Raw genomic sequence first — 229,938 nt, 5'->3', positions numbered from 1 at the left:
CCACCAGCAGAGTGCGATGAGGCTGGAACAGTGCTCTCAGCTGGTCGACGTCCAGGCAGAGATCTTCGATGTCCTCGTCGGCCAGGGTGCGAAACCCCACCGGGGTGTAACGGGCATTGTGCTCGTCCTCATCCAGCATCGGCTCGGCGGTGATCGACATGCCCAGCCGAGTATCGGCACGCTCGACGGCCTCACACAGTCGGTTTGTGTCGATATACAGGCTGCGCAGCGAGGGGTCTGCCCGGTAATTGTGCACCTTGCGAATCGCCGACTCGTGAATGGTTCGCGCCAGCCCGCCGCCGTCGGGGCGGCGAGGGTCGTAGAACTCGATCAGGTAGTCCGCAACCGGCGCGTCGAACTGGTCGCGCACGCGTACCACGGTGTTCTGGAAGCCCGGTTTGCCGCGCCTATCCCCCGGCTGGCGGGTCAGCTGCTGGTTGGCCGCGTCGCACTCGTCACAGAAGGCATCGAACGCATCGTCGTCGATGGTCAGGCCTCGCTCGATCAGCGCCAGTGTCTCCTTCTGACCACCGCTCAGTCGGCTTTCGGCGGCGTCGAGCTTGATCGCCGAGTGATCCAGGCCATCGAGAATCCGAAAGGCACAGCGTCCGCTGGACGGCCGGTAGTCGACCACCTCAGGCACGGTGACTCGGCCACTGTCGCGCTCCTTTTCGCGGAAGGCGATTTGCATATGGCCGCAGTTGAGGTTCGCCGTGGCCAGCCGGACGGTGCCGTCGCCGCCCTCCTCGTTGGCCAATGCGCGGATGCCGCCGTAGCCGGTATTGCCGCACAGCACGGTGCACAGGATCCGACCGGGGACATACATGCCCTCGCCCTCGGCGAAACGATCCTGCATGGCCAATGCCCAGCTGAAGGGGCTGGCCAGCTCCAGGCCGCGCAGGATATTGGCCCCGGTCTCCAACACCGCCTGCCCCGCCTGACGGCTGAAGAAGCCATTGGTGATACGCCCCAGCATCGAACGGCCCATGTGGGCCAGCGGCGAGCCGAAGTTGGCCGGCGCGAGCATCACCAGATGCTTGACCGGGACGGCATCGGGGGCGAAGTGACGCACCAGCCAGTCACGGATCACCAGCCCCCCGGTGGAGTGTACGATGAGGTCAACGCTGGCCACGTCCCGCGGCAGCCCATGCGCTGTCCAGGCGCGATCCAGAGCCGCCTGCAGATCATCGAAGCGCAGGGCGTCATCCTTGGAGAGGTAATCGCCGATGGCGATGCGCTGAATACGCTCGGGACCCAGCCGCTTGCGAAGGTGCCCCACCAGTCTCTCGAATGATTTACCTTCATCGTTCCAGCCATGCAGCAGTACCAGGGGACGATGGCTCATGATACGGCCTCACTATTGTTTTTGTATTTCGGCGAGGGACGCGACCGCCCACCGGCGCTCGCATTATCTCAAGGGTAGCCGCTTGTCCGCGGAATGGCCGCGGAATGGCCGCGGCGTGATCCGGCGACTCACTCACCGCGCGGGTCGCCGGGCAGATAGTGGCCGGTGACCAGGCGATAGGCATTCGAGGTGCGATCCCCGGGGATACCATCGGCCTTCAGGAAGATGCCCGGGAAGCTGGTCAGCCAGCGCTGCAGCCGCTGGGCCTTCTCTGTCTCTGCATCACGGCGGCTGCGTCGCATGCGATGGTGCGACACCAGGGGGCGCTGGCTGACCTTATCGCCGGCTGGCTCGGCGGCTACCTGCGCATAGAGCGTTGCCGCCGGCTGGTCGGCCAGGTCCGTCTCACCGCGCTCGATCAGTCGCCGCAGCATCACCGCCGCGCCGCACTGGCGCGAGACGGCGCTGTCGGACCAGCGACCATCGGCCACGTAGCGGCCGCTGGTGTAGTGCGTCGAGAAGCTCCACAGGTAGGGCGAAAGCACGTGAGAGTGGTACATGCGGTAGCCCCAGCCGTTATATCGCTCCAACTGATAGAGGGTGCCGGCCAGGCTCCAATCGGTGTCGCCGTCCAGGCGCTTCAGCGCCATGGCATCGGCGGCGCTCACCTCCCAGTCGAAAGGCGGGGTACCGCGTTTCGGCCGGCCCGCAGGCACCTGGACGGTGCGCGCAGTGAGCGGATCGCCGTTGTGCAGGTGGCAGCGGAAACTACAGCCCGATTCCATGCTGTGCACCAGCGCCACGAAGTGCCAGGGCACTCCGCGGCGCTCGGTAACGGTCTGGTAGCGATCGCGATGGGAGAGCAGCCGATCGACGCTGCGCTCCACCTCGACCTCGCGCTTGGGAAGGATGTCGCAACTCTCGAACAGCTGCTCGTACTCTTGACGCAGGGGCTCGGTTAGCCGGATCGCCATGGAAACCTCCTGTCAATTGAAGGCGGTCCTGAACCAGGCGAAGGCCCCGCTGCACCCTTATACGACTGGTTTCAGCACTAGGCATTGTCCGAAAACTGGCTGCGCTCCTCACGGGTCGGAATCGAGTGGCGGTCGATATCACCCAGCCACCCTACGCGCCCGAATTCAGTCCTACCTTCTCGGGTCCAGGTATTGATCACCGTCATCCTTAGTGATGGTAGAACATGATTATTACTCACGCCGTTTTCCAGGCGGTTCAAGTACATATCCCTCCCTCGCCTGGCTATTCTTGTCACCAAGCCACCCATGGCTAACTTCCATTAGCGCTTGCCTGTTGCCTGTCACCGGCATTGTCGAGAATACTGTATGCATACACAGCATTCGAGATAAGCCGCCATGCCACCGGAGCACTTCACTCCTGCCCATCCTGACCCGGCTACCCAGGCCCTGCCGTACCCGCTGGCACTCGGCCGCGCGGGGCTTTCCGGCTTCCCATCGCCTGCTCAGGATTACGAAGGCCGCACGCTCGACCTAAACGAACGCCTGGTAAAACACCCCGCGGCCACGTTCTTCATGACGGTCACTGGCGACAGCATGGTGAGCCTGGGCATACACGAAAGCGACCTGCTGCTGGTCGATCGCTCCATCGATCCGCGGCCCGGCCATATTCTGGTGGCAATGGTTGATGGCGAGATCACCGTGAAGCGCTATGAGCTGCTCGGCAACCAGCCGCATCTCTGCTCGGGCAACCCCCGCTATGCGCCGATCCCCCTCAGGGAACTCGACTGCCAGGTGTGGGGCGTGGTGCGTGCGGTCATTCACGAGTACCCGGTATGACGCTGATCGGTCTGGTGGACTGCAACAGTTTCTACGTCAGCTGCGAGCGCGTGTTCCAGCCGCGACTGGTTGGCCGCCCCGTCGGCGTGCTTTCCAACAACGATGGCTGCGTGATCGCCCTTTCCAACGAACTGAAGGCCCTCGATATCACCATGGGTATGCCCGCCTTCAAGCTCCAACACCTGGTGGGCCAGGGTCGGATTCGCCTGCTCTCGAGTAACTACGAGCTCTACGGCGATATGAGCCAACGGGTGCAAGCGGTGCTCGGGGAGTTTTCTGCCGGTGTCGAGCCCTACAGCATCGATGAGATGTTCGTGCGCTTCGACGGCTTCGAGCCGGGCCAACTGCTCGAGCATGCGCGGCAGCTCCATCATAAGGTGCGACAGTACACCGGCATTCCCGTCTGCGTCGGGGTCGCCCCCACCCGCACCCTGGCCAAGCTGGCCAACAGGGCAGCAAAGAAGATCCCCGCCTATGGCGGTGTCTGCGTGCTACGGGCCGAGAGCGTTGAAACCCGCGCCTTGCTCCGGCGCTTTGAACTGGGCGACCTCTGGGGCGTGGGCCGACGGCTGGTCGAGCGCCTTGCCGTGCTGGGGATCCGCACCGGCTGGGACCTCGCCCAGGCCGACCCCAGGTGGATACGCCGACAGTTCAGCGTCACCGTCGAGCGCACCGCCCTGGAGCTGCGCGGCACCCCGTGCATCGAGATGAACGACGTCGATGAGGCCCGCCAGCGCATCATGACCAGCCGCTCGTTCGGCAAGCTCACCGACAACCTGGGCGAGATTCGCGAGGCCATCCGCCAGCACGGCCAGCGAGGCGCCGAAAAGCTGCGAAGCCAGGGCAGCCTTGCTCGCGCGGTGCTGGTGTTCCTCAAGACCAACCCGTTTCGCAACGATCTGCCCCAGTACTCGTCCAGCCTTGCCGTCGAACTGCCCCGCCCCACCGATGACAGCCGCGAGATCCTCAGTGCCGCCGGCCAGGCCCTGCAGCGTATCTACCGCAAGGGCTACCGGTACCAGAAAGGTGGCGTGATGCTGCTGGACCTGATCGACGCCGACCGGCAGCAGCTCTCCCTGCTGGATACGCCACAGAGTACCGCCGATCGGCAGCGCAGCCAGAGCCTGATGGCCACCATGGACGAGCTGAACAGACGAATGGGACGCGGCACCGTAAAGCTCGGTACGCCCAGCCCAGGCGCGGCCTGGCACCTGCGCTGCAACCACCTTACCCAGCGCTATTCGACACGCTGGGAGGAGCTGCCCGCAGTAAAAGCCAGATAAAAGAAGCCCGGCCGTGAGGCCGGGCTAAATCTTCGCTTCCTTTCCACTACCTCAAGCGTCCTGCCTGAGCATCCCTGGTGCGTGAGTCTCCCTGACTCGATCTTCCCTGTAGGGCCTCCTTGCCCGATGCGCTCACTATGACAGCGACGAAGAGCGATAACTATTAACCTGAGATACCTTGTGTTGTAAGAGATTACCGACACGCGATGTAAGCCAGACGCTCACGCCGATGCCGTTCACTACAAGGCACCTGAAACGAAGGCGCAAGCTACACTCCCAAGTCCAGGGCTAGGAAGTCTCGGCGTTAATTCCCTCAGACTCCCAACCCACCCAGCACAACTACCCCGAGAACGATGCCCAGCAGCAGCAAGGTTTCCAACACCATCAGGATCACCGGTCGCCACCCCACCACGGCAAGCTTCTGAAAGGAGGTCTTGATACCCAAGGCGGCAATGGCTGTGACCAGGCACCAGCGAGACAGCGTCGTCATGGCATCGTTAACCGATTCCGGAATAGCCCCAAGGCTGTTCACTATCACCAGCACCACGAAGCCCACCAGAAAGCTAGGCAACAAGGGCATTTTGGAGGATTCACCTGCCTCTCGACGTGACTTGCGAAAAAGCCACATGAACACCATGACAACCGGCACCAGCATAGCTACGCGCACCAGCTTGACCAGGGTGGAAACATCACCTGTCTCCTCCGAAATCATGTAACCGGCTCCCACCACTTGGGCGACATCGTGGATAGTCCCCCCCAGAAAGATGCCGGCCTGAGTGTCGGCCAGCGCCAGTGCACCAGCGATGAGCGGATAGATCACCATTGCCATGGTGGAAAGCGTGGTTACGCCCACCACTGTGAGGATGGTATTGCGTTCACTGGCCTCGTTGCGCGGCATCACCGCTGACAAGGCCAGGGCCGCCGAGGCACCACAAATTCCGACTGCTCCACCGGTCAATAGCCCGAATTCGCGTGGCAGGCCCAGTACTCTCGCAAACAACGCCCCCAACGCAATGACCAATGCAACAGAGCCGATCACGGTAAGTACCGGCACAAGACCCAGATCACCCACCTGTTCCAACGTCATCCTGGCGCCCAGCAATGCCACCCCCAGACGCAGTACGGTGCGGGAAGCAAATTCAATGCCCTCTCGGCAGCGGTCCTCTTCACTGAGAAAGTGCAGCGACATCCCGAACAGAAGCGCATAAAGCAAGGTCGGCCCACCGTAATGATCAGCAATAAAGGTGGTCGCCAAGGCAATGGTCACACACACGAGAAGGCCACGACCAACAGCACGATAGTGTCCACGAGAACCATGAAAGAATGTCCGCAGGGTCGTCAATGGCGCGGTAAAAGTACGAGTTTTCATAAGTGGATCTCCGGTCGCATCCCGCGAGTCGCACGAACGATGCCATGGCTCGGCAATAGCCGAGCCATGGAAACATTCGCGAAATAAATAGCTATGCAAGCGGACGATAAACGCCCAGGGCTCAACTAACCTCGGGGGTCAGCCTGTATTGGCTGCTTTGACCACGTCATCAGCCAGCACTTGTAAGGTATCTACCACTGGGAGGGATACCTTTAGCCCATCGCCAATCACGGAAAGTTCGGTACATGCCAGCACCAGCACATCCGCCTGTAGCGTGGCAAGTTCGGCGGCCGCGCCGGCGAAGGCTGCCAGGGTCTCGGGAGCACGCCCCTGACCACGCTTGACGGCACGAATCACGCCCAGCACGGCTTCTTCATCGCTTGGGTAGACCAGCGACAACCCACGCTCCCGAGAAAAACCTTCATAGAGGCCGATCTTGCGCAGGGCCGGCGAGCACAGCATGCCGACGCGGGCACCGGGCAGACGATGTGCGATGGCATCCAGCGTTCTCTCAACGATGTGCCACACAGGAATGCTTACCGCATCTTGGGCATCCTTCCAGTAGTAATGCGCCGTGTTGCAAGGCATCACCAGGAAATTAGCTCCAGCCTGTTCCAGGCGCCTCGCCATCTCGGCGATCACGGGGCCTGGATTATCACCATCCCCGTCGATCAACGCCTTGATCCGTGATGGCACCTTGGGGTTATTGTCCACCAGCATATGAACATGATCGATATCGTCCTGAGCTGGCGTGGCATCGATGACTCGTTGCATGAAGGCTACTGTGGCATCGGGCCCCATACCTCCCAGAACGCCAACCATGACATGTGTACTGGTCACAGAAGAAGGCGAATATTCGTTTTTTTTGCTCACAAGAACACTCCCGATAAATCGTTAATACCCAAACTTTCCAGGCAACCACAGCGTAATTTCTGGAATAAATGCAAGAACAAGGGCGATAACTACCATAGACCCAACGAGTGGCAAGGCTCTAACCGATATCCTCTCGATCGAAACTTTGGCTATACTGGAGCTGATAAACATGTTCTCACCCAGCGGCGGTGTAGAGAAGCCGATACCTAGGCTCACCACCAGTACAATGCCAAAATGTATAGGATCAACACCTAGCTCCACCATCACAGGAAGAAGCACTGGCGTAACTATCATTATCACGGCCAGAATCTCGATGAACATCCCTACCAGGAGGAGGAACAGAATGACAAGTACCCAAACCATCCAAAGACTGGTGGTTATATCGAGAATTCCTTGAGCAATCATCGCTGGAATATGATTTTCCACCAGAACACGACCGAAAGCTGTTGCCGTAAACATGATAATCAACACACGACCGGTCAGCCATGTAGCACTCTCAAAAGATTTTCCAACCCCAACTAATGAGGATTCCTTGTGTATAAAAACCCCCACAAAAAGAGCATAAAAAATCGATACTACAGCTGCCTCTGTAGGCGTAAACAGCCCCGAATAAATCCCACCCAGAATAACAACCGGCGCCATCAAAGACCAGAACCCATCTTTCAGCACATTGAGGACACGCCGCCAGTCGTAGGGGGTACCTTCTGTCTGATAGCCATTTTTCTTGGCCACGATATAGTTAGCTACCATCAGGCCCGCACCAAGGATGATTCCCGGAATCGCACCGGCCAGAAAGAGAGCCGAAATAGATTGACTAGCCGTTACGCCATAGATGATCAACGGCATGCTCGGAGGAATGACGACACCTAACCCACCAGCTGTAGCTGTGATTGCCGCCGGATAGCTCCTGCCATAGCCTTTTTCTATCATGGCAGGGATGACCAACATGCCTACCGCAGCGGTAGTAGCCGGGCCGGAGCCGGATATGGCGCCGAAAAACATGCAAGCTATCACGACTGCAGCTCCCAAGCCGCCGGCAGCAGGGCCTGCAAGCTCTTCAGCAATGCGTATTAACCTGCGAGCGATACCAGAGTCTCCCATCAAAGCCCCGGCGAGAATAAATGCTGGCAGCGCCATTAATGGAAAAGAGTTCAGAGCAGAGAAACCCAGCTCCACCATCGAGCTGATATCTCTGCCATTCATTACATAAACCGACATTGCCGAGATTCCCAAGGCAACCACGATAGGCGCCCCAAGCAACAGCAATCCACCAAAAACTGAAAATAGAAGAAGAGCCGTCATGATGCCACCCCTTTACTTTTCTGAAGACGGGCTGTTGGAAGCTTCGTCTTCAATTATTTTATCGACTTGTTCTTGATCAATATCGCCAAACTCAACGCCTTTAACGAGCTTGAGGTATTGAACCTGCAAAACGCGGAATGCCATCAACACGAAAGCAACAGGAAATATCATGTAGACGTAAACCAGGGACCACCCCATGGCAGGCGTTCTGTAGGGAAACGCAAAAAGAAGTTCGATAAGGGAGAGACTCTTCCATGCCAGAGTCAGGCAGAAACCAACCCAGACCAAGTCGACAAAAAGCAGTAACCCGTTGGCAACACGCTTGGGCAAAAGATTGATATGGATCTGCAATCTATTATGGGCTCCAAGGTGAGCAGCATGCGCTGCACCCAGAAAAACAAACCAGACAAAGGCGTAGCGGGACAACTCTTCAATCCATGCCATGCCAATCCCAAGCGTTGCTCGCATTACCACCTGAGCAAATATCAGAATCACAAAAAGCCCGAGCAAGAATCGGCAAGTGTAGTCTTCGATATTGTTGATAAATTTTAGCACGGGCACCACCCTATCCAGCCAGGAGCGTGCATTTAAGGCCGGGAGATTCTCCCGGCCCAGCATGGTTTAATAGCCAAGAATGGACTGAAACTCTTCGAAGGCTTCCTGGCCGCCAATTTTGTCGTAGAAGGCGGGCCAAACTTCTTCTTGAGCGATACGTATCCACTCATCCTCATCTTCGAGCGTCGATACTTCAACGCCTTCTGCCTCCATACCTTCTCGCGCCGTGACCGCTCCAGTCAGCTGAAACTGCAGGGCGTAGAGCTGAGCGTCAATCCCCGCGCGATCAATTATCGCCCTCTCCTCTTCCGACAAGGCATCATAGGTACGCACCCCCATCACAAGAGGCTGCAAGGAGTACTGGTGATGGACTTCAGTCAAGTAATCTTGCACCTCGTGGAATTTCATCGTGTAATTCACGATATAGGGGTTATCCTGGCCGTCAACGACACCTTGCTGGAGAGCCGTGAACACCTCAGGCCAGGACATGCTGATCGGATTGGCGCCCCAAGCCTCATAGGTAGCCAGCATCATCTCATTTTGCGGGACACGAACCTTGAGCCCTTGCAGGTCTTCCAGGTTGCGTACCGGGCGATCCGAGTTGGTAAGATAGCGGAAGTTTGAATACAGCCAGCTGATGATCTTTACACCCGCTTCCTCCTTGGCAATCTCGTTCCAGCGTTGTGCAAGCGGGCCCGTCGTTGCCTTGACAGCATCAGCATGGCTTCGCAATGAATAGGGCATCGTCAAGGCACCGAGCTTCGGTGCATACGGCGTCAGGTTACCGACACCGATGAATGCCATATCCAGTGACCCGATGCGGGTGTCTTGAATCATTCCGGTTTCAGGGCCAAGCTGGCCACCCGGAAACAGGTCGACAGTCATTTCACCATCGGAATATTGCTCCACCAGTTCGGCAAATCGCTGGGCCAGCGCCCCCTGGTCGGAGTCCATGGGATCCCCCATGCCCACCTGAAAGGTTCTGGCCTGGGCCGCATGCACAGTCAGCGAAGCCAGGATGGCAGTTGCCAGCAGTGTTTTCTTGAACATTGTTTTCACTCCAATTCGATAATATCGGTGTTATGGGTTGTTGGTCTTGTCGGTTGCCTGCTCCATGGCATCGCCCATCAGCTGGACAATGTCGTCGCACTCCTCGTCGGTGAATGTCAGTGGAAGCCGCAGGTCACACAGCTCTGCCAAGATGCGATCCGCATTGGGCAATGCTCGTGTGGCTGGGAGATAGCGCCAGCTGTCGTAGCGGCTGGTGTAGTCCTCAGGTTGTGGCTTGCCATACCACTTGAGGGGAATGCCACGCGCCTCGCAGCCGACGACGAATCGTGCGATTCGATCCGGCGACAGTGACGGCAGACGAAACTGGATGGAGCTACCCACGAAGTCTTCCTGGGCATGCCGGGGAATAGTCTTGACGAGTTCATGATCAGGAAGACCGGCCTCGATACGCCGGTAAAGCGTATTCCAGCGCTCCTTGCGCCCTTCGAGCTCGGCCAGTTGCGGTCGCAGCACGGCCGCTCGCAGGTTATCCATGCGACCGCTCATGTTAGGTGTCACCAGGCGAGTCTCGTCGAAGCTCTCGGCACCCGGAGCGGCCAGATGGCGGTCGTAGAGCATATACGAGCCCGACATGATCACCGCCCGGCGCATGATCTCGGGGTCCTGGGTTGCCAGCAGCCCCCCCTCGCCGGAATTGATGTGCTTGTAGGTCTGGGTGCTGAAGCAACCTACCCTGCCGAAAGTGCCACTCGGCTTGCCTGCGTAACTGGCGCCCATGGTGTGGGCGCAGTCTTCGATCAGCGTGATACCGTGCGCATCACACACCTCCGTGATGGCCTCCATGTCGCCGATATGGCCACGCATGTGTGAGAGCAAGAAGAACCGTGCGCCGGTCTCCTGCGCCGCTGTTGCCAGGTCAACCGGGTCTACCGTGGTGTCCTCAAGGATGTCGACCAATACCGCTTCGCCTCCCGCTGCATGAATGCTGCCGGGCACCGGAGACAAGGTGAAGGCGTTGCACAGCACCGGGTCTCCCGGCGCGATCCCGCAAGCACGCAGTGCCAGTTGCAGGGCATAGCCGCCCGATGCGCAGGCGAGTGCATAGGGAACGCCCAAGCTGTCGGCAAATTCTTGTTCCAGCAGCGCGGTTTCACCCTTCTCCCCTTCCACCAGGTTGTAGCGATGCAGCCGTCCGGAGCGCATCACCGCCACCGCCGCCTCGATCGAGTCCTCGGACAGTGGCTCCTGCTGGGTGAACGATTTCGAGAAGCGACGCATGTGACGTACCTCAATAGCGCTGTTGGTGATAGACGGGGAATTCCCATTGTTCATTGGGGAAATACTTGGTCAGCCGCCAGTCGCAAGCACGGGCGTGACCTTCCATGCCCTCGGTGCGCGAAATTCGCGAGCCCACGGCGCTGAAGGTGCGGTTGGCTTCTTCGCTGAGCTGCTGAGTAGTCAGCACCTTCATGAACTTGTGTACATTGAGGCCGCCGCTGTAACGGCCGGCACGCTTGGTCGGCAGGATGTGGTTGGTCCCCGAGCACTTGTCACCGTGGGTGACGGTGCTTCCCTCGCCGAGGAACAGCGAGCCGTAGTTGCTGAGGTGCTGTTTCCACCATTCAAGATCCTTGCACAGCACCTGGAGGTGCTCGCAGGCATACCGATCGCTGGCTTCGACGACTTCCTCTCGGGTATCGCCTACGATCACTTCGCCATAATCGCGCCACGCGGCATGAACCACTTCGGCGTTGGGCATATCGTCGGCGACCTTGGGCATCAGCTCGATGACCTTCTGCGCCAAGGGTTCGCTGGTGGTGAATAGCCACACGGGTGAGTTGGGGCCATGCTCGGCCTGGGATGCCAGGTCGACGGCGATGGTCATGGGGTCGGCGGTATCGTCGGCAATGATCGCCGACTCGGTGGGGCCAGCAAACACATCGATTCCAACCTGACCAAACAGCAGCCGCTTGGCCTCTGCCACATAGGCATTGCCCGGCCCCACCAGGATGTCGGCCTCACGACCACCGAACAGCCCGAAAGCCATGCTCGCCATGGCATGTACGCCGCCCATCTCCAGGATCATGTCCGCGCCGGCCACATCCAGGGCATAGGCCACTGCCGGGTCGATGCTGTCACCGCGCGGTGGCGAGCAGGCCACCACATGGGCGACCCCCGCCGCCTTGGCGGTGGCGACACTCATCAATGCCGAGGCGACATGCGCGTAGCGTCCTCCCGGGATATAACAGCCGGCGCACCCCACCGGAAGCACCCGCTGTCCCAGAATGACCCCTGGCTCAGTCTCGATCTCGAACGAAATCAGGCTGTCGCGTTGCGCCTCGGCAAAGCGCTTGATCTGACGATGCGCGAAGTCGATGTCATCCTTGGTCTCTTGGGGCACCATGGCTATCAGTTGCTGGCGCTTCTCATCACTGAGCACGAAGTCGCCCTTCCAGCCATCGAACTTCTCGGCATATTCTCGAACCGCCACCTCACCACGTGCGCGTATGTCGTCGAGCATGTCGCGTACCACCGTGGTGATACGCTGGTCTTCGGTGGCTACCGTCTCGGCCGCCTGCGCCGACTTGAGATGTCGAATTGTCATTGTGTTCTCCGCAATGCTGCTGATTTCTAAACCAGGCTCACATCAGGGCTTCCGCCCAGGTCTCAAGGAGACTGTCACGCTGTGTAGTCGGGAAAACCGAAGGCCTCGGGGTAACCGAACAGCGCCACGCTGCCACCGGTATGCAGAAAGACAACGTTATCGCCTTCCTTGAAGTGCCCCTTGCGAATCAGGTCGACCAGGCCTGCCATGCCTTTGCCTGAATAGACCGGATCGAGCAGGATACCTTCGTGACGCGCCAGCAGCGTGACTGCCTCGACCATGCTCTGCGTAGGGATTCCATAGCCTTCGCCGACATAGTCACAGTTGGCTACTACGTCCTCGCGGGTCACTACACCCGAAAGCCCCAGCTTGGCTTCGGTCTTCTGGGCAAGCGCAAATACGTTTTCTTCCTGCTTGTCCTTGGGCGCACGCACGCCGATACCGAGTACCGGAATGCCGGCATTGCAGGCGGCAAGCCCAGTGACAAGCCCTGCCTGGGTGCCGGCGCTGCCGGTGGCGTGCACCAGATGATCGACCTGAAGTCCCATGTCATTGGCCTGGGCCAGCAGTTCGAGGGCGGCATTGACGTAACCCAGCGCCCCGATCTCGTTGGAACCGCCTCCGGGGATGATGTAGGGGGTCTTACCGTCTTCCTTGAGCTGTTCGGCTAAAAGCTCCATCTCGGCCGCCATGTCGGTGCCACCGGGACGCTTGCTGACTGTTGCGCCATGCAACTGGTCAAGGAATACATTGCCATTGAAGTTGTAGGCCGGGTCATCACTTCCGGTGCGATCCTCGAGCAGGATGTGGCACCCAAGCCCCAGCTTGCAGGCCGCGGCAACGGTCTGGCGCGCGTGGTTCGACTGGGTAGCCCCTTGAGTGATGATGGTATCGGCGCCTTTCGCCATGGCATCGGCCATCAGAAACTCGAGCTTGCGGGTCTTGTTGCCACCGGTGGAAAGACCGGTGCAGTCATCGCGCTTGATCCACAGACGCGGTCCTCCCAAGAGACGGCTCAAGTTATCCATCGGCTCGAGTGGTGTTGGCATGTGTCCAAGACGGATGCGGGGGAAACGGGAAAGATGCATGCGGGCCTCCAGGCGAGTAGTTTTTTGCATAAACGGGCTCTCTATATGACCAGCGACCAAGAGGTCAGCGAACCGCCGTCCGCCATAAGTTGGTCTGGCCTATAAAAAATAGTGCCTATCGGATTGGCCCGGCTAATGCCAAGATATTGTCAGTCGGTTAATTTTTTGCATAGAAAGGATAAATTATTGTTGAAAACAATTTATTCAGGAAGTTGATATGAAAATAGAGTGGATTGAAGATTTTCTTGCCCTCATAGAGGCAGGAACCTTCTCACAGGCAGCAGAAAGGCGTCATGTCACCCAGCCCGCATTCTCGCGGCGTATTCGGCAATTGGAAGACTGGCTAGGCGTCGAGTTGATTGATCGCCACTCGCCACGCCTGACACTCCTACCCCATGCGAAATCCTATGAGTCATCGCTTCGGGACTGGCTGGCACACCTGTATGCCCTGAGAGGCCGCATCCGCGCTGATGCCAAGCATGGACCGCGAGCAATCCTTACCACCCAGCACACCTTAACCGTCAGCTACTTGCCTCGCTTGCTACGGCACTTTCGTCAGCACGCCGCAGATGCCAGGCTGCAGGTGAGATCATCGGACCGCAGCGAATGCATACGCGACTTCCAACGAGGCGACGCAGACCTATTGCTATGCAATGAACTCGAAGATGCCCCCCTATTGATGGAGCGCACGGAAATCGAGCGGGTGCTGCTAGGGACCGAGCGACTCGTGCCGGTGTGCGCAGCCGATCGCTTCGGACAACCGATATTCGATCTCGACAATCAGAACCGGCTGCCCTTGCTTGGGTATGATCCCAACAGCTTTCTGGGCAGCGCGCTGTCGTCCCCTTATCTGCTGGATCTACAACGTCGTTATGATGTCGAACTGGTTTGTGAAACAGCCTTCACGATAGGCATCCGCGAGCTATCGCTGGCGGGATTAGGTATTGGATGGTTGCCGCATGGCCTAATCGAGTTGGAGCTCGAGGCGGGGAGGCTCGTCTCGCTCGCAGAACAGCTGGGAGGGCCGATGCTGGTAGTGGCCTGCTACTGGCAACCTGGAGGCGGCGCGTCAGCAGCTGAGCAACTGTGGGAGCTGATCAATGCTCGGCCACCAACCGTTTAGCAAGTAGGCAGCGCCTCAGTAGCTGCGCTGCGATAACCTCACCCAGCGCTACTCGACGCGCTGGGAAGAGCTGCCCGCGGCAAGAGCCAGATAAACGAAGTGAATCACCCGGGTTTCGTCGTAGCAACTCCATTGCTGTGCAGGTCCTGATCTTGGAGTGTAGCTGGGGCACCATAGCTTGAATTCGCGGTTTGAGTACGTTGAGAGCTACGCATCCCACCCGCGAACCAGTGACTTCAAGCCCAAGGCAAGGGGTGTACAGGATATCAGGGGTGATCCAGTATGCTAGCGGAGATCGGGATTGACACTGCATGGGCAGGCTGGTTACTGTTCTGGAAGCGCCGATTTGAATCTCAGCTTGCGGGCGCTCTAAAAATGCAGCTAAAGCGATGCCAGAGGCCCGCTTTAGCCATCGCTGAGCGGGTTTTTTGTTGTCCGGCCTCCGGGCCACCGCCGATTTAAGCACCAACTTGCGGGCGGAATAGAAATGCAGCTAAAGCGGCGTGCGACTCCACTCCCCTGGGTCGGCGCTTGCCGATTGCACCAGGGGAACAGGAGACAGCCATGACACCTCACAATCGCCTCTCGCATGACACCCATCTTTTCGCTGCCGCTGGTGGATCTCCCGCCCGGCCGGACGAGCACCTTGCGGATGCTCTGACGGGCCACCATCTGGCCCAGGATGACATCGTACGCCGGGAGCTACGCAACGACGTCATGCTGGCCGGAGACCGGACGGCGCAAGCCGCTCCGAACCGCGTGACGCCCGGTGAACAGCAGACGCCGCAGAGGGGGGCAGAACGATGAACCTGAACCAGGAGCTACGACTCAGAACCCGCCATCTGGTCCCCGCCGACGTGTTAAGGGCGATGGGCTACTCGCTCCCCGAAGCGTCCGCGGTGGCCCATTACCAGGCTATCGGAGAAAGCCCCTATCTCGGGCTGGAGCGGGAATATCGGGACGAACGTTTCGGCGAGCGAGGCTTCCTCGAGGCGCTGTGTCGCTGCGCAGGGCTCGGCGAAGCCGAGTCTCTATCCGCCATCGAAGCCGTGGCAGAAAGGCTCGCCGAGGACCGCAGCGCCTTTCGCCATTGGCTGTTTGCTGACACGGACTACGTCCGGCGGACAAACCCGACAACGCCGATCTTCGCCATGGCCTTCACCGAGTACTTCCGCCGTCTTCCATTTCCCATCGGCTTCTGGCGGCTGCCATGGGAGGAGCGCCTGGCCACAGCCTGCCAGAAAGCGCGTGAGCACCTGCAGGAGAGCGGAGGCAAGCTGGTCACCTGGGGCGAGATAAAGCGCTACCACTACTGCTTTGCCGAGAAGCGCAGCATCATCATCTCGCCGGCGGGCGAAGTGATCGGCGAACAGGAGGACTTCGACCCGCCCCGCGCCACCTTCGGGCTGGATGGTGATGACCGGGATCTCGGCGATCTCTTTAACACGGGGCAGAACTGACCGCTGGCAGCCTTGCCGTTTCGCCAGGCTACATGGCGTGATTCGGCCAGCACTTGCTCGGCTACTACGACCATTGCTGCTTCCGGCTGCGAGTCGGCCATCCCTGCCGCAGCGGCCGGTATGTCCGCTAGCGCACCGACGCCAAGGGACAGACAGCCCAGTATGCAAAAGATCAGGCATACCGGCATCGCCGTGGATATTGGCCACTGATGACGAAAGGAGTCTCTATGAAAAATATCTTATGGGTCATCGCAGCAGTGGTGATTATGCTGGCAGTGTTGTCGGCCCTGGGCTGACGCCAGGAACTCGCCTTGACTCTCCTCGCCGTCTACCGCCAGCGCAGCTATCAGCTTGAACAATGGCCATATGCCAGACGTCAGGCAGTGTCTATCAGCGAGACCGCCCCACCACCTCGCACAGCGTTGCTCAGCGCCGCCAATATACCAATATAGAAACGCATGGAGAGTGTCTGGCCATCAGCTCGCAAAGAAGAAGCGCCAGACCTACTGCTTCCCATCTGCAAAACAACGAGCACGCACTGGTCTCCAACTGCAATCAGTTGGCCACAGCAGTGGCCGAGGAACAGCGCATTACTACAACAGGAAAGGGGCTGCTGGACACCTCCATCGTGCAGAAAACCAACATATATAATGCCACTTAAAGGTTAGGTAACTCTCGCAATGAGATTCCGAATGCCAGACAGCTTTTCATGACCATGGGCTAAACAAAGCAGCGTCGGCTCAGCGAATGGTTTGCCAATCAGCTGAAAGCCGACCGGCAGGCCGCTGGGGCAAAAACCGCACGGTAGAGACAGTGCTGGAAGCCCCAGGTAGTTTGTCAGCCGGGTGCAATGACTCAGATCCGTGATCATTTTGGTCGACTCTAGCGAGTCTCCCAGATCAGTTTCTGCGAGCGTCGGCGTAGGCCGTCGAAAGACAGGGGTATGCAAGACGTCGCACTGCTTCATGACGTCATTCATGAATCGCTTGAAATGGAGGCCTCTAAGCTGCCTGGCCTGAACGTAGGCCGCAGCAGGAATGAAGAAGCCGTGCAATAACCGGGCCCGCGTCTGGTGACCGTAACTGGCCTTATGCCTGGCGAATCGCGTAGCATGATAGGCTGCAGATTCAGCACCCAGAACGATATAGGACAAACTGGTCAGCTCCTGGTGACCGGGCACCTTGACCTTGACCAACTTGCAGCCGAGTTGTTCGAGCCGCAGCAGGCTCTCTTCCATCAAAGACTCGATCGTGGGGTCGATATCCTCATAATAGTAATTCTCAGGAATCCCGACGCGCAGCCCCTTGACATCATCTTCCAAAGACCGGGAAAACCGGGCGACTACACCACTGCCAGCCGATGTCAGACAGTCCATCATCAACGCGACGTCTTCCGCAGTGCGGCCAATCGGCCCGAAGCAGTCGAGCGAGCGCGACATGGGCATGACACCGTCGCTGCCCAACAGCCCATGTGTCGGTTTCAGGCCAACGGCCCCACAAGCTGCCGCCGGTATGCGCACCGAGCCCCCCGTATCCGAGCCCAGCGCCGCAAATACCGCACCCGACGCAACAACAGCACCCGAGCCACTGGACGAACCGCCTGAGATATAGGCCGGGTTCCAGGGGTTGCGACAAGCGCCGAAGTGATCGTTATGACCCGTTGCGCCGAAAGCAAACTCAGACATGTTCAGACTACCAAGCTGAACGGCTCCCGAGCGGTCCAGGGCGGCCAGCAGGCGGGAAGTTTGCTTTGGGACCTGGGCCAGCTCAGCTGACGACCCATAGGAACAGGGCATGTCCTTGCGATGGAACATGTCCTTGTGAGCCATAGGGATACCTGCCATGAGCATTCGCTCTCCACCAACAAGACGGTCGGCTACACGTGCCGAATCCAGAGCGAACGCCTCATCGATGCGGATGAAGCAATTCGACACTCGATTGATGCGCCGGGCCGCCTCCAGGCTCACCGAAACGAGCTCTACACAGCCGATTTCCCTTTTACGTACGGCTGAAGCAGCCTCCTTCAGCGTCCAGGCCATCGGATCACTCATCGCGTCCATCCTCACTTGTGTCTTGAGATCAAATCATCGAAATCACACTCCTTGAGATCGTTATCAACTACAGAGCCAAAGGAGTAATCGATAGCGCCAAGCACCCGAGAAAGTACTTCTGATGTCCGCTCTACATCGCCATCTCTAGGCTCGACACCAGACAAGAGAATGAAATTTCGCTCGACATAGTCACTATAATCCATGATTGTCGCACTCCTCGAAATGCCTCATCACCTCACTCATACTCATCACATCGCCATACTTCGCGTGGATGTCGAATAGATTCGCTTCATGTGGATTTTGATGGCGGTCTCCAACGCACTCACGAGGCACGACGACACGAAATCCATAAGAAATGGCGTCGACCACCGAGGCACGAACGCACCCACTCGTAGAGCAGCCAGTCAAGACAACCGTATCGACCCCTTTGGCGACGAGCATGGAGACGAGAGGCGTAGCGAAAAAGGCACTTGGGTACTGCTTGCGAATTACAGGCTCGCCATCGGCAGGCAGCACGTTGTCATCGAATTGCGAATAAATGCTGGATTCCGTCATCTGACGGAGAACAGGCAATTTCTTTATGAAAACCCCACCATCAGCTCCATCCGCCGAATAGACGACCCGCGTATGAATGACAGGCACATCACATCGACGCGCACAGTCGTATAACGCCGCCGCATGCTTGACCGCCTCGACGACGCCTTCCGCATAGAGACCGCTATCAGGAAGCGTATAAGCCTTCATGAAGTCTATCGCCAGAACGGCCGTGGACTTGCCGAACCCAGTCGAGCCATTGAAGGTATTACGGTAATTTTTCTCAAGATCTTCGCTAGCCATCTATTTTTTCCTCTCTATACAAAGTGCTTTTCACAACATACCGGGCAGCCAGGTCACCACGGCGGGAAACATGGCAATGATCACCATGGCCAGAATGAAAACGCCTACGAAAGGCCAGGCAGCAGCATAAAGATCATTTACCTTCAGCTCCGGCGCTGCCGCCTTGAAAGCAAACAGGACATATCCAAACGGTGGCGAAAACCCACCTATAGTCACATTGATGAGAAAAAGGACCCAGAACCACAAAGGATCGAAACCCAGCGCCGCTATGACAGGAGTATATATTGGAATGATCACAATGCTGATCGCTATCTGATCCATGAACATGCAAAAAATGAACGGTATCAACATCATGATCAACAGCATGACCAGGGGATCCAGCGATGTCGCAACCGAAAGCTGAGCGATGGCCGAGGTCGCACCACTCAGGGAAAGTAGCTGACTGAACAGCTTCGAACTGGCCATGATGATCAGTATGATAGCCGATACGGCCGCCGCCGACTGAACGGACTCCAGAATCATCTTGAAGGAAAGTTTCCTGTAATAAGCCGCCGCTAGAAGCGCCCCCACCACACCGGAAGCGGCCGACTCGGAAGGAGTAGCGATCCCCAGCAGGATAAACCCCATCACAAAGAAAATGATGACGGAGAAAGGCAGTAGCTGAAGGACAGCAATGACCTTGTCCCTGAAATTCCTGACCGGGACATCATTTGTGGAAGCCTGGCCAGCCAAACCAGGATTAATCGCAATTCTCACAGATGTATACAAAAGGATAAGAGAGGCAATAATGAGACCAGGTACTATACCTGCGATGAGAAATCGAGATATGGAGATATTGGCCAACATCCCGATGACGATAATGAGTACGCTGGGTGGGATGATGGGGGCCAGGTTGGCCCCACCCAGAATGGCCCCGATGGAGAGCCTGCGATCGCTGCCCCTGGCCAGCATCTGTGGGAGAAGGGATCGCCCCAGCATGGCGACAACCCCCATTGCAGCGCCTGAAAGTGCTCCAAATATTGTTCCCAACGCAGCCGAGAGCACGAAGTCTCGCCCCTTGACGCGACCAATCAACGTATCAGTCGAACGAAAGATGGCATCGGTTGCCCCCGAACGAAACAAGACCTCCCCCATCAATATGAATAACGCGATGGTTGCAAGCGAAGAAGAGGCAAGCGTATCGTAAATACTGTTGGTAAAAATACTGAATCCACGCCCACCAAAGAAGTACATGGCACCGACCAGATTCGTGAAGAGAAACGCCACAAATACCGGTACGCCAATAACAAACAAGAAAAGAAGTATTCCCAAGCCCGCAAGCAAGATCTGAAGCCATTCCATGTTTATCTCCAATATCTGGTTTTGTTATGAGGCATCAACGACCTTGTCTCGTCAGAGAGGCCTGAAATTCCATGACACTTGCCCGCAAGAAATATACACCGGAGTTAATCAAGCCATAAGAAATCACTGCACTCATCCACCATCTTGGAACTGATACAACGGCCATGGTGCTGATGCCGCGACTGTATTGACGCATGGCCTCCTCGAAGGCATACCAACCAGCCCATACACAAGCCACGGCTGCAAGCAAGAAAAGCATAGAACTAAAATAGCCCCTGGGTATTTCAGGCAAAATATCTTTAACGAAGCTTATTTCGATATGAGCCCGCTCCCTAGTCAATCTTGGAGCTAAAAGGAAGGTCGAAAAGAGGAGAAAATAACCCGTAAAGTCACTAATCCACTGAGTAGGGCTGCGAAAAAAATAGCGCGCCGTTATTTCGTAGCAAAACATGATCAAGATAGCGAACAAGGCCAGCACACCTATCCAGTAGCCTATATCCGTTAACGCATCGTGTGTCTTGCCAAGGCCGGAGCATAGCTTGTTCATTGTTTCTCAGCCCCCAGATTCTTAGAGAAATATTAACGCCAAATCGAAATCGTCACTGACCGCGCGCGGCCAGTGACGATGAACGCCCGTCAAGGATGCAGCCTCAAGGCGTCAGGCCAGCCTCGCGAGCGAGCTCACGCATCTGCTCGGCTGGACTCCCCGAAATACGGATGGCCTCTTCCCAGAGGCCATCTGCAAAGGCCTGATCGAGAACCTGCTGCTGCTCTTCCCCCAGATATGTGAGTTCAGCTCCCACCTCCTCCATCAACTCCGTTTCTTCCGCAATAAGTCGGTCATAATGAGCGAGTGAGGCATCCTCCAGCTCACGTCCAATTTCCAGAAACGTTGCCTGGTCCTCTTCAGGAATCTCTGCCCAGTAGTCTTCGTTGAAGACCACCATCAAACTAGTCACCCCGAATCCAGGACGAACCAGATAGGGCAGTACCTCGTGCAGGCCAATTTGGTAATTGCCGAAAATATTGTGGCCTGCGCCTTCGATGACACCTCGCTCCGCCGCGGTGTAAATTTCCGAGACAGGCATCACAGTGGGGGACCCACCGAAGGCACGAATGGGACCATGGTAAGTCAGAGTGCCACGAATGATGCGTCCTTCAAATCCACCGTCATCGCCGATGGGGTCTGTCAGCATGAAGTGATAGCCGGGATTAGCGGAAGGAAACGAGATCATTCGCACATTGTGAGTCAGGTAGTAATCCTGGTAGGCCTCCCATATACCAGACTCCCGGCGCGCTTCCGGGTCGGCATCAATGGCATCTGCAGCCAGTCCCACGCCAGTGACACCAGTGTGATACGGCCCCGTCGAGAGAGCCATGGGAAAAACACCGGAGCTCACCGGGTCGAATTGTTCGAACCCTGGAATCGCATCCTCACCCACCAAACTGATTTGATATTGGCCATCGAACCGCTCATCGACCATCTCGACGAACAAATGGGCTATATCGTTCAGAGCGTGATTGGTGGGAAATGGAACGAGCATCTGGTAGTTGTTGGCTTGTACCGTTGATATACCACTCAAGCCAACGGCAACAGCGAGTGCGGAAAGTACAGGTAGTTTTTTCATTGTTATCCCCCGGGATATTGTCAATTCATGGGCTTCAGGCTGGTATCCGATAAGGCATACCGTGAAATTCAGCAGCTTTTTTGGTATATCCTCTTTTTACTTCATCGAATTGCTGGCCAACGATCCCCCCGCGCACGGCTCCGGCGCCGACGTCGTGGTAAGCTGCCTCCAGCGCTGGGGAAAGTGGCTGGCTGTATGGCGTTGAAATCCAGGCTCTCAATAGATGACGCTTCTTGCTCTCCTCCTCGAAATCGACAAAATCAGTACGTGAATGCAGAATGACGTGATTGTTGAGAATTTGCATGTCCCCCGGCTGGAGAGTCATCTCGAAAGTAAATTCATCGGATGCCACCAGGCGATCCAGCATGTCCATTGCTTCGACCTGATAGTCGTCAGGATGAGGAACCCCATCGAACTCATGTGCGTAGCGAATATGGTTGCGAACGTATCGGCAACAAAAAAAGCCATCTCGTTCCGAAAAGATGGGAGCCGCATAGTATGGCGCTTCCTCAAGGCTTTCCTCCCCTTTACGGGAATAATGGATATTTCTGCACAGCGCCTCGTATAGTTCAGGAGCCGTAGAGGCAATCTCGTCTTTCAATGATACGGAGCATGCAATACGACTCTCACCGCCGGCTTTTGCCGCGTTGATACAAAGCAGACCGACCAGATCCGCCATATCGGTGTGGTAGTCGAGCCTGGCATTCGTGTTGTAACCCCGACCGCTCGCAGATCGATAATTGCCGCCGGCATCACGTACATCGCCAATCAGGTCACTCTTGACCCCCTGCGGCCGCAGCACTCCCAGGTGGTTGCACAACCCCCAGTAGAGCGCCCGGATACGTTCGACAGGCAGCGACTCGATAGGCAGCCCACGCAGAACCACGAAGCCCAACTCGCTCGACACCGCTTGCCTGACATCGGCAATCAGTTGTACGAGGTTGTCGAACGGGAAGTCCTGAGCGCTGCTTTGCAAAAGGGGCTTGCCGCTATCCTCGAAGACCGCCAGGCCCGCGATCAAACCTTCCCGCTCTTCGGACGATAGCGCTCTAACCCAGGCATGATCGTCAACCAGCTCCTTGCTTTTCCAAGCTTTAGGCATGGCGCCGACGGAGTTACCTGCGTAGGAAGCAGACTGAACGGAATGCGACAAGCCATTGTTGGCAAAGCTCTTTTTTCCATTTTCAGGACCTGAACCGTGCTGTGCCATGCCTCATCTCCAGTGTGTCATTTATTGTCTGTATACTGGTGAATCACAGCCTTACTCATTGGATACGGTTTGTCAAATACTGCTTGATGCGATCCGAGCAACCAGGTTGCCATCCAGCCTCCCACGCTCCTTTACACCCCCAAAAACACAAGGTTAATCATCATATAATTCAACTAGTTATCTATTCGATTCCTAGCACACTCAAATTCATGTACGGCAAGAACACTGGCAGCGCAGAATAAGCCTTCCATGCGCGAATTGTTCGCGCTGTCCTTGATTGGATACGATCTGTGGTATATGTATACTCTAGCTGGCATCACACGCTCAGCCATGGCTAACAACGACAGCGAGGCCAACGACAGCGAGGCAAGCAGCGATGGGAAAAACGCTTTTCGACAAGATATGGGAGTCGCATGTCATCACCGAGCGGGATGATGGCACTGCACTTCTCTTCATAGACCGGCACCTGGTGCACGACGCAACGGCACAGGCGTTCGATCAGCTCAAGGCCGAGGGAAAAAAGGTACGAAGGCCCGACCTGACGTTCGGCATGGCCGACCACTACATTGCCACTCATCACGAACCCGATCGCGATCCCGTACATGACAACATGGTGACGACGCTGGCGGAAAATGCCCGCGATCAGAACATCATGTCTTTCGGTGCGGGTGACGAGCGCCAAGGCATCGTCCACGTAGCAGGCCCCGAACTGGGACTCACCCTGCCGGGCACCCTACTCGTGTGTGGCGATAGCCATACTTCCACTCACGGTGCGCTAGGTGCGCTAGCCTTTGGTATCGGTGCCTCTGAGGTCGCTCATGTACTCGCCACCCAGACGCTCTGGCAGAAGCGCCCAAGATCGATGCACATTCGCATCGACGGCGAGCTCGGCCCTTACGTCACGGCAAAAGACCTGATTCTGACTATCATCGGCACCATCGGCGCCAATGGCGGCGCAGGGCATGTCATTGAATACTCAGGCAAGGTCATAGACGAACTGTCCATTGAGTCCCGCCTGACACTGTGCAACATGTCGATCGAAGCCGGCGCACGGGCCGGCATGATTGCACCCGATGAAACGACCTTCGCCTACCTGAATGGCAAGCCCTTCGCGCCGCAAGGAGAGCTCTTCGAGCGTGCCGTATCAGCGTGGCGAGAACTCAAGAGCGATGCCGATGCGCAGCATGACAAGGAAGTCACGATAGAGGCCCGCGCAATAGCCCCAACGGTAACATGGGGCAATTCACCGGAAACCGCCCTGCCTATCACTGGCCACATTCCCGCCCTCGAAGAGATCGAGCTCAACAAGCGGGAACAGTACAATGCCACCATCGAGTACATGGGGCTCGAGCCGGGCGAAAAACTCACCACCCTCATAGTCGACCGCGTATTCATTGGGTCCTGCACCAATAGCCGCCTGGAAGACCTGCGCGAAGCTGCAAAGATTGCAAAGCTCGGCAAAGCCAAGGTCCCCACCTTCGTCGTACCCGGCTCACAACAGGTTCGTCGCCAAGCGGAACAGGAGGGACTGCACGAGATCTTCTTACAGGCGGGGTTCGAGTGGCGAGAGCCGGGGTGCTCCATGTGCGTCGCCATGAACGGAGACTCGGTACCTGCCGGTGCTCGCTGTGCTTCCACTTCTAATCGCAACTTCGCCGGCCGCCAGGGCCCGGGCAGCAGAACGCACCTCATGAGCCCCGCCATGGCCGCTGCTGCTGCCATTACCGGCCACCTTACCGACGTCAGGGAGCTGGAGGGTACCAAATGCTAGCTTTTACCGAACACCGCGGGCTAGTCCTTCGCTTGCCCTGGGAAAACATCGATACCGATCAGATCATACCCGCACGGTACTTGCACCGCCCTCGTGATGCCGGGTATGGGGACCAACTATTTCACGACCTTCGTTTCACGCCCGATGGCAAGCTCAGAGTGGGCTTCCCCCTGAATGACCCAACCAAGGCCGAGTCGAGCATTCTTGTGGCAGGAAAAAACTTCGGATGCGGCTCATCGCGAGAGCATGCCGTATGGGCATTGCTGGATTATGGCTTTCGCGTCGCGATCGCGCCGGATTTTGGCGACATATTCTTCAATAACAGCCTCAAGAATGGCCTATTGGCGATTCGCATGGATGAGCAAAGCATCGAATCGCTCATGCAAGTGGAAGGCGACTCCACGATCCTGAGCGTAGACTTGCCTCACCAGAGCATCACCAATCGAGATGGCCTAAGCCTCTCATTCGAAATCGATTCCTATCGAAAAGAGGCACTCCTCAAGGGCGAATCAGAAGTCCAAATGACTTTTCGATTACTTGATGAAATCAAGGAATTCGAAGCACGACATATCACAGAAAACCCTTGGATAGAAACATCTTGATTATCACCTGGCGCGTCCAGCCTACATCAATAACCAGCTTGAAAATGAATGTAAAGGAGATGAACAATGACAGCCAAGACACTTAAAGAACAGCTGAACTCCGGGGAGATCGTCGTTGCACCCGGTATCTATGACATGATTTCAGCCTTGATCGCCGACCGCATGGGGTTCAAGGCTCTTTACGTGACCGGCTATGGCACGGTTGCCTCTCACCTGGGCTTACCCGACGCAGGCATTGCCACCTATAGCGACATGGTCAGCAGAATCGCCACCATGGCGAAAATGACTAATACTCCCATCGTCGCTGATGCCGATACCGGTTACGGCGGATTACTTAACGTCCATCATACCGTGCAGGGCTATGAAGAAGCAGGAGCTTCCGCCATTCAACTCGAAGATCAGGAATTCCCGAAGAAGTGCGGCCATACGCCCGATCGCCGAGTCATTCCCTTGGAAGACATGGTACAAAAAATTAAAGTCGCCTGCGATGCGCGGCGTAGCGACGATCTCGTAATCATCGCACGCACGGATTCCCGAACGGCCTTGGGGCTCGATGAGGCATTGAAACGCGCACAGGCCTACAGCGAAGCGGGTGCCGATGCCATCTTCATCGAATCGCCCGAATCGGAGCAGGAAATGGAAACCATAGGCAAGCGCATCGACAAGCCACTGATAGCCAACATGGTGCCGGGAGGCCGCACACCGCTGCTCTCAGCCGACAAACTCCAGTCGCTGGGCTTTGCACTGGCCATCCATCCCGCCGCCGGCTTCCTGGCCACTGCCGCAGCCCTGGAAAAGAGCTATACCGATCTAAAAGAGAATGGCGGCGTGACCGACTCTTCCCTGCTGTATAGTTTCAGCGAGTTCAATGAGCTGATCGGCTTCCCAGAGGTTTGGGAGTTTGAAAAGCGCTACATGGGCTAGGCTTCACCCGAAAAGTGCCTGCGCTTTGTCAAAGCCTGAGCGCTGGCAACCGCTCACCGGGAGTATGCCCCGGTGAGCATTTCTCGACATAGCCACTCAGGATTCAAGGTTTGTACAGCCAAATTTCGAGTACGACCCGAACCCTGGCGTTGGCCGCCTTAGGCGGGCTAGTCGGCAATATTGCCGGCCTGGCTGCAGGCTGGCTACTTGGCGCCATTGTCGCAACCTTGGCAGGTAGCCTCGCCGGCCTTCGACTGAATTATCCCAGCGAGCTGCAAGCACTAGTCCTGCTGCTTGTCGGCATCAGTATCGGCAGCTCCTTGAGCCCACGGTTCTTTTCTGAAGCGGCTTCCTGGCTGCCAAGCCTGGCGGGATTGGTGGCCGCCATGTTAACGATCACCTTCACCGTCTCTCACGCACTTTCCAGGCTCACCAGGCTATCCGGAAACACCAGCTTCCTCTCGGCCTATCCCGGACACATGGTGCTGATACTGCAAACGGCGTCGCAGTACCCATGCAACGTACCGCAGGTCACGATGATTCAAAGCATACGGCTACTATTTCTCGTCGTGCTTTTTCCGTTACTTGCCAAGGGAGCCGGCGGGGATAGGGTATTGGAAGCACAGGAAACTCACTACACGGCGCTCGCGATGATGATACTCGCTGCCGTTCTGGGGGCAGCCATATGCAAACGCTATCGGCTTCCCGCTGCCGTTCTTCTGGGATCGATCCTGGGAGCAGCTCTGGTTTCCATCAGCGGCTTCGAGGCTGGCAGGCTGCCAACGGGCTTGCAGACATCGATTTTCATCCTGACCGGCGCGATGGTCGGAACACGCTTTACCGGCAGCAGCCTGAGAAGCATGGCCAAATTGCTTCCCGTGTCGTGCTTCTCCGTTACATTGACGCTATTCGCAACCAGCGCAATCGCCTTCCCCATCAGCATGGTAATCGACGTACCCTTCACGCAGTTGCTATTGGCCTATGCGCCCGGCGGGGCAGAAGTCATGGCACTGATCGCACTCGCTGTCGGTCACGATGCTGGCTTCGTAGGCATACATCACCTGGCCAGGCTGATGTTCATGGCGATCAGCTTCCCTCTGCTGCTCCGACTAATGGTCACCGACGAGTGAAAAACGGCGGGCTGCGCTCTTTCCCGCATAAACCACCCCACCGCTCCTATCGTGGTCTCATAACGTCGCGGTCAAGAGGCCGTCATCAATAGACAGTCTGGTAGATCTCAAGAGCATCCTGCTCTGTCACATCCCGGGGGTTATTGACCAGCAAACGCTGTTGCTGCATCGCGTCCGCAGCCAGTGCCCCGAGGGCGGTTTCATGAATACCGACATCACGTAATCTCAGGGGCAAACCGCTTCTATTCAACAGTGCCTCGATGCCCACGATGAAGCGTTCGCAATCGTCAGCAAACGAGGGGGAGCGTGGCTCGCGAGTCAGGATTGGCACCAACTCAGCATAGCGCTCGGCTGCCGTCACCGCATTGAAGCGAAGCACCGCCGGCAGCACCAGGGCATTGGATAATCCGTGAGGCACGTGGTAATGGCCTCCGAGGGGATAAGCCAAGGCATGCACTGCCGCTACCGGCGCATTGGCGAAAGCCTGGCCGGCAAGACAGGAACCCAGCAGCATGCCTTGCCGCGCATCGAGATCGTTGCCGTCCTGCAGCACCCGGTCGATATGATCGACGAGAAGGCGCAAGGCTTCCTTGGCGAACATATCGGACATCGGATTCTTGCGAATCTTGCTCGTGTAAGCCTCTATCGCATGCACCATGGCATCGACACCCGTGGCCGCTGTCACATGGCGTGGCAGTCCCACCGTCAGGCCGGCATCCAGCACAGCAACGTCCGGAAGCAACACCGGCGAGACAATGCCCGACTTGGTCGTTTCGCCAGTCGTTACGATGGAGATCGGCGTCACCTCGGACCCCGTGCCCGCCGTTGTGGGCACCTGAACCAGCGGCAGCCTATCGGCTTGGAGCTTTCCAATACCATAGGCCTCCTGCAGCGGCTGGTGGCAGTGCGGATGAGCAAAGCAGGCCACCAGCTTTGCTACGTCCATGGAGCTACCGCCGCCAAAACCGATGACCAGCTCGGCACGCATTTGCCTGGCTCGCTCGATGGCCTCGAGCACGACCGTTTCGGGTGGGTCTGCGACCACGTCGTCGAATAGCTCTACCAAAACCCCATGCTCTGCCAGGCCTGACATCGAGGGCTCATGCAATCCTAAATCGGAAATACCAGGATCCGTGATCAAAAAGATACGCTTGGCCGAGAATTGGCTCACCACCTCATGCAGGCGCGCAGCCGCACCCTGCTCGACAATCAGCTTTCGTGTGGTATTGAATTCGTAACTAAGCATCATTCCTCCTCGCTCGTTCGCATAAGGTCGCACGCCGCCATGATGTGAGACTTCATTATCGATGAGGACCAGTCACCATCTCCTGCCGCTATAGCGGCTACGAGATCGCGATGGTGTATCAAGCTGCGCTGCTCGTCCTTGGCTGAGAAGAATCGATAGGACCTGATCAAAAAACCAATATCCATCAGCGACAACGCTGTTTCTTCGAGCTTGGAATTATTTGCCAATTTCAGGATTTTCGTATGAAATTTGCGATTCAACACCGATAGGGACCCGACCGTTTCAGGTGCCAGCCGGTAGCTTTCCATTTCCTCGCAGATGAGCTCGAGATCCCGAATATCCCTGGGTTTTGCATTTCGCGCGGCAAGCCCCGCAGCACAGCTTTCCAAGCACGCCCTTACCTGGAAGATCTCGATGGCATCCTTTCTTGTCCATCCTCGCACTGCAGCACCAGAATTGGGATGAAAAACCACGAACCCATCCTGTGCAAGGCGATGCAGTGCCGTACGAACGGGTGTTCTACTGGTACCCACCAAGCTAGCCAAATCATCCTCGCGCAACCTGTCATTTGGCTGATACTCACCAGCAAGAATCGCTTCACGTATGATGATGTAAGCCCTTTCAGGTGCAGGAAGGTTAGTGAATTTTTGACTTTCTGTGTCTAAAACTTCCATCTTTTCCACCTTGCGCCATTTTTCTGACAAACCGTAACTCGCCTCATGTACGCTTGGCATACCCAAGGCTCTCTCTCACATTACGATAAATTTTAAGGGCGATGGGCGTCAGACAGATCAGAATCATAAACAGCAGGATAAGGCTGACAGGCCTGTTCAGGAAAATTCCTAGAGAAAGCTCCCCTGCCCCCTGAAAGGTCCTCATCAGCTGGCGGTCCAATATCGGGCCAAGAATGATTCCCAGAATGACTGCTATCAAAGGATAATCGTATTTTCTCATCAGAATGCCGAGTGCGGCAAAAACGAGCATGATTTTTACATCGAACATTTGCAGGCTGATCGCATATGTTCCCGCCACAGAGAATACGGCTATCAAGGGAATCAGTACGATAGTAGGTATATTGATCACCTTGGCCGCGTACAGTGAGACCAGCAGGCCCGCCATGAACAGGAAAAAAGAAGCCACGATTTGCGCGAACATGATACCGTAGACGAGTCCCTGATGATCGATGAACAATCGCGGCCCAGGGATGAGACCTTGCAGCATGAAGGCACCGACCATGACCGCGGTCGCCAGCCCACCCGGTATGCCCAGAGACAACATGGTGGCCAACGCGCCGCCTTCAGAAGCATTGTTTGCCGATTCAGCGCTAATCAAACCCTCTTCCGCTCCTTGACCAAACTCTTCCGGTTTTCTTGAGCTGCGCTTGGCTTCATTGTAGCTCACTACGCTTGCCACAGTGGCACCAGCGCCGGGAAGCGCACCGATAATAACCCCGATGGTGCTCGACTTGAGCACAGTCACCGGATGTTTCAACACACGACCGAACCCATACAAAAGGAGATGCAGATTTTTCTGACTATCGCCTTTGCGCCCACTCCCTCCTGCAACATAGCGCTGCTGCAGCATATAAAAGAGTTCGGAAAAGCCAATCAAGCCTATCAAAGCCGGTATGACAGGAATGCCGTCCATCAACTCGAAAAAGCCGTGGGTACCGCGAATCGCCCCAGTCGATGTCATGCCCACGGTACCCAGAAGTACCCCGAATCCCCCTGCTATGATGGCTTTGAGAAAGCTGTTATGCAAGGCAGCGATGACCGTCAGTCCAAGCACACCAACCAAAAACAGCTCGGGTGGACCGAACATCAGCGCAACCGTGACGATAAGCGGCATGACCAGAATCAGAAAGATAGCACCAAGCAGGTTGCCCATGGCGGATGAAGCGACTGCCATGCCCAGCGCCTCGCTGGCTCTTCCCTGCTTCGTCATGGGGTTGCCGTCAAAGCCTGTCACGATTGCCTGGGGGGAGCCAGGTATGTTGAGCAAGATCGAGGATATAGAACTGCCAAAATTACCACCCGCATAGATTGCAGTGAGGAAAGCTATCCCCAGTACAGGACTCATCGGGTAAGTCAGCGGAAGCATGATACTGATGGCCAGAGGGGTGCTGAACCCGGGTATTGCACCAGTGATGATACCGAAGAATACACCAAGAAGAAGGACTGCCATGACTTTCCAGTCGGCTAGAAGAGCAAGACCTTCCAAGATAGGAGCAGCATCGAACATGAATCATTCTCCGGCCATTTGGTTATAACAATATGCCTTTCGGAAGGGGGATGCTCAACCACATATCGAAAGTCAAGTAAATGAACAAGGCTGTACCCACTGGAAATGCAGCAACGATCAACCAGGATTTAACAGAGAAGAGCATGAGCAGCAGAGTCATATATAACCATGAAGACACTACAAACCCCAACCACTCTATTCCATAAACATAAGCCACTGTTAGTACCGCAAAAGATAGCGTTGCTGCCTTGTTGGTGATTTTTCTTTCGCTCGCCTCACCATTGGAGTCGTGACTATCCTTGCCAGCCAGGGATTTGCATACATAAGCAGCCACCAAAACGAAGAACGCCACGAGTATGACAAAATATATGGGCTGGATCATAAGTAAATTCACTTCACGTCTTGGCAAAGCGCTTACTTCCAGATAATAATAGGTTGCGTAAGCCAGCATGATCGAAGGTACGATAAACTCACCGCCCTTCTTGCCCAACTCTCTGAGAAACCCCATAAGCTCTCACCTCAAGCGATTCCGCCCGTCAAGAAAAAGGAGAGGCACACCAGCGCCCCTCCCCATCAATCAGTTTCCTGACAGCATGTCGCCGTATCTTTCTACGACCTCATGGATCTCATAAATGATTTCCTTTGACTCTTCAGGACCATAGAAGCCGGAAATCAGATCTGAGCCGAGATTTTCGATATGCGCCTGGTAAGCGTCGCTGTGAAACACCTCCCGGTAACTGGCAACGATGGCATCGAAAATTTCAGGGTTCTCTTCAGCAAAGCTAGTGTGTACGGCAAGAAACCGGTTATCGCCGATAGCGGGAAGGTCGGCCTCTGGAAAGGCTTCGTTTACTGGCGGGGCGTCCGGCCATCCAGGAAAGGTCTCATGTGAAGAAACGGCCAGCACACGGACCTGGTCGCCAAGCGTCATATCGCCGTATGCCGAAGAGAACGCTGCGTCTGAGTGACCACCCAGCAAATCTGTGCGCTGCTCGCCACCGCCGTCGAATGTCACGATATTGGGGTCCAGCTCAAGCGTATCGAGGAATGCCAGGCCAAATAGATGCGTCCCGGAGCCAGTCGCCATCGACATGGTAACGTCGCTTGGATTCTCGCGAATGCTCTCGACCAGGTCTTCGATGGTTTCGTAGGGAGAGTCGGCCCGAACGACGATCGACGTATAGTCGCGCTGCTCGATGTTGATGAAGGTGAAGTCTTCCAGATCGAAGTCGGCCCCTTGCGCCACGATGTTCATGCTTAGGGTCGGCTGGATACCAGCGAACAGGTAGTGCCCGTTGGCCGGCGAGCCGAGGAACGTTCTCGAGCCCAGCAAGCCTGAGGCTCCACCGCGATTGTCCACGATCATGGCGTAGTCGTGGTATTCCTCCCAGTGCTGGGTCAATCCGCGAGCAAAGCGATCGATGGAACCGCCTGCACTGAAAGGAAGAATGAGGCGAACGTTTTCCGTCGGCCATTCGGTAGCATTGGCAGAAAGGGCCATGCCCGGCGCTGCGGCCACAAGGACAACACCGGCAAAGAGCGCCTTGGCGGTCATTTTCTTCTTCGGCTGGACGGTCATACTTGCTCCTCTCTCTATTGTTTTTGCGATTGCTTTATGTGCGTCGTTACAGATTCATTCGAGATTGTTCTTGGCAATGCGAGTGCTTCAGGCGAGTCTCTCCGTGACGAAAACCACTCCCGTCTTGTATCCCAAACTAATTTATTGGATACGATCAGTCAAGAAAGCCTTTTACCCTACTTTTGTCTAGTCACCGACAAGCGAGCAATGTCGATCATGCATCCTCGTGCCGCGCCATTCGTCTCCTGCAAAATATCAATAAATTCAATGCAGTAATATGGCTTGATTACCACCAGCCGCTCCTGCCAGACGAACAACCTAGGACAGGCATGGCATCAGAAGGAGTCCGAAACAGCGCCTTCGGATTCGCGCTTATCTTCGATTAGGCACATTGGATACGAAAATTTAATCATTTGTAAGGTATCTCGGACCGCCTATGTGCCAGCTGTCAGCCTCTTTGGCGCACGCTCCCCCTCAGAATCGGCACGACCGGCAGGGTACGTTGAACCGGCGAGAGATGCCCCTCGCGCATTTGCGCAAGCAGCAGATCGGCTGCCACCGTCACCATCTCCTCAACCGGTTGGCGTAGCGTGGTAAGGCGATAGCTGGGCCAGGCCGCCACCGGGGTATCGTCAAAGCCAATGACAGAGACATCTTCCGGTACGCGCAAACCGAGCTCCGCTCTCAATGTCTCGATGACGGCTACCGCCATGTGGTCATTGGCGGCGAATACCGCATCGGGGTAAGGCTTCTGGGCAAAAAGGCGTCGCGTTGCCTCGCAAGCCTTGTCGAAACGGTACTCCCCGCTCTCTTCCGCCCAGCATGCGAGCCCTTGGGCCACAAGGGCATCGAGAAAACCCCGGCGGCGGTAGGCCCCCGTGGAGGAAGATGCCAGGCCGTTGAGGAAAGCCATGCGACGATGGCCCTGGCCAGCCAGGTAGCTGCCCACCCAGTATCCGCCGTGATAATTGTCGCTGGAAACCTGACTGACCCCCATGAAGTCCACTGTGCGATTGATCATTACAACGGGAATGCTGCGATCCACGCACTCCTGGGCAAAGGGGGTCGTCAACGTGGCCGCCAGCATCAGGATACCCTCGGCCTGGCTTTGCAGAATCTCCGACATCACGCCCGTCGTATCGCCATCGTCACTCACTAGGAACAGCAGCAAATGATACCCCTCGGACTGAAAAGCGCGCGAAGCGCGTGCCAGGGTAAGCGCATAGAAAGGATTATCGAGCTGTGAAACCACCACCGCGACGGTGCGTGAAGAGCGCATTATCAGCGAGCGTGCAATGGTGTTGGGGCGGTAGCCCAACTGCTGCGCTGCTGCCAGAACCACCTCACGGGTCTTGGGGGAAATGCTCCCCTGAGGTGAAAAACAACGGCTGACGGCCGACTGAGACACCCCGGCCAAACGCGCCACATCCCGGGAGGTTACTGGTCTTTGCTTCATGCATCTTGCTCGTCGATGGACTTCCGGTAAGCGCCAAGCGCCATCAGTTGGCGGTCGCGCCACGCCTGACGTTCGGCCAGCCCTTCGAGAGGCAGCGCCGAGCGCCGTTCGGCTTCCAGGGCCGCCAGGGTTTCTTCCTGCCAGGGCGAGGCGCCATCGCGCTGCGCATCCACATCGGCATAGAGCGGACCATAACGACGGGCGTAATCGGTCACCCCCGCCGGGGCATTGAGGTCGATCGTCTCGAACGGACCCATGAACGACCAGCGCAGCCCCAGGCCATGCTTGACGGTCTTGTCCAGATCCTCGGCCGACACATAGCCATCACGGAACAGACGCAGCGCTTCGTTGAGCAGCGCCCCCTGCAGGCGGTTGAGAATGAAGCCCGGCAATTCGCGCTTGACCAATACCGGCACCTGCCCCACCTGAGACATCAAGGCCAGCGTTCGCTCGACCGCTTCCTCACCGGTCTGCGGCGACGGCACCACCTCGACCACAGGCACCAGATAAGGGGGATTCACCGGATGCGCCACCAGACAGCGCTCCGGATGCCTCAGATGTCCCGTGAAGCGGGATGCCGCTATCCCCGAAGTAGAACTCGCCAGAATCGTATCCGGGGCCGTCGCCGCCTCCAGGCGGCTGTAAATCGTCTGCTTCACTTCAAGGTTCTCGGGGCCGCACTCCTGCACGTAGGCGGCCCCCGCCACGGCATGCGCCAGATCGGGCTCGATCCGAATACGTGCGAGTATCTCTTCGGGATCTTCGACCAGGCCGGCACGCTGCAGATCATGCAGCGACTGGCGAATCGCTTCCGTGGCGCCGACCAGTGCCTGTTCCTGGGCATCGTGCAGCCTCACCGTGCGCCCCGCTCGCGCGAAAACCATCGACCACGCCCGCCCAATCAGTCCTGCGCCCACTACCGCGATAGGTTCCGACATGCTGCCTCCTTTCGGCTCGAATCACCTGAAACCAGATAATTGCATTCGTATGCAAACGATACTAGCCTTGCGAAGAGCCGTCTGTCGAGGCAACTCGATTACTCTTCTAAATCCAGCAGGAAACCGCCATGATCCGACGACTGAAAACGGGCGCCACCAGCGAAGCCCGCGCCGAAGCCGACCGCAAGGTACGTGAAACCGTCGAACAGACGCTACAAGCCATCGAGGCAAGAGGCGACGAGGCCGTGCGCGAGCTTTCGGAAAAATTCGATCGCTGGTCGCCCGCCTCCTTCCGACTGACGCCTGACGAGATCGAAAAGGCCATGTCGGAACTCACGGCTCAAGAGCTCGACGACATCCGCTTCGCCCAAGCTCAGATACGTCGCTTCGCCGAGGCTCAGCTGGACAGCATGCAGAACGTGGAAGTGGAAACGCGCCCCGGCGTAGTGCTTGGCCATAAGCACATTCCGGTCAATGCCGTTGGCTGTTACGTTCCCGGAGGCGCCTACCCCATGGTCGCCTCCGCGCACATGAGCGTACTAACCGCCAAGGTGGCCGGTGTCAAACGGGTCGTTGCCGCCGCCCCGCCTTTCCAGGGCAAGCCGCATCCGGCCATCGTCACCGCGATGCATCTAGCCGGCGCCGATGAAATTCTGGTGCTCGGTGGCGTACAAGCGGTAGGCGCTATGGCCATCGGCACCGAATCCGTCGAACCGGTCGATATGCTGGTAGGCCCGGGCAACGCCTTTGTCGCCGAAGCCAAGCGGCAACTCTTCGGTCGAGTCGGCATCGACCTATTTGCCGGCCCCACCGAAACTCTGGTCATCGCCGACGAAACCGTCGATGGCCTGCTATGCGCCACAGACCTGCTGGGCCAGGCCGAGCATGGCCCCACCTCTCCCGCGGCCCTGCTCACCAACTCCGAAGCCCTGGCCAAGGCGACGCTCACCGCCATCGATGAACTGCTGACCAAGCTGCCTACTGCTGAGATCGCCCGCCAGGCATGGAACGATTACGGCGAGATCATCGTATGCGACACGCACGAAGAAATGCTCGAGGTGGCCGACGAGATGGCCTACGAGCACGTGCAGGTTATGACCGAAGATCCCAACCTGTATCTCGACAGGCTGACGAACTACGGCGCGCTCTTCCTCGGCCCGCGCACCAACGTGGCCTACGGCGACAAGGTGATCGGCACCAACCACACCCTGCCGACCAAGAAGGCCGCGCGCTATACCGGCGGGCTGTGGGTCGGCAAGTTCCTCAAGACCTGTACCTACCAGAAAGTGCTCACCGACGAGGCTTCCGCCGAGATAGGCGGCTACTGCTCGCGCCTGTGCGCACTGGAAGGGTTTGCCGGCCACGGCGAGCAAGCCAACGAGCGCGTACGCCGCTACGGCAAGCGTGACGTACCTTATGCCTCCGCGGTGCCGGTATGAAGCTGCCGCAAACCCCGAGCCTGCGCCTGGATGGGCGCAGCGCTCTCGTGACCGGCGCCAGCCAGGGCATCGGGCTGGCCTGCGCCTGCGCCCTGGCTCAGGCCGGCGCCCGGGTAACCCTGATGGCTCGCAACCCCGAGCGGCTGGAAGAGGTGGTGGCAGCACTTCACGCCGCCGGCCACGAAGCGGAAGGCCTGGCGCTGGACGTTCAAGACCAGGCCGCCACTCGCCGCGCCCTGGCGGGTCGGCGCTTCGACATCCTGGTCAACAACGCCGGCACCAACCGCCCCAAACCGATTAATCAGGTCACGGCAGAGGACTACGCGGTGGTCATGGAACTCAACGTCCGGGCAACCTACTTCCTTACCCAAACGGTGATCGAGGAAATGCCCACAGGTGGCAGCGTGATCAACGTGTCCTCGCAAATGGGGCACGTGGGCGCCAAGAACCGCAGCCTCTATTGCGCCTCGAAAGCCGCAGTGGAAGGCATGACCCGCGCCATGGCGGTCGAGCTGGGGCCTCGCGGCATCCGCGTCAACAGCCTTTGCCCTACCTTCATCGAAACCCCGATGACGCAACCCTTCTTCCAGGAACCCGGCTTCCGGGAGGCCGTGCTCGCTCAGATCCCGCTGGAAAGGCTAGGCCGCATCGAAGACGTGATGGGCCCGGTGGTATTTCTTGCCTCGCCCGCCGCCGGCCTGGTCACCGGCAGCGCCCTGATGGTCGACGGCGGCTGGACCGCGCATTGAACGTGCCGATACGACATACTCTAGTTAAGTCAGAGTGATCTTCTTACCCAGTACTCGTGTACACCGGTCTAAGCGCCTTGCTGGGCCTCAAAGACTTGGCACTTATCAGCTCAATCATACTGTTCTGTCTTCCAGGGCCAGCCTGGCAAAGCGTCCCTGATTCAGCGAGAGACAATCTGAGTATTACAGTGGGTCTTCTTCTTGCCGGGATACCCTTGTCGATCACCTGGGCCGGCATCGGCGCCTGGATCAGAGTCTCGCAGTGATCGCAGAACCACTTGCCGCGGATATGGCGCTCGGCGGTGAACATGCCTGGCGTGTAGTCGAGCTTCTCGCTGATCTCTTCACCGATTCGGCGCCGCTGGCAGCCACACGTGCAGTGCTCGCTCTCGGGTTCTTGACGGATCTCGACGCGCGGCAGCTCGTCGGGCGAGGGCTTGCGCGTGGGTTTTTGCTGGGTCGCCGTCAGTGTCGCTGCTGTCACGAGTTCTTCCAGCTCGACTTCGATGGCGGCGATGGCGGCATCGACCACTTCCTTCAGCAGACTGATCTGCAGCACATTGAGATGTTCGCTGCGCTGACCGAACGTGTGGCGCTTGAGCAGTGCCAGTTCGTGGGACAGCTTCTGGTTGACCTGCTCGCTGTGACGCAGCGCCTACTGGCTCTTTTCCAGTGCCTGCCCCTGCTGCTCAACCTGCGTCATCAGCGCGGCTGCCAGTTGGCGGAGCTGATCGGGTGAGAGCTGAGACAGGTTGGGTGGCATGTTCATGCGGCGTTTATGCCAGTCCGCTGGCAGTAGGGGGATGCGCGAATCATCGAATGGTCAGAATGGGCATTCTGTGCCGCTATGTGGTTCGAGAATCAAAGCACTGAAATGCTCCTGCCGGCCCGATGCGCTGCCAGGGCAGGCCCTGTACCAGCGCCGCCACCGCTCGGCCGACAACTCGACCCGGTCACCATGCCAGGTGCCGGCCCAGTTGAACTTGCCTTGATTGAGGCAGCGGGCACAGAGCCAGATCCCCAGGCCATCATGAATCAGCACCTTCATGCGGTTGCCGCGGCGATTAGCGAACAGATAAGCGCAGTGCGGCCGGGCGATGCCGAACACCTTTACCACCCGAGCCAGGACGGTATCGGGACCGGCCCGCATGTCCAGCGGCTCGGTGGCCAGCCAGATCTCATCGATTCGGCCCTGGGCTGACGCCAGGCACTCCCCTTGACTCCCTTCAGCAATCCCAACAAGGACAACAGCAACTGCGGCTGCGTCCCGACAGCAGTGTTACAGCGATTGTAGCCACCACGGCCTCGCTGACTGCTACGTCGCCTCCTCGTGAAACAATTGGTCAGTGCCAGCTTTGATCGGCTCCTTGGGAACCGGGGCCGAGCTCCGATACCGGCGGCTGACCGGCCATTCATCAGCCTGCTCCAGCAACACTGCGCCGACCAGCTGTGTTACCGCCGCGGTGTTGGGGACAGACCTGAGGGCAATGCGCTTTTCAAGCAGCACCGTTAGTGCCATGCTCTTGTCGGTCATCGTGGTTCCCTGGGTGGGTTGCCTGTTTGGCGGCTTGCAGCTTCCGCGAAAGCCACGGTGGCCTCACCTGCCTGAATGCCCCCTCCTGGGACGTTCCATTGCATTTTTTGGAGATGCGCGCTCGTATCCGGCTGCCTCCCATTTTCATCAATGACTCTTTTTGTCCCTCAGTAATCCGCGAGCGCTGCCGATGACTACTGCATGACGATACTTACCCATCTCGTGGTCGACCCTCATGCCCTGGGGGCTATTCAGGGCGAGCACCACATCCCCCTTGTGTTCGTATCATGGGTGGTCGCGCTGGCAGCCGCCTATACCGGCCTGGACATCATCAATCTCGTCGGCACGGACAGGCGAGCCAGTTGGCGCTGGCTCTGGTTGGTTGCCGGGGCCAGCGTAATGGGCCTTGGGGTATGGAGCATGCACTTCACTGGCATGCATGCCTACCAGCTAGATTTTACCGTGACCCACTCACCGGCCCTGACCGTGCTGTCTATCATTCCCGCCATGCTGGGGAGTTTTGCGATCATGCTGGTGCTCTCTCGCCAGCAAGTCCCACCCCATCGAACCTCGCTGCTGGCCGGGGCCGGCCTGGGACTCGGCATCGGGCTCATGCACTACATCGGCATGGCCTCCATGCGCATGCCCGCGACGCTCCATCACTCTCTTGGCCTGTTCCTGGTATCACTGGGCGTGGCCATCGGCCTCGGCATCCTGAGCGTCTATACCTACCGCCTGTTCCGCCAGGAGCGGGGCCAACAGCGCTCCCGAACTGGCGCCCTCATCTCGGCGCTATGCGTATCGCTTGCCATCAGCGGCATGCACTATGTGGCCATGCAGGCGGCCTGGTTCGTGCCTCTACCTGATGCCACAGCAGCGCCGCCGATGGCTCGTGAGTCGTACTGGCTGATCTACCTGATCAGTGGCAGCGCCTTGCTGACAGCGCTGCTTACCATCGTCGCCACTCGGGTTCAGCGCCGCCTGAAAGCCAGCGAGCAACACCAGCATATGACGCGAACCCAACTGCTGGAGGTGATCTCGGCGCTGCGCGATGGGGTTGTGCTATTCGATGACAGGGCCCGCATTCGACTCTGCAACCAGGCCTTCGAAAAATTGCTGGGATTAGAGAATGAAGGCACGGCTGGCCGCTCCCTATGGGAGTTGGCGTATGTCGATGACAGCCGGGCGTTGAACCTGCGCATCCAGCAAGCCCTGGCGAATAGCGGCGAATGGAGTGGCTTGATCGAGGCACAGCACCGCGATGGCACCTCCTTCCCTGCCTGGTTGAGCGTCACCCGTGTGCGCTACGCCGACAGTGACGAACGGGACTACGTCGCCTTGATCAGCGACCGCTCGGCCGAGCAACAGGCCCAGCAGCGGATCCTCTATCTTGCCTACCACGATTTTCTGACCGAGCTGCCCAATCGCCGGGCCCTGCAAGAGCGCCTGGATGATTCCGAGAAGCGCCGCGACGCCACCGCCCCTCTGGCTCTGCTGGCGCTGTTCGACATTGACCGCTTCAAATTTCTCAATGACAGCCTGGGGCAGGATGTCGGAGACGAGATGCTACGCCAGTTGGCCGCCCGTCTGCGTGGCTGGGCCAGCAACGATCTGTTCGTGGCGCGGCTAGATGGGAATGAATTTGCCCTGCTGACCCCACTGTCGACGCGGGATCGGTCCACCGCCGAACGTGAAGCACACCACCTGACCGACCGCGTCGTGGCCTCTCTTACCGCGGACTACCAGCTCCAAGGCCACACCTATCCGTGTCGAATCAATGTCGGCATGCTGATCTTCTCGCCCCACCAAGGTGGAGGCACCACACACCTATTCAAGCGCGCCGGCCTGGCCATGCTGGAGGCCAAGCGCGAGCGCAACGGTCTTCCTCGGCTGTTCTGCCCCGCGCTGGAGAAGGAACTGGAGGAGCGCCTTGCTCTCGAGCGCGAGCTTCGTCTCGCTATAGACAGCGATGAATTCCACCTGCACCTGCAGCCCCAAGTGGATGCCGTGCAAGGAGTGGTAGGCGCTGAAGCCCTGATCCGTTGGCAGCATCCAAGGCGCGGCCAAATATCCCCCGGGGGGTTCATTCCGCTGGCTGAGGAGAGTGGCCTGATTCTGCCACTTGGCAACTGGGTCCTGCAGGAAGGGTGTCGGTTGCTGGGAGAGTGGCGCCAGCAGCCAGAGCTGCGCGCGCTGAAGCTGTCCCTGAACGTTAGCGTGCGTCAATTCCAGCAGCCAGACTTCGTGAATCAGGTTCTCCTGGCTATTCAACGCCATGCCGCTGACCCAGCGTGTTTGACCCTGGAGCTTACCGAGTCCCTGTTGCTTAGCGACCCACAGGGGACCATCGAGAAGATGACCCTGCTGCGCCGTCAGGGCATCCGCTTCGCACTGGATGACTTCGGGACCGGCTACTCCTCCATGGCCTATCTCAAGTCGCTGCCCCTGGATACGCTCAAGATAGACGTCGCTTTCGTCCGCGACCTGAGTCACGACACACAATCGACACCCATCGCCGCCAGCATCATCGCCCTGGCAAAAAGCCTGGAGATGTCCGTGATCGCCGAAGGGGTCGAAACAGAGATGCAGCGCTCGGTTCTCGCCGGGTTGGGATGCAGCCTGTATCAAGGCTATCTGTTTGGCCGACCGATGCCACCGAATGAATTTCTGATCATGTTTCGCAGCAACGCCGAAGCCTGACATCAGAAAGTGTAGTGGCATAGTGAATCTGGCCACCTGATTTTGAGTGTATGATCACTCACATAGACAGTCAGGTGTAGATGATGACGAAGAAGAGAACGTTCAGTCCGAATAGATCCTAGGCAAAACGCTATACCAACTTGAACGGCTCTATATCGCGAAAGACCCCGGTCTTGGTCATGTCTCGCCTTAGCGTGAAGGCCTCCATGGCCGCTACCGGGTCGACTTGCTGAAGCTGGTCAAAGTCTATCTTGCTCCACTGCAAACGGGTGACCTTGACGCTGTAGAGGTATTGATCTCGCTCGCCACCTGTCGCGGAGTCGATGATTGGGCAGTAACCGGAGATCCGGGCCTCCTGCACGGTGGGTAAACGAGCAAATATCGCACCCAGCACGCGGAAAGCGATGCCGTGCACGTAGTCGCGATAGAGTTTGCGCTGCCGGGTCGCACTCAGTCTTTTCGGCGTGAGCTTCAGCCGCTTCGCCGGCATGGTCCACTCGCGGTCAGGCATTTCCTCCTCGGCAGGTAACTCGATATCCACGGCTATCGTGCGTTCGTCGGATCCGAGATCAAAATCAATCATCGTCTCTCGCGGCCACTCAATCTCTTCGAGGCGCTCGCGCAGGGTCTGCTCCATGGCATCAAGGTCGCCCCAGACGCCCTCCTCTTCCCTCTGCTGACGCGCGAACTCAGCGGCGTCGTGCTCAGTCTTGCGCCACTCCCACTGGCGATAGTCCTCGTCGAATGTCGCTTGGCGCTGATGGTTCTCCTGCTCGACCCGCTGCCTGGCCGGTGGCCATAGCCGATGCCACCAGGCAAGCGAGATGGATACCGGTGGTGAAGGCGGCGGCTCCTCAAAGCCCTGGGGGATATAGCCGCTGTTATCGGGGTGAGGCGTCTGCTCATGCAGCGTACCTAGCCGCACAAGATCTTCGTTCAACCGCTGGCAGTGTGCCTCCAGCTGCTCCCGGAGTGAGACTTCCGCATGGCGGCGCAGCACGCGCGCCTCAGCATCGCTCATCCGGAGACCATCAGCGTGAAAGTAATCGACCTGACCGCTGTCTCGCACCTCCAGTTGCACCGGCAAGGAAGCACCTTCTGCCAGCAGAGCCTCCAGGACTGACGCCGCGCTTCTGCCTGATGATGTCGAAGCGACAGCTCCCCGCCGCCCCCCATTTTTGGTATTGAGCTGTTGGCGGTAAGCCAGACCGGTGCCGGGAAGGCCGGCATGACCATGCACCCCACGGGGGCCTAGGTTAAGGCCAACCCCACGAGGCCCCACCGACAGGCCAAGGCCACGCTTGCTGAGGTTCAGCCGCAGCCCCGGCGCGAGGGTGATGCGGCGCTGGAATCGAAAGGCCATAGCTCTCCCTGAATGCTGCTCCCATGCACTGGGTAGCCTACCAGTTTATTATCCAAAGCATGACGGCCACATCATGCAGATGGCGTCGATCGAGCAGCTTTCCCGAGAAACACCTGGATAGATCAATCTTGGAGCACCGATCAGGAAGAACAACCCCACGAAGCCCCCCATCCAGGCGAAGAACAGCAGGCCACGGGCGTAGAAGGCCGGGGTCTCCTCGTCTTCAGCCAGGTCGGTGAAGTCACACTCCTCCTTCGCCCCTTGCACCCAGCCGTGGCCGAGGCCCTTCGAGCGCTCGGCGATGGCGCCACCCCTGGCCAGCAGATCGATGATCTCCGGCAGTGCGAACAGCCCCAACGCCACGATGACCAGCGACAGGCCATCGTATAGGGAGCGTGCCACCGCGCCTTCCAGCTTGCCCCCTAGTACTTCCTCAGCAGAAGTGTCGAGGGGGAGGTGCTGGAACTACAAACAATAGTCTCGGGAGAAGCATTGGTGGGAAAAAACCAGACGACCGCGATACTCATGGCGCAGTGACCTGATTGCGTCCTGCCTGTTTTGCGCGATACATGCGGCTGTCTGCGGTGTCGATTACGGATTCATATGTGCCTCCGTCGTGGCCGTACTGTGCAACACCGAGGCTTACCGTGAATCGAATCTGTGTCCCGGCAAGCGTAACAACTTCACGTTCAGTGAGCTGCCGTAATCGTTCCGCTATCAGCGCGGCGCCTTCGAGCGATGTGTCAGGGAGGATAAGGGCAAACTCTTCACCGCCTATGCGACCAACCAAGTCGCTGGGACGCAACGTCATCTTCGCCAGTTTGACAAATACTCTGAGCACTTCGTCTCCCGCTCTATGACCATGGTCGTCGTTGATCTGCTTGAAGTGATCAAGATCGATCGTCACAAATGAGAGCGGTGCCCCGCTGCGTTTTACGCGTTCAACTTCTGCCAAACCCCGAGCTTCAAATTCCCGGCGATTCGCGCAGCCCGTGAGTGAATCTGTTGCAGCGGAAACCTCAAGCGCTTCATGCGCACGTTGCAAATCAAGCAAGGCGTCGTCAGTTCGCGCTTTCTCCGCCCGGATCTGCTCAACCAGTTCTGCTTGACTGTAAACCCGGGAGAAGGACCCCGTTGTCAGGAACGCCTGGATGACGCCATAGCTCAATGCCATGAAACCGGCCGCAAAACTTGCGTGGGCCAGCCACCACATGTGACTCCATGCCGACCCCAGCAGGAAAGCGAGAGAGGATTGTGAGAAAAACAGGACCGACAATGCGTAGATCGTCATCAGGGGCGAGCGAATCCGCCGCACCGCAATGATCAACGCACAACTCAACATGATGCTCATGGCTGCAATTTCCAGCACCCACCGGGACAGCTCCGCCCACTGCGAGAAAGCCACTAGATAGACAAAGGCATTGATGGCCGAGAACGCTCCGAGCCAGGCCAGCCAATACCCTAAAGACCGTGCTTGAGAGGCGGGTTTTTCTTGCCGAACATATGTCATTAAACCAATTAACAGGCAACTGGCCATTACCAGCCGGGATGCTGGGCCATACAAGGTAAACAGCATAAGGTGGTCGGGTGAAAGACGAGTGAAGGCTCCGTGCAAACCGTAGATGACAGTAAATCCCAGAAAACCAAGCGTAAGCCAGCGTAGAAACAGCTCTTGGGTTTGGTGGTAACAGCGGTAAGTAACATAGGCGATGAATCCGCTCTGTAGCAGCGAAATGCCGATGGCAATTTCGTGAAAGCCATGATGTTCGAAGCGAAGCGCGGGGGTCTGAAAAAAATACAGGTAGGCAATCGAAAAAACTGGGACTAGCCCCACGAGCAACAGGATCATCACCGCGTACCCCTTGGCCAGGGTGCGGATGAAGCTTGGGGGGGCGGAATCGCTCGAAGATGTCATTGGGCGGCCTCAAGTTCCAAACGCAACACTATGGAAGGGTGTCCGGCCCAGCGACCGACTTCTTGAGCACCTCGGCATAGGCTTCCAGTCGTGCCATCCAGCTTCGCCACGATCCCCAGGCGAAGAGTATCGCGTCGGTGAGTCACGCGCTTCCCGGTTGTCCAACAGGCTCCGAGACGATACAGGGAAAGCCAACTGTAAAGTATGGAGCAGATGAAGATACAGCCAAAAAAGAAAAAGCCGCTGAAATCAGCGGCTTTTTCGGTATTCGTGGCGGAGGGGGAGGGATTCGAACCCTCGAAGCCTTTCGACTTACACACTTTCCAGGCGTGCTCCTTCGACCACTCGGACACCCCTCCACATTGTGGTCCTCACGCCCTTGGGCTGTGCCTTGTACGTCAGAACGGCGCAAATATTAACGGCTTAAGTGCGCGTTTGCAAGCCGGTTTTCGGCTTTCCCCGGTTCAGGCGGCGGACAGCACGGCGTAGTTGCCATGCGCTTCCAGGCAGAGCGTGTCGCCGCACCAGAGCTGCTGGACCAGACTGATCCGCCCTCGCCCACGACTCTGCAACTGCGCCGCCAGGCTGTCGGGCCCTTTCGGCGATTCAGGCGCGCAGGTCATGCGGTAGTCGCCGATCACCGGCGCCAGGAAGCGCTGTGTGGCCTCGGCCACGACGACGTCGCGGGCAAGCCCATGCTCGCGCAGCCAGAGCGTGGTCCAGCACCAGCCCAGCAGCGTGGACTGGGCGGTCAGGCCCCCACCGAAGCCGGTGCCCTTGTCGTTGAGGTTGGGAGCGAGCGCCAGCGCCCACACCAGCTGCTCCCCTTCCCAACGCATCTCGCGAATGCCCAGGTGCTCGACCATGGGGATCGCATCACTGAGCCAGGCAAGGAAGGCCTGCGCATCGTCCCGCTGGCCGGGCTCGGGCAGCGGCAGGCGCGGGTGAGGAATACCGATTTCGCGCATGGCTTCAGGTCCAGCGTTCGACGAAGTCGCTGAGGCGGTGCTCGGGAACGGGCCTGTGGCGCCCTGCCAACTGACCCAGGTAGATGAAGGCGATCAGCTCGTCTTCCTCTTCCAGGCCGAGGCCCTTGCGCACGGTGGGGTCGAAGGCGTACTTGCCGCTGCGCCACATGGCCCCCAGCCCCAGGGCGTGGGCCGCCAGCAGGATGCCATGGCCGGCACAGCCGGCCGAGACCACCTGCTCGATCTTCGGCACCTTGGGTATATCCGGTGTCACCTTCGCGACCACGGCAATGATCATGGGGGCCCGATGCGGCTTCTTGCGCACGGCATCCAGGGCCGCGTCGCCGACATCCGGGTCCTCGCGGAACTCGGCTTCGGCGAACAGCTCGCCCAGGCGGTCGAGCCCTTCTCCCGAAAACTCGATGAAGCGCCAGGGCCGCAGCTCCTTGTGGTCGGGTGCCCGCAGCGCGGCCCGGTAGATCGCTTCGAGCTGCTCGGGGCCAGGCGGCGGCCCCATGAGCTTGCCCATGGAGCTGCGTTCATGCAGCAGCGTCATCGCATCCATGATGTTCTCCTCATCGGTGGCGCATGGCCCCGTCGGTTATCGGTTCGAATCCAGGCTTTGTCCGAAAAGTGCCTGCGCTTGGCCATACGGCGTTAAAAATCAGCTCAAAGTACTCATTTACACCCCGTAAACTCCGTTTTTTCGCTGATTTTTGCCTTGTCTGACCTTCGCTCGCCGGCTTTTCAGACGAAGCCTAGAGCACTTTACCCAAGCCGCTATTGTCGTGCCAGCCGCAGCGGCTCGGGCGGCCTCTCGCCGGGGGTGGCGCGCCAGGGAGAGATATCCAGCCCGCCGCGACGCACGTAGCGCGCCAGCACCAGCAACCGTTCCGGGCGCGCCCGGGCCATCAGGTCTGTGAAGATGTGCTCGACGCAGTGTTCGTGGAAATCCTGATGCTGGCGGTAGCCGATCAGGTAGCGCAGCAGGCCTTCACGGTCGAGCTTCGGTCCACGATAGCGGATCAGCAGGCTGCCCCAGTCGGGCTGGCCGGTCACCGGGCAGTTGGACTTGAGCAAATGCGAGTAGAGCGTCTCCTCCACGACCTCCTCTGCCACCTGCAGGTGCTCGGCGCTGGGCGTGTAATCGGCAATCTCGATATCCAGCTCGTCGAGGCACTCGCCCGGCAGGCGCTGTACGGCAAGGACGTTGTCGTCGACACCGAACAGTTCGACGGAGACCGGAGCACCCGCGGCGGCGGAAAGGTCCGCTACCAGGGTGTCGATCACCTGCTCGCGACTGTCGAAGCGGGTCTGGTTGAAGCCGTTGAGATAGAGCTTCCAGGACTTGGACTCGATCAGGTTCGGCGAGTCTGCCGGCAGGCGGAAGCGTGCCACGGCGACAATCGGCTTGCCGCGCCCGTTGAGCCAGCTCACCTCGAAGGCATGCCACTCGTCCTCGCCGACGAAGGGCAGGCTGCCCTCCTCGATGCCCAGCGGCGCCCGATTGGCGGCACGGGGAATGGGATAGAGCAGCCCGGCATCATAGCGCTCCGGGTAGGCGGACTCGCGCCCCAGCGGGGCATGCTCGAGGGTATCGGGACGATGATGTGTCATCAGCTGCGAATTCCTTTGCCACTTTCCAGCATCCAGAGGGCGATGCCGAAAAGCACCACGATGAAGGTGACGATAGCGGCCAGCGCCCAGCCCACCGGAATGTCGGAGACACCCAGGAAGCCATAGCGGAACACGTTGACCATATACAGAATCGGGTTGAGCATCGATACTCCCTGCCAGAAGGTCGGCAGCAGCGAGATCGAGTAGAAGACCCCGCCCAGGTAGGTCAGCGGCGTCAAGATGAAGGTCGGCACGATCGAGATGTCATCGAACTTCTTGCCCAGCAGCGCGTTGATGAAGCCGCCGATGGAGAACAGCGCGGCGGTCAGCACCACCACGCCGACGGTCAGGAACGGGTGTGCCACGCTGATGCGGGTGAAGAAGAGCGACACGATGGTGACGATCAGCCCCACCCCCAGGCCGCGCGCCATACCACCGAACACGAAGCCGGCCAGGATCACCCAGCTGGGCATGGGCGAGACCATCATCTCCTCGATGGAGCGCTGGAACTTGTTGGAGAAGAAGCTCGATGCCACGTTGGAGTAGCTGTTGGTGATCACCGCCATCATGATCAGTCCCGGGACGATGAAGTCCATGTAGCTGAAGCCATCCATCTCGCCGATGCGCGGCCCGATCAGGTTGCCGAAGATGATGAAGTACATGGTCATGGTGATCGAGGGCGGCAGCAGCGTCTGCGGCCAGATCCTCGTGAAGCGCTTGATCTCCTTGTGCACCAGGGTCCACAGGGCGATGGCGGTCTGAATCGCATTCATGAACGGGCCTCCGCGCGCTCGGCTTCAGCCTTTTCCTCGTTGCCCTGCTCGACCATGGTAACGAACATCTCCTCGAGCCGGTTGGCGCGGTTGCGCATGGAAACCACCTGAATGCCTCGCTCACTCAGCGCGGTGAAGATATCGTTCAGGCGCTGACCACGATGGACCGCCACCGCCAGCTGGGCGGCATCCACCTGGTGCACCTCGAAGCCATCGATGGCCGGCGGCTCGTCCACCGGGTGAGCCAGGTCGAGCAGAAAGGTCTCGGTATCGAGTTCGGCGAGCAGCCCGCGCACGCTGGTGTTGCGGATGATTTCACCGTGATTGATGATCGCCACGTTACGACAGAGGCTCTCCGCTTCCTCGAGATAGTGGGTGGTCAGGATAATGGTCGTGCCCTCTTCGCGATTGATGCGACGCAGGTACTCCCACATGCTGCGACGCAACTCGATGTCGACGCCGGCGGTGGGCTCATCGAGGATGAGCAGCTTGGGCCGATGCATCAACGCACGGGCGATCATCAGCCGGCGCTTCATGCCGCCGGAGAGCATGCGGGCATTGCCGTTACGCTTGTCCCAAAGCCCCAGATCCCGGAGCAGCCGTTCGGCCCGGGGCAGCGCCTCGCGGCGCGTCATGCCGAAGTAGCCCGCCTGGGCCAGCACGATGTCGATCACCTGCTCGAACTGGTTGAAGTTGAACTCCTGCGGCACCACGCCCATGAGGCACTTGGCGCGGGCGAAGTCTCGGTCGATGTCGATACCGAAGACCGAGACCTTGCCGGCGCTCTTCTGCACCAGCGAACAGACGATGCCGAGGGTCGTGGACTTGCCGGCGCCGTTGGGGCCCAGCATGGCAAAGAAGTCGCCCTGCTCGACGTCGAGGTCGATGCCCTTCAGGGCGTGAAAGCCGTTGCCGTAGACCTTGGTCAGGCCACGGATCGACAGCGCCGGTTCGGCCATGAGACATCCTTGCGTTGGGATAGCTTGCGTTGAGACGGAAAGAGAGTTCAAGACATTAGGGCGCGAAGCATTTTTTCAAGTCGCGAACGGGAAAAACGCAGAAGCCCTCGCCCATGGGCAAGGTGATCAAATTCTTTTAGGGGGGAGAAACTGGAGCGGGAAAGGAGATTCGACGGTCCGGCGCCCCGGCTCTCGGGCCGAGCCTTGGCACATTCGAATTTGGAAAAAGAAACTGGAGCGGGAAAGGAGATTCGAACTCCCGACCCTCGCCTTGGCAAGGCGATGCTCTACCACTGAGCTATTCCCGCTTATTGAAACCACCTGGATAGATCAGACTGACTGGCGTCCCATAGGGGGTTCGAACCCCTGTTCCCGCCGTGAAAGGGCGGTGTCCTAGGCCACTAGACGAATGGGACTGATCTGGAGCGGGAAAGGAGATTCGAACTCCCGACCCTCGCCTTGGCAAGGCGATGCTCTACCACTGAGCTATTCCCGCTTGTCTGACAGTCTATGCTATCGGTAATGCATACTGGAAGAGTGGCGTCCCATAGGGGGTTCGAACCCCTGTTCCCGCCGTGAAAGGGCGGTGTCCTGGACCACTAGACGAATGGGACGCAATGACTTCCAAAAAGCTTGGAGCGGGAAAGGAGATCGATCGGACTGGCGCACCAGCTCACGACCCTCACCTTGACCTGCTCACCTGCCGAAGCAGGAATTGGAGCGGGAAAGGAGATTCGAACTCCCGACCCTCGCCTTGGCAAGGCGATGCTCTACCACTGAGCTATTCCCGCACTCCGCAACCTGAAGAAAACGAGTGGCGTCCCATAGGGGGTTCGAACCCCTGTTCCCGCCGTGAAAGGGCGGTGTCCTGGACCACTAGACGAATGGGACGCAGCCGTCTCGCTTCAACGAGGTGGCGCGAATCTTACTCAAGCACCTCGGGGCTGTCAACCGTCGACCTTGAACGCCCCGGGGATGGAAACCGCAGGCCCATCCGTTGTCTCATGGGAGACATGATGGCCAGGCCCGAAATGGATGGCATGATGGAAAGCACCGCCCCCAGGAGGAGAGATGCCATGCGCAAGAAGATCGAAAAAAGCGACGCCGAATGGCGTGCCCAGCTCAGCCCCGAGCAATATCGCGTGACGCGCCAGAAGGGCACTGAGCCCCCCTTCAGCGGCAACTATCGGGTGAGCGACGAGCACGGCATCTACCACTGTGTCTGTTGTAACGCACCGCTGTTCGAGAATGAGCACAAGTTCGATGCCGGCTGCGGCTGGCCGAGCTTCGACCGACCACTGGGCAAGGCCGCCATCGAGGAGAAGCCGGACGACGCCCATGGCATGCAGCGCACCGAGGTGGTCTGCTCCCACTGCGATGCCCACCTGGGCCACGTCTTCCCCGATGGCCCGCCGGAGTCTACCGGGCTGCGCTACTGCATCAATTCCGTGGCGATAAGCTTCCACCCGGGAGAGTAAGTCTCGCCGCTAGCCTGCACTGTCGGGGCCGCCCTTCTGCTATGATGGGCGGCCTTTTTCCATCGGTTTGCGGGAGTGGTGCAATGCTCGGCTGGTATCCGGGACACATGAACAAGGCACGCCGCCAGATCCAGGAGGCGCTGCCGGAGATCGACGTGGCGATCGAGGTACTCGACGCCCGCCTGCCCTACTCCAGTGCCAACCCCATGCTGGCCAGCCTGACCCGCCACACGCCGGTGCTGAAGATCCTGTCGCGGGCCGATCTTGCCGACCCGGAGCGCACCCGCGAATGGGTCGCCTACTTCGATGCCCAACCCGACACCCGCGCCCTGGCCGTGACCACCACCAATGCCCGGGAGCTCAAGCGCATCCCCAAGCTGTGCCATGAGCTGGCCGGCCAGATCCGCGCCGACCGCGACGTTCGGGTCATGGTCATGGGCATCCCCAATGTGGGTAAATCGACCCTGATCAATGGCCTGGCCGGGCGCAGCATCGCCAAGACCGGCAACGAGCCCGCCGTGACCAAGCGCCAGCAGAAGGTGCGCATCACCGGCCGGGTGGCGCTGATCGACACTCCCGGGGTGCTGTGGCCGAAGATCGAGGACCAGGCCAGCGCCTATCGGCTGGCCGCCACTGGCGCCATTCGCGACACCGCCATCGACTATGTCGATGTCGCCGTGGTCACCGCCGCCGAACTGGCCAGGCGCTACCCCGAAGCGCTCAGGAGCCGCTACAAGCTCGTCGAACTGCCGGGCTACGCCCCCAATCCCGATGCCGACCGGGTCGAGGCCGACGGTCCTCAGCGGGTCGACCTGCTGGCCCTGGCCGGCTTCGACGGCCACGCCATCCTGCGTGACATCGCCAGTCGCCGCGGCGGCCTGCGTGCCGGCGGCGAGGTCGACTTGCATCGCGGTGCCGAAGTGCTGCTCCACGAGCTGCGCGACGGCAAGCTGGGACGACTGACCCTGGAGACACCGGACGACATCCCGCCGCCTCCCGCCCCGGAAGCAGAAGCAGAGGCAGGGACAGGGACAGAAGCACTCCCTCGGGATAACGATAGCGGCGACGACAGCGAGACCGCATAATCAACAGCGCTGCCCGACGGCCAAACTGATCGGGCAGCCACTGGACACCACTGGAATTCGGACACCTCATGGACACGCCCTCCCTTTTCAGGAAATCGCATAAGCTCGACAACGTCTGCTACGACATCCGCGGCCCGGTGCTCGAGCATGCCAAGCGGCTGGAAGACGAAGGCCAGCGCATCCTCAAGCTCAACATCGGTAACCCGGCGCCGTTCGGCTTCGAGGCACCGGAGGAGATCCTTCAGGATGTGATGCGCAATCTTCCCACGGCCCAGGGCTACTGCGATTCCAAGGGGCTCTACTCGGCACGCAAGGCGATCATGCAGGAGTGCCAGCGCAAGGAGATTCCCGGTGTCGGCATCGAGGACATCTTCATCGGCAATGGCGTCTCCGAGCTGATCGTGATGGCCCTTCAGGCGCTGCTCAACGACGGTGACGAGGTGCTGATCCCGGCGCCCGACTACCCGTTGTGGACCGCCGCGGCCCACCTCTCCGGCGGCCGTGCCGTGCACTACCGCTGCGACGAGCAGGCCGACTGGGCACCGGACGTCGACGACGTGCGGGCCAAGGTGACCAGCCATACCCGGGCCATCGTGATCATCAATCCCAACAACCCCACCGGTGCCGTCTACCCCCCGGCGGTGGTCCGCGAACTGCTCCAGGTCGCCCGGGAGCACGACCTGGTGGTGTTTTCCGACGAGATCTACGACAAGATCCTCTACGACGACACCGAGCACGTGGCAACCGGCGCCCTGGCCGACGAGGACCAGCTCGTGGTGACCATGAACGGCCTGTCGAAGAGCTACCGCTGCGCCGGCTTCCGTTCCGGCTGGATGACCCTCTCCGGCAGCGTGGCCATGCAGCGCGCCCGGGACTACATCCAGGGCATCAACATGCTGGCTTCCATGCGCCTGTGTGCCAACGTCCCGGCCCAGCACGCCATCCAGACAGCGCTGGGCGGCTATCAGTCAATCAACGACCTGATCCTGCCCGGCGGGCGCCTGTTGGCCCAGCGCGACATTACCTATGAAAAGCTGAACGCCATCCCGGGCGTGTCCTGCACCAAGGCCAAGGGCGCGCTCTACGCCTTCCCGCGGCTCGACCCCAAGGTCTACCCCATCCAGGACGACCAGAAGCTGGTGCTGGACCTGCTGCTGCAGGAAAAGATCCTGCTGGTCCAGGGCACCGCCTTCAACTGGCCGGAGCCGGACCATGTGCGCATCGTCACGCTGCCCTGGGCCGACCAGTTGGGCGATGCCCTGGATCGCTTCGAGCGCTTCCTGTCGCGCTATCGGCAGTAATCGTTGCCTGGCGGCACCATAAGAGCCTGAATTTTGGGCCAGCCTTGAAACCCAAGGTAAGTGGCCGTATCTAAACATCAGTCTATTTCGGCCGCGGGCAGCGCGGCCCACCTTTCCTGGATAACGACCGGAGTTTCCGAACGATGATGAGAATACTGCTCTTCCTGGGCACCAACCTGGCGGTCATCGTTGTCGCCAGCATCACGTTGCGCCTGCTGGGGGTAGAAGGCTACCTGCGCGGCCAGGGCATCAACTTCAACGCCCTGTTGATCTTCTGCTTCATTGTCGGCATGGCCGGCTCGATGATCTCGCTGTTCATCTCCAAGTGGATGGCCAAGCGTTCCACCGGCACGGTGGTGATCGAGACGCCGAGCAACGCCACCGAGAAGTGGCTGCTCGATACCGTGGCCGAACTGTCGCGGGATGCCGGCATCAAGACGCCGGAAGTGGGCATCTTCCCGGCCCAGCAGTCGAACGCCTTCGCCACGGGTTGGAACAAGAACGACGCGCTGGTCGCGGTTTCCGCCGGCCTGCTCAACCGCATGCGTCCCGAAGAGGTGCGCGCGGTGCTGGCCCATGAGATCGGCCACGTAGCCAACGGCGACATGGTCACCCTGGCGCTGATTCAGGGCGTGGTAAACACCTTCGTGATGTTCTTCGCCCGGGTGGTGGCCCACCTGGTGGACAGCTTCCTGAAGAGCCGTACTGATGGCGCGGGGCTTGGCTTCATGGGCTACTTCGCGGTGGTGATCGTCGCCGAGATCGTCTTCGGCATCATCGCTTCGGCCATCGTTGCCTGGTTCTCGCGCTTCCGCGAATACCGCGCCGACGCCGCCGGCGCGCAACTCGCCGGCTCCGGGGCCATGATCAATGCCCTGGCCCGACTCAAGGCCGAAACCCAGATGCCCGACCAGATGCCGGACACCCTGCGCGCCATGGCTATCACCAAGGGCCAGACCAAGTCGCTGATGGAGCGACTGTTCGCAAGCCATCCCCCGCTGGATGATCGCATTCGTGCGCTGAAGGAAGCGGCCTACCGCTAACCGGCCTCTCTCCTGGCCGACACCTTCATCTCAAGCCAGAAAGCCCGCCATGGCGGGCTTTCTGCATTTTCTCAACCCACGTTGTCATCAAATCACGCGACAGCCCATGCCCTTGAGCAGCGGGGCCAGTTCCCTGGCTCCTTCGCGCAGCTCGACCTCAAGGGTGGAGAGCTCACGCCGCAGCGGATAATCGGCCCGGCAGGCATCGAAGCCGACAGCCATGCCGCGCCGACGCGATTCGCGATACAGCGCATCGTGGTCGCGGCGCACGTCATAGACCGTACGCAGGCAGCGTCTCAGCGCGTCCTCTGGCTCCAGGCCGCCATCCAGCACCAGCCTGGGCAGCGGCGGCGCCGGCAGCAGTGAATCCAGCGTCAGCCGTGCCGGCAGCCCCAGGTGGCGGCAGAGCGCCGCGTAGACCTGATGGGTGCCACGCAGCTTGCCATCGAGGCTGTGGCCGGCGATATGCGGCGTCGCAAGGTTGGCCAGGTCACGCAGCGCGGCATCGATTGCCGGTTCCGACTCCCAGACATCCAGCACCGCACTGATATCACCCGGCCCGGCCAGGCGCTGGCGCAGGGCCAGTCCATCGATGCAGTCGCCACGCCCGGCATTGAGCAGCACCGTACCCGGCTCGATGCGCGCTATGCGCTGGGCATCGAGCAGATGATGGGTGGCATGGGGGCCCTCGCGCACCAGCGGCGTGTGCAGGCACAGCACGTCGCACTCGTCGATCAGGGTATCTAGGTCGACAAACCGCGGCACGCCCGCCTCGGCGCCTTCCGCCTCGGCCCGAGGCGGGTCGCAGGCCAGGCACTCGACACCCATGGACGCCAGGCGCCTGCGCAGCCGCTCGCCCACGTTGCCGACCCCGACGATACCCACGCGGCGCTCGGACAGCTGCCACCCCTGGCGCTCGGCCAGGGTCAGCAGGCTGCCCAGCACGTAGTCCACCACCGCTTCGGCATTGCAGCCAGGCGCACTGGCGAAGCCGACTCCATGGCGAGCCAGGGCCCGCATGTCCACATGGTCGGTGCCGATGGTACAGGTGCCGACGAAGCGTAGCCGTGAGTTGCCGCTCATGGCCGCATCCACCACCGCCTCATCGATACGGGTGATGGAGCGCACCACCACGACATCGGCATCGCGTAGCGCCGCGGCGTCGATCTCGCGCCCCGGCAAGCGAATCAACTCGCCCAGTTCGCCGAAACAGGCGTCGGCGGCGGGCACGTTGGCATCGACCACAATTCTCACGAGTCCTCTCCTTGATACCAGGGCTTGTCCAGTCTGCTCGAACCCTTACAATACCGCCACCTGACATTGGCACGCCGCTACGCGGCGACGCCCGACTTGCTGGAGCCTTCGTGATCATCCGCTGGGAAAGTGACCATGACTATGTGCTGGTGCATATCCATCAGGACATGTTCGGCGACTGGATCTTCAGCCGCGCCTGGGGGCAGATCGGCACCCAGTTCGGTGGCCTGAAGCATCTGCTCGCCGACGATCATGACCAGGCCATGATGTGGCTGGGTGACGAGACCACCATCCAGGCCTCGCGCGGCCTGCGCAAGGTGCTCGAAGTGGACGACGAGAGCGCCGAGGGCCGCGAGGCCGTCAGTCAGCTATCGCTGCTGGACTCGCTATAGCGCTTCGTGAACGGCAGGGTTCAGTCGGCTCAAGCTTCGTGAACTACAGGTCCTGGCGAACAACCTCGCTGGCATCGATCCAGTACTGCAGCAGCTCCAGCAACTCCTCGCTCACTCCCTCCATCTCCCGGGCGTGTTCCTTTACTTGCTCGTTGTCCTGATGCTCCTTGAGTTCCAGCGCCTCCTCGGCGAGGCGATCATAGGCGGCGTAGAGGGCGGCGATTCGTGCCGTATGTTCGCCCCCTCTGACCGGCGACTCATCGAGCGCGGACAACCACTGCTTCAGGCGGCTTTTCCTGCTACTGATCGCCGGCGGGGCCGCGCGCTCACCCTTCAGGTAGTGCAGCAGCCCGGCAGCACAGGCGCGATGATCGACCATGGCATAAATGGCCTGCAGCTCTTCCGGCCGGGCACGCTGACGATGGCGCCAGGCCGGGTCGGGGTGCCACGACTCGAGCCAGCCCGGAATCGCCTTCGCGGGCATGGGCCGGGCAATGGCGTAGCCCTGGCCCAGTTGATAGCCCATTGCCAGCAGCATGCGTCCGTGCAGCAACGTCTCCACGCCTTCGGCAATGATGCCCCGGCGGAAGGCGACGGCCAGCCCAAGCACACCCTCGAGAATCGTCAGATCCTCGGGATCATCGAGCATGTCGCGTACGAAACTGCGGTCGATCTTCAGCACGCTGGCGGGGAAATGTCGTAGATACGTCAGCGAGGAATAGCCGGTGCCGAAGTCGTCCAGCGCGAATTCGACGCCAAACGTTCGACATGCCTTCATTACGCTTGCCACATGGGCAATATCTTCCAACGCATTCGTTTCGAGCACCTCCAGTTCGAGATCGCCGGGCCTCAGGCTGGGATGACGCTCGACTTCGGCACGCAGGCGTTCGACGAAGTCGCCCTGCTGGAGGTGAATGGCGTCGATATTGACGCTGACCGGCAGCCTGATGCCCGCGTCGGCCCAAGCATCGAACTGACCCAGCGCCTCGGCCAGCACCCATTCACCCAGGTCAATGGCAAGGGGATGCTGCTGGATGGCCGGCAGGAAAGAGGCTGGAGCCAGGAGCCCGCGCTCCGGATGCTGCCAGCGAATCAGCGCTTCGACACCGACGACCTCGCCGGTGCACATGTTGACCTTGGGTTGGTAGTACAGCACGAACTCGTCATCGGCCAGGGCCTGGCGCATGCGTTCGACACTTTCATGATGTCCGCGCACCGCGCGGTCGTGTTCGGCATCGAAGATGTGAAAGCGGTTCTTGCCCGCCTGCTTGGCCTGATACATGGCCTGGTCCGCCTGGCGGATCAGCTGCTCGGGCTCGATTTCATCGTCGGGAGAAAAATGGACCACGCCGATGCTGCCCGAGACGTGCAGCAAGGTCTCTTCGATCTCGATTGGCTCCGCGATACGGCGCAACAGCCGAGCGATGAGGCCAATCACGGTGGCCACATCGCTCTGCTCCGGCAATACGATGATGAACTCGTCCCCCCCCAGGCGGGCCACCGTATCGGCCTCACGGAGGGCCGACGTCAGGCGTTCGGCAATGGTCACCAGCACCCGGTCGCCAACGTCGTGACCGAGCCGGTCGTTGATCTCCTTGAAGCCATCCAGGTCGATGTACGCCAATGACACCTTGCAGCTGCTGCGCCGCGCCGCCAGCATGGCCTGGCGCAGCCTGTCGGCCAGCAGGATTCGGTTCGGCAGTCCGGTCAGGCCGTCGAAGAACGCCATGCTCTGGAGCTGGCGCTCATGCTCCTTCTGGCGGCTGATATCGGTGAACACGGCCACGAAGTGAGACGTCTGCCCCTGCTTGTCGCAGACCTTCGAAATGGTAAGCAGTTCGGGGTAGTCTTCGCCGTTCTTGCGCCGGTTCCAGAGCTCGCCTTCCCAGGCGCCCTTCTCCAGCAGCTCCTTCCACAGCGCTCGATAGAAGCCCTCTTCCTGATGGCCCGACTGCAGGAGACGCGGGTTCTTGCCCACGACCTCATCGCGTCGGTAACCGGTGATACGCATGAAGGCCTCGTTGACTTCGATGATATCGCCCTTGGCATCGGTAATGACGATGCCCTCCCGCGCATGCCGAAACACGCTGGCGGCCAGCTCCAGCTCCGCTGTCTTGCGCGATACCAGCTGGCGAAGCCTGACGTTCCAGGCCACGACCATGGCAACCAGCAGTGCCAGGCCCGCCGCATAAGGCCAGTACGCCTGCCAGGCAAAGGCCCTGCTCGGCAGCTCGGCTCTCACCCACTTCTCGTGCAAGCGGTCGAGCGTGCCACCGGCGCGGGCAATGTCGGCGCGCTGCGTGGCGACGAAGATGGGGGCAGGAAACTCGAAAACGGTCTGGGTGAAGTCAAACTGCCGGTCTCGGGCCTCGCTGTAGAAAAAGCGGGTGAGGACGTGGGTTTCCCCACTCGGTACGCGTTGCTGCGCCTGCTGAAAGACGGTGCTGCCTGAATTACCAGCCCCCTGCGCTGCGCCAGCCAGCGCCAGCAGAAGGCCACCCAGAGCGATGTGCTGCCACCGCCTTCGTTGCGGTGCATCCATTTTCACCCCCCTGAGCTTTCGAAGCCATGCTTCACGATTGTTGCTAAAACGCGGATGTCATACCACCGCGCAGCAGCCCACTGGCTTACGTTGGGTCAACGTATCCGACTCAGAGGAGGTAGCGCCGCCCCCCGGGGCGCGGGGCCGGCGGTTTCCGCTCTGCCTCCTGTGGCTCGAGCTCGCCCGCATTCAGCCGCTGCCAGGCGGCCTCATTCAACCAGTGACGCTCGGCCAGCCACGCCGCCAGGCGCGGCGGCTCGAAGCCGCGGTCGAGCTCCTTGCCCGCCTCGTCCGCCAGTACCGGTATGCGCACCCCGTAGCGTTCGATGAGGGCATCATCTTCGCTGATCTCGACCTTCTCGAGGTGGTATTCACCCTGCAGCAGCAAGGTCAGCAGGGACTCCTGCCGCTCGCAGAGATGGCAGCCCAGGGTGGTGTAGAGCCTCAGTCGAATCATGCGCCCTCCCGGTGGCGAATCAGGAAGCAGTGATGCAGGTCGGGGCGCCGTTGAAAATCCGGATCGAACGTCTTGGCCGAAATTTCCTGTACCGCATAGCGCTCGGCCAGCTCCGGATCTAGCTGGAAGCGGCGCTGATTGTTAGAGAACACCAGGGTTCCGCCAGGGGCCAGGCGCGCCATGGCCAGCTCCAACAACCGACCATGGTCGCGCTGCACGTCCAGGGTACCGTCCATCTTCTTGGAGTTGGAGAAGGTGGGCGGGTCGAGGAAGATCAGGTCGAACTGCGCCCTGGCGGTCTCCAGCCAGCGCAGGCAGTCGTCGCGTACCACCCGGTGCCGCGCCGGATCGAGTCCGTTCAAGGCAAAGTTGTCCCGCGCCCACTCCAGGTAGGTATTGGAGAGGTCGACGCTGATGCTGTCCGATGCGCCACCCGCCTCCTCGGTGCCCAGGGCCGCCTGAACCGTGGCCACGGCGGTATAGCAGAACAGGTTGAGAAAGCGCGTGCCGGGCGCCATCTCGGCCAGCATGCGCCGCACCGGACGGTGGTCGAGGAACAGGCCGGTATCGAGATAGTCACGCAGATTGACCCACAGCCGGGCACGCCCCTCGCGCACCTGGAAACGCTCCCCGGTGCTGGCCTGCTTGCGATACTGCTCCTTGCCACTCTGCTTCTCGCGGCGCTTGATCACCACCCGGCTCGAGTCGATGCCCAGCACCTCGGGAATCACCTGCAGGGCATCGAAGAGACGCTTCTGGGCCTGGTCGGCATTCACCGAACGGGGCGGCGCATACTCCTGTACGTGGACCCGGTCGTCATAGACATCGATGGCCAGGGCATACTCCGGCATGTCGGCGTCATAGAGCCGGTAACAGGTCTCGCCGGACTGCTTGAGCCACTTCTTCAACCGCTTGCGGTTCTTCTCCAGGCGGTTGGCGAACATCTGCGCTCCTTCGCTGCGCACCGGCCCTTCCGCTTTCACCGGACTATCCGTGCCGGCAGCCGGCGTCACGTTCATCAACAGCAGCTTGGCATCGAGCGGCCCGTTCTTCAGCGAGTACTGCTTGTCGGCCCGCAGCCCGATGCGATGGCCAAGATCGGGGTTGCCGGTGAAGACGGCCAGGCGCCAGCCGGGGAAGGCGCGGCGCACCCCCTCGCCCAGTTCGGCATAGAGCGCCACCAGCTCGGGTAATTCCCCCAGGCGCTCCCCATAGGGAGGGTTGGCGATCACCAGCCCCTGCGCCGCCTCATCGAGCTCGTCGGGGCGCTGGAGCTGTTCCAGCGAGGCGCCCTTGAACGTGACAAGGGCCGGAATGCCGGCTCGCATGGCATTGGCCTTGGCCGCGGCCAGCGCCGGTGGGCTCTGGTCGAAGCCGAACAAGCGGTTGCGGCAGCGCTTGCGGCCGATGCTGGCGCGCGCTTCCGCCTCGCGCCTGAGCTCTGCCCACAGCGCCTCGTCGTGCTGTGCCCAGCCGTGAAAGCCGAAGCGTACCCGACTCAGGTTGGGGGCCATGTCGGCGGCCATCAGCGCCGCTTCGATCAGCAGGGTGCCGGCACCGCAGAGGGGGTCCACCAGGTGTTCACCGGCACGCAGGCGCTCCTGCCATCCGGCCCGCAGCAGCAGGGCAGCGGCGAGGTTTTCCTTCAGCGGCGCATGGCCGACGTCACGACGGTAGCCACGGCGATGCAGGCTCTCTCCGGAGAGATCCACGCCAAGCGTCAGTCGGCCGCGATGAAGGTTGGCATAGAGGCGAAGGTCCGGGTCCTTCAAGTCGACATCGGGCCGCGGCCTTCCCGCCGTCTGCAGGGCATCGACCACACCGTCCTTGACGGTCTGGGCACCGAAGCGGGTATGGCGGATCTGCTCCGAGCGGCCATGGAAATCCACCGCCAGCGAGGCACCGGCTCGCAGGTGGCGGGCCCAGTCCACGGTGGTGACCGCCTGGCGCAACGAATCGGGGCTCTCGATGCCCTCCTCGCGCACCAGGCAGAGCACGATGCGATTGGCCAAGCGCGACCAGAGGCAGGCACGATAGGCGGCTGCCAGGTCGCCCTGGAAGTGGACGCCGGCCACGGTGGTCTTGATCGGCTCGGCGCCCAGGGCACGGAGCTCGTCGGCCAGCAGCTCTTCGAGCCCCTTGGGGCAAGTGGCCAGGAAGGCATGGGGTTCGGTTTGGAGTGACTCGCTCATGGTGTCGTTCCCGCCCCTCGGGTCGGGCATGTTCCTTTTGTTACAAAATTGAGTCCGGCTTTTGACGAAAGATAGGTCGACAATGACACCCGAAATGCGCTAAGACTAGTCTTAGTAGCTACTGTAAGGATGCATGCGTTCTCTTGGCGAGTCCTGTTTGGACTTGCACCCATTCGCTCTGCCGTTTTACACGGTTATGCGGGCGGTGGAACGTCGGGTCGTACATGTCGTGCGCCCCAAATTGGTACCTTTACGAGAGGTCATCCGATGAAAAGACAGAAACGTGATCGCTTCCAGCGCGCCTACCTCCATGGCTACAAGGCAGGCATTTCCGGGCGCTCCCGCGACGACTGTCCCAGTCAGGATGTCAATATACGTGAATACTGGATGAGTGGTTGGCGTGAAGGCCGTGGGGATCAGTGGGCCGGTATGACCGGCGTCTCCGGCATTCACAAGAACCCCATGGTGTTGTAACGCATTTCCCACCCAATCAACCGTCCCTTGCCGCCCATCCGAGGCGGTGACGACACAAGCCCGTGAGTCGCTTCACGGGCTTTCTTGTATCTCCACCCCTTCCCTCTCGTCTTTTCTCAGCCCCGCGCCGCCTTGAGCGCCTCGGCACACTCCCCGACCAGGGCCGGGCCGCGATAGATGAAGCCCGAATAGAGTTGGACCAGATCGGCACCGGACGCCACCTTGGCCAAGGCCGCCTCACCGCTGTCGATTCCCCCCACGCCGACGATGGGCATCTCGGGCAGGTGGCGCCGCAGCTCGCGAATGACGGTGTTGGAGGGCTCGAACACGGGACGCCCCGACAGCCCGCCCTGCTCGTCGGCATGCGCCAGCCCGGCGACGGCTTCCCTCGACACGGTGGTGTTGGTGGCGATCACCGCATCGATGCCATTGGCCGAAATACTGGCGGCGACCAGCCCCACTTCCTCGGGCGTCATGTCCGGCGCGATCTTGACCGCCAGGGGTACCCGGCGCCCCGCCTGCTGATCCAGCCGGCTTCCGGCTTCGCGCAGGGTGCCCAGCAAGGCATCCAGGTGCTCCCCGAACTGAAGGTTGCGCAGCCCCGGCGTATTGGGCGACGAGATATTGACGGTCACGTAGTGGGCGTGGGCATGGGCCTTTTCCAGGCAGACCAGGTAGTCATCCACCGCCTGCTCCACCGGGGTGGTCAGGTTCTTGCCGATATTGATGCCGATGACGCCATCGAAGCGGCTCTTCTTCACCTGGGCCACCAGGTGATCGATCCCGGCATTGTTGAAGCCCATGCGATTGATGATCGCCTCCTGCTCCGGCAGGCGAAACAGGCGAGGCTTCGGGTTGCCCTCCTGGGGCCGCGGCGTCACGGTCCCCACCTCGACGAAGCCGAACCCCAGCGCGCCCAGGGCATCGAGGTGGTCGGCGTTCTTGTCCAGCCCCGCCGCCAGCCCGACCCGGTTGGGAAACCGCAGCCCCATCAGCTCCACCGGATCGTCGACCCGCGCCCCACCCAGCCGTGCGGCCAGCTTCAGGCGATGCGCCAGGTCCAGTGCCGAGAGTGCGTACCCGTGTGCGGTTTCGGCATCGAGTCGAAACAGGATCGAACGGGCAAGCGCATACATGGGCATCTCCAGGGGTCTAGGACGACAGGTCAAGGACAACAGGCGGGCGCGATTATAGCAGTGCTGCCCGCCCATGACGACGAACCCCGCCGTAGCGGGGTTCGTTGCCTTGATGACGAGGCAGCCTTGATGGTGAGACGGCCTGAGCGACCGGGCCGGTCAGCTCTCGCCGTTGCTCTCCGCCAGGTCGACCAGCTCGCGGACCGCCACGGCAAACAGCGGGAAGCTGGCCTGGCTGGCGCCGCTGCGCACTTCGGCGATCAAACGACACCAGCGCTCATGCAGGGAGCTGTGCATCTGCAGCCAGTTGTCGACCCTATCCTCCGGCTCGCGGCCATCCTCCGTTTTCAGCACGCTGACCGTCAGTGCCAGCTGCTGGCGGTCGATATCGTCGCGGAAGGTCTCGCGGGCCTGGGCCTGCCAGCTGTCACCCACCTCGAGGTTGGTCACCTGCTGAATCATCCACGGAAGCTCCAGCCGGCTGCCGATCTCATAGAAGACCTCGGCGACACGCTGCGGCTTCTCATCGCTCTGACGTGCCGCCTGTATGACGCCCAGTGCCCCGTACAGGCTTCCCGCCGCCGCCACGGTGCAGGCCAGGCCTTCCGGCACACCCGCCTCGATCAGTTCGTTGCGCTTGAGTTCCCAGCGCTCATGCTCTTCACCGCGGAGCAGCTCGCCAATGCTTTCCTGAAGCTGTGCCACCCGGGGCGCAAAGTACTCGATGGCATCCCGGGTGGAGAGCCCCAGCCGCTGGCGCAGGAACCAGCGGGTGCTGCGCCGGATCAGCCGCATCAGGTCGAGCATCATGGCGTACTGGATGTCGCTCGGCACCTGGTTGTCCAGGGCCTCGATCTGCTCCCAGGTGTCGGCCAACTGAAAGCTGTCCCTGGCGACGATATAGGCACGGGTGACATCGGCACGGCTAGCCCCGGTGGAGTCGATCAGGCGACGCACGAAGACGATGCCCATGTGATCGACCAGGTCGTTGGCCACCTGGGTCGTGACGATCTCGCGCTTCAAGCGGTGATCGTACATCTCGTCCCGGAAGCGCTCGACCAGGACCGGCGGGAAGATCCGCTCCAGATACTGCTGGATATAGGGGTCGTCGGGCACGTCGGAGGCGAGCACGGCGCCCTTGAGCACGCTCTTCGAGTAGGAGATCAATACCGAGAGCTCCGGCAGCGTCATGCCCTGCTCGGTAGTGGCACGCTCCTGGATCGTCTCGTCGACCGGCAGGAACTCCAGTTCCCGATCCAGGAGCCCCTGGGCTTCCAGCTCGCTGATGAAGCGACGATAGGGCGCGATACCATACTGAGACAGCATCTGCGACAGGTAGATCGCCTGGGTCTGGCGATAGTTGTCGAGAATCACCAGGTCGGCGACCTCCTCGGTCATGTCGGCGAGCAGCTGGTTACGCTGCTTGTCGGTCATGTCGCCACGCTTGACCACCTCGTCGATGAGGATCTTGATGTTGACCTCATGATCCGAGCAGTTCACCCCGCCGGCATTGTCGATGAAGTCCGTGAATACCTTCACGCCATTTTCGGCGGCTTCCATGCGCCCGCGCTGGGTCAGGCCCAGGTTGCCCCCCTCACCCACCACGCGACACCTCAGCTCCCGACCGTTGATGCGCAGCGAATCGTTGGCCTTGTCGCCGACCTCGGCATCGGTCTCGTCACTGGCCTTCACGTAGGTGCCGATCCCGCCGTTCCACAGCAGGTCGACCGGCGACCGCAGCATGGCGCGAAGCAGGTCGTTGGGCGAGAGCCGGTCCTCGGTGATGCCGAAGACCTCCTTCATCTGTGGCGTTATCGCGATTGACTTGGCGCTGCGCTTGAAGATCCCGCCGCCTTCGGAAATCAGGCCGGCATCGAAATCCTCCCAGCTCGAGCGCGGCATGGCGAAGAGTCGCTGACGCTCGGCGAAGGTGGCCGCGGCATCCGGATTGGGGTCGACGAAGATATGCAGGTGGTTGAACGCACCCACCAGGCGGATCTTGTCGGACAGCAGCATGCCGTTGCCGAAGACGTCGCCGGCCATGTCACCGATACCAAGCACGCTGAACTCCTCGCGCTGGGTATCCAGCCCCAGGCTGCGGAAATGGCGCTTCACCGACTCCCAGGCGCCACGGGCGGTAATGCCCATCTTCTTGTGGTCGTAGCCGTTGGCACCGCCGGAGGCGAAGGCATCACCCAGCCAGTGGCCGTAATCGGCGGAGATCTCGTTGGCGATATCGGAGAAGGTGGCGGTGCCCTTGTCGGCCGCCACCACCAGGTAGGCGTCGTCGTCGTCGTGGCGCACCACGTCCCTGGGCGGCACCACCTCGCTGCCCACCCGGTTGTCGGTGATATCGAGCAGGGCGCGGATGAAGGTCTTGTAGCAGGCGATGCCCTCCTGCTGGATGGTGTCGCGATCGGCACCCTCGGGCATGCGCTTGCAGACGAAGCCCCCCTTGGCCCCCACCGGGACGATCACGGCATTCTTGACCTGCTGGGCCTTCACCAGCCCCAGCACCTCGGTGCGGTAGTCCTCATGCCGGTCGGACCAGCGCAGGCCACCACGGGCCACCTTGCCGCCACGCAGATGCACCCCTTCCACCCGGGGCGAGCAGACGAATATTTCATAGGCAGGGCACGGCTTGGGTATCCCGGTGATACGGCGGGGTTCGAGCTTGTAGGCGATATAGTCCTTCGCGCGTCCCATGTCATTGCGCTGATAGTAATTGGTCCGCAGCGTTGCCTGGATCAGCTCCATATAGCGCCGCAGCAGCTGGTCGTCGTTGAGGCTGGCCACGCCGTCGAGATGGCGGACGATACGCTCGATGCACGCATTCACCTCCTCCTCGTCGGGGCGGTGAACCGGGTCGAAGCGCAGCGCGAAGAGCCTGACCAGCTCTCGGGTGATCTCCGGATGGTTGGCCAGGGTCGCCGCGATGTAGTCCTGGGACATGCCGAAGCGGATCTGCTTGAGGTAGCGTGCATAGGTACGCAGCATCGCCACTTCGCGCCAATCCAGGTTGGCGACGATGATCAGGCGATTGAACGAGTCGTTCTCCGCCTCGCCGGCCCAGATCCGCCGAAACGCCTCGATGAAGGGCTCGCGCATCTGCTGCAGGCTGACCTCGGTGCTGGTGTGATGCTCGAGGTCGAAGTCATGCAGCAGGTAACGAACGTCCGGCGTGTTGATCTCATAAGGGCGCTCGCCGATGACTCGCAGCCCCAAGTTCTCCATGACAGGCAGCACGTCGGAGAGCGGGATCGGGCGGTCGCGCTGGAACAGCTTGAGGTTGACCCCGCTTCCCTCCTCCTCGACCAGGCGATAGAGCGATAGCGCCAGGGGCTCGCCCTCATCCAGCTCGGCCAGGTGTTGCAGGTCGAAGACGGCCGTTCGGGAACCGAAGTCTTCACGGTAGCCGGCGGGGAAGGCATCGCGGAAACGATCCATCAGCTCATTGGCCTGTTCCTCGCCGAAGCCCTCGATCATCGCTTCCTGCAGCTCATCGCGCCAGCTACGGGCCAGCTGAGCTATCTTGGCCTCGAGGCGCTTGAGGTTGACTTCCCGGGGCACGTCGGTGTTGAAACGCAGGATGAACTGGATCCGGGCCAGCACCGACTCGGAGAGATAGGTGTTGAAATCCCCGAAGGTGGCGTCGAGTTCCTCGCAGAGCATCTGCTGGATACGCAGGCGCAGGTCCGTAGAGAACACGTCCCGCGGCACGAAGACCAGGCAGGAGTGGAAGCGTCCGGAATGGTCGGTACGCACGAAGATGCGAACCCGACGACGTTCACGTATATCGAGGATGCCCAGCGCCGTCCTGGCCAGCTCCTGGGTATCGATCTGGAACAGGTCGTCACGCGGATAGACTTCGAGGATCTGCAGCAGCTGCTTGCCGTTGTGGCCCTTGGGGTTGAAGCCGGCGATCTCCATCACCGCCTTGAGCTTGCGCCGCAGCAGCGGAATGTTGCGGGGCGATTCGTTGTAGACGCTGGAGGTGAATAGCCCCAGGAAGCGATGCTCGCCGATGACACGACCCTGGTCGTCATAGCGATCGACGGAGATATAATCCGGGTAGGTCGGCCGATGCACACGGGCATGATGCGCGCTCTTGGCGAACGACAGCAGTTGGGGCACCAGCACGAAGCGATTGCCTTCGACGCCCAGCTCGGTACGAATGCGCTCCTGGTAGCGCGGCAGGTCGAGACGAAACACGCCCAATTCACTGCCGGAGACCCTGGCCAGGCGATCCCCGTCGGCGCCGGACTCGATGGTGTACTCGTCGTAGCCCAGGAAGGTGAAGTTGTCGCGGACCAGCCACTCGAGGAACGCCACGGCCTCCTCGTGATCGTCCGGATCGACCTCCTCGGGGCAGCCGTTGCGAAGCTCTGAAATGGCCTCCCGCGCCCGGTCGCACATCGCCTCGTAGTCACCCACGGCGATACGCACGTCGCCCAGGACCTCGTGAAGGGCCCGCTCGATATCGGCCAGCAAGGCGGGGGCCGAATGACGGTCGATCTCGATGGCGATCAAGGACTCGCGGTGTTCCGGGGCCTGTTCTTCCCGTGGGGAGCAGACCCGCCTCAGATTGTGCTCGGCGTCCCGCTCCACCGCCAGCACGGCGTTATGGATCGCATGTACGGTGAGGCCGCGACGGTTGAGCTCGATCCGCACCGAGTCGACCAAAAACGGCATGTCCTCGTGCAGGACCGCAATGAAGGTGTGTGACGACTGCCAGCCGTGCTCCTCGAAGTCGGGATTGAAGACCCGCACCTTGGGTGACGTCGGGTCGTGCTGCTGGATGAAGTGCCAGACCGACAGGGTCGCACCGTAGAGATCGTCCAGCCGGCGGTCGGCCAGGTCCTCCAGCGGCACCGTGGCATAGAAATAGCGGGCAAAGGCTTCCACCTCGTCGGCCCGCTCCTTCTCCAGACGGCTATCCAGGCGCTCACGCAGCTGCTTGAGAATATCCTGTCTGCCTGTCTCGATCGTCTCGTATTGCATCCCTCACCTCGGCTGCCTGGAGCCGTAGCGATACGGCCCTGGGGTAGATTCACCGCGGCCAACTGGCCTCGTGGTGCCAAGCTTACTGCAGCCCCGGCGCGTACCCTACTGACTTGCCAGCCTTCTCATGGTGCATGTCGCTTGGGCATCGCCATATGACGATCTGCCACTTGACTTTCCCGAGAGAAAGGAAATTCACAGGCCGATTCAGGTGGCGTGTCGTTCCAGCAATACGCCGCATTCGCAGTGATGGGTCCAGGGAAACTGGTCGAACAGCGCAAAACGGGTGACCCTGTGCGTGCGGCATAGCGTTTCCAGATTCCGCGCCAATGTATCGGGGCTGCATGAAATATAGACGATACGGGGATACTCGCTCAGTTGCCGGCAGCTCGCGTCGTCGAGGCCTGCCCGGGGAGGGTCCACCAGGACCGTGGCGAAGTCGTATGTCTCCAGCCCCATCTCCGCCACCCGGCGCCCGCCCTTCTCCCCCTTGAGCGCCTCGGCAAACTCCTCCGCCGACATCCGCCCGATCACCGCATTGTCGATGCCATTGGCCGCCAGGTTTTCCCGGGCGCTGGCCACCGAGGTGCGCGAAATTTCGGTGGCCAGCACGCGGCGAAAGTTCTCCGCCAGCGCAACGGTGAAGTTGCCGTTGCCGCAATAGAGTTCGACCAGGTCGTGATCCTGGCTCCCGCGAGTCACCTCACGGGCCCAGGCCAGCATGGCGCGACAGATCTCGGCGTTGGGCTGGGTGAAGCTGTTTTCCACCTGCTGGTAGACGAAGGAGCGCCCGTCCACGTCCAGTCGCTCCCAGACATGGTCACGCTCGAGCACCAGCCGCTGCTTGCGCGAACGGCCGATGATGAAGATGCCCAACTGATCCTGAAGCGCTTGCGCCTCGCTCTCCCAGGCCTCATCCAGCGGTCGATGGTAGATCAAGGTCACCAACGCCTCGCCGGTCAGCGTGGTCAGGAACTCCACCTGAAACAAACGATGCCGCAGCGTGGGGCTGGCCAGCAGCGCCTCGCGCAGCCGGGGCATCAACGCATTGATCTGCCGGCTGGCAACCGGATACTGATCCAGGCGAACGACGCGCTTCTTCCTGGGGTCCTCGGGGTCGCCCTCGGCCCCTTGCGTTTCGAACATCGCATAGAACAGGTCGTCGCCTTCATGCCAGATGCGAAACTCGCAGCGCTGGCGATAATGGCTCGGTGGCGATGCCAGAACCTCCAGCGGCGGCGGCGAGAAGGGGGCGAACTGGCGAACGATACGCTCGCGCTTGGCCTCGAGCTGCTGGTCATAGCGCGCGGGATCGACAACGGGAAGGGACACGGCAACTCCTGTCGTGGGCGTGGCAAGGAAGAAAGTATCAATCGAGGGATAGCAGCTGCGGCGCATCGAAGCCAAACGCCTCGAGGGCCCGGCTCAGGCGACTATCCAGGGCAGTGACAAAGCTGCGGTCACACTCGCCGCGAGACGCAGGCCGGGCGACGACCTGGGCCGTCCGGCGTGCGATGGCCTCGCCGGAGTCGATCAGGCGCACCCCGCGGGGTGCCGCCTCGGCAATATAGGCGCCGAGCAGGGGAAAGTGCGTGCAACCGAGCACCACGGTGTCCAGATCCTCGGCTGCCCAAAGCGGTGCCGTGGCATCCCGGATGATGCGCCGATCCGGCGTCTCGCCCGCCAGCAACCGCTCCGCCTGGCCCACCAGGGCATCGGCCGCCACCCGGGTGACCCGGCAGTCGGCGGCGAACTCCCGGATCAAGCGATCGGTATAGGGTCGGGACACCGTCGCACTGGTGGCGAGCAGGCCGATGTGTCGACTGCGACTCGACGCTGCGGCGGGCTTGATGGCCGGCACCGTGCCCACGACAGGCACCGCAAGCCGGTCGCGCAGCGCATCGAGCGCCAGGGTGCTGGCCGTATTGCAGGCCAGCACCAGCACACTACAGCCACTGGCCGCCACCGCGGCACTGCAGACCGACAGGATGCGTGTCACCAGCCAGTCATCTGGCCGCGTACCGTACGGCATCATGGCATTGTCGCAGGCGTAGGCCAGGGCGGCATCCGGCAGCCGGCGGCGCATCGGTGCAATGACCGACAAGCCGCCGACGCCGGAGTCGAAGATCAGAATCGGGCCGGACATGGGAAATAGGCCAACATGTGGGGGTCGCTCGGCTGCTGTGAGGCGCTTATTCTAGCAGCAAGCGGGACAGGCTCCCATCCGGCCCAAGCTGTCAGGTTGCCGGCTCGGGCGCCTCCCGCAGTTCGGCATAGAGCTCGGGGTAGGCGGCCTGCAGTCGCTCCAGCTGGGCGGCGGCGCCGTCGGGCAGTGCCTGCGCCAGGCGCTCCAGGTCCTGGTCGTTGAAGTGCTCACGAATCAGCGGGAAGAGCAGCTCCCGCTCGTCACGCAGGTAGGCCCGGTGTGCGTCGAGGTAGGCCTTCAGGTCCTCCGCGAAGCGATCCATGGGCACCACGGCATCCATCAGGATCATGTCGAGATCATTGGAGAGCCGCATCAGGCGCCGCCGCAGGGCCTGATAGTCGCTGGAAAGACGCTCGGTCAGCGCGCCGCTCTCGGGGGCCAGGGCACTGAGACGCTCGGTGCAGACCCGCTCCAGCGGAACCGTGAATCCTTCCATGTAGTCGAGTATATAATCGACGACCTCCCGAACCAGTTGAAAATTGGGTCGTTCGCCGGACGCCAGGGCCTTCTGCTTGAGCTGAAGCACGTGCAACATGCGCGCCATATTGGCATGATCCTGACGCAGTTGGGTCAGCATGGGCATGTCAAAGCCTCCTCTACCATCGAATGAAGCGGGCAATAAGAGTTGGATGCGCGGGACGAACGCAGGTTCAGTGTCGGGGCCGCTTATTCCTTGGCGACCCGATCGGGCATGGTGCCATATCACCCTAGTCTCTTTGGCTTAACACCGCACACCACCCAAGGTCGTATTGCATAATCCTTCAATCACCGAAACAACTGACGAAACATACAGTCACAAGGAGCGCTTCATGGACCTGTTCGGCCAGCCCTCGGACGATGCGGCACCACTGGCCTACCGCATGCGGCCCCGCCGCCTGGAGGACTACGTGGGCCAGCAGGCTCTGGTGGGGCCCGGCAAGCCGCTACGCCGCATGGTGGAGACCGGCACGGTCCGCTCGATGATCCTCTGGGGCCCGCCGGGGGTGGGCAAGACCACCCTGGCCGACATACTGGCCACGGAATCCGGCTCCCGCCTTGAGAGGCTCTCGGCGGTGATGGCCGGGGTCAAGGATATCCGCGAGTCGGTGTCCCGGGCAGAGGTGGCACGGGGACAGGGGCAGCCCACGCTGATGTTCCTCGACGAGATCCACCGCCTCAACAAGAGCCAGCAGGATGCCCTGCTGCCCCACGTGGAGTCGGGCCTACTGACGCTGATCGGCGCCACCACCGAGAACCCCTCCTTCGAGGTCAACTCGGCGCTGCTCTCCCGGGCCCGCGTTCACGTGCTCAAGCCCCTCGACGAAGCCGAACTGACCACCGTGATGCGCCAGGCCCTGGGCGACAGCGAACGCGGCCTGGGCAGTCGCCGCATCGCCGTGGATGACGAGACCCTCTCCATGCTGGCCCGGGCCGCCGCCGGCGATGCCCGGCGCGCCCTGGGCCTGCTCGAGACCGCCTGCGACTTCACCGTCGCCGATGGTGATAATGAGCGCCTGCCACGGGAGGCGCTGGAAGCGGTGATGGGCCATCAGGCCAGCGCCTTCGACAAGCAGGGCGACTACTACTACGACCTGCTCTCGGCCATCCACAAGTCCATCCGCTCCTCGCGGCAGGACGCCGCCCTGCTCTACATCGCCCGCTTCATCCAGGGCGGCGGCGACCCGCTGGACGTGGTTCGCCGGCTCGCCGCCATCGCCTCGGAGGACGTGGGCAACGCCGACCCTCGCGCCCTGCCGCTGGTCATCTCCGCCTGGGACGCCTACCTGCGCCTGGGGGATTACGAAGGCCAGCGTGCCATTGCCCACGCCGCCATTCATCTCGCCGTGGCCCCCAAGAGCAACGCCATCGACCAGGCATGGCATCGTGCCAAGGCGTTCGTGGCCGCGCAGCCGAGCCTGGAGGTGCCCGGCTACCTGCGCAATGCCCCGACCAAGCTGATGGAGTCGCTGGGCCATGGCCAGGGGTATCGCTACGCCCACGGCGAACCGGAAGGCTACCCGGCGGGCAGCGCCCACGACTGCTGGCCCGACGACCTGCCCCGCCAGCCGTTCTACCAGCCCAGCGATCACGGCCAGGAGAAGCGCTACGCCCAGCTGATGGCCTGGCGTGCCGCTCTGGATGCCCAGGCCGATGAAAGCGGAGAGTGAGCGCGCGGACAGGTGACGGAAGAGAAGCGATAGAAAAATGCGCCAGAAACAGCCGCGCCGCCTCGAGGGCGGCGCGGTTGCATCATGGGTTCCTGACGGGCGATCAGTGGGTGTCGCGAATCACATCGGTGCCGTCGGGAATCTCGAAGGTAAAGCGGCTGTCGTCGATGGACTGGTTCATGCGCACGTCACGAAACTCGATGGCGGTGCGCTGGCCGGTACTGTCGGTCATTTCCAGCCCACGCAACTCTTCGCCGCGAAAGGTCATCTCCAGCTCCTCGAACAGGGTGTCGGGGGACTTCGGCACCAGCCGGAAGGACTCATTGCTGCCCTGCTGCTGACGCGTGACGTCGTAGTTCTCGGTCAGTTCGCTGGCACTGCCGGAGAGCAGCAGCGCCGGCGTGTGGGTGACCCGCTGGTCCAGCGCCTGCACGGTGACCTGCTCCAGGTCCGGGTCGTAGAGATAGACTTCGCTGCCGTCGGAGATCACTTCCTGCTGATAGGGTGCGTCCACCTCCCAGCGGAACTTGCCGGGGCGCGACAGCCACATGGTGCCGCTCGCCTGCTGCAGGCGCTGGCCGCTGCCATCGAGAATCTGCTGCTCGAAGCTGGCCTGATAGGTCTCCAGGGGCTCCAGCATCGTGGCCAGGCGAGCCGCGCCTTGGCTGGCAAGGGCGGTAACCGGCATCGCGAGCATCATGGTCAGTGCGGCAAGGGTCTTCTTTACAGTCATTAGCGCTATCTCCATGGACAAGGTCCGTGATGTGAAATCCTGTCAATCGGACCCGGTGAACGCCGGCGGGTTGCATGGCCGCCGGCGCTTTCACGTTTGATGCATGTTTGGACGAAACCGGCGTCAATTCCCCACCGGCGGCGGTGCCAGCACTTCGCGAGCGCCATTGGTGCCCATGGAAGAGACCACGCCGGCCGACTCCATCGCCTCCACCAGCCGCGCGGCCCGGTTGTAGCCGATCTTGAAGCGGCGCTGCACCGCGGAGATCGAGGCCCGCCGGGACTCGGTGACGAACTGCACCGCCTCGTCGTAGAGTGCGTCCTGCTCGGCATCGCCGCCCTCGCTGCCTTCCGCCTCCAGCCCCGTCAGCGCCTCCGCCGAGACTCCGCCGGAGAGGATCTCCTCGATATACACGGGCTCGCCGCGGCGCTTCCAGTCCTCGACGATACGATGCACCTCGTCATCGTCGACGAAGGCGCCATGAACCCGGGTCGGCAGGCCGGAGCCGGCCGGCAGGTAGAGCATGTCGCCGTGGCCCAGCAGGTTCTCGGCACCGCCCTGGTCGAGGATGGTGCGGGAGTCGACCCGCGAGGAGACCTGGAAGGCCATGCGGGTGGGTATGTTGGCCTTGATCAGGCCGGTGACCACGTCCACCGAGGGGCGCTGGGTGGCGAGTATCAGGTGGATACCGGCGGCCCGCGCCTTCTGGGCCAGACGGGCGATCAGCTCCTCGACCTTCTTGCCGACGATCATGAACATGTCGGCAAATTCGTCGATCACCACCACGATGTAGGGCAGCTTCTCCAGTACCGGGGGCGGCTCGTGCATTTCCCAGGGCTGGGGGTCCCACAGCGGGTCGGCCACCTGGGCGCCCGCCCGCTCCGCCTCGTCCAGCTTGCCATTGAAGCCGGCGATGTTGCGCACCCCCATGGCCGCCATCAGCTTGTAGCGGCGCTCCATCTCGGCCACACACCAGCGCAGCGAATTGGCGGCCTCCTTCATGTCGGTAACCACCGGTGCCAGCAGGTGCGGAATACCGTCGTAGACCGAGAGTTCGAGCATCTTGGGGTCGACCATGATCAACCGCAGCTCCTCGGGCGTGGCCTTGAGCAGCATGGAGATCAGCATGGCGTTGACCCCCACCGACTTGCCCGAGCCGGTGGTGCCGGCCACCAGCAGGTGGGGCATCTTGCCCAGGTTGGCCACGACGGGGCTGCCGCCGATGTCCTGACCCAGCGCCATGGTCAGCGGCGACGCTTCCTGCTGGTAGCGATCGGAGTCGATCACCTCCCGCAGGCGGATCATGGCGCGATGAGGGTTGGGGATCTCGATGCCCACCGTTGGCCTACCGGGGATCACCTCGACGACCCGCACGCTCTTGACCATCAGCGAGCGCGCCAGGTCCTTGGCCAGGTTACTGATCTTGGATACCTTGACCCCGGCGGCCGGCTTGATCTCGAAGCGGGTGATCACCGGTCCGGGCCAGGTATTGACGACCTCGGCCTTGACGCCGTATTCGCGCAGCCGGGTCTCGAGCAGCTCTGCCATGTCGGTCAGCTGCTGCTCGGTGTAGTTCTGCTGGTGCGGCTCCGCCGGCGTCAACAGGCGCAGGCTCGGCAGCTCGCCATCCGGTTCCGCCAGTTCGTCGAACTGAGGACGCTGGCTCTGCAGATGCTCCACCGTCCATAGCGTCGGGCCTTCGGGCTGGGCCGCCGCGGCACGAGCCTGCTCAGCGGTGGCGACACGCCCTTCGCCCTGCGGCTCCCTGATCGGCTCGACATCGTCAGGCTCGCCAGCCTGGGGCTCCGGAGGGGCGGCGTCCTCTCTTGACGCAGCCGCCTGCTGCCAGGCTCGCAGGCCGGCCGCCTGATCGGGATATCCCCCGGACCGTTCGGGCTTGGTCTCTGGCTCGGGAACGGCCGGGCCACTCTCATCCTGATCATCGACCAGGCTGTCCCAGCTGAGACGCGGCTCCTTCGTCTCCTGCCGTTCATCGAGTTGCCAGTCACTGAGCCCCGGCTCACGCCGTGACGTACCTGCCTTCTCCTGCTCCGGCTGGGGTCTCTGTGGGTCGCCAAGGGAGGTCGTCGCCTCGACAGGAGCATCCCGCTGATCGTTGCGCGCGGTGTCACCATCGGCCATCGGCGCCTTGCCCTCCGTGGCCCGCAGCGGCATGGAAACCGATGCCGGCTCGTCATGACGACTGGCGCTCAGGGGATAGGAACCCGCAGCAGCCGCCGAAACGGCCCCCAGGGAGGGCTCCGGAGGGGAAACCGATGCTGGGCCAGCGCCATGGGCATGCGCCGCTTCACGAGCGGTATAGGCGGCTTCAGGTCGCTTCGCCGATGGCGTCCGCTCGGGCACCTCCCACGGAATATCGGTTTCGCCATCGTCGCCGAAGCCGGATGACAGGCTGGGCTCGCGGGATGCGGCACTGCCGATGGCCGGCTCCACCCCACCGCCACCCCAGGGCAGCAGCCGCCGCCAGCCACGCCGGCCCTGTGCCGACACCCTATCCCCCTCGTCCGCTACCGACTCGTCGAACGGTTCCTCGTCGTTCGACACCTCGTCGTCATCGCGCTCGGCACGCCGTGCCTCCTGGCGCTCCCGAACCAGGCCGAAGGGCGTGGCGGCCCAACGCCAGAGCTGCAGCCCACGATGCCCCAGTTCGTCCATCACCGTCAGCCATGACAGGCCGGTGAACAGCGGAAAGCCGCAGAGCATCGCGGACAGGGCAAGCAGCCCCGTTCCACCGGCATCGACCAGCGGCATCAAGGCCCCCACCAGCCCCTCGCCGAGGATTCCCCCGGACGCGTAGGGCAACTTGCTCTCGGGGCTGTAGAAGTGCAGCGCGCCCAGGGTGGTCGTCCCCAGCAGCAGCAGGACCAGTCCACCCAGACGCACCGCCACCCCCGTGGCATCCCACTCGATGTGAACCTTGCGCGAGCGGATCAGCCACCAGCCGGCAAACCCCAGCATGCCGGGCCACCAGAGGGCACTCGCCCCAAACAGTGAATAGAGCACGTCGGACAGCCAGGCCCCGATGGGCCCCATCCAGTTGTCGACGTCGGTTTCCGGCCCTCGATGGGACCAGCCGGGGTCTGCCGGCTCATAGCTGAACAGCGCCAGCAGCAGGAACACGCAGCCCGCCAGGAGCAGGATGATCGCACCTTCGCGGGCTGCGCCGTGCAGGTGGAGTCTCATGCGCCGTGCCGTCTGCCGGGCATTCTCCGCCGTCGCGCGCCGGGGCACGCTCTTTTCCTTTGCACTCAACTCGCCAACCCCCTCGCGCCGCACCTGGCGGCGCCTTTCATAAGCATTCGTATTGCCGGTTTCAGCCGTTCATCATACCGGGAGAGCAGGCCCCGGCACAGTAGCCGTGGGCTTTGCTTGAGGAAGAGTCGCTCCGCCCTCAAACTAGATACACCCTCACGACAAGGAGCGCCGCACCATGCTGCCCTGGCTTCCCGAACGACCGGTGAGCTTTCCCCCCGTGTCACAGGCGCTGCGTGACCCGGATGGGCTGCTGGCAGCAGGCGGTGCGCTCACACCCCAGTGGCTGCTGACGGCCTACCGGCGCGGCATCTTTCCCTGGTACAGCGACGATCAGCCCATCCTGTGGTGGAGCCCGGACCCTCGCATGGTGCTCTTTCCCGATGCACTACGCATCAGCCGCAGCCTGGCCAAGCGATTGCGCAACGCCGACTTCCGGGTAACCTTCAACCGCGCCTTCGCCGCAACGGTCGACGCCTGTGCGGCCCCCAGGCCGGGCCAGCCCGGCACCTGGATCACCCGGGAAATGCGTAGCGCCTACATCGACCTGCACCGGCTGGGCTATGCCCGTTCCGTGGAGGTCTGGCAAGGCGAGCGGCTGGTCGGCGGGCTCTACGGCGTCGCCCTGGGCCCGGTCTTCTTCGGTGAATCGATGTTCTCCCAGGCGCGGGATGCCTCCAAGGTGGCGCTGGTCCACCTGGTCCGCGCCATGCAGCAAGGCAACGGCCGGCTGATCGACTGTCAGATGCATACCCGTCATTTAGCCAGCCTGGGGGCTCGCGACATCGCCCGCGCCGAATTCATCGGCTATCTTGAAGAGTGCCTGGCGAAACCGATTTCGACCAGCGGCAGCCACCCGCTACCCGACTGGCCGCTGCCCGAGGTCGACCCCTGCGCCGAGACCATATCCGCTTTCAAATAGGAGGCGACCCACGTGAGCAGCAATACGCCTCAGCATCCGGTACGGGATCTGCGCTTCTTCCTGACCGTGCCTCACGCCTGCAGCTATCTCGAAGGCCACGAGGCGACAACGCTTTTCCTGGACCCCCAGGAGTCCCACAGCCAGGGCGTCTACGATGCGCTTGCCCTGCTCGGCTTTCGGCGCAGCGGGCGCCACCTCTACCGCCCCCACTGCGAGGGTTGCAGCGCCTGCCTCTCGGTTCGCATTCCGGTACAGGACTTTCAGCCCAGCCGCAGTCAGCGCCGCATTCGTCGACGCAACGCGGATCTTCGACTGATCGAGCGACCGGCGCTGTTCGACGCGGAACACTATGCGCTCTACGAACGCTACATATACGCCCGCCACAGCGACGGCGACATGTTCCCGCCAAGCCATGAACAGTACCGCACCTTTCTGACCCTGGACGAGCACTACTCACGACTGCTGGAGTTCCGGCTCGACGACCGGCTGCTGGCCGTATCGGCCTTCGACCATCTGGAACATGGACTATCGGCCATCTATACCTTCTTCGACCCAGCCCCCCAGTGGGACCGCCGGTCGCTCGGCGCCTACGCCGTTCTCAGCCTGGTGAAGGAGGCGTACCGCCGCGACCTGCCCCATGTCTACCTGGGGTACTGGATCCAGAACTGTCGCAAGATGTCCTACAAGGAGGCATACCAGCCCCTGGAGATACTCGACGGCCGGCATTGGCGGCGCACGCTTCCCACCGAAAATGCGCCATTGGAGTAAGGCCTTCTTTGCCTTGACGCCCAGCTTGCGGCACAATACCGCGCTATCCATCGGCGCAGAGGCTTGCCTGCTATCGCCGAATGAGGCTTCTGACCGTCCGGCACGGTCACCACAGGAAGTCGTCGAGATCATCGTTACCATCAGCGAGGAACCGCCTATATGGCACGTGAAGACCATATCGAAATGGAAGGCGTCGTCGTCGATACCCTTCCCAACACCACCTTCCGCGTCGAGCTGGAAAACGGCCACGTCGTGACGGCCCATATCTCCGGCAAGATGCGCAAGAACTACATTCGTATCCTCACCGGTGACAAGGTCAAGGTCGAGCTGACCCCTTACGACCTCACCAAGGGACGTATCGTCTACCGCTCACGCTGATAGCGAACGAGCCCGCTCCTCCCGCACCACAACGGCTCCCCACACACACGACAACGCCCCGTCCGAAGACAGGGCGCTGTGTCGAGCGGGTGCTAGCCTGCCCCGTCAAGGGGCGTCGGCCAACTCCGCCTCCGTGGAGAGGTGCAGTTCGCCATCCTCCACGTTGACGTGCACGATCCCGCCATGCTCCGCCAGTTCGCCAAACAAGATCAGCTCGGCCAGTGGCTTCTTCAGCCGTTCCTGGATGATACGGGCCATTGGGCGCGCACCCATGCTCGGATCGTAGCCCTTCTCGGCCAGCCAGTCCCGCGCTGCCATGTCCACATCCAGTTGGACCCGCTTCTCGTCGAGCTGCGCCTGTAGCTCCACCAGGAACTTGTCCACCACGCTGCGCACCACCGAGGTGGGCAGGGAGTGGAACTGGATGATGCCATCGAGCCGGTTGCGGAATTCCGGCGAGAAGGTCTTTCGAATCACCTCCATGGCATCGGTGGAGTGGTCCTGGGACTGGAAGCCGATGGAGCGTCGCGCCTGCTGCTCGGCCCCGGCGTTGGAGGTCATGATCACGATCACATGGCGGAAGTCCGCCTCACGCCCGTTGTTGTCGGTCAGCCGCCCGTGGTCCATGACCTGCAGCAGCAGGTTGAAGACTTCCGGGTGTGCCTTCTCGACCTCGTCGAGCAGCAGCACGCAGTGCGGCTGCTTGGTGATCGCTTCGGTGAGCAGGCCCCCCTGGTCGTAGCCGACATAGCCCGGGGGCGCGCCGATCAACCGGGATACGGTGTGACGCTCCATGTACTCCGACATGTCGAAACGCACCAGTTCGATGCCCATGATCCGCGACAGCTGGCGCGCCACCTCGGTCTTGCCCACCCCGGTGGGGCCGGCGAACAGGAAGCTGCCCACCGGCTTGTCGGGGGACTTGAGGCCGGCGCGAGAGAGCTTGATCGCCGCGGAAAGGCTGTCGATGGCCTCGTCCTGACCGAATACCAGCATCTTGAGATCGCGGTCCAGGTTCTCAAGCAGCTTGCGGTCGGAGCTGGATACGCTCTTCGGCGGGATCCGCGCGATGGAGGCCACCACCGCCTCGACCTGGTCGACGTCGATGGTGCCGATGCGCACCTCCGGCGGCAACAGCCGCTGATGGGCACCGGCCTCGTCGATCACGTCGATGGCCTTGTCGGGCAGGTGGCGATCGTTGATGTAGCGATCCGCGAGACGTGCCGCACTCTCCAGGGCCGCATCGGTGTACTTGAGCTGGTGATGCTCCTCGAAGCGCGAGCGCAGGCCCTTGAGGATGCGGATGGTGTCATCCACCGAGGGCGCCATGACATCGACTTTCTGGAAGCGACGCGCCAGGGCGCGATCCTTCTCGAAGATGCCGCGGAACTCCTGGAAGGTGGTGGAGCCAATGCAGCGCAGCTCACCGGAGGAGAGCAGCGGCTTGAGCAGGTTGGAGGCGTCCATGACGCCGCCGGATGCCGCCCCGGCGCCGATCACCGTATGGATCTCGTCGATGAAGAGGATCGCATTGGGCTGCTTCTTGAGCTCCGCCAGCAGGCTCTTCAGCCGCTTCTCGAAGTCACCGCGATACTTGGTACCGGCCAGCAGGGCACCCATGTCCAGCGAATAGACTACCGCGTCGCCGATCACCTCGGGGACGTCCTCCTCGACGATCCGCTTGGCCAGACCTTCGGCGATCGCGGTCTTGCCCACGCCGGCCTCACCCACCAGCAGCGGGTTGTTCTTGCGCCGCCGCGCCAGGATCTGGATGACGCGCTCGAGCTCATGCTCGCGCCCGATCAGCGGATCGATCTTGCCGATCCTGGCCTGCTCGTTGAGGTTGGTGGCATAGCCGGTCAACGGATTGGTGCCGCTCTCCGTACCGCCCTCCTCCGCTTCCTCGGAGTCCGGCGGCGGTGAGGAGGGGCTGTGACCATGGCCGGCCACCTTGGATATGCCGTGGGCGATGTAGTTGACCGCATCGACCCGCGCCACATTCTGTTGCTTGAGGAAGTAGACCGCCTGGCTCTCCTGCTCGGAGAAGATCGCCACCAGCACGTTGGCACCGGTGACCTCGCTCTTGCCCGAGGACTGCACGTGGAACACAGCCCGCTGCAGGACACGCTGGAAGCCCAGTGTCGGCTGGGTTTCACGGTCGCTCTGATCCTCGGGGATCAGCGGAGTGGTGGAGTTGATGAAGTCCTGCAGGTCGGACCGCAGCTTGTCGAGATTGGCCCCACAGGCTCTCAGCACGTCGGCTGCGGAGGCGTTGTCAAGCAGAGCCAGCAGCAGGTGCTCCACGGTCATGAACTCGTGCCGCTTGGAGCGGGCCACGGTAAACGCCGTGTTCAGGGTCAGTTCAAGTTCTTTGCTCAGCATGGCAGTCCCCTTCTCGCCGCTTAGGGCTTGCATCGGATCTTTCGTGGTCCGGCATCATCAACATCGGGCACAAACGCCGCCGTTGCAAGTCTCTTCCTCAACGACTGCCATTCTATATCCCGTTTCGACCATGTCCGGGAGTCAGTCCGCCGCCTCGATATCGCAGAGCAGCGGGTGCTGACACTCTCTTGCATATTGATTGACTTGGTGACTTTTGGTTTCCGCAATGTCGCGGGTAAATATGCCACAAGTGGCCTTTCCCTGGGTGTGAACCGTCAGCATCACCTGCACCGCGGTCTCACTGTCCATGAGGAAGAAGCTCTGAAGCACCTCCACCACGAACTCCATGGGGGTGAAGTCGTCATTGTGCAACACCACCTTGTACATCGGTGGGCGCGCCACCTCAGGGTCCGAGGACTGGACGGCCAGATCCTCGTCCCCCTCCTCATCGGGTCTCTCCTCGGGCCGCGGCGGCCTGGTCATGCCGGCGGTACTGCCGACCAGCCTGCTCGCATTCGGGTCTTCTGTCTTGAACATAAAAGCCACATACCATCTCGACAAGCCGTCCGCACCAGACATCTCGAAAATCATTGGACGCCCCAGGGCCGACAGGGTTCATGGTTCTGACGCAAAAGGCCCCCGCCCGCCAAGCGGCGGACGAGGGCCCCGGGTACTCGCCGAGCCGTTTACATGTTGTCGGCGACGGCCTGGCCGAACTCGGAGCACTTCAGAAGTTTGGCATCGTCCATCAGGCGATGGAAGTCATAGGTGACCTCGCCCTTGGAGATCGCCTTCTCCATGCCCTTGAGGACCAGATCCGCAGCCTCGACCCAGCCCATGTGGCGCAGCATCATCTCGGCGGAAAGGATCAGCGACCCCGGGTTGACCTTGTCCTGGCCGGCGTACTTCGGCGCGGTGCCGTGGGTCGCCTCGAACATGGCCACATTGTCGGAGAGGTTGGCGCCCGGTGCGATACCGATGCCGCCCACTTCAGCCGCAAGAGCATCAGACAGATAATCGCCGTTGAGGTTCAACGTGGCGATGACGTCGTACTCGGCCGGACGCAGCAGGATCTGCTGCAGCATGGCGTCGGCGATGACGTCCTTGACGACGATGTTCTTGCCGGTCTTGGGATTCTTGAACTGCATCCAGGGGCCGCCGTCGAGCAGCTCGGCGCCGAACTCTTCCTTGGCGATCTCGTAGCCCCAGTCCTTGAAGGCACCTTCGGTGAACTTCATGATGTTGCCCTTGTGCACCAGGGTCAGCGACTCGCGGTCGTTGTCCACGGTGTACTGCAGGGCCTGGCGCACCAGACGCTTGGTACCTTCCACGGAGACCGGCTTGACGCCGATACCGCAGTTTTCCGGGAAGCGGATGTTGGTGACACCCATCTCTTCACGGAAGAACTTGATGACCTTGTCGGCTTCGGCGGAACCGGCCTTCCATTCGATACCGGCATAGATATCTTCGGAGTTCTCGCGGAAGATGACCATGTCGACATCGCCAGGCTTCTTCACCGGGCTCGGCACGCCCTCGAACCAGCGAACCGGACGCTGGCAGACATAGAGGTCGAGCTTCTGGCGCAGGGCGACGTTCAGGGAGCGAATACCACCGCCCACCGGGGTGGTCAGCGGGCCCTTGATGGAAACCACGTAGTCCTTGACGGCTTCCAGGGTCTCTTCCGGGAGCCAGGTGTCGGCATCGTAGACCTGAGTGGCCTTTTCACCGGCGTAGACTTCCATCCAGTGAATCTTGCGCTCGCCGTTGTAGGCGTGCTGTACGGCTGAATCGATGGCAATCTTCATCGCCGGCGTCACGTCGACACCGATGCCGTCACCCTCGATGAACGGGATGATCGGCTCGTTCGGCACGTTCAGGGTGTTGTCAGCGTTGACGGTAATCTTTTCGCCGCCTTCAGGTACGACAATTTTCTGGAACCCCATTGAGAACTCCCCTGTCTGGTCTATTCAGTGGAGCGCGGAGTATAGCATTCACCCGGACAGTCGGAGTAGGCTTGCTCTCATATTTGTCGACAATCTATGGTAGCAAGACCTTGGTCGAATGAGCTTTCTCTATCTGCTGCACAAGCCCTACCGCATGCTCTCCCAGTTCACCGACCGCCCGGCCGAGGCTGGTGGTGCGACCCACGGTGAGCGGCGCGCCACCCTGGCGGACGTGCTCGATGTGCCAGGCATCTATGCCGCCGGCCGACTCGACTACGACTCCGAAGGCCTGCTGCTGCTGACCGATGACGGTGCGCTGATACACCGCATCAGCGACCCTCGTCACAAGCAGCCCAAGACCTATCGGGTGCAGGTGGAGGGTCGGCCGAGTGATACCGCCCTGCAGGCGCTGTGCCATGGCGTAAAATTGAAGGATGGCATGACGCGACCGGCCAGGGTGCGACGACTGGAGGAGAGCGGGCTGCCGCCACGCACGCCGCCGCTGGACCCCAAGCGCCACCCGGTGACCAGCTGGCTGGAGCTGACCATCAGCGAGGGGCGCAACCGCCAGGTGCGGCGCATGACGGCCCATGTCGGCCACCCCACCCTGCGACTGGTGCGCGTCGCCATCGGCCCATGGCAGCTCGACGGCCTGGCGCCGGGAGAGTGGCGTCGGGAGGTCCTGCACGCCCCACACACCACATCGCGGCGCTCACCGCGCCGAAAAGGAGGTCACCGATGAGCCGCTGGCAACCGCATGTCACCGTGGCCACCGTGGTGGAGCGCGCCGGCTGCTTCCTGATGGTGGAGGAAGCCCCGGATGGCGGGCAGACGCTCTTCAACCAGCCCGCCGGCCATCTCGAGCCCGGCGAACGCATCCGCGAAGCCGCCCTGCGCGAACTGCGAGAGGAGAGCGCCTGGCAGGTCGGCATCACCGACTACCTGGGGCTTTATGTCTACGAAGCGCCCGGTGGCCAGACCTTTCACAGCCACGGCTTCTTCGGCATGGCCCTGGCCCACCTGGGCAATGAGCTGGACCCGGCGATCATTGCCGTTCACTGGCTCACCCTGGAGGAGATCGAAGCGCTGGATCGACAGGGCCGGCTGAGAAGCCCCCTGGTTCTGCGCCGCATACGCGACGCCCTGGCCAGCCGCTTCTACCCCATGGACGTCATCCACGAGCGCTGAGCCAGCGCTAACCAGAGCCTCCTTTGCCGGGACACCTGACGGCGCCAGTCGCGACGCAAAGTCGGGGCGCCGAACCGAGCGCTCCAACAAGGCCGGTAGTTGCTGCTTACCATTTCATGACCAGCCGATAGAGCGCCGGGATCACCAGTAGCGTGAGCAGGGTCGAGGCGATGAGCCCCGAGATGATCGCCCAGGCCATGGGCGGCCACAGCGTCGACTGGGTCAGGGTCAAGGGCACCAGGCCGGCGACAGTGGTGGCGGTAGTGAGCAGCACCGGCCGGGTGCGCCGAGCGACCGCCCCGACGACCGCATCGTCCAGGGGCATGCCCTGCCTGCGATTGGTATTCATCACGTCGATCAGCACGATGGCATTGTTGACCACGATCCCCACCAGGGCGACGACGCCCAGCATGGCGGTGAAGCCGAATGGCTGCCCGGTCAGCCACAGGCCCGGGATCACACCGATGGCCGCCAGCGGCACGGTGGTCAATACGATGCCCAACTGGCGAAAGGAGTTGAACTGCGCCAGCAGGAAGACGACCAGCAACAGGATGCCGAATGGCAGGGTCTGGAACAGCGCCGTATTGGCATCCCCCGCCGACTCGGCCGCCCCACCCACCATGTAGGTCACTCCCTCCGGCAGCTCGAGCTCCGCCAGCCGCGGCAGCAGTCCGTCCAGCACCCCGGCATAGGTCTGGCCATCCGCCACCTCGGCCAGCACGGTGGTCATGCGGCGCAGGCCACGATGCTGGATCACCGCCGGCTGCCATGTCGTGCGCAGGGCGGCGACCTCGCCGAGAGGCACCGAGTCGCCGTTGTCCGCGGTCAGGCGCAGCCCTTCGAGCGCAGACAGGGGGAAGCGCTCGCCCTCCGGGGAACGAACCAGCAGCGCCGCGGGTTCCCGCTCGGCGCGCCAGGTACTCACCTCGATGCCGCGACTGGCACCCGCCACCGCCATGGCGACCTCGCGCCGCGACAGGCCGAACTCCCCGGCACGGGCATCGTCCACTTCCAGCCGCAGCGTGGGCAGCCCTTCACCCAGGGTATGCCGCGCATCCCGCGCGCCCTCGGCACCCCGCACCAGCGCAAGAATGCGCTCTGTGCCTTCGGCGAGCCGGCTGCGCTCCTCAGCGAAGACGCGAATCTCGACGGGGGCGGTGACGGGAGGCCCCTGCCCCAGGCGTCGCGCCACCACATCGGCCTCCGGCAACCGTTCCAGGGTAACGTCCCGGACCCACGCCATCAGCGGAGCCAGATCGTCGGCATGCTCCGCCTCGACCACCAGCCGCGCCAGATGCGCCTGACGGGGCTGCTCGACCAGGTTGTAATAGAACCGTGGACCGCTGAAGCCGGCAAAGAGGTGTACGCCGGTCACCGCCGGCCGCTCACGCAGGTTCGCGGCCAGCACGCTCGCCTCATGGGCGGTGTAATCGAGATGCGTGCCCTCGGCGAAGTGCAGGTCGATGACCAGTTGGTTGCGGTCCGTATCGGGAAAGAAGTCATGGTTGAGCAGTGGCACCATGGCCAGCGCGCCCACCAGCAGGACCACGGCGCCGGCGAGTATGCCGCCGGGCCAGCGAACGGCGAAGCGCCCGATCCGCGAACCGGCGCCTGACAGGCTGCGCCGCTGTGAGCCGCCGCCGGGCTTGAGGATGGCGGCGGCGAAGACGGGGGTGACGAAGACGGCATAGAGGTAGCTCACCACCAGGGTCAGCATCACCATCACCGGAATCGCCCGGGTGAAGTCGGCGGTATTGCCGCTGGAAAGCAGCAGCGGCACGAAGGCGGCCAGGGTGGTACCGGTCGCCGCCATCAGCGGCGCGGCAAGCTCTCGCACCGAACGCGACACGGCCTCCGCCGCCGAGAGCCCCTGGTCGCGATGCCACTGCAGGTTCTCCACCATGACGATGGCGTTGTCCACCAGCATACCCAGCGCAATCACCATGCCCGCCACGGCGATCTGGTGCAGGATGCCGCCTCCCATGGCATAGATGGCCAGGGCCGAAAAGGTCACCAGCGGCACGATCAGCATCACCGCGAATCCCAGCCTCAGGCCCATGGTCAGGAACAGCAGGACGCCGAGAATGGAAATACCCAGCAGCAGCGAGACGCCGAGTTCGGCCAGCCGCTGCTCCACCCAGCGGGGCTGATAGAACATCTCCTGGATCTGCAGCGGCGCATAGGCGGGGCGCACCTCGTCGAGCAGGCTGCGCAGGGATTCGCCGAAACGGACGGCATTGACCCGCTCGTTGGAGAGAATGATGCCCAGTGCCACGGCGGGCTCACCGTCATGCCAGATCCGCTCGATGGCAGGCTCCCGTGGCGACAGCCGTACATCCGCCAGCTCGCCCAGCGGAATGACGTCCCCACGCCGCGTGCGAATCGGCGTCATGGCCAGATCTTCGAGACTGCCAAACTCCGTCACCGGGTCGAGCACCACCGAGCGCCCGCCGCTGGAGAGGCTGCCTCCCGCGGATGTCAGGTTGCGGGCGGCCAACTGATCGCCCAGCGCCTGGGCATCGAGCCCGGTCAGTTCCGCCAGGGCATCGTCCCAACTGACGATGACCTGCTGCCCGGGATCGGCGAGCAGGTCGATGCGCGCAATGTCCTTGAGTCGGAACAGATCCCGCCGCAGCCGCTCGGCTGCCTCGCGCAGCTCGAGCAGGTCATCGGAGCCGGTCACCGACAGCACGATGCCGTGGGCGTCGGAGTCCCGATCGCTGATCTCGGCGTCACCCACCCCGTCGGGAAACTTGCGCGCTGCCCGATTCACCGCAATGCGGATCTGCTCCCAGGCGGCGTCGGTGTCATAGACATGCTCGTGCATCTCGATGGTGACATGCGCCACCCCCAGCCGCGCCGTGCCGATGAGCTCGTTGACCTCCTCGACCTGGGCCAGCTCCTCTTCCAGCGCGTTGAGCACCAGGCGCTCGACCTGCTCCGGCTCCGCGCCGGGATACGGCACCAGCACCTGGCCGAAGCGGTAGGGAAAGAAGGGATCCTCCTGACGGTCCATTGTCAGCCAGGCGGCCAGCCCGATCAGCGCCAGCAGTGCCGTCACGGTCAGCACCAGGCGCTTGAAGTGCAGCGTCGCGTGCAGCCACTTCATCGCAGTACCCGCACGCTATCGCCCTGCTGGAGGCGCCCCTGGCCCGCCACCACCACCCGGTCGCCGGGAGAAAGCGGGGCCGAGATGGTCACCCAGCCGTCCGCCAGTCGCCCCGGTGCCACCTCCACCCGCCGCACGGTCTCGTCATCCGTCAGGGCAAGCACATAGGGCGCATGTCCCCCGGGGTCCTGCACGGCAGAGAGTGGCACCTGCAGCGATGACCCCATGGGAACGGCAAGAGATACCTGCACCGACTCCCCGGGGGCCAGGCGCGGGTCGGGATCGAGTTCGACCACCACCGGCACCAGCGCCGAACCGGCTCTCCCCACGCTGCTGATCCGCCCCTGGAAGCGGCCTTCATGCAGCGTCGGCGACACCTGAGCCGTCATCCCCGCGGTTAGCCGTGCGCCGAGCATCGCCGGGACGCGAATCGCCACCTCCACGCCATCGACACCGGAAAGCGCCAGCACCGGTTCGCCGGCGGCCACGAAGTCGCCCGCCTCGACGAACAGGTCGGCCACGTCGGCGGCGAAGGGTGCCCGCAGCGTCATCTCCTCGACCTGGGCCCGGGCGTCGGCACGGGAGGCCACCGCCTGCTCCCGGGCCTGGACGGTGGCCTCCCGTTCCGACACCAGCCGATCCAGCTCCTCCTGGGCGACCAGGTTCCGTTCGCGCAGCGCCCGGGCCCGCTCCACATCCCTGCCTAGCCTGGCCAGATGGGCATCGAGTTCCCTCACCCGCCCCTCGGCTCCGGCCAGGGCAGGCTCCAGGGCCGGATTATGCAGGCGTGCCAGGGGGGCGCCCTTCTCGACGCGCTGGCCGCGCTCCACGAGGCGCTCCCTGAGCACGCCGGCATGCAGGAAAGCCGGCGACACCCGCTCCTTCGGGCGGACGATGCCGGGGAAGCGAACTCGCTCTTCGGCGGCACTGTTCCGCACCGGGCTGACGCGAACGGCAGCCCGAGCATCGACCGTCGCATTCACCGCCTGACTGGCGGCCGGCGCCCTGTCGCAGCCCCCCAGCAGCGCCAACAGCCCCAGCGCCGCCATTGCCAGGCCCACCCTTCGACTATGCCTCATGTTGTTGTCTTCCTCTTTAACAAACTGGCCGACCAGTCAGTTATTGGCACAAAAAAACTCAATCGCGAGGCGCGACCCCGGCCATGAAGATCTTCAGGAAATCTTCCAGAAAAGCCTCGTCGCTGCCCATGCCCGGCCAATGCTGATGATGACACTTGGCCTCGAACCACTGGGTGCAGGTCATGACGAAGGTCGCCACGATGTGGGTCGGGTTGACATCGGCCCGCAGCAGGCCGCGCTGCTGCGCCTGTCGCACCCATTCGGCCCCGGCACCCATCAGCTGCGCATCCATGTCGCCACAGCTGGTGTCCCCCTCCAGGTGGGTCCAGGCGAAGAGCCGCACGGCCTTCGGGTTGGCCTTCAGGTAGTGGAAATAGGCTTCCACGGAAGCGCGCAGCAGCCCGGCATCAGGCTCCCCGGCTTCCTCGAGCATCGCCATCTGGGCGCTGAAGTACTGCTCGAAGGCATGCTCCTTGACCGCCTCCCAGAGCCGTTCCTTGCTGCCGAAATGGTGATGGATAAGGCTCTTCGTCACGCCGGCGGCACTCGCCAGCTGGCTCATGGTCACGCTGGAGAAACCCTGCTCCACGAACAGGTCCGTCGCCGCCTCCATGATGCGCAGCCGGGTCTGTTCGGGATCTCGTGTCGTCGCTGGTTTATTCATGTTGGCAATTTAATGCTAACTGGCCGACCGGTCAATAAGCTTTGCACCCTTGCCGCTGCCGCCCGTGACGGGGGATGGTCGAAGCCTCCCGGCAAGATAAGGTATAATCCCCGCCCATTTGCGACCCATTCAATCCGAGAGCGCCCATGACCGCCACCCCAGGCAAGGTGATCGTCGGCATGTCCGGCGGCGTCGACTCCTCCGTTTCCGCCCTGCTGCTGCTGGAGCAGGGGTATCAGGTCGAAGGCCTGTTCATGAAGAACTGGGACGAGGACGATGGCACCGAGTACTGCACCGCCAAGGCCGACCTGGCGGATGCCGAAGCCGTCTGCGAGAAGCTCGGCATCCGGCTGCACACCGCCAATTTCGCCGCCGAGTACTGGGACAACGTGTTCGAGCACTTCCTGGCCGAGTACAAGGCCGGGCGTACTCCCAATCCGGATATCCTGTGTAACCGGGAAATCAAGTTCAAGGTGTTCCTCGAATACGCCGAGATGCTCGGTGCCGAGAAGATCGCCACCGGCCACTATGTTCGCCAGGGGGTTCGGGACGGACGCCCGCGCCTGCTCAAGGGCATTGACGTCAACAAGGACCAGAGCTATTTCCTGCATGCCGTGCCCGAGGCCGCCATCGCCCGCACCCTGTTTCCGGTGGGCGAGCTGGAAAAACCCGAGGTGCGCGCCGTCGCCGAGCGCCACGGGCTCGCCACGGCGAAGAAGAAGGACTCCACCGGGATCTGCTTTATCGGTGAGCGCCGCTTCCGCGACTTCCTGCAGCAGTACCTGCCGGCACAGCCGGGGGTGATCGAGACCCCCGAGGGCGACGTCATCGGCGAGCACATGGGCCTCATGTACTACACCCTCGGGCAGCGCCAGGGGCTCGGCATCGGCGGGCTCGCCGACTTCCCCGAGGAGCCCTGGTACGTGGCCGCCAAGGATCTGGAGCGAAACGTACTGGTCGCCGTGCAGGGCAAGCACCATCCGCTGCTGTACAGCGACAACCTGGCGACCGAAGCGATGGACTGGGTGGCCGGCGAGCCCCCGGCAAGAGAAGGACGCTTTACCGCCAAGACCCGCTACCGGCAGGCCGATGTGCCTTGCTGGATGCAGACCCTCACCGACGGCGGCGTGGAGGTGCACTTCGACGACCCGCAGCGTGCCGTCACCCCGGGACAGTCGCTGGTACTCTACGACGGTGACATCTGCCTCGGCGGCGGCGTGATCCGCGCCACCTGGAAAGCCACGGAGTCAGCCGCATGACTGCCACCCCGATTCACCGAATCCCGGACTCACCCACCGCCCGTCAGGCCCTGGCACTGGCCGGCGTGTTCCAGTCCGCCAGCCTGGTCGACGAGCTGGCACGCACCGGCCAGGTCGAACCGCGCGCCTGGGAAACCCTGATTCGCGCCACGCTGGATACCAACCCCGACAGCTTCGAAGCCATCTATGGCGGCCACCCCAACAACCTGCGGCGCGGCCTCGATGTGCTGGAAGCGGTGGTGGGTCGCAAACAGTCCAATCCGGTGGTGCTGCGCTACGGCTTCACCTTGCTGTTGCTGATGAACAAGCTGCGCCAGGATGACGAGATGATGGCGGGACTGGGCCAGCGCCTGACCCGCATTCAGGGCCAGGCCGAGCACTTCGGTGCCACCCACGAGAATGTCATCGCCAGCCTCGGCGAGGCCTATCAGGAAACGCTGTCGACGCTGAAGACCCGCATCGTGGTGCAGGGCGACCCCTCCCTGCTGCAGACTCGCATGATGCCCGAGCGGGTGCGCGCCATCCTGCTCGCCGGCATCCGTTTTGCCCTGCTCTGGCACCAGCAGGGCGGGCGGCGCTGGAAACTGGTCTTCCAGCGTGGCGCCTTGAAGAACACCCTGGATCAGCTGGGCTGACTGCCCGCTTCCCTATCCTTTACCACCGTACCGGAAACCCGACCATGCAAGCCGCACCCCTGCCCCTCTCCGCACTCACCGCCCTCTCCCCCGTCGATGGCCGTTATGGCAGCAAGGCCGAGGCACTGCGCGAACACTTCAGCGAATTCGGCCTGATCCGCGCCCGGGTCATCGTCGAGGTCCGCTGGCTCCAGCGCCTGGCCGAACAACCCGGAATCACCGAGGTGCCACCGCTCTCCGCCGAGGCAACCGCCTTTCTCGACGCCCTGCTGCGCGACTTCTCCCTGGAGGACGCCGAGCGCATCAAGACCATCGAGCGCACCACCAATCACGACGTCAAGGCGGTGGAGTACTTCCTCAAGGAGAAGATCGAGGGCCAGCCGGAGCTGCATGCCGTCACCGAGTTCGTGCACTTCGCCTGTACCAGCGAGGACATCAACAACCTCTCCTACGGGGTCATGCTCACCGATGGCCTGAAGAGCCTGCTGCCGGTGATGCACCAGGTGGCCGACGAAGTGGCACGCCTCGCGCACGAGCAGGCCGCCCAGCCGATGCTCTCGCGCACCCACGGCCAGACGGCGAGCCCCACCACGCTCGGCAAGGAGATGGCCAACGTCGCCTACCGCCTGCGCCGCCAGCTCAAGCAGATCGAGAGCGTCGAGATCCTGGGCAAGATCAACGGCGCGGTGGGCAATTACAATGCCCACCTGGCCACCTACCCGGAGGTGGACTGGGAGGCCAACGCCCGTACCTTCGTCGAGGGGCTGGGACTGACCTTCAATCCCTACACCACCCAGATCGAGCCCCACGACTACATCGCCGAGCTGTTCGATGCCGTGTGCCGCTTCAACACCATCCTGATCGACTTCGACCGCGACGTCTGGGGCTACATCTCGCTGGGCTACTTCAAGCAGCGCACCGTCGAGGGCGAGATCGGCTCCTCGACCATGCCCCACAAGGTCAACCCCATCGACTTCGAGAACTCCGAGGGCAACCTGGGCCTGGCCAACGCGGTGCTCGGCCATCTGGCGCAGAAGCTGCCGATCTCGCGCTGGCAGCGCGACCTCACCGACTCCACGGTGCTGCGCAACCTGGGGGTGGGCCTGGCCTACGGCCTGATCGCCTACCAGGCGGCACTCAAGGGCATCTCCAAGCTCGAGGCCAACCCGGCTCGCCTGGCCGAGGATCTCGACGCCAGCTGGGAGGTGCTCGCCGAGCCGATCCAGACGGTGATGCGCCGCTACGGCATCGAGAAGCCCTACGAGAAGCTCAAGGAGCTGACCCGGGGCAAGCGCATCGACCAGGCCGGCTTTGCCGCCTTCATCGACACGCTGGACCTGCCGACCGAGGTCAAGAGCGAGCTCAAGGCGCTGACGCCGGCCACCTATATCGGCAACGCCGAGGCTCAGGCCAGAAGGCTCTGAGGCAGTTGCAACGGTTTATCGGAGACGCGCATTGGTAAAACTGAACAGGATCTACACCCGTACCGGGGACAAGGGCGACACCGGGCTCGGCGACGGCAGCCGCGTGGCCAAGCACGACCGTCGCGTGGAAGCCTTCGGCACCGTGGACGAGACCAATGCCACCATTGGCCTGGCCCAGCTGCATGCCGAAGGCGAACTGCAGCAGATGCTGGCCACCGTGCAGAACGACCTGTTCGACGTGGGCGCCGACCTCTGCACGCCGGAACAGGAAGACCCGAAGTATCCTCCCCTGAGGGTCACGGCAACCCAGGTGGAGTTCCTGGAGCGCCAGATCGACGCCATGAACGCCGATCTCGCCAGCCTGCGCTCCTTCATCCTGCCGGGGGGAACCCCGTTGGCCGCTCACCTCCACCTGGCCCGCACCGTCGCCCGGCGCGCCGAACGCCTGGTCACGCTGCTGATGGTCGAGCAGCCGGTGAACCCCGAGGTGCTGCGCTACATGAACCGCCTCTCCGACCTGCTGTTCGTCGCAGCCCGCAAGGCCAACGACAACGGCGCGGGTGACGTGCTGTGGGTACCCGGTGCCAACCGATGAGCTTTCTCGAGGAAAACACCATGGCGAGTGATACGCCCCGAACCCTGCTTGGCGGCCTGTCCGCCGCCGAGTTCCTGCGCGACTACTGGCAGCGCAGGCCGCTGCTGATCCGCGGTGCCTTTCCCGACCTTGAGTGCCCGTTGGAGCCCGACGAACTCGCCGGGCTCGCCTGCGAGGAGGGCGTCGAGGCCCGCCTGGTGGAGGAGCACGGCGCCGATGGCCCCTGGCAGGTGAGCCACGGCCCCTTCGACGAGGCCACCTTCTCCAGGCTGCCCGAGCGCAACTGGACGCTGCTGGTACAGGCGGTGGACCACTTCGTCCCCGAAGTGGCCGAGCTGCTCGAACACTTCGACTTCCTGCCGCGCTGGCGCCTCGACGACATCATGATCAGCTACGCCCCCCCGGGCGGTAGCGTCGGCCCCCACGTCGATCAGTACGATGTCTTCCTGCTCCAGGGCAGCGGGCAGCGTCGCTGGCAGCTGGGCGGCAAGGTCGCCGACGACGCCCCCATCCTCGACGGCATCGACCTGCGCATTCTCGAGCGCTTCTCGGTGGAGGCCGGCGCCGACTGGGTGCTGGAGCCCGGCGACATGCTGTACCTGCCGCCGGCCTGGGCCCATCACGGGGTCAGCGAATCCAGCGACTGCATGACCCTCTCGGTGGGCTTTCGCGCGCCCTCGGCGGACGAGGCGATCACCTCCTTTGCCGACTACCTGGGGGAGCAGCTGCCCCCCTCGCTGCGCTATTCCGATGCGGGGATGGTCCCTTCCGCCGACCCGGCGGAACTCGACGATGCCGCTGTCGCCCGCATGCGCGCACTGATTCTCGACACCCTCGACGACCCGGCTCAGCTGGCACAGTGGTTCGGTCGTGTCATGACGCAGCCCAAGTATATCGACCAGCTCGTGCCCAACGAGGAGCCCACCGAGGTCGAAGACCTTGTTGCTGCACTACAGGACGGCGAGGAACTGGTCCGCAGCCCCGGCTCACGCTTCGCCTGGCGGACAGACGGCGACCGGACGACGCTCTTCGTCGATGGCGACGGCATCGACTGTCCCCTACCCCTGGCGCGCGCCCTGGCCGACGTCACGCCCCTCGATGCCGACCTGCTTGAGCAGGAAGGCGCGGCCGACCTGCTCGTCGCCCTGCTCGATGCCGGCAGCCTCGGCTGGGCCGAGGAGTACGAGGAGGAGCGATAGGATGGCCGATATCCAGATACTGGATGGCGACTGGGATCAGCTGGGCGAGGTCGCCTCCGAGATACGCCGCGTGGTGTTCATCGAGGAGCAGCAGGTGCCGCTGGAAGAGGAGTGGGACGGCCGTGACGGCGACTGCCGCCACTTCGTCGCCCTGCGTCATGACATTCCGCTGGGCACCGCCAGGCTGCTGCCCGACGGGCATATCGGCCGTGTCGCCGTACTGAGCGAGGCACGCGGGCTCGGTATCGGCGCGGCACTGATGGAAGCCGCCATCGAGGCGGCTCGCCAGCTGGGCCATGATCAGGTAGAGCTTGCCGCCCAGACCCACGCTCTCGATTTCTACGAGCGCCTCGGCTTTACCGCCTACGGTGACGAGTTCATGGATGCCGGCATTCCGCACCGCAACATGCGCCTGACGCTGCGCTGAGCCATACAAGGCGGCCACACTCGGTACCGGAACTCGACTACAGGAATCCTACCCTCCCCGCCGCTCTTGTAGTCGAGTTACAACCCTCCCTCCCCCCAAGTGTCAATTGCGATAGCCCCGCCTCAGGGCGCATAGTGGTACCAGGACGAAATTAAAACGAACGTTCGGTAATCGCCGAATCATGGCCAGACCAGCAGGCGTTTTCATTTCGTGACCGGTTCGACCAAGGCCGTAGAGACTTCTCTGCTCTCCTGGTAGAACCTGACATCACTTCGCAGTTGCAGCATGACCCGGCTTTCCCCCGGCGAGATGCCGCAAGCGAGCGATCGACAAGGCAGCGATACGCCTCACACGGCAGTCGAGGCCGATCACTACACCTCTGATCGGAAGGATGGTACCCATGTCCTATAAAGACGACATCAAGGCTCTGGCTCAACTGCGCGAAGCCCAGCAAGGCAAGTGGGCAAGCATCAGCCCCGAGAATGTGGCCCGTATGCGTGCCCAGAACCGTTTCCAGACCGGCCTGGACATCGCCCGCTACACCGCCAAGATCATGCGCGAGGACATGGCCGCCTATGATGCCGACACCGCCCAGTACACCCAGTCCCTGGGCTGCTGGCACGGCTTCATCGGCCAGCAGAAGCTGATCTCCATCAAGAAGCACTTCGGCACCACCAAGCGCCGCTACCTCTACCTCTCCGGCTGGATGGTCGCCGCCCTGCGCAGCGAGTTCGGTCCGCTGCCCGACCAGTCCATGCACGAGAAGACCACCGTGTCAGGCCTGATCGAAGAGCTCTATACCTTCCTGCGCCAGGCCGACGCCTGGGAACTGAACCACCTGTTCCGCGACCTGGAAGAGGCCCAGAAGGCCGGCGACAGCGCCCGCGCCGACGAGCTGATCGCCAAGATCGACAACCACGAGACCCATGTGGTGCCGATCATCGCCGACATCGACGCCGGTTTCGGCAACGCCGAGGCGACCTACCTGCTGGCCAAGCAGATGATCGAGGCCGGTGCCTGCTGCATCCAGATCGAGAACCAGGTCTCCGACGAGAAGCAGTGCGGTCACCAGGACGGCAAGGTCACCGTGCCCCACGAAGACTTCCTGGCCAAGATCAACGCCGTGCGCTACGCCTTCCTGGAGCTCGGCGTCGAGGACGGCGTCATCGTCGCTCGCACCGACTCCCTGGGTGCCGGCCTGACCCAGAAGATCGCCGTGACCAAGGAGCCTGGCGACCTGGGCGACCAGTACAACAGCTTCCTGGACGGCGACGAGATCGAAAGCGCCTCCGACATCGACAACGGTGACGTGGTCATCAAGCAGAACGGCAAGCTGGTCAAGGTCAAGCGCCTGGCCTCCGGCCTGTTCCAGTTCAAGCCGGGCACCGGCGAGGACCGCGTGGTGCTGGACTGCATCACCAGCCTGCAGAACGGCGCCGACCTGCTGTGGATCGAGACCGAGAAGCCCCACGTCGGCCAGATCGCCGCCATGGTCAACCGTATCCGTGCGGAAGTGCCGGATGCCAAGCTGGTCTACAACAACTCGCCCTCCTTCAACTGGACCCTGAACTTCCGCCAGCAGGTGTTCGATGCCTGGGAGAAGGAAGGCAAGGACCTGTCCGCCTACGACCGTGCCGGCCTGATGAGCGCCGAGTACGACGACACCGAGCTTGGCAAGCTGGCCGACGAGTGGACCCGCAACTTCCAGCGTGACGCGGCGCGGGAAGCCGGTATCTTCCACCACCTGATCACCCTGCCGACCTACCACACCGCGGCCCTGTCCACCGACAACCTGGCCAAGGGCTACTTCGGCGACGAGGGCATGCTGGCCTATGTGGCGGGCGTGCAGCGCCGCGAGATCCGCGAGGGCATCGCCACCGTCAAGCACCAGGACATGGCTGGCTCCAACATCGGCGACGACCACAAGGAGTTCTTCCACGGCGAGGCGGCACTCAAGGCCGGTGGCAAGGACAACACCATGAATCAGTTCGGCTGATCACCCTTTGAAGTAGAACGACTGGAACCCTTGGGAGGCCTCGCGCCTCCCTTTTTTATGGGTGGCAGCCATCTCCATGGCGACTACCCTTGATTACATCAGGCAAACTTGCACATTGTTTGACCGCTTCCTCTCTACACTGCAAGGCACTAGAGCAGCTCATGCTGGTCAAAGGATCAATGACTGGGTAAGCTAGTTAGCAAACAGCGTTTCCATAACAAGGCGGTATCGACAACGGGCAGGAAAGCCCGCACCGTGCTGCCCCCCCAGGAGGTTTTTCATGAAGCGTCTTCTTCCCGTACTGGCCCTTGGCGTGTTGACCCTGGCCGGCTGTGCCAACACCGCTCCCATGGGCGGCGATGTCTACCGTGGCAGCCAGGCACAGACCAGCCAGACCGTGACCTTCGGTACCATCACCGCCCTGCGCCAGGTCCAGATTCAGGCTGACAGCCGTCTGGGCGGGGCCATTGGTACCGGTGGCGGCGCCGTGGTCGGTGGCCTGCTGGGCCGGCAGGTAGGCGGGGGCTCCGGCCGTCAACTCGCCACCGTTGCCGGCGCAATCGGCGGTGCCGTTGCCGGTAGCGCGGTCGAGGAGTCCGCCAACCGGGTCCGCGCCTGGGAGATGGAGATCCGCCGTGACGATGGCCAGAATATCGTCGTCGTGCAAAAGGCCGATCGCCAGTTCCAGACCGGCCAGCGCGTACGCATGATCGGCAGCGGTGCCAACGTCAGCGTGGCACCCTACTAAGCGAGGCAAGGCTCGGGAGCCGATGGCAACATTGGCTCCAGAACATCGGTACGCAAGCAGAAGGCCCGCGGCATTTGCCGCGGGCCTTCTGTCGTTCGGTATGCTGTCAATCGGCTCGGCTCAGTGGAAGTTGGCCCTGCCCATCGCCCAACTGACGACTTTCTTGGCGATCAGCGCCAGAATCGCAATCACGATCACCGTCAGCAGCATGTCGACCGGACGCACCAGGGTGGTGGCGCCCAGGATGGCCAGCGCCACGCTCCAGATCCAGCGGTTATCGTCGCCGCTCTTGATGATCCGGGGCAGCATCTTGTTCAGGCCAGCGCTGACGGAGGTATCCCACTGCTTGATACTGAAGAACAGGATAAGGGCAAAGGCGATCAGCCAGATCACAACTTCGGTCATGGGGCGTGCTCCACGGAAGGTTGGTGTAGGGTCCGAAAAAAAGAATCCCGCTAGGGTAGCCTCGCAATGTCGGGTACGCAACCACGCCAAAAGGCGTGAATGGCGTTCAGGATCGTGAGGAACATCCTGAAAATTGCCCCGCCCCCCTGACAGCCCGGGGATGGCGCGTTACCATGGTTTGTACATGCACTCACCGAAAGGTTAATCAATGCAGATTGCGCAAAACTCTGTTGTCGCGTTCCACTACACCCTGACCAATGATGCAGGTGAGGTGCTGGATAGCTCGGAAGGACGCGAGCCGCTGACTTACCTCCATGGCGCCGGCAATATCATTCCCGGCCTGGAGAAGGGGCTGGAGGGTCGCGAAAGCGGCGAGAAGCTCAATGTCACCGTCGCCCCGGAAGAAGGCTATGGCGAAGTGCAGCCGCAGCTGGTTCAGGAAGTGCCGCGTGATGCCTTCCAGGGTGTCGAGGCCGTGGAGCCGGGCATGCAGTTCCAGGCCCAGACCCAGGGCGGCCCGCTGATGGTCACTGTGACCAAGATCGAAGGCGATACCGTCACCGTCGATGGCAACCACCCGCTGGCCGGCCAGAAGCTGAACTTTGACGTCGAGATCGCCGACGTGCGTGAAGCCAGCCAGGAAGAGATCGAGCACGGTCACGTGCATGGCGAAGGCGGCGTCGAGCACTGAGCCGACCACGTCGGCGCACGCTGATATCGAACGCAGCTTTGCTGGTATCGAAGGGGCAGCCATACGGCTGCCCCTTCGTCATTCCAGGCCGGGTGATCGGAGTGCCACCAGGGTGCGGTAACCGCCCCACAGCCGCGTGGCGGTCGTCACCAGGCACGCCACGGCAAAGAGCGTGGCCAGCAGCGCAAAGTGAGCCGGAAAGAGGCAGAAGAGGACGAAGGCCAGAACCGTCTCGGTACCTTCGGTCAGCCCGTGCAGATAGTAGAAGGCCTTCTTCTGGAACCTTGGCCGCTCCAGTCCGTGGCGAGTCGCCATGATGGCGAAGGCCAGGAAGGAGGTTCCGGTGCCGATAAAGGCGAACAGCAGAAAGGCCGCCGCCAGGGCGTTGGCCTGCGGGTCGGCCAGGGCAAATCCCAGTACCACGGCAGCGTAGAAGACGAAGTCGAGGCCGATATCGAGGAACCCACCGGCATCGCTTTCCTGTCCCGTCATCCGTGCCAGGGCGCCGTCCAGCCCATCGCCCAGGCGATTGAGCAATATGACCACCAGCGCCGGCAGATACCACTCCAGGATCAACAGCGGCAACGCCAGCATGCCGATCAGGAAAGCCCATAGCGTCACCTGATCGGGGCGAATCCGACGCCGTGCCAACCCGGCAGCCAGGCGGTTCAAGGGTCCTTGAGCCAAAGGCATGGTCCAGCGATCCAGCATCTCAGCTCCTCATGTCCCGAGTTTCGCCCTCGGCCTGCCGTGGTGCCACCGGCGTTCGCGCCCCTGCCGAGCCACCCCGCCGCCAGGCGAAATAACGTTCAAGCCAGCCCAGCACCCGCTCCGGCTTGTGGGCATTCTTCCACACCCCGGCGCTGGCCTTGGCCGCCTCCGACCAGGTGGGATAGGGATGCACCGTTCCCAGCAGCTTGTTCAGCCCGATGCCATGGGTCATCGCCAGGGTGAACTCCGCCAGCAATTCACCGGCCCCATGCCCCACCACCGTGGCGCCAAGGATACGATCCTTGCCCGGCACCGTGAGCACCTTGACGAAGCCTTCCGTCAATCCTTCGGTAATGGCCCGATCCAGCTCGGAGAGCTCATACCGAGTCACCTCGAACTCGGTGCCCTGCGCCCTCGCCTCCTTCTCGCTGAGGCCCACCCGGGCCACTTCCGGATCGGTATAGGTGACGGCCGGCAGCGCCCGGTAGCTGACCCGGAAGCGCTTGAACTCACCGAACAGGGCATTGACCGTGGCGTGCCAGGCCTGGTGGGCGCTGGCATGGGTCAACTGGAAGGGGCCGGCCACGTCGCCGCAGGCCCAGACATTGGGCAGCACACTCTGCAGGCTTTCATCCACCGCCAGGGTGCCATCGTTACGGGTTTCCACCCCCAACGCTTCCAGGCCCATCCCCGCCACATTGGCCGCTCGCCCCACCGCCACCAGGAGCTCGTCGAAGTCGAGCCGCTCGGTCAACGTCTCGCCTGTCGAGCTCTCTCGCTCGACCACCAGCACGTGCCCCCCCTGCTGGCCGGCACCCGCCTCCACCCGGACGGCCCGGGTGTCGAGCCACAGTGACAGGCCGTCGGCCTCGAGCCGCTGACGCAGCGCCGCAGCGGTGTCAACATCTTCCCTCGGCAGCAGCTGGCTGCCCATCTCGACCAGGCTCACCTGGCTGCCCAGGTGGGCGAAGCTCTGTCCCAGCTCACAGCCGATAGGCCCGCCCCCCAGCACGACGAGGCGGCCAGGCAGGGCCTCGAGTTGCCACAGGTTGTCCGAGGTCAGCACCTCGATATCGCCAAGCCCTGGGAGGTCGGGCACTCGCGGACGCGCCCCGCTGGCGATGATCACATGGCGGGTAGTGAGCACCCGCTCTCCCTCCTCGCCCGTGACCCGCACCCGCCATGGGTCCAGCAGGCAGGCCTCGCCGGCGATCACCTCGACTCCCAGCCCCTCGTAGCGTTCACGACTGTCGTGGGGCTCCACCTCGCGAATGGCATGATGGACATGCCCCATCACCTGCGTGAAATCCACCCGTGGCTCTCCGGCATGAATACCGTAACGTGCGGACTCACGCACTTCACTGGCGACACGGGCCGCGCGGATCAACGCCTTGGAGGGCACGCAGCCGGTATTCAAGCAATCGCCGCCAAGCCTGTCGCGCTCCACCAGTACGACCCGCGCCCTGACCGCCGCCGCGATATAGCTTGCCACCAGGCCCGCGGAGCCGCCGCCGATGACCACGATGTCATGATCGAAGCGCGCCGGACGGTCGTAGCGGCTCGCCAGCCGGCGACGCTTGGCAACGGCCACCACCCCCCGCGCCAGCCAGGGGAAGAGGCCGATGAGTACGAAGGAGCCAATCAGGCCCGGCGACAGGATGCCGGAGAGGCTCTCCAGGTTGCCCAGCTCCCGGCCGGCATTCACGAATACCGCCGTGCCCGGCAGCATGCCAAGCTGACTGACCCAGTAGAAGGTCCACAGCCGCATCCGCGTCAGCCCCATCACCAGGTTGATGACAAAGAAGGGAAACAGCGGAATCAGGCGCAGGGTGAACAGATAGAAGGCGCCCTCGCGTCGAATGCCGGCATTGATGCGTTCGAGCTGCGGGGCGAAGCGTTTCTCCAGCGGTCCGCGGGCCAGGGTCCGAGCCAGCGCCGCCGCCAGGGTGGCGCCGAAGGTGCTGGCGAAGGAGATGATCAGCAGGCCCCAGCCGAGGCCGAAAAGCGCCCCGCCGAGCACCGTGAGCAGGGTGGCACCCGGCAACGATAGCCCTGCCATCACTACATAGAGCACGAAGAAGCCCCCAATGACGGTGACAGGCTCATCGGCCAGCCACGCATGGAAGCGGGCCTGTTCGGCCTTGAGGTTCTCCAGGGTCAGGAAGTCAGCTGCCCCGCTGAGGAAAAAAACCCCTACCGCCAGGACGATCAGTGCCACCAGTATCAGACGTCGCTTTGCCACCTGCTCCACTCCCTTGATTCATCGAGTCGTTGTACCGCGTCGTACGGTCCTCTTGCGTCGGCCTCCGTCCGCTATCCTTACACGACTCTTGCGCTCACGCACCGATCCGGTTATCTCGCTGTAGACGGAACCCCGAGCGTTAGCGCACCCTCTAAGGCTGACATTCCCCTGCAACAGCGAGTGCACCTTATGAAAACGCCTCTGCGGTTCCCCTGGCTGCTGTCTGCGCTGCTGCCACTGGCGCTGACGAGCCCCGCCCTGGGCGATGACGCCGAGGCAACCGCCACGGCCATCTTCGGCGGTGGCTGCTTCTGGTGCGTCGAGGAGGCCTTCGACAAGGTGGAGGGCGTCGTCGCGACCACCTCGGGCTTCAGCGGCGGACATGTGGAAAACCCCACCTACGAACAGGTGGTTGGCGGCGGCACCGGCCACGCCGAGGTGGTGAAGGTGGAATATGAGCCAGAGCGGGTTGACTACGCGACCCTGCTGCATGTGTTCTGGCGCAATATCGACCCCTTTGCGGTGGACCGACAGTTCTGCGACCAAGGGGAAGCCTACCGCAGCGCCATCTTCTATGGCAGCGAGGAGGAGCGTGAGCTCGCCGAGGGCACCCGCGACGAGCTAACCGAACGGTTCGAGCGCGACATCGCCACCGAGATCACGTCCTTCGAGGCATTCTATCCCGCCGAAGAGTACCACCAAGGCTACTACCGCAAGAACCCGGTGCGCTACCAGTACTACAAGGCCGCCTGCGGCCGTGAACGACGCCTGGAAGAGGTCTGGGGCGCTGAAGCCGGCGGCCTGAACCAGCCCTGAGCCGGCTAACGCTCAGCAGGAGAGTCCATAGCAGGCTCAGCCGGCGACACCGATGGGTTGTGCCGCGCGCTCCCGACGCCATAACCAGACGGCGATGCCCAGGGTCACGCCGAGCAGCAGCCAGGAGCCCAGCACCACGCCGGACCAGCCCGCGTATTGCCAGAAGGGCTCCAGCCAGGCGCTACCCAGGCTGGCACCCACGTAATAGAAGACCAGGTAGAGCGCAGAGGCGCTTCCCCGGGCTTTCTCGGCATGGCGGCTGACCCAGCTCGAGGCCATGGAGTGGGCCAGGAAGAAGCCCACGGCGTTGATCGTCAGCCCGACGATGATCCAGGGCAACGACGCCGACAGGGTGACCAGGGTTCCCCCAAGCAGGATCAGGATTCCCAGCACCATGCACAGTGGCTGACCCAGGTGGCCGGCCAGCCGCCCCGACAGCATGGAGCTCAGGGTGCCGCCCAGGTAGGTCAGGAAGATCATGCCCAGCAAACGGGCGCCCAGGCCGAACGGCTCATCGGCCAGGCGGAAGGTGATGTAGCTGTACTGGTTGATGAAGATCAGGAAGTTGATACCACCGAGCAGATAGGCCGCCAGCAGCAGCGGGTGGCGCAGATGTGCCGCAATGTCTGTCAGCGCACCGCGCAACTCGAAGCGCCGGGGCGTGAACGCCCGCGCCCTCGGCAGCAGTTTCCAGAACAGGGCGACGCCGACCAGGGTGAGCAGGCCCACGGCCAGAAAGCCCGCGCTGGCACCGCCCAGCTCTCCCGCCCCGCCGCCGATCAGGCGACCACCGATGCCCCCCAGGGTGTTGGCACCGATATAGAGCCCCACCGCCGACAGCAGCGCGGGGCGGTCGAACTCGTCCCCCATCCAGGCAATGGCCACCGCCGGAAGACCACCGAGCAGGAACCCCTGTAGCGCGCGCAACGCCAGCAGGCTCTCGAAATTGGGCGCGAAGGCCAGTGCCAGCGAACAGAGCCCCGTCAGCAGCAGCGTCACCCGCATGATGGTATCGCGACCGATGGCGTCCGACAGCGGGCCGAAGACCAGCAGCGCCCCCGCCAGGGCCAGTGTCGAGATCGACATGATCAGGCTGATGCCCAGCGTGGAGACGCCATAGGCCTCGCGCAGCTCCGGCAGCAGCGGCTGTGGGGCATAGAGGTTGACGAAGACCAGGAAGGAGCCCAGGCAGAGCGCAAGGGTGGCGCGCCACCAGGCGGGGGTACGTGCGGTGATCATGCGATGTCCTGCAGCGATGGCTTGTGGGACATGATCGCTTGCGGCCTATAATAAGGCAAACAGCATAAAAAGATGACTTCCATCTGATTTTCTTATGCTGCTTATCTCAGGAGACTGCCATGTCACTCCCCTTCGACCTGCGTGCACTGCGCGTTTTCCTCACCGTTGCCGACCGGGGCGGGTTCAGCGCCGCGGCCCGCGAGCTCCACGTCGCCCAGTCGGCGATCAGCCAGACCATTGCCAACCTGGAGCGGCACCTGGACCTGACCCTGTTTCATCGGCATGAGCGGCGCATCAGCCTCACCCCGGAGGGAAACGCCCTGCAGAGCCACGCCCGCGAGCTGCTGGATCGCGCCGATGCCGCCCACCTCGCCATGCGCGAGCTGCACGGCCTGGTCAAGGGCGAGGTCCGCATCGGCATCCCGTCGATGCTCGGCTCCTACTACTTTCCGCCGCTGCTGATGGGCTTCAAGTCGCGCCATCCGGGAATTCGCCTGACCGTGGTGGAGGCCGGCGCCAGACGACTGCAGAACATGATCGCCGCGGGGGAGCTGGATCTCGGGGTGGTGATCGACGACGAGCAGAGCCGGCGAATGGAGCGACGCCCGCTGGTACGCGAGGAGATGGTGGTCTGCGTGCCACAGGCCCACCCCTTCGCCGGCAGGCAGGGGGTGAGCCCGGAGGAGTTCTTTGCCGAGCCGCTGGTGCTGTTCCAGGACGGCTACTTTCATCGCGAGTTCGTCGATGCCCTGTCACAGCAGACCGGCCACTCGGCCAATGTCGCCTTCCAGTCGAACCTGATTCCGCTGACCAAGGCGATCGTGCGCCAGGGCTTCGGCATCACCACCTTCCTGCGCCGGGTGATCGACGAACCCGAACTGGCGGCGGTCTCCTTCGACCCACCGGCCTGGCTCGACCTGTCTCTGGCCTGGGCCGAAGGAGCCTACCTTTCCCGAGCGGAAAGCGCCTTCGTGGAGTTCATCGAGGCTAACCGACACTCGCTTTAGGCGTTATACGAAACCGCCTGCGCTTACCCCTTAAGGCTCGCCCAACCTAGCCTTCGCCCGCCGAAGCAACACGCCGCGCCAACGTCGTGGGCTCCAGGGTTCGCCGAGCCTGCCAGAAATAGCGCTGCCAATAGACATTGTCGAGTTCGGAGAGCATCACGCCCTGGGAGGTGGAGGCGTGCAGGAAGTAGCCGTCGCCCACGTAGATGCCCACATGATCGTAGGGACCCGGGGGGCGGAAGAAGACCAGGTCGCCGACCTGAAGCTCCCCGCGTGAGACCGGGGACCCTTCGTGCACCTGTTCGCCGGTGGAGCGCGGCAGATCCAGGCGGAAAGTTTCGCTGAAGACGTTCTGCACCAGGGCTGAGCAGTCGATCCCCCGCTCGCTGGTACCGCCCAGTCGGTAAGGTGTTCCAGCCCAGCGCTCGTGCTGGGCAAGCAGCGCCTGGCGTACCAGCTCCGGCGGGGGGTTATGCAGGCTTCGAGCCTGCAGGATGGGGTTGTCCACCGGGGACATCATGGGGTTCCAGGATGCCGGCATGCCCGGCAGGTTGCGGGCGAAGTAGTCGTCGGCCTCGCCTTGCGACTGCTTCGGGCTACTGGCGCAACCGGCCAGCAGGGCCAGCGACACACCGAGCATCAGGATACGACTCGATCTCGTGGCTACCATCTTGGCAACGTCCTCGTTCCCTGAGCCGCACGCCTCCCCGGGTCGAGCATGAGCTCTACCTGACAGACCCGAAGGAATCGCTGTGGTAGTGGTGCGCCGGCATCTTGCTGCATTGCCTGTACCACTGCCAGAGCGGCCTATGAGGCGGCTGGCTATGATCATGATATAGGCTCCTGTATAAGGAGCCGTTTCAACAAACTTTCCGACTATAAGCCACATCACCTGATATGGCGAGCCCCCAGGCTCTGTCCGAAAAGTGTCTGCGCTTGGCCATACGGCGTTAAAAATCAGCTCAAAGTACTCATTTACAGCTCGTAAACTCCGTCTTTTCGCCAATTTTTGCCTTGTCTGGCCATCGCTCGCCGACTTTTCAGACAGAGCCTAATGTAATGTTCTGCCATCACCCGGCAATGTATCGATATGCAGGGGCGCCCAGTGGCGCGGCCGGGCCCCGGGGAAGTCCAGGCTCGCCCAGGGCCCGGCCAGCGGAGGCGCACCCGAAAGCCAGGCCACCAGCGCCTGGCGGAAGCCGGCCAGGAAGGCCTCGCGCTCCGGGGTCTCGCCCATGAAGAAGGAGAAGCCCGCATAGAGGCCCTGGGCATAGGCTTCCCAACCGCTGTAGTGCGCGGCGGCCAGGACATGGGCGCGATCCAGGATAACGCTGAAGGCGGCAGCATCCAGCCAGCCCAGCTGGCGTCCGGCAATGGCCAGATCCACCACCTGGGCCAGGTCCCAGGCGGTCATGTCCAGCTCGTTGCAGCCATCCTCATTGTCACGCACCCGCTGCAGTCGCAGCAGGTGGGTGCGATCCTCCTCGTTGCACTCGCCGGATTCGAGCATGGCGATCTCTGACGCGAGCCGCTGCTCATTGAGGGTATAGGGCGCGTAGTTGATCTGGTACTCCTGCCGATCGCCCGCCTCGAGCAGGAAATCGAGGAACTCGGTCAGCTCCGCCTCGCCATGCAGGCCGTAATGGCCGTCGATCCATTCACGGATCGACACGGCTTCCCGTGCGCTCTCCACATGGGGTTCACTCCAGGCCGCGCTATTGAGCGGGCCGACCAGTGACATGGCGGTAAAGCGTGACAGCGTTGGGCGAGGCCCCGGCTCCTGCCACTCGGAGCTTTGCCAATCCAGCCAGTGAAAAGGGCTGCCGGGGTCGTCGAGGTGCCAACGGATCTCGGCCACCAATGGGGGGTGTTCGCCCTCGGGCAGCAGCGATTCCCAGTGCGCCCAGGCCTCGAGCAGGCGCCGGATATCCGGATAGAAGCGACACAGGGTGCCACGCAGCGCTTCGGCGAGCGCCTCCAGGGCGGCTGGTTCGAAGCTCTCGCTGTCCATGGCCATCTGCAGGTAGAAGGCGTACTTCTCGGCCATGTGAATGGTAGCCGCATGACGACTGCCCTGTCGGAGACTCACCAGGGTCGCCAGGTCGGCGGCCTCGGGCCGGCCGAAAGGCGTCGTGGCACGCGGCAAGGCATCGTGGGCCGCGTCGGCGGCCAGCTGGTTGAGGTGATGCGCCTGGGCGGGCAGCCAGTAGCGGGAAAGGGCTTCCACCCCTTCGTCCGGGTGCAGCCCCAGAGTCTCGTCCAGATAGCGCAGCGCATCGTTGCGGCGCTCGACCGTGACCGCCATGGGCGGCCCCTGCCGGGTTCCCAGCTCGGGCTCGCGCACGGAGGCCAGCGCCAGCACCCAGTGGCGCGGAGAACGACGCCAGGCGGTCATGGCATGGCGCGACGCCTGCCGCACCTCCTCGACCAGCAGCTCCTGCAGCGCCACGCGCCAGGGGCTGACCGGCGACTGCAGCAGCAGCTCCCAGTCGGCCCGCATGTCCATGAGCCGGTTTCTCCCCTCGAACAGGCTGCGGCCACGCTGATAGGCGCGTGCCACCGCCGACCAGTCGCTGTAGCGACGCTGGACCAGGTCGGCGCCGTGGGTGGCGAAATGCCGTGCCTCTGTCTCGTCGAGCCAGCCCACGCAGGCCCCGGCCCAAGCCAGGTCGACCAACCGCAGCCAGTCCCAGGCGGCCCACTCCAGCGGCTCGCCCTGCTCCACCAGCGTCAGCATGAGCCTGCCATAGCCACGCTCACTGGCGGCCAGCCCATCGAGCCAGCCCTGGCGTGCGGCGGCGTCCGAATCCAGCAGGCGCGAGGCATCCAGATCCCAGCCCTGGCGGTGTCCCTGGCCTGCCAGCCACAGCAGGCTCTGCAGCAGTTCCTCACGACTTTCGAGCTGCCAATACTCCAGCAGCCACGCCTTCGCCTCGGGCCAGTCGGCCACACCCGCCGGGGTAGCCAGTACCGGGGCAAAGGCAGCCCGCAGCCGCCATGCCCGCTCCTCCGGTGCCTCGGGCCACAGCACCAGGGCCTTGCTACGCCCCGCCACCCATTCGGTGATGCGGTCCCATGTGATGCCCTCGCCATCGTGTTCGAGAACCGCCAGGGCGTCACAGGCCTCCGCAAAGGTATCGTCACCACGCACCCAGCCCTCGGCTCGCTTGGCATAGCGCAACGCCTCGTGCCAATCATCCAGGCTGGTGTACTGGCTGGTGATCTCGTCAGCCAGACGCAGGGCCCAGTCGCGCACACGCGACTCGGGTAGCCAGCCGGCGGAGCCGGCCAGGGCGATGAGCTCAAGCGCAGCCAGCAGCCCCGCCGGATCGGGGCTATCGATACCGAATGCCTCGATCAGGCGCCAGCCGAGCTCGCCGCGCTCCGTGACACCCAGCTCCCCCAGCCTCGAGGCCGCCACATCGGCCTCGACCTTGACGGGTTCGGGCTCGAAGGCCCAGTCACACAGCACCAGCTGTTGGGCCCACCAGGCATAAAGGGGATCGACCAAGGCTCACCTCGACGTTCAGCCGCGACGGAAAGGGCGCAGTCATGTCGCGCCAACAGGAAATCGGCGCCTAGTGTAGCGGAAACCGACGCTCACGCCGATGACCCGGAGCAGGAAAAAACAGCACGGCACATTGGAGTGCTTGGCGTAACGTTTTAAATAATGCACACTCAAGCGACAAGATAATCAACACCACTCCCCCTGGAGCCCCCATGCCTCTCCCTGCAGATTCGATCATCGACAAGGCCTACATCGCCGGACAGTGGCGCGACGGCCCTAATCGCTTTGCCGTCACCAACCCCGCAACCGGCGAGGTGCTCGCCGAGGTGGCGGATCTCGACGCGGACGCCGCCCGGGATGCCGTGGCAGCGGCCGATGCCGCCTGGCCCGCCTGGCGCAGGCAGACCGCCAAGCAGCGCGCGGCCCTGCTGCGGGCCTGGTTCGATGCCATCATGGCCAACCAGGCAGCGCTGGCCCGGCTGATGACCCTGGAGCAGGGCAAGCCGCTGGCCGAATCCATGGGCGAGGTCGCCTACGGCGCCTCCTTCGTGGAGTTCTACGCCGAGGAAGCCAAGCGCATGGCCGGTGAGACACTGCCCAGCCACGGCGCCGACAAGCGCATCCTGGTGTTTCGCGAGCCGATCGGTGTCGTGGCGGCGATCACGCCGTGGAACTTCCCCTTGGCCATGATCACGCGCAAGTGTGCCCCGGCACTCGCCGCGGGCTGCCCGGTGGTGATCAAGCCCGCCGAGGCCACCCCGCTGACCGCCCTGGCCCTGGCGAAGCTGGCCGAAGACGTGGGCTTCCCCGCCGGTGTGCTCAACGTGGTCACGGCAAGCTCCCCCGCCGCGATCGGCGAGGTGCTCACCACCGATCCGCGGGTGCGGAAGGTCTCCTTCACCGGTTCCACGCCGGTGGGCAAGCGCCTGCTGGCCCAGTGCGCCGGCACCGTCAAGAAGGCCTCCATGGAGCTGGGCGGCAACGCCCCCTTCATCGTCTTCGACGACGCCGACCTGGACGCCGCGGTGGAGGGCGCCATCGCCTCCAAGTACCGCAACTCGGGCCAGACCTGCGTCTGTACCAACCGGCTGCTGGTGCAGGATGGTGTCTATGATGCCTTCCTCGACAAGCTGGCTGCCAAGGTGGCACAGATGAAGGTGGGCAACGGCCTGGACGACGGCGTGGTGCAGGGACCGCTGATCAACCGGGCCGCGGTGGAGAAGGTCCAGGCACACATCGCCGATGCCCTGGAAAAGGGTGGCCGGCTGGTCTGTGGCGGCAAGCCCCATGGCCTGGGCGGCACCTTCTTCGAGCCCACCGTGATCGCCGATGTTACCCCACAGATGCGGGTCGCCACGGAGGAGACCTTCGGTCCGCTGGCGCCGGTTTTCCGCTTCGACAGCGACGAGGAGGCCATCGCCATGGCCAACGCCACCGAATTCGGCCTGGCGGCCTATTTCTACGCTCGGGACTATCGGCGCATCTGGCATGTCATGGAGGCGCTGGAATATGGCATGGTGGCGGTGAACGAGGGGATCCTCTCCACCGAACTGGCCCCCTTCGGCGGCGTCAAGGAGTCGGGGCTGGGCCGCGAAGGCTCACACCACGGCCTGGATGAATTCACTGAACTAAAATACGTCTGTGTCGGCGGCCTTTGATCGCCCACGACGTCTTTCCAAGGAGACAGGTTTGATGAATAACGCACAGCTCAACGAACTCAAGCAACGCTATGTCGCCAATGGCGCCGCCAGCCCGGCGACCCAGTTCGCCGATCGCGCCGAGAATGCGCTGATCTGGGATGCCGATGGCAACCGCATCATCGACTTCGCCGGCGGCATCGGTGTCCTCAATATCGGTCATCGCCATCCCAAGGTGGTCGAGGCGGTGAAGGCGCAGCTGGACAAGGTCATGCACACCTGCCAGACGGTGATGCCCTATGAAGGCTACGTAAGGGTGGCCGAGAAGCTCAGCCAGGTGACCCCGGTGCGCGGCCACGCCAAGGTGATGCTGGCCAACTCCGGCGCCGAGGCACTGGAGAACGCCGTCAAGATCGCCCGCGCCGCCACCGGCAAGAACAACGTGATCTGCTTCGACGGCGGCTACCACGGCCGTACCTTCATGACCATGGCGATGAACGGCAAGGTCGCCCCCTACGCCACCGACTTCGGGACCATGCCGGGCAACGTCTTCCGCGCCCCCTACCCGGTGCCCTACCACGGCGTCAGCGAGGACGAAGCGCTGCGCGGCCTGAAGATGGCGCTCAAGACCGACGCCAACCCCAAGGACACCGCCGCCATCGTGCTGGAGCCGGTGCTCGGCGAGGGCGGCTTCTATCCGGCACCGGCCAGCTTCCTCAAGGCGATCCGCGAGATCTGCGACGAGCACGGCATGCTGATGATCGTCGACGAGGTCCAGAGCGGCTTCGGGCGCACCGGCAAGATGTTCGCCATCGAGCACAGCGGCGTCGAGCCGGACATCATCACCATGGCCAAGAGCATGGCCGACGGCATGCCGATCTCCGCCGTGGTGGGCACCGACAAGCACATGGATGCCTCCGGCCCCAACTCCCTGGGCGGCACCTACACCGGCAGCCCCACCGCCTGTGCAGCGGCACTGGCGGTGCTCGAGGTCTTCGAGAATGAAGATATCCTGGGCAAGAGCCAGGCGCTGGGCGACAAGCTGGCCAAGCGCTTCGCCCAGTGGCAGCAGGACTTCGACTGCGTCGACAACGGCCGCAACATGGGCGCCATGGCTGCCATCGACCTGGTCGCCGACAAGGGCAAGCATACGCCGGATGCCGACCTCGCCGGCGCACTGTGCAAGAAGGCCCGCGAGAAGGGGCTGATCCTGCTCTCCTGCGGCCTGTACGGCAACACCATCCGCTTCCTGATGCCCGTCACCATCGAGGACGAGATCCTCGAGGAAGGCCTGGCCATCGTCGAGGAGTCGCTCAAGGAGCTGGTAGGCAGCAAGGCCACCGCCTGACCCTTACTACCGGCAACTCCATCTACTGCAATTTCTTCCTACCGATAGTGCAGACAAGGGCCTGGCCAGCGACTCGCTGGCCAGGCCTGCACCCCCAAACAATTCAAGCGATCGTTTTTATCAAGTAATAAAAAGTAATGTTTTGATTCGGCAGGCCGATGACCTGAGTGAGCCTACTCATGCGCTGAGTTGACTTCCCGTGCATTGATGCTGTCCGAGGTTACCAGTGGTCAGCGAAACGCTGGAGGCCGCCTGAACGCCTGATGCCCACCGAGCATCCCGCCAAACTTCGGCGGGATGCTCGTTTCGTTGTCGGCTCAGGCCGGCATATCATTGGCCTTGGCATCACGAGACCAGACCCGGTGCTGCCCCAGGGCCTGGCTGAACGGGGTGAAGATATCGTCCACCGTGCCGCCCAGCACGATGCCCTCCTCCCCGGTAGGCACATTGGCGGCTGCCAACAGCTCTTGTCCTTCACCCACTGCGGCAATCACCTTCAGGTGCTTGTAGGCCTCCTGCACGTAGTAGCGGCCAAGCCCGGAATCGGACAGGGCTGCCGCGCTCTGGTCACCACCCGCCACGATCACTGCATCCACCGCCACCGAGGGCATGCCGTTGAGCATGGCATCCGGCGTCACGGTCTGACCATTGGCACCCTTGACCGGCGCCATGCTGGGCGCGATGACGAGGCCTTCGGCGCCCTCGGCCGATAGCTTTTGCTTGGCCGCCTCGACCTGCTCGGCATCGACACCGTCCGCCACCAGGATGGCGACCTTGCGATAGCGGATATTGCCCGGCAAGCGCGCCATCAGGCTAAGGGCGGGCGATTCGGCAAGCGAACTCCTGCCCAGCTCCTCCGCCGGGGCCGGCTTGCTGCTGGGGGCCTCGACACCATGCATCTCGCCGACCCGACGCGCCAGTTCCAGGTCGATATTGGGCAGGATCTCCTGGATCACCCGCTCGCGAATCCAGGGCCGCTGCACCTTGGACAGCTCGAAGGTGTAGGCGGCGATGATGTGCTCCTTCTCCACATCGGTCTGGCTGTTCCAGAACAGCGTGGCCTGGGAGTAGTGATCACCGAAGGAGTCGCTGCGCGCCCGGATCTTGTGGGCGTCGATGCGCTCATGATAGCTCTCGAAACCGCCGTTTTCCGGCGCCGGCGGGGTCTCGCTGGGCCAGCCGCCATCGATGGAGTTGGGCTCGTAGGAGGCCTGGCCCTTGTTGATGGTCTGACGATGCATGGAGTCACGCTGGTTGTTGTGAAACGGACAGACCGGCTGGTTGATGGGGATCTCGTGGAAGTTCGGCCCACCGAGACGCAGCATCTGGGTATCGAGATAGGAGAACAGCCTCCCCTGCAGCAGCGGGTCGTTGGAGAAATCGATGCCAGGCACCACATGAGCGGGATTGAAGGCCACCTGCTCGGTCTCGGCGAAGTAGTTGTCCGGGTTGCGGTTGAGCACCATCTTGCCGATCAGGGTAACCGGCACCACCTCCTCCGGAATGAACTTGGTGGGGTCGAGGATATCAAAATCGAAGCTGTGCTCGTCCTCCTCTTCCACCACCTGGATACCCAGTTCAAACTCGATGAAATCGCCGTTCTCGATGTCCTCCCACATCATGCGGCGATTGAAGTCAGGGTCGCGGCCCCACAGTTTCTGGGCCTCATCCCAGATCAGCGAGCAGGTGCCGGCCAGCGGCTTCCAGTGGAACTTGACGAAGCGCGACGTGCCCTGCTTGTCGATCAGGCGGAAGGTGTGCACCCCGAAGCCTTCCATGTTGCGGTAGTGCCGCGGGAAGCCCCGATCCGACATGGTCCACAGCACCATGTGGGCCGACTCCGGCATCAGCGAGACGAAGTCCCAGAAGGTGTCATGGGCGGACTGGCCCTGGGGAATCTCGTTGTGGGGCTCCGGCTTCACCGCGTGGACGAAATCGGGGAACTTGATCGCATCCTGGATGAAGAATACCGGCATGTCGTTGCCGACCAGGTCCCAGACACCCTCGTCGGTGTAGAACTTGGTGGCGAAGCCGCGCACATCGCGCACGGTGTCGTTGGAGCCTCGTGCGCCCTGCACCGTCGAGAAACGCACGAAGACCGGTGTCTTCTTGCCCGGATCCTGGAACAGCCCCGCCTTGGAGTACTGGCCGGCGTTGTCGTAGGGCTGGAAATAGCCGTGGGCCGCAGCACCCCGGGCATGGACGATACGCTCGGGGATACGCTCGTTGTCGAAATGGTTGATTTTTTCGCGGAAGGCGAAGTCTTCCATCAGCGTGGGGCCACGCTCACCGGCCTTCAGCGAGTTGTGGTTATCGGCAATTCGCGTGCCGTGATTGGTGCGCAGGTCATGCCCTGTGGCATCGCTACGGTACTTTTCCAGGTTCTCCGACTTGCTCTGTTCGTCGGTCTTGAAGTCCGTATCGTTGGCTTCGCCACTATTGGGATTGGTGTGGGGATTTTTCGCCATGTCACGCTCCTGTGGCAGTGTCGTTCCATCGGTTTCTACCCGCTTCGATTGAAAGGTAGTCCGGCATCGACTCGCTGCCAATCAGCTCAGGTTATGCGTACAAAAGATAACGTTTAGCGCGTTAAAGTCCCTCCACCGATAGCCGATAATCGATGGGTTATTGGGGCGCCGCCCGCCCTCCCCGATCCGGGGTTGCACATCAAGGGGACGATGCAATGAAGTACACCATGACCGCCGGCCTGGCCGTTGCTCTAGTCACTCTCGGCGCTGGCCAAGCCCAGGCATACGACGATCGCGTCACGCTGGGTGCCGTCGCGGGCAGCACCGGTGTCGGCGCGGATGTCGCCTGGCGCTTCCAGGAGCGCCTGGGCATCTCCGCCCGTTATACCGGCGGGCTGGAGTGGAGCACCGATTACAGCACCGATGACGTCAACTACGACGGTGACGTGAATCTGGCAGCAAGCAAGCTGACGCTGGACTACTACCCCTTCAGCGACGGCTTCTTCTTCAGCGCTGGCCTCATGCTGCCGGATATCGAAGCCGATGTTGAGGGTCGTCCACGCAACGCGGCCTACCAGTTCAATGGCCAGGAATACCCGGCCGATGCGCTCGGCACGCTGCATGGCAAAATGACCCTCGCCGACGGCATACAGCCTTACGCAGGCGTAGGCTGGCGCAAATCGCATCGCAGCGGCTTCGGCGTCTTTGCCGAGGTCGGCGTGATTCCCACGGATCCGGACGTCTCGCTGAGGACATCGGAAGGCTTCGAGAATGGTGACAATCCACTGTCGGCCCAGCTGCGCGAGGAGCTCCGTCAGGAGGAGCAGCGACTCGAGAACGATGCCGAGAAGTGGCCTGTCTATCCGGTGGCGGTAATAGGCGTGAGCTATACCTTTTAGTCACCAGCCAAATACTGCACGCCGCAGACGCAAGAAGGCCCGGTAATTACCGGGCCTTCTTGCTTCCAGTCAGGGGCGTTTACCGCACTACGCCTCCCTGACCTTCGAGATGATCCACAACAGCAACACGGCACCCACGGTCGCAGTCACCAGCGAACCGATGAATCCCCCGGCCTGCAGCCCCAACAAGCTGAACAGGAATCCCCCGATCACCGCACCCACGATACCCACGCCGATATTGGCCAGAATGCCGAAGCCACCGCCACGCATGATGTTGCCGGCAATCCAGCCAGCGAGACCACCGATAATCAGCCAAGCGATCAAACCCATATCGTCTCTCCTTCCTTGTTGTGATGCCAAAGGTGGTGATGCCAGGGGTGGTGATTCCGAATGCTCGGACAAGCCCCATGGTGCCTCAGTACGGTGCCACGGGAAAGCGTAGCTCAGAACGAGGAGCCGGGCTCCAGCAGAAAAGCCAGCTCCTCACCGGTAGATTCGCGCCCCAGTATGGCGTTGCGATGGGGGTAGCGGCCGAAGCGCAGCAGAATATCCCGGTGTCGCTGCTCGAAATCCAGGTTGTCCTCCAGGCCGGGCTGATCGAACAGGCGCAGGGCTTCGTCGTGAATCTTCAGCGACTCGCTGTGCATGTAGGGCATGTAGAGAAAGGCGCGCTCGCTCACGTCGAGCTCCTGGTCCAGGCCCTGCGCCACTGCCTCCTGAGCCAGCACCAGCGCCATGGGGTCCTGTGCAAAGGCCCCCGGCAGGCCGCGGAACAGGTTTCGGGAAAACTGGTCGAGCACCAGGATCTCGGCCAGCCGCCCCGTGGCCGACTGACGCCACAGCCAGAGCTCGCCAGCCGCGGCCGCCCGGTGCAAGCCAAAGAAGCGCTGGCCGATCTGTGCATCGAGTTCGATATCCTTGCGAAACCACTGTCCGGGGGACAGCTCATCGAACCAGTAGCCGACCACGTCGTCGGCACTCGGTAGCGTATCGCCCATGTCACATCCTCGCTGTTCAGGTAACGCGCACCCTGGCCGCATTCGGTTCGGTTATGGCAGCCTGATATGATGACAGTAGCACCCTGGAGGCAATCCCCCCAGCAAGCCGTCATCAACGCCCAGGAGCCAGCATGTCCCCCCAGGAACTGATCGAAATGTTCACCTTGGTCTTCAACCTGATCGGCCTGGCGATCTGCCTGGTCGGACTGACCCTGGCCCAGCGCATGCGCCATCGCTGGCCGGGCTATGCCCTGGCCGTCGCCGGCTTCCTGGTCGCCGCCCTGCCGCTGTTCTACAAGATGCTGGCCACGGCCCCCTGATTCCAGAGCAGGCAACGCCTTGCCAGACGCCGCCAACGCCCTCACATTAGCGGCTGAGCTTGCTGCGAAGGGAATCCTCACTGATGCGCCAGCCTTTGGCCCGGGAACTGACCAATCTGATCGAACGCGGCCGCGACCGCCAGTTGCGCCTGGCGGTCACCGGCCTGTCACGCGCCGGCAAGACCGCCTTTCTCACCTCGCTGGTCAACCAGCTTCGCCATGCCGGACTCGAGGCCCGACTCGACCTGATGCCGGTGGCCCGGGAAGGCCGCCTGCTGGGCGCCCGGCGAGTCAGCCAGCCGGACTTGGGCGTGCCGCGCTTTCCCTACGACCAGGCCATGGCGGCCCTCGACGCCGACCCGCCCTATTGGCCGGAGCCCACCCGCGGCATCAGCGAGCTGCGCCTGTCGATCCGCTATCGCCCGGCGCGACGCGGACTGCTGCGGGGCGAAACCGCCGAGCTGAGCCTGGACCTGTTCGACTACCCCGGCGAGTGGCTGCTCGACCTGCCCCTGCTGGGCCACGATTACCCCGGCTGGAGCCGGGCGATGCTGGCCAATGCCGGCGAACAGCGCCGCGCCCTGCTCGCCGAGTGGGAAAGCGTCGCCGCCGGGCTCAACCCCGCCGCCGAAGCCAACGAGGCTGAGCTGGCCAACATTGCCAGCCTCTATGCCCGCAGCCTGCAGGGCGCCCGGGAGGCGGGCTTCGCCAACCTGCAGCCGGGTCGATTCCTGCTGCCCGGCGACCTGGAAGGTGCGCCAGTGCTGCAGTTCTTCCCCCTGCCCGCGCTGAAGGACTACGACGACACCAGGCTGGCCAAGCTGCCACCCGACAGCGTCTACGCCACCCTGGCCGCCCGCTTTCGCCATTACCAGCAGCACATCGTACGGCCGTTTTATCGCGACCACTTTCGCCGCTTCGACCGACAGATCGTGCTGGTGGATGTGCTGGGCGCGCTCAATGCCGGCCCCGAACGCTTCGAGGACCTCTCCCAGGCGCTCACCACGCTGATGCAGAGCTTCGACTACGGCAAGCGCAGTCTGCTGTCGCGCCTGTTCGCCCCGCGCATCGATCGCCTGGCCATTGCCGCCACCAAGGCCGACCACGTGACGCCGGAGCAGCACGGCAACCTGACCTCACTGCTGGAAGCGTTGCTGGCCGAGCCCCTGCAGGACCTGCGCTATGCCGACGTGCCGGTCAAGGCGCTGTCACTGGCTGCGATTCGCGCCACCGAGACCCATGCCGTGGAGCACCAGAAGCAGCGCACACCGGCGCTGCGCGGCACCACCCTGGAAGGTGAGGAAGTCCTGGTGTTTCCCGGCGAGGTGCCCTCACAGCTGCCCGAAGCGGAGTTCTGGGCACGGCAGGGCTTCGACTTCCGAGCCTTCCGCCCCGCCCCGCGGGAAGGGGGTGCCCTGCCCCATATTCGCCTGGACGCCGCGCTGGACTGGCTGATCGGAGACAAACTGCGATGAGCGACGACTATCCTCCCCGTCAGGACCGCGAAGCGCCCGGCCCCACCGATCCCCGTCCCGGCCGCCGTTTTACCCTGGATGAGCCAACCCCGCCGCCCGGTGGCGACACCCCGCGGCCGCGCCAGGATTTCGCCGCCGAAGTGCCGACACGCCCCATCGAGGAGCCCATCGACGGCCCCGCCGAACAGGCGCTTTCGGCCAGCCTCGGCCGGCCACGCAAACGCCGCTGGGGCCTCCTTACGCTGCTGGGCGGCGGCCTGGCCCTGGGCACGGTGGAGCTCGCCCTGCGCCTGCCGGCGGCCCTCACCGGCGGCGACTGGCTCAGCGGCGGCTGGGCCCTGCTGGGACTGGGCGCCATCGGCCTGGGCGCCGGTGCGCTGCTGCGTGAAGCCTGGCGTCTGCGGCGACTGCGTCGCCACGACACCCTGCGCGCAAGGCTGGGCAAGTTGCAGGAAGTCGGCACCGCCGAGGCCATGGGCCTGGCCAGACTGCTCAAGACGCAGTTGAAGCTCGATGACGACCACCCTCACTGGCAGGCCTTCCTGGCCGCTCACCAGTCTCACCATAGCGGGGCGGAAGTGCGCCAGCTGCTGGCGCATCATCTGCTGGCACCCCGCGACCGGGAGGCGCGACGCCTGATCTCGCGGATGTCCGGCGAGACGGCGGTGATGGTGGCGGTGAGCCCGCTGACCCTGGTGGACATGGCGATGGTCGCCTGGCGTAACCTGGCGATGATCGACCGGATATGCCGCCTCTACGGCCTGGAACTCGGCTATGCCAGCCGCCTGCGCCTGCTGCGTAGCGTGCTCTACAATATGGCCTTCGCCGGCGCGACCGAGATGGCCAGTGAAGCGGGCATGGAGATTCTCTCGCTGAACCTGGCCGGAAGGCTATCGACCCGTGCCGGCCAGGGCATGGGGGTGGGCCTGCTCAGTGCGCGGCTGGGCCTGCGAACCCAGCGACTGACGCGGCCGATCGGCTTCGATATCGGCGAGGCACCGCGCATGGCCGACCTGCGCAGCGAACTCTGGCAGCAGCTGCGTCGCCTCGAGGTGAAGGAATAAGCGTCGTAGCCACGCGCTTCTTGACCCCGGTCATGACAGCTCGGCTTCGAGCCGCTAGTCTCTAACATAAGGATCAGCCCTTACCTGCCAAGAAGGAACACGACCATGTTCAATACCATCCTGGTTCCCGTCGATGGCTCCGAAAACGCCAAGAAAGCCCTTTCCGTTGCCTGCCAGCTGGCCAACCAGGCCGACGCCACCCTGCACATCCTGCATATCCCCGAAGAGCTCTCCCACGAGACGACGCTGGTCTGGGGCATCGGCGCCATCGCCATCGAGGCGTCCCGCCAGGAGCGCGACGATATCGGACAGCAGGTGGTGGAAAAGGCCGCCCAGGCGGCGCGCGACAAGGGCGTGACCAAGATCGAGACCGCCATCGGCCGTGGCGATCCGGCCCGCACCATCGTCAGCGAAGCGAAGACACGCGGGGTAGAAGCCATCATCATGGGTAGCCGCGGACTCAGCGACCTGCGCGGGCTGGTCGTGGGCAGCGTTTCCCACAAGGTGAGCCACGCCGCCGAGTGCACCGTCATTACCGTTCGCTGAACGCAGGCACGACACCGGCCGTTGACCTGCTGCCCGGCCAGTGGCAGCAGGTCTTTGTCGTATTACACCGACCGGGGAATCCCGCGCCCAGGAGTCTGTCGGACTTGACCGATCGTCACGAGAGATTTGGATTTCGAGACAAGTTTATCGATCTGATGAGGCGAATAGCCCGCTATTTAACGAATCAGATCGAATGAAATTGGCCGAAAGACCGGATCTCGCAGTAGATCAGTGTTAAGTCCGACAGGCTCCTAGGCCAAACGCTTTTCCGTCTCGCTGTCGAAGAGCACGGCGCGCCCCATGTCGACGCGCAGATTCAGGCGCTCTCCCGGCACGACTGTACACTTGGGGCCGACCCGGGCTGTGACCTCCCCATCCCCCAGCGGCAGCCTCAACAGGATATCGGCACCGGTGGGTTCGGCCACGCTGACCCTGGCCGAGACCGGCGTCCCCTCGTCCATGCCGCTGAGCCGTGAGTCCTCCTCGCTGAAGTGCTCCGGGCGCAGCCCCAGGATGATGGAGCGCCCGACCTGCTCGGCCATGGCCGGGGTTTCCCGCGACACGGGCCAGGGCAGCACCAGCGCTTCCTCGCCCTCGGTGACGATACGCAACCGATAGGCGCCTGCCCCGCCCTCCAGGCTAGCCGTGATGAAATTCATCGACGGCGAGCCCATGAATCCCGCCACGAAGATATCCACCGGGTCGTTGTAGACCTCGTCGGGGGTGCCCAGCTGCAGGATATTGCCGTCGCGCATCACCGCGATGCGATCGGCCAGGGTCATGGCCTCGATCTGGTCGTGGGTCACGTAGACGATGGTGGTGCCGAGCCGCTGATGCAGCTTCTTGATCTCGGTGCGCATGTCCACCCGAAGCTTGGCATCCAGGTTGGAGAGCGGTTCATCGAAGAGATAGACCTTCGGCTCCCGGGCCAGGGCCCGCCCCATGGCGACGCGTTGGCGCTGGCCGCCGGAGAGCTGCGAGGGCTTGCGCTCGAGCAGGTGCGAGATCTGCAGCAGGTCGGCGACCCGCTCGACGGCGGCCTCGCGCTCCGCCTTCGGCACCTTGCGCATCTCCAGGCCGAAGCTGATGTTGCCGCGCACGGTCATGCTGGGATAGAGCGCGTAGGACTGGAACACCATGGCGATGTCCCGCTCGGCCGGCGTCCGCCAGGTGACGTTCTCGTCGGCGATGTGGATCTCGCCGGAGGTCACCGGCTCCAGGCCGGCGATGGCGTTCATCAGGGTCGACTTGCCGCAGCCCGACGGGCCGACGAGGATCAGGAACTCCCCGGACTCGATGGCCAGGCTGACATCCTTGAGCACGCGCTCGCCGCCGAACTCCTTGCGAACACTGCGAATTTCTAGAGCAGACATGGTGGATACCTCTTGTTGTTCTCTCTTGAGCGCTAGCCCTTGACCGAGCCGGCGGTGAGCCCGCGGACGAAATATTTCCCCGCCAGCACATAGACCACCAGGGTCGGCAGCGCCGCAATCATGGCGGCGGCCATGTCGACGTTGTATTCGCGGGTACCGGTGGACGTGTTGACCAGATTGTTGAGGGCCACGGTCACCGGCTGGGTGTTGTGGGCCGAGAAGGCCACGCCGAACAGGAAGTCGTTCCAGATCTGGGTGAACTGCCAGATCACCGAGACCACGATGATCGGCGCGGAGACCGGCAGCAGGATGCGCCAGAAGATGCGGAAGAACCCGGCACCGTCGAGCTTGGCCGCCGAGACCAGCTCGGTGGGCACCGCCACGTAAAAATTGCGAAAGAACAGCGTGGTAAAGGCGATCCCGAAGATCACATGGACCAGGATCAGGCCGGCTCGCGAACTCGACAGCCCCAGCCAGCCCAGGGTCTGTGCCATGGGCAGCAGCACCACCTGGAAAGGAATGAAGCAACCGAACAGCATCAGGGCGAAGAGCAGCTCCGAGCCCTTGAAGCGCCACTTGGTCAGGGCGTAGCCGTTGAGCGCGCCAATCACCGTGGAGATCAGCACCGCCGGCACCACGATGGCAATGGAGTTGAAGAAGTAGCCGCCAATGCCCTCGCAGCGCATGCCGGTGCAGGCCTCGCCCCAGGCCTTGACCCAGGGTTCCACGGTGGGCGACTGGGGCAGCGACAGCAGCGTGCCGGGGCTGATCTCGTGGAGCGGCTTGAACGAGGTGATCAGCATCACCACCAGGGGCAGCAGGTAGAAGAGCGCAGCCAGCAGCAGTACCGCATAGACCGCCAACCGGCCCAGGCGGGCCGCGGGCGTACGACGACGAATCACGTTATCCATGCTTGCGACTCCTCAGCTCGGAGTAGAGATAGGGAATCAGGATCGCCAGCACACCGCCAAGCATCAGCATGGCACTGGCCGAACCCAGCCCGATCTGCGCCCGGGTGAAAGCGTGGGCGTACATGAAGGTGGCCGGCAGGTCGGTGGCATAGCCGGGGCCGCCCCCGGTCAGGGCGACGACCAGGTCGAAGCTCTTGATGGCGATATGCGACAGGATCATCACCGCACTGAACATCACCGGTCGCAGGCAGGGCAGGATCACCCGCAGGTAGGTGCGCGGCAGGCTGGCTCCATCGAGCTGGGCGGCCTTGATGATGCTGTCGTCGATACCCCGCAGGCCGGCCAGGAACAGCGCCATGACGAAGCCGGACGCCTGCCATACGGCGGCCAGCACCAGGGTGTAGATCGCCATGTCGGGGTCGACGATCCAATTGAAGGTGAAGCTCTCGAAGCCCCAACTGCGCACCATGGCCTGTATGCCGAGCCCGGGGTTGAGCAGCCATTTCCACACCACCCCGGTGACGATGAACGACAGCGCCATGGGATAGAGATAGAGGGTACGCAGCGCCCCCTCCTGACGAATGCGCTGATCGAGCAGGATGGCGAGCACCACCCCGATGACCAGGCAGATCGCCACGAACAGGCCGCCGAAGATCACCAGGTTGGTGGACGCGACCCACCAGCGGTCGTTGGCCATCAGCCGCGCATACTGGGCAAAGCCGACGAAATCGTAGCTCGGCAACATCCGCGAGCTGGTCAGCGACAGCACGAAGGTCCAGAGCATGAAGCCATAGACGAAGAACAGGGTAATGGCGACAGAGGGCGCCAATACCAGCCGCGGCAGCCAGTCCTGCAGGTGTGCGGCAGCGGTCCGCCGTGCCGCGGGGCGCACCGGGCGCTCCTCGGCGTGGGAGAGGATGGTCATGGGAAGTACCTCGGGCGTGAACGAAAGCGTCGCCTGACGGCCTGCCGGGGCCAATGAAGCTGGAGCCCGGCAGGCCAGGGAGTGCGGCGGGTCAGAGTGCCGCTTGCGCCGCGTTCACCATGCGCTGGGCGGCCTGCTCGGCCTCCATGTCACGGGCATTGAAGTAGTTGGTCACCACGTCGAAGATGGCCCCCTGCACGTCGGCGCGCACGGCCATGCCGTGGGCCATGCTGGGCACCAGGCCACCCTCTTCTGCGGTGCGCTGGAAGTCCTCGAGGGACTGCCGGGCGCAGGCATCGAACTCGCTCATGTCCAGGTCGGGGCGTGCGGGAATCGAGCCCTTGGCCAGGTTGAAAGCCTCCTGGAAGGTGGGCTCCAGCACCAGCCGGGCCAGTGCCTGCTGGGCCTCGTGCTCCTCGCCCTCGACGCGGAACATCGCCAGGCTGTCGATGTTGAAGGTGAAGGCATCGGCGGTGCCCGGGGCGGCGGCGCAGAGGTAATCCTCACCGGCGGTGAGCTCGGCAGCGGTGAATTCGCCCTTGGCCCAATCGCCCATCAGCTGCATGGCGGCATCGCCGTTGATCACCATGGAGGTGGCGATGTTCCAGTCGCGACCGGACATGTCCTCGTCCATCAGCTCGCGCAGCCGCTTGAAGGTTTCCAGCGCCTCGATCATCTGCTCGCTGCCCAGCGCCTCGGGGTCGAGATCCACCAGCGCCCGCTGGAAGAACTCGGTGCCGCCCGTCGCCAGCAGCACGGTCTCGAACACCGTGGCGTCCTGCCAGGCCTGGCCGCCGTGGGCCAGCGGGATGAAGCCCGCCTCGCGGATCGCCTCGCCGGCGGCAAACAGCTCATCCAGGGTGGTGGGCATCTCGACGCCGGCCTGTTCGAGCACGTCCGGGTTGCCCCAGAGCCAGTTGACCCGGTGGACGTTGACCGGCACGGCCACGTACTGGCCGTCGTAGCGCATGATGTCCGCCACCGTCTCGGGCAGCAGATCATCCCAGCCTTCCGCATCGGCGACCTCGTCGAGCTCGCCGAGCAGGCCCAGTTCGCCCCACTCCTGGATCTCCGGCCCCTTGATCTGGGCCGCCGAGGGCGGGTTGCCGGACATGGCCCGGGACTTGAGTACCGTCATCGCGGTTTCACCGCCGCCACCGGCGACGGCGAAGTCCTGCCAACCGTAGCCCTCGGCTTCCATCAGCTCCTTGAGCACGTTGGCGGCCCGGGCCTCGCCGCCGGAGGTCCACCAGTGCAGGACCTCGACTTCACCGGCGGCATGGGCGCTGGTCATGGACAGGGAGGCGGCCAGGGCCGTGGCCAGGGCGAGCCCGGTCCTGGGAAAACGCGTTGCGGTGAAACAATTCCGCTTGAAGGAAGGCATGGCGTAACTCCTCGAGTTGTTATGTTTCCGGCGTGACACCGGATAACGACACGCTAACCCAGGAAGCGCGACAGGAGGGGTTACCTAGTCCTGCGAAGTGTTGGCGTCGTATTGCCGGAATATTACAGCCCCGTAATATCCTGCGGCCGGGGCAGCGTCACGCGTACCCGCAGCCCGCCCTCGGGGTGGTTGTCGAGACCGATATCGCCGCCCAGGGCGCGGGCGATATGCCGGGCGATGCCCAGCCCCAGGCCGCTGCCGCCGGTATTGCGGCTGCGGGAGGGTTCGAGACGGACGAAGGGCGAGAAGACCCGCTCGCGCTGCCCCTCGGGGATGCCCGGCCCATGGTCGCGGATGGTGATCGTCAGGCGGGAGGGATCGTCTTCCAGCGTCACGTCGGCGCGCTGGCCATAAAAGATGGCATTCTCCAGCAGGTTCGCCAGGCAGCGCTTGAACGCCAGCGGCTTGACGGCGAGCGGTGCGGCCTGCCCCCGGATCGTCACCTCTCCGCCCTGGAGCGCGAGCTCGTCGGCGAGTTCTTCCAGCACCGCTCGCGGCTCGAGGTCTTCGATCGCTTCGTGAAGATCAAAGCCCTTGACCGAGGCCAGCGCGCCCTTGACCAGCAGGTCGAGCTCATCGAGGGAGGCGCAGAAGCGCTCGCGCTGCAGCGGGTCGTCGAGCATCTCGGCCCTCAGCCGCATGCGAGTGATAGGCGTCTTGAGGTCGTGGGAGATCGCCGAGAAGAGCCGCTCACGCTCGTCGACCTGCTCCCGGATGCGCTCCTGCATGCGGTTGAAGGCCATCGCCGTGGCCATCACCTCCCTGGGGCCGCTCTCACGCAGCGGCGGCGCATCCAGGTCGTCGCCCAGCTGGCGGGCCGCCCGGGACAGGCGTGCCAACGGCCGGGTGACGCTGCGGATGCCCAGCAGCGAGAGCCCGATCACCGTCAGCAGCACCATCAACCCCGCCAGCAGGCGCTCACCGGAGAGCCAGCGATACTCGTTGAACAGGTCCGCCACCGGCAGCAGGGTCGCCACGTAGAGCCAGGTGCCGGGTTCGAGCTCCAGCTGCACCACCAGGATCGGCGGCGACAGCGGCTCCATCAGCAGGCTGTGCTGTCCCCAGCGCGGCGGCAGGTCGTGCAGCAGCACCTCGTTGTTGTAGACCCGCAGGGTTTCCGCCCGGGAGAACTCCACGAGAACCTCGTCGATGTTCAATTCGCGCCCGAGGATGGCGCGAAAGTTGCCGACCACCAGCGCCTTCTCCGCTCCCGAGCCGATGTCATCGACGGGAATGCGACGCTCGTTGACGCTGACGAAGAAGCGAGTTCCGCCCATGTTGCGCAATTGGTCGAGCACGATGTGGCGATACTCGACGGGCAGCGAGCGGAAGAAGCGCATGGTCGAGGCCACGCTGTAGGCGACATTCTGTGACAGCTCGTCGAGCTGCTCCAGCTGGCTGGAGCGTACCTGGGAGGTCCAGACGGCGTAGCTGGCGAGCTGGGCGGCGAGCACACCGACGATCATGATCAGCACGAAGCGACCGCGCAGCGTCCTGGGCAAGCCGCGGGACAGTCGCCGGCGCCACCGCTGCCAGCGGGTATCCATCACGTCAGCGCTTCGACCCGGGCGGTGAGTACATAGCCCGCCCCTCTCACGGTACGGATCAGTTGATGGTACTGGGCATCCTCACCGAGCCGCTGGCGCAAGCGGCAGACATGCACGTCGATGGAACGATCCAGCGGCGGCGCCGGCCGGCCACGGGTCAGTTCGAACAGCGCGTCCCGGGAAAGTATCTGCTCGGGATGTTCGAGAAACACCTGCAGCAGCTGGAAATCGGCGCCGGAGAGCGGGGTGCGTCGCTCCTGCTGATCGATCAGTTCGCGGGTCATTCGGTCCAGCCGCCAGCCACCGAAGCTGACCAGCCGCGCGCGTGCCGGGTCCTGGGGCTGCTGGTTGCCCCGTGCACGACGCAGCACCGCCTTGATCCGCGCCAGCAGCTCCCGGGGGTTGAACGGCTTGCCGAGATAGTCGTCCGCGCCGAGTTCGAGCCCCAGAATCCGATCGGTCTCGTCGGCGCTGGCGGTGAGCATGATGATGGGTACCTGGCTGTCCCGGCGCACGTCGCGGCAGATGGTGAAGCCATCGTCGCCGGGCAGCATGATGTCGACGATCAGCAGGTCGGGTGTCTCCTGGATCAGCAGCCGATGCAGCGCCTCGGCATCCTCGGCGACCAGGGCACGATAGCCGTGGCGTCCGAGATAGTCGGCCAGCAGCTCACGGATTTCCGGGTCGTCGTCGACCACGATCAGGGTGGCAGGTGTCGTCGTCATCGTCGTCCGATGGGAAGGGGCGGTGTCGTGGCTACGCCCGTGATTGTTGTCATTGTCGGGCTTCGATAATGGTCAAGTGCGGCCATCCCGACAAGCCATCTGCGACCAAGGTAGTAACCGACCGCAGACCTTATATTCCGAACCGCTCCCGCAGCCGCGCGGCCACGCCCACCTCGGCGTGGTGGCCGATGCTGCGCGCGTGGGGAACACGCCCGGCGAGCTCGGGATGGGCGTTGGCCATGACATGGGCCTCGCCGGCCAGGGCCAGCATCTCGGTATCGTTGAGGTTGTCGCCGAAGGCCAGGCAATGCCGCGACTCGACCCCCAGCGAATCCAGCAGGGCCTGCAGCGCGGTGCCCTTGTTGACCCCGCCGGCCATGATCTCCAGCGAATTGACGGTGGAATAGGTCACGTGCAGCCGCTCGCCGTGGCGTTCCCGCACCAGGGCTTCGAGCCCCGCCAGGCGCTCGGGCTCGCCGATGTAGAGCACCTTGCCCACCCCTTCCCCGTCGAGCTCATCGGGTTCGAAGATGCGGTAACCGAAGCCGGTATGCGCGTGATAGGCCAGCAGCCGTGGCTCCGCCGCGTCGATCAGCCACTCCTCCTCCCGATAGAGATTGAGCCGTACGCTGTCATGGCGCTCCATGGCGATCAGCTCGAGGGCCAGTTCCGCTTCCAGGTGTCGTGCAGACAGCAGCCGGTCATCGGGGCCATGCAGGTAGGCGCCATTGGTGCTGATCACGTGGATCGGCACCCCGAGCCGCTCGCGGAAGGCCAGCATGTCGCGGAAATGACGCCCCGAGGCGAAGGCCAGGTGGTGGCCCCTATCCGCCAGGGCCCGCAGTGTCTCGATGGTGTGCGGATGGAGATCGTGGTTGGCATCCAGCAGGGTGCCGTCGAGGTCGGAGACGATGAGGTGGGGCGTCATAGTGGGTCCAGTATTCATGGCGGCTATCAGCCTAGCAAATGCCACGGTAGTCGGCATATCCCGGCCACAACCTGCTGTTTCCTCGTCGGTAGGCATAGTGGCGTTTGGCGCCGGCCGCGGGAATCCGTATAGTGGCTCTCCTACCCCGCCACACGTTCGTGACCATGCTGCAGAACAATCCGCTGCTCGCTCAGCTCAAGCAACAGATCCGCAAGACCACGCCCCGTGCCGAGGGCGTGATCAAGGCCACCGACAAGGGCTTCGGTTTTCTCGAAACCGATGATGGCCAGTCCTATTTCGTGCCGCCGCCTGCCATGAAGCAGGTGCTTCACGGCGACCGTGTCCAGGCCACCATCCACGAGAATGGCGACAAGACCTCGGTCGAGCCCGACGCCCTGCTGGAGCCTGGGCTGACACGCTTCATTGCCCGGGTGCAGAAGCGCGAAGGTCGCCTGGCGGTGGTCCCCGACCACCCCTCGATCAAGAACGTGCTCAAGTCGCGGATCAAGAACAGCCTCGACGAGGCGAGCATCGGCGACGGCGACTGGGTCGTGTCGCGCCTGGTGCGCCACCCGCTCAAGGAGAACGATCGCGGCTTCTTCGCCCAGATCGACGAGCTGGTCGCCAAGACCGACGACCCGGCCGTGCCGTGGCGAGTCACCCTGGCCCGGCACGCCCTGGAACAGGAGTGCCCCGACGCCGGCAGCGAATGGCCGTTGCTGGACGAAGGCCTGGATCGCCGGGATCTTACCGCCGAGCCGTTCTTCACCATCGACGGCGAGAAGACCCGCGACATGGACGATGCCCTGCGCATCGAGCCTCGCGAGGATGGCGGCTGGCGGCTCACGGTGGCCATCGCCGACCCCACCGCCTACGTCGAGGAAGGGCACGTCGCCGACCTGGAGGCCCGCACCCGCGCCTTCACCGTCTACCTGCCGGGCCAGAACGTCACCATGCTGCCCGAGCAACTGGCCGACGACCTCTGCTCGCTGTGGGAAGGCCAGGATCGCCCGGTGCTGGCCTGCACCCTGGAAGTGGAAGCCGACGGCAGCCTGGGCGACTACCGCTTCTTCGCCGCCACCGCGCGCTCCCACGCCAAGCTGGCCTATGACCGGGTCTCGGACTGGATCGAGGGCCAGGGAGACTGGGCTCCGGCGGATGAGATCGCCCCGCAGCTCAAGGCGCTGCGTGACATGACCGAGGCGCGCAGCGCCTGGCGCGCCGAGCACGCCCTGGTCTTCAAGGATCGTCCGGACTATGTCTTCGAACTGGACCGGGCCGGCAACGTGCTGAACGTCCGCACCGAGCAGCGGCGTATCGCCAACCGCATGATCGAGGAGTCGATGATCGCGGCGAATGCCTGCTGCGCCGACCTGCTTGCCGAAAAGGTCGGCCACGGCATCTTCAATGTCCACCGCGCCTTCGAGCCGGAGAAGGCCGAAGCCGCCCACGAGTTCCTCACCGCCCAGGCGATCGAGGTCGAGCTGGAGGCGCTCTCCGAGCTGCCCCGCTACAAGGAACTCAAGCGGGCACTGGAGAGCCGCGACGACGCCTGGCTGGATGCCCGCCTGCGCCGTTTCCAGGGCTTCACCAGCATGTCCGCCCGCCCGGGCCCGCACTTCGGCCTGGGCCTTGCCGCCTACGCCACCTGGACCTCGCCGATCCGCAAGTATGGCGACATGGTCAACCACCGCCTGATCAAGCGGGTGCTCAAGGGGGAGCAGGCACCTGCGGAAGCCACCCTGGCACTGACCGAGCAGCTGACCGAGCGTCGCCGCCTGAATCGCATGGCCGAGCGCGACGTCAAGGACTGGCTCTACGTGCGCTACCTGACGTCGGCCGCCAAGGCCCAGGAAGCCTTCGAGGCGGAGGTCATCGCCATCAACCGCGGCGGCATGCGCGTCCGGCTGACCGCCAACGGTGCCACGGCCTTCGTTCCCGCGCCGATGATCCACAGCGACCGCGACAAGGTGGTCATCGACGACAAGGAAGGCCGTATCCAGGTGGAAGGCGAAGAGCGCTACAAGCTCGGTGACGTCATCCGCGTTGAGCTGGTCGAGGCCCGCGAGGAGACCCGCTCGCTGGTGGCACGCCCCGCTACCTAGGAACAGCTCCTGCTGCAACACCAAAACGCCTCGACCAGTGTCGAGGCGTTTTCCTTGCAGACGACGTCACAAGAGGCTGCCCTTCAGAGCGTGCTGCGACCTGACCGATCCGCGGACCTTGCATGGGAAAGGAAGAAACGCAGCATCTCCTTGGCCGCATCGGGACCCTTGGGGTCCGTGTAGGTACCGCGTGCGTCGCCGCCCGACCAGGCATGGCCGGCACCGTGGATCACCCACTGCTCGAGACACGACCGCCCATCCGCATCCTGGTGGCTGGTTTGCGTATAGGCGTAGCCATGGGGGACCTGCCCCCGCTCCACCGTCTTCCCGGCACTGCCCTCACGGCCGCTTGCCGACCCGCCAGCCGCACACGAGGCGACGTACTGAGCGGCAACGCGATCCGCATTGCTGGGATGCACCGTGGTGTCGCGATCACCGTGGAAGACGATGGCGGGCACCCGTGACACCGATGCAGACACGCGTGCCGATGAGGCGTTGGCCATGGGGCCTGTGCCACCCTGCATCGCCCCCAACGCATCGGGGAGGCTCTGGGCCACGCCATGAGGGAGCCCGGAGTGCACGCCCACCGCCGCATAGAGATCCGGATAGGTCATCGCCAGTGTCGTTGCCATGGCGCCGCCGGCCGACAACCCTGCGACATAGACCCGGCTCGCATCGAGCCCGTACGTGTCGATAACGTGGCGGGTCATGCCGGCAAGGATCGCCGGCTCACCCCCCTCGCGCTGCTGGTCTTCGGCCTTGAACCAGTTCCAGCACTTGTTACTGTTGGCGGTCACCGGCTGGGCCGGATAGAGCACGCAAAATCGTTGCTCTTCGGCCAGCCGGTTCATGTTGGTCCCGGCGGCGAAGTCATCGGGGTTCTGCGTGCAGCCATGCAGCATCACCACCAGCGGTAGTGCCTGACCGTAATAGCCGCTGGGTAGATACAGCTTGTAATCGCGCGAACCGGCCTGGTTGGTAAAGCAACCCGCGGTGAACGCGCCGGGCAGTGCTGTCTCGTTGGTGCCCCGAGCCTGCTCGGGCTGGGCCATGGAATCACGCAACTGGCGCCACTTGTCGCGCCAGGCAGAAGGCAGCCCGATATCACCGCCCGGTATCGTCCCTGAGGCCGCCTGTCGGGTATGGCCAAACGCCGAGGATGGCGCGCCTCCCGCTGACGATGCACCTGTCCGGCACGAACCCGACTCGGCAGACGCTGGCCTTGACGCCGACACCTCCTCGTCAATGACCTGCCAGCTCCCCTCAAAGGTGTTCCCCTCGAAGGTGTTACCCGCCGGCTTGGAGGTATCCCGGGCTTCCTCGCCCCCCGTTCCGCTCTTCCCACCGGGCATCGCGCCCTGGAGTATGGCCATGGCCTCATGCAGCTTCCCGGCGCGGGTGAGCCGCGTCGCTTCTTCCATTCGTCGCGCGTCGATCATCGTCAATGTCCCTATTCGGTGATTCAGTGGATTCGATCCGCCAGGGCCGCCTTGACCGCCTTGCTGGCATGCAGGGCGCCCAGGACGACCACTGATTCGATGGTGGCGCGGGCCAGCTCCGGCGATACGTCGTCGGCAATGCTGGCCATGCCCAGGACCTGAATCTGCAGTGTCTCTCCCGCCAACTGCAGCGCTTCCAGATCCGCGCGGCTGTAATGCTCGAGCCCCAGCACGAAGGACTTGCGAGTCACGGTCTCCCTGACCACCTCGGCATGGTTCGACAGCTGGTTACGGATGGCCGTGCGGATCAGATCGGTGCGATTGGAATAGAACCCTTCCTGGACCAGCAGGTCGATCTGCCCCAGGTCGACCACCCCCAGGTTAATGGTGATCTTCTCGCTGGAGTCGCCGGACTTGCGCCGCAGTTCATGCACGCTCATATGCTTTACCTCGTTAACCAAGGGTGGAGCACTCTGCCCCATCATCCAGATGGAATCCATATACCATCTATACGGATGGTATATGGATTCCATCTGGATGAATAGTCAACATGCACGGAAAAGACGACTCGCCTGATAGCGAGCCATCGACCCGTCGATAACGCCGGATCCGTTCGTACGACGAGGCTCCGCGGCCCCCCCTTGCCGGTAGTCTCGTCGCAGCGGGCATGGAAAAATGAGGAACCGCGTGTACTCAGGGTTTAAGGTAAGGCAATGAAAAAGCATGACAATGGTGGCTGAGCCCACCCGGACAGGGAAGCCAACGCGATGGCGGTACACCTCGGACTGCGTGGCAAGTCGGTCGCAACCTTGCTGCTGGCGTGCCTGCTGGCATTGATTCCAGCCCTGTTCATCGGTTGGAAGGCCGTCGATGAGGTACGCCGCCACTTCGCCACGGCCTATGCCGAACAGTACACCCTGCTGCAGATGCAGCGCATCTCTGCCCCCGTATCCCGCGAACTGGCCCTGTCACGGCGTTTCGCCAACTCGGTGGTCACCCGCGAGTGGCTACGTCAACCGGATGATCCCGAGCGCCGCGCACGCTTCCTGGCCGAAGCCGAAGGCTTCCGCCAACAGTTCGGCAGCAACGCCTACTTCATCATCGATCACGCCACCCACGACTACTACTTCGCCGACCGACGCGACGCCGAGCCGGTTCCCCGCTACCGCCTCTCCAGGAATGAAGCCGAGGATGCCTGGTACTTCGCCACCATGGCCAGCACATCCACCTTCGATATCGATATCAGCGTCGACCATGTCCTGCAGCGCAGCATGCTGTGGGTCAACGTCAAGGTGCGCGACAACGGCGAACTGCTCGGCCTGGCCGGCGGCGCCCTCGACCTGGACGACTTCCTGGCACACTTCATCCGCGCCAGCGCTCCCGGGGTGACGCCGATGATCGTCGACCCCCGAGGCACGATACGAGCCCACCCCGACGAGGCCCGCGTGGCGCTCGGTGCGGGCGGCAACCCCTTCGACATCGACAATGAACAGCATATCCAGTCCTTGATCGACGACGCCGACCAGCGCGACGACCTCAGGCGCGCGATGCAGGGGGCGATGCGCCGACCCGGCGATATCCGGACCCTGCACGTCGATATCGGCGGCGAGCCGAGACTGCTCTCGGTGGGCTACATCCCGGAGCTGCAGTGGCTGCTGGTCACCTCATTGGACATGCAGGCCGCCAGCATTCTCGAAGGACGCTGGTTCTGGCCCCTGGTTGGCGCGCTGCTGCTGATACTGGCCATCCTGACGGCAGCCTTCGCCTATGCCACTCACCGCCTGATCCTGACGCCGCTACACCGCCTGACGCTGTCGGCTCGCGCCATCGCCAACGGCGACTATCGCTCGCGACTCCCCACCGAACGCCGCGACGAGATCGGCGAGCTCTCCCAGGCCTTTTCGCACATGGCGCATCAGGTGGAGGATCACACGCGCAACCTCGAATCCCAGGTACGCGAACGCACGCAAGAGCTGGAAACCGCACATGCGGCCATGGCGGACGCCCACAAGAAGCTTGGCGACTCCATCCAGTACGCCAGCATCATCCAGCGTGCCATCCTGCCCGACGCTCAGCTCAGTGAACATCTTTCCTCTTATCACGCCGTACTGTGGAAGCCGCGCGATACCGTGGGCGGCGATTTCTACGTCTTCCGCGCCACGCCTCAGGGCTACCTGATCGGTATCGTGGACTGCGCCGGCCACGGCGTGCCCGGCGCCATGATGACCATGCTGGCACGCGCCATCATCGACCACGCCATCGCCCAGGAAGGGGCCGACGACCCGGCCGCCCTGCTCAACGAGATCGATCGCCAGTCACGCCTGCTGCTGCCTGAAGCGCAATTGCCCTCCTCCATCGCTACCAACATGGATATCGGCCTGGCCTGGGTCGACCCGACCCGGCACCGCTTGACCTATGCCGGGGCCAAGCTCGATCTCTATGCCAGCGACGGCCAGCAGCTCGAGCGCATCAAGGGCCACAAACGTGCCCTGGGGCATCGTCGCCCGGCCAGCTACTGTAACCAGTACGTACCGCTGAATCCGGGATGGCGCTATTATCTGTGCAGCGATGGCTTTCTCGATCAAGCCGGAGGCCACCACGGCTTCGGCTTCGGTAACGGCCGCTTCGAGGAGCTCCTGCTCTCCCAGGCAGCGGCGCCTCTCGATGAACAGTTGGCGGCTTTCGAGCAGGCACTGGACGACTATCGAGGCCCTCACGGTCAACGAGACGATATCACCTTGCTGATTTTCTGCACGGCACCGGAAGCCTCCGCACCTGTTTCTCCACGCCCCCCCAGCCCCGGCTAGGGGAGTTATTGCAAGCCAAGGAATTGCCATGGATTTACTGAGTATGAGGGAGAGCTATCAGCATGATCGCATCATGCTTTGCTTCAATGGCCCCATATCACGTAGCCTGATCGAAGAGATCGGCAAGGCACTGCGCAACTATCTGGACACCCAGCAAGCCGCCCCCTCTGCGGCCATGGACGTCTTCGCCGTCTACATCGAGATGACCCAGAACATCCGTCACTATGCCCGCAGCCAGGGCTACGACGAGGAACTGGCCGCGGCCACGGTGGCAGTGGCACACAGCGGCCAAGGGCACTACCAGGTAAGCGCCGGCAATCTGGTCGAGCGGGCCGACGGTGAGCGCCTGGTTGCCACTGTCGAGGCGCTCGCCCTACTGGACAAGCAAGCACTCAAGCAGGCCTATAAGCAGCAGCTGCGCCGCCCGAGGGATGCCGAAGGCCATAGGGGGGCGGGCCTTGGCCTGCTCGACATGGCGCGGAAATCCAGCCGTCCCCTGCAAGCCGAGTTACAGCCGCTGCCGAATCAACGCAGCTTTTTCAGCCTGACAGCCACGATCTGACCCTTGCCATGACAACCATGATTTCCGATCTCGACATTCCCGGCAGCCAGTCCACGCCGGCCATTCACAGCGACTGGCAAGGCGGACGCCTGACCATGCAGGGCGATTCCTATCCGGAGAACTCCTACGAACTCTTCGACCAGGTGATTCTCTGGGTTCGCCACTTCCTCACCGACGAGCAGCGCCCCCTTCACCTGGAGCTCGCACTGGTCTATCTGAACACCAGCTCGGTGAAAGCGATGATGGATATCTTCGACCTGCTGGAAGAGGCTTACGAAACGGGCCGCGCAGTATCGGTCACCTGGCACTACGATGCTCGCAATGAACGCATCGCCGAGCTGGCCGATGAGTTTCGCGAGGATTGCAGCTACCCCTTCGCCATCACTCCTGTCAGGGGCGAGCCATGAAGGACAAAGAGGACGACGCGTTTCTGGCACAGGTTGCCGCCCTGCTCGACGCCCCCGAGCATGTCGGTCACCCGCTCCATGACGCCCTGCAGCGCCTCTACCTGCACCATTGCGATCAACAAGTGCAGGTACAGCGCCTGATCGATATCTCCGACCGCTATCAGTCGCTGGCCATGGAGGCCCGCCAGGTCACCGAGCAACGCTACCAGCGCACCCTGCGCCGTCAACTCAAGCTATCGCGTATCTCCGATGGCTATCAGGCGCTCATGCATGAGCGCAATCAAGCCTTGCACCAAGCCTCGACCCACGACCCACTGACGAGCCTCCCCAACCGCCGCTTGATCCTCGAGCGCCTGGAGGCGTTTGTCAGGGAGCGTCGCCGTTTCACCCTGACGCTGCTGGATATCGATCACTTCAAGCGCATCAACGACCACCACGGCCATGATGTCGGCGACCGGCTTCTGGTGGCCATCACCCAGACGCTGAGCGCCACCCTGCGCGACTACGACCTGTGCGCCCGATGGGGGGGAGAGGAGTTCCTGCTCCTGCTGGCCGACACCGATCGCACCGAAGCCCGCAGCATCGTGGAGCGCCTGCGCTCACGCCTCGCTGCGGTAACGCTGCGCACCGGCGACCAGACGATCTCGATCACGGTGAGCGCCGGATTGTGCCAGCACCGGCCCGGCGATCCTTATCAAACCACCCTGAAGCGGGCCGACCAGGCACTGCTCAAGGCCAAGCGAGCGGGCCGCGACCGGAGCCTCAGTGACTCCTCCTAGGAGCCAGATGCCCCGTCCCGATGTCCCCGGGCCGTCAGCGGCGTGCATGCTGAGCCGCCAGCTCACGCTTCTCCGCCGCCCAATCGATGGCTGGCCCGCGCAGACCATGGCCCCCGGCATAGGGGGAAGGCTCCGGCGGCTGCCAGCCCTGGAGCAGCGATGCGTCCAGGCGAAACACCTCCACGCCGATAGGATGACAGGTCTCCAGTGGATCGCGGGCATTCGGGCCCCACAGGTCCACTGAGAGGTCGCCTCCCGGGCAGCACGACAGGGCACAGAGCAGGTCGATCTCGGCGAACAGCTCGAGGTAGTCGCCCTCCTTTGCCGGGCACGCCTTCATGAAGTACTGGTCGTCGTCATTGAGCCCGGTGCACTGGAAGACGTTGAGCACGTCGTGGACGTCGAACTCGGTCAGGCCGAAGGGGGCCACGGCGCGGACCAGGTTGGAGTGGCAGTGATGATCGAAGTCCTCGCCGGTGAGCAGGCGGTTGACGTAGGGGTCGCAGCGGGTGCCCAGCAGATCGTGGATACGCCCGCCCTCCTCGTCCACGCCGCTGCCATCGACGCCGTAGCCGGCCAGGGTGTCGTCGATGATGGTCGCCATGGGCCGCAGGTAGGGCAGCGTCGACCAGAGCCGGTCGAAGGTCGAGACATGGGCGCGCTGCAACTGTCGGGTACGCGAAGCCCAGAAGCGCTCGCGGGGATTGTGCAGGCTCCAGAGGTTGAAGTCGCCGACCTGGGGCCCCTCCAGGGTCGAGAGCCGCAGCACGTGCCCCGCTGGCACCTTCCACGCCAGGCCATCGCGAATCGGCACGGTCAACGCCTCGACCCGCTCGCGGCCAGCGGGGTTGGTCAGCCGGGCATAGAAGTCACGATCGACGTCGAGAATCGAGCCGCGGGTCGCCTGATAGGCGGCAGGTACCTTGGCCATGGGGCCTCCTCAGTGATCCGGTATCGGGCAGTCAGCTGTGACAGAGCATAGCGGATCCCGCCGGTACTGCGGGCTCGCTCGGTCAACGCCCGGCCTCACTCCCCCTGCATCGCGCGCGCCAGCATGTCGGTGATCGGCTTGACGAGATAGCTGGCGAAGGTGCGCTCCCCGGTACGGATCATGACCTCGGCCGGCATGCCGGCGATCAGCCGCTGGCCCGCCGGCACCCCCGCGCCGTTAGCCTCGTCGACCCGAATACGTGCCTGGTAGTAGCGCGTGCCGTTCGTCTCGTCCTCGAAGCTGTCGGCCGAGACGTGGACCAGCTCGCCCTCGACGGTATCGGTGCGTTGCTGGTCGAAGGCCGTGAAGCGGATCTCCGCCGGCTGGCCCGGATAAACGCTGTTGATTTCATGGTCCGCGATGCGGGCCTCGACCATGAAGCCCTCGCTGCTGGGAACGATCTCCATCACCGTGTCTCCCGGGCCGATCACCGCACCCCGTGTCCGGACCCCCAGCCCAACCACAGTGCCCGCCACCGGCGCCGTCACCGTGGTGCGTCGGACCTGGTCGCCGAGGGCCGTGATGCGTTCCTCGGCATCGGCGATGCCGGCCTGGGCCTGGCGCAGCTGTTCGCCGATCTCCTGATGGAACTCCTGGACCCGCGTCTGCTTCTGCAGCTCGCTCTCGCTGATCTGCGCCTGGATCTGCGCCATCCTGGACCGCTGTTCGGCGATCTCCCCGCGGGTCTCCAGCACCTCCCGCTCCAACTCGCGTACCCGCTGGTTGTCACCCTGCCTTTGTTCGTACAGGGAGCGGTGATCCTCGACCTCCTTGTTCAACGACGCGAGCCGTTGACGGCTGATCTCCACCAGGGCTTCCAGCCCATCGTGCTGTTCACCCAGCTGTCGCGCCTGCTGATCGAGGGCATCGAGCGTGCCTTGCAATGCCTGGCGCCGTGCGATGAACAGTCCCCGCTGGACGGCGAGGAAATCGGCGACACGGGGGGAGTCGCTGTCGCGCAGCTCGTCGGGAAATGCCACTCGCTCGCGACCAGACAACTCGGTCAGCAGTCTGGCCTCGCTGGCGCGTGCAACCAGGTACTGTGACTGGGCGATATTCAGTCGGGAGAGCGCCTGGGTATCGTCGAGCACCAGCAGGACATCACCGGTATCGACATGGTCGCCATCCTCGACACGGATATCACTGACGATGCCGCCCTCGTAGTGCTGGATCGTCTTCTTGAAGGAGACCACCGACACCTTGCCCGGGGTCACCACCGCCACCGCCAGGCTGGCCGCCAATGCCCAGCCACCGAAACCGCCGAAACAGAGCAGCACCAGGGCGATCCCGAGCCAACGGTATCCCCGGTCATCCACCGGCGGACGCGTCGCGACCTCGCCGTCTGTATATTGCAGTCGACCGACCATCAGGCCTGCACCTCCGGGTGTGCATGCCCGGCAGCCGGCTGCGCCAGCCGGGCCAGCACGCGGTCTCGCGCCCCGAACAGGCTGATTCGGCCCTCCTTGAGCACCAGCAACTTGTCGACCTGCCTGAGCACGCCGGTTCGGTGGCTGATGACCAGCAGGGTCACCCCCTCCTCCCGCAGCCGGGCCAGCGTCTCGCCCAGGGCTCGCTCGCCGCCATCATCCAGGTTGGAGTTGGGCTCGTCGAGCACTACGACTACGGGATCGCCGTAAAGGGCCCGCGCCAGGCCGATGCGCTGGCGCTGCCCGCCGGAGAGTCCCGGGCCGCCGGCGGCGAGCCGGGTGTCATAGCCCTCGGGCAGCCGCAGGATCATGTCATGGACTCCGGCCCGCCTGGCCGCCTCGACCACCCGATCGGCGTCGACGCTGCCGAAGCGGGCGATGTTGTCACTGATGGTGCCGTCTAACAGCTCGATGTCCTGGGGAAGATAGCCCAGGAAGGGTCCCAGTTCGGCACGGTCCCAGCGCGCGATGTCGGCACCATCGAGTCGCACCGTTCCCACCTGGGCCGGCCAGACGCCCAGCAGCACGCGAGCCAGGGTCGACTTTCCCGAGGCACTGGGCCCGATGATGCCCACCTGCTCGCCCCTCTCGACCCTGAGGTCGATCCCCCGCAGCACCGGCAGCGAGGCCCCTGGTGGCCCGGCCGACAATCCCTCGATGTCGATGGTGCCGCGAGGCGCCGGCAGCGACATCCGCCGTGGCTCGGCCGGGACGTCGGTGAACAGGCGATCGAGGCGCCGGTAGGCATCGCGCGCCCCGACGAAGCCCTTCCAACTGCCGATCATCTGGTCGATCGGCGCCAGGGCTCGCCCCAAGAGGATCGAACCAGCGATCATCATGCCCGGCGTCATGCGGCCTTCCAGCACCAGCAGCGCCCCCAGCCCCAGGATCAGCGACTGGCTGAGCAGCCGCAGGGTTCTGGTCAGGTTGGCGAGCACCCCGGCACGATCGCTCGCCCGGGACTGCTTGAGCAGATAGCCGTGATGCCTGGCCGACCAGCGCTGCATGATCCCCGGCAACATGCCCATGGCATGCAGCACCTCGGCATTGCGTAGGTTGCTGTCGGCCAGTTCACGCGCCTTGACCTGCTCATTCTCGGCCTCGGCCAGCAGCCTTCCAGTGGCCTTCTCATTGGCGATAGCCAGACCCAGCAGCACGACACCGGCGACGCAGGCAAAGACCCCTAACCAGACATGAAACAGGAACATCACGGCCAGGTAGACCGGCACCCAGGCGGCATCGAAGAAGGCGAAAGGCCCGCTGCCGGAGAGAAACTGGCGCAGCGTGGCGAGATCATCGAGTGGTCGGGCCGTCTGCTGCCCCGCAGTAAGAATATTGCGTCGAAATATGGCGCGATAGAGAGAGTGCCCCAGTCGGGCATCGAGGCGATTGCCGAGACGGACCATGATGCGAGAGCGCACCATCTCCAGCCCACCCAGCACCGCGAACAGCAACAGTACGAGCAGCGTCAGCATGAGCAGGGTCTCACCGCTACGCGTGGGAATGACCCGGTCATAGACCTGCAGCATGTAGAGGGCCGGGCTCAGCATCAGCAGGTTGATGAACAAGCTGAACCCGGCTACCGAAACCAGCGAGGAGTAGCACGCCTTGAGCGCATTCGGCAAATCGGATGGTTCGTTGCTTGACGCCATGGCACACCCTTGGAGTCGTAGGCGGAAGGACGCGATCACAACGAGCCAGACCCCGTCATGCCCGCCTCACGGGGCGCCAGAGTACCAGCCAAGCTGATACTTAATGATTACTTTTATGGGCCTTTTGTAATCGTCTTGTTCAAGCATTTTCCCTGAGCCTTCATGGCCCGTCCTTGCTACGTTATAAAACGAAAGGAAAATCAAAGCCGTGTGAATGAATAGCACCCTCGCCCGACGTTTCGGCCCGGTAACAGGGCCCATTGCCACCGTCGACAACGATCCAGGTACCCGCTGTACGGCACGCTTTTCGACCTTTAGCATCCCCCTCTCGCCCTGACCGGCACTCGGACATCGCATCGCCTTCGGTAACGATGCCCCGCTGTCGTGACCATTGATTCCCGGAGAAACTGCATGAGCGCGCAGAACGATTTTATCCGTATTGGCACCGGCACCCCCGCCAGGGAACTCGAGGAATTGATCAACAGCGCCCCTCCAGGCGCCACCCTCGAACTCGAGGCCGGGCGGTACCTTCTGGATGACGCCATCGTCATCACACGCTCCGACATCTCGTTGATCGGAGCGGGATCCGACCAGACCACGCTCACCTTCAGTGACACGGCACTCGCGCGCAACGACGACCATGCCATCCGGGTCGACGGTAGCGAACGAGAGCACATCGGGCAGCTGTCACGGGACCATTCCGAGGGCGCCCACAAGCTGACCCTCGACGGAAGTCACGACCTGAAACCGGGGGACAGCATCCGCATCTGGCAGGATAACGATGCCGCTCTTTTCGACGAGATCGGCGATACTTCCTGGCGCAAGGTGCAGTATGCCGAGCTGCGTACCAGCATGGCCAAGGTGGAGGCCGTGGACGGCGACGCGGTCACCCTCGACCGTGGCCTGCACTTCGATTTCGAGGGCGGCAAGACGCAGGTCGAGCGTCTCGACACGGCCGACGGCGTTACCCTGTCCGGCTTTAGTCTCGACTTCGAGCTGGGCACGTCCGACAGCGGTGCCTTCGAGAACACCCGCGAGGAGCTGACGGGCTACCAGGCCGTCGTCCTCGACGGTACGGCCGGCGCCCAGTTGGCCGATATCCAGGTCCTCGACGGCCCCTCCAAGGCCTTCCATTTCGCCCGGTCGCTCGATATCGAGGCCGCCGACCTGCAGACGCATGGCGCCTTCAACAAGGGCAGTGGCGGCAACGGCTATGCCTATGAGCTGCGGGAGAGCTACGACGGCTCCTTCAACGGGCTCGAGGATAGCGGCATGCGCCATGGCCTGCTGTTCGACTCCTGGCGCTCGTCGGTGGGCAACGATATCGAAGTCGCCACCACCGACCGCGACATCAACTTCCACGGTGGCCTCGATCACGACAACAGCGTGCGGGTCGAGCGGTCGATTCGCGACCCGGATACCGACGATCTGTCACCGACGCTCTGGATCAATGAGGGTGGCGAAAGCTTCGGCGCCATCACCGATGCCGAGGCTAATGAGGTGGTCTTCGACTATGTCATCGGCTCACGTCGCGACGACGACCTCCAGGGCTCGGACGATGGCGTCTTCCTCTACGGCGGCCTGGGCCACGACACCCTGGTCGGCGGCGATGGCAACGACATCCTCCAGGGCGCCCCCGGTGGTGAATGGTACGGCGGCGACAATCGGCTCGACGGTGGCGGAGGAACCGACACCGCCCGCTATACGCAGGACTACGGCCACTACGACATCACCTTCGCCGCCGATCATGTCGTGATCGAGGGCAAGGGCAGTGTCGACACGCTGGTCGATATGCAGTACGCGGTCTTCGGCGATGGCACCACGCTGCACCTCGCCTCGGGCAACGCCTTCCAGGGCGAGCCGCTCGAGATGCCCTCTCCCGAAGAGATCCTCGATGGCGATGGCATGCTGCCGGGCCTGATCGACGACGACACGGACCTCGTCGTCACTGGCAATGTCACCAGCCGCTGGTCGATCGGCCATGTCGCCGAGATCTTCGTCGAGAACGCCTCGGATAGCGACATCATCGACCCCGAGGTCCGCTTCGACCTGGCCGCCGACATCGACACCCTGTGGAACGGCGAGGTCATTGGGGACGACGGAGATTACCGCGTCACCGACGACGCGCCGCAGACGCTGGAGCCCGGCGAGGCCTGGCGCTTCGCCTACAAGGCCTACGGTGACGAGGCATCGCTGCCCGACAACATGACGGCCGCGTCCGGAGGCAGCGACCTCCAGATGCAGCTGCTGGGCCTCGGCGACACCGCGATCGACGACGTGCTCGCCTAGGATCCCATCAGGGCTGGTGAGAGCCGGCCCCCGGCTCGGTACCAGAGACAGCAGAAAGGGCACCCGAAGGTGCCCTCTCCATCTGCCCGAAGGGTCTCATCGGCTTACCAGCCGGTGACATCCTTCAGCGCATCGCCGATCTCGGCCAGGGAACGCACGGTGCGTACACCGGCGTCTTCCAGGGCGGCGAACTTCTCGTCCGCAGTACCCTTGCCACCGGAGATGATGGCACCGGCATGGCCCATGCGCTTGCCCGGAGGCGCGGTGACGCCGGCAATGTAGGATACCACCGGCTTGGAGACGTTGGCCTTGATGTAGGCCGCCGCCTCTTCCTCGGCGGTGCCGCCGATCTCGCCGATCATGACGATGGCTTCGGTCTTCGGGTCCTTCTCGAACAGCTCGAGGATGTCGATGAAGTTGGAGCCCGGGATCGGGTCGCCGCCGATGCCCACGCAGGTGGACTGGCCGAAGCCGTGATCGGTGGTCTGCTTGACGGCTTCATAGGTCAGGGTGCCGGAGCGCGAGACGATACCGACGCGGCCAGGCTGGTGGATATGACCCGGCATGATGCCGATCTTGCACTCGCCCGGGGTGATCACGCCGGGGCAGTTGGGGCCGATCAGCCGCACGCCCAGTTCGTCGCACTTCACCTTGACGTCGAGCATGTCCAGGGTCGGGATGCCCTCGGTGATGCAGACGATCAGCTTGATGCCGGCATTGGCGGCTTCCAGGATCGAGTCCTTGCAGAACGGGGCCGGCACGTAGATCACGCTGGCCTCGGCGCCGGTCTTCTCGACCGCTTCCTTGACGGTATTGAACACCGGCAGACCCAGGTGCTCCTGGCCGCCCTTGCCCGGGGTCACGCCACCGACCATCTTGGTGCCGTAGGCAAGGGCCTGCTCGGAATGGAAGGTCCCCTGGCCACCGGTGAAGCCCTGGCAGATGACCTTGGTGTTCTTGTCGATCAGGATGCTCATTACTTGCCCTCCGCCGCGTTGACGACCTGCTGTGCCGCGTCAGTCAGGCTGGTAGCAGCGATGATGTTCAGACCGCTGGAGGCCAGTTTCTCGGCACCCAGCTCGGCGTTGTTCCCTTCAAGGCGCACCACCACCGGCACGTTGACGCCGACCTGTTCGACGGCACCGATGATGCCCTCGGCGATCATGTCGCAACGCACGATGCCGCCGAAGATGTTGACCAGCACGGCCTTCACCGAATCGTCGGAGAGGATGAGCTTGAAGGCTTCCGCCACACGCTCCTTGGTCGCACCGCCGCCCACGTCGAGGAAGTTCGCCGGCTGGCCACCGCTGAGCTTGATGATGTCCATGGTGCCCATGGCCAGGCCGGCGCCGTTGACCATGCAACCGATGTTGCCTTCCAGGGCAACGTAGTTGAGGTCCCAGGCGGCGGCTTCGGCTTCGCGCTCGTCTTCCTGAGACGGATCGCGCATGGCCTGCAGGTCCGGATGACGATACAGCGCGTTGCTGTCCAGGCCGAGCTTGGCATCCAGGCAGTGCAGGTTGCCTTCGCTGGTGATCACCAGCGGGTTGATCTCGAGCAGCGCCAGATCCTTCTCGTGGAACAGGCGGGAGAGGCCCAGGAAGATCTTGGTGAACTGCTTGACCTGATCGCCCTTGAGGCCCAGGGCGAAGGCCAGCTCACGCGCCTGGTAGGGCTGAGCGCCGACCAGCGGATCAACCTCTGCCTTGAGGATCTTCTCGGGGGTTTCCTCGGCGACCTTCTCGATCTCGACGCCACCCTCGGTAGAGGCCATGAAGACCACGCGACGGGTGGTGCGGTCGACCACGGCGCCCAGGTAGAGCTCGTTGGCGATATCCGTGCAGTTCTCGACCAGGATCTTGGCGACCGGCTGACCCTTCTCGTCGGTCTGGAAGGTCACCAGGTTCTTGCCCAGCCACTGCTCGGCGAAGGCCTTGGCCTCCTCCGGGCTCTTGATCAGCTTGACGCCGCCGGCCTTGCCGCGGCCGCCTGCGTGGACCTGGGCCTTGACGACCCACATCTCGCCGCCGATCTTCTTGCACGCTTCCGCCGCTTCCTCGGGTGTGTCGACTGCGAAGCCCTTGGATACCGGAAGACCATAGTCGGCAAACAGCTGCTTGCCTTGATATTCGTGAAGGTTCATCGATTCATGCCATTGGTTGCATGTGACTCGAACGGCAACCGCGAGATACCGCCGAATGCGATCTATCCCGGGCTACCCCCGTTCGTACCCGATACATGGCCGGGTACGACGCGCCACCCGCGTGGGTGACGCTTGTTGTTGCCTAATCCGTGTTGTTGTTGAGCTACGCGCGAGCTGGCTTACTTGCGCTTCTTGCGGTTGGCCATGTGGATGGCATGCCCTTCCACCGCCAGCGCGGCTTCGTGCACGGCTTCCGACATGGTCGGGTGAGCGTAGCAGGTCAGCGCCAGATCCTCGGCGCTGGAGCCGAACTCCAGGGCGATCACGCCCTGGGCGATCATCTCGCCCGCATGCTGGCCAACGATATGCATGCCCAGGATGCGATCGGTCTCGGCATCGGCGATGATCTTGGCCTGACCTTCCGTCGCGTTATTGGCCATGGCACGGCCGCTGGCGGCAAACGGGAAGGAGCCGGTCTTGACCTCGATGCCCTTGGCCTTGGCATCCTGCTCGGTCATGCCGACCCAGGCCACCTCAGGGAAGGTGTAGATGACGCAGGGAATGGCGTCGTAGTTCATCTCGGCCTTGTGACCGGCGATGATGTCGGCAACCATGATCCCCTCTTCGGAGGCCTTGTGGGCCAGCATCTGTCCACGCACGCAGTCGCCGATGGCATAGACGCCCGGCACGCTGGTACGGCACTGATCGTCCACGTGGATGAAGCCACGCTCGTCCAGGCCAACGCCGACACCGTCCGCCACCACGCCCCGGGTATAGGGGCGACGACCGACACAGACGATCAGCTTGTCGAAGGTCATTTCCTGCTCGCCGTCGGAGTCGGTGTACTTGACGACGACTTCCTGGCCCTTGACCTCGGAGCCGGTAACGCGCGCCCCCAGCTTGATGTCCAGGCCCTGCTTCTTGAGCAGCTTCTGGGTCTCCTTGGCAATGGCGCTATCCACCATCGGCAGGAAGCTGTCCATGGCCTCGAGCATCGTCACGTCACTGCCCAGGCGGCTCCAGACGCTGCCCAGCTCCAGGCCGATGACACCGGCTCCGATCACGCCCAGGCGCTTCGGCACCTCCTGGAACTCCAGTGCGCCGGTGGAGTCGACGACCAGCCCTTCGGTCAGCGGGGTCGGGGGTATCTCGACCGGCACCGAGCCGGCGGCGATGACGATATTGTCGGCCTCGTACGTGGTGGCCTTGCCATCCTGACCGGTGACCTCGACCTGCTTCGCGCCGACCACCTTGCCGGTGCCCTCGATACCGGTCACGCCGTTGGCCTTGAACAACCCGGCGATACCGCCGGTGAGGTTCTTCACGATCGTGTCCTTGCGGGCCATCATCTTCTTGACGTCCATGCTGACGTCACCGGCCTGGATGCCCATGTCGGCGAAGTCGTGCTTGGCTTCGACGTACTTGTGGGAAGCTTCGAGCAGCGCCTTGGAGGGAATGCAGCCCACGTTCAGGCAGGTACCGCCGAAGACGACCTTGCCTTCCTTGCCGATCCACTTCTCGACGCAGGCGGTCTTCAATCCCAGCTGGGCGGCGCGGATGGCGGCCACGTAGCCCCCGGGGCCCGCACCGATGACGATCACATCAAATTTATCGGCCATGTAGTTTTCCTTGATCGGTTCGCGTTTGAGTCCGTTGAATCGGGCGTCGCTCAGACATCCAGCAGCAGGCGGGCCGGATCTTCCAGCAGTTCCTTGATGGTGACCAGGAACTGTACCGCGTCCTTGCCATCGATCATGCGGTGATCATAGGAGACGGCCAGATACATCATCGGACGAATTTCCACCTTGCCATTCACCGCCATGGGGCGTTCCTGAATCTTGTGCATGCCCAGAATGGCGGTCTGCGGCGGGTTGATGATCGGCGTCGACATCAGCGAGCCGAAGATCCCACCGTTGGTGATGGTGAAGGTACCGCCCTGCATCTCGTCGATGCCGAGCTTGCCGTCACGCGCCCGCTTGCCGAAGTCGACGATGCCCTTTTCGACGTCGGCGATCTTCATGCTGTCGGTGTCGCGCAGCACCGGCACCACCAGGCCGCGGTCGGTGGAGACCGCCACGCCGATGTCCTGATAGCCGTGATAGACGATGTCACTACCATCGATGGAGGCGTTGACGTCCGGAAAGCGCTTGAGCGCCTCGGAAGCCGCCTTGACGAAGAAACCCATGAAGCCAAGCTTGACGTCGTGGGTCTTGATGAAGGTGTCCTTGTACTGGGCCCGCAGGCTCATCACCGCCCCCATGTCCACCTCGTTGTAGGTGGTCAGCATCGCGGCGGTCTGCTGTGCCTCGACCAGGCGCTTGGCGATGGTCTTGCGCAGGCGGCTCATGGGCACCCGCTTCTCGGGCCGCTCGCCTTCGACGACTGGTGCAGCAGCAGCCTGCTTGGGCGCTGCGGACGACGCGGCGACTTTCTTGGCGGAGCCCGCCTGTACGGCACGCTGAACGTCCTCCTTGAGGATGCGGCCGCCCTTGCCGGTGCCGTCGATCTTGCTGACGTCGAGGTCGTGCTCGGCAACCATCTTGCGCGCGGCCGGCGCCAGAATCTTGTCGCCAACCTTTTCGTCCGCGCCTTCGTCACCGCCCGCGGCGGCTTCCTCGGCCGGCGCGGCGGCGTCGCCACCGGCACCTTCGGTAAAGATCGCCAGCACGGCCTCGGATTCGACCTGGCTGCCCTCTTCGGCCTTGATTTCGGCGAGTGCGCCATCCGTCGGTGCGACCACCTCGAGCACCACCTTGTCGGTTTCGATGTCGGCCAGCACCTCGTCGCGCTTGACCGCCTCACCCACCTGCTTGTGCCAGGTGGCCACGGTGCCTTCCTGGATCGATTCGGGGAAGGTGGGCGCCTTCACCTGATGCTGCTTGCCACCACCGGCGGGTTTTTCCGCCTTGGCATCGCTCTTTGCCGCCGCCTTCTGGTCGGCCTTGGCGTCGGTTTTCTTCTCGTTCTTGTTGCCGCCCTTTTCTTCTCCTCCCGATGCCTTGCCTTCACCGACCCTGCCGAGTACCTGCTCGGACTGGACGGTGTCGCCCTCTTCGGCCATTACCTCGGTCAGCGTGCCGGCCTCGGGCGCCAGGACCTCGAGCACCACCTTGTCCGTTTCAATCTCGACGATCAGTTCATCGCGCTCAACGCTGTCTCCGGGCTTCTTGTGCCAGGCAGCCACGCTGCCTTCGGCAACGGATTCCGGAAAGGTGGGCGCTTTGATCTCGGTAGCCATGTCGTTTCCCTTGTGTGATCTCTCTCGTTCTGGTGAATCGCCTTAGATGGTGAAGGCGTCTTCGACCAGCTGGCGCTGCTGTTCGGTATGCACGGACATATAGCCCGCGGCGGGTGCCGCCGATGCCGGGCGACCGGCAAACTTCAGTTGGCCACCCAGGCCGTCCTTGAGCATGTCGGCCACGGCCCGCATATGGTGCTGGCTCGAGTACCAGGCTCCCTGGTTGAGCGGCTCTTCCTGACACCACACCACCGACTCGAGGTTGACGTAATCCTTGAGCGCCTCGAAGAGCTCCTCCTTGGGGAAGGGGTAGAGCTGCTCGATACGCAGGATAGCGGTATCGACACGCTCGTTCTCTTCACGCCAGGCCGCCAGGTCGTAGTAGACCTTGCCTGCGCACATGATGACGCGCTTGACCCGCTGGGCAGCAAGATTGCCCTGGTCCGGCAGCACCATGTGGAAGTGGCCATTGGCGAGGTCTTCCAGGCTGGAAGTAGCCTCCTTGTGACGCAGCAGGCTCTTGGGCGTCATCACCACCAGCGGCTTTCTCAGCTTGCGGATCACCTGGCGACGCAGCAGATGGAAGATCTGCGCCGGCGTGGTCGGCACACAGACCTGCATGTTGTGCTCGGCGCACATCTGCAGGAAGCGCTCGAGGCGCGCGGAGGAGTGTTCCGGGCCCTGCCCCTCATAGCCGTGGGGCAGCAGCATGGTCAGGCCGCACAGACGCCCCCACTTGGTCTCGCCGGAGGAGATGAACTGATCGACCACCACCTGGGCGCCGTTGAAGAAGTCGCCGAACTGCGCTTCCCAGATCACCAGGTCGTTGGGCGCCGTTGTCGCATAGCCATACTCGAACGCCAGCACGGCCTCCTCGGAGAGGAAGGAGTCGTGGATGGTGAAGCGCGGCTGGCCATCGGCCATGTGCTGCAGCGGCACATGGACGCTGCCGTCCTTCTGGTTGTGTACCACCGCGTGGCGGTGGGAGAAGGTGCCACGTCCCACGTCCTGGCCGGTGATGCGCACCGCATGGCCCTCGTCGAGCAGGGTGGCATAGGCCAGGGTCTCTGCGAACCCCCAGTTCAGGCCCAGTCCGCCGGCCTGCATCTTGCGGCGGTCTTCGTAGATCTTGGCCACCTGGCGCTGCACCTCGACGCCGTCGGGAATCTCGCACATCCGCGCGGCCAGGCGCTGGAGGCGCTTCATCTCGACCCCGGTCTCGGCATGACCGCTCCACTCGTGGCCCAGGTAGGGATGCCAGTCGACGAACAGCGAGGTGTTGGGCTGCTGCACCAGGGCGTTGGCCACATGGTTGCCGGCCATCAGATCCTCGCGATAGGTCTCGATCATCGCCTTGGCGTCTTCCTCGGAGAGCACGCCCTGCTCCACCAGGCGCTGGGCGTAGAGGGTACGCGACGACGGGTGGTCCTTGATCTTGCGGTACATCATCGGCTGGGTGCCGGAAGGCTCGTCGGCCTCGTTGTGGCCCCGGCGGCGATAGCAGACCAGGTCGATGACCACGTCCTTCTTGAACTGCTGACGGTAGTCCAGCGCCACCTGTGTCGCATGCAGCACGGCATCCGGATCGTCGCCGTTGACGTGGAAGATCGGTGCCTGAACCATCTTGGCGATGTCGGTGCAGTACTCGGTAGAGCGCGTGTCCTGCGGATGCGAGGTGGTGAAGCCGACCTGGTTGTTGATGACGATATGAATCGTCCCACCGGTCTTGTAGGCACGGGTCTGGGACATCTGGAACGTCTCCATGACCACGCCCTGACCGGCGAAGGCCGCATCACCATGGATGTTGATCGGCAGTACCTTGGTGCCTTCCAGGTCGTCACGACGGTCCTGGCGCGCCCGCACGGAGCCCTCGACCACGGGAGAGACGATCTCCAGGTGGGAGGGATTGAAGGCCAAGGCCAGGTGGACTTCGCCACCCGGTGTCATCACGTTGGAGCTGAAGCCCTGGTGGTACTTGACGTCACCGGAGCCGCGCTCGATGATCTTCTTGCCGTCGAACTCGTCGATCAGCTCCGACGGGTTCTTGCCGAGGATATTGACCAGCAGGTTGAGACGTCCGCGGTGGGCCATGCCGATGACCACTTCCTTGACACCGTAGCCGCCTCCTCGCTGGATCAGCTCGTCCATCATCGGAATGAAGGATTCGCCACCTTCCAGGCCGAAGCGCTTGGTGCCCGGATACTTGGACGCCAGGTAGTTCTCCAGCCCCTCGGCAGCGGTCAGGCGTTCCAGCAGATGCTTGCGCACCTCATCGCTGTACTTGGGCGACGAACGCACCGACTCGAACCGCTGCTGAAGCCAGCGCTTCTCCTCGGTATCGACGATGTGCATGACCTCGCAGCCGATGGAGCGGCAGTAGGTCTGCTCCAGCGCCTCGACGATCTCGCGCAGCGGTGCCGTGTCCAGGCCCATGAAGAAGGAACCGGTCTGGAACTCGGTATCCAGGTCGGCCTTGGAAAGCTGATGGAAGGAGAGGTCCAGGTCGGGAACCGGTATCGGGCTACGCAGGTCGAGCGGATCGATATCGGCCTTCTGGTGGCCCCGGAAGCGATAGGCGTTGATCAGCTGAAGGACCTTGACCTGCTTCCTGCTCTCGCCGCTGTCGGCGGCGGCGACCGCTGTCGTTCGGCGTGCACGCCCCAACTGCTCGAACTGATCGCGGATGGGACTGAGGGGGACGTCGTGGGTAGAGCCGCCTTCCGCACTGGGCAGCTGGTCGAAGTAGGTTCGCCACTCTTCGGGGACGGAACCTGGGTCGGCGAGGTATTGCTCGTAGAGCGCTTCCACATAGTGAACGTTGCTGCCGCTCACGTGGGAGCTGTTCCACATCAACTCCATTATGCCTTGTTGCATCTCTCGGTCACCCTACACTGATGGGGTGTTGTCGGCGCCGTCACGGGCCAGCCGTGACGGCTTGGCTGGTGCCCTGCCGGAAGGGCGTCTTCCTTACCCGGCGGTTCCGGCCGCCAGGCCGGAATCCCTGAAATCCATGGTCAAGAGCCGGTACCTATGGCACCGGCTCTTGACCTGCTGCGCGGGAAACGACCGCGGCAACTCGCCGCGGCCAGATTCCGGCAGCCATGATAGCAAGCCCTTGGCCACGATTTAAGTGGCATTCGCGAGCAGCATGTCACGGATCTTGCCAATGGCACGTGTCGGGTTGAGCCCCTTGGGGCACACCGCCACACAGTTCATGATGCCGCGGCAACGAAATACGCTGAACGGATCCTGCAGCTCGGCGAGGCGCGCCTGGGTGGCGGTATCCCGCGAGTCGGCCAGGAAACGGTAAGACTGCAGCAGCCCCGCCGGGCCGACGAACTTGTCCGGGTTCCACCAGAACGACGGGCAGGCAGTCGAACAGCAGGCGCACAGGATGCATTCGTAGAGGCCGTCGAGCTTGTCGCGCTCTTCCGGCGACTGCAGGCGCTCGATGGCGGGCGCCGGCTCGTCGTTCTGCAGGTAGGGCTGGATGCGCTCGTACTGCTTGTAGAACAGCCCCATGTCGACCGCCAGGTCACGCACCACGGGCAGGCCCGGCAGCGGTCGCAGCACCAGCTTGTTATTCTTGACCACATCGGACAGCGAGGTGATACAGGCCAGGCCGTTCTTGCCGTTCATGTTCATGCCGTCGGAGCCGCACACGCCTTCGCGGCAGCTACGACGATAGGCCAGGGTGGTGTCTTCGGCCTTGAGCATCTCCAGAATGTTCAGGACCATCAGGTCGCGGCCCTGAGTGTCCACCTGGTACTCCTGCATGTAGGGCGCGGAGTCGGTTTCCGGATTGTAGCGGTAAATGGATACCTGAAGCATGGACATCGTGACTCCCCCTTAATAGGTGCGGATTTTGGGCTCGAAGGTGTCAACGGTCTTCGGCTTGAAGTTGACGTCGCGCTTGCCGACCTTCTTCTCGAGCGGGAAGTACATGGAGTGCTTCAGCCAGTTGACGTCGTCGCGGTCCGGATAGTCGTAGCGAGAGTGCGCGCCACGGCTCTCCTTGCGCTCCAGTGCCGCAATGGCGGTCGCTTCGGCGACTTCCATCAGGTTGTCCAGCTCCAGGGCCTCGATGCGCGCCGTGTTGAAGGCGCCGGACTTGTCGACCAGGTGTGCTTCGGCGATGCGACCGCGCAGCTCGGCGAGTTTCTTGACGCCCTCCTGCATGTTGTCTTCCTGGCGGAACACGCCGAAGGCGTTCTGCATGATGCTCTGCAGCTCGACCTTGAGGTCGGCGACCGACTCGCCGCCACTGGACTCGTTCCAGCGGTTGATGCGCGTCATCGCACTGTCGATATCGGACTCGCTGGCGTCGAGGTACTCGACCCCTTCATTGAGCGCGCTCTCGATGAACATGCCGGCCGCCCGGCCGAACACCACCAGGTCGAGCAGGGAGTTGCCGCCCAGGCGGTTGGCGCCGTGCACCGAGACGCAGGCCGCCTCGCCGCAAGCGAACAGGCCGCCCACGATCTGGTCGTTGCCGTCGGCATCCTGCATGATCGCCTGGCCATGAACGTTGGTGGGGATGCCGCCCATCATGTAATGGCAGGTCGGCACCACCGGAATCGGCGCCTCGGTCGGATCGGCATGGGCGAAGATCTTGGACAGTTCGCTGATGCCGGGCAGGCGCTTGTTGAGCACCTCTTCGCCGAGGTGGTCCAGCTTGAGATAGACGTGATCGCCATTCTCGCCGCAACCACGCCCCTCGAGGATCTCCATGACCATGGAGCGAGCCACCACGTCACGACCGGCCAGGTCCTTGGCGTTGGGTGCATAGCGCTCCATGAAGCGCTCGCCATCCTTGTTGACCAGGTAGCCACCCTCGCCGCGACAGCCTTCGGTGACCAGCACCCCGGCACCGTAGATGCCGGTGGGGTGGAACTGCCACATCTCCATGTCCTGCATGGGGAAGCCGGCACGCAGCGCCATGCCGATGCCATCGCCGGTATTGATCAGGGCGTTGGTGGTGGAGGCGTAGATACGCCCGGCGCCGCCGGTGGCCAGCACGGTGGCCTTGGACTTGACGTGCACCACTTCGCCGGTCTCGATGCACATGGCGATACAGCCCACCACGTCGCCATCGGCATTCTTGACCAGATCGACGGCAAACCACTCGTTGAGGAAGGTGGTGTTGTTCTTCAGGTTATTCTGATACAAGGTGTGCAGCAGGGCGTGGCCGGTACGGTCGGCCGCAGCACAGGTGCGCGCCGCCTGGCCACCCTCGCCGAAATTCTTGGACTGGCCGCCGAAGGGGCGCTGGTAAATGCGGCCATTCTCGAAGCGCGAGAACGGCAGGCCCATGTGCTCGAGCTCGAAGACCGCCTTGGGACCCTCGGAACACATGTACTCGGCGGCGTCCTGATCGGTGATGTAGTCACCGCCCTTGACGGTGTCATACATGTGCCAGCGCCAGTCGTCGTTGGGGTCGGCCGAGGCAATGGCACAGGTGATGCCGCCCTGGGCGGACACGGTATGTGAGCGAGTCGGGAAGACCTTGGACAGCACGGCGGTCTTCTTGCCGGACTTGGCCAGCTCGAGAGCGGCACGCATGCCGGCGCCGCCGCCGCCGATGATGATGGCGTCGAATGTCAGACTACGCATGGTAGACATGTATCAGGCTCCCCACAGAACTTGAATGCCCCAGACCAGGAACACGAAGATGGCCAGGATGATGACGAGCTGGGTGCCGAGACGGACCCCGGTCGACTTCATGTAGTCGGTGGTCACTGTCCACAGACCGACCCAGGCGTGAGCGGCAAGAGAAATAAAGGCCAGCAATGAAAAGATGCGCATCCAGGTCTGGGCGAACAGGCCGCTCCAGGTGTAGTAGTCGAGTCCCGGATTGAACAGCAGGTAGGCGACGATAAACAGCGTATAGAGCGCCAGAATGACCGCCGACACGCGCTGGATCAGCCAGTCGGACAGGCCGCTGCGACCCAGATTGGTGATGTTGGTTACCATACCCAGACTCCCGCCAGAATGATCAGGACGGCACTGATGACCACGGTGGCCTGTGCCTTCTTGACGCCCCCCTCGAGGGTCACGCCGATATCGGCATCCATCAGCATATGCTTGATGCCGGCCACGAAATGGAAGGCCAAGGCCGACAGCAGACCCCAGGCCACCAGTTTCGCCAGAATATTGTTGGCCAGGGTGTCGCGGACGGCCTCGAAGCCGGCCGGGGACGACAGCGACTTGTCCAGGGCCCAGAAGGCGAAGATCAGGCCGATGAAAAGGATGACGCCGGTGATCCGATGGGCGATCGACGTCAAGGCGGGAAGTGGGAACTCTATCGTGGTGAGGTCGAGGTTGACGGGTCGTTTGCTATTCACGGCTCTATACACACTCTCTTGGCTCGCTCCTTTGCCGATCGGGCTTGGCTGGAATGCGGGCGGTGGTTTGAGGTAGGGGGCTCGCCGTTGCCGGGACGGACATGACAACGAGTACCTGCCAGTCGCGCGCAGTGGATTATAGGGATATGAACCCCTAGTGACAAATGAACACCCACCGAACTCGACCATGGTTCAAGCCCATTGGGCACCCTGACTTGTGCCCGTGCGTCCGGCGACATGCCAACTGGGCCGCCCCATGGGGCATTCATGGTGCACAGCACCAATTGTTGTACAAAACCCGATACACCACAAGGATTGCGTACAACCGAGGAGTCGCTTAAGGCCAATTGACAATCCCGGGAACGCTTCTATAGTGGGCAAACCTTTTTCGCGGCCCAGCATAAGAAAACACTGTTTGCGAAATAACGACTTAACGTTTCAATTCGACTTCGAGAGGAGGCCAGCATGGCTGACAGGAAAGCGACACTGACGGTAGACGGACTGGATAAACCGGTCGACCTGCCGGTCTACTCGGGCACCCTTGGGCCCGATGTGGTAGATGTGCGCGGCCTCGGCGCAGAAGGCCTGTTTACCTACGACCCGGGCTTCATGGCCACCTCTTCGTGCCAGTCCGCCATCACCTACATCGATGGCGCAAAGGGAGTGCTCCTGCACCGCGGCTACCCCATCGAGCAACTGGCCAAGGAGTCCAACTTCGTCGAGATGTGCTACCTGCTGCTGTTCGGCGAACTGCCGGACGATGCGCAGTATGCCGACATCGAGAAGCGCATCAGCAACCACACCATGGTCCACGACCAGATCAACAACTTCTTCAAGGGCTTCCGCCGCGACGCCCACCCGATGTCGATCCTGTGCGGCGTGGTCGGCGGCCTGGCGGCCTTCTACCATGACCACATGGACATCACCAAGGCCGAGGATCGCGAAATCAGCGCCATCCGCCTGATCGCCAAGATGCCGACCATCGCCGCGATGTCCTACAAGTACAACATCGGCCAGCCGTTCAACTATCCGCGCAACGATCTGAACTATGCAGAGAATTTCCTCTACATGATGTTCAGCAACCCCTGCGAGGAGTACAAGATCAACCCGGTGTTCGCCAAGGCGATGGACCGTATCTTCATGCTCCACGCCGACCATGAACAGAACGCCTCCACCTCCACGGTGCGCCTGGCCGGCTCCACCGGCGCCAACCCGTTCGCCTGCATCAGCGCCGGCATCGCCGCACTCTGGGGCCCGGCCCACGGCGGCGCCAACGAAGCCGTGCTGGCCATGCTCGACGAGATCGGTGACGACTCGGAAGAAAACATCCAGCGCTTCGTCGACAAGGCCAAGGACAAGGACGACCCCTTCCGCCTGATGGGCTTCGGCCACCGCGTCTATCGTAACTTCGACCCGCGCGCCAAGGTCATGAAGGAGACCTGCGACGAAGTGCTGGCCGAGCTGGGCATGGCCGATGACCCGCAGTTGAAGATCGCCAAGCGCCTGGAGCAGATCGCACTGGAGGACGAATACTTCATCGAGCGCAAGCTCTACCCCAACGTCGACTTCTATTCCGGCATCATCCTCAAGGCCATGGGCATTCCGACCAACATGTTCACGGTGATCTTCGCCGTGTCGCGCACGATTGGCTGGATCTCCCACTGGCACGAGATGATCACCGGAGACTACAAGATCGGTCGCCCGCGCCAGCTCTATATTGGCCATCCGCAGCGCGACTACCCCGCCAAGTAATCTATCCTGTCACTACCCGGCAGGATGCGGCCAAGGCCGCTCGGTACCGAAAGGCCGCCCGCTGGGCGGCCTTTCGCGTACAGGTGCCACTTGAGACTTCGCCTCAGCGGTCTCTGGCCCCGTCATCAACGAGAAGGATGCTTCAATGAACCATACGATTTCGACTGTCGCCTTTATCGGCCTCGGCGTGATGGGCTATCCCATGGCCGGCCACCTCGCCAGGCAGGGCCTGACAGTACGCGTCTACAACCGAACCGGCGCCACGGCCGAGGCCTGGGTCGCCGAACATGGAGGCAGCCACCACACAACCCCTCAGGAAGCCGCCCAGGGGGCCGATCTGGTACTGGTATGCGTGGGTAACGATGATGACGTTCGCCAGGTGACAACCGGCTCACAGGGCGCCCTGCGAGGCATGGCCGCCGGCAGCCTGCTGGTCGACCATACGACCGCATCGTCCGATCTGGCCGAAGAGCTGGCAGGAATCTGTCACGAGCAGGGCATCGGCTTCATCGATGCTCCCGTTTCCGGCGGCCAGCAGGGCGCGATCAATGGCGCCCTGACCATCATGTGTGGCGGCGAAGAGAGCGAGTTCGCCCGGGTTGAGCCCATTCTCGCCCACTACGCCCGCGCCGTGGCCCTGATGGGCCCTGCCGGCAGTGGCCAGCTGACCAAGATGGTCAACCAGATCTGCATCGCCGGCCTGGTGCAAGGCCTTGCCGAGGGCCTGCACTTCGCCGAGCAGGCCGGGCTCGACCAGCAGCGCGTCATCGATGTCATCGCCAAAGGGGCAGCCGGGTCCTGGCAGATGGAAAATCGCCACAAGACCATGATCGAGGACGAGTATGAGCACGGCTTTGCGGTGAACTGGATGCGCAAGGACCTGGGCATCTGCCTCGAGCAGGCTCGCCGACTCCAGGCCCGCCTGCCGGTGACCGCACTGGTGGATCAATTCTATGGCGACGTTCAGGCCATGGGAGGCGGTCGCTGGGACACCTCATCGCTGCTCCGTCGCCTGCGCGGCCTGGGCCGCGACTGAGGCCGTCTCGGGGCCTCATCGCGGATGTGACGCCCCGAGACCTTGCCCTGCTCACCGAGTATGAAGAAACTACGACCCACCGCTTGACAAGCCTCCTTCATCGGGCATGAATCGCCGCTCTCCACGGCACCGGAACGTTTTCCACACATTCTGTGGATAACCCTGTTCACAACCACCAGATAATGCCATCGAATCGGCATGGCCAGAGGGTTGCCGTTAGATTGGTTAATTTTTAACCGATTGCAAGCTGTTGAAAAAGAAGGGTTTTATGGAAAACATCTGGGGTGCGGCGGGATGGAGAAAACTGCACACAGGGGAGAGGCGACGGACTTGGACGAGTGGACAAGTCAAGCCCTAAATAGCGAAAAACCGGCACTTCAATGCGTTTTACACGCAAGCGGAAGCCGTCACCCGCCAGGGGCGACCAGGCAACAAAAAAGACGCACCAGGCGTCTCGGGGGAGCTAGATTTCAGAGTAGAGTGGCGTCCCATAGGGGGTTCGAACCCCTGTTCCCGCCGTGAAAGGGCGGTGTCCTGGACCACTAGACGAATGGGACGCAAGGTCGCACACGAGCCGTCGATTGGTGGAGCCTAGCGGGATCGAACCGCTGACCTCAACACTGCCAGTGTTGCGCTCTCCCAGCTGAGCTAAGGCCCCACATGTCTCGTGAAGACGAGGCGTATAGTACTGATTAGCCTCGCCTTCGTCAACAAGATAAAGACGATTTCCCGGAGCCCGTCTCAGGCAAGCTCGCGGTACTCCTTCTCGAAGCGCTTGGCCTGCTTCTTGGAGACCCCGCCGAGCACCTCGATGGCGTGGCGCAAGCGCGCCCGGGTCATGTCGGAGCCCAGTATGGCCATGGCATCCATGACCGAGGTGCTCGCCGCAGAACCGGTAATGGCGATGAAGACCGGTGCCAGGAAGTCCTTCATCTTGAGATCGAAATGCGCGGCCAGCGACTTGACCTCGCCGAGCAATACCTCCTTGTGCCAGGCCGGGACGACCTCGAAGCGCCAGACCAGGAATTGCAGCAGCTTGACCAACTCCTCCCGCCCAAGCTTGACGCTGTCGAAATCGCCCTCCTCGATCTCCGGCAGGCCGGAGAAGAAATGGCCGGCCAGCGGTGCTACCTGGGAAAGGGTTTCCACCCGGGTGCGCACCTGAGGCAGGATCTGACCCACGTACTCCTCGTTGAAGGCCCACTCCATCAAGGCCTTCAGGAAGGCCTTGTCGTCAAGGTCCTCACGAATATAGAGACCGTTGAGCCAGGTCAGCTTCTCGAGATCGAAGACCGGACCGCCGAGCGAGACTCGCTGGACATCGAAGTGCGTCATCATCTCGTCGAGACTGAACTTCTCGCGCTCGTCGGGCATCGACCAGCCCATGCGGCCAAGGTAGTTGGTCACCGCCTGGGGGAGGAAGCCCATCCTTCGATAGTAATTGATCGAGGTGGGGTTCTTGCGCTTTGAGAGCTTCGACTTGTCGGGGTTGCGCAGCAGCGGCATATGGCAGAGCACCGGCATCTGCCAGCCGAAGTACTCATAGAGCAATTGATGCTTCGGTGCCGAGTTGATCCACTCTTCGCCGCGCAGCACATGGGTGATGCCCATCAGGTGATCGTCCACCACATTGGCCAGGTGGTAGGTAGGCATGCCATCGGACTTGAGCAGGATCTGCGCGTCGACCTGGGCCCAGTCGACTTCGATGGTGTCGCGCAACATATCCTCGATCAGGCAGGTACCAGTGGTGGGCACATTCATGCGCACGACATGCGGCCACCCTTCTCGCTCGCGGCGCGCCTGCTCATCGCTGGGCAAGGCCAGGTCGGCGGGCTTCAGCGCCAGGTGCATGCCGGCTGCCTTGCGAGCCTCACGCAGCTCATCCAGCTCCTCGCCGGTACGGTAGCACTTGAAGGCGTGGCCGGCATCGACCAGCTGCCGGGCATATTCGGCATAGATGTCTCCCCGCTCGCTCTGACGGTAAGGCCCATGGGGGCCGCCCACATCCGGCCCTTCGTCCCACTCCAGGCCCAGCCAGCGCAGCGAATCCAGGATCATTTGCTCGGACTCGGTGGTAGATCGGACCCGGTCGGTATCCTCGATGCGCAGGATGAACTGCCCGCCGTGCTGGCGCGCGAAGCAGAGATTGAACAGGGCAATGTAGGCGGTGCCCACATGGGGGTCACCCGTGGGTGACGGCGCAATGCGAGTACGTACGGTCATGTCGTCCTTATCCATTGAGGGATGGGCATCGCGCCATTATACGCACCTGCCTCGACACAGGCAGCCGCACCCGGAAATCCTTTCTCACGACCGAATTCACCATGACGGTAACCTTCCGTTGAACAAAGCCGTTGAACAAAGGAGCGGGCATTACAGGGGCACGCAAGAGCTAGCGACACAAAAGGCTCCTATACCGAGGGCTTAATACACAGAATAGTTACGCTATATACGTAAAATAACAGAAACCAGTACCAAGCAGAGCCTCCATGACCGGCAAGCGCGCAACAGCACGCTTGAGGGGTTTCGCACTCCACTCTTCAATAGTCTTTTTACCGTTGACGCGCTAAATTTGCACAGTTAACACAGATCATCGACTATCCCCTTCTTTTAATCATCGTTGGCAGGAATCAAGAGATGCATGCATTGGGCCCACGCATCAAGCAGCTTCGGCTAGAGGCGAGCCTCAACAAGGCGGCACTGGCAAGAAAAGTCGGCGTTTCCGATGTCACGATTTCCTACTGGGAGTCCGGCGCCATCAAACAGATCGGCCACGAGCGCCTTGTCGCTCTGGCGGATGCCTTGGGCTGCCCCTTGCGGCGCCTGCTGGAGGATGACAGCGTCGACACGCTATCCACTCCGCTCTATCTGAGCAGCCACCCTCCCGCGCCTTGGCATGATCCCAATGCCAACCGCATCACGCTGCCCGAGAGCTTCCTGGCCGGTATCAACTGGCAGGGTGAGTGCTACCTGGTCACGCCTGCCCCCGGCGAACGTTTCGACTACCTGGACTCCGGCGATCTGGCCGCCTTCGGGCCAATCGATACCTTCGACCAGCCTGGCCGTTACTTGATAGAAGGCGCCCTGGGCCTGTTCATCGGCCAACTGGAGCGCGGGCATGGCGGGGAGTTGCTCTACAGCGGTGAGAAAGCAGCAACGGCTCAGGCCAGGCCGCTGCAGAAGGATGATCATCCGGTCGGTAGACTGTTGGCACGCTGGCGCCAGGAGGGGAGCTAAGCCCCTCCGTGCCTCATTCGACGCCCAGCACTTCCACTTCATCGGTGGTCCGGCGGGGCTCAGTGCCGATGAGGTAGCGCCGCGAATAGCTCGCCACCTGCCCCAGGCCGTGACGCGAGGTCCTGACCAGCGGACCGGCCAGATGCTCTCCCTCGTCGCCGATCCGCTCACGAATCGCTAGCGGCTGCACACTGGCCTCCGGCAGGTTCACGGTAATGCTATAGCCACCGTCCGGCAGCCCGCTTCCCGGTCCGAAAGGCCCCGCTTCAAAGCGGCTGCCCTGGACCTCGGTACGCGACTGCCAACGCACACCGCTCAACTCACGCTCCACCACGATCACCAGGCGCGCCCCTTCTGGCAAGTTGGTCTCCCCTTCTACCATCAGCCGCCTGTCGCTACGCAGCGCGGCCGCGACATCGATAGCCACCTCCAGCGGCTCCACCTCCGGCTCCTCCACGGCAGGCTCCATGTCTACCTCGTTGGTCGCGACGTCTTCGGGCTGTTCATTCGCCACCTCTTCTTCCGGCCCCGTTTCTTCCGGCCCAGTGTCGTTACCACAGCCGGACAGCGCCAGCAGAGTCACCAATCCAACGCAGGACAGTCGACGCCGTACCTTCATGAATTCCTCCAGACCGAACATTGATCTTCTAGACTACCACCGGGCTGGACGGTTCGTCCCAACGGCGACTTTAATTGACGCATCTCCGGGCGCGCCCTGCTCGGGGAGAGCCAAGCGGCGCCTCAAGATCGCAAGTGGACATGGAGTTTTCCGTCTATCCAGCGCTGACTAAGGCTGCTGCCGAGTCTTGGCATCGGCACACTCCAGGCACAGCACCGCATAGGGCAGCGCTTCGAGACGCCGCGGGTCGATCGGCTCTCCACACCGTTCGCACACATTACCTTCGCCGCTCTCAACACGCGCCAGCGCATGCATCACTTTGTGCAGCTCCTCCTCGGCCTCCTGCTCCAAGGCATCGATGACGTCCTCATTCTCCAGCTCAATGGCCTGGTCTTCCATATCCCTGTCCAACGGCTGCTCCAAGCGCGCCTTGTGTACCTTGTAGCGATCCGCCCGCTCGATCAGTTCATCCCGCAGGGATTCCAGTATGCGCTGTCGGTTCATCTTTCACCTCCACTCGGTTGATGCCCATCTCTTCTACATAGCATATTTCTTGATGGAAGCCGAAGCGGGATCATAAGCAAGGCGGGAAATTCAATTTATCCATCAGGAACAAGGCGAACAAGCCACTCTTCACAGGGCTTGCATATGCTCACCGGTCATCGTATTTCATAATCCACCTCATCAACCAGAAGCCAATTCTCGAACAGTTTTCTCTGATAAAGAAGGGGCCAACTTTCCTCTCTTCACCGTCTTTGACAAGGAAAAATGTCAAGGACTCCGTAGAAGTAGCAACGGCACCTGCCAGTCACTCAACGTCGACCGCCACCATGTTCGTAGCCGTCCTGAACACATCGCACGGGCTTTCACAGCGCCGCGTAAAGGCTCGGAGATTTCCTGTCTTTCATCGGCCTTCACCCATGATCTGACAACAGGTAGCTTAACCTGCACCGCTTCAATCCGCCGAAGGAGTATCTACCACCGTTATTACCGAACCATGTGACCAGGACCATAAGCACGTGATAAAGGTAAAAACATCATGATGCCATTATGAACAACACCCCCTTCCTTGCGATTCCATGAACTCCTGCTCATTTCCTCTTTCTTACGGCTGCCTACTTTTCCGCAGAGAAGATGATTATTCATTAATCCCGGCACTCAAGAGCATGGCACTCACAAGAAAGCCCGGCCGTAAGGCCGGGCTTCTATCTCCACTTCCCTTTCCTGTCCATCACGAACTTCCTGTTCGCGCATCCCTGGTTGCCGAGCCCTCCTGGCTTGATCTTCCCTGTTGAGCCTTCCATTGCTCAATGACTCCACCATGCCAGCTTGGCCAGGAAAAACGCTTAACGCAGGTTATCCAGGCTTGTAGGAAATCGCCTACACGCTCTGTAGGAAATCAGCCACAATCATCGGCCACGCCGCTATCGCTCCATCAAGGCAAGCCGGAAGCCGAGTGCCACGAAGGCAGCCGCAAAACCTCGGCGCATCCAGGCCAACACCCCTGGCCTGGAAAACAGATGGTTGCGCACGACCGCCGCAAAAGTGCCGTAGCCGCTGAAGACAACCAGTGTTACCACCATGAAGACAGCGCTCAGCTCCAGCATCCTCAGCAACGGGGTGCTTTCGCTGGCGTCGACGAACTGGGGCAGGAACGCAAGGAAGAAGATCGTCAGCTTCGGATTGAGAAGGTTAACGAATGCCGCAGAGGCCATGATGCGCCAGCCGGCCTGCGGGCTGGCATCCTGCTCAACGCTGAGCGCCCCCCTCTGCTTCAGCGTGCACCATGCAAGGTAGAGCAGGTAACCGACCCCCGCAAACTTGAAAAACTGAAAGGCCACGGCACTGGTATGCAACAAGGGGGCGAGGCCAAGCGTGGCGGCCGCCATGTGCGGCACGATGCCCAGGGTACAGCCTGCGGCCGCCAGGATCCCCGCCATCACGCCACGCGTGACTCCCGCTGCCAGAGTGAAGATCACCCCGGTTCCAGGCAAGGCGGCAACGACCAGGGACGTCAGCAGAAATTCGATACTCACGAGAGGACTCTCCCAATGGCTGAGGTGGGTCGAGCATTGGCTCACCACCACTGTGCTCGCCATCGGGAAGAGCGTCTTGAAGGAAATTGCAGGTTCTCACGTCATCCCAGTGCCGCCCGGTAGCGCCCGGGTGAAATACCCAACTGCCGCGTGAAGGCCCGAGTCATATGGCTCTGGTCGGCGAAGCCGGACCCCGCCGCCGCCTGGCTCAGCGTCTGGCCTGCGATGATGCACTGTCTTGCCATACGCACACGCCGCTGAACGCGATAGGCATGAGGCGTCATGCCGGTCTCGCGGACAAAACCGCGCAGCAATTGATAACGGCTCACTCCGACAAGGGCAGCCAGGTCTGCCAGTGAGGCCGTCTGCTCCGGCGCCTCGTCCAGCCATTGGCGCACCCTTGCCATACGAGGGAGACGATCGTCGCAGCGGGCCTGGTAGGCGCCGTGCCGACGAAACGCCTCGGCCAAGAAGTGAAGCGTCGCCTCCTCGATGGCCATCGGCTCACTGCCAAGCCGCGTCGCCTCGGCGAACAGGGTTTGAAACAGCGCCGCACACCGGGGATCATCAATAGCCGGCCTGGCAAACTCGATCGGCCGGCCCCCGTCGCCATCCAGGGCTCCTTCCAAACCGCACGCCACCAGGGTCGGGTCGAAATAGAGCATCTGCCAGGCTCGGGGAATGCCATTCATCGGGCTGCCATCGTGCAGCTCTCCGGGATTGACCGTGATCAGATCACCGGCTCGGGCGTCCACCATGCCGAGGCCGCTCCAGGAGCGATGGCCGCCGGAAACGACCAGGCCAACCCCGAACTGGTCGTGGGAGTGCCGGGGAAACGTTCTGTCGGAGGCGAGGCTGAAGGCCTCCAGGCCGGCGATGGCCACCCTGTGGGCCACGGCACGATGAGCAGGCAGCTCTCTCTTATTCCCTCTATCGGTCCCTCGCTCGATCCGCATCACCTCCCCCTGCATTCACGCCATGCCCCACTCAGTGCCATGTCTCCGCAAGCGCTTCCCATATCGACGGGCCGTGCAGCCAATAGCATAGCCTCACGCCGGCCCCGCCCGAAGCCAACTTCCCGTACAATAGCTCGCCAACTCTGGCGAAGCCCTTTCAGGAGACGCGACCTTGGAACTCATCTGGTGGCTGGCCTACGTTGCCCTGGGCGGCGTGGTCGGCATCATGGCCGGCCTGCTCGGTATCGGTGGTGGCGGTATCATGGTGCCGATTCTTACCTCACTGTTCGTGCTGCAGGGCGTGCCCCACGAGCACCTCGCTCACCTGGCCCTGGGCACCGCCATGGCGGCCATCATCCCCGCCGCCACCGCCAGCCTGCTATCCCACCATCGCCACGGGGCCGTGGACTGGCAAACCGTACGCGTCATTACGCCGGGTATACTGATCGGCACCTTCATGGCGACCTTCATCGCCGCCCTGATCCCGACCCGAGGCCTGGCCATCTTCTTCGCCTGCTTCATGGTGCTGATGTCGCTGCAGATGCTCGCCAACCTGAAGCCCAAGCCGAGCCGCAGCCTGCCAGGCCCGGTCGGCCTGAGCGGTGCCGGCCTCGGCATTGGCGGCATTTCGGCCCTGGTGGCCATCGGCGGTGGCTCGCTGACGGTGCCCTTCCTGACCTGGTGCAACGTGAAACTGCCCCGCGCCATCGGCACCTCGGCGGCCGTGGGGCTACCCATCGCCATGGCGGGTGCACTGGGCTACATCATCAATGGCTGGGCCACGCCGGGCCTGCCGACGGCCGCCCTGGGCTACGTCTACCTGCCCGCCCTGCTGCTGATGGCGCCCTTCAGTATCCTCACCGCTCCCATCGGGGCCAGGCTCGCCCACAAGCTCCCCGTGGCGCTGCTCAAGCGGGTCTTCGCCGTCATGCTGATGGGGCTGGCGCTGCAGATGGTGTATGCGGTGTTCACGGCATAAGGCTGTCCCGGCGATGGTCAGTACCTGAGATGGTCAAGGATTGACCAGAACTGATAGAATATTGCCCTTCCTCCGCCCTACCCAGTGATGCCGATGCCTGAGCTCGACCGCACCTTTTCTGTTGCCCCGATGATGGACTGGACTACCAGGGACCAGAGAGCCTTCGTGCGCACGCTGACCCGGCGCGCCCTGCTGTATACCGAGATGGTGACCACCGGGGCCATCCTCCACGGCAGCCCGCGGGAGCGCTTCCTCGGTTACGACCAAGTGGAGCATCCACTGGCGCTGCAGCTGGGCGGCAGCGATGCCGGCGAGCTGGCCGAGTGTGCGGCCATCGCCGAGGCGTGGGGTTATGACGAGGTCAACCTCAACGTGGGCTGCCCCAGCGACAGGGTGCAGAACAACCTGATCGGCGCCTGCCTGATGGCGTATCCGGAGAAGGTGGCGGCAGCGGTGCGCGCCATGCGCGAGGCGGTGTCGATCCCGGTGACGGTGAAATGCCGCATCGGTATCGACGACCAGGACGAGGATGCCGACCTGGAGCGCTTCATCGCCCAGGTGGCGGACGCCGGCTGCGAGGTGTTCATCGTCCACGCGCGCAAGGCGTGGCTGCAGGGGCTCTCGCCCAAGCAGAACCGTGACGTGCCGCCGCTCAACTACCCGCGGGTGCATCGCCTCAAGGCGAGTCGGCCGGAGCTGCATATCGGCATCAACGGCGGTATCAAGACGCTGGAGGAGTGCCACGAACAGCTCGCCCAGGTCGACAGCGTGATGGTGGGCCGCGAGGCCTACCAGAACCCATGGCTACTGGCCGACGTGGACGAGGCGTTCTATGGCGTTGCGGGCCCGGCAACCAGCCGCCATGCCGCCGCCCGCGCCTTTCGCCCCTACATTGCCCGGCGCCTCGACGAGGGTGCCAAGCTAAACCACATCACCCGCCACCTGCTGGGCCTGTTCCAGGGCCGGCCGGGCGGGCGCCGCTTCCGTCGCCACTTATCCGAGAACGGCCACCTGGACGGCGCCTGCCTGCGAGTCTTCGACGACGCGCTCAGCCTGGTGCCGGAGACGACTCCGGCGACCGAGACAGAGACGGCCTGACGCTCAATAGAGCGAATCCGGAGGCGGCTCCAGGCTGGAATGGAAGCCCTCCACGGCACTCTCGGCCTCTTCGATCTCATCGAAACGGGCGATGTGGAAGAGCGCTTCGCCCTCGTTGGCCAGGGGCAGCCGGCTCATGCCGATGACGATGCCGTCGGCCATGGACTTGACGGTCGCTTCGGCGTTACCGAAGGGGTCGGCCACCCTGCCCAGCACCTCGCCCGTTGCTACCCGTGCCCCGAGGCGTACCTTGGGCCGCAGGATGCCATCGATGGGCGCTCGCGCCCAGCTCGAGCCGTTGGCCAGCTCCGCCGCGGGCGGCAACCGACGCCGATGCTCGCCGGTGAGCATGCCCAGCCGGCGCATGACCCGCAGCACCCCGCGCACCCCCGGGGTGATCGCCCACTCGTCGAAACGCAGCGCCTCGCCGGCCTCATAGGTCAGTACGGGAATACCACGGTTCTGTGCATAGTGGCGCAGGCTGCCTTCACGCAGCTCGGCGTTGAGAATCACCGGGGCGCCAAAGGCGTTGGCCATCCGCTCGGTCTCGCTCCCGGGGCTGAGCTGGGCGCGAATCTGCGGCAGGTTGGTGCGATGAATGGCCCCGGTGTGCAGGTCGATGATATGGGTGGCGTGGTCGACGATCTGCTCGCGGAACAGTGCCGCGACACGGCCTCCCAGCGAGCCCGATTCACTGCCGGGAAAGCAGCGGTTGAGGTCACGCCGATCCGGCAGGTAGCGCGTGTGCTGCATGAAGCCGAACACGTTGACGATCGGCACTGCCACCAGGGTACCGCGCAGACCCTGGATCTGTTTCGAGCGCAGCAGGCGGCGGACGATCTCGACGCCATTGATCTCATCGCCGTGAATGCCGCCACATACCAGCAATATTGGCCCCTGCTGACGCCCGTGAACCACTTCCACGGGAATGTGCAACGGTGCGTGGGTATAGAGGCGTGCCACCGGCACATCGATCTGGATTCGGTTTCCCGGCATCACCTTGACGCCAGCGAGTTCGAAGGGGGCGCGAGCCATGCTGCGGCTTCCTGTAACAGAACAATGTTCACTCTCTTATACCGCGATGGCGGCAGAATGACGAGGATGGACCCTCGCACCACATCCATACAGAGTTGAATGTAAAAGAAGGGCCGCTCCGGTAGAATAGCGGCCATGCCCCGTTATGCATGCCCCGTTATGTATGAGGAGAGACGCACCCTACCATGGCCAGACGCACCAAGGCGGAAGCCGCTGCCACCCGTGAAGCCCTGCTGGATGCCGCCGAGGAGATCTTTCTCGAGCGTGGCGTCTCCCGTACCTCGCTGGAGCAGATTGCGCGCCAGGCAGGGATGACCCGCGGCGCGGTATACTGGCATTTCCGCAACAAGGCTGACCTGTTTCGCGCCATGCTCGACCGGGTGCGCATGCCCTTTCAGGAACTGGTCGACGAAGTCGATGACCCGGCACTCGCCGATGCACCGCTGGAAGCGATCCGCCTGGCCTGCCGCCAGGGCTTGACGCGACTCGAGCAGCCCCGCTATCGCCGGGTCCACGCCATCCTGATCCACCACTGCGAAGTGTTTGGCGAGATCGATCCCCTGGCCATGCAGAACGAGATCGCCGAGGAATCCTGTGGAGCACTCATCGAATACTTCACGGTCGCCTGCGAGCATCGGCTGCTGCGCCCCGACATCACGCCGGAACTGGCAGCGCGGCTGCTGCAATCAAGCCTGGGCGGGCTTTTTCACGACTGGCTGCGCAATCACGAGCACTTCTCGATCCGCGAGCGCGGCACGGAGCTGGTCGATACGCTGCTTAAACTGCTCGCCCGCGAGCCCTGACGCTTTGCGGCTCCACAACGACAACGGGCCGGATCCCCTGAGGATCCGGCCCGTTTTCGTTCACGCCTTCGCCGCCTTCAGGCATCGGCCTCCCAGCCGCCACCCAGCGCCTTGAACAGCGTGGCGGTGGCGGTCAGGCGGTCGCGCATCGCCTCCGACAGCGCCAGCTCCGCCGAGAGCAGTGCCCGCTGGGCATCGAGCAGCTCGATGAAGCCAACGAAGCCTTCCCGATAGCGCACTTCCGCCAGCTCCAGGGTGCGTGCCAGTGCCTCCACCTGGGCCTGTGTCGCCTCGATGCGCTCGCCACTGGTCTCGAAGATGACCAGGGCGTTGCGAACCTCGTTGAACGCCTGGTTGACCGTGGCGCGGTACTGAACCTCGGCCTGGGCGGCCAGCGCTTCGGCGGTGTCGACCCGGGAGCGGGAGCGGCCGAAGTCGAACAGCGGCCCCATGACCGTGGCGGAGAGCCCCCAGGTCTGGGCGGCGGTGGTGAACAGGTCACTGCTGTCACCCGCTGCCGTTCCCAGGAAGCCGCCCAGGTTGAGGGTGGGCAGGCGGCTCGCCTCGGCCACGCCGATGGAGGCATTGGCCGCTATCAGCCCCGCCTCGGCGGAGCGGATATCCGGCCGACGCTGCAGCAGGCTGGAAGGCAGTACGGCAGGCACACTGTCGGGCAGCACGATATCCGCCAGCTGGGTGTCTCCGAAATCGAGCTCGTCCATCAGCTCCGCCGGGCTCATTCCCACCAGGATGGCCAGCGCACCCTCCAGCATCCTGACCCGCTGCTTCTGGCCGGGCAGTTGGGCACGGGTGGTTTCCAGCTCCGACTGGGCCTGACGCAGGGCCAGCTCACCGGTCTCGCCGGAGTCGAAGCGAATCTGCTCGATCCGGTAGGTCTCCTCGCGGGACGCCACCGTCTCCTCGGTGATTCGAAGCTGACGCTCGGCGTTGCGCAGGTCGAAGTAGGTGGCCACTACATCGGCGATCACGTTCAGGCGCACCGCATCACGGGCGAACTCGCTCTGCTCGAGCAGGGCCTCGGAGGCCTCGCGCTCGCGATCCAGCCGGCCCCAGAGATCGAGCTCATAGTTGAGCACGCCGGCCAGCGAAAACAGGTTGCCGGTAGTGCTCTGCCCCAGCGGCGAGGCCGTGCCGGGTGTGCGCTCCCGCGAAGCCTCGGCCTGGGCACCCACCGAGGGCAGCTGTTCGGCACGGGCCAGGCCCAGGCGCGCCCGCGCCTCTTCGATGCGCGCCAGCTGCAGGCGGATATCCAGATTGTCGTCGACCGCCCGCTCGACCAGCCTGTCCAATGACGGGTCCTCGAAGCGGGTCCACCAGCTCTGCCACTCCTGGCGGGCCTCGGCGGAGAGCATCACATGCTCGGGCCACTCGTCGGGCAGCGCCAGCTCGGGGGCACGATAGTCGGGACCCATGGCACAGCCGGCCAGCAGTGCCGTGGCCAATGCCAGCGAGGGTAGGCGACCGGTGCGAAGCAGTGAACGGTTACGCATGGGTCGGCTCCTCTCCCTGGCGGCTTGCCTTGCGATCGCGGCGCCAGGTCCCCAGGTCCTCCAGCAGCTTGTAGGCCAGCGGCACGAAGATCAGGGCCAGGGAGCTTGCCAACAGCATACCGCCGACTACCACGGTGCCGATTTCCTGTCGGCTGGCAGCCCCCGCCCCGGTGGCGAAGACCAGCGGCAGCGAGCCGATGATGAAGGTCAACGCCGTCATCAGGATCGCCCGGAAGCGCTGCTGTGCCGCGGCCAGAGCCGCATCGGTCGAGCTCATCCCGGCGCGCCGGTTCTGAGCGGCAAACTCGACGATCAGGATGGCATTCTTGGCGGCCAGGCCGATCAGCACCAGCAGCCCCACCTGGAAGTAGACGTCATTGGGGAAGCCGCGCAGCATCGCCGCCAGCGCCGCTCCCAGCACGCCGAACGGCACCGCCGTCACCACCGCCAACGGCAGTGTCAGCCGCTCGTACTGGGCCGCCAGGATCAGCAGCACCATGATCATGCCCAGGCCGAAGGCCAGCCCGCCGGCACCGGCGGCGGCGTCAAGCTGAAAGGCCTCGCCGATCCAGCCGAGCTGGGTGTTGCCCTGGGTCAATACCTGTGCTGCCACCTCGTCCATGGCCGCCTTGGCCTGGCCGGTGGTGTAGCCCGGCGCCGCGTCGGCCATGAACTTGGCCGCCGGATAGACATTGAAGCGGTTGATGATGTCCGGCCCCGGCGCGCGCTCGAGGGTCACCAGCGAACTCAGCGGCAACATCTCGCCATACTCCGAGCGCACGAAGACCTTGTTGAGGTCCTCCGGCTGGCTGCGGAACTCGCCTTCCGACTGCAGGTTGACCTGCCAGTTGCGGCCGGCCAGGGTGAAGTCGTTGACGTAGAGCGCGCCGAAGGTGCTCTGCATGGTCTCGAAGATCTGGTTGATCGGCACACCCATGGCCCGTGCCTTCTCACGGTCCACCTCGGCGGTGAAGCGGGGAATGCTGGTATCCAGGGTGGTGCGGGCGTTGGACAGTTCGGGCCGCTCGTTGGCGGCTGCAGCCAGCTCGCCGGCGATCGCCTGGATCTCCTGGGGCGTAGCATCACCACGGACCTGCAGGTAACCCTCGACGCCCCCGGTCAGCGACAGCCCCATGATCGGCGGCGGGGTGAAGGCGAACACGTTGGCTTCCGGGATGCCCGCGCCCATGCCCATGATGCGGCCGGTGAGCGACTGCGCGTCCTGCCCCGGCCCGCGGCGGTCGTTCCAGTCCGCCAGGTTGGCGAAGCCCACCCCGGTATTGCTGCGCAGCGAGCCGGCGATGATGTCGAAACCGGCGAAGCTGGTGAATTCGTCGACCTCGTCCATCTCGGTGAGCATGGCCGAGACCCGGTCGCGCACGGCCTCCGTGCGACCCAGCGCCGAGACGGCCGGCAACTGATAGACCACCAGCGCCACACCCTGATCCTCCTGAGGCACCAGGCCCGGGGGCAGACGGCTCAGCGAAAACAGCGTCAGGGCGAGCACGCCGATGAACAGCAGCACGCCGATCACCGCGTGGCGCAGCAGCTTGCTCACCAGCCAGCTGAAACCACGGGTCAAGCGGTCGAAACCGGCATTGAACCACTGGAACGGCTTGGCGACGGAGTGGGACTGCTTGTCGAGCAGCATGGCACACATGGCAGGCGTCAGTGTCAGCGCCACGACGCCGGACACCACCACCGAGATGGCGATGGTCACCGCAAACTGGCGATAGAGTTCACCGGTCAGGCCTCCGAGGAACGTGACCGGGGCAAATACCGCCACCAGCACCAGCGTCGATGACACCACCGCACCGGCCACCTGTTTCATGGTCTCGATGGAGGCCTCACGGGCGCGCATGCCCTGCTCGTTTATCAGACGGTCGACGTTTTCCAGCACGATGATGGCGTTGTCCACCACGATGCCGATGGCCAGGACCAGGCCGAACAGGGTCAAGAGATTGACCGAGAAGCCCAGTGCCAGCATGCCGGCGAAGGTACCGATCAGCGATACCGGAATGGCGATCACGGGGATCAAGGTGGCCCGCAGGTGCTGCAGGAACATGAAGGTGACCAGCACCACCAGCCCCACCGCCATCAGCAGGGTGATGAACACCTCGCGGATGGAGATCTCGACGAACTCGGTGGTGTCGTAGGGCACGGTATATTCGACACCCTCGGGGAAGCGATCGGCCACGGCGTCCAGCGCCTCGCGCACCGCAGTGGCGGTCTCCAGGGCATTGGCCCCCGGCTGCAGGTAGACGCCCATGGGCACCGCCGCCTGCCCATTGTAGGTGGCAGTAAAGGCGTAGTTCTGGGCACCCAGTTCGGCACGGGCCACGTCGCCAAGGCGCAGGGTGCCGCCCTCTTCATCGGCGCGCAGGATGATGCGCTCGAACTCCTCGGGATCGGAGAGCTGGCCGCGTGTCGTCACCGTGAAGGTGAAGGCCTGGTCCTCGGGCGCTGGCTCTGCCCCCAGCCGGCCGGCGGCGAACTGGGCGTTCTGCTCGCGAATGGCGCCGGCCACCTCGGAAGGCGTCAGGTCGTACTGGGCGAGCTTGTCCGGAGAGAGCCAGATGCGCATCGAGTAGTCCTGGGCGCCGAACAGCGAGGCGTCCCCCACGCCCGGGATCCGTACCAGCTCGTCGAGTACGTTGAGCAGTGCGTAGTTGGAGATGAACAGCGGATCCTGGCTGCCATCCGGTGAATACATCACCGGTACCATCAGCAGGTTGGTGGAGCGTGCCTCGACACGAACCCCCTGGTTACGCACCTGCTGGGGTAGCCGGGCCGTTGCGGCCTGCACCCGGTTGTTGACGTTGATCGCCGCCTGGTCGGGATCGGTGCCCATCTCGAAGGACACGGTGATCTGCAGACTGCCGGCGTCGGTGGCGCTCGACTCCATGTAGAGCATGTTGTCGACGCCGTTGATCTCCTGCTCCAGCGGTGCGGCCACCGCCTCGGCAATCACCTCGGCGCTGGCACCGGGATACTGGGCCTGGACCACCACCTGGGGCGGCACCACGTCGGGATACTGCTCCACCGGCAGCGCCCGCAGGGCAGCGAGGCCGGCCAGCACGATGATCAGGGAGATAACCGAGGCAAAGATCGGCCGATCGATGAATAGCCTTAACATCATGCCTCCTCGTCGGCCTGGATATCGGCCTCGGCGTCGTCAGGCCCAAGTTCGGCGCCAGACGTCTCGGCGGCGGAAGCCTCGGCATTCGCCGCTTCCTCCAGGGCCTCTTCGTGGCTCTCGACCTCATTGGCCTGGGCCGGCATGCCGTCCTGCAGGGCGACCTGGCCATTGACCACGAGTCGGTCGCCCGGCTCGAGCCCCGCCAGCACGACCTGGCGGCTGTCGACAACGGGTCCCAGCTCGACGGTGCGCGATTCGGCAGCATCATCGACCACCACGAAGACGCGCGCCCCCTCGGGGCCCTGGCCCACCGCCTCCTGAGGAATCAGGAAGACATCGTCGAGGGTCTGGGCCTTCAGCTTGATACGCACGAACTGCCCGGGCACGACGTCGCCGCCGGCGTTGGGAAAGACGGCCCGGGCCGAGACGCTGCCGGTGCGGGGGTCGATGGTGCTGGCGGTGAAATCGACGATGCCGGTCTCGGCATACTCGCTGCCATCGGGCAGGATCAGCAGCGCCTCCCGCTGATGCTCTTCACCACTGGCGGCCATGGCCCGGCGAGCGGTGCGCTGCAGGGTGGCGTCGCCCTCGGGCAGCGAGAAGCGCACGTGGACGGGGTCCTGCTGGGTCACGGTGGTCAAGAGCGTGCCCCGCTCGATCAGGCTCCCTTCCGGGAAGCTCTCGAGCCCGGTCATCCCGGCCAGGGGGGCCCGCACCTCGGTATAGTCGAGATTCAACTCGGCATTTGCCACCCCGGTCTCGGTGAGCGCGAAGCGTGCCTCGGCCAGTTCGCGAGCCGACAGCGCCGTGTCACGCTCCCGCTCGCTGACCGCATTCTGGTTGTAGAGCGTCGAGATACGCTGCCACTCGCGCCGGGCCTGGTTCAGCTCCGCCTGGGCATTGGCCCGCTCCGCCTGTGCCCGCTGAAGCTCGATCTCATAGGGCTCGCGGTCGATGTGAAACAGCGGCTCGCCCTCCTCGACCACCTGACCCTCCGTATAGAGGCGCTCCTCGAGGATGCCCTGCACCCGCGCACGCACTTCCACCTCCCGGGAGCCACGCACACGGGCGGCATACTCCTCGACCACATCGACCGAGCGTGGCTCGACCCCCAGTACGCTGACCTGGGGCGGGGGACGCTCGCCGCCTCCCATGGCGCCACCACCGGCGTTGTCGCCCTGCTCGCAGCCCGCGAGCAGTGTGGCCAGCAGCCCAAGCGCCAGAATCCATTTCACGGGGGCACGCCCTCCCGGGGGTGACTGATGCATAAAAGATCTCCGCTGCATATCGTGGTTCGTCAGGGGCAACACGCCCAACAGCAGGGGGTCGCATGGCGGGTTGTTAGCGTGCGACGGATTATAGCTACAACCTTGTATGTATACTAGCCTTGCACAAGGTCTTCGTGACTTGGCGAAATACTCCGGTGCCTCCCTCAAGTGAGGCAAGCGAAGGGGAAACAGGCTATGCTGCATAGCAGCATAGCTGATTTGACGGAGACACCCATGGATGCACTGGAACTGGTTCCGCTGCGAGGGCTGGAAGTAGCGGTACGCATCTGGCACCCCGACGCACCGAAAACCGTGGTCGCCTGGCATGGCCTGGCACGCCACGGTGGCGATTTCGAAGGCTTCGCCCGGGCGCTTGGTCCCGAATGGCGAGTCCTGGCGCCGGACACCCCGGGACGCGGACTCTCGAGCTGGTCGCCCATTCCGGCCCAGGACTACCTCTATCACCGCTACAAGAAAGTGGCGCTGGCCGTGCTGGATCACTTCTCGCTGGAACAGGTTCCCTGGGTGGGCACGTCCATGGGTGGGCTGCTGGGAATGCTGCTGGCGGCCGAGGCCGACAGCGCCCATCGCATCGAACGCCTGGTGCTCAACGACGTGGGTCCCGAGCTGAATACCGACGGCCTGACGCAACTGGCCCTCTATTTCGGCAGGCCGCACCGCTTCGCCACCTTCGGCCAGTTGGAGACGGAGCTGCGCAGCCACTATGGCGGCTTCGGCATCGAGGGCGACGACGCCTGGCGCCGGCTGGCACTGGGCAGCGCTCGACGCCTGCCCGACGGCAGCTGGACCTACCACTACGATCCACGGATCGGCGAACAATTCATCTATGACACGCCCCGCAACAGCTGGGCAGACTGGCGGGCGATCCGCTGCCCGCTGATGGTGATACGTGGCGCCGAATCGCCGCTGCTGGACGCCGACAGCGTCCTGAGCATGGCCGAGGCACAGCCCGGCCTGGTCACCCTGGAGGTGCCCGGCTGCGGCCATGCCCCGATGCTCGACCGTGACAGCCAGGTCGCCCCCATCGCCGAGTTTCTCGCCCGCCCCCACCGGCAACGACTGCCGCTCCAGCCACAGCGCCTCGAGAGCTCCTGGTGGCAGCGCATGCTCAGTTGGATGAGGCGGGAAAACCGCCTAAGGGAGACCGACTAGCGGCGAAAATCCCGCGGCATCACTCCCCAGCCCTTCAGCCGGGAGAAAAGGGTGGTCGGCTTCAGCCCCAGCAGCTCGGCGGCCCCGCCCTCCCCCGACACCTTGCCCGCACACTGCCTCAGTGCCGCTATGGCGTTGTCGCGCTGCCGCCGGCAAAGCTCCTGCTCGGGTAGTGGCCCCTGCTCTTCGGTCACAGTGCCCAGCTCGTCTCGCGGCCAAGGCGACTTCCCGGCCAGAAGATCGTCGAACGTGAGCCGCCGGTCCTGGGTGACGATCACCTGGCGCTCGATGACATTCTCCAGTTCGCGGATATTACCCGGCCAGCTATAGCGCTGGAGGATCTCGAGCTGAGCGGGGGGGATCCGTACTCCCGGCTTGTTGAATTTCTGGCACGCCCGCAGCAGAAAGTGGCGTGCCAGCAGAGGCACGTCCCCGATTCGACTTCGCAGCGGCACGGAGTCGATGGGAAAGACATTGAGGCGGAAATACAGATCTTCGCGGAAGCTTCCCTCGTCGATCATTTCTCGCAACTCACGATTTGTCGCCGCGATCACTCGGACATCCACTTCCCGCGTAACGTTATCCCCCACCCGCTCGAACTGCTGATCCTGCAGCACTCGGAGCAGCTTGCTCTGCAGCTCCAGCGGAATTTCCCCCACTTCGTCGAGAAACAGGGTGCCGCCATCGGCCAGCTCGAAACGACCGGGACGGTCGTTCACCGCCCCGGTGAAGGCCCCCCTCACGTGGCCGAAGAACTCGCTTTCGAACAGGTCGCGGGGAATCGCCGCACAGTTCACCCGTATCAGCGGTCGATCGCTGCGTTCACTGCCCACATGGATCGCACGGGCAATCAGCTCCTTGCCGGTGCCCGACTCACCGCTGATCAACACGTTTGCGTCCGTGGGGGCAACCAGTGCGATCTGGCGGATCAATTGGGCGACAGCCGGGCTCTCGCCGACGATCTCCCGGTGATTGAGTTCAGCCTTGATCTCTTCCTGCAGATACTGGTTCTCGAGTTCGAGGCGCTGCTTGAGAGACTCCACTTCGGTGAGCGCATCGCGCAGCTGCTGCTCGGCCAGCTTGCGCTCACGAATATCACGAAACAGCACCACCGCACCCACCAGCCGCCCCATTTCGAATATAGGAGTGCTGGTATATTCCACCGGTATCGCCTCGCCGTTCTTGTGCCAGAAGACTTCGTCATCGACCCGGTGTACCTGGCCATCGCTGAATGAAGCATGAATCGAACACTGTTGAACGGGAAAGTGGCTGCCGTCGGCGCGGGTATGGTGAAACAGGAGGTGCGCGTCATGCCCTACCATGTCATCACTGCTCCAGCCCAGGATGCGCTCGGCCGCCGGATTGACGAAGGTGGTCCTGCCCTCTGCATCAAGGCCATAGATGCCCTCTCCCGCGGCTCCCAGGATCAACTGGTTCTGGCGCTCGATACGCTCGAAGACCTGCTCGACACGTTGCCAGCCCACATGGCCGCGACGATGCTGACGCCCTAGATCGGCCTTGGCGCGCCGCTGCTCGGCCTTGTCGCGATCGACCAGGGTCAGCAGCAGTTCGCTATGACCATCCAGCACCTGGGCGAAGGTCTCGACATGGTGTGGCTGGCGGGTCAGGTCGAGCAGCACCAGGTCGTCGGACCAGGCCGGCGACCGGTGCAGCGCCTCATCGGTAAAGCTGACCCATAGCGGAAGCGAGGCACCCAGGAAATGGCTGAAGGGTCGTGCCGACAGCAGATGCGGTTCACCGCCCAGCAGTTCGCAGGCTGCCGCGTTGGCATCGATCAGCCTGTCGCTAAATGGATCGACGACCAGCATGGCCTGGGGCGACAGAGTAAATATCCGGTCGGAGAGCGCAGGCGATGCTCGGGAGCCATCCTCCCTGGGCAACGCACGTGAGTCGCTGTTCATCGTGGCACGATCCTCAATGGAACCTCTTCTCCCCCCTTTCCATACAAGACCCGCGCCATATACGAAAATCCGCCAATTATTCAACGAAATATCGCCAAATACGATATTTCGTCACCGGCGCACATCCAGCCCCGGCTCATACCCCATACGCCAGTCTATTGAAAAACCTTGGTTCTTTTCTCCAACGAGGTTCCTGGCACCAAATTCGCTTTATCAGGGTAAGCGGCGCCGGCACCCATCCTTGCACCATTCCGGCACAGCGCATCCTCCCCCTGCTCCAGCGAGGTGAATAACAACATGACCAACCACAACGATCACAACAGCCTGGGCAACCCCTTCGATCACAGGCAGTCGCTGGTCCATGGCCGCCACTGCGACTGCCAGACCTGCCTGGCCGACGACGCTCCACGCATCATGCCGGCCCACTCGGCGGCACAGCCCGGTGAGCGGCCCGGCACCCAGGTCAACAGCGACGACATGATGGATCGTGTGGTCGAGAGTGCCCTGGTGCGCGGCATCTTCGGCCACAGCGACATGCACCGCCGCCAGTTCATGAAACTGGTGGGCGGCGGCACCGTGGCCGCCGCCCTGGCCAGCCTGTTCCCCATGGACGCCATCAAGGCGGCGGTCAAGGAGGACCTGGGCCCGCTGGAGAAGACCCGGCTGGATATCGGCTTCGTGCCGATCACCTGCGCCACGCCGATCATCATGGCCCACCCCATGGGCTTCTATGAGCGCTACGGCCTGGACGTCTCGGTGATCAAGACCGCCGGCTGGGCAGTGGCCCGGGACAAGTCGCTCAACCGCGAGTACGACGCCGCCCATATGCTGACCCCGATGCCGCTGGCCATGACACTCGGCGCAGGCTCCAACCCCGAGCACTTCATCATGCCCGCCGTAGAGAACATCAACGGCCAGGCGATCGTCCTGCACAACGACCACCAGGACAAGCGCGACCCTCAGCAGTGGAAGGGGTTCACCTTCGGCGTGCCTTTCGAGTACTCGATGCACAACTTCCTGCTGCGCTACTACGTCGCCGAGCATGGTCTCGACCCCGACCAGGACATTCAGATCCGGGTGATCCCGCCGCCCGAGATGGTCGCCAACCTGCGCGCCGGCAATATCGACGGCTTCCTCTCGCCGGACCCCTTCAACCAGCGAGCCGTCTACGAGCGCATCGGCTTCATCCACCTGCTGACCAAGGAAATCTGGGAGGGCCACCCCTGCTGTGCCTTCGCCACCAGCGCCCAATTCGCCCGGGAGAATCCCAACACCTATGGCGCCCTGCTGCGGGCGATCATCGATGCCACCCAGTACTCCTCGAATCCCGAGAATCGCTCGGAGATCGCCGAGGCCATCGCCCCGACCAATTACCTCAACCAGCCGGTCACGGTCATCGAGCAGGTCCTGACAGGCACCTTTGCCGACGGCCTGGGTGAAGTCCAACGGGTGCCCGATCGCATCGACTTCGACCCCTTCCCCTGGCACTCCATGGCGGTGTGGATCCTTACCCAGATGAAGCGCTGGGGCTACATCGACGGCCATGTGGACTACCAGCAAGTCGCGCGAGACGTCTATCTCGCCAGCGATGCCCGTGAGGTGATGCGCGAACTGGGCTACGAGGCGCCGGAGGAGAACTCACGCAACTTCGAGATCATGGGCAAGACCTTCGACTACACCCAGCCCGAAGCCTACCTCGAAAGCTTCGATATCCGCAGGAGCTGAACCATGGACCGCACGACGACCGAGTGGAACTTCAGCCTCAACGTACGCGCCGGCCTGCTGGCCGTGGTACTCCTGGTCATCGGTCTGGGGCTCTGGGAGGGGCTCAATCAGGTGCCGATATTGGGCGGCGGCGGGGGCGAGCTGAGCGAGTACGAACAGCTGATGGCCGGTGCCGACCAGACTGCCAAGGTGCCGCCACCGTCGGAGGTTCTGGTGCGCGCCTGGGAGGAACTGTCCAACCCCTTCTATGATGCCGGTCCCAACGACAAGGGCATCGGCATCCAGTTGGGCTATTCGCTGTATCGCGTGCTGACAGGCTACCTGCTGGCGGCGGCGATCGCGATTCCGCTGGGCTTTCTGATCGGCATGTCGCCACTGATGTACAAGGCGCTCAATCCCTTCATTCAGGTACTGCGACCAATTTCGCCGCTTGCCTGGATGCCCCTGGCGCTGTTCATCATCCAGGACTCCGAGGCCTCGGCGATCTTCGTCATCTTCATCTGCTCGATCTGGCCGATGCTGCTGAATACGGCGTTCGGTGTGGCCGGCGTCAGGGAGGACTGGGTCAACGTCGCCCGCACCCACGAGCTGTCGCCGCTTGCGACCGCATTCAAGGTGATTCTTCCCGCCGCGGCGCCGACCATCCTGACCGGCATGCGAATTTCCATCGGTATCGCCTGGCTGGTGATCGTCGCCGCCGAGATGCTCGTGGGCGGTACCGGCATCGGCTACTACGTGTGGAACGAGTGGAACAACCTCGACCTAACCAGCGTGATCTTTTCGATCCTGATGATCGGCGTGGTGGGCATGCTGCTCGACCTGGCCCTCGGCGCCGTCGCCAAACTGGTCGCCTATCAGGAATAACCTCCAGGAGAGAGACATGAGTCACGCCTTCGTAGAAGTCCAGCAAGCCGCCAAACGCTTTCCCGGCGCCAGGGGCAGCGATGACCTGACGGTCTTCGAGAACGTCAGCTTCAAGCTCGAAAAAGGCGAGTTCGTCTGCATCATCGGCCACTCCGGTTGCGGTAAGTCAACCATCATGAATGCCCTGGCCGGCCTCGACCGGTTCAGTGACGGCGCCATGATCATGGAGGGCAAGGAAATCGACGGCCCGGGGCTGGAGCGGGGCGTGGTGTTCCAGAACTACAGCCTGCTGCCCTGGCTGTCGGCACTGGACAATGTGCGCTTCGGCGTACGCGCCCGCTGGAAGGCCTGGGACGAGGCCAAGGTGACCGAGCACAGCCTCAAATACCTGGAAATGGTCGGCCTCAAGGACGTGGTGGAGCGCAAGCCGGCACAGCTTTCGGGCGGCATGCGCCAGCGAGTCAGTATCGCCCGCGCCTTCGCCACCAAGCCCAAGCTCTTGCTGCTCGACGAACCCTTCGGTGCGCTGGACGCCCTGACCCGCGGCGTCATTCAGGATGAGCTGATCAAGATCTGGAGTCAGGACCAACAGACGGTGTTCATGATCACCCACGACGTCGACGAGGCGATCCTGCTCGCCGACCGTATCTTCCTGATGACCAACGGGCCCGAAGCGCGGATCGCCGAGGCGGTGGAAATCGACCTGCCCCGGCCGCGTCAGCGCGCCGAGATCATCAAGCACCCCCACTTCTACCCCATCCGCAACTACCTGGTGGATTTTCTGGTGACCCGCTCGGCCATCATGACCTCCAGCGAGCTTGACGGGAACGGGCTTCGCTACCCCCGGGCGGTCAACCCGATCGCGTTGGCGGCGGCCGGTGACGATGCGGTAGATACCCCGACGGCAGGCGACCCCGCCGCCATCGATACAGACCAGAAGCTGGTCAGATTCACTCCCAAGGAGACCCACCATGGATAAGCTCGAAATGCGCCATACCCTGCTCGCCGCCAAGGCACGCAAGAAGATGAGCTGGGACGAGATCGGCAAGGCCGTCGGCATGTCACCGGTATGGGTCGCCTCGACCTGCTATGGCATGAACAGTGCCAGCGCCGAGGTGGCCCACAAGCTCTGCGATGCCCTCGAGGTCGATACCGAAGTCGCCGAGGCCCTGGCTGCCTTCCCGACCAAGGCCTGGGACGAGGCCATTCCCCAGGACCCCTTCATCTATCGCCTCTATGAGGTCGTAGGCGTCTACGGAGAAACCCTCAAGGACGTGGTCCAGGAGAAGTTCGGCGACGGCATCATGAGCGCCATCGATTTCACCATGGACGTCGACAAGATCGAGGACCCCAAGGGTGACCGGGTGCTACTAACGCTGAACGGCAAGTTCCTGCCCTACAAGGCCTGGTAGCCGCCGGCCCCTGGCCCGGGAAGAGCTACTCTGCCCGGGGGCGGCTGCGGATTACCGAGCCCCCCGGGTGGGTCTCGATGCGGCTGCCGCTTTTCCCGCGGCTACGCGTGATCGTGCCGCCGGCATGAGACTCGATGCGTGCGCCTTCCCGGCGCGCCTCGCCGTCGGGGCGCTGCCTGGCCACATCGTCGCGCCACATCCCATGCCGCTGGAACACGCCAGGCGGGCTCGGCGGGTGGGGCGGCGAAGGTGCCCGATGCCAGTAGCCCTGCTGCCAGGGCAGCCGTGGGCCGGGCAGCACCACCGAGACCGGCGGCTGATGGGGCACATCGATCACCAGGTAGGGAGGATGCCAGTAGACGTGCTGGTCACCTGATGCCGCCGACGCCTCGTCGGCGAGGACGCAAATCGGCAGCACCAGGAGCAGTAGCAGCGACAACCGCCTGATGAGCGTGTGCATGACGCTCTCCTTCACATTCCTGCAGGCGGTGCGTCCGCCCGATACAAATATCAGTATAGGCACGGAACGGGGATCGCCTGCCCGATCAGCCGCCCGACTCGACCCTGGCCGTGGCTCGGGCAACCGCATTGCGATACCCCCCGCCGAACAGCAACAGGTGGTTGAGTAGCGGGTAGAGCTGAAACAGCGCCTCGCGCCGCGGCCAGTCGTCGGGAGGCGAGGCATCCCAGTAGGCCTCGAAGAAGGCGTCAGGGGGCGAGCCGAACAGCGTCAGCATGGCCAGATCCACTTCGGGATAGTGGCAATAGACCGCCGGGTCGATGATCGCCGGCCCCCGCGGCGTGTACAGCACATTGCCCGACCAGAGGTCACCATGCACCAGGCTCGCCGGCACATCGGGCAGCCACGCTTCCAGCCCATGGGCAATACGCTCGATCCGTTCACGCAGGCTGGCATCCAGCAGCCCGCGCTCATGGCAGGCCCTTGCCAGAGGCAGCAGGCGCCGCTCGCGCTGAAAATCCCGACCATCGGCGAGAGAGGCATTGGGCTGGGGCGTGCGCCCACAGGCGTTGTCCCGCGGCCAGCCGTGCTCGGCTGCAGTGTGGGCGTGGAGATGGCGCAGCCCCTCCCCCAGGGCCGCTGCACTGACCGTAGAGGGCGACATACGCTCGAGGGCTTCCATCACCAGCCAACCCTCGCCCACCCCCAGCACCTCGGGCACCACCAGCGGCGTGCCCGCCTCGCGCAGGGCACGCAGCCCATCGGCCTCCCCGGCCAGGCGGGCGTGATCGTCACGCTTGATCACTACCGCTCCCTGGCGGGTATCCAGCCAGTAGACGGCAGCGATATCGCCACCGCCCAGGGGGCGGAGCTGCCCTTGCGGTTCGAGTCCGGCGATCTGCAGCAGCGACGACAGCGCGGTTTCCATGATCTTCCCCTCCATTGATTGCCAACCCCTAGGAGCCTCGGCCACCCACGCAAGCGCAGCAGACCGAGTTTGCGTTATACATCCCGGCGCACAAACTCCTACAGTAACGATACCCCCCCGTGCACGACTCTGGGAGGCATGACGAGAGGTGTCGAATGACGGAACGTTCCAACCGCGAGCCGCCGCAGGGCAGGACGCCACAGCAGCGGCTGCTCGCCATCGTTGAAGAGATGGCCCGCGAATTGCAGCCGGACGGGGCTGAGCCACGCTCCCCGTCATTGCAGTCGCGGCTGGACCGGGATCTCGGCCTGGACAGTCTGGCCCGCTCCGAGCTGCTCCTGCGAATCGAACACGCCTTCGACGTCAAGCTGCCCGAAGAAGCCCTGATGGCGGAGACACCCGCCGCGCTGCTGGATGCGCTGCAACGAGCCCGTGGCAAGGCCGCCGACGCGGATGCCACCGCCGACCCGGTGGCGGAGGCGACACAGGAACCGACCGCCACTCCCACCACCCCATTGGAGCCAGTGGAGGGCGAGCCGGAAAGCGCCGAGACGCTCAATGCGGCCATGGATTGGCACCTGGAACGCCATCCCGAGCGGCCACACCTGTTCATCTACGGCGATGAGGACGAGCCCCGGACGCTGAGCTACGGAGAACTCGACCGGGGCGGCCGAGACATCGCCGCAGCGCTGCTGGCCCGGGGCGTCGAGGCCGGCGACCGGGTCGCCCTGATGCTGCCGACCTCACCGGACTACTTCATCGCCTTCCTGGGCATTCTTCGCGCCGGTGCGGTGCCCGTACCGATCTACCCGCCGGCACGGCCGGCACAGCTCGAGGAGCACCTGCGGCGCCATGGCCGCATTCTGACCAACGCCGGAGCGGAGGTCCTGGTCACCGTTCCCGAGGCGCGACGTGTCGCCCACCTGCTGCGCGCAGACGCGCCGCATCTCGAGGCCATCGTGACGGTGGCGGAACTCTGCGACGGGAGTGACACCGCGGCGGCCATGACACCGGAGGGCTCGAGCCTGGCGCTGCTGCAGTACACCTCAGGCAGTACCGGCGATCCCAAGGGGGTCATGCTGACCCATGCGCAGCTGCTGGCCAATATCCGCGCCATGGGCAAGCGGCTGGAAGCCACGCCCGAGGACGTGTTCGTCAGCTGGCTGCCGCTCTACCATGACATGGGGCTGATCGCGGCCTGGCTCGCCAGCCTCTATTACGCCATCCCGCTGGTGGTGATGTCGCCGCTCTCGTTCCTGTCGCACCCGCTGCGCTGGCTCGAGCTGATCCAGCGCCACCGGGGCACGATCGCCGGGTCGCCCAATTTCGGCTACGAACTCTGCCTTCGGTCAGCTCGCCCGGAACAGCTGGAGGCGCTGGACCTGAGCAGTTGGCGCATCGCCTTCAACGGCGCCGAGCCGGTCAGCGCTCGCACCTTCGAGCGTTTTGCCGAGACGCTGGCGCCCTGCGGGCTGCGCCAGGAGGCCCTGATGCCGGTATACGGGCTGGCCGAGGCCGCCGTCGGGCTCTGCGTGGCCACGCCCGGCCGCGGCGTGATCCTCGACGCCGTCCACCGCGAGGTCTTCGCCACCACCGGCGAGGCCCGGCCGGAACCGGATCCCGAAGCCGCCCAGACCTTCGTCAACTGCGGCCCGCCCCTACCCGGCTACTCGGTTCGTATCGTCGACCCACAGGGGGAAGCGCTGCCTGAACGTCATGAAGGCGACATCGAATTTCGCGGCCCCTCCGCCACCCAGGGTTACTTCAATAACGCCGAGGAGAGCCGCAAGCTGTACCACGGCGAGTGGCTACGCACCGGGGACAGGGGCTATCTCGCCGATGGTGACATCCACCTCAGTGGCCGGCGAAAGGATGTCCTGGTTCGCGGTGGGCGCAACATCTATCCCTACGATCTCGAGGAGGCCATCGGCGGTCTTGAGGGGATCAGAAAGGGCTGCGTGGCGGTATTCGGCAATCCCAATGCCGAAAGCGGTATCGAGGAACTGGTCGTGGTGGCCGAGACCCATGTCGACGACGCGATGCAGCGCGAGGCCATCACCCATGAGATCGCCAGCGTAACGGTGGATATCGTCAACCTCCCGCCCGACGACATACGCCTGGTGCCACCCCATGGCGTGCTGAAGACCTCGAGCGGCAAGATTCGCCGCGGTGCCACGGCAGAGCGCTACCGCAGCGGGCAGTTGGAAAAGGGCCAGGCGCCCGTCTGGCGACAGGTCACCGGGCTGGCGCTACGCTCGGCCTTGCAGCGCTGGCGCCATGGCGCCAGCCGAGCCGGCGAATGGCTCTATGCCGGCTATGCCTGGGCCATCTTCGGCATTGCCATGGCGCTGGTCGCCCTCCTCGCCCTGCCCTTGCCCCGGCTCGCCTGGCGCTGGCGAGTCGCCCACTATATTGCCCGCATCGCCTCGCTGTTGACGGGCATTCGTACCCGGGCACATGGCCTGGCCCGCTTTCCCCACCGCGAGCCCTGCGTGCTGGTGGCCAATCACGCCAGCTACCTGGACGCGCTGATTCTGACGGCCGTGTTTCCGTACGGCTTTCACTATCTGGCCAAGGCCGAACTCAGTCAGCCGTTTCTCACCCGGTTCGTACTCGAGCGCATGGGCGTGCTGTTCGTCGAGCGCGACAATACGCGGGAGGCCAACCACACCACCGAGAAGGTGCTTCAGACCGCACGGGAAGGCGGGTCGCCGGCATTTTTTCCCGAAGGAACCTTTCGGCCGGAGCCCGGGGTGCAGGACTTCCATATGGGCGCCTTCGTCTCGGCCGCCAAGGCCCAGGTAGCGGTAGTACCGGTGGCCATTCGGGGGAGTCGCGTGTTACTGCGCGGCAAGGAGTGGCTGCCCCATCCCGGCACGGTGGATGTCGTGGTGGGCGCCCCGCTCCAGCCCCGAAGTTCGGACTGGTCCGAAGCGGTCAGGCTGCGCAACGAGGCCCGAACGTTCATCGTGGCGGAATCCGGCGAACCGGACCTGGGAGCCAGCCGGGCTTGACGCTCATCGACTGCAAGTCCCGACAGGCTCCTGGGCATCTGAGCACAAAAAAGCCACTCCGAAGAGTGGCAAGCGGAAGAGGTAGACGAGATGCGGGGCTCGTCTCACTCCGGCATCAGAACGCCATCGATCACATGGATCACCCCGTTGCTGGCCTCGATATCGGCCTGGACTACGGTGGCGTCGTTGATCATCACGCTGCCATCCATGGTGGTGATGGTGATGTCCTGGCCCTGCACGGTGGTGGCGCTGTCCAGTTCCATGGCCTCTGCGGCCATCACGTTTCCAGGTACCACGTGATAGGTGAGTATCGCCTGCAGCTGGGCCTGGTTCTCGGGCAGCAGCAGCGTGTCTACGGTACCTTCGGGCAGTGCCGCGAAGGCCTCATCGGTCGGTGCGAAAACCGTGAAGGGCCCCTCACCCTTGAGTACCTCGACAAGCTCGGCCGCCTGAACCGCTGCGACCAGGGTTTCGAACTGCCCGGCGCCGATGGCAGTATCGACGATATCGTCATGGGCATGATCATGGCTACCGGCATGGGCTGAGGTCGCGAGTGCAAGGCCGAGAAGGCTGGCGCCGATCCACTTGGGTGCTGTGACGGTAAAGGCATTCATTAGTGATGCTCCTTGGTGTCTTGCTGCCCCGAAGGGCGGTGAAATTGACCGGCAGGAGTGGGGGCGATGCCCGAATCCTTATACACGGTAGTATATTTGTACACTATCTGGACAACTAGTTCAGCACTTGTACAACATTTTTTTCGCTCGCCCCACCGACACCACACTCCTGTCAGTGCCGTCGCTGCCATCACAGCGAGCTAACGAGAGAAGAGCAGGAAGAGAGAGCAGAGAAGAGACGGAAAAGAGAGGAGATCAAGCTATGTACAAGTTAGCGTTCTACGTCCCCGTCGAGGACGCCGAAGCCGTCAAGGAAGCCGTGTTCGCGACCGGCGCGGGGAGAATAGGCAACTACGAGGCCTGCTGCTTCCAGACGCCGGGTACGGGGCAGTTCCGCCCATTGGACGGTGCCAGCCCGCATATCGGCCAGGTCGGCGACCTGGAGCAGGTGGAGGAGCTCAAGGTGGAGCTGGTCTGCGAGGATGATCTCATAGAGGAAGCGGTGGCGGCCCTGAGAGCCGCTCACCCCTATGAGGAACCCGCCTTCGATGTTTGGAAGCTGGAAACGCTGTGAAGCGCAAGCGCCACAGAGGGACTGATCCACTGCGGCGCTTGCAGCCTCCGGTTCAGCGGATAAAGCCTAGCTGGCGCGGCAGGAACAGCGACAGTTCAGGCACAAAGGTGGTAATCAGCATCACCGGAATACCCACCACGGCAATCAGCATCAGCGCTGGCGAGAAGGTCTTGTGGATTGATACCCGCCCGATGCGACAGGCCATGTAGAGGATTGGCGCCACCGGCGGGCTGTTGGCGCCAATCACCACCGAACAAGCGACGATGGCGGCATAATGCACTGGGTCGACGCCGGTCTGTACCATCAGAGGCAGGAACAGCGGCGCGATGACCACCGTCACCGAGACGTCGTCGAGCATGGCCCCGGCGAGAATCAGGAAGATGTTCACCGTGATCAGGATCAGCAGCGGGTCGCTGATCAGCAGCGTAATCAGCTCAGTGAGTTCTTGGGGTACCCGCTCGGCGGCCAGTATCCGACCGATCATGAAAGAGAATAGCAAGATCAGGATGATCGAGCCGGTGGTCTCCGAGGCCGCGATCACGCTACGATAGAAGCTCCTCAGCGACTGGTCGCGGTAGACCAGAAAACCGATGACGATGGCTGCAAAGGCCGCCACTGCCGCCGCCTCGGTGGGCGTGAAGACTCCACCGTAGATGCCACCGAGAATGATCACCGGCAGACACAGCGCTGGAAAGGCGTTGAGGCTGGCGCGGGTACGTGTGACAGGCTTGGCCCCAGTGAGGCTCTCCTGGCCTGCCACCTCCTGGAACAACCGCCCGCATGCGAAACGATTGACCAGGATCAGCCCGATGATCAGCAGCAGTGCCGGGCCAACGGTAGCGGCAAACAGCGCTGCCACCGACTGCCGTGTGACCACCGCAAACAGTATCATGGTAATCGAGGGCGGAATCAGTATGCCCAGCAGCGACGAGATGCCCAGCAGCGCGGAAGAGTAGCCGCGTGGATAGCCACGCTGCTCCAAGGGCCCGACCATGATAGTCCCGATCGACGCGACCGCCGCGGTGGCAGTCCCGGCAATGGCGCCGAATATGCCCGAGGCCAGCACCAGCGATGCTCCCATTCCACCGCGCCGTCTGCCTACCAGAGTTTCGATGAACACCACCAGTCGCGTGGCGATGCCACCACTTTGCATCAGATAACCAGTCAGCACGAACAGCGGCAGCGCGATCAGGATCACCGAATCCACCGAGCGGAAGCCCTGCATCATTAAGGTATTGAAATTGGCGTCGTAGACGAACGCCAGGTACGCCAGCACCCCGGCGAAAGACCAGGCGATAGGCACACCCAGCCCCATCAGGACCAGCAGCAGCAGAATTGCAAACAAACCTTCCATTACTGCTCTCCTTCCGCTTCCAACCGGGACCCGCGCGGCACTTCTTGGAACGCGCGAATACCTACGAGCACATCGCGCAGCGCGTAGCAAAAACAGCCCACGCTCGCGACCATGATCGACGCCTGTGAAATCCACAACGGAATGGCCAACTCCGGGGTGCGCTGCGGGCGCACCAGACCCCATGAGAGCATTCGGTAGGACCAGTAGACGAAGCAGGCGCAGATCACCGCCACGATTACCGACACCAGGACCTTGTGTAGCGCGCGAATGCGGGAATCACGGATCTGCAACTCGAGAAAGTCCACCACCAGATGCTCATTCTTGCGACTGGCGATCAGCGCACCCGTCATGTACAGCCACATACCGGCCAGCATGACCAGCTCCAAGGTACCAACCAGCGACCATCCGAATACATAGCGCGCCAGGATTAGGAAGATCATAAGGCCCACGACCAGCAGGCTTGCGGCAAAGGCAATAAAGTTGAGCAGCCCACCGACCGCCCGGTCCAGCCCTGTCAGAAATGTCGTCATGGTAAAGACCCCACACCGGGCAGGCCGACCCGAATCCGAGCCGACCTGCGTTGACATCTGATCACCAGCACCGCTCAAAGCGGCGTGGCATTGGCGCGGATCACATCCATGATCTCCTGGCCAATTTCACGGCCCATCAGCGGCCACACCTGCTCTCGAGCACGCAGCGCGAATTCGTGAAGCTGCTCGTCGGAGAGCTCGAAGTACTGCATGCCATCTTCCTGTGCCTTGGCGATGTAATACTCATCCTGCTCCTGAGCGGCTACGAACTGCTGGTTCATGATCGCCTCGGCCGCCTCGGTCACCACCTGCTGGTGGGGTTCGCTCAGCGACTCAAAGGCATCCATGTTCATGGTCAGGATGCCGGTCATGAAGAAGTGCTTGGTGTGGACGTAGTAATCGAGAATGTCGCGGAAGTATTCGTAAGGCCAGTAGATGACGTTGCCCGCCTCACCATCGACCACTCCGGTCTGCAATGCGGTATAAACCTCGCCCCAATCAATAGCCGCAGTCTGGTAGCCCAACGCTTGCATGGTCTGAGGCGCGGGGAACACTGTCATGGTTCTTACTGCCAGGTCACCCGCCTCTTCCATGGTCAGCGCGTACTTGCCTCGGGAAGCCACACCATTGAAGCCCTCCGGCCAGGGACCGAAGAACTTGAGGCCGATATCGGCATAGATATCACCGAGAAGCTCGTTGACCCAGCCCCCGGGGCTGTAGGCATCGAAGGCCTCCTCCCAGGAGAGCGTCATGTAGGGCGTATAGATAACCCCGATACGGCGATCGTAAGAGGTCATCGGCCAGTTCAGCATCATGTGTACGTCACCGGAAATCAGCAGGTCGAAGAGCTCCTGTTGCCCGCCCAACTCATTCTGATAGAAAACATTGACCTTGATTTCTCCATCGGATTTCTCCTCGATCAACTGCCCCCAGCGATCCAAGGCGTCGCCGGCAGGCGACCCCTTGGTGCCAGAATCGGTGGCCAGGCGCAGGGTAGTGGCATCGGCATTCATCGATGCTCCCAGCAGGAAAATGGCGGCAGACAAGGCGGTAACGGCGGGAAGGATGGAGCCCTTGTGCTCGAGTGTCATGACAGTCTCTCTCGGGTTGTTGTGTTTGGAGAGATCCTGTTTACATCCGGCCAGAACAGCGGTCAATTCACCCACATCGACAGTAAAATTGGTAAAAAACACCCTAAAAAACGACCGTCACCGTGCAATATCTCCATCACAACACAGCATGCGACTTGAGAACCACCACGAACGGGGCGAAGTACCGAAACAGCCATCACCAACGCTACCGGCGCCGATGTCGCCGGCACATGCCTGTAGGTCGCAACCGGATATGGGACGGCAACGGCGCACCGCTCACATCAAAAAACTGATCCAGATCATGGACATCCTGACGCAAAAATGCCCATCACCATTGGCCGTAGCAACCACATTTCCCCATCAGGCCGAGCCAAAGTAGCGCTCGCGATCCTCGGCGGTAATATCGCTGATATGCAGCGGAAAGACGTTGCCGCCAAGGCCCAGATATCGGTGGTGCCGGTGGCCACACGGGGGAGTCGCGTGTTGCTGAACGGCAAGGAATGGTTGCCCCATCCCGGCAGGGTGGATGTCAGGATGATTTTATGGAGGAAGCGGTGGCGGCCCTGAGAGCCGCTCACCCCTATGAGGAACCCGCCTTTGATGTGTGGCAGCTGGCGAGCTTCTGAGCGCGCGACCGGCTGGTCGAGCGCAGGTGCGTCTCGCGCTATGCCAAACGCTCGTGAATTCGTCTCTCCAGGACTGCCTGGTCCTCGGCGAAGCGCCGGATGCCCTCGGCCAGCTTGTCGTTGGCCATGGCGTCCTGATTGTGTCCCCAGCGGAACTCGGCTTCGCTGATCCGCCCGGGGACTTCGCCCTGTGCAGGAGCCAACTCCAGCCGGCGCGGAACCTCGCCTTCGCTCGCCGCCAGCTCCTCCAGCAGCGCCGGCGAGATGGTCAAGCGTGGGCAGCCGGCCAGCGCCAGCACCTGGCCGACGGTGCGGAAGCTTGCGCCCATCACCACGGTGTCGAACCCACCGCTGCCGGCACGTTCGCAGACACCGCGCACGAACTGCACGCCAGGATCCTCGTCGGGCGCATAGTCCTGCCCGGTCTCCTTCTTGTACCAGTCGGTGACCCGGCCGACGAAAGGCGAAACCAGGAACACGCCGGCATCGAAACAGGCCTGGGCCTGGGCGTCGCTGAACAGCAGGGTCAGGTTGCAGTTGATGCCCTCGCGCTCCAGCGCCTCGGCGGCGCGGATACCCTCCCAGGTGGAGGCCAGCTTGATCAGCACCCGCTCCGGCCCCACGCCATGCCGGCCGTAGAGCTCGATCAGCTCGTGGGCCTTGCGAATGCTGGCCTGGGTATCGAAGGAGAGCCGGGCGGCCACCTCAGTGGAGACCCGGCCGGGCACCAGCCGGGAGATCTCCACCCCCTTGGCCACGGCGAGCCGGTCCACGGCGTGCTCGACCTTCTGCTGCCGATCGCCCCCCTCGGCCCTGACCGCGGCCAGCTCCGAATCGATCAGCGCCTGGTAGCCGGGCAGCTCGAAGGCCTTCAGCAGCAGCGAAGGGTTGGTGGTGGCATCCTGTGGCCGATAGCGCCGGATCGCCTCCAGATCGCCGGTATCGGCCACCACCAGTGAGTGGCGCTTGAGATTGTCGAGCCGAGACGTCATGGTTTGCTCCTGTTGGGTTGTCATGCGAACGAACGGGATTCAGGCCTGGATGCCGTGCCGGTCGGCCAGCGCCCGACGGTAGCGTCGGTACACGTCGTCATAGGCCTCGACACGTTCGGGCTCCGGGTCGACCAGCGAGCGTTCGTCGAGGCTGACCAGCCTGGAGCAAATCGCCTCCAGGCTCGCGGCCTCGCCTTCGGCCGATCGGTGGCACCACAGCGCCTGCAGCGCCGCACCCAGCGCCGCCGCCTCGGTAATCTGGGGGCAGACCACCTGGGTGCCGGTGGCATCGGCGACCATCCGGCGCCAGGCCTCGCTCCTGGCGCCGCCGCCGATCAGGCGGATCTGGCTGGCCCCGTCGGCGATCGCCCCCATCCGCTCGAGCCCATAGCGCAGCCCCAGGGTCGCCCCCTCCATGACGGCACGGCAGAGATTCTCGCGACGGGTATTGAGGCTGGTCATGCCGAGGAAGCTGGCCGAGGCCTCGGGCAGCATGGGCACTCGCTCGCCGTTGAAGAACGGCAGCGCCGTCACGCCGCCGGCTCCGATCGGCGCCCGCTCGATACAGTCGCCGAACGCCGCCAGGTCCAGTCCGAAGAGCTCTCGCATCCGGGTGGTGGCGGAAGTCACGTTCATGGTGCACACCAGCGGCAGCCAGCCACCGTTGCTGGAGCAGAAGTTCGCCACCAGCGGGTCGCCGCTGGCCAACGGCTCCCGGGAATAGGCACAGACGGTCCCCGAAGTGCCCAGGCTCAGGGTGACCAGGCCGGGCCGGATGTTGCCGGTGCCGATCGCCCCCATCATGTTGTCGCCACCCCCGCTGGAGACCAATACGCCTTGGCCGAGCCCCAGTTCGCGCGCCACATCGGGACGCACCACACCGGCCGGCTCGCGGGAGTCGATCAGCCGCGGCAGCACCCGGTCGGGGTCGAGCTCCGGGGCAATGGTGGCGAAGACATCGCGGTTCCAGATGCGCCGTAGGGTATCGAAGTAGCCGGTACCGGAGGCATCGCCGGCCTCGGTGGTCCGCTCGCCGGTCAGCCAGAAATTGAGATAGTCGTGGGGCAGCAACAGGCAGGTGATTCGGCGGTAGGCGTCGGGCCGCGTCTCGCGCAGCCAGGCCAGCTTGGAGGCCGTGTAGCCGGTCTGCAGCACCAGGCCGAGTTCGTCGAGGCAGCCGGCCTCGCCGCCCAGCCGCTCGATCAGGGCGGCATTGTGCGCCGCGGTCTCGGTATCGCACCACAGCTTGGCGGGATGGACCGGATCATCGCGTTCGTCCAGCGCCACCATGCCGTGCTGCTGGCCGGAGACACCGATACCGCGAATCGCCCGGGGGTCGATCCCCGCCCGGGCCACCGCTTCGTGAAAGGCGCCGCGAAGCGCCTCGATCCATTCGGCCGGCGCCTGTTCACGGCGGCCATCATCGCCCTCGCAGAGATGATGTGGCCGGCTCGCCTCCGCCAGCAGCCTGCCCCGTTCGGCATCCAGCACCACGACCTTGGTGCTCTGGGTGCCACAGTCCACCCCGATATACATCATGTCGTCCCTTTCGACTGAGCCAGTGATTCGAGGGTAGCGCGTGCGCCGCGTTCGTGCAGCAATGCCAGCGTGGCCAGGTAGGCCTCGCGGAAACGCGGCTCCTCGGCCAGGTCGCCGAACAGCTCGCGGTTCTCGATGAAGGCCGCCGGATGCTCGCGGTTGCCGGCGGCGATCCGCATCAGCTCACCCTTCAGGCGATCGACGACCGCGATGGGCGCGCCCTGCTCGTCGACACCCTCGGCATAGCGCGCCCAGCTTGCCACCACCGCCACCGCCCGATGGATCTCCCCGCCCCTGGCGAGCTGCTCGCGGATCACCGGCAACAGCCACTTGGGGATACGGTCCGAGCTCTCGGCGCACAGCCGCGCCAGGGTGTCCTTGATCTGGGGGTTGGCGAAGCGCTCGATCAGGGTCGTTCGGTACTGCTCGAGATCCACCCCGGGCACCGGCGGCAGCGTCGGCGAGCCTTCGTGGCGCATGTACGCGAGCAGGAAGTCGACGAACAGCGGGTCCCGGCACACCTCATGGGCGTAGCGGTAGCCGGCCAGGTAGCCGAAATAGCAGAGCGCCTGATGGCTGGCATTGAGCAGGCGCAGCTTCATCAGCTCGTAGGGTTCGACGTCCTCTACCAGTTGCACACCGACCGACTCGAAGGGGGGCCGACCCGCCACGAAGCGGTCCTCCAGCACCCACTGGGTGAAGGGCTCGCAGACCACCGGCCAGGCGTCCTCGACACCGAAACGCGCGGCCAGCTCGTCGATGTCCTCGGGGGTGGTGACCGGGGTGATGCGGTCGACCATGGCATTGGGGAACGGTACTTCCGAGGCCACCCAGGCGCCCAGCTCCGGGTCGCGAGCCCGGGCGTAGGCGGTGAACATGCGCCGGGCCACCTCGCCATTGCCCTGGATGTTGTCGCAGGACATGAGGGTAAAAGGCCCATGGCCACGCGCGCGACGCCGGGCCAGCGCCTCGGTGACCAGGCCGAAGCTGGTGGTGGGCGCCGACGGATTGGCGAGGTCATGGCGTACATCGGGGTTGTCGAGGTCGAACGCCCCGGTGACCGGATGGAAGTTGTAGCCACCCTCCGTGACGGTCAGCGAGACGATGCGAATGGCGGGATCGGCCATTCGTTCGATCACCGCCTCGGGGTCGTCCGGGGCGAACAGATAATCCATCATGCTGCCGATCACGCGGGGCTCGAGGTGGCCATCGGGGTGCTTGACCATCAGCGTATAGAGGTGGTCCTGAGCGGCCAGCACCTGCTGCATGCGCCGATCGCCCGGCATCACACCGACCCCGACGATCCCCCAGTCCAGCGCCTCGCCGCGGTTCATCAGGTCGTCCAGGTACATGGCCTGGTGAGCGCGGTGAAAACCACCCACCCCGATATGGACGATGCCCGGCGTGAGCGCCTGCCTCGGGTAGCGTGGCGACGCCACCGCGGCATTGATTTCGACAAGGTGCTGGTTGTCGAGAACGGTCATGAAGTCTCCCGGCCAAGCATTACTCGGCGTTGTCGGACCTCGGCGTGGTCATCGCCACACCAGGTCGGGCGAAATGGAGCGCGACTTCACCAGCCGCGCGTTGAGCATGTCCTTGTGGCGGGCCTTGTCCAGGGCACTGGCCGGCTCCTGCCCCATGTCCAGCCAGCGCTCGAAGAGGCGCTGTTCGAGCACCTCGTCGTCGACATCGAGCAGGATCGTCAGGTCGAAGAGCCCGTGAAGTTCGTGCCAGGGCGCTTCATCGAGCAGCAGATAGTTGCCCTCGACCAGCACGATGCGGTGGTCCCGGGAAATCAGCCGCCCGCCGGCCCGGGCCAGGTCCAGCGGGCGATCGAATACCGGCACGGCCACGTCCCGGTCGCCGCGCCGGATGCGCTCGAGATCCACCCGCAGGCCATCGGCGTCGAAGGTGTGCGGCGCACCCTTGACCGGCAGCTCGCCAGACGGCTCGAGCACGGCGTTGTCGAAATGGTAGCCATCCATCGGCACCACCACGGCATCGCCGGGCCGCAGCGCTGCAATGGCATCGCACAGCAGCTCGGAGCGATACGACTTGCCACTGCCGGGGGGGCCGGCAAGGGCGACGATGTACCGCCGCCGACCGGCGGCGGCCTCGATGATCTGGCGTGCGATATCCTGAAGCTCGGGATACATGACAATGTCCTCACAGTCGGGCTGACGAACCGTCATCATCGCCTGCCCGACGCTGGGCGCAAGCCTGACGCTGTCTCGTCAGCCTGCGCGGTTCAGCTCATCCAGTTGCCGCCATCGACGTTGAGCGTCTGGGCCACCACGTAGTCGCTGTCATCCGAGGCAAGAAAGACCGCCGCCCCGGCGTGGTCTTCCGGGCGTCCCATGCGCCCGTAGGGCACCGCCTCGCCGACCAGGCGCTTCTTTTCGCCCAGAGGCCGGTTCTCATAGCGGGCGAAGAGCGCATCGACCTCGTCCCACATCGGCGTGTCGACCACGCCGGGGGCGATCCCGTTGACGTTGATGCCATGCGCGATCAACGCCAGTCCGCAGGACTGGGTCAGGCTGATGGTCGCCGCCTTGGTGGCGCAGTACATGCTGACCAGGGGCTCTCCGCGGCGGCCGGCCTGGGAGGCCATGTTGATGATCTTGCCGCCCCGGCCCCGCGCGATCATGGCCTGTGCCACCGCCTGCAGCGTGAAGAAGAGCCCCTTGACGTTGACGTCGAACTGCCGGTGGTAGCTCGCCTCGGTCACCTCGAGCACCGGCGCCATGTCGAAGACGGCGGCGTTGTTCACCAGGATGTCGATGCCGCCGAAGCGCTCGCTCACCGCTTCGACCATGGCATCGATGGAGCCCTTGTCGCAGACGTCCAGGCGCAGCCCCAGCACCCGGGAGGCCTCTGCGTGCTGCGCGAGGCTGGCCACGGCCTCGTCGATGGCGAGCCGGTCGATATCGGCTATGACCACCGCCGCCCCCTCGTCGAGATAGCGCCGGGCGATGGCCAGGCCGATCCCGCGCGCGCCGCCGGTGACTACCGCGGTCTTGTCGTTGAGTTTCATGTCTTGGATCTCGTCATGGCTGTATGGAGTCGGCAGCTCGCTGCCAGTCGTTCACCCATCCCTCGAGTTCGCTGAGGCGATCGATCACCTGCCAGGCACCCGCCTGAAGCAGCCTCGCCCCCTGCCCCGCATCCAGATGGCTGGCTCCGGTGAAGCCGATCACGGTCATGCCAGCGGCATGGGCGGCGCTGACCCCGGCCACGCTGTCCTCGACCACCAGGCACTCCCGGGGTGCGAGACCCAGCTCACGGGCTGCCAGGCGGTAGATGGCCGGATCGGGCTTGGGGCGTTCGACCTGCTCGGCGGTGAAGATCGGCGCCTGGCCCAGTACCGTGTCGAGCCCCGTGGTGGCCAGCGATGCCACCACCCGGCTGCGGCGGCTGTTGGAGACGACCGCCTTGGGCAAGGCGATCGCCGTGATCGCCTCAGCCGCGCCGGCGATGGCGCAGAGTTCGGCGCCAAGCCGGGCTTCGATCGCCGAGTCGATGTGCTCGGCCGCATCCGGCGGCAGTGAGTGACGGCTGAGTCGTTCCAGGTGATCGAGGATGTCCGCCGTGGTCATGCCCAATGCCTGGCTGAGCAGCCGCTCCAGGTCGAGGTCGGGCAGCCAGTTGCCAAGCCGCTCAGCCAGGGTCTCTTCGGCCAATGCTTCGCTATCGACGAGCACGCCATCGCAGTCAAAGATCAGGGTCTGCATGCCTCGTGCTCCTTCAGGCGCCGGCATCGTGCCGTGCGCGGTTGTCCCGGCGTCCCGGCTCGGACAGCGGATGACGATCCAGTCCCTGCAAGGCCAGCCCCTGGCCATCGAACAGGTGGGCCCGCTTCTGCTCGAAGCCGAAGCGCACCTCGTCATGCACGGCGTTGGCCACATCGCCGTCGGCGGTGATGGTGACCAGAGCATCCTCCATCCTGACGTAGAGCGAGGTCTGGCCGCCGAGGCGCTCGATGACTTCGATCCGGCCGCGGAGCGGGCCCTGCTCGTCGAGCAGCAGATGCTCGGGACGAACGCCCAGCTCCAGCGACTGCCCGGCGACGACCCCGTCACTGCTCACCGGCACCACGCTGCTACCGCCGCCGGGCAGCGTCACCTCGACCCCGCGCTCGTCGCTGCCCACGACCTCGACGGGCAGGAAGTTCATCTTCGGCGAGCCGATGAAGCCCGCCACGAAGCGGTTGCAAGGGTGGTGGTAAAGCTCCATGGGCGAGCCGATCTGCTCCACCACCCCGGCCTGCAGGACGACGATCTTGTCGGCCATGGTCATGGCCTCGATCTGGTCGTGGGTCACGTAGATCATGGTGGCGTCGAGCTCTTCATGCAGCCGCGCCAGCTCGATGCGCATCTGCACCCGCAGGGCGGCATCGAGGTTGGAGAGCGGCTCGTCGAACAGGAAGATGCTGGGGTTGCGCACGATGGCACGACCGATGGCCACCCGCTGGCGCTGGCCGCCGGAGAGGGCCTTGGGCTTGCGGTCCAGCAGCGGTTCGAGCTGCAGTATCCGGGCCGCCTCTCGCACCTTGGCGCGACGCTCCCCCTTCGGCACCTTGGCCAGGCGTAGGCTGAAGCCCATGTTGTCTTCGACGGTCATGTGTGGATAGAGCGCATAGCTCTGGAACACCATGGCCAGCCCCCGGTCGGCGGGGCCGACGTCGTTGATCCGCTGCCCGTCGACGAGGAGGTCACCGGAGCTGGCGCTTTCCAGCCCGGCGATGATGCGCAGCAGGGTCGACTTGCCGCAGCCGGAGGGGCCGACGAAGACCACGAATTCGCGATCGTTGACGTCCAGGTCGATGCCCTTGAGCACCTCGGTATCGTCGAAGCGCTTGGCGATCTGCTTGAGTTGTAATGTAGCCATGAGAATGTCCTGTTACTTGACCGCGCCGAAGGTCAGGCCGCGAACCATCTGTTTCTGGGTGAGCCAGCCGAAGATCAGGATCGGCGCGACCGCCATGGTCGATGCCGCCGAGAGCTTGGCCCAGAACAGGCCTTCGGGACTGGAGAAGGAGGCAATGTAGGCCGTCAGCGGTGCCGCGCGGGAAGAGGTCAGGTTGAGGCTCCAGAACGCCTCGTTCCAGCTTAGGATCACTGACAGCAGGCCGGTGGAGGCGATGCCGGGAAGCGTCAGCGGAATCAGCAGGTAGAGGACCTCCTGCAGGGTGCTGGCACCGTCCATGCGCCCTGCTTCGAGGATGTCCTTGGGCAGGTCCTTGAAGAAGGTGTAGAGCATCCAGATCACGATCGGCAGGTTCATCAGGGTGTAGATGACGGTGAGGCCGATGCGCGTATCGAGCATGCCCAGGTCGCGGAAGATCAGGTAGATCGGCACCAGCACGCCCACCGGCGGCAGCATCTTGGTGGAGAGCATCCACAGCAGGGTGCCCTTGGTGCGCTTGGTGGGCAGGAAGGCCATCGAGTAGGCCGCGGGGATGCCGATCAACAGCGCCAGGAGCGTCGAGCCGAACGAGACATAGACGCTGTTCCAGGCGAACTTCAGGTAGTCGGCGCGCCCCTGCACCGCCGCGTAACTGTCCAGCGTCGGCGTGAAGAACAGGGTCGGGTCGGCGATGGCCTGAGCCTCGGTCTTGAAGCCGGTCAGCACCATCCAGAAGATCGGAAAGAAGATGACGAAGGTGATCGTCCAGGCCAGCAGCGCCAGCCAGAGGCGCCGGTGGCGCGCCAGCACGGCGCCGATACCCTGAGCGCCCAGCGCCTGCTGAGCCGGAGGCATCGCGGCCGTTGCCGGGCCGCTGGTGGGTGTCTTGTTGAACATCTTGTGACCTCGTTGCGTGTGTCGTGCAGGGATCAGTCTTCCAGGTTCCTGGCGACCATCCGGATCAAGAAGATCGCCACGATATTGGCCAGGATGATGGCGATGACCCCGCCGGCGGAGGCACCCCCCACATCGAACTCCAGCAGCGCGCGGATATAGATGAGGTAGGCCAGGTTGGTTGTCGCAAGCCCGGGGCCACCCGAGGTCGTGACGTAGATCTCGGCAAAGATCGTCAGCAGGAAGATCATCTGGATCATGATCACGACGCTGATCGCCCGCTTGAGGTGCGGCAAGGTGATGAAGAAGAACACCGCCAGCGGCCCGGCGCCGTCCATGCGCGCCGCCTCGACCTGGTCGTCGTCCAGGGACTGCATCGCGGTGAGCAGGATCAACAGGGCAAACGGCAGCCACTGCCAGGCGACGATGATGATGATCGACAGCAGAGGGTAGTTGGAGAACCAGTCCACCGCGGGCAGGCCGAAGAGTCCCGAGAACCAGGCCAGCACGCCGTTGACCGGGTGCATCATCATGTTCTTCCACACCAGGGCACTGACGGTGGGCATGATGAAGAAGGGCGAGATTGCCAGCACCCGAGCCACGCCGCGACCGAAGAAGTCCTGCTGGTAGAGCACCGCCAGCAGGGTGCCACCGATCACCGAGATCGCCAGCACCGAGCCCACCAGCACCAGGGTGGTGGCCATGGAGGACCACAGCGCGGGATCCGTCAGCAGGTATTCGTAGTTTTCCCAGCCGGCAAACCGCTCCATGCCCGGCATCAGCAGGTTGTAGCGCTGGAAGGAGAACCACAGGGTCATGCCCAGCGGAATCAGCATCCAGATCAGCAGCAGCGTGACGGCTGGCGCCTGCAGCGACAGGGAGCGCAGACCTCCAACGGTCCGCCCGGAAGCTCGTGTACGCATGGTATCGACCACTTGGTAAAGTAGAGGGGGAAGCCGGCCGGGGTCTTCCCGGCCGGCGGCACGCCAGGGTACTCAGTCGTAATAACCCGCCTGACGCATGGCGCGCTCGGCGCTGCGCTGGGCCGAGACCAGGGCCTGTTCGACGGTGGTCTGGCCGGTCAAGGCGGCGGCGATGGTCTGTCCAACCTGGGTGCCGATGGCCTGGAACTCGGGAATACCGGCGAACTGCACGCCGATATAGGGGCTCGGCTTGAGCGTCGAATCGGTGGGATCGGCGTTCTCCATGGCCTCCAGGACGAAGCTGGCAAAGGGCGCCGCCTCGATGTAGCGCTCGTCTTCGTAGGTCGAGGTGCGCGTGCCGGGGGGCACGCTGGTCCAGCCGTGGCGCTCGCCGACCAGTTCGATGTACTCCCGGGAGGTGGCCCAGGTAATGAACTGCTGGGCGGCATCCTGCTGCTGGGAAGTTGCCGGAATCGCCAGCGCCCAGGACCAGAGCCAGTGCGAGCCCTTGGGGGTCTCGGCGATCGGCGCCTGGGAGAAGCCGAGCGCCTCCGCCACGTCAGACTCCGACGGGTCGAACAGGCGCCCTGCCGCCGAGGTGGCGTCGACCCACATGGCGCAGCGCCCACCGGAGAAGAGCGCCAGGTTCTCGTTGAAACCGTTGGAGCTGGCTCCTGGCGGGCCATAGTTGCCGAGCAGGTCGACATAGAATTCGATGGCCGCCTGCCATTCGGGGGAGTCGATCTCCGGGTTCCAGTCCTCATCGAACCAGCGCCCGCCGAAGGTATTCACCAGGGTCGAGACAAAGGCCATGTTCTCGCCCCAGCCTGGCTTGCCGCGCAGGCAGATACCGTAGAGGCCATTATCGGGATCGTGGAGCTCGCTGGCCCACTCCCTCGCCTCTTCCCAGCTGGGCTGCTCTGGCATCTCGATGCCGTGCTCATCGAACAGGTCCTGGCGATAGTAGAGCATCGAGCTTTCGCCGTAGAACGGCAGCGCATGCAGCACGCCGTCACGGCTCAGGCCATCGCGTACCGGACGCAGCAGGTCGTCGACCTGGTACGCATCCGGCAGTCCGTTCAGGCCGACCAGCCAATCGCGCTCGGCCCAGATGGGGACTTCATAGGTGCCGATGGTCATCACGTCGAACTGGCCGCCGCCAGTGGCGATGTCGGTGGTGGTCCGCTGTCGCAGCACGTTCTCTTCCAGCACCACCCAATTGACGCTGATGCCGGGATAGGCCTGTTCGAATTCATCGGTCAGGCTCTGCATGATCACCATGTCGTTGTTGTTGACGGTGGCGACGGTGATTTCCTGGGCCTGGGCTGCGGCCGAGACGGCGGCGACGAGCGCCGTCAGCGGTAAGGCGTGGGTGAGCTTCATGGAAGGGCTCCTTGGTGTGCGTGCATTGTTGTTGTGAACAGGTTGTTCTGGTCTGGCTGTTGTGACTGGCTTGTCTTGATCATTTTGATCATCGTTCGATCAAATGATCGGACATGGCACCAAAAAAAGCAAAGCCCAGCGGCTTAGACTTTCGGCTAACGAAAAAGGGAATTGCCGCTAATGGTGGTTGTCAGCGGGACTCGACGATATAGCGGGCCGCCACCTGGTCCGTGACCAGCCCCTTGAGCCAGCCGCCGCGAAGCGCAGCCAGAATCGCCGGCGCCTTGTCCTTCCCACCGGCCAGCCCCACCAGCGGCTGGTCGCGAAACATCTCCAGGGGCAAGCTGGTCACCCTCCGCGTGATGGAGCAATCGACCACATTGCCGTGGCTATCCAGGGGCCAACCCAGCAATTCACCCACGGCATGCATGCCCAGCAGTTCGTCCAGCTCCGTTTCGGAAATGAACTGGTCCTGGAACAGCGTGGCCTGGCGATCGATCTGCCCCACCCCGATGAAGGCGGCTTCGGATTCGCGAGCCACCTGGAAGATCGCCTGGAACAACCGCTGTGCCTGCATCGCCTGCTTCTCCTCGACGGAGCTGGCCACCACCGGAGCGGGCAGCAGGAAGCGCTCGCCGCCGGTCTTGTCCGCCGCCACCATCACGCCGTCGTAGCGGTTGGAGGAGCCATCACGCGCCACGTTGCCGACCAGCGAGACGAAGCGGTGCTGGGGGCGGTCGATGCGGCTGAGGGCTTCCACCGTGGCACGCACGGCTCGTCCCGTTCCCAGCGACAGCGTCAATGGTTCGACCCGCTCGACCAGGCGAGCCACCCGCTCTGCCCCCGCCACGGCAAGATAGTTGGCCGCCCCTTCGGCGGCCCCCGCCTCCGCCGGCACCACGTCACAGTAGTCCAGGCCAAAGCGTTCGCGGATGGCACCCGCCAGCGACATGCAGGAAGCGATGGGATGATCGATGTGCACCTTGACCAGCCCCTCCTGGCGCGCCAGGGCCAGCAGGCGCTGCACTCCGGGGCGCGACACGCCCAGCTGCTGGGCGATCTCGTCCTGGGTCATGCCGCCGACGAAGGACATCCAGGCCGCCCTGGCTGCCTGATCCAGCTTTACCTCGAACTTGTCCACGATGGAGTTTCCTTGTCAGGCCGAGCCAAAGTAGCGCTCGCGATCCTCGGCGGTAATATCGCTGATATGCAGCGGAAAGTCGTTGCCGCCACGGTCGGCATAGAAATGGCGAAGCGTACGCTCGATGGTGGGGAAAGCCAGCTCGTCCCAGGGAATCTCGTGCTCCTCGAAAAGCGCCACTTCCAGGCTCTCGGGCCCGGCGGCAAAACCGCCCGCCAGATCGGCACGAAAGATCATGTAGACCTGATTGATATGGGGTAGGTTGATCAGGGTATACAGGCCGTGAATGCTGACGTCGGCGCAGGCCTCCTCGAGGGTCTCCCGGACGGCGGCCTCGACGGTGGTCTCGGCGTTCTCCATGAAGCCGGCGGGCAGGGTCCAGAAGCCCTTGCGCGGGGAGATGGCACGCCGGCACAGCAGAACCTGCGAACCGCTCACCGGCAGTGTGCCGGCAACGATACGCGGATTCTGGTAATGGATGGCCCCGCAGGCATCGCACAGGTATCTTGGCCGGTCATCCCCTTCCGGAATCGCGAAACGCACGGTATGGCCACAATGGCTGCAGAAGTTCATGGGGCTCCCTGGCAGGCTGACGAGCGGTGCGATACCGCCCGGCTTCGGGCTTGACGGTGGCAATGGCGACCGGTAGAACGAATCAAACCCGATGGAAACCCCATGTTAGAGAAACTTCGCAAACGCCTGCAAGCACATACCCCGTGTCGCATGCGACTCGACATGCCGCAGGCCGCGGTGCTGCTGCCGATCGTCGACCGCCCCGAGCCGACGCTGCTCTTCACCCGCCGCGCCAGCCATCTCAACACCCACAGCGGCCAGGTCGCCTTCCCCGGCGGCAAGCGCGAGGAGGCCGATCCCGACCTGCTGTTCACCGCGCTGCGGGAATCCCGGGAGGAGATCGCCCTGCCGCCGGAGCGGGTCGAACTGCTGGGACGGCTCTCGGACGTGATATCGCTGCACGGCATCCTGGTCACGCCCTATGTCGGCCTGATTCCTCCCGACCTGCCGCTGGTGCCAGACCCCAGCGAGCTCGATGCCATCTTCGAGGTGGAACTGTCGCTGTTCCTCGAGGACAGGCGACACCATACCGATGTCATTCCGGTGGATGGGCGCCTCCACTATGTACCCAGCTATCATGCCGCCGGCCAGGTGATCTGGGGGCTCTCCTCGATGATGCTGGTCGAACTGCTGGCCGAGGGGTTCGGGCGCCCGGTGAGCCTGCTGGAGGAGCCACCGACCGGCCGCCTGTGCTATTTTCCCGAACGCCTGCTGCGCACGCTGCACAGCGAGACGCACACGCCCTGACCACCGCTGTCGCCACGGAGAAGAGACGTCCCGATGCCCCCAGCCACCCGCCCGGCCCTCGATGTCAGCGCCCTTCCCCGGCTGGTCGATGCCCTGGTCGACCAGGGCTGGTATATCGGTGAGGCCATGCTCGACGCCGAACTGTGTCACGACCTGTACCGGGAACTGATGACCCTGGCCGAGAGCGAAGCGCTCGAGTCGGCCGGCATCGGCCGGGGCCCGCAGCACACCCTGCGCCGCGATATCCGCGGCGATGCCATCCACTGGCTCGATCGTGGCAGCCTGGCCCAGCGGCGCTACCTCGAGGCCATGGCCGACCTGCAGCGTGAGCTCAATCAGGCACTGTTCCTGGGGCTCTTCGAGTACGAGGCCCATTTCGCCCACTACCCGCCCGGGGCCTTCTACAAGAGGCACCTGGACAGCTTCCAAGGGCGCGCCAATCGGGTGGTCTCCACGGTGGGCTACCTCAACCCCGACTGGCCCGTCGATGGCGGCGGCGAGATGGTGATCTTCGCCGACGACGACCCGCAGCGTGAAGTGGCCCGCGTAGCGCCCGCCGCCGGCAACTTCGCCTGCTTTCTCTCCGAGCGCGTTCCCCACGAGGTGCTGCCGACCCGCCTGCCCCGCGCCAGCATTGCCGGCTGGTTCCGACGCAACGCCTCGCTGGGCGGCCTGGTGGACCCGGCACGCTGATGGCTGGCGACGACACTGCCCGCCTGCGCCAACGGCTTGCCGCCCTGGAGGCCCGCTGCGCCGAGCTGGAGTCGCGCAACGCCGCACTCGAGGAGGAAAAACGCCACTACCAGTGGCTGGCGGAGAGCACCACCGACCTGATCTCCCGCCACGCCCGCGACGGCACCTTCCTCTACGCTTCCCAGGCGGCACGGGAGCTGCTCGGCTTCGAGCCCGAGGAGCTGATCGGCGCCTCCGCCTACGATCACTTCCACCCGGCCGACCTGGCCGACCTGCTCAACAAGTCGCCCCGGGTCTACTACCACGATGGCTTCTATCAGCAGACCTATCGCTTCCGGGCCAAGGATGGCCGCTACATCTGGTTCGAGACCACCAGTCGCACCCGCCGCGACCCGGCGACCGGCGAATTGCTCGATATCCTCTGCGTCTCCCGGGACGTGGGCCGGCGTATCCGCGCCGAGGCCAACCGGGAGCGCCTGGCCCGTGTGGTAGAGTCGACCACCGACTATGTGCTCTTCGCCGACGGCAACGAGCGACTCATCTATTCCAACGAGGCCGCGCGTCGGTTGCTGAGCCTGCCCAGGGAGGGCCTCGACGCCCGCCTCGACCAGGCCTATACGCCGGCCTCGCTCGTCATTCTGCGCGATATCGTGCTGCCGGCCGTGGCACGCTACGGCTCCTGGAGCGGTGAGCTGGAAATGCCGGGTCCCAAGGGGCCGGTGCCGGTACTCAGCGTGGTACTGGCCCACCACGGGCCCGGCGCCGAGCCCGACCACCTTTCGCTGCTCAATCGCGATATCGGCCTGCGCAAGGCCGCCGAGGATCAGGCGAGGCGCCATCAGGAGCAGATCGCCCATGCCAACCGGCTGGCCACCACCGGCGAGCTGGCCTCCAATATCGCTCATGAGCTCAACCAGCCGCTGGCGGCCATCGCCAACTACTCCAGCGGCGCGCTGATGCAGCTGCAGGCCGACCCGGGCCGCCCCGCCAGCGACCTGGCGCACCCCCTCTCGCGTATCAACGAGCAGGTCCAGCGCCTGGACGAGCGGCTGCGTCATATCCGCACCTTCGTGCGCAAGGGCCAGACACGGCCTCGGCCGCTGGTGCTGGCCGGTATCGTCGACGCCGCCTGTCGCCTCTGCGACTGGCAGTATCAGCAGGCCGGCGTCGCCATCGAGCCTGACCTGGCCGACGCCCTGCCTCGGGTGATGGCCGATCCGGTGGCGCTGGAACAGGTCCTCGTCAACCTGCTGCTCAACGCGCTGGAGGCGAGCCGCGACCGGCATGGCGCCGACCGGGTCACAATCCACGCCTGGCGCAGAGGCCCCCGGGAAGTCACCTTCACCGTCAGCGACAGGGGGCCCGGCATCAGTGAAGCCCAGGCGACACATCTCTTCGAGCCCTTTCACTCCACCCGCTCCGACGGCCTGGGGATGGGTCTGGCCATCAGTCATTCGCTGATGGAAGCCATGGGCGGCAACCTGGCACTGACCAGCGGTTCCGACGGCGCCACCTTTGCGGGTACACTGCAGGCCGAACCCGGCTCGCTGACGACCCGGCCAGCCTCCGCCTGAACGCTCGCCCAGGAGAGACGCGTGACCACCCCTTCGGCCCATTCAGACCACGCTGTGCCCCGCATCGCCGTGGTCGACGATGACGAGGCCCTGCGCGATTCGCTGGCCTGGCTGCTGGACTCCGTGGGCCTGGCCACCCACGCCTTTGCCGACGGCGATGCCTTCCTGGCCGCTGAACCCGACAGCTTCGCTGCCGTACTGCTCGATGTGCGCATGCCCGGCCTCAGCGGCCTGCAGGTCCAGCAGCGCCTGAACGAGCGCGGCGACATCGCGCCGATCATCTTCATGACCGGACACGGTGACGTGCCCATGGCGGTGACGGCCCTCAAGGCGGGGGCCTTCGACTTCATCGAGAAGCCCTTCAACCATCAGCAGCTGATCGATGCCGTGCAGCAGGCCATGGCCGAACACCAGCGCCTGCGCCAGACCAGGGCCAGGCTCGAGACCGTCCAGGCCCGCTACGCCGCCCTCCGCCCCAAGGAGCGGCAGATACTGGTGCACGTCGCCGAAGGCATGACCAGCCGCGAGATCGCCGAGCACCTCGACATCAGTGCCAAGACCGTGGAGGTCTACCGGCTGCGGGCCATGAAGGCGCTGGGAGCGCACAACCTGGCCGAGCTGGTGCGGCTCTGCGTGGCGCTGGGGCTGGTGGAGGCGCTGCCGACGGAACCACGGCAGCAGTAGGCAGGTCGCCTCGGGCGCGCCGTGACGCCAGCAGCACAGGCGGGGCCACGCCGACGATCGTCCCGATATACGTGCGGTACCGTACAGACGGGGTGCGTGACTGACACCAACCTACAGTCATGGACCCCCAAACGACTATCGACATCACCGCCGAGCCACGGGCATTGAAGCGCGCCCTGGGTGAGTACCGCACGCCGCGCCTGGCGCGCAGCGTGGTGGAACTGATGGCCACGGCGATCCCCTTCGCCGCCCTCTGGATACTGATGTGGGGCACCCTGAGCGCTGGCTACTGGCTCGGCCTGTTGTTCGCCGTGCCTGCCGCGGGCTTTCTCGTGCGCCTGTTCATGATCCAGCACGACTGCAGCCACGGGTCATTTTTCCCGTCTCGCGCTGCCAATGACTGGGTCGGACGAGCCATCGGCGTCTTGACCCTGACGCCCTACGACCTGTGGCGGCACAGCCATGCCCTCCATCATGCCAGCTCCGGCAACCTCGATCGCCCGCGTATCGGCGGCATCGATACCCTGACCGTACGCGAGTTTCGGGGCTTGCCGCTAAGGCAGCGGCTCCGCTATCGCCTGTACCGGCACCCGCTGGTGCTGTTCGGTCTCGGCCCGACGTACCTGTTCATCCTGGACCATCGCCTGCCGGTGGGATTCATGCGTGCGGGCTGGATGCCCTGGCTGAGCACCATGAGCACCAACGCGGCGATCGCGCTGCTCGTCACCGTCATGATCTGGCTGGTCGGCGTGATCCCCTTTCTGCTCGTGCAACTCCCCATCACGCTTCTCGCCTCCTCGATCGGCGTCTGGCTGTTCTATGTCCAGCACCAGTTCGAGGAGACCCTGTGGGAACACGAAGACGACTGGACGTTCCACGAGACGGCGCTGCACGGCAGCTCCCACTATGACCTCCCGGGTCCCCTGCGCTGGCTCACCGCCAATATCGGGATCCACCATGTCCATCATCTCTGCAGCCGCATCCCCTCCTACCGGCTGCCCGAAGTGCTGCGCGACCATCCCCAAATCCGCCATATCGGCCGCCTCACCCTGCGGCAGAGCCTCGCATCGGTGCGACTCGTGCTGTGGGACGAGGAGAAGCGTCGACTGGTCTCCTTTGCCGAGGCAACACCTCTATCATCAGAGCCAAGGCCGTTGACCGAATCCTGACCGAGATCAGGAATCGGTCGATCAGCTCCTTCCAGGGCCACCTGTCGATTGCCTGATCACGGCATTGCGGCGAAGATCGGAAGTGTTCAATTGCCTGACGTTTTCGAGGTTCCGCTCCGCATGCGTCGATTCATGGTCCGACTCGCCTACCTCTGCCTCGTTCTCGCCCTCTCGGCAGGAGGCGTCGCCGCGGCCGGACTCGATGCCATCTTCGATGCCACGCATCATGCGAGCCAGGAGAGCAGCCATGAGGACTGCCCACAGGACACCCACTCGGATATGGCGGACTGCGCCACGGACTGCATCGGCAACAGCCACTGCATGACGGGCACCGCCGGCCATGCCGTTATTCCGGCCTGTGCCATGACGCAGCAGCCACTTTTCATGCCGGGGCACTCGCCCCCGGCGCCTGCCTATTTGCTCAAGCGCCCGCCTAGACTCGCCTGAATACCGTTACCGAAACGACGCGATCCTCGTGTCGTCGTCCGCTTGACCGTATTCAGGAGCAACCCATGACTACCCCTAATCGATACCATTCCGCCACTCAGGTGGCCACTCAGGATCCCGGCCGACTGCTTCGTTTCGCCATCATGCTTGCTGGCGGCCTGACACTCGCCCTTGCCCTGGCCAGTCCTGGCCATGCCGATGAGAGCCATGGGCATAGCTCGGCGGGTAGCCACGCGCATGCCGCCCATGACGATGAAAAACATACTGCCCATGGCGACGACGGCCAGACTCATGGCGGTGACGACCATGCCGCACACGGCGACGACGGCCACGCCCATGCCGGTGATGACCATGCAGCACATGGCGATGATGGCCACGCCCATGGTGGTGATGACCATGCAGCACATGGCGATGATGGCCACGGTGCAGACGATCACGCCCATGGGGATGGAGGTCATGGCTGGAAGGCACCGCAGGAGTGGGCTGAGCGCGAAAGTCCGCTGGAGCCCGATGCCGAGACCCTGGCTCAGGGGATGCAGGTCTATCAGCGCTATTGCTCGGCCTGTCATGGACCGAGCGGGGAAGGAAATGGCCTGGCACCCGCCGCCGCCTATTACGACCCTAGCCCGACCAACCTGGCCCTGCATGGCGCCGCTCATGCGGCCGGTGAATACGCCTGGCAGATAAAGGAAGGCAACAGCAACAGCGCCATGCCCCGCTTCCAGGGCAAGCTGGACGAAGACGCCATCTGGTCCGTGGTGCTTTATATCCGCCATACCCTGGCGGACGAGCATGTCGCGGAACACAAACACTAGGCTTCTCCGAAAAGTGTCTGCGATCGATGGTCAGACAATGACTAGCCATCTCTCCTAACCGGTCACAAACCCAGCCTCTGATGGCTAGTGGTCGATTCGGAGAGATGCTATCGAACGTCAGCAGCTCAGTATAAAGACGTTCCCAAAAGCCTCAGTTTATATAAGTTCCGCCATTAACATTAATAATTTCACCAGTAATAAAATCAGCCATACTGGATGCAAGAAAAAGCACAGCATCTGCTACGTTTTGAGGTGTCCCTAATCTTTGCAAAGGAACATTGGAAACAACTTTCTGGAAGTATTCCTCGCTCCACTGTTTGATCATGTCTGTTTCGACAGGGCCAGGGCTAACGCCATTGACATTGATATTGTACTTGGCCATTTCCAGGGCAAGATGCCTTGTCAAGTAATCAACACCAGCTTTAGATGCCCCGTATGAAGGGGCGGCATTTCTATGCCCGGATTTGGCCGTGGAGGAGCTGACGTTAACAATTTTTCCGCAACGCCTCCCTACCATATGAGGTAAAACCGCTTTACTGAAATACAAGTTTCCATTCAAATTCACATCGAGCACACGATACCAATCCTGAAAATCCATATCCAAGGTAGAGCTGCGCATATTAATGCCGGCGTTATTTACTAAAATGTCAATTTTTCCAAAACAGTCCATCGTTTCTTCTGCAACGGCTTCCGCAGTTTCAGGCTTTGTGACATCCCCCGCGAAAATCAAGCATTCGCTTCCCAGCTCTTTCACATCGCAGGAAACTTCATTTAAAAGATCCAGGTTTGTCCCAACGATAGTGAGGGATGCTCCATTCCCAGCCAATGTCTTGGCAATACTTCTTCCTATCCCTCTACTGGCACCTGTTATGATTGCCACCTTATCCGTCAAAAGCATATTATTCCACCCTGGAACCAACCCATAATCCCGGGGCTATGGGTTGATCAAAATCAGTTGTTAATAGTCTTTTAAATGACCCCAGCCAAAGAATTTCAGTAGCTCCCTAGCCTATCGCATTAATAGATCCGGCATGAATGTCACAATTTGAGGAAATACAATAATGCTTAAAATAGACATGAAGTAGATCACTACAAACATTAGTATATGAGGCAGCATTTTTATCACATTCGTCTCTGCTATCTTTGCAGCTAATAACGTAGATAACCCATATGGCGGCGTCACGGTGCCAAGACGAATAGCCATAACGGTGACTATGCCTGCAACCACTGGGTCAATTCCCAATCCTCGTATCACTGGAACCGACAGGGGAACAAAAATGAGCATGGCTGAGTTTGGCTCCATAAAAGTGCCAAGAATAAAGTACAGCAACACTAATATAAGCAAGAAAGCAAAGGGGCTAAAGTCATTGCCAACAATAAAATTAACAACTGGGTCGAGTGCTTGATAATACGAAAGAACCCAGGACAAAAAGGCAGCCGCCGCTATCAGAATATAAATGGATGCCGAGTCTGTTACAGCTCTATGCGTGACTTCCATGTAGTTCTTGAAGCCCCTCTCCTTCTTGATAAAGAAGGCCACCAAGAACACATAAACGACAGCGATAGCGGCTGCTTCTGTTGCCGTAAATATACCCGCCATAATCCCCACGATGACAACTAAAAACAAGCTGACAGGGAATATGCTTTTCTTTAACGCGACGCGCTTGGAGACTTTCTCGTCATCGCTTAATCCCAAGAGTTCGTTGCTAACAGGCCCAACATTGTTTTTTGATGCATAATAGTAAGCGTAAATCATTTGGGTTAGCCCGATCAAAATTCCCGGGATAATCCCCGCTACAAATAGCGCAGCCACAGAAGTCTGAGATAACGCCCCATATACAATCAACAGAATACTTGGGGGAATAATGGATCCAATGGTAGAGGAAGCCGCTGTTAAAGTTGCTGCAAACTCTTTGCTGTAGCCTGCCTTTACCATCGCAGGGATCAAGAGTCTCCCTAGAGATGCAACGTCTGCAACAGAAGAGCCCGATATGGCACCAAAGAACACACTCGTCACAATGTTGATGTGGGCGAGACTACCCTTTAAATTACCAACCAGCGCCTTGGAAATATAGATCAAATCATCCGTCACTTTCGTTAGATTAAGCAACGCCCCGGCAAAAATAAACAATGGAATCGCCAACAGCGTAAAACTGGAGAACGATTCAATCATGATAGAACTAGCTTGCGTCAAACTCACTAGCGGCTCGAACAGAATCGGAACCACTGAAGCAATAATAATACTGAACGCAACAGGAACGCCAATTAACAGACAAACAAGAAAAATAGAAATAACGGCCAGCAGAATCATTCTTCATCCACCTCTTCTTCGTTTTTTCTAGTGAACAAATACTTGGCGTTGAGCAGGTGGAAGTAAATCATGAATACCGAGCCCACGAGAAATGCGGAATAATAGTAGATTAGCGAAGGTTGTGAAGGGAGGAACCGAATCGGTACTAGCTCTGTTCGCATCAGACCTGCTCGGTATGCAGCGATCCCTATAAACAACAGAATGATCATCCCGAAAAGAGAAAGCAAATAGACAATGATGTTTTTTACCTTGAGGCCAGTTTCGCTCAAGTACTCCGAGAAAATATCAATTTCCAAATGAGCTTTCTCTTTTACAGCCAAGGCGGACCCTAGAAAAACAAGCCACAGCAAGGAGAACTTTCTTAAAACCTCCAGCTCTGGAACAGAGTAAGAAAAAACATATCTCGTGAGCACACCAGCAAACAAAGTTATAGAAATCAGTACCAGCATGAATATGCTAACCAATCCTACCACACTGAATATTGCACAATTGAGTTTTCTATACAACATATTACAACCCCAAAAAGGGTTTGAACCGCCCCATAAGTATCAGGGGCAGTTCAAACAGATCTTCAGTTGAAGGTTTCCTCTACGATGTCTTCCACATCATATCTCGCAGCTAATTCATCCAATTGGAGGCGTGATCTTTCAACGAATCCTTCACGCTCTGGATTGGTAAAGGTTACGCCAAATTCATTTTCCAATGTTTCCATATCTTCTTTGGCTTGCTCAAACGCCCTGCTGATATATTCAGGCTGCACAATATCCGCCGCTCTCTGTATTGCTTCTTTTTGTTCATCTGATAATGACTCATATCGTTCATTATTCATGACCACAAAACCCAGGGTTAGGCTATGTTGTGTTCTAGCTACGTGTTTCGCAACTTCCCCGAAGCGCTGTTGAATCATAGCGTCCAAACTATTTTGCGAGCCCTCTACTACGCCTGTTTGTAGAGCAGAGTACACTTCATTAAAATCAATATTGGTTGGATTTGCACCCAGGTTTCGCCACCATTCCAACTCAGTAGCCCCTGTACCACTCCGCATTGTTCTTCCTTGCAAATCTTCAACACCGTTAATCGGAAAAGTGCTGATGATATTCCTTTCCAGCCCGCCCGCATACATCACTGTTTTTAAACCAGGACGCTCTACCAGCAAATCTTCAAAATAAGAGAGCTTCCCTTCTGTATTCACGATAGATTCAAAGTGCTCTCTGTCCTTGAAGAGATAATGCGAGCTTAACACCTCAAATACCGGGTGTTGTTCTGCAAACCAACCCGAATCTGAGTAAATCATGTCAATGTCACCAGAGATAACGGATTGGTATTGGCTGGATGCACTGCCAAGAATGCCGTCAGTGCGAACGTTTACTTCAATCGTTCCGTCACTCTGGTTTTCAATTTCATCCCCGAAGGCTATGAGCGCGTCAGCCAGCAATGAGCCTCTTGGGTTGATGGTCGCAGCTACCAGCTTCACTGTTTCAGCGTTTTCTGAAGCTTGCGCAGAGCCATCATTGGAGAAGCCACTGGCAAAGGGGAGCAGCATCCCTGACAACAATAGAAGCGACGATTTTTTCAAAGCAGTCTTTTTTAAGATCATTTGTTACTCTCCTTTTCAATATAAGAAGTAAAGCTTCAAACCACTCTTCTGTAATGATAGTAGCAGCGGGTCATCATCTGGGCGCCAAGAGAGACATTGTATCGGCAACCAAGCTGGTGCCGTGTTGTCCCTGCCAAACCACATCCAAGCATATCGGTGTCATAGCCCCTCCTCGGTGTGCCGTACACCTGAACAATGGCTTCAGCTCACAATGTTGTCAATTTAAGAAATCAAACAAACCTATCCATCATGATTTGCCTAAAGTAAATTATTGATTTAAAAGCAATTAATTTACACATTATCCTTTGGTCTAACCTTCAATATTGCGACTGCTAACTTGACAACATCTTTGCCAGTGACGATGCTCACCGTCACCGGGGCAGCGTGAGCGCCCCAATGACACTTAGGAGTGAATGCTCGAATGACACCTGACGAAATCGCAGCCCGTATGGACGGAACGCTGGTCTCGCGCTCCGGCGGGTCGGAGGCGATCCTGCCCTCATTGGCGGTGCAGAATCATGCCGCTTTTCTTTCCGTTCTTCCCGATGGCGCACTGCTCTGCGCGTGGTTCGGCGGAACCCTCGAAGGCAAGTCGGACATCTCGATCCACGCCTCGGTACTGGCACCGGGCGCCGATGCCTGGGGGCCTGCGCAATGCCTGACCGACGACCCAGCCCGGTCCGAGCAAAACCCGGTGATCTTCACGTCGCCCGAGGGCGAGACGATCCTGTTCAATACGGCCCAGCCCGCCGGCAACCAGGACGAGGCAAGGGTCATGATGCGCCGACTCGAGTTGAATGGTGACCATGTAGCCAGTGGCCCATGCCGCGACATCGGCTTGCCGGATGGGACCTTTATCCGCGCCCCCCTGCGCATCCGAGGCGATGGCGCCTGGATGCTGCCGCTGTTTCGTTGCAACCCACGCCCGGGACAGCGCTGGAATGGCAGCCACGACACGGCCGCGATGGCGGTATCGACCGATCGAGGCGAAACCTGGACGGTCCAGGACGTGCCGGACTCGCTAGGTGCGGTTCACATGTCCCCCGTACCCCTCGAGGAAGACCGCCAGGTGGCCTTCTATCGTCGGCGTCAAGCCGATTTCGTGCACCGCTCGGAAAGCCTCGACGGCGGCCATACCTGGACGCCCCCCGCCCCCACCGACGTGCCGAACAACAACTCCTCGATCGGCGTGACGCGACTGGCCGATGGGCGAATCGCCATGGTCTGCAATCCGGTCTCGGCGGCGATGTCCCAGGACCGGCGCACCTCCCTCTACGACGAGTTGGGTGAAGATGATGACCGGCCCGATGCGTCGGGAGGTTGCCAGCCAATCTGGGGCGTACCGCGTGCACCGCTGACCCTGTGTCTTTCCCAAGACGATGGTTGCACTTTCCCGCACCGAATCGTCATCGAGGACGCCCCGGGTACCTGTCTTTCCAACAACTCGGTGGACGGCCGCAACAAGGAGCTCTCCTACCCTGTCATCCTGCAGCGAGCCGACGGGCAGGTGGACATCGCCTACACCCTCTATCGGCGAGCCATCAAACACGTTCGGCTCAGCCTCGATTGGATCGACGGAGCAACCGCATGAACGACATCATCGGCATCACGATGGGCGACCCGGTCGGGATCGGTCCCGAGATCACGGTCAAGGCACTGGCCGAGATGACACCTGAACAGCGAGCGAAAACGCGCGTCTTCGGCAACCTGGCAACGCTCGAGGCGGCCCAGAAGGTGGTCGGCACCTCGCTCGACTTCGCTGGCCTGGTCGAGGATATCGAGGTGCCGGGCGCCCCCTTGCCCTGGGGGCGACTCGACCACGCGGCCGGCGACGCCGCCTTCCGCTTCATCGAGGCGGCGGTACGCGCGGCCGAGGCCGGAACGATCGGCTGCATCGTCACGGCTCCCATCAACAAGGAGTCGCTGAACGCCGCCGGCCACCATTACGATGGCCACACCGGCATGCTGCGTGACCTGACGGGATCGGATGCGGCCTACATGCTGCTGGCTTCCGAACGGCTGGAAGTGATCCACGTCTCCACCCATGTCTCGCTCAAGGATGCCATCGGGCGCGTCACGCCCGAGCGAGTGCTGGCGACGATCCGCGCGGGCTACGAGCATATGCGGCGTATCGGCGTCGAGAATCCCCGTATTGCCGTCGCAGGGCTCAACCCGCACTGCGGAGAAAACGGCCTGTTCGGCAATGAGGACATGGAGCAGATCAGGCCAGCCGTCACGATGGCGCAGGATGAGGGAATGAACGTCGAGGGCCCCATCTCGGCCGACACGGTCTACTACCGCGCCTATCAGGGCGGCTTCGATCTGGTGATCGCCCAGTACCACGATCAGGGGCATATTCCCATCAAGCTCGTGGCATTCGACACGACAGTGAACGTCTCGGTGGGACTGCCGATCGACCGCACTTCAGTCGATCACGGCACCGCCTTCGATATCGCCGGTACCGGCAAGGCCAACCACACCAACTTGAACGCTGCCATCGCCTATGCGCGAAAACTGGCGGCAGGCAGGGGCGCATGATGACAGCTCACGACTTCAGCGGCGTGTTCTGTGCCGCCGCGACCCCCTTCGTCGAGGACGGCAGCCCGGATCACGTCGCCTTCGCTCAGCACTGCCACGCCCTGATCAAGGAGGGCTGCGACGGTATCGCTCTCCTCGGCACGACCGGCGAAGCGAATTCCTTGGGCCTCGAGGAGCGGCAGGAGCTTCTGGACCGTGTCATCGAGGCGGGCATCGCCCCACTGCGGCTGCTTCCCGGGACTGCACAGACCAGTGTGACGGACAGCGTGGCGCTGACCCGGCACGCGGTCCAAGCCGGCGTGCGGGCAGTCGTGCTGTTGCCGCCCTTCTATTACAAGGGGGCCAGCGACGAAGGGCTCTTCCGCGCCTATGCCGAGACCATCGAACGGGTCGCCGACGACCGGCTGCGGGTGATTCTCTATCACATTCCCCAGATGTCGGGAGTTCCGATCTCGCAGCAGCTCATCGCTCGCCTGCAAGCCGCCTACCCGGGAATCGTGGTCGGGGTGAAGGATAGCTCCGGCGACCTCGACAACATGCGCCGCACCATCGCCGAGTGTCCGGACTGTGCCGTGATGGCCGGGGCCGACCCGTTGATGCTGCCCTTGCTGCAATCGGGAGGCGCCGGTTGCATCACAGCCAGCTCGAACCTGGTCGCGTCGGACCTGAGGATCGTCTTCGATGGGTGGGAGGATCCCGCACGAGAAGCCGAGGTCGCGGCGGCGCAAGCGCGCATCAACGCCTGGCGCGAACTGACCAACGCCTACGTTCAGCTGCCGACCGTCAAGACGATGCTTGCCCGTCGCCGGGGCTGGAACGGCTGGACCCGTGTCCGCCCACCGTTCGTGGAACTTGACGACGAAGCCCGTGCGTCGGTCTGGGCGCAGATGGAACATCTCGAGCAGGGGGCGAAAGCATGAGCACAATCGACAACCCGATCACCATCCATCAACCCAAGCAGCTGGAAGTCGGGGCTGGCGCCGCCGCTCGCTTGGGGGCGTGGGCAACAAACGCCCGCCGACCGCTGGTCATCGCTGGTGAACACACGGCGGGCTATGTCGACACCCTCCAGTTACCGGGGAAGGTCACCGTCTTCGCCGACATTCCGCCTGAGCCCGACACCACGGCACTCGAACGGGCGATAGCTGTCGCCCGCGAATGCCAACCCGATCTGGTCGTGGGCCTCGGTGGCGGGTCGGTGATGGACATCGCCAAACTGGTCGCCGCACTCTGGGACGGAGAACAGACGCTCGAAGACGTCGCCGGACCGAACCGCGTGCAGGGCCGTCGTACCCCCCTCGCCCAGGTTGCCACGACGGCCGGCACCGGATCCGAGGCAGGTATTCGCGCCCTGGTCACGGACCCTGAGACAAAATCGAAGATCGCGGTGGAAAGCCCGTTCCTGCTGGCGGACTTCGCCGTACTCGATCCCGTGCTGACCTACTCTGTACCGCCCGCCGTGACCGCTGCGAACGGCATCGATGCGATGGCGCATTGTGTCGAAGCATTCACCAACATCAAGGCGCACGACCTGATCGACGGCTATGCGCGGATGGGCATGTCCCTGATCGGCAAGTACCTGCCCCGTGCCGTCGCCGATGGTCAGGATACCGAGGCGCGCGCCGGCATGATCCTCGCATCGTATTATGGCGGGATCTGCCTCGGCCCGGTGAATACCGCCGCCGGCCACGCACTCGCCTATCCCCTCGGCACACGACTCAGCCTGCCGCATGGATTGTCGAATGCGATCACCTTCCCGCACGTGCTTGCCTATAATGCGCCGGTGCGACTCGAGAAGAGCCGCGAAATCGCCAAGGCGTTGGGGCTTGATTTCGACGACTCGCCCGAGTCGCTGTTCGCCTCCGCCCACGCCTTCTGCCGAGATCTCGGGGTCGAGATGCGGATTGCCAGGCACGGTGCCCGTGAGGACGACCTGCCTGCTTGGGCCGAGGAGGCACACGGCATCCGGCGGTTGATGGACAACAATCCCCGCGACATGGCCGTCAGCGACGTGCTCGAGATATACCGTGCCGCGCTATAAACCGCGGCGCTGGGCAACTCACCACGGAACCGGCCAAGGGGCCTGATGCCCATTCCGCCATCGAACTGGCTGCAGAGGCATACCCATGCCACCTCGGCCAGCCCCCTGATGGGCGGTCGAACGAATCGCCTGGCCACGGGGTGACGTGCAATCAATTGTTCAGCGAATTCCCAGAGAGAGCCGCGATGGCGTCCATGACTGAAATTCCGAGACTAGCGATCGTTGCCGACGACCTGACCGGCGCACTCGATTCCGGCGCGGCGTTCGCACGATATGGCTTGCGGACCCTTGCCGTGACCTCACCAGAGGCCATCGAGCGCGTATTGGCCGAGGAGTACCCCGAGATCCTGGCCATCTCGACGCAAACGCGCGACGCCTCCCCGGATGAAGCAAGACGACGGGTAGCCCAGGTAGTGGCGACACTGCCTGCCGGTATCCCCATCTTCAAGAAGGTCGACTCCCGGCTCAAGGGGCCGATCGCCGCCGAGCTTGACGAAATCCCCTACCGCAGGCTCGTCGCCATGCCGGCGATCCCGCAATTCGACCGAATCGTGCGCAACGGCTGCGTCAGCGGTTTTGGGGTGGACTCGCCGATCTCGGTAGGCGCCGCCCTCGGCCACCATGCCAGCAGCGCATGTATACCCGACACCCTGCGTGACGAAGATATGGACCAGTGGATCGGTGACTGCGGCTCCGATACCCTACTGCTGGGTGCGCGTTCACTGGCGGAGCGTGTGGCACGGCACATGGCTGGCCAGCGCATCCCGCAAGACGCGCCATTGTCGTTCCCGCCAGCGCTGTGCATAACCGCAGGGACGCGGGATACGATTACCCTGGGTCAGATTGACGCCCTATTGACGGCACGACGTGATGCCTTGCATATACCGGCCCCTGGTGGTCGCCTGGACATCGAGCCCGTGCAAGCAGCGCAGTTGACGGTGCTGCAGGCCGTTCCTGGCCCCAACTCCGTGCCGGCAGCAACGGTTGCAGCCAATCTTGCTACGTCCCTGAAACAGCTTGCAGGAGAGGACGCCGTGACCTGGCTTCTCACCGGCGGGGCGACGGCTGAAGCCGTGTTGCATTGCCATGGCATCTCGGACATGGAACTACTCGGTGAAATTCTTCCCGGCCTTCCAATCTGCCGAGCCGGGGATACTATATTCATCACGAAATCGGGCGGCTTCGGTGCGAATGACACCCTTGTCAGAGTCGCCGAAATGATCTGCACAACATATACGGAAAAGCCGCATGAGTGATCGACGAGAACCGACCTCAGGACGACGTAGTTTAGGCGAGATGGTCTACGACCATCTGCAACGTGCGATCAAGTCAGGGTCTTACCAGCCTGACGAGCGTCTGCCGACTGAACATGAGCTTGCTGCTGAATTTCAGGTCTCTCGCCCCATCGTGCGGGACGCGCTGCAGAAACTGCGCGAACAAGGGCTAATCTATTCTCGGCGCGGCGCGGGTAGCTTCGTACGCAGCCTCGGCCTACGGCAACCGCTGGGTTTCGGGCAGATGGAAAACATTGCCGATCTGGAAGATTGCTATGAGTTTCGCCTTAGTGTCGAGCCGAGGGCGGCAGCCCGGGCTGCTGAACGGCACAACGCGGAAGACCTCCAGCGCATCAAGTCCGCCTTGAAAATGCTGCGTGATGCAACCAGCCGTCGCCGGCACCACGAGGACGCCGATTTCCAGTTTCATCTCGCCATCTCACAGGCGTCGGGAAACCGCTATTACGCGACGGCGATGGAAGCGCTGGAAGAGCACATCGCCGTCGGCATGCAGTTACACGGGCTGTCGCTGAAGACGACCCCCGATGGCCTGCAACATGTGTTTGAAGAGCACCGTGCTATCGCTGAGGCGATCGAACAGCGCCATCCCGAGCTGGCGCATGATCTCATGCATAAGCACTTGGCCGGATCCCGCGACCGTCTGTTCGAAGGTAAGCGACGTGCCACGGCTTCCAGCTCCATGTCGGCGACAATGTAATATCTGTGATCTTGCCCAGGAAGCAGTGGACACCCCGTTAAGGCAGTACACTGAACGAGGTGATCCCATGGCAAGGCGAAGCCGAGGCATTCTTCTTGGGCGCCGCACCCGAAGCTGGTGACGGGGTTATCACACAGCCTCCTCGGGCGCACGTTCTCTTACGAGCCCTGCTTTACAAGCTCTGGGCCCAATAGGGCAGCGAGTTCGTCATACAAACCTCCCGCGTCAGGCTCTTCCGGCTCCTCTTCGGGCTCCGGCGCCTGCTCCAGTGCGACGACCGCGCCATTGGGGTTCTCCAGCAAGTGGCGCAACTGCTCATAGTTCAACGGCACCGAGCCCTCGTCGCCGCTGCGTTCCAGCAACGACAGGGTCTCCATCAGTGCCGCCATGCCGTACTCCTGGTCCTCGAGCGTCTCGAAGACCTGCACATAGGGCATATCGCCATCCCAGCCGGCCTTGATCGGCTGGTTGATGATATTGACCTGCATACCCACGGGCACGCGGTCGAAGATCGACTCGATATCTTCGGGGAACATGCGGATACAGCCACGGCTGGCACGCATGCCGATACCATCCGGCTCGTTGGTTCCATGGATGAGGTAGCCTGGGATATCCAGCAGGATGGCATGGCTGCCGAGCGGATTGTCCGGACCCGGCGGCACCACGGCGGGAGCCGGCTCGCCTCTCTCGGCCGCCTCTTCACGCATGGAGCGAGGCGGATACCAGGCCGGGTCCTTCAGACGCATGGTGGTCTCGGTCTTGCCCAGTGGCGTGTTATATCCCTCTCTGCCGATGCCGATCGGATAGGTCTCGACCCTAGGCGTCTCACCCTCGGAGGCCGGCGGATAGTAGTAGAGCCGAAGCTCGGCAATGTTGATCACGATGCCTTCCCGCTCCGCGGCGGGCAGGATGTGCCGCCCGGGAATGACCACTTCGGTGCCTTCGCCGGGTAGCCATACGCTCACCTCGGGGTTGGCCAGGCGGATCTCCTCGTACCCCACATTGTGGGCCCTGGCGATATCGAGCAGCGTCTCCTCGTCCCGAGCCTCGACGGTATAGTTCTCGCCGATGACGTCGCCTGCCTCCGGCAACGGATAGTGCCCCTTGGGCCATTCGGATGCCGCTTCCTCGTCGGGCTCGTCGGCCAGCGCAGCGGCCGACATCAGCATGGCACCAGTGAATACCAGGCTCAGTACAGTAGCCCATACCGCTGCACGGGGGCGAAATGGCGATGGCCATGCGCTATTGCTGCCATTGTGTCTCATTCTTCGTTGCCTCTTGCGCAACCTTCACCACAGGGGTGGAAGGTCATTGAACCGTTAGTCGTCATCATATCGACCTCCTTGCACTTCTACAGCGATATACCTGACACACATCATCGACCAGGCTGCGATTGCCTGGGAAAGATCTAGAGAACGGGAGCGAACAGGTAAGCCCCCCGGGCAGCCACGCGATGCCATAGCGGCTGCTGCTCGATCTCCTCGAGCTCCATTCGGCGGGAGCGAGCAAAATCCGCCTCGAACATCGCTTCGACATCGGCCGCAAACGACGGGTCCATGACCAGCGCGGTAATCTCGAAATTCAGTCGAAACGAGCGATTGTCCAGATTAACGGTTCCCACCGCAGCGCCGGCATCATCCACCAGGAACGCCTTGCCGTGCAAAAAACCCGCCTGATAGCGGTAGATCTCGACACCGGCATCCAGCAACGGCCCCAGGAAGGCGTATGCCGCATAGTAGAGCAGGATATTGTCGGGCTGCTCCGGGATCAGGATCCGTACGTCCACCCCGTTGATGGCGGCAAGCTTGAGCATCGATTGCACACCCTCGTCCGGCACGAAGTAGGGGCTCGAAAACCATATTCGCTCCTGGGCAGAGTGGATAGCCTGCTGGACCATCAGGCTGGCGGTTTCGAAGCGATCCGCAGGACCGGAGGGCAGGATCAGTATCGGTGCATCCTGGCGGGAACGTACCACCGGTACCCAGGGCAGCTCGGGCAGCTCTTCCGTGGCCCAGTGCCAGTCCTCCAGAAACACCAGCTGCATGGCCAGTGCCGCCGGTCCCTCGATCTTGAGATGGGTGTCTCGCCACGGCCCGATACCTTCCTCCCCGTTCAGGTATTCGTCTCCGATATTGAACCCGCCGAGCCACGCCGTGGCTCCGTCGGCCACCATCACCTTGCGATGGTTGCGGAAGTTGAGCTGGAAGCGGTTTCCCGGCCCCCGTGTCGAGTGAAAGCGGTGGACATTGACACCCGCCGCCTCCAGCTCCTTCACATAGTCACTCGACAAGGCGTAGCTGCCAATCTCGTCATAGAGGAAATAGACCGCCACCCCCTCCCTCGCCTTCTGGATCAGGCGCTGCTGGAACTCGGTGCCGATATCGTCATCCCTGACGATGTAGAACTGCACCAGCAGGTAGCGCTCGGCAGCCTCGATCCCGGCAAACAGACTGTCGAAGGTCGCTTCGCCGTCGACCAGCAGCGTCGTCTCGTTCCCGCCCATCAGCGGCAACTTGGCCAGGCGCTCCACGCCGTCCAGATAGTGGCTGCTTCGCGACGACTCGACCCGATGCGAGCGCAATTCGCTCAGCTTCTCGGCCAGTGCCCGCGTGATCTCCGACTCCTCATCGCGCCGGGACATCGCATAGCCTTCGAACTTGCTGCGCCCGAATACCCAGTAGGTGGGCACCGCCACGTACGGCACGGTATTGAGGGACACGATCCAGGCGATTGCCCCTTCGGACGTTCGGCTCGACATCAGGGCTTCGACGGATGAAGCCAGCCCCACCAGGTGGGCCAGGACCATGAAGACGACGAGCTTGCTCCAGCGGCGGCCCCTGCCAGACCGGGGCTTCGATGACATCGACACGCCGTGGTCCTTCGGGTCGTCCGTCCTTTCCTCCGGCTGCCCGGCATCGCGGCTTCCCTGCATGGGTCGCTCTCCTTCAATGACGTTGCCTCTCCGTCGATCCACGGCGCCAAGCCATGTCGCCCCTCGTCAGGACTCGCGGCTCGGTATCAGCACCGCTTTCGTGTCTCGGGCCTGTTGACGCGACCATACTATCAGCGCCACACCGCCAATCATCATTGGCAGGGTCAGCAGCATGCCCATGGTCACCCAGCCGAAGGCGATGAAGCCGATGTGCGGATCGGGCAGGCGCACGAACTCGACGGCAAAGCGGAACACCCCATAGAGCAGCAGGAACATCCCGGAAATCAAGCCGCGGCGGCGTGGCTGGCTAGACAACCACCACAGCACCACGAACAACACGACCCCCTCCAGCACGAACTCGTAGAGTGCCGACGGATGACGCGGCTCCGGCCCCATGTGGGGAAACGGCATGGCCCAGGGCAGTTCGCTCACCCGGCCCGGCAGCTCGTGATTGATGAAGTTGCCGATACGCCCGGCCCCCAGGCCGATCGGCACCAGCGGTGCGATGAAGTCGGTCAGCTGGAAGAAGGCCAGGCGTTTCTTACGTGCAAAGATCAGCGCGGCGAGCAGAACCCCGATCAGCCCACCGTGAAAACTCATGCCCCCGTCCCAGATGCTGAACAGCCACAGCGGGTTGGCAAAGAACTGATCCATGCCGTAGAAGAGCACGTAACCCAGGCGCCCACCGGCAACGACGCCGATGGCCGCATAGAAGAGCAGGTCGCCGATGTCATCGTGGCTCAGCCCCAGGCGGTGGGCACGATAGCGCCCCAGCAGCCAGGCGGCAACGAAGCCGATAACGTACATCAGGCCATACCAGTGGATCTGCAGCGGTCCGATGGCGATGGCCACCGGGTCGATCTGGGGATAGTCCATCATGATTCATCCGTGTCGGTTGCAGTATATGAGGGAGCGGAGGTCACAGGCTTGACCACTCCCTGCCGCCGTCTTCGCTGAGCAGCAGCATGCCCTGGTTGTCGGCAGCCACGAGGCGCTGCGGGTCCGCGGGGTCCACCGCCAGGTGGGTAAAGTAGCGCTCGCCCCAGTCGCCGCTCAGCGGCTCCCACTCCCGGGTCGCCTCATCGGCCTTGATCAGCCCCACGCCAAGCATGAAGGCATACAGTTCGCCACCGCTCGCCACCACGACACTGGCCGGGTTGCGCTGGGGATGAACCTGCCGCCAGCGCTGCCCGCCATTGGGGCTCATCAATAGCCCCGTCTGGGTGGCGGCATAGAGGTGATCCGGGTCTCGACTGGATGCCGCCAAATCGATCAGCCCCTCCGGTACAGCGGCCTGAACCTGCCATTCATGCCCCCCGTCACGGCTCACCTGCAGCCGGCCGGCATAGGCGCCATAGAGTACGTCGGGGTCGGCCTCGCTGACCGTCATCTGATGGAAGTCGACCGGCCCATCGACGCCGGCGGAACGCTGCTCCCAGGTACTGCCGCCATCGGTGGAAACCATGACGCCGAGGTTGCCACCGCGCGCCGGGTGGCCGCTGGCGAAGAGTGTGTCGGCCTCCTGCGGGTGGGGCGAGAAGCCCATGAAGTCGTGTGTCTCGCTGGAGACCTGTCGTGCCCTGCCATCGGCACCAACGACATGGAAGCCGTGGTGAGTCGCGAGCTGGATTCGTTGGCTGTCGGCGCGGTCGAAGGCCACGCCATGAATATGGGTCTTCTGGCGCAGTTCCTCGAGGCTGATGCCTTCGGGTTCACCGGAGCAACCGGCAAGTGGCAGCGCCAGCAGCAGCAGGGGAAGAAGCAATCGGTATCGTGTCATGTGCATTGACTCGTTGCTCGCCGACGGCCCGCGGGAAGCAGGTCGCCGGCGAATAAGGTGGCAAATCAGCGAATCCGAACCGTGGCCATCATGCCCAGCTCTTCATGCTCGATGATATGGCAGTGGAACAGCCAGTCTCCTGGCTCCCTGAAGACCATACGCAGGCGCAGTCGCTGATAGGGCGCCAGGTTGACGGTATCCTTCCAGGCCATCCAGGGCGAATCCTGCCATTCCCCGTCGGCCGGGCGGCTGGCGATCACCTGGAAATGGGTGCCGTGTACGTGGAAGGGGTGGTCCATGTGCGAGTTGTTGAAGACCTCCCACTCCTCGACCTCGCCAGCCCGGCCTTCGAACAGCACCTCGTTCATGGCGAAGGCGCGACCATTGATCAGGAAGTCCACCTGGGGAGGTCCATCGCTGGCCATGCCCTCGTGTCCAGCGCTGCCGTGGTCGCCATGGTCGTCCCGGGCACCGTGTCCACCACCGTGATTGCCGTGACCGCCCGGCTCGCCCTGGGCACCATGGTCGCCGTGATCGCCGTGATCGCCGTGATCGCCGTGACCATCCTGAGCACCGTGATCGCCGTGGCCATCCTGGGCACCGTGGTCCATTGTGCCGCTGTTATCATCATGGTCCATGCCCGGCATCACTTCGGTCAGCTCGACCTGCCGGCGCACGGCGGGCTCCCCCAGTCGATCGACCATGGCCAGGCTGGCGGGAAGCGTCACCGCCGGCTTCGCGTCGGCGTCCTGGGTGCGAATGTCCAGAAGGGGCGACACCTCGCTCAGGTGGGCAGGTTCTGGGCCCATCCAGCCACGATCATAGGGGTGGCTGGCAAGCTGGAAGGCGCCACCGGACTGTTCACTGATGCGCACCAGCAGGTCGGCCCGCTCCCCGGGTGTCAGCAGCAGCTCATCCAACGTCTGGGGCTGCTCGATCAATCCACCGTCGGTACCGATCAGGGTGAATTCGTGCTCCTCCAGGCGCAGGCGCAGGTAGCGGCCGGCGCAGGCATTGATCAGCCTCAGGCGTAGCGTGGTGCCTGGCGCCACGTCCAGGTACGGTTGGCGCTGACCGTTGACCAGCAGCAGCTCGCCCTCCCGCCCGTTCATCCAGTCTGCCGCCGTATGTGGCGCCACTCGTCCATCGGCCGTGAGCCGCAAGTCACTGACCAGCAGCAGGTGCTCCTCGACCTCCGGGGGAAGGACATCCTGGGCCGGACGCACCAGCAGTGCTCCCGCCAAACCATGGGCGACCTGCCTGGCCGTACCCTCGTGCGGGTGGGGGTGAAACCAGTGCAGGCCGGCGCTCCCTTCGGTGAAACGATGCCGGTATTGGTGGGATTCCCCTGGCGCCACGGCATCCCAGGGCGTGCCATCATGTTGGTGCTGTATCCGCACCCCGTGCCAGTGCACGGTCGTCTCCTCCTCCAGCTCATTGATCAGGGTGATATCGAGATCATCCCCTTCGCGCACCTCGATCAGGGGAGCCACCTTGTGGTTGTACAGCCACAGCAGGGCCTGCTTGTCTTCATCCAGCGCGACCTCGCTGGGTGACGCGGTCAGGGCGCTGCGGAACAGGCCGGCACGATCACTCAGGTTGGTGATCCGGGGCAGTGGTTGAAGCGGCTGCCCGTCGGGCAGGGCCGAGGGAGAGAGCAGTGGCGCCTCGCCGTGGCCACCATGGCGGCCGGCCATGACATAGGTGAGCAGGCCGGATGTGGAAAGAGCCAGCCCGCCCAGCGTGGAATAGAGCAGAAAGTTACGACGCTTCATGGAATCGGTTTCCTCGTTATTCGAACAGCGATCACCCCCCGCGTCGGGCGGGAGATTACGTCAGGGAAGGCTGTTCAAACGCGAGGAGGACGATCAAGGCGATCGCTGGGTGACCAGGGCCACGCCAGGACGGGCATCGGGCGCGGTGGTGCCGATGCAGCGGACATGCCGGAGGCCTGGGGCACCAGGGCGGCACAGAAACCGGTCGAGGAACAGCTCAGCGATTGGCGCTCATGATCTTCCGTCGTCGCTTCGGCGACATGGCTTGCCGAGGCGGGCTCCAGCGCAGTCATGCCGAGACAGGCATCTCCGTGGCCATGATGGGAAGCACCCGCCATGGCGCCCATAGGCATCACCAGGGTGATAGCCAGCAGGAAGAGCAGCCAGGTCGCAATGGAACGGGTCATTAGCGTCGCTTTATTACCGTAGGGGTCAAACCTGAGACGGAGTATTTCACGCAGTCAAGGCAGCCGGCAACCCGGGGCCGAATAGATTTTCGCGAAAGGTCCATTTGACATGCGTCAAGCGTGCAAGCGTCTTATTGTTCTATGGTGTGGGTACGATACACCTCGGGAGTCTCACTCATGGCTCGGCAGGACGCGACCACTTCATGCCAGACCCTGTCCTTTGCGGCATGGCTGCGCCATGGGCTGTTCGCACTCCTGTGCCTGATGCTGCTGCTTTTTGCTAATGGTGCGGCGGCGCATGCCACCGGCTCTTCCGAGATACACCATGACGTGGCCGGCCATGTCCACGACGCGACACCGACCGCCACCTTCGTCGTCAACCCCCATCGGGGTCCGCTTTGCCATCCCGGCCATGTCCCCCTCGCGACCCATCCGCTTCTGCGCACCGAACGCCAGGAAATCGAACATGGCGTGGCGCTGTGCAGCCTGGCTCAGCAGGCCCCTCCTCCTGCTGTCCTTGTTGTCTCGGGTATGCCCCATGGCCGGCCTGATTCCAGCGCCCCACCTATCTACCTGTTGACGCAGCGCCTGCGCCCCTGAGCGCTTACGCTCGAGGGTACGCACCTCCTCTCCTTTCCCATTGATTCCGGTGACGTCCTTTGGACAGTCGCCCCTTGAAGCAATCACCGCAGGGCGATCAAGCCCTCAGGAGAACGATCATGACACTTCGCAAGCACGCCATTGCCATGGGCCTCGCCCTGGCTGTCGGTATTTCCGCACCCGGCTTCGTCCTCGGCCAAGGCATGGGCCAGGGTATGGATCAAGGCCAAGGTTCCATGATGGGCGGCCAGGGCGGTATGGGCCCGGGCATGATGATGGGCGGCGGCCAGGGCGGTATGGGCCCGGGCATGATGATGGGTGGCGGCCAGGGCGGCATGGGCCCAGGCATGATGATGGGCGGCATGATGCCCTGCCCCATGATGGGCGGTGGCAAGGGCATGATGACAATACTCGATGCCGAGCAACGCAGCGAAATGCGTGAGCTGATGCAGGAGCACCGCCCCGCCCAGTTCGAGCGCATGGGTCGAATGATGAACCTGCGCGACGACCTTATGGCTGCCATGCAGGCCGAACGCCCCGACCCCGATGACGTCCGGGCTCTTCATGCCCAGATGGCCGAAATCCATGGCGAAATGATGGCTGAGATGGTGCGCATGCGAAACGCCATGCATGACCTCATGACCGACGAGCAGCGCGAGCAGTGGCAGCAGGCCGAACCGGAGGCCATCGACCCGGACGATCATGATGCCCATCACTGACCGACGCTATCACTGAAGTCAGCAACATGGCGGACGGCCAACCAGGTCGTCCGCCCGGCTCCACCAGCAGGAGGCACGCGATGAGCGACACCACGTCAAGAACGATAACCCTGACAGTGCCGGGCATGGGTAGCGATCACTGCGCCGGCATCGTGCGCAAGACGCTCCAGCGGCAAAGCGGTGTCGGAGAAATCCAGACCAATATCGCCAGCCACCGGGTCAGTGTCAGCGTCGAGGAAGGCGGCCCTGACGGCAACGCACTGAAGCAGGCCGTCGAGGGTGCCGGTTACGATGTCGCGGCGGTCAGCGACGGCAGGAGCGCCCGGCAGATTCGCCTCACGGTACCAGGCATGGGATCGGATCACTGTGCCGGCATCATCCGCGACACCCTGCAGCGGCTCGAAGGCATCGCCAGGGTCGACACCAATATCGCCAGCCACCGGGTCAGTGTCAGCGTCGAGGAAGGCGGCCCTGACGGCAACGCACTAAAGCAGGCCGTCGAGGGTGCCGGTTACGACGTTGCAGCGGTGAGCAGCCAGGCCGAGGAGGATGGCGATGCCGACGCCGCCATCGAGGAGGGTTACCTTAGCCAGGCCCGCAAGCGGCTGATCATTGCCGCGATACCCACCACCCTGATCATGATCCTGATGATGCCACACATGTTCTGGCAGCCGATCCCCGGCTACCTGGCCATCGTGGCTCTGCTCGCCTTCCCGGTGGTGTTTCTCTACGGCGGCGCGGCGACGCACAGGGCCTCATGGCGCTCGCTGAAGAACGGCACCTTCAACATGGACGTGCTGATCTCCCTGGGCAGCCTGCCACCATACCTGATCGGCTTGATCGGCTTCATCTACCCGATGACCTCGTTCATCGAGATGGCCGCCACCATCATGACCTTTCATCTGCTCGGCCGTTACCTGGAGGCGCTGGCCAAGGGCCGTGCCTCCCAGGCGATCCGCCGCCTGCTGACCCTGGGCGCCAAGACGGCCCGGGTTGAGCGTGACGGCGAGGAGGTCGAGGTGCCGGTGAAGGAGCTCGCGCCCGGCGACATCATGGTGGTGCGCCCTGGCGACAAGATCCCCACCGACGGCGAGGTGATCGAGGGCGAGAGTCACATCGATGAGTCCATTGCCACAGGTGAGTCGGTGCCGGTCTACAAGGGTGTCGGCGACAGCGTGATCGGTGCCACCATCAACAAGGAGGGCCGCTTGCGCGTGGCAGCGACCCGGGTGGGCGGCGACACCTTCCTTTCCCAGGTGGTGCGGCTGATCGACCAGGCCCAGGGCTCCCGGGTGCCGATCCAGGAGTTTGCCGACCGCATGACCGGTCGCTTCGTGCCGGCAGTGATCCTGATCTCCCTGGCAAGCCTGATCGCCTGGGCCCTGTTCCCGGATGCCCTGCGTCCGATCCTCGACTGGGGCGCGACCTTCCTGCCCTGGGTCAATCCTGAAGCCGCCACGCCTGTGCTGGCCATCCTCGCTGCCATCGCCGTACTGGTCATCGCCTGCCCCTGCGCCCTGGGTCTTGCCACGCCCACGGCGCTGATGGTCGGCTCCGGCATCGGCGCCGAGCGTGGCATCCTGATCCGCTCCGGGGAAGCGATCCAGACCTTCAAGGACATCAAGGTCATCGTGCTCGACAAGACCGGCACCATCACCCGTGGCGAGCCGAAGCTCACCGAAGTGGTTACCGCCGAAGGTGTCGATGAGGACGAGTTGCTGCGGCTCGCCACCAGCGTCGAGAATGCCTCCGAACACCCCATCGCCCGCGCCATCGTGGATGGTGCCGGTGAACGTGGCGTCAAGCCCGACGATGTCAGCGAGTTTCGCTCCACCGGTGCCCGCGGTGTTTCCGGCAAGGTCGGCAACATCCACGTGCTGATCGGTAACCGACTGCTGCTACAGGAAGAGGGTATCCGGGGTCTGGAAGCGCTGGATGACGCCATGCAGGAGCTCGAAGGCAAGGGGCGCACCGCCGTCATCGTCGCCGCCGACGGCCAGGCCATGGGCATCGTAGCGGTGGCCGACACCCTCAAGAAGGAGTCGATCGAAGCCATCCGCGGCATGCATGACCTCGGCCTTCATGTAGTGATGATCACCGGCGATAACGAGCGTGCCGCCCGGGCCGTGGCCGACGAGGTGGGCATCGATGAAGTCCAGGCCGGCGTGTTGCCCGAAGGCAAGGTCGACGCCATCCGCGCGCTTCAGCAGAAGCACGGCAACCATGTTGCCATGGTCGGCGACGGGATCAATGACGCCCCCGCGTTGAAGCAGGCCAACGTCGGCATCGCCATCGGCGCCGGTGCCGATGTCGCCATCGAGGCGGCGGACGTCACCCTGGTGCGCGGCGAACTGACGGCCGTGGTGGATGCCATGCACCTATCCAAGGCCACCTTCGGCAAGATCGTGCAGAACCTGATCTGGGCCAGCGCCTACAACGTCGCCGCCATTCCCATTGCCGCCGCTGGCCTGCTGCACCCCATGATCGGTGTCATCGCCATGACGGCCAGCTCACTCTCTGTCATCGGTAACTCCCTGCTGCTCAAGCGGCGCTATGCGCGAGCACAACCCTCAGGAGACCACTCATGACTCGAACTCACCTGCCCAACCAACACCCACAAGAAGAGCCGACGAAAGTTACTGGCGAACCATCAAGTGGCGCGCCAGGCAAAACGCCGAATCGAGACGAACATTCCGGCTTACTGCACCGTTGGATGATGACCTTCTGCCTGGTGGCGATGGGTGGCGCCATGCTGTTCGTCATATGGCGTGGCCAAACCCTGGGTGGCGGCACCTGGCTGCTGGTTCTGCCGATGTTGCTGTGCCTCGGCATCCATTTCCTGATGCACCGCCATGGCCATCGACATAGTCATCGACACGGCGATGACTGATCACCAGGCGCTCTTTGCGCTGCGTCAATGAAATGACGAGCAGGATCGGTTTCAATGTAGAGGCAACACTATAAAGGGGTTTTCCATGACACGGCATATCGGTACATCACAGCATGGACGAGCGGGAGGCCGGTTCCTGGCCCTGCTGCTCGCGCTGCTGCTGGCGATGACGAGCCTGTCGAGTCATGGCGCAACGCAGGCCGATCAGCCCGACTGCCTACTGACGCCCCAGGCAGCGATGCAGCTCGATGCAGCCGATACGGATGATCATCGCTGCTCCGCCTGTTCGGCGCTGATGCCGTCACTCTCCCTGTCGGCTTCCGAGCCGGCCTTACCGGTCACCGTGCCCGCCGTGGCATACGTGGATCGCACCCCCCTGCCCCCTCGGCGCCCTCCCAAAGCCTGAACGAATGCCCGGCGAGCCCTCTCGGCTCGACACCCGACCATTCGTCAGGAGTGACTAACATGATGACCAATTGCCTCGCCCTGATGGGCAACATGAGCTGGCTTGGCTGGCTGATGCCGCTGGCAGTCCTTTCCCTGCTGGGCCTGGGCATCGCCGCCCTGCTCAAGTACCTGCTCACCTCAGCCAAATCCGCAACCGGAGCAAGCTCATGAACCGTTCAATCACCTCACTCATGCTCTCCTCCGCCCTCCTGCTGGGTGGTGCCGCCACGGCACAGGCTGCCATGCCTGACGAAGCCACGCTCTACATGAATCCGGAGTGCGGCTGCTGCCACGAATATGCCCGCCAGCTGGAGGAGCGAGGCGTCGCGGTCACCGTCATCGACGATGTGGAGGTTGGCAAGATCAAGCAGCAGGTCGGGCTGCCCTATGGCAAGGGCTCCTGCCACACCACGCTGATGGGTGACTATGCCATCGAGGGCCACGTGCCCTTCGAGGCCATCGAGACGCTGTTCAAGCAGCGCCTGAACGTTGGCGGGATCGGCCTGGCCGGCATGCCCATCGGCACACCGGGCATGCCCGGGCCCAAGCAGGGCGACTGGGAGGTCTATCAGTTCACCGACCAGCAGCCCATGCCGTTCATGACCCTGTAACGCCCTCCCGGCGCCGGCCTCGGCCGGCGCCACCTGTTTCGCAACGTGCCTCAGAAGAAGGTCAGGCCGACCTGGAAGAGGCGTTCCACCTCGCGAATGCGGCGCTTGTCGATCACGAACAGGATCAGGTGATCGCCCGACTCCACCACCACGTCGTCGTGGGCGATCAGCACCTCCTTGCCGCGCACCAGCGCACCGATGGTGGTGCCGCTGGGCAGGTCGATGTCGCCGATGGCGCGGCCAACCACCTTGGAGGATTGCATGTCGCCGTGGGCGATGGCCTCGATCGCCTCGGCGGCACCGCGGCGCAGCGAGTGCACGTTGACGATGTCGCCGCGGCGCACGTGGGTCAGCAGGCTGCCGATGGTGGCCTGCTGCGGCGAGATGGCGATGTCGATCTCGCCGCCCTGGACCAGGTCCACGTAGGCGGCGTTGTTGATCAGCGTCAGCACCTTCTTGGCACCCATGCGCTTGGCCAGCATCGACGACATGATGTTGACCTCGTCGTCGTTGGTCAGCGCGCAAAAGATGTCGCAGTCCTCGATGTTCTCCTCTTCCAGCAGCCGCTTGTTGGTGGCGCTGCCGTGCAGCACCACGGTGCGGTCGAGGCGCTCGGCGAGCACCGTGCAGCGCTCGATGCCGTGCTCGATGATCTTGACCTGGTGGCTGTGCTCGAGGTGTTCGGCCAGCCGCTCGCCGATGTTGCCGCCGCCGGCGATCATCACCCGGCGGAAGTCGCGGTCGACCCGGCGCAGCTCACTCATCACCGCGCGGATGTCGCGGCGGGCGGCGATGAAGAAGACCTCGTCGTCGGCCTCGATCACGGTGTCGCCGCGGGGAATGATCGGCCGGTTGCGGCGGTAGATGGCCGCCACCCGGGTGTCGACGCTGGGCATGTGGCGTCGCAGGAAGCCCAGGTCCTGGCCCACCAGCGGGCCGCCGTAGAACGCCTTGACCGCCACCAGCTGCACCAGCCCACCGGCGAACTCCAGCACCTGCAGCGCGCCGGGGTGCTCGATCAACCGGCGGATGTGGTCGGTGACCACCTGCTCGGGGCTGATCAGCACGTCGATGGGCACCGCCTCGTGGGCGAACAGCCCCTTGCGGGTGAGGTAGGCGGTGGCGCGGACCCGGGCGATCTTGGTGGGGGTGCGAAACAGGGTGTGGGCGACCTGGCAGGCGATCATGTTGACCTCGTCCTGGCTGGTCACCGCGATCAGCATATCGGCGTCCTCGCAGCCGGCCTGGCGCAGCACCACGGGGTAGGAGCCCGGCCCCACCACGGTGCGGATGTCGAGCCGGGTGTGCAGCTCGCGCAGCCGCTCGCCGTCGGTGTCCACCACGGTGATGTCGTTTTCCTCGCGGGCCAGATGCTCGGCCAGCGTACCGCCGACCTGGCCGGCGCCAAGAATGATGATCTTCATTGCT

Annotated in this window: 202 protein-coding genes and 9 tRNA genes (1 of these 211 only partly in view); 81 read left to right on the top strand and 130 right to left on the bottom strand. The window is 62.9% G+C overall.

Annotation, left to right across the window (positions count from 1 at the left end; genetic code table 11):
- Together LY622_RS09635 and LY622_RS09630 are read right to left on the bottom strand one after the other, a co-directional pair.
- On the bottom strand, window positions 1-1,345 hold the 5' portion of the coding sequence (locus tag LY622_RS09635) for an esterase/lipase family protein (protein ID WP_234290683.1). Its footprint begins 62 nt before the window's first position; only the first 1,345 of its 1,407 coding nucleotides appear in the window; it begins with the start codon at window positions 1,343-1,345; its stop codon lies off the left edge, out of view.
- Window positions 1,346-1,473: 128 nt separating this feature from the next.
- Window positions 1,474-2,319, bottom strand: coding sequence for a hypothetical protein (locus LY622_RS09630; protein WP_234290682.1), 846 nt, complete (start codon window positions 2,317-2,319; stop codon window positions 1,474-1,476).
- 396 nt (window positions 2,320-2,715) lie between these two features.
- Here LY622_RS09630 and LY622_RS09625 point away from each other — a divergent pair, with 396 nt between their 5' ends.
- Both LY622_RS09625 and LY622_RS09620 read left to right on the top strand, forming a co-directional pair.
- Window positions 2,716-3,156, top strand: a complete 441-nt coding sequence (locus LY622_RS09625; protein ID WP_234290681.1) for a LexA family protein — start codon at window positions 2,716-2,718, stop codon at window positions 3,154-3,156.
- Window positions 3,153-4,439, top strand: a complete 1,287-nt coding sequence (locus tag LY622_RS09620; protein WP_234290680.1) for a Y-family DNA polymerase — start codon at window positions 3,153-3,155, stop codon at window positions 4,437-4,439. The genes LY622_RS09625 and LY622_RS09620 overlap by 4 nt, the downstream gene beginning before the upstream one ends.
- Window positions 4,440-4,752: 313 nt before the next feature.
- On the opposite strand, the gene LY622_RS09615 is transcribed toward LY622_RS09620, so the two are convergent.
- The 8 genes from LY622_RS09615 to cuyA all read right to left on the bottom strand — a co-directional run bounded on the left by LY622_RS09615 (window position 4,753) and on the right by cuyA (window position 13,242).
- Window positions 4,753-5,808: a YeiH family protein gene (locus tag LY622_RS09615; RefSeq protein ID WP_234290679.1), complete on the bottom strand. Its 1,056-nt coding sequence runs from the start codon at window positions 5,806-5,808 to the stop codon at window positions 4,753-4,755.
- Between the two features lie 138 nt (window positions 5,809-5,946).
- Entirely contained in the window at window positions 5,947-6,681 is a 735-nt protein-coding gene (gene cuyB / locus LY622_RS09610; RefSeq protein ID WP_234290678.1) for a cysteate racemase, read from the bottom strand.
- Between the two features lie 21 nt (window positions 6,682-6,702).
- Window positions 6,703-7,983, bottom strand: coding sequence for a TRAP transporter large permease (locus LY622_RS09605; protein WP_234290677.1), 1,281 nt, complete (start codon window positions 7,981-7,983; stop codon window positions 6,703-6,705).
- Between the two features lie 12 nt (window positions 7,984-7,995).
- On the bottom strand, window positions 7,996-8,601 hold the full coding sequence (locus LY622_RS09600) for a TRAP transporter small permease (protein ID WP_234290676.1): 606 nt from the start codon (window positions 8,599-8,601) through the stop codon (window positions 7,996-7,998).
- 3 nt (window positions 8,602-8,604) lie between these two features.
- Window positions 8,605-9,588, bottom strand: coding sequence for a TRAP transporter substrate-binding protein (locus LY622_RS09595; protein ID WP_234290675.1), 984 nt, complete (start codon window positions 9,586-9,588; stop codon window positions 8,605-8,607).
- 30 nt (window positions 9,589-9,618) lie between these two features.
- On the bottom strand, window positions 9,619-10,827 hold the full coding sequence (locus LY622_RS09590) for a DegT/DnrJ/EryC1/StrS family aminotransferase (protein WP_234290674.1): 1,209 nt from the start codon (window positions 10,825-10,827) through the stop codon (window positions 9,619-9,621).
- A gap of 10 nt (window positions 10,828-10,837) precedes the next feature.
- Complete coding sequence (gene hisD / locus LY622_RS09585) at window positions 10,838-12,154, bottom strand: histidinol dehydrogenase (protein ID WP_234290673.1); 1,317 nt, start codon at window positions 12,152-12,154, stop codon at window positions 10,838-10,840.
- A 74-nt stretch (window positions 12,155-12,228) separates the two neighbouring features.
- On the bottom strand, window positions 12,229-13,242 hold the full coding sequence (gene cuyA / locus LY622_RS09580) for a D-cysteate sulfo-lyase (protein WP_255762523.1): 1,014 nt from the start codon (window positions 13,240-13,242) through the stop codon (window positions 12,229-12,231).
- A gap of 217 nt (window positions 13,243-13,459) precedes the next feature.
- Here cuyA and LY622_RS09575 point away from each other — a divergent pair, with 217 nt between their 5' ends.
- The 3 genes from LY622_RS09575 (at window position 13,460) to LY622_RS09565 (ending at window position 15,825) form a co-directional block, all read left to right on the top strand.
- The gene (locus LY622_RS09575; protein ID WP_234290672.1) at window positions 13,460-14,365 is read left to right on the top strand and encodes a LysR substrate-binding domain-containing protein; all 906 of its coding nucleotides are present in this window, start codon (window positions 13,460-13,462) and stop codon (window positions 14,363-14,365) included.
- 564 nt (window positions 14,366-14,929) lie between these two features.
- Complete coding sequence (locus tag LY622_RS09570) at window positions 14,930-15,172, top strand: hypothetical protein (protein WP_234290671.1); 243 nt, start codon at window positions 14,930-14,932, stop codon at window positions 15,170-15,172.
- Window positions 15,169-15,825 carry a hypothetical protein gene (locus LY622_RS09565; protein ID WP_234290670.1) on the top strand — a complete coding sequence of 219 codons (657 nt, stop codon included), beginning with the start codon at window positions 15,169-15,171 and terminating at the stop codon, window positions 15,823-15,825. Before LY622_RS09570 ends, LY622_RS09565 begins: the two co-directional genes overlap by 4 nt.
- A 664-nt stretch (window positions 15,826-16,489) precedes the next feature.
- Here the strand turns inward: LY622_RS09565 and LY622_RS09560 are convergent.
- The 7 genes from LY622_RS09560 to LY622_RS09530 all read right to left on the bottom strand — a co-directional run bounded on the left by LY622_RS09560 (window position 16,490) and on the right by LY622_RS09530 (window position 22,891).
- Window positions 16,490-17,875, bottom strand: coding sequence for an amidase (locus tag LY622_RS09560; protein ID WP_234290669.1), 1,386 nt, complete (start codon window positions 17,873-17,875; stop codon window positions 16,490-16,492).
- A gap of 11 nt (window positions 17,876-17,886) precedes the next feature.
- Window positions 17,887-18,078 (bottom strand): hypothetical protein, encoded by a 192-nt coding sequence (locus tag LY622_RS09555; protein ID WP_234290668.1) that lies wholly within the window; start codon window positions 18,076-18,078, stop codon window positions 17,887-17,889.
- A complete protein-coding gene (locus LY622_RS09550) occupies window positions 18,068-18,712 on the bottom strand; it encodes an N-carbamoylsarcosine amidohydrolase (RefSeq protein ID WP_234290667.1) in 645 nt (214 codons plus the stop codon). Before LY622_RS09550 ends, LY622_RS09555 begins: the two co-directional genes overlap by 11 nt.
- A 30-nt stretch (window positions 18,713-18,742) precedes the next feature.
- Window positions 18,743-20,053 (bottom strand): TRAP transporter large permease, encoded by a 1,311-nt coding sequence (locus LY622_RS09545; RefSeq protein ID WP_234290666.1) that lies wholly within the window; start codon window positions 20,051-20,053, stop codon window positions 18,743-18,745.
- Window positions 20,054-20,087: 34 nt separating this feature from the next.
- Window positions 20,088-20,600, bottom strand: coding sequence for a TRAP transporter small permease (locus LY622_RS09540; protein WP_234290665.1), 513 nt, complete (start codon window positions 20,598-20,600; stop codon window positions 20,088-20,090).
- A gap of 103 nt (window positions 20,601-20,703) precedes the next feature.
- On the bottom strand, window positions 20,704-21,681 hold the full coding sequence (locus LY622_RS09535; protein ID WP_234290664.1) for a TRAP transporter substrate-binding protein: 978 nt from the start codon (window positions 21,679-21,681) through the stop codon (window positions 20,704-20,706).
- A 34-nt stretch (window positions 21,682-21,715) separates the two neighbouring features.
- Complete coding sequence (locus LY622_RS09530) at window positions 21,716-22,891, bottom strand: TauD/TfdA family dioxygenase (protein ID WP_234290663.1); 1,176 nt, start codon at window positions 22,889-22,891, stop codon at window positions 21,716-21,718.
- Between the two features lie 376 nt (window positions 22,892-23,267).
- Between LY622_RS09530 and leuC the strand changes: the two genes are divergently transcribed.
- From leuC to LY622_RS09510, 4 genes are all read left to right on the top strand, one after another.
- The gene (gene leuC, locus LY622_RS09525) at window positions 23,268-24,662 is read left to right on the top strand and encodes a 3-isopropylmalate dehydratase large subunit (RefSeq protein WP_234290662.1); all 1,395 of its coding nucleotides are present in this window, start codon (window positions 23,268-23,270) and stop codon (window positions 24,660-24,662) included.
- Window positions 24,656-25,264, top strand: a complete 609-nt coding sequence (gene leuD, locus LY622_RS09520; RefSeq protein ID WP_234290661.1) for a 3-isopropylmalate dehydratase small subunit — start codon at window positions 24,656-24,658, stop codon at window positions 25,262-25,264. The genes leuC and leuD overlap by 7 nt, the downstream gene beginning before the upstream one ends.
- A gap of 66 nt (window positions 25,265-25,330) precedes the next feature.
- On the top strand, window positions 25,331-26,188 hold the full coding sequence (locus LY622_RS09515; protein ID WP_066449685.1) for an isocitrate lyase/PEP mutase family protein: 858 nt from the start codon (window positions 25,331-25,333) through the stop codon (window positions 26,186-26,188).
- Window positions 26,189-26,298: 110 nt separating this feature from the next.
- Window positions 26,299-27,318: an AbrB family transcriptional regulator gene (locus tag LY622_RS09510; RefSeq protein WP_234290660.1), complete on the top strand. Its 1,020-nt coding sequence runs from the start codon at window positions 26,299-26,301 to the stop codon at window positions 27,316-27,318.
- 85 nt (window positions 27,319-27,403) lie between these two features.
- Here LY622_RS09510 and LY622_RS09505 read toward each other — a convergent pair whose 3' ends face one another.
- From LY622_RS09505 to LY622_RS09475, 7 genes are all read right to left on the bottom strand, one after another.
- Window positions 27,404-28,564 (bottom strand): iron-containing alcohol dehydrogenase, encoded by a 1,161-nt coding sequence (locus LY622_RS09505; RefSeq protein WP_234290659.1) that lies wholly within the window; start codon window positions 28,562-28,564, stop codon window positions 27,404-27,406.
- Complete coding sequence (locus LY622_RS09500) at window positions 28,564-29,298, bottom strand: GntR family transcriptional regulator (protein WP_234290658.1); 735 nt, start codon at window positions 29,296-29,298, stop codon at window positions 28,564-28,566. Before LY622_RS09500 ends, LY622_RS09505 begins: the two co-directional genes overlap by 1 nt.
- Window positions 29,282-30,805 carry a tripartite tricarboxylate transporter permease gene (locus tag LY622_RS09495; protein WP_234290657.1) on the bottom strand — a complete coding sequence of 508 codons (1,524 nt, stop codon included), beginning with the start codon at window positions 30,803-30,805 and terminating at the stop codon, window positions 29,282-29,284. Before LY622_RS09495 ends, LY622_RS09500 begins: the two co-directional genes overlap by 17 nt.
- A gap of 22 nt (window positions 30,806-30,827) precedes the next feature.
- Entirely contained in the window at window positions 30,828-31,313 is a 486-nt protein-coding gene (locus LY622_RS09490; protein WP_234290656.1) for a tripartite tricarboxylate transporter TctB family protein, read from the bottom strand.
- A 69-nt stretch (window positions 31,314-31,382) separates the two neighbouring features.
- On the bottom strand, window positions 31,383-32,384 hold the full coding sequence (locus tag LY622_RS09485; protein WP_234290655.1) for a Bug family tripartite tricarboxylate transporter substrate binding protein: 1,002 nt from the start codon (window positions 32,382-32,384) through the stop codon (window positions 31,383-31,385).
- Between the two features lie 448 nt (window positions 32,385-32,832).
- The gene (locus tag LY622_RS09480) at window positions 32,833-33,840 is read right to left on the bottom strand and encodes a LacI family DNA-binding transcriptional regulator (RefSeq protein WP_234290654.1); all 1,008 of its coding nucleotides are present in this window, start codon (window positions 33,838-33,840) and stop codon (window positions 32,833-32,835) included.
- Window positions 33,837-34,778 (bottom strand): 3-hydroxyacyl-CoA dehydrogenase, encoded by a 942-nt coding sequence (locus tag LY622_RS09475; protein ID WP_234290653.1) that lies wholly within the window; start codon window positions 34,776-34,778, stop codon window positions 33,837-33,839. Before LY622_RS09475 ends, LY622_RS09480 begins: the two co-directional genes overlap by 4 nt.
- A 128-nt stretch (window positions 34,779-34,906) precedes the next feature.
- On the opposite strand from LY622_RS09475, the gene hisD (LY622_RS09470) reads away from it, so the two are divergent.
- A complete protein-coding gene (gene hisD / locus LY622_RS09470; RefSeq protein WP_234290652.1) occupies window positions 34,907-36,217 on the top strand; it encodes a histidinol dehydrogenase in 1,311 nt (436 codons plus the stop codon).
- Window positions 36,214-36,966, top strand: a complete 753-nt coding sequence (locus LY622_RS09465) for an SDR family NAD(P)-dependent oxidoreductase (protein ID WP_234290651.1) — start codon at window positions 36,214-36,216, stop codon at window positions 36,964-36,966. Before hisD (LY622_RS09470) ends, LY622_RS09465 begins: the two co-directional genes overlap by 4 nt.
- Before the next feature lie 43 nt (window positions 36,967-37,009).
- Here the strand turns inward: LY622_RS09465 and LY622_RS09460 are convergent, their stop codons facing one another.
- The 3 genes from LY622_RS09460 to LY622_RS09450 form a co-directional block, all read right to left on the bottom strand.
- Window positions 37,010-37,570: an IS66 family transposase gene (locus LY622_RS09460; RefSeq protein WP_234290798.1), complete on the bottom strand. Its 561-nt coding sequence runs from the start codon at window positions 37,568-37,570 to the stop codon at window positions 37,010-37,012.
- A gap of 219 nt (window positions 37,571-37,789) precedes the next feature.
- Window positions 37,790-38,137 (bottom strand): IS66 family insertion sequence element accessory protein TnpB, encoded by a 348-nt coding sequence (gene tnpB / locus LY622_RS09455; protein ID WP_255762530.1) that lies wholly within the window; start codon window positions 38,135-38,137, stop codon window positions 37,790-37,792.
- Between the two features lie 144 nt (window positions 38,138-38,281).
- Window positions 38,282-38,500: a transposase gene (locus tag LY622_RS09450; RefSeq protein ID WP_234290649.1), complete on the bottom strand. Its 219-nt coding sequence runs from the start codon at window positions 38,498-38,500 to the stop codon at window positions 38,282-38,284.
- A 201-nt stretch (window positions 38,501-38,701) separates the two neighbouring features.
- Between LY622_RS09450 and LY622_RS09445 the strand changes: the two genes are divergently transcribed.
- Window positions 38,702-41,200 carry an EAL domain-containing protein gene (locus tag LY622_RS09445; RefSeq protein WP_234290648.1) on the top strand — a complete coding sequence of 833 codons (2,499 nt, stop codon included), beginning with the start codon at window positions 38,702-38,704 and terminating at the stop codon, window positions 41,198-41,200.
- 130 nt (window positions 41,201-41,330) lie between these two features.
- Here LY622_RS09445 and LY622_RS09440 read toward each other — a convergent pair whose 3' ends face one another.
- From LY622_RS09440 to LY622_RS09370, 15 genes are all read right to left on the bottom strand, one after another.
- A complete protein-coding gene (locus LY622_RS09440) occupies window positions 41,331-42,563 on the bottom strand; it encodes a DUF4236 domain-containing protein (protein WP_234290647.1) in 1,233 nt (410 codons plus the stop codon).
- A 48-nt stretch (window positions 42,564-42,611) separates the two neighbouring features.
- The gene (locus tag LY622_RS09435) at window positions 42,612-42,965 is read right to left on the bottom strand and encodes a hypothetical protein (protein WP_234290803.1); all 354 of its coding nucleotides are present in this window, start codon (window positions 42,963-42,965) and stop codon (window positions 42,612-42,614) included.
- 121 nt (window positions 42,966-43,086) lie between these two features.
- Window positions 43,087-44,478 (bottom strand): GGDEF domain-containing protein, encoded by a 1,392-nt coding sequence (locus LY622_RS09430; RefSeq protein WP_234290646.1) that lies wholly within the window; start codon window positions 44,476-44,478, stop codon window positions 43,087-43,089.
- Between the two features lie 271 nt (window positions 44,479-44,749).
- Window positions 44,750-44,837, bottom strand: a tRNA-Ser gene (locus tag LY622_RS09425).
- Between the two features lie 105 nt (window positions 44,838-44,942).
- A complete protein-coding gene (locus LY622_RS09420; RefSeq protein ID WP_234290645.1) occupies window positions 44,943-45,446 on the bottom strand; it encodes a YiiD C-terminal domain-containing protein in 504 nt (167 codons plus the stop codon).
- Between the two features lie 4 nt (window positions 45,447-45,450).
- Complete coding sequence (locus LY622_RS09415) at window positions 45,451-46,011, bottom strand: nitroreductase family protein (RefSeq protein ID WP_114478755.1); 561 nt, start codon at window positions 46,009-46,011, stop codon at window positions 45,451-45,453.
- A gap of 215 nt (window positions 46,012-46,226) precedes the next feature.
- Window positions 46,227-47,063, bottom strand: a complete 837-nt coding sequence (queF, locus tag LY622_RS09410; RefSeq protein ID WP_234290644.1) for an NADPH-dependent 7-cyano-7-deazaguanine reductase QueF — start codon at window positions 47,061-47,063, stop codon at window positions 46,227-46,229.
- A complete protein-coding gene (locus tag LY622_RS09405; RefSeq protein WP_234290643.1) occupies window positions 47,063-47,836 on the bottom strand; it encodes an ABC transporter permease in 774 nt (257 codons plus the stop codon). Before LY622_RS09405 ends, queF begins: the two co-directional genes overlap by 1 nt.
- Window positions 47,833-48,795 (bottom strand): ABC transporter ATP-binding protein, encoded by a 963-nt coding sequence (locus LY622_RS09400; RefSeq protein ID WP_234290642.1) that lies wholly within the window; start codon window positions 48,793-48,795, stop codon window positions 47,833-47,835. The genes LY622_RS09405 and LY622_RS09400 overlap by 4 nt, the downstream gene beginning before the upstream one ends.
- 233 nt (window positions 48,796-49,028) lie before the next feature.
- A tRNA-Gly gene (locus LY622_RS09395) sits at window positions 49,029-49,103 on the bottom strand.
- Between the two features lie 32 nt (window positions 49,104-49,135).
- Window positions 49,136-49,211: transfer RNA gene (locus LY622_RS09390), tRNA-Glu, on the bottom strand.
- A gap of 5 nt (window positions 49,212-49,216) precedes the next feature.
- Window positions 49,217-49,291: transfer RNA gene (locus tag LY622_RS09385), tRNA-Gly, on the bottom strand.
- A gap of 42 nt (window positions 49,292-49,333) precedes the next feature.
- A tRNA-Glu gene (locus tag LY622_RS09380) sits at window positions 49,334-49,409 on the bottom strand.
- 102 nt (window positions 49,410-49,511) lie between these two features.
- Window positions 49,512-49,586: transfer RNA gene (locus tag LY622_RS09375), tRNA-Gly, on the bottom strand.
- A gap of 24 nt (window positions 49,587-49,610) precedes the next feature.
- A tRNA-Glu gene (locus LY622_RS09370) sits at window positions 49,611-49,686 on the bottom strand.
- A 185-nt stretch (window positions 49,687-49,871) separates the two neighbouring features.
- Here LY622_RS09370 and msrB point away from each other — a divergent pair.
- The 4 genes from msrB to htpX all read left to right on the top strand — a co-directional run bounded on the left by msrB (window position 49,872) and on the right by htpX (window position 53,702).
- Complete coding sequence (gene msrB / locus LY622_RS09365; RefSeq protein ID WP_234290641.1) at window positions 49,872-50,273, top strand: peptide-methionine (R)-S-oxide reductase MsrB; 402 nt, start codon at window positions 49,872-49,874, stop codon at window positions 50,271-50,273.
- Between the two features lie 83 nt (window positions 50,274-50,356).
- Window positions 50,357-51,358 (top strand): ribosome biogenesis GTPase YlqF, encoded by a 1,002-nt coding sequence (gene ylqF / locus LY622_RS09360; protein WP_234290640.1) that lies wholly within the window; start codon window positions 50,357-50,359, stop codon window positions 51,356-51,358.
- A 68-nt stretch (window positions 51,359-51,426) separates the two neighbouring features.
- Window positions 51,427-52,659 (top strand): pyridoxal phosphate-dependent aminotransferase, encoded by a 1,233-nt coding sequence (locus LY622_RS09355; RefSeq protein WP_114478749.1) that lies wholly within the window; start codon window positions 51,427-51,429, stop codon window positions 52,657-52,659.
- 143 nt (window positions 52,660-52,802) lie between these two features.
- Window positions 52,803-53,702: a protease HtpX gene (gene htpX / locus LY622_RS09350; protein WP_066450164.1), complete on the top strand. Its 900-nt coding sequence runs from the start codon at window positions 52,803-52,805 to the stop codon at window positions 53,700-53,702.
- Between the two features lie 87 nt (window positions 53,703-53,789).
- On the opposite strand, the gene pdxB is transcribed toward htpX, so the two are convergent.
- Window positions 53,790-54,956: a 4-phosphoerythronate dehydrogenase PdxB gene (pdxB, locus tag LY622_RS09345; RefSeq protein WP_234290639.1), complete on the bottom strand. Its 1,167-nt coding sequence runs from the start codon at window positions 54,954-54,956 to the stop codon at window positions 53,790-53,792.
- Window positions 54,957-55,066: 110 nt separating this feature from the next.
- Between pdxB and LY622_RS09340 the strand changes: the two genes are divergently transcribed.
- A complete protein-coding gene (locus LY622_RS09340) occupies window positions 55,067-55,348 on the top strand; it encodes a hypothetical protein (protein ID WP_234290638.1) in 282 nt (93 codons plus the stop codon).
- A 43-nt stretch (window positions 55,349-55,391) separates the two neighbouring features.
- Here LY622_RS09340 and LY622_RS09335 read toward each other — a convergent pair whose 3' ends face one another.
- The 3 genes from LY622_RS09335 to rlmKL form a co-directional block, all read right to left on the bottom strand.
- Window positions 55,392-57,890 carry a putative bifunctional diguanylate cyclase/phosphodiesterase gene (locus LY622_RS09335; RefSeq protein ID WP_234290637.1) on the bottom strand — a complete coding sequence of 833 codons (2,499 nt, stop codon included), beginning with the start codon at window positions 57,888-57,890 and terminating at the stop codon, window positions 55,392-55,394.
- 109 nt (window positions 57,891-57,999) lie between these two features.
- Window positions 58,000-58,347 (bottom strand): glutaredoxin family protein, encoded by a 348-nt coding sequence (locus tag LY622_RS09330; RefSeq protein WP_234290636.1) that lies wholly within the window; start codon window positions 58,345-58,347, stop codon window positions 58,000-58,002.
- Entirely contained in the window at window positions 58,344-60,539 is a 2,196-nt protein-coding gene (rlmKL, locus tag LY622_RS09325; RefSeq protein WP_234290635.1) for a bifunctional 23S rRNA (guanine(2069)-N(7))-methyltransferase RlmK/23S rRNA (guanine(2445)-N(2))-methyltransferase RlmL, read from the bottom strand. Before rlmKL ends, LY622_RS09330 begins: the two co-directional genes overlap by 4 nt.
- 267 nt (window positions 60,540-60,806) lie before the next feature.
- Between rlmKL and rmf the strand changes: the two genes are divergently transcribed.
- Window positions 60,807-61,013, top strand: a complete 207-nt coding sequence (rmf, locus tag LY622_RS09320) for a ribosome modulation factor (RefSeq protein ID WP_043516906.1) — start codon at window positions 60,807-60,809, stop codon at window positions 61,011-61,013.
- 116 nt (window positions 61,014-61,129) lie between these two features.
- On the opposite strand, the gene LY622_RS09315 is transcribed toward rmf, so the two are convergent.
- From LY622_RS09315 to LY622_RS09295, 5 genes are all read right to left on the bottom strand, one after another.
- Entirely contained in the window at window positions 61,130-62,149 is a 1,020-nt protein-coding gene (locus tag LY622_RS09315) for a quinone-dependent dihydroorotate dehydrogenase (RefSeq protein ID WP_234290634.1), read from the bottom strand.
- Window positions 62,150-62,308: 159 nt separating this feature from the next.
- A complete protein-coding gene (locus LY622_RS09310) occupies window positions 62,309-67,150 on the bottom strand; it encodes an NAD-glutamate dehydrogenase (RefSeq protein ID WP_234290633.1) in 4,842 nt (1,613 codons plus the stop codon).
- Window positions 67,151-67,357: 207 nt separating this feature from the next.
- On the bottom strand, window positions 67,358-68,482 hold the full coding sequence (trmA, locus tag LY622_RS09305) for a tRNA (uridine(54)-C5)-methyltransferase TrmA (RefSeq protein WP_234290632.1): 1,125 nt from the start codon (window positions 68,480-68,482) through the stop codon (window positions 67,358-67,360).
- Between the two features lie 37 nt (window positions 68,483-68,519).
- Window positions 68,520-69,296, bottom strand: coding sequence for a glutamate racemase (murI, locus tag LY622_RS09300; RefSeq protein ID WP_234290631.1), 777 nt, complete (start codon window positions 69,294-69,296; stop codon window positions 68,520-68,522).
- A 91-nt stretch (window positions 69,297-69,387) separates the two neighbouring features.
- Window positions 69,388-69,933 (bottom strand): hemerythrin domain-containing protein, encoded by a 546-nt coding sequence (locus LY622_RS09295; protein ID WP_234290797.1) that lies wholly within the window; start codon window positions 69,931-69,933, stop codon window positions 69,388-69,390.
- Between the two features lie 232 nt (window positions 69,934-70,165).
- On the opposite strand from LY622_RS09295, the gene LY622_RS09290 reads away from it, so the two are divergent.
- Complete coding sequence (locus tag LY622_RS09290) at window positions 70,166-71,503, top strand: replication-associated recombination protein A (RefSeq protein ID WP_234290630.1); 1,338 nt, start codon at window positions 70,166-70,168, stop codon at window positions 71,501-71,503.
- A gap of 103 nt (window positions 71,504-71,606) precedes the next feature.
- Here the strand turns inward: LY622_RS09290 and lolA are convergent, their stop codons facing one another.
- Together lolA and LY622_RS09280 are read right to left on the bottom strand one after the other, a co-directional pair.
- Complete coding sequence (gene lolA / locus LY622_RS09285; RefSeq protein ID WP_234290629.1) at window positions 71,607-72,236, bottom strand: outer membrane lipoprotein periplasmic chaperone LolA; 630 nt, start codon at window positions 72,234-72,236, stop codon at window positions 71,607-71,609.
- A 123-nt stretch (window positions 72,237-72,359) separates the two neighbouring features.
- Window positions 72,360-75,440 carry a DNA translocase FtsK gene (locus LY622_RS09280; RefSeq protein WP_234290796.1) on the bottom strand — a complete coding sequence of 1,027 codons (3,081 nt, stop codon included), beginning with the start codon at window positions 75,438-75,440 and terminating at the stop codon, window positions 72,360-72,362.
- A 247-nt stretch (window positions 75,441-75,687) separates the two neighbouring features.
- Here LY622_RS09280 and aat point away from each other — a divergent pair, with 247 nt between their 5' ends.
- The 3 genes from aat (at window position 75,688) to infA (ending at window position 77,577) form a co-directional block, all read left to right on the top strand.
- Complete coding sequence (gene aat / locus LY622_RS09275) at window positions 75,688-76,431, top strand: leucyl/phenylalanyl-tRNA--protein transferase (protein WP_234290628.1); 744 nt, start codon at window positions 75,688-75,690, stop codon at window positions 76,429-76,431.
- A 12-nt stretch (window positions 76,432-76,443) separates the two neighbouring features.
- Window positions 76,444-77,199, top strand: a complete 756-nt coding sequence (locus tag LY622_RS09270) for an arginyltransferase (RefSeq protein ID WP_234290627.1) — start codon at window positions 76,444-76,446, stop codon at window positions 77,197-77,199.
- Between the two features lie 159 nt (window positions 77,200-77,358).
- Window positions 77,359-77,577, top strand: a complete 219-nt coding sequence (gene infA, locus LY622_RS09265; protein WP_010627817.1) for a translation initiation factor IF-1 — start codon at window positions 77,359-77,361, stop codon at window positions 77,575-77,577.
- A 105-nt stretch (window positions 77,578-77,682) separates the two neighbouring features.
- On the opposite strand, the gene clpA is transcribed toward infA, so the two are convergent.
- The 3 genes from clpA to icd all read right to left on the bottom strand — a co-directional run bounded on the left by clpA (window position 77,683) and on the right by icd (window position 81,902).
- The gene (clpA, locus tag LY622_RS09260) at window positions 77,683-79,959 is read right to left on the bottom strand and encodes an ATP-dependent Clp protease ATP-binding subunit ClpA (protein WP_234290626.1); all 2,277 of its coding nucleotides are present in this window, start codon (window positions 79,957-79,959) and stop codon (window positions 77,683-77,685) included.
- Window positions 79,960-80,100: 141 nt separating this feature from the next.
- Window positions 80,101-80,496: an ATP-dependent Clp protease adapter ClpS gene (gene clpS / locus LY622_RS09255; protein WP_234290795.1), complete on the bottom strand. Its 396-nt coding sequence runs from the start codon at window positions 80,494-80,496 to the stop codon at window positions 80,101-80,103.
- A 149-nt stretch (window positions 80,497-80,645) separates the two neighbouring features.
- Window positions 80,646-81,902: an NADP-dependent isocitrate dehydrogenase gene (gene icd, locus LY622_RS09250; RefSeq protein ID WP_234278872.1), complete on the bottom strand. Its 1,257-nt coding sequence runs from the start codon at window positions 81,900-81,902 to the stop codon at window positions 80,646-80,648.
- Window positions 81,903-82,020: 118 nt separating this feature from the next.
- Between icd and LY622_RS09245 the strand changes: the two genes are divergently transcribed.
- Both LY622_RS09245 and LY622_RS09240 read left to right on the top strand, forming a co-directional pair.
- A complete protein-coding gene (locus LY622_RS09245; RefSeq protein ID WP_234290625.1) occupies window positions 82,021-82,644 on the top strand; it encodes a pseudouridine synthase in 624 nt (207 codons plus the stop codon).
- The gene (locus tag LY622_RS09240) at window positions 82,641-83,090 is read left to right on the top strand and encodes an NUDIX domain-containing protein (RefSeq protein WP_114575266.1); all 450 of its coding nucleotides are present in this window, start codon (window positions 82,641-82,643) and stop codon (window positions 83,088-83,090) included. Before LY622_RS09245 ends, LY622_RS09240 begins: the two co-directional genes overlap by 4 nt.
- A 106-nt stretch (window positions 83,091-83,196) precedes the next feature.
- Here the strand turns inward: LY622_RS09240 and LY622_RS09235 are convergent, their stop codons facing one another.
- The 3 genes from LY622_RS09235 to LY622_RS09225 are packed head-to-tail and all read right to left on the bottom strand — an operon-like array spanning window position 83,197 to window position 87,942.
- Window positions 83,197-86,199: an efflux RND transporter permease subunit gene (locus tag LY622_RS09235; RefSeq protein ID WP_234290624.1), complete on the bottom strand. Its 3,003-nt coding sequence runs from the start codon at window positions 86,197-86,199 to the stop codon at window positions 83,197-83,199.
- Window positions 86,196-87,278, bottom strand: coding sequence for an efflux RND transporter periplasmic adaptor subunit (locus LY622_RS09230; protein WP_234290623.1), 1,083 nt, complete (start codon window positions 87,276-87,278; stop codon window positions 86,196-86,198). The genes LY622_RS09235 and LY622_RS09230 overlap by 4 nt, the downstream gene beginning before the upstream one ends.
- Before the next feature lie 58 nt (window positions 87,279-87,336).
- On the bottom strand, window positions 87,337-87,942 hold the full coding sequence (locus LY622_RS09225) for a TetR/AcrR family transcriptional regulator (protein ID WP_234290622.1): 606 nt from the start codon (window positions 87,940-87,942) through the stop codon (window positions 87,337-87,339).
- A 146-nt stretch (window positions 87,943-88,088) separates the two neighbouring features.
- Here LY622_RS09225 and mnmA point away from each other — a divergent pair, with 146 nt between their 5' ends.
- The 8 genes from mnmA (at window position 88,089) to LY622_RS09185 (ending at window position 96,225) form a co-directional block, all read left to right on the top strand.
- On the top strand, window positions 88,089-89,201 hold the full coding sequence (gene mnmA, locus LY622_RS09220; protein ID WP_234290621.1) for a tRNA 2-thiouridine(34) synthase MnmA: 1,113 nt from the start codon (window positions 88,089-88,091) through the stop codon (window positions 89,199-89,201).
- Window positions 89,198-89,836 carry a high frequency lysogenization protein HflD gene (hflD, locus tag LY622_RS09215; RefSeq protein WP_234283069.1) on the top strand — a complete coding sequence of 213 codons (639 nt, stop codon included), beginning with the start codon at window positions 89,198-89,200 and terminating at the stop codon, window positions 89,834-89,836. Before mnmA ends, hflD begins: the two co-directional genes overlap by 4 nt.
- Window positions 89,837-89,895: 59 nt before the next feature.
- Window positions 89,896-91,260 (top strand): adenylosuccinate lyase, encoded by a 1,365-nt coding sequence (gene purB, locus LY622_RS09210; protein WP_234290794.1) that lies wholly within the window; start codon window positions 89,896-89,898, stop codon window positions 91,258-91,260.
- 31 nt (window positions 91,261-91,291) lie between these two features.
- On the top strand, window positions 91,292-91,855 hold the full coding sequence (locus LY622_RS09205) for a cob(I)yrinic acid a,c-diamide adenosyltransferase (protein ID WP_234290620.1): 564 nt from the start codon (window positions 91,292-91,294) through the stop codon (window positions 91,853-91,855).
- 20 nt (window positions 91,856-91,875) lie between these two features.
- The gene (locus LY622_RS09200) at window positions 91,876-93,054 is read left to right on the top strand and encodes a ribosomal protein uL16 3-hydroxylase (RefSeq protein WP_234290619.1); all 1,179 of its coding nucleotides are present in this window, start codon (window positions 91,876-91,878) and stop codon (window positions 93,052-93,054) included.
- A gap of 1 nt (window position 93,055) precedes the next feature.
- Entirely contained in the window at window positions 93,056-93,481 is a 426-nt protein-coding gene (locus LY622_RS09195; RefSeq protein WP_234290618.1) for a GNAT family N-acetyltransferase, read from the top strand.
- Between the two features lie 400 nt (window positions 93,482-93,881).
- Entirely contained in the window at window positions 93,882-95,477 is a 1,596-nt protein-coding gene (locus LY622_RS09190) for an isocitrate lyase (protein ID WP_234283077.1), read from the top strand.
- Window positions 95,478-95,757: 280 nt separating this feature from the next.
- The gene (locus LY622_RS09185) at window positions 95,758-96,225 is read left to right on the top strand and encodes an outer membrane lipoprotein (protein WP_234290617.1); all 468 of its coding nucleotides are present in this window, start codon (window positions 95,758-95,760) and stop codon (window positions 96,223-96,225) included.
- A gap of 120 nt (window positions 96,226-96,345) precedes the next feature.
- Here the strand turns inward: LY622_RS09185 and LY622_RS09180 are convergent, their stop codons facing one another.
- Complete coding sequence (locus tag LY622_RS09180) at window positions 96,346-96,630, bottom strand: hypothetical protein (protein WP_234290616.1); 285 nt, start codon at window positions 96,628-96,630, stop codon at window positions 96,346-96,348.
- 208 nt (window positions 96,631-96,838) lie between these two features.
- On the opposite strand from LY622_RS09180, the gene LY622_RS09175 reads away from it, so the two are divergent.
- The gene (locus LY622_RS09175) at window positions 96,839-97,321 is read left to right on the top strand and encodes an FKBP-type peptidyl-prolyl cis-trans isomerase (protein ID WP_066450276.1); all 483 of its coding nucleotides are present in this window, start codon (window positions 96,839-96,841) and stop codon (window positions 97,319-97,321) included.
- Window positions 97,322-97,399: 78 nt separating this feature from the next.
- Here the strand turns inward: LY622_RS09175 and LY622_RS09170 are convergent, their stop codons facing one another.
- Complete coding sequence (locus LY622_RS09170) at window positions 97,400-98,032, bottom strand: CDP-alcohol phosphatidyltransferase family protein (RefSeq protein ID WP_234290615.1); 633 nt, start codon at window positions 98,030-98,032, stop codon at window positions 97,400-97,402.
- Window position 98,033: 1 nt separating this feature from the next.
- Window positions 98,034-100,274, bottom strand: coding sequence for a dihydrolipoyl dehydrogenase family protein (locus tag LY622_RS09165; protein ID WP_234290614.1), 2,241 nt, complete (start codon window positions 100,272-100,274; stop codon window positions 98,034-98,036).
- Between the two features lie 189 nt (window positions 100,275-100,463).
- Between LY622_RS09165 and msrA the strand changes: the two genes are divergently transcribed.
- Complete coding sequence (gene msrA / locus LY622_RS09160; RefSeq protein ID WP_234290613.1) at window positions 100,464-101,090, top strand: peptide-methionine (S)-S-oxide reductase MsrA; 627 nt, start codon at window positions 100,464-100,466, stop codon at window positions 101,088-101,090.
- A 36-nt stretch (window positions 101,091-101,126) separates the two neighbouring features.
- Here msrA and LY622_RS09155 read toward each other — a convergent pair whose 3' ends face one another.
- Window positions 101,127-102,329: an MFS transporter gene (locus tag LY622_RS09155; RefSeq protein WP_234290612.1), complete on the bottom strand. Its 1,203-nt coding sequence runs from the start codon at window positions 102,327-102,329 to the stop codon at window positions 101,127-101,129.
- 119 nt (window positions 102,330-102,448) lie between these two features.
- Here LY622_RS09155 and LY622_RS09150 point away from each other — a divergent pair, with 119 nt between their 5' ends.
- The gene (locus LY622_RS09150) at window positions 102,449-103,336 is read left to right on the top strand and encodes a LysR family transcriptional regulator (RefSeq protein WP_234290611.1); all 888 of its coding nucleotides are present in this window, start codon (window positions 102,449-102,451) and stop codon (window positions 103,334-103,336) included.
- A 46-nt stretch (window positions 103,337-103,382) separates the two neighbouring features.
- Here the strand turns inward: LY622_RS09150 and LY622_RS09145 are convergent, their stop codons facing one another.
- Entirely contained in the window at window positions 103,383-104,006 is a 624-nt protein-coding gene (locus LY622_RS09145) for a C40 family peptidase (protein ID WP_234283091.1), read from the bottom strand.
- A 381-nt stretch (window positions 104,007-104,387) separates the two neighbouring features.
- On the bottom strand, window positions 104,388-106,847 hold the full coding sequence (locus LY622_RS09140; RefSeq protein WP_234290610.1) for a DUF1266 domain-containing protein: 2,460 nt from the start codon (window positions 106,845-106,847) through the stop codon (window positions 104,388-104,390).
- A 209-nt stretch (window positions 106,848-107,056) separates the two neighbouring features.
- Between LY622_RS09140 and LY622_RS09135 the strand changes: the two genes are divergently transcribed.
- Both LY622_RS09135 and gabT read left to right on the top strand, forming a co-directional pair.
- Window positions 107,057-108,502, top strand: a complete 1,446-nt coding sequence (locus LY622_RS09135) for an NAD-dependent succinate-semialdehyde dehydrogenase (protein ID WP_234290609.1) — start codon at window positions 107,057-107,059, stop codon at window positions 108,500-108,502.
- Between the two features lie 34 nt (window positions 108,503-108,536).
- Window positions 108,537-109,829, top strand: coding sequence for a 4-aminobutyrate--2-oxoglutarate transaminase (gene gabT / locus LY622_RS09130; protein WP_234290608.1), 1,293 nt, complete (start codon window positions 108,537-108,539; stop codon window positions 109,827-109,829).
- Between the two features lie 317 nt (window positions 109,830-110,146).
- Here gabT and katE read toward each other — a convergent pair whose 3' ends face one another.
- Complete coding sequence (katE, locus tag LY622_RS09125) at window positions 110,147-112,297, bottom strand: catalase HPII (RefSeq protein WP_234290607.1); 2,151 nt, start codon at window positions 112,295-112,297, stop codon at window positions 110,147-110,149.
- Window positions 112,298-112,512: 215 nt separating this feature from the next.
- Here katE and LY622_RS09120 point away from each other — a divergent pair, with 215 nt between their 5' ends.
- Window positions 112,513-113,196: a hypothetical protein gene (locus LY622_RS09120; RefSeq protein ID WP_234290606.1), complete on the top strand. Its 684-nt coding sequence runs from the start codon at window positions 112,513-112,515 to the stop codon at window positions 113,194-113,196.
- Between the two features lie 87 nt (window positions 113,197-113,283).
- On the opposite strand, the gene LY622_RS09115 is transcribed toward LY622_RS09120, so the two are convergent.
- Both LY622_RS09115 and LY622_RS09110 read right to left on the bottom strand, forming a co-directional pair.
- Complete coding sequence (locus tag LY622_RS09115) at window positions 113,284-113,526, bottom strand: GlsB/YeaQ/YmgE family stress response membrane protein (RefSeq protein WP_114573003.1); 243 nt, start codon at window positions 113,524-113,526, stop codon at window positions 113,284-113,286.
- A 113-nt stretch (window positions 113,527-113,639) separates the two neighbouring features.
- Window positions 113,640-114,194, bottom strand: a complete 555-nt coding sequence (locus tag LY622_RS09110; protein ID WP_234283100.1) for a DUF924 family protein — start codon at window positions 114,192-114,194, stop codon at window positions 113,640-113,642.
- Window positions 114,195-114,325: 131 nt separating this feature from the next.
- Between LY622_RS09110 and LY622_RS09105 the strand changes: the two genes are divergently transcribed.
- The 4 genes from LY622_RS09105 to LY622_RS09090 all read left to right on the top strand — a co-directional run bounded on the left by LY622_RS09105 (window position 114,326) and on the right by LY622_RS09090 (window position 117,599).
- A complete protein-coding gene (locus LY622_RS09105; protein WP_234290605.1) occupies window positions 114,326-114,514 on the top strand; it encodes a hypothetical protein in 189 nt (62 codons plus the stop codon).
- Between the two features lie 83 nt (window positions 114,515-114,597).
- Window positions 114,598-115,989, top strand: a complete 1,392-nt coding sequence (locus tag LY622_RS09100; protein ID WP_234290604.1) for a YcjX family GTP-binding protein — start codon at window positions 114,598-114,600, stop codon at window positions 115,987-115,989.
- Window positions 115,986-117,053, top strand: coding sequence for a YcjF family protein (locus tag LY622_RS09095; protein ID WP_234290603.1), 1,068 nt, complete (start codon window positions 115,986-115,988; stop codon window positions 117,051-117,053). Before LY622_RS09100 ends, LY622_RS09095 begins: the two co-directional genes overlap by 4 nt.
- A gap of 105 nt (window positions 117,054-117,158) precedes the next feature.
- A complete protein-coding gene (locus LY622_RS09090) occupies window positions 117,159-117,599 on the top strand; it encodes a universal stress protein (protein ID WP_234290602.1) in 441 nt (146 codons plus the stop codon).
- A gap of 251 nt (window positions 117,600-117,850) precedes the next feature.
- Here the strand turns inward: LY622_RS09090 and LY622_RS09085 are convergent, their stop codons facing one another.
- From LY622_RS09085 to LY622_RS09055, 7 genes are all read right to left on the bottom strand, one after another.
- Entirely contained in the window at window positions 117,851-118,972 is a 1,122-nt protein-coding gene (locus LY622_RS09085) for an ABC transporter ATP-binding protein (RefSeq protein ID WP_234290601.1), read from the bottom strand.
- A 32-nt stretch (window positions 118,973-119,004) separates the two neighbouring features.
- Entirely contained in the window at window positions 119,005-119,883 is an 879-nt protein-coding gene (locus LY622_RS09080; RefSeq protein WP_234290600.1) for a carbohydrate ABC transporter permease, read from the bottom strand.
- Window positions 119,876-120,808, bottom strand: a complete 933-nt coding sequence (locus LY622_RS09075; protein ID WP_234290599.1) for a carbohydrate ABC transporter permease — start codon at window positions 120,806-120,808, stop codon at window positions 119,876-119,878. The genes LY622_RS09080 and LY622_RS09075 overlap by 8 nt, the downstream gene beginning before the upstream one ends.
- 91 nt (window positions 120,809-120,899) lie before the next feature.
- Window positions 120,900-122,192, bottom strand: coding sequence for an ABC transporter substrate-binding protein (locus LY622_RS09070; RefSeq protein ID WP_234290598.1), 1,293 nt, complete (start codon window positions 122,190-122,192; stop codon window positions 120,900-120,902).
- A gap of 122 nt (window positions 122,193-122,314) precedes the next feature.
- Window positions 122,315-123,799, bottom strand: coding sequence for an ATP-binding protein (locus LY622_RS09065; protein ID WP_234290793.1), 1,485 nt, complete (start codon window positions 123,797-123,799; stop codon window positions 122,315-122,317).
- Entirely contained in the window at window positions 123,799-124,524 is a 726-nt protein-coding gene (locus LY622_RS09060) for a response regulator (RefSeq protein WP_234283123.1), read from the bottom strand. The genes LY622_RS09065 and LY622_RS09060 overlap by 1 nt, the downstream gene beginning before the upstream one ends.
- A 130-nt stretch (window positions 124,525-124,654) precedes the next feature.
- A complete protein-coding gene (locus LY622_RS09055; RefSeq protein ID WP_234283124.1) occupies window positions 124,655-125,452 on the bottom strand; it encodes a Cof-type HAD-IIB family hydrolase in 798 nt (265 codons plus the stop codon).
- Between the two features lie 164 nt (window positions 125,453-125,616).
- On the opposite strand from LY622_RS09055, the gene LY622_RS09050 reads away from it, so the two are divergent.
- Window positions 125,617-127,557, top strand: coding sequence for an exoribonuclease II (locus LY622_RS09050; RefSeq protein ID WP_234290792.1), 1,941 nt, complete (start codon window positions 125,617-125,619; stop codon window positions 127,555-127,557).
- An 83-nt stretch (window positions 127,558-127,640) separates the two neighbouring features.
- Here LY622_RS09050 and LY622_RS09045 read toward each other — a convergent pair whose 3' ends face one another.
- Together LY622_RS09045 and LY622_RS09040 are read right to left on the bottom strand one after the other, a co-directional pair.
- Window positions 127,641-128,996 (bottom strand): extracellular catalytic domain type 1 short-chain-length polyhydroxyalkanoate depolymerase, encoded by a 1,356-nt coding sequence (locus LY622_RS09045; RefSeq protein WP_234290597.1) that lies wholly within the window; start codon window positions 128,994-128,996, stop codon window positions 127,641-127,643.
- A gap of 23 nt (window positions 128,997-129,019) precedes the next feature.
- Window positions 129,020-129,436: a ribbon-helix-helix domain-containing protein gene (locus LY622_RS09040; RefSeq protein WP_234290596.1), complete on the bottom strand. Its 417-nt coding sequence runs from the start codon at window positions 129,434-129,436 to the stop codon at window positions 129,020-129,022.
- A 327-nt stretch (window positions 129,437-129,763) separates the two neighbouring features.
- Here LY622_RS09040 and siaA point away from each other — a divergent pair, with 327 nt between their 5' ends.
- Genes siaA through siaD form a run of 4 tightly spaced genes read left to right on the top strand, consistent with a single transcriptional unit; the run spans window position 129,764 to window position 133,551 of the window.
- Window positions 129,764-131,803 (top strand): biofilm regulation protein phosphatase SiaA, encoded by a 2,040-nt coding sequence (gene siaA / locus LY622_RS09035; RefSeq protein WP_234290595.1) that lies wholly within the window; start codon window positions 129,764-129,766, stop codon window positions 131,801-131,803.
- 28 nt (window positions 131,804-131,831) lie between these two features.
- Complete coding sequence (siaB, locus tag LY622_RS09030) at window positions 131,832-132,365, top strand: biofilm regulation protein kinase SiaB (RefSeq protein WP_234290594.1); 534 nt, start codon at window positions 131,832-131,834, stop codon at window positions 132,363-132,365.
- A gap of 8 nt (window positions 132,366-132,373) precedes the next feature.
- Entirely contained in the window at window positions 132,374-132,772 is a 399-nt protein-coding gene (gene siaC / locus LY622_RS09025; protein WP_305038572.1) for a biofilm regulation phosphoprotein SiaC, read from the top strand.
- Entirely contained in the window at window positions 132,769-133,551 is a 783-nt protein-coding gene (gene siaD, locus LY622_RS09020; RefSeq protein WP_234290593.1) for a biofilm regulation diguanylate cyclase SiaD, read from the top strand. The genes siaC and siaD overlap by 4 nt, the downstream gene beginning before the upstream one ends.
- 34 nt (window positions 133,552-133,585) lie before the next feature.
- Here siaD and LY622_RS09015 read toward each other — a convergent pair whose 3' ends face one another.
- The 3 genes from LY622_RS09015 to LY622_RS09005 form a co-directional block, all read right to left on the bottom strand.
- A complete protein-coding gene (locus LY622_RS09015; protein WP_234290592.1) occupies window positions 133,586-134,482 on the bottom strand; it encodes an urea carboxylase-associated family protein in 897 nt (298 codons plus the stop codon).
- Window positions 134,483-134,577: 95 nt separating this feature from the next.
- Window positions 134,578-135,909, bottom strand: coding sequence for an HlyD family type I secretion periplasmic adaptor subunit (locus LY622_RS09010; RefSeq protein WP_234290591.1), 1,332 nt, complete (start codon window positions 135,907-135,909; stop codon window positions 134,578-134,580).
- Entirely contained in the window at window positions 135,909-137,621 is a 1,713-nt protein-coding gene (locus LY622_RS09005) for a type I secretion system permease/ATPase (protein ID WP_234290590.1), read from the bottom strand. The genes LY622_RS09010 and LY622_RS09005 overlap by 1 nt, the downstream gene beginning before the upstream one ends.
- A 411-nt stretch (window positions 137,622-138,032) precedes the next feature.
- On the opposite strand from LY622_RS09005, the gene LY622_RS09000 reads away from it, so the two are divergent.
- Window positions 138,033-139,910 (top strand): alginate biosynthesis protein, encoded by a 1,878-nt coding sequence (locus tag LY622_RS09000; RefSeq protein WP_234290589.1) that lies wholly within the window; start codon window positions 138,033-138,035, stop codon window positions 139,908-139,910.
- 104 nt (window positions 139,911-140,014) lie between these two features.
- On the opposite strand, the gene sucD is transcribed toward LY622_RS09000, so the two are convergent.
- The 9 genes from sucD to sdhC form a co-directional block, all read right to left on the bottom strand.
- Entirely contained in the window at window positions 140,015-140,887 is an 873-nt protein-coding gene (sucD, locus tag LY622_RS08995) for a succinate--CoA ligase subunit alpha (RefSeq protein ID WP_234283138.1), read from the bottom strand.
- Entirely contained in the window at window positions 140,887-142,053 is a 1,167-nt protein-coding gene (gene sucC / locus LY622_RS08990) for an ADP-forming succinate--CoA ligase subunit beta (RefSeq protein ID WP_234290588.1), read from the bottom strand. The genes sucD and sucC overlap by 1 nt, the downstream gene beginning before the upstream one ends.
- A gap of 179 nt (window positions 142,054-142,232) precedes the next feature.
- Window positions 142,233-143,672: a dihydrolipoyl dehydrogenase gene (gene lpdA / locus LY622_RS08985; RefSeq protein ID WP_234290587.1), complete on the bottom strand. Its 1,440-nt coding sequence runs from the start codon at window positions 143,670-143,672 to the stop codon at window positions 142,233-142,235.
- A 50-nt stretch (window positions 143,673-143,722) separates the two neighbouring features.
- Window positions 143,723-145,291, bottom strand: a complete 1,569-nt coding sequence (odhB, locus tag LY622_RS08980) for a 2-oxoglutarate dehydrogenase complex dihydrolipoyllysine-residue succinyltransferase (RefSeq protein ID WP_234290586.1) — start codon at window positions 145,289-145,291, stop codon at window positions 143,723-143,725.
- A gap of 42 nt (window positions 145,292-145,333) precedes the next feature.
- Window positions 145,334-148,165: a 2-oxoglutarate dehydrogenase E1 component gene (locus tag LY622_RS08975; protein WP_234290585.1), complete on the bottom strand. Its 2,832-nt coding sequence runs from the start codon at window positions 148,163-148,165 to the stop codon at window positions 145,334-145,336.
- A gap of 252 nt (window positions 148,166-148,417) precedes the next feature.
- Complete coding sequence (locus LY622_RS08970) at window positions 148,418-149,128, bottom strand: succinate dehydrogenase iron-sulfur subunit (protein WP_234283146.1); 711 nt, start codon at window positions 149,126-149,128, stop codon at window positions 148,418-148,420.
- A gap of 12 nt (window positions 149,129-149,140) precedes the next feature.
- Complete coding sequence (gene sdhA / locus LY622_RS08965) at window positions 149,141-150,913, bottom strand: succinate dehydrogenase flavoprotein subunit (protein WP_234283149.1); 1,773 nt, start codon at window positions 150,911-150,913, stop codon at window positions 149,141-149,143.
- 3 nt (window positions 150,914-150,916) lie between these two features.
- The gene (gene sdhD, locus LY622_RS08960) at window positions 150,917-151,264 is read right to left on the bottom strand and encodes a succinate dehydrogenase, hydrophobic membrane anchor protein (RefSeq protein WP_234283151.1); all 348 of its coding nucleotides are present in this window, start codon (window positions 151,262-151,264) and stop codon (window positions 150,917-150,919) included.
- On the bottom strand, window positions 151,258-151,635 hold the full coding sequence (gene sdhC, locus LY622_RS08955; protein ID WP_234290584.1) for a succinate dehydrogenase, cytochrome b556 subunit: 378 nt from the start codon (window positions 151,633-151,635) through the stop codon (window positions 151,258-151,260). The genes sdhD and sdhC overlap by 7 nt, the downstream gene beginning before the upstream one ends.
- Before the next feature lie 465 nt (window positions 151,636-152,100).
- On the opposite strand from sdhC, the gene gltA reads away from it, so the two are divergent.
- On the top strand, window positions 152,101-153,387 hold the full coding sequence (gltA, locus tag LY622_RS08950) for a citrate synthase (RefSeq protein ID WP_234290583.1): 1,287 nt from the start codon (window positions 152,101-152,103) through the stop codon (window positions 153,385-153,387).
- A gap of 145 nt (window positions 153,388-153,532) precedes the next feature.
- Window positions 153,533-154,423, top strand: coding sequence for an NAD(P)-dependent oxidoreductase (locus LY622_RS08945; RefSeq protein WP_234290582.1), 891 nt, complete (start codon window positions 153,533-153,535; stop codon window positions 154,421-154,423).
- 481 nt (window positions 154,424-154,904) lie between these two features.
- Here LY622_RS08945 and LY622_RS08940 read toward each other — a convergent pair.
- The 3 genes from LY622_RS08940 to gltX form a co-directional block, all read right to left on the bottom strand.
- Window positions 154,905-154,980: transfer RNA gene (locus LY622_RS08940), tRNA-Glu, on the bottom strand.
- A 25-nt stretch (window positions 154,981-155,005) separates the two neighbouring features.
- Window positions 155,006-155,081: transfer RNA gene (locus LY622_RS08935), tRNA-Ala, on the bottom strand.
- A gap of 83 nt (window positions 155,082-155,164) precedes the next feature.
- Window positions 155,165-156,646, bottom strand: a complete 1,482-nt coding sequence (gltX, locus tag LY622_RS08930) for a glutamate--tRNA ligase (protein WP_234290581.1) — start codon at window positions 156,644-156,646, stop codon at window positions 155,165-155,167.
- Window positions 156,647-157,060: 414 nt separating this feature from the next.
- On the opposite strand from gltX, the gene LY622_RS08925 reads away from it, so the two are divergent.
- Entirely contained in the window at window positions 157,061-157,660 is a 600-nt protein-coding gene (locus tag LY622_RS08925) for a helix-turn-helix domain-containing protein (protein WP_234290580.1), read from the top strand.
- Window positions 157,661-157,673: 13 nt separating this feature from the next.
- On the opposite strand, the gene LY622_RS08920 is transcribed toward LY622_RS08925, so the two are convergent.
- From LY622_RS08920 to LY622_RS08905, 4 genes are all read right to left on the bottom strand, one after another.
- Window positions 157,674-158,279 (bottom strand): hypothetical protein, encoded by a 606-nt coding sequence (locus LY622_RS08920; protein ID WP_234290579.1) that lies wholly within the window; start codon window positions 158,277-158,279, stop codon window positions 157,674-157,676.
- Window positions 158,280-158,447: 168 nt separating this feature from the next.
- On the bottom strand, window positions 158,448-158,783 hold the full coding sequence (locus LY622_RS08915; protein WP_234290578.1) for a TraR/DksA family transcriptional regulator: 336 nt from the start codon (window positions 158,781-158,783) through the stop codon (window positions 158,448-158,450).
- A 920-nt stretch (window positions 158,784-159,703) separates the two neighbouring features.
- Window positions 159,704-160,378 (bottom strand): LysE family translocator, encoded by a 675-nt coding sequence (locus LY622_RS08910; protein WP_234290577.1) that lies wholly within the window; start codon window positions 160,376-160,378, stop codon window positions 159,704-159,706.
- Between the two features lie 38 nt (window positions 160,379-160,416).
- Entirely contained in the window at window positions 160,417-161,271 is an 855-nt protein-coding gene (locus LY622_RS08905) for an AraC family transcriptional regulator (RefSeq protein ID WP_234290576.1), read from the bottom strand.
- Window positions 161,272-161,443: 172 nt separating this feature from the next.
- Between LY622_RS08905 and LY622_RS08900 the strand changes: the two genes are divergently transcribed.
- Both LY622_RS08900 and dusA read left to right on the top strand, forming a co-directional pair.
- Window positions 161,444-162,250: a sulfite exporter TauE/SafE family protein gene (locus LY622_RS08900; protein ID WP_234290575.1), complete on the top strand. Its 807-nt coding sequence runs from the start codon at window positions 161,444-161,446 to the stop codon at window positions 162,248-162,250.
- Between the two features lie 93 nt (window positions 162,251-162,343).
- On the top strand, window positions 162,344-163,348 hold the full coding sequence (dusA, locus tag LY622_RS08895; protein WP_234290574.1) for a tRNA dihydrouridine(20/20a) synthase DusA: 1,005 nt from the start codon (window positions 162,344-162,346) through the stop codon (window positions 163,346-163,348).
- A gap of 3 nt (window positions 163,349-163,351) precedes the next feature.
- Here the strand turns inward: dusA and LY622_RS08890 are convergent, their stop codons facing one another.
- A complete protein-coding gene (locus LY622_RS08890) occupies window positions 163,352-164,383 on the bottom strand; it encodes a succinylglutamate desuccinylase/aspartoacylase family protein (RefSeq protein WP_234290573.1) in 1,032 nt (343 codons plus the stop codon).
- 185 nt (window positions 164,384-164,568) lie between these two features.
- Between LY622_RS08890 and LY622_RS08885 the strand changes: the two genes are divergently transcribed.
- Window positions 164,569-165,186, top strand: a complete 618-nt coding sequence (locus tag LY622_RS08885; protein ID WP_234290572.1) for a TetR family transcriptional regulator — start codon at window positions 164,569-164,571, stop codon at window positions 165,184-165,186.
- A gap of 77 nt (window positions 165,187-165,263) precedes the next feature.
- On the opposite strand, the gene LY622_RS08880 is transcribed toward LY622_RS08885, so the two are convergent.
- From LY622_RS08880 to LY622_RS08870, 3 genes are read right to left on the bottom strand one after another with little or no spacing between them, the layout of a single operon-like run.
- The gene (locus LY622_RS08880) at window positions 165,264-166,697 is read right to left on the bottom strand and encodes an efflux transporter outer membrane subunit (protein ID WP_234290571.1); all 1,434 of its coding nucleotides are present in this window, start codon (window positions 166,695-166,697) and stop codon (window positions 165,264-165,266) included.
- Window positions 166,690-169,833 (bottom strand): efflux RND transporter permease subunit, encoded by a 3,144-nt coding sequence (locus tag LY622_RS08875; protein ID WP_234290570.1) that lies wholly within the window; start codon window positions 169,831-169,833, stop codon window positions 166,690-166,692. Before LY622_RS08875 ends, LY622_RS08880 begins: the two co-directional genes overlap by 8 nt.
- Window positions 169,833-171,071, bottom strand: a complete 1,239-nt coding sequence (locus LY622_RS08870; protein ID WP_234290569.1) for an efflux RND transporter periplasmic adaptor subunit — start codon at window positions 171,069-171,071, stop codon at window positions 169,833-169,835. The genes LY622_RS08875 and LY622_RS08870 overlap by 1 nt, the downstream gene beginning before the upstream one ends.
- Before the next feature lie 267 nt (window positions 171,072-171,338).
- Here LY622_RS08870 and LY622_RS08865 point away from each other — a divergent pair, with 267 nt between their 5' ends.
- Window positions 171,339-172,277 carry an alpha/beta fold hydrolase gene (locus LY622_RS08865; protein ID WP_234290568.1) on the top strand — a complete coding sequence of 313 codons (939 nt, stop codon included), beginning with the start codon at window positions 171,339-171,341 and terminating at the stop codon, window positions 172,275-172,277.
- Here the strand turns inward: LY622_RS08865 and LY622_RS08860 are convergent.
- Window positions 172,274-174,106 carry a sigma-54 interaction domain-containing protein gene (locus LY622_RS08860; RefSeq protein WP_439649579.1) on the bottom strand — a complete coding sequence of 611 codons (1,833 nt, stop codon included), beginning with the start codon at window positions 174,104-174,106 and terminating at the stop codon, window positions 172,274-172,276. The two genes, LY622_RS08865 and LY622_RS08860, sit on opposite strands and share 4 nt — an antisense overlap.
- Before the next feature lie 390 nt (window positions 174,107-174,496).
- Here LY622_RS08860 and LY622_RS08855 point away from each other — a divergent pair, with 390 nt between their 5' ends.
- From LY622_RS08855 to cynS, 4 genes are read left to right on the top strand one after another with little or no spacing between them, the layout of a single operon-like run.
- Window positions 174,497-175,924, top strand: coding sequence for a CmpA/NrtA family ABC transporter substrate-binding protein (locus tag LY622_RS08855; protein WP_234290566.1), 1,428 nt, complete (start codon window positions 174,497-174,499; stop codon window positions 175,922-175,924).
- Between the two features lie 3 nt (window positions 175,925-175,927).
- Window positions 175,928-176,788, top strand: a complete 861-nt coding sequence (ntrB, locus tag LY622_RS08850) for a nitrate ABC transporter permease (RefSeq protein ID WP_234290565.1) — start codon at window positions 175,928-175,930, stop codon at window positions 176,786-176,788.
- A gap of 16 nt (window positions 176,789-176,804) precedes the next feature.
- Window positions 176,805-177,767 carry an ABC transporter ATP-binding protein gene (locus LY622_RS08845; RefSeq protein ID WP_234290564.1) on the top strand — a complete coding sequence of 321 codons (963 nt, stop codon included), beginning with the start codon at window positions 176,805-176,807 and terminating at the stop codon, window positions 177,765-177,767.
- Complete coding sequence (gene cynS / locus LY622_RS08840; protein ID WP_234290563.1) at window positions 177,760-178,200, top strand: cyanase; 441 nt, start codon at window positions 177,760-177,762, stop codon at window positions 178,198-178,200. Before LY622_RS08845 ends, cynS begins: the two co-directional genes overlap by 8 nt.
- Window positions 178,201-178,225: 25 nt before the next feature.
- Here the strand turns inward: cynS and LY622_RS08835 are convergent, their stop codons facing one another.
- Both LY622_RS08835 and LY622_RS08830 read right to left on the bottom strand, forming a co-directional pair.
- The gene (locus LY622_RS08835; RefSeq protein WP_234290562.1) at window positions 178,226-178,660 is read right to left on the bottom strand and encodes a hypothetical protein; all 435 of its coding nucleotides are present in this window, start codon (window positions 178,658-178,660) and stop codon (window positions 178,226-178,228) included.
- An 85-nt stretch (window positions 178,661-178,745) separates the two neighbouring features.
- On the bottom strand, window positions 178,746-179,588 hold the full coding sequence (locus LY622_RS08830) for a fructosamine kinase family protein (protein ID WP_234290561.1): 843 nt from the start codon (window positions 179,586-179,588) through the stop codon (window positions 178,746-178,748).
- Window positions 179,589-179,743: 155 nt separating this feature from the next.
- On the opposite strand from LY622_RS08830, the gene LY622_RS08825 reads away from it, so the two are divergent.
- A complete protein-coding gene (locus LY622_RS08825; RefSeq protein ID WP_234290560.1) occupies window positions 179,744-182,602 on the top strand; it encodes an AMP-binding protein in 2,859 nt (952 codons plus the stop codon).
- Between the two features lie 104 nt (window positions 182,603-182,706).
- Here the strand turns inward: LY622_RS08825 and LY622_RS08820 are convergent, their stop codons facing one another.
- Entirely contained in the window at window positions 182,707-183,216 is a 510-nt protein-coding gene (locus LY622_RS08820; RefSeq protein WP_234290559.1) for a fasciclin domain-containing protein, read from the bottom strand.
- 262 nt (window positions 183,217-183,478) lie between these two features.
- On the opposite strand from LY622_RS08820, the gene LY622_RS08815 reads away from it, so the two are divergent.
- On the top strand, window positions 183,479-183,790 hold the full coding sequence (locus LY622_RS08815) for a YqfO family protein (protein ID WP_234290558.1): 312 nt from the start codon (window positions 183,479-183,481) through the stop codon (window positions 183,788-183,790).
- Window positions 183,791-183,842: 52 nt separating this feature from the next.
- On the opposite strand, the gene LY622_RS08810 is transcribed toward LY622_RS08815, so the two are convergent.
- The 15 genes from LY622_RS08810 to LY622_RS08740 form a co-directional block, all read right to left on the bottom strand.
- Complete coding sequence (locus tag LY622_RS08810) at window positions 183,843-185,144, bottom strand: TRAP transporter large permease (protein ID WP_234290557.1); 1,302 nt, start codon at window positions 185,142-185,144, stop codon at window positions 183,843-183,845.
- Window positions 185,144-185,674 (bottom strand): TRAP transporter small permease, encoded by a 531-nt coding sequence (locus LY622_RS08805; RefSeq protein WP_234290556.1) that lies wholly within the window; start codon window positions 185,672-185,674, stop codon window positions 185,144-185,146. Before LY622_RS08805 ends, LY622_RS08810 begins: the two co-directional genes overlap by 1 nt.
- A gap of 74 nt (window positions 185,675-185,748) precedes the next feature.
- Complete coding sequence (dctP, locus tag LY622_RS08800; protein ID WP_234281396.1) at window positions 185,749-186,765, bottom strand: TRAP transporter substrate-binding protein DctP; 1,017 nt, start codon at window positions 186,763-186,765, stop codon at window positions 185,749-185,751.
- Window positions 186,766-187,429: 664 nt separating this feature from the next.
- Complete coding sequence (gene tal / locus LY622_RS08795) at window positions 187,430-188,383, bottom strand: transaldolase (protein WP_234290555.1); 954 nt, start codon at window positions 188,381-188,383, stop codon at window positions 187,430-187,432.
- 39 nt (window positions 188,384-188,422) lie between these two features.
- Window positions 188,423-189,919, bottom strand: coding sequence for a xylulokinase (gene xylB / locus LY622_RS08790; RefSeq protein ID WP_234290790.1), 1,497 nt, complete (start codon window positions 189,917-189,919; stop codon window positions 188,423-188,425).
- Window positions 189,919-191,406, bottom strand: a complete 1,488-nt coding sequence (locus LY622_RS08785; protein WP_234290554.1) for a mannitol dehydrogenase family protein — start codon at window positions 191,404-191,406, stop codon at window positions 189,919-189,921. The genes xylB and LY622_RS08785 overlap by 1 nt, the downstream gene beginning before the upstream one ends.
- A 48-nt stretch (window positions 191,407-191,454) precedes the next feature.
- On the bottom strand, window positions 191,455-192,078 hold the full coding sequence (locus LY622_RS08780; RefSeq protein ID WP_234290553.1) for a nucleoside/nucleotide kinase family protein: 624 nt from the start codon (window positions 192,076-192,078) through the stop codon (window positions 191,455-191,457).
- Window positions 192,079-192,170: 92 nt separating this feature from the next.
- On the bottom strand, window positions 192,171-192,956 hold the full coding sequence (locus LY622_RS08775) for an L-iditol 2-dehydrogenase (protein ID WP_234290552.1): 786 nt from the start codon (window positions 192,954-192,956) through the stop codon (window positions 192,171-192,173).
- A 13-nt stretch (window positions 192,957-192,969) separates the two neighbouring features.
- A complete protein-coding gene (locus LY622_RS08770) occupies window positions 192,970-193,653 on the bottom strand; it encodes an HAD family hydrolase (RefSeq protein ID WP_234290551.1) in 684 nt (227 codons plus the stop codon).
- A gap of 13 nt (window positions 193,654-193,666) precedes the next feature.
- On the bottom strand, window positions 193,667-194,809 hold the full coding sequence (locus LY622_RS08765) for an ABC transporter ATP-binding protein (protein WP_234290550.1): 1,143 nt from the start codon (window positions 194,807-194,809) through the stop codon (window positions 193,667-193,669).
- A 12-nt stretch (window positions 194,810-194,821) separates the two neighbouring features.
- Window positions 194,822-195,682 carry a carbohydrate ABC transporter permease gene (locus tag LY622_RS08760; RefSeq protein WP_234290789.1) on the bottom strand — a complete coding sequence of 287 codons (861 nt, stop codon included), beginning with the start codon at window positions 195,680-195,682 and terminating at the stop codon, window positions 194,822-194,824.
- 74 nt (window positions 195,683-195,756) lie between these two features.
- Entirely contained in the window at window positions 195,757-196,644 is an 888-nt protein-coding gene (locus tag LY622_RS08755) for a carbohydrate ABC transporter permease (RefSeq protein WP_234290549.1), read from the bottom strand.
- 72 nt (window positions 196,645-196,716) lie between these two features.
- Complete coding sequence (locus LY622_RS08750) at window positions 196,717-198,027, bottom strand: ABC transporter substrate-binding protein (RefSeq protein WP_234290548.1); 1,311 nt, start codon at window positions 198,025-198,027, stop codon at window positions 196,717-196,719.
- Between the two features lie 190 nt (window positions 198,028-198,217).
- A complete protein-coding gene (locus tag LY622_RS08745) occupies window positions 198,218-199,168 on the bottom strand; it encodes a sugar-binding transcriptional regulator (RefSeq protein ID WP_234290547.1) in 951 nt (316 codons plus the stop codon).
- Between the two features lie 15 nt (window positions 199,169-199,183).
- Entirely contained in the window at window positions 199,184-199,741 is a 558-nt protein-coding gene (locus tag LY622_RS08740) for an NUDIX hydrolase (RefSeq protein WP_114573042.1), read from the bottom strand.
- A gap of 102 nt (window positions 199,742-199,843) precedes the next feature.
- On the opposite strand from LY622_RS08740, the gene LY622_RS08735 reads away from it, so the two are divergent.
- The 7 genes from LY622_RS08735 (at window position 199,844) to LY622_RS22555 (ending at window position 205,870) form a co-directional block, all read left to right on the top strand.
- Window positions 199,844-200,488: a CoA pyrophosphatase gene (locus tag LY622_RS08735; protein ID WP_234290546.1), complete on the top strand. Its 645-nt coding sequence runs from the start codon at window positions 199,844-199,846 to the stop codon at window positions 200,486-200,488.
- A gap of 33 nt (window positions 200,489-200,521) precedes the next feature.
- The gene (locus LY622_RS08730) at window positions 200,522-201,181 is read left to right on the top strand and encodes a 2OG-Fe(II) oxygenase (RefSeq protein WP_066450616.1); all 660 of its coding nucleotides are present in this window, start codon (window positions 200,522-200,524) and stop codon (window positions 201,179-201,181) included.
- Window positions 201,181-202,755 carry an ATP-binding protein gene (locus LY622_RS08725; RefSeq protein WP_234290545.1) on the top strand — a complete coding sequence of 525 codons (1,575 nt, stop codon included), beginning with the start codon at window positions 201,181-201,183 and terminating at the stop codon, window positions 202,753-202,755. The genes LY622_RS08730 and LY622_RS08725 overlap by 1 nt, the downstream gene beginning before the upstream one ends.
- A gap of 21 nt (window positions 202,756-202,776) precedes the next feature.
- On the top strand, window positions 202,777-203,439 hold the full coding sequence (locus LY622_RS22650) for a response regulator transcription factor (RefSeq protein WP_201025327.1): 663 nt from the start codon (window positions 202,777-202,779) through the stop codon (window positions 203,437-203,439).
- A gap of 119 nt (window positions 203,440-203,558) precedes the next feature.
- Complete coding sequence (locus LY622_RS08715) at window positions 203,559-204,608, top strand: fatty acid desaturase (RefSeq protein ID WP_234290544.1); 1,050 nt, start codon at window positions 203,559-203,561, stop codon at window positions 204,606-204,608.
- Window positions 204,609-204,728: 120 nt separating this feature from the next.
- Complete coding sequence (locus LY622_RS08710; protein ID WP_234290543.1) at window positions 204,729-205,055, top strand: hypothetical protein; 327 nt, start codon at window positions 204,729-204,731, stop codon at window positions 205,053-205,055.
- Window positions 205,056-205,120: 65 nt separating this feature from the next.
- Window positions 205,121-205,870, top strand: a complete 750-nt coding sequence (locus tag LY622_RS22555) for a c-type cytochrome (protein ID WP_305038571.1) — start codon at window positions 205,121-205,123, stop codon at window positions 205,868-205,870.
- A 151-nt stretch (window positions 205,871-206,021) separates the two neighbouring features.
- On the opposite strand, the gene LY622_RS08695 is transcribed toward LY622_RS22555, so the two are convergent.
- The 4 genes from LY622_RS08695 to LY622_RS08680 form a co-directional block, all read right to left on the bottom strand.
- Window positions 206,022-206,768: an SDR family NAD(P)-dependent oxidoreductase gene (locus LY622_RS08695; protein WP_234290542.1), complete on the bottom strand. Its 747-nt coding sequence runs from the start codon at window positions 206,766-206,768 to the stop codon at window positions 206,022-206,024.
- Window positions 206,769-206,879: 111 nt separating this feature from the next.
- Window positions 206,880-208,181 (bottom strand): TRAP transporter large permease, encoded by a 1,302-nt coding sequence (locus LY622_RS08690; RefSeq protein WP_234290541.1) that lies wholly within the window; start codon window positions 208,179-208,181, stop codon window positions 206,880-206,882.
- Entirely contained in the window at window positions 208,178-208,630 is a 453-nt protein-coding gene (locus LY622_RS08685) for a TRAP transporter small permease (RefSeq protein WP_234290540.1), read from the bottom strand. Before LY622_RS08685 ends, LY622_RS08690 begins: the two co-directional genes overlap by 4 nt.
- A 122-nt stretch (window positions 208,631-208,752) precedes the next feature.
- Window positions 208,753-209,778 carry a TRAP transporter substrate-binding protein gene (locus LY622_RS08680; protein ID WP_234290539.1) on the bottom strand — a complete coding sequence of 342 codons (1,026 nt, stop codon included), beginning with the start codon at window positions 209,776-209,778 and terminating at the stop codon, window positions 208,753-208,755.
- 421 nt (window positions 209,779-210,199) lie between these two features.
- Between LY622_RS08680 and LY622_RS08675 the strand changes: the two genes are divergently transcribed.
- The 6 genes from LY622_RS08675 to LY622_RS08650 all read left to right on the top strand — a co-directional run bounded on the left by LY622_RS08675 (window position 210,200) and on the right by LY622_RS08650 (window position 216,349).
- Complete coding sequence (locus tag LY622_RS08675) at window positions 210,200-211,369, top strand: sialidase family protein (RefSeq protein ID WP_234290538.1); 1,170 nt, start codon at window positions 210,200-210,202, stop codon at window positions 211,367-211,369.
- A complete protein-coding gene (pdxA, locus tag LY622_RS08670; RefSeq protein ID WP_234290537.1) occupies window positions 211,366-212,316 on the top strand; it encodes a 4-hydroxythreonine-4-phosphate dehydrogenase PdxA in 951 nt (316 codons plus the stop codon). The genes LY622_RS08675 and pdxA overlap by 4 nt, the downstream gene beginning before the upstream one ends.
- A complete protein-coding gene (locus LY622_RS08665; RefSeq protein ID WP_234290536.1) occupies window positions 212,313-213,236 on the top strand; it encodes a dihydrodipicolinate synthase family protein in 924 nt (307 codons plus the stop codon). The genes pdxA and LY622_RS08665 overlap by 4 nt, the downstream gene beginning before the upstream one ends.
- The gene (locus LY622_RS08660; RefSeq protein WP_234290535.1) at window positions 213,233-214,357 is read left to right on the top strand and encodes an iron-containing alcohol dehydrogenase; all 1,125 of its coding nucleotides are present in this window, start codon (window positions 213,233-213,235) and stop codon (window positions 214,355-214,357) included. Before LY622_RS08665 ends, LY622_RS08660 begins: the two co-directional genes overlap by 4 nt.
- A 185-nt stretch (window positions 214,358-214,542) precedes the next feature.
- Window positions 214,543-215,613: a four-carbon acid sugar kinase family protein gene (locus tag LY622_RS08655; protein WP_234290534.1), complete on the top strand. Its 1,071-nt coding sequence runs from the start codon at window positions 214,543-214,545 to the stop codon at window positions 215,611-215,613.
- Entirely contained in the window at window positions 215,606-216,349 is a 744-nt protein-coding gene (locus LY622_RS08650) for a FadR/GntR family transcriptional regulator (RefSeq protein WP_234290533.1), read from the top strand. Before LY622_RS08655 ends, LY622_RS08650 begins: the two co-directional genes overlap by 8 nt.
- Before the next feature lie 158 nt (window positions 216,350-216,507).
- On the opposite strand, the gene LY622_RS08645 is transcribed toward LY622_RS08650, so the two are convergent.
- The 6 genes from LY622_RS08645 to LY622_RS08620 all read right to left on the bottom strand — a co-directional run bounded on the left by LY622_RS08645 (window position 216,508) and on the right by LY622_RS08620 (window position 223,243).
- Complete coding sequence (locus LY622_RS08645; protein ID WP_369413781.1) at window positions 216,508-217,512, bottom strand: L,D-transpeptidase family protein; 1,005 nt, start codon at window positions 217,510-217,512, stop codon at window positions 216,508-216,510.
- A 245-nt stretch (window positions 217,513-217,757) separates the two neighbouring features.
- The gene (gene cls / locus LY622_RS08640) at window positions 217,758-219,155 is read right to left on the bottom strand and encodes a cardiolipin synthase (protein WP_234290786.1); all 1,398 of its coding nucleotides are present in this window, start codon (window positions 219,153-219,155) and stop codon (window positions 217,758-217,760) included.
- A gap of 192 nt (window positions 219,156-219,347) precedes the next feature.
- Window positions 219,348-220,160 (bottom strand): prolipoprotein diacylglyceryl transferase, encoded by an 813-nt coding sequence (lgt, locus tag LY622_RS08635; protein WP_234290532.1) that lies wholly within the window; start codon window positions 220,158-220,160, stop codon window positions 219,348-219,350.
- A gap of 40 nt (window positions 220,161-220,200) precedes the next feature.
- Window positions 220,201-221,061, bottom strand: a complete 861-nt coding sequence (locus LY622_RS08630) for a WD40/YVTN/BNR-like repeat-containing protein (protein WP_234290531.1) — start codon at window positions 221,059-221,061, stop codon at window positions 220,201-220,203.
- 65 nt (window positions 221,062-221,126) lie between these two features.
- Window positions 221,127-222,836, bottom strand: coding sequence for a multicopper oxidase family protein (locus LY622_RS08625; protein ID WP_234290530.1), 1,710 nt, complete (start codon window positions 222,834-222,836; stop codon window positions 221,127-221,129).
- Window positions 222,837-222,910: 74 nt separating this feature from the next.
- Window positions 222,911-223,243, bottom strand: coding sequence for a hypothetical protein (locus LY622_RS08620; RefSeq protein WP_234290529.1), 333 nt, complete (start codon window positions 223,241-223,243; stop codon window positions 222,911-222,913).
- Between the two features lie 177 nt (window positions 223,244-223,420).
- Between LY622_RS08620 and LY622_RS08615 the strand changes: the two genes are divergently transcribed.
- From LY622_RS08615 to LY622_RS08585, 7 genes are all read left to right on the top strand, one after another.
- The gene (locus LY622_RS08615) at window positions 223,421-223,843 is read left to right on the top strand and encodes a hypothetical protein (protein WP_234290528.1); all 423 of its coding nucleotides are present in this window, start codon (window positions 223,421-223,423) and stop codon (window positions 223,841-223,843) included.
- A gap of 119 nt (window positions 223,844-223,962) precedes the next feature.
- A complete protein-coding gene (locus LY622_RS08610) occupies window positions 223,963-224,562 on the top strand; it encodes a Spy/CpxP family protein refolding chaperone (protein ID WP_234290527.1) in 600 nt (199 codons plus the stop codon).
- A gap of 80 nt (window positions 224,563-224,642) precedes the next feature.
- Window positions 224,643-227,150: a heavy metal translocating P-type ATPase gene (locus LY622_RS08605; protein WP_234290526.1), complete on the top strand. Its 2,508-nt coding sequence runs from the start codon at window positions 224,643-224,645 to the stop codon at window positions 227,148-227,150.
- Window positions 227,147-227,452, top strand: a complete 306-nt coding sequence (locus tag LY622_RS08600) for a hypothetical protein (protein ID WP_234290525.1) — start codon at window positions 227,147-227,149, stop codon at window positions 227,450-227,452. Before LY622_RS08605 ends, LY622_RS08600 begins: the two co-directional genes overlap by 4 nt.
- A gap of 85 nt (window positions 227,453-227,537) precedes the next feature.
- Window positions 227,538-227,858, top strand: coding sequence for a hypothetical protein (locus LY622_RS08595; RefSeq protein WP_234290524.1), 321 nt, complete (start codon window positions 227,538-227,540; stop codon window positions 227,856-227,858).
- A gap of 59 nt (window positions 227,859-227,917) precedes the next feature.
- Window positions 227,918-228,070, top strand: coding sequence for a hypothetical protein (locus LY622_RS08590; RefSeq protein WP_234290523.1), 153 nt, complete (start codon window positions 227,918-227,920; stop codon window positions 228,068-228,070).
- On the top strand, window positions 228,067-228,510 hold the full coding sequence (locus LY622_RS08585; protein WP_234290522.1) for a DUF411 domain-containing protein: 444 nt from the start codon (window positions 228,067-228,069) through the stop codon (window positions 228,508-228,510). The genes LY622_RS08590 and LY622_RS08585 overlap by 4 nt, the downstream gene beginning before the upstream one ends.
- Before the next feature lie 50 nt (window positions 228,511-228,560).
- Here LY622_RS08585 and trkA read toward each other — a convergent pair whose 3' ends face one another.
- A complete protein-coding gene (gene trkA, locus LY622_RS08580) occupies window positions 228,561-229,934 on the bottom strand; it encodes a Trk system potassium transporter TrkA (protein WP_201025426.1) in 1,374 nt (457 codons plus the stop codon).
- Window positions 229,935-229,938: the final 4 nt, after the last annotated feature.

The sequence above is a fragment of the Halomonas alkalisoli genome (assembly GCF_021412585.1).
GTDB classification, from domain to species: Bacteria; Pseudomonadota; Gammaproteobacteria; order Pseudomonadales; family Halomonadaceae; genus Halomonas; species Halomonas alkalisoli.
This window is presented reverse-complemented; position numbering and strand designations above follow the sequence as displayed.

What these genes read in the sequence shown, in the direction of transcription:
- hisD (WP_234290652.1), top strand. Translation starts at nt 34,907, where the DNA reads ATGATCCGACGACTGAAAACGGGCGCCACCAGCGAAGCCCGCGCCGAA.
- LY622_RS09550 (WP_234290667.1), bottom strand. Translation starts at nt 18,712, where the DNA reads ATGGCTAGCGAAGATCTTGAGAAAAATTACCGTAATACCTTCAATGGC.
- LY622_RS09570 (WP_234290671.1), top strand. Translation starts at nt 14,930, where the DNA reads ATGACACCTCACAATCGCCTCTCGCATGACACCCATCTTTTCGCTGCC.
- LY622_RS08675 (WP_234290538.1), top strand. Translation starts at nt 210,200, where the DNA reads ATGACACCTGACGAAATCGCAGCCCGTATGGACGGAACGCTGGTCTCG.
- LY622_RS08610 (WP_234290527.1), top strand. Translation starts at nt 223,963, where the DNA reads ATGACACTTCGCAAGCACGCCATTGCCATGGGCCTCGCCCTGGCTGTC.
- LY622_RS09600 (WP_234290676.1), bottom strand. Translation starts at nt 8,601, where the DNA reads ATGCTGGGCCGGGAGAATCTCCCGGCCTTAAATGCACGCTCCTGGCTG.
- LY622_RS08585 (WP_234290522.1), top strand. Translation starts at nt 228,067, where the DNA reads ATGAACCGTTCAATCACCTCACTCATGCTCTCCTCCGCCCTCCTGCTG.
- LY622_RS08780 (WP_234290553.1), bottom strand. Translation starts at nt 192,078, where the DNA reads ATGTATCCCGAGCTTCAGGATATCGCACGCCAGATCATCGAGGCCGCC.
- LY622_RS08970 (WP_234283146.1), bottom strand. Translation starts at nt 149,128, where the DNA reads ATGTCCATGCTTCAGGTATCCATTTACCGCTACAATCCGGAAACCGAC.
- murI (WP_234290631.1), bottom strand. Translation starts at nt 69,296, where the DNA reads ATGTCCGGCCCGATTCTGATCTTCGACTCCGGCGTCGGCGGCTTGTCG.
- LY622_RS08975 (WP_234290585.1), bottom strand. Translation starts at nt 148,165, where the DNA reads ATGCAACAAGGCATAATGGAGTTGATGTGGAACAGCTCCCACGTGAGC.
- odhB (WP_234290586.1), bottom strand. Translation starts at nt 145,291, where the DNA reads ATGGCTACCGAGATCAAAGCGCCCACCTTTCCGGAATCCGTTGCCGAA.
- LY622_RS08770 (WP_234290551.1), bottom strand. Translation starts at nt 193,653, where the DNA reads ATGCAGACCCTGATCTTTGACTGCGATGGCGTGCTCGTCGATAGCGAA.
- LY622_RS09100 (WP_234290604.1), top strand. Translation starts at nt 114,598, where the DNA reads ATGCGCCAGCCTTTGGCCCGGGAACTGACCAATCTGATCGAACGCGGC.
- queF (WP_234290644.1), bottom strand. Translation starts at nt 47,063, where the DNA reads ATGACACATCATCGTCCCGATACCCTCGAGCATGCCCCGCTGGGGCGC.
- LY622_RS08905 (WP_234290576.1), bottom strand. Translation starts at nt 161,271, where the DNA reads ATGCGGATCGAGCGAGGGACCGATAGAGGGAATAAGAGAGAGCTGCCT.
- ylqF (WP_234290640.1), top strand. Translation starts at nt 50,357, where the DNA reads ATGCTCGGCTGGTATCCGGGACACATGAACAAGGCACGCCGCCAGATC.
- LY622_RS09535 (WP_234290664.1), bottom strand. Translation starts at nt 21,681, where the DNA reads ATGAAAAAACTACCTGTACTTTCCGCACTCGCTGTTGCCGTTGGCTTG.
- LY622_RS08715 (WP_234290544.1), top strand. Translation starts at nt 203,559, where the DNA reads ATGGACCCCCAAACGACTATCGACATCACCGCCGAGCCACGGGCATTG.
- LY622_RS09415 (WP_114478755.1), bottom strand. Translation starts at nt 46,011, where the DNA reads ATGGATGCGATGACGCTGCTGCATGAACGCAGCTCCATGGGCAAGCTC.
- LY622_RS09590 (WP_234290674.1), bottom strand. Translation starts at nt 10,827, where the DNA reads ATGCGTCGCTTCTCGAAATCGTTCACCCAGCAGGAGCCACTGTCCGAG.
- LY622_RS08740 (WP_114573042.1), bottom strand. Translation starts at nt 199,741, where the DNA reads ATGAACTTCTGCAGCCATTGTGGCCATACCGTGCGTTTCGCGATTCCG.
- gltX (WP_234290581.1), bottom strand. Translation starts at nt 156,646, where the DNA reads ATGACCGTACGTACTCGCATTGCGCCGTCACCCACGGGTGACCCCCAT.
- rlmKL (WP_234290635.1), bottom strand. Translation starts at nt 60,539, where the DNA reads ATGAGCGAGTCACTCCAAACCGAACCCCATGCCTTCCTGGCCACTTGC.
- hflD (WP_234283069.1), top strand. Translation starts at nt 89,198, where the DNA reads ATGACTGCCACCCCGATTCACCGAATCCCGGACTCACCCACCGCCCGT.
- LY622_RS08915 (WP_234290578.1), bottom strand. Translation starts at nt 158,783, where the DNA reads ATGAACCGACAGCGCATACTGGAATCCCTGCGGGATGAACTGATCGAG.
- LY622_RS08880 (WP_234290571.1), bottom strand. Translation starts at nt 166,697, where the DNA reads ATGCGTAACCGTTCACTGCTTCGCACCGGTCGCCTACCCTCGCTGGCA.
- LY622_RS09090 (WP_234290602.1), top strand. Translation starts at nt 117,159, where the DNA reads ATGTTCAATACCATCCTGGTTCCCGTCGATGGCTCCGAAAACGCCAAG.
- icd (WP_234278872.1), bottom strand. Translation starts at nt 81,902, where the DNA reads ATGGGGTTCCAGAAAATTGTCGTACCTGAAGGCGGCGAAAAGATTACC.
- LY622_RS09625 (WP_234290681.1), top strand. Translation starts at nt 2,716, where the DNA reads ATGCCACCGGAGCACTTCACTCCTGCCCATCCTGACCCGGCTACCCAG.
- LY622_RS09565 (WP_234290670.1), top strand. Translation starts at nt 15,169, where the DNA reads ATGAACCTGAACCAGGAGCTACGACTCAGAACCCGCCATCTGGTCCCC.
- LY622_RS08845 (WP_234290564.1), top strand. Translation starts at nt 176,805, where the DNA reads ATGAGTCACGCCTTCGTAGAAGTCCAGCAAGCCGCCAAACGCTTTCCC.
- LY622_RS09080 (WP_234290600.1), bottom strand. Translation starts at nt 119,883, where the DNA reads ATGGATAACGTGATTCGTCGTCGTACGCCCGCGGCCCGCCTGGGCCGG.
- LY622_RS22555 (WP_305038571.1), top strand. Translation starts at nt 205,121, where the DNA reads ATGACTACCCCTAATCGATACCATTCCGCCACTCAGGTGGCCACTCAG.
- LY622_RS09545 (WP_234290666.1), bottom strand. Translation starts at nt 20,053, where the DNA reads ATGGAATGGCTTCAGATCTTGCTTGCGGGCTTGGGAATACTTCTTTTC.
- LY622_RS09295 (WP_234290797.1), bottom strand. Translation starts at nt 69,933, where the DNA reads ATGCTGACCCAACTGCGTCAGGATCATGCCAATATGGCGCGCATGTTG.
- LY622_RS09010 (WP_234290591.1), bottom strand. Translation starts at nt 135,909, where the DNA reads ATGGTCGGTCGACTGCAATATACAGACGGCGAGGTCGCGACGCGTCCG.
- LY622_RS08945 (WP_234290582.1), top strand. Translation starts at nt 153,533, where the DNA reads ATGAACCATACGATTTCGACTGTCGCCTTTATCGGCCTCGGCGTGATG.
- LY622_RS09335 (WP_234290637.1), bottom strand. Translation starts at nt 57,890, where the DNA reads ATGGATGCACCGCAACGAAGGCGGTGGCAGCACATCGCTCTGGGTGGC.
- lpdA (WP_234290587.1), bottom strand. Translation starts at nt 143,672, where the DNA reads ATGGCCGATAAATTTGATGTGATCGTCATCGGTGCGGGCCCCGGGGGC.
- leuC (WP_234290662.1), top strand. Translation starts at nt 23,268, where the DNA reads ATGGGAAAAACGCTTTTCGACAAGATATGGGAGTCGCATGTCATCACC.
- LY622_RS09605 (WP_234290677.1), bottom strand. Translation starts at nt 7,983, where the DNA reads ATGACGGCTCTTCTTCTATTTTCAGTTTTTGGTGGATTGCTGTTGCTT.
- LY622_RS08785 (WP_234290554.1), bottom strand. Translation starts at nt 191,406, where the DNA reads ATGACCGTTCTCGACAACCAGCACCTTGTCGAAATCAATGCCGCGGTG.
- LY622_RS08855 (WP_234290566.1), top strand. Translation starts at nt 174,497, where the DNA reads ATGACCAACCACAACGATCACAACAGCCTGGGCAACCCCTTCGATCAC.
- LY622_RS08665 (WP_234290536.1), top strand. Translation starts at nt 212,313, where the DNA reads ATGATGACAGCTCACGACTTCAGCGGCGTGTTCTGTGCCGCCGCGACC.
- clpA (WP_234290626.1), bottom strand. Translation starts at nt 79,959, where the DNA reads ATGCTGAGCAAAGAACTTGAACTGACCCTGAACACGGCGTTTACCGTG.
- tal (WP_234290555.1), bottom strand. Translation starts at nt 188,383, where the DNA reads ATGACGTCTCGGCTCGACAATCTCAAGCGCCACTCACTGGTGGTGGCC.
- pdxA (WP_234290537.1), top strand. Translation starts at nt 211,366, where the DNA reads ATGAACGACATCATCGGCATCACGATGGGCGACCCGGTCGGGATCGGT.
- LY622_RS08730 (WP_066450616.1), top strand. Translation starts at nt 200,522, where the DNA reads ATGCCCCCAGCCACCCGCCCGGCCCTCGATGTCAGCGCCCTTCCCCGG.
- LY622_RS08765 (WP_234290550.1), bottom strand. Translation starts at nt 194,809, where the DNA reads ATGGCTACATTACAACTCAAGCAGATCGCCAAGCGCTTCGACGATACC.
- LY622_RS08620 (WP_234290529.1), bottom strand. Translation starts at nt 223,243, where the DNA reads ATGACCCGTTCCATTGCGACCTGGCTGCTCTTCCTGCTGGCTATCACC.
- LY622_RS09420 (WP_234290645.1), bottom strand. Translation starts at nt 45,446, where the DNA reads ATGCGCGAAATCGGTATTCCTCACCCGCGCCTGCCGCTGCCCGAGCCC.
- htpX (WP_066450164.1), top strand. Translation starts at nt 52,803, where the DNA reads ATGATGAGAATACTGCTCTTCCTGGGCACCAACCTGGCGGTCATCGTT.
- hisD (WP_234290673.1), bottom strand. Translation starts at nt 12,154, where the DNA reads ATGACAATTCGACATCTCAAGTCGGCGCAGGCGGCCGAGACGGTAGCC.
- LY622_RS09195 (WP_234290618.1), top strand. Translation starts at nt 93,056, where the DNA reads ATGGCCGATATCCAGATACTGGATGGCGACTGGGATCAGCTGGGCGAG.
- LY622_RS08815 (WP_234290558.1), top strand. Translation starts at nt 183,479, where the DNA reads ATGTACAAGTTAGCGTTCTACGTCCCCGTCGAGGACGCCGAAGCCGTC.
- LY622_RS08825 (WP_234290560.1), top strand. Translation starts at nt 179,744, where the DNA reads ATGACGGAACGTTCCAACCGCGAGCCGCCGCAGGGCAGGACGCCACAG.
- LY622_RS09515 (WP_066449685.1), top strand. Translation starts at nt 25,331, where the DNA reads ATGACAGCCAAGACACTTAAAGAACAGCTGAACTCCGGGGAGATCGTC.
- LY622_RS08820 (WP_234290559.1), bottom strand. Translation starts at nt 183,216, where the DNA reads ATGAATGCCTTTACCGTCACAGCACCCAAGTGGATCGGCGCCAGCCTT.
- clpS (WP_234290795.1), bottom strand. Translation starts at nt 80,496, where the DNA reads ATGTTCAAGACAGAAGACCCGAATGCGAGCAGGCTGGTCGGCAGTACC.
- LY622_RS09000 (WP_234290589.1), top strand. Translation starts at nt 138,033, where the DNA reads ATGAGCGCGCAGAACGATTTTATCCGTATTGGCACCGGCACCCCCGCC.
- LY622_RS08650 (WP_234290533.1), top strand. Translation starts at nt 215,606, where the DNA reads ATGAGTGATCGACGAGAACCGACCTCAGGACGACGTAGTTTAGGCGAG.
- LY622_RS09110 (WP_234283100.1), bottom strand. Translation starts at nt 114,194, where the DNA reads ATGGGCGATACGCTACCGAGTGCCGACGACGTGGTCGGCTACTGGTTC.
- LY622_RS09540 (WP_234290665.1), bottom strand. Translation starts at nt 20,600, where the DNA reads ATGAACAAGCTATGCTCCGGCCTTGGCAAGACACACGATGCGTTAACG.
- LY622_RS09105 (WP_234290605.1), top strand. Translation starts at nt 114,326, where the DNA reads ATGTCCCCCCAGGAACTGATCGAAATGTTCACCTTGGTCTTCAACCTG.
- LY622_RS09405 (WP_234290643.1), bottom strand. Translation starts at nt 47,836, where the DNA reads ATGAATGCGATTCAGACCGCCATCGCCCTGTGGACCCTGGTGCACAAG.
- LY622_RS08590 (WP_234290523.1), top strand. Translation starts at nt 227,918, where the DNA reads ATGATGACCAATTGCCTCGCCCTGATGGGCAACATGAGCTGGCTTGGC.
- LY622_RS09315 (WP_234290634.1), bottom strand. Translation starts at nt 62,149, where the DNA reads ATGTATGCGCTTGCCCGTTCGATCCTGTTTCGACTCGATGCCGAAACC.
- ntrB (WP_234290565.1), top strand. Translation starts at nt 175,928, where the DNA reads ATGGACCGCACGACGACCGAGTGGAACTTCAGCCTCAACGTACGCGCC.
- LY622_RS09290 (WP_234290630.1), top strand. Translation starts at nt 70,166, where the DNA reads ATGGACCTGTTCGGCCAGCCCTCGGACGATGCGGCACCACTGGCCTAC.
- LY622_RS09050 (WP_234290792.1), top strand. Translation starts at nt 125,617, where the DNA reads ATGCTGCAGAACAATCCGCTGCTCGCTCAGCTCAAGCAACAGATCCGC.
- katE (WP_234290607.1), bottom strand. Translation starts at nt 112,297, where the DNA reads ATGGCGAAAAATCCCCACACCAATCCCAATAGTGGCGAAGCCAACGAT.
- LY622_RS08645 (WP_369413781.1), bottom strand. Translation starts at nt 217,512, where the DNA reads ATGTCGGCCGCTGCGCTGGCCGACGAGCCCGACGAGGAAGCGGCATCC.
- LY622_RS09015 (WP_234290592.1), bottom strand. Translation starts at nt 134,482, where the DNA reads ATGGCCAAGGTACCTGCCGCCTATCAGGCGACCCGCGGCTCGATTCTC.
- LY622_RS08830 (WP_234290561.1), bottom strand. Translation starts at nt 179,588, where the DNA reads ATGGAAACCGCGCTGTCGTCGCTGCTGCAGATCGCCGGACTCGAACCG.
- aat (WP_234290628.1), top strand. Translation starts at nt 75,688, where the DNA reads ATGCTGCCCTGGCTTCCCGAACGACCGGTGAGCTTTCCCCCCGTGTCA.
- LY622_RS09240 (WP_114575266.1), top strand. Translation starts at nt 82,641, where the DNA reads ATGAGCCGCTGGCAACCGCATGTCACCGTGGCCACCGTGGTGGAGCGC.
- infA (WP_010627817.1), top strand. Translation starts at nt 77,359, where the DNA reads ATGGCACGTGAAGACCATATCGAAATGGAAGGCGTCGTCGTCGATACC.
- LY622_RS08750 (WP_234290548.1), bottom strand. Translation starts at nt 198,027, where the DNA reads ATGAAGCTCACCCACGCCTTACCGCTGACGGCGCTCGTCGCCGCCGTC.
- gltA (WP_234290583.1), top strand. Translation starts at nt 152,101, where the DNA reads ATGGCTGACAGGAAAGCGACACTGACGGTAGACGGACTGGATAAACCG.
- cls (WP_234290786.1), bottom strand. Translation starts at nt 219,155, where the DNA reads ATGGTCCTGGCCCACCTGGTGGGGCTGGCTTCATCCGTCGAAGCCCTG.
- sdhD (WP_234283151.1), bottom strand. Translation starts at nt 151,264, where the DNA reads ATGGTAACCAACATCACCAATCTGGGTCGCAGCGGCCTGTCCGACTGG.
- LY622_RS08595 (WP_234290524.1), top strand. Translation starts at nt 227,538, where the DNA reads ATGACACGGCATATCGGTACATCACAGCATGGACGAGCGGGAGGCCGG.
- LY622_RS08910 (WP_234290577.1), bottom strand. Translation starts at nt 160,378, where the DNA reads ATGGCGAGCACAGTGGTGGTGAGCCAATGCTCGACCCACCTCAGCCAT.
- LY622_RS09355 (WP_114478749.1), top strand. Translation starts at nt 51,427, where the DNA reads ATGGACACGCCCTCCCTTTTCAGGAAATCGCATAAGCTCGACAACGTC.
- LY622_RS09200 (WP_234290619.1), top strand. Translation starts at nt 91,876, where the DNA reads ATGGCGAGTGATACGCCCCGAACCCTGCTTGGCGGCCTGTCCGCCGCC.
- gabT (WP_234290608.1), top strand. Translation starts at nt 108,537, where the DNA reads ATGAATAACGCACAGCTCAACGAACTCAAGCAACGCTATGTCGCCAAT.
- LY622_RS08755 (WP_234290549.1), bottom strand. Translation starts at nt 196,644, where the DNA reads ATGCGTACACGAGCTTCCGGGCGGACCGTTGGAGGTCTGCGCTCCCTG.
- LY622_RS08630 (WP_234290531.1), bottom strand. Translation starts at nt 221,061, where the DNA reads ATGACACGATACCGATTGCTTCTTCCCCTGCTGCTGCTGGCGCTGCCA.
- LY622_RS09450 (WP_234290649.1), bottom strand. Translation starts at nt 38,500, where the DNA reads ATGACCGACAAGAGCATGGCACTAACGGTGCTGCTTGAAAAGCGCATT.
- LY622_RS09280 (WP_234290796.1), bottom strand. Translation starts at nt 75,440, where the DNA reads ATGAGACTCCACCTGCACGGCGCAGCCCGCGAAGGTGCGATCATCCTG.
- LY622_RS09330 (WP_234290636.1), bottom strand. Translation starts at nt 58,347, where the DNA reads ATGATTCGACTGAGGCTCTACACCACCCTGGGCTGCCATCTCTGCGAG.
- LY622_RS08875 (WP_234290570.1), bottom strand. Translation starts at nt 169,833, where the DNA reads ATGTTAAGGCTATTCATCGATCGGCCGATCTTTGCCTCGGTTATCTCC.
- LY622_RS08920 (WP_234290579.1), bottom strand. Translation starts at nt 158,279, where the DNA reads ATGAAGGTACGGCGTCGACTGTCCTGCGTTGGATTGGTGACTCTGCTG.
- LY622_RS08925 (WP_234290580.1), top strand. Translation starts at nt 157,061, where the DNA reads ATGCATGCATTGGGCCCACGCATCAAGCAGCTTCGGCTAGAGGCGAGC.
- LY622_RS09555 (WP_234290668.1), bottom strand. Translation starts at nt 18,078, where the DNA reads ATGGATTATAGTGACTATGTCGAGCGAAATTTCATTCTCTTGTCTGGT.
- LY622_RS09595 (WP_234290675.1), bottom strand. Translation starts at nt 9,588, where the DNA reads ATGTTCAAGAAAACACTGCTGGCAACTGCCATCCTGGCTTCGCTGACT.
- LY622_RS09560 (WP_234290669.1), bottom strand. Translation starts at nt 17,875, where the DNA reads ATGAGTGATCCGATGGCCTGGACGCTGAAGGAGGCTGCTTCAGCCGTA.
- LY622_RS08835 (WP_234290562.1), bottom strand. Translation starts at nt 178,660, where the DNA reads ATGCACACGCTCATCAGGCGGTTGTCGCTGCTACTGCTCCTGGTGCTG.
- LY622_RS09190 (WP_234283077.1), top strand. Translation starts at nt 93,882, where the DNA reads ATGTCCTATAAAGACGACATCAAGGCTCTGGCTCAACTGCGCGAAGCC.
- LY622_RS08810 (WP_234290557.1), bottom strand. Translation starts at nt 185,144, where the DNA reads ATGGAAGGTTTGTTTGCAATTCTGCTGCTGCTGGTCCTGATGGGGCTG.
- LY622_RS08775 (WP_234290552.1), bottom strand. Translation starts at nt 192,956, where the DNA reads ATGAAACTCAACGACAAGACCGCGGTAGTCACCGGCGGCGCGCGCGGG.
- LY622_RS09150 (WP_234290611.1), top strand. Translation starts at nt 102,449, where the DNA reads ATGTCACTCCCCTTCGACCTGCGTGCACTGCGCGTTTTCCTCACCGTT.
- sucD (WP_234283138.1), bottom strand. Translation starts at nt 140,887, where the DNA reads ATGAGCATCCTGATCGACAAGAACACCAAGGTCATCTGCCAGGGCTTC.
- LY622_RS09465 (WP_234290651.1), top strand. Translation starts at nt 36,214, where the DNA reads ATGAAGCTGCCGCAAACCCCGAGCCTGCGCCTGGATGGGCGCAGCGCT.
- LY622_RS09175 (WP_066450276.1), top strand. Translation starts at nt 96,839, where the DNA reads ATGCAGATTGCGCAAAACTCTGTTGTCGCGTTCCACTACACCCTGACC.
- LY622_RS09230 (WP_234290623.1), bottom strand. Translation starts at nt 87,278, where the DNA reads ATGAGGCATAGTCGAAGGGTGGGCCTGGCAATGGCGGCGCTGGGGCTG.
- LY622_RS09480 (WP_234290654.1), bottom strand. Translation starts at nt 33,840, where the DNA reads ATGAAGCAAAGACCAGTAACCTCCCGGGATGTGGCGCGTTTGGCCGGG.
- LY622_RS09490 (WP_234290656.1), bottom strand. Translation starts at nt 31,313, where the DNA reads ATGGGGTTTCTCAGAGAGTTGGGCAAGAAGGGCGGTGAGTTTATCGTA.
- LY622_RS09085 (WP_234290601.1), bottom strand. Translation starts at nt 118,972, where the DNA reads ATGTCTGCTCTAGAAATTCGCAGTGTTCGCAAGGAGTTCGGCGGCGAG.
- LY622_RS08860 (WP_439649579.1), bottom strand. Translation starts at nt 174,106, where the DNA reads ATGCTGGTCGTCGATCCATTTAGCGACAGGCTGATCGATGCCAACGCG.
- LY622_RS09095 (WP_234290603.1), top strand. Translation starts at nt 115,986, where the DNA reads ATGAGCGACGACTATCCTCCCCGTCAGGACCGCGAAGCGCCCGGCCCC.
- LY622_RS08655 (WP_234290534.1), top strand. Translation starts at nt 214,543, where the DNA reads ATGGCGTCCATGACTGAAATTCCGAGACTAGCGATCGTTGCCGACGAC.
- LY622_RS09620 (WP_234290680.1), top strand. Translation starts at nt 3,153, where the DNA reads ATGACGCTGATCGGTCTGGTGGACTGCAACAGTTTCTACGTCAGCTGC.
- LY622_RS09135 (WP_234290609.1), top strand. Translation starts at nt 107,057, where the DNA reads ATGCCTCTCCCTGCAGATTCGATCATCGACAAGGCCTACATCGCCGGA.
- LY622_RS09075 (WP_234290599.1), bottom strand. Translation starts at nt 120,808, where the DNA reads ATGACCATCCTCTCCCACGCCGAGGAGCGCCCGGTGCGCCCCGCGGCA.
- mnmA (WP_234290621.1), top strand. Translation starts at nt 88,089, where the DNA reads ATGACCGCCACCCCAGGCAAGGTGATCGTCGGCATGTCCGGCGGCGTC.
- LY622_RS09040 (WP_234290596.1), bottom strand. Translation starts at nt 129,436, where the DNA reads ATGAGCGTGCATGAACTGCGGCGCAAGTCCGGCGACTCCAGCGAGAAG.
- lgt (WP_234290532.1), bottom strand. Translation starts at nt 220,160, where the DNA reads ATGATGGACTATCCCCAGATCGACCCGGTGGCCATCGCCATCGGACCG.
- dctP (WP_234281396.1), bottom strand. Translation starts at nt 186,765, where the DNA reads ATGACACTCGAGCACAAGGGCTCCATCCTTCCCGCCGTTACCGCCTTG.
- LY622_RS08690 (WP_234290541.1), bottom strand. Translation starts at nt 208,181, where the DNA reads ATGATTCTGCTGGCCGTTATTTCTATTTTTCTTGTTTGTCTGTTAATT.
- LY622_RS08735 (WP_234290546.1), top strand. Translation starts at nt 199,844, where the DNA reads ATGTTAGAGAAACTTCGCAAACGCCTGCAAGCACATACCCCGTGTCGC.
- LY622_RS09630 (WP_234290682.1), bottom strand. Translation starts at nt 2,319, where the DNA reads ATGGCGATCCGGCTAACCGAGCCCCTGCGTCAAGAGTACGAGCAGCTG.
- siaB (WP_234290594.1), top strand. Translation starts at nt 131,832, where the DNA reads ATGGATTTACTGAGTATGAGGGAGAGCTATCAGCATGATCGCATCATG.
- LY622_RS09170 (WP_234290615.1), bottom strand. Translation starts at nt 98,032, where the DNA reads ATGCTGGATCGCTGGACCATGCCTTTGGCTCAAGGACCCTTGAACCGC.
- rmf (WP_043516906.1), top strand. Translation starts at nt 60,807, where the DNA reads ATGAAAAGACAGAAACGTGATCGCTTCCAGCGCGCCTACCTCCATGGC.
- LY622_RS08695 (WP_234290542.1), bottom strand. Translation starts at nt 206,768, where the DNA reads ATGCTTTTGACGGATAAGGTGGCAATCATAACAGGTGCCAGTAGAGGG.
- LY622_RS09445 (WP_234290648.1), top strand. Translation starts at nt 38,702, where the DNA reads ATGACGATACTTACCCATCTCGTGGTCGACCCTCATGCCCTGGGGGCT.
- LY622_RS09615 (WP_234290679.1), bottom strand. Translation starts at nt 5,808, where the DNA reads ATGAAAACTCGTACTTTTACCGCGCCATTGACGACCCTGCGGACATTC.
- cuyA (WP_255762523.1), bottom strand. Translation starts at nt 13,242, where the DNA reads ATGCATCTTTCCCGTTTCCCCCGCATCCGTCTTGGACACATGCCAACA.
- LY622_RS08865 (WP_234290568.1), top strand. Translation starts at nt 171,339, where the DNA reads ATGGATGCACTGGAACTGGTTCCGCTGCGAGGGCTGGAAGTAGCGGTA.
- LY622_RS09475 (WP_234290653.1), bottom strand. Translation starts at nt 34,778, where the DNA reads ATGTCGGAACCTATCGCGGTAGTGGGCGCAGGACTGATTGGGCGGGCG.
- LY622_RS08885 (WP_234290572.1), top strand. Translation starts at nt 164,569, where the DNA reads ATGGCCAGACGCACCAAGGCGGAAGCCGCTGCCACCCGTGAAGCCCTG.
- LY622_RS08725 (WP_234290545.1), top strand. Translation starts at nt 201,181, where the DNA reads ATGGCTGGCGACGACACTGCCCGCCTGCGCCAACGGCTTGCCGCCCTG.
- trkA (WP_201025426.1), bottom strand. Translation starts at nt 229,934, where the DNA reads ATGAAGATCATCATTCTTGGCGCCGGCCAGGTCGGCGGTACGCTGGCC.
- LY622_RS09575 (WP_234290672.1), top strand. Translation starts at nt 13,460, where the DNA reads ATGAAAATAGAGTGGATTGAAGATTTTCTTGCCCTCATAGAGGCAGGA.
- LY622_RS09310 (WP_234290633.1), bottom strand. Translation starts at nt 67,150, where the DNA reads ATGCAATACGAGACGATCGAGACAGGCAGACAGGATATTCTCAAGCAG.
- leuD (WP_234290661.1), top strand. Translation starts at nt 24,656, where the DNA reads ATGCTAGCTTTTACCGAACACCGCGGGCTAGTCCTTCGCTTGCCCTGG.
- LY622_RS09400 (WP_234290642.1), bottom strand. Translation starts at nt 48,795, where the DNA reads ATGGCCGAACCGGCGCTGTCGATCCGTGGCCTGACCAAGGTCTACGGC.
- sdhA (WP_234283149.1), bottom strand. Translation starts at nt 150,913, where the DNA reads ATGTCTACCATGCGTAGTCTGACATTCGACGCCATCATCATCGGCGGC.
- msrB (WP_234290641.1), top strand. Translation starts at nt 49,872, where the DNA reads ATGCGCAAGAAGATCGAAAAAAGCGACGCCGAATGGCGTGCCCAGCTC.
- LY622_RS09505 (WP_234290659.1), bottom strand. Translation starts at nt 28,564, where the DNA reads ATGCTTAGTTACGAATTCAATACCACACGAAAGCTGATTGTCGAGCAG.
- dusA (WP_234290574.1), top strand. Translation starts at nt 162,344, where the DNA reads ATGCCTGAGCTCGACCGCACCTTTTCTGTTGCCCCGATGATGGACTGG.
- LY622_RS08605 (WP_234290526.1), top strand. Translation starts at nt 224,643, where the DNA reads ATGAGCGACACCACGTCAAGAACGATAACCCTGACAGTGCCGGGCATG.
- LY622_RS09155 (WP_234290612.1), bottom strand. Translation starts at nt 102,329, where the DNA reads ATGATCACCGCACGTACCCCCGCCTGGTGGCGCGCCACCCTTGCGCTC.
- xylB (WP_234290790.1), bottom strand. Translation starts at nt 189,919, where the DNA reads ATGTATATCGGGGTGGACTGTGGCACCCAGAGCACCAAGGTCGTGGTG.
- LY622_RS09485 (WP_234290655.1), bottom strand. Translation starts at nt 32,384, where the DNA reads ATGACCGTCCAGCCGAAGAAGAAAATGACCGCCAAGGCGCTCTTTGCC.
- LY622_RS09235 (WP_234290624.1), bottom strand. Translation starts at nt 86,199, where the DNA reads ATGAAGTGGCTGCACGCGACGCTGCACTTCAAGCGCCTGGTGCTGACC.
- LY622_RS09120 (WP_234290606.1), top strand. Translation starts at nt 112,513, where the DNA reads ATGAAGTACACCATGACCGCCGGCCTGGCCGTTGCTCTAGTCACTCTC.
- LY622_RS09005 (WP_234290590.1), bottom strand. Translation starts at nt 137,621, where the DNA reads ATGGCGTCAAGCAACGAACCATCCGATTTGCCGAATGCGCTCAAGGCG.
- LY622_RS08685 (WP_234290540.1), bottom strand. Translation starts at nt 208,630, where the DNA reads ATGCTGGTACTGATTTCTATAACTTTGTTTGCTGGTGTGCTCACGAGA.
- LY622_RS08660 (WP_234290535.1), top strand. Translation starts at nt 213,233, where the DNA reads ATGAGCACAATCGACAACCCGATCACCATCCATCAACCCAAGCAGCTG.
- LY622_RS08680 (WP_234290539.1), bottom strand. Translation starts at nt 209,778, where the DNA reads ATGATCTTAAAAAAGACTGCTTTGAAAAAATCGTCGCTTCTATTGTTG.
- siaA (WP_234290595.1), top strand. Translation starts at nt 129,764, where the DNA reads ATGGCGGTACACCTCGGACTGCGTGGCAAGTCGGTCGCAACCTTGCTG.
- LY622_RS09115 (WP_114573003.1), bottom strand. Translation starts at nt 113,526, where the DNA reads ATGGGTTTGATCGCTTGGCTGATTATCGGTGGTCTCGCTGGCTGGATT.
- LY622_RS09500 (WP_234290658.1), bottom strand. Translation starts at nt 29,298, where the DNA reads ATGCCAAGCGTACATGAGGCGAGTTACGGTTTGTCAGAAAAATGGCGC.
- LY622_RS09225 (WP_234290622.1), bottom strand. Translation starts at nt 87,942, where the DNA reads ATGAATAAACCAGCGACGACACGAGATCCCGAACAGACCCGGCTGCGC.
- sucC (WP_234290588.1), bottom strand. Translation starts at nt 142,053, where the DNA reads ATGAACCTTCACGAATATCAAGGCAAGCAGCTGTTTGCCGACTATGGT.
- LY622_RS08600 (WP_234290525.1), top strand. Translation starts at nt 227,147, where the DNA reads ATGACTCGAACTCACCTGCCCAACCAACACCCACAAGAAGAGCCGACG.
- LY622_RS09055 (WP_234283124.1), bottom strand. Translation starts at nt 125,452, where the DNA reads ATGACGCCCCACCTCATCGTCTCCGACCTCGACGGCACCCTGCTGGAT.
- LY622_RS09060 (WP_234283123.1), bottom strand. Translation starts at nt 124,524, where the DNA reads ATGACGACGACACCTGCCACCCTGATCGTGGTCGACGACGACCCGGAA.
- LY622_RS08890 (WP_234290573.1), bottom strand. Translation starts at nt 164,383, where the DNA reads ATGGCTCGCGCCCCCTTCGAACTCGCTGGCGTCAAGGTGATGCCGGGA.
- siaC (WP_305038572.1), top strand. Translation starts at nt 132,374, where the DNA reads ATGACAACCATGATTTCCGATCTCGACATTCCCGGCAGCCAGTCCACG.
- LY622_RS08625 (WP_234290530.1), bottom strand. Translation starts at nt 222,836, where the DNA reads ATGAAGCGTCGTAACTTTCTGCTCTATTCCACGCTGGGCGGGCTGGCT.
- LY622_RS08805 (WP_234290556.1), bottom strand. Translation starts at nt 185,674, where the DNA reads ATGACGACATTTCTGACAGGGCTGGACCGGGCGGTCGGTGGGCTGCTC.
- LY622_RS09065 (WP_234290793.1), bottom strand. Translation starts at nt 123,799, where the DNA reads ATGGATACCCGCTGGCAGCGGTGGCGCCGGCGACTGTCCCGCGGCTTG.
- msrA (WP_234290613.1), top strand. Translation starts at nt 100,464, where the DNA reads ATGAAAACGCCTCTGCGGTTCCCCTGGCTGCTGTCTGCGCTGCTGCCA.
- LY622_RS09495 (WP_234290657.1), bottom strand. Translation starts at nt 30,805, where the DNA reads ATGTTCGATGCTGCTCCTATCTTGGAAGGTCTTGCTCTTCTAGCCGAC.
- cynS (WP_234290563.1), top strand. Translation starts at nt 177,760, where the DNA reads ATGGATAAGCTCGAAATGCGCCATACCCTGCTCGCCGCCAAGGCACGC.
- LY622_RS09145 (WP_234283091.1), bottom strand. Translation starts at nt 104,006, where the DNA reads ATGGTAGCCACGAGATCGAGTCGTATCCTGATGCTCGGTGTGTCGCTG.
- LY622_RS08615 (WP_234290528.1), top strand. Translation starts at nt 223,421, where the DNA reads ATGGCTCGGCAGGACGCGACCACTTCATGCCAGACCCTGTCCTTTGCG.
- LY622_RS08710 (WP_234290543.1), top strand. Translation starts at nt 204,729, where the DNA reads ATGCGTCGATTCATGGTCCGACTCGCCTACCTCTGCCTCGTTCTCGCC.
- LY622_RS09070 (WP_234290598.1), bottom strand. Translation starts at nt 122,192, where the DNA reads ATGCCTTCCTTCAAGCGGAATTGTTTCACCGCAACGCGTTTTCCCAGG.
- LY622_RS09430 (WP_234290646.1), bottom strand. Translation starts at nt 44,478, where the DNA reads ATGACATCTTCGAGCGATTCCGCCCCCCCAAGCTTCATCCGCACCCTG.
- LY622_RS09440 (WP_234290647.1), bottom strand. Translation starts at nt 42,563, where the DNA reads ATGGCCTTTCGATTCCAGCGCCGCATCACCCTCGCGCCGGGGCTGCGG.
- LY622_RS09045 (WP_234290597.1), bottom strand. Translation starts at nt 128,996, where the DNA reads ATGATCGACGCGCGACGAATGGAAGAAGCGACGCGGCTCACCCGCGCC.
- lolA (WP_234290629.1), bottom strand. Translation starts at nt 72,236, where the DNA reads ATGACTGTAAAGAAGACCCTTGCCGCACTGACCATGATGCTCGCGATG.
- siaD (WP_234290593.1), top strand. Translation starts at nt 132,769, where the DNA reads ATGAAGGACAAAGAGGACGACGCGTTTCTGGCACAGGTTGCCGCCCTG.
- LY622_RS08760 (WP_234290789.1), bottom strand. Translation starts at nt 195,682, where the DNA reads ATGCCTCCGGCTCAGCAGGCGCTGGGCGCTCAGGGTATCGGCGCCGTG.
- LY622_RS09530 (WP_234290663.1), bottom strand. Translation starts at nt 22,891, where the DNA reads ATGGCACAGCACGGTTCAGGTCCTGAAAATGGAAAAAAGAGCTTTGCC.
- LY622_RS09245 (WP_234290625.1), top strand. Translation starts at nt 82,021, where the DNA reads ATGAGCTTTCTCTATCTGCTGCACAAGCCCTACCGCATGCTCTCCCAG.
- LY622_RS09185 (WP_234290617.1), top strand. Translation starts at nt 95,758, where the DNA reads ATGAAGCGTCTTCTTCCCGTACTGGCCCTTGGCGTGTTGACCCTGGCC.
- LY622_RS09180 (WP_234290616.1), bottom strand. Translation starts at nt 96,630, where the DNA reads ATGACCGAAGTTGTGATCTGGCTGATCGCCTTTGCCCTTATCCTGTTC.